This window comes from Treponema pallidum subsp. pallidum str. Nichols (assembly GCF_000410535.2).
In the GTDB taxonomy this organism is placed as follows: domain Bacteria; phylum Spirochaetota; class Spirochaetia; order Treponematales; family Treponemataceae; genus Treponema; species Treponema pallidum.
The window spans coordinates 570,857-801,542 of sequence record NC_021490.2 but is presented as its reverse complement, the minus strand read 5'-3'; the positions used below and the strand labels follow the sequence as shown (position 1 = coordinate 801,542).

198 protein-coding genes and 15 tRNA genes (2 of these 213 cut by a window edge) are annotated in these 230,686 nt (G+C 53.1%); 131 read left to right on the top strand and 82 right to left on the bottom strand.

Features of this window, described 5'->3' with window-relative positions:
- Positions 1-75 carry the 3' end of an NADPH-dependent glutamate synthase gene (gltA, locus tag TPANIC_RS03645; RefSeq protein ID WP_010882180.1) on the top strand. The gene continues 1,482 nt to the left of window position 1, outside the view, so 75 of the gene's 1,557 nt are visible here — the last part of the coding sequence; its start codon lies beyond the left edge, outside the window; it ends in the stop codon at positions 73-75.
- A gap of 81 nt (positions 76-156) precedes the next feature.
- Positions 157-858, top strand: coding sequence for a purine-nucleoside phosphorylase (gene deoD / locus TPANIC_RS03640; protein WP_010882179.1), 702 nt, complete (start codon positions 157-159; stop codon positions 856-858).
- A 32-nt stretch (positions 859-890) separates the two neighbouring features.
- Here deoD and TPANIC_RS03635 read toward each other — a convergent pair whose 3' ends face one another.
- Complete coding sequence (locus TPANIC_RS03635) at positions 891-1,550, bottom strand: TP0733 family outer membrane beta-barrel protein (RefSeq protein WP_010882178.1); 660 nt, start codon at positions 1,548-1,550, stop codon at positions 891-893.
- A gap of 95 nt (positions 1,551-1,645) precedes the next feature.
- Here TPANIC_RS03635 and TPANIC_RS03630 point away from each other — a divergent pair, with 95 nt between their 5' ends.
- Positions 1,646-2,593, top strand: coding sequence for a bifunctional 5,10-methylenetetrahydrofolate dehydrogenase/5,10-methenyltetrahydrofolate cyclohydrolase (locus tag TPANIC_RS03630; RefSeq protein WP_010882177.1), 948 nt, complete (start codon positions 1,646-1,648; stop codon positions 2,591-2,593).
- A gap of 1 nt (position 2,594) precedes the next feature.
- Here the strand turns inward: TPANIC_RS03630 and TPANIC_RS03625 are convergent, their stop codons facing one another.
- Positions 2,595-3,215 (bottom strand): NUDIX hydrolase, encoded by a 621-nt coding sequence (locus TPANIC_RS03625; RefSeq protein ID WP_014342553.1) that lies wholly within the window; start codon positions 3,213-3,215, stop codon positions 2,595-2,597.
- Between the two features lie 73 nt (positions 3,216-3,288).
- Positions 3,289-4,140 carry a CDP-alcohol phosphatidyltransferase family protein gene (locus TPANIC_RS03620; protein WP_235214021.1) on the bottom strand — a complete coding sequence of 284 codons (852 nt, stop codon included), beginning with the start codon at positions 4,138-4,140 and terminating at the stop codon, positions 3,289-3,291.
- Positions 4,141-4,354: 214 nt separating this feature from the next.
- Between TPANIC_RS03620 and TPANIC_RS03615 the strand changes: the two genes are divergently transcribed.
- The 17 genes from TPANIC_RS03615 (at position 4,355) to TPANIC_RS03535 (ending at position 20,664) form a co-directional block, all read left to right on the top strand.
- Complete coding sequence (locus tag TPANIC_RS03615) at positions 4,355-5,998, top strand: flagellar hook-length control protein FliK (RefSeq protein WP_010882174.1); 1,644 nt, start codon at positions 4,355-4,357, stop codon at positions 5,996-5,998.
- A 75-nt stretch (positions 5,999-6,073) separates the two neighbouring features.
- Positions 6,074-6,535 (top strand): flagellar hook assembly protein FlgD, encoded by a 462-nt coding sequence (flgD, locus tag TPANIC_RS03610; RefSeq protein ID WP_010882173.1) that lies wholly within the window; start codon positions 6,074-6,076, stop codon positions 6,533-6,535.
- Positions 6,536-6,605: 70 nt separating this feature from the next.
- Complete coding sequence (gene flgE, locus TPANIC_RS03605; RefSeq protein ID WP_010882172.1) at positions 6,606-7,997, top strand: flagellar hook protein FlgE; 1,392 nt, start codon at positions 6,606-6,608, stop codon at positions 7,995-7,997.
- Between the two features lie 57 nt (positions 7,998-8,054).
- Positions 8,055-8,252, top strand: a complete 198-nt coding sequence (locus TPANIC_RS03600) for a flagellar FlbD family protein (RefSeq protein ID WP_010882171.1) — start codon at positions 8,055-8,057, stop codon at positions 8,250-8,252.
- 15 nt (positions 8,253-8,267) lie between these two features.
- On the top strand, positions 8,268-9,047 hold the full coding sequence (locus tag TPANIC_RS03595; protein ID WP_010882170.1) for a motility protein A: 780 nt from the start codon (positions 8,268-8,270) through the stop codon (positions 9,045-9,047).
- Positions 9,048-9,052: 5 nt separating this feature from the next.
- On the top strand, positions 9,053-9,769 hold the full coding sequence (motB, locus tag TPANIC_RS03590) for a flagellar motor protein MotB (RefSeq protein ID WP_010882169.1): 717 nt from the start codon (positions 9,053-9,055) through the stop codon (positions 9,767-9,769).
- Between the two features lie 109 nt (positions 9,770-9,878).
- Complete coding sequence (fliL, locus tag TPANIC_RS03585) at positions 9,879-10,427, top strand: flagellar basal body-associated protein FliL (protein WP_010882167.1); 549 nt, start codon at positions 9,879-9,881, stop codon at positions 10,425-10,427.
- 21 nt (positions 10,428-10,448) lie between these two features.
- Positions 10,449-11,483 (top strand): flagellar motor switch protein FliM, encoded by a 1,035-nt coding sequence (fliM, locus tag TPANIC_RS03580; protein WP_010882166.1) that lies wholly within the window; start codon positions 10,449-10,451, stop codon positions 11,481-11,483.
- Complete coding sequence (fliN, locus tag TPANIC_RS03575) at positions 11,476-12,522, top strand: flagellar motor switch protein FliN (protein ID WP_010882165.1); 1,047 nt, start codon at positions 11,476-11,478, stop codon at positions 12,520-12,522. The genes fliM and fliN overlap by 8 nt, the downstream gene beginning before the upstream one ends.
- A 46-nt stretch (positions 12,523-12,568) precedes the next feature.
- A complete protein-coding gene (locus TPANIC_RS03570; RefSeq protein WP_014505585.1) occupies positions 12,569-13,246 on the top strand; it encodes a FliO/MopB family protein in 678 nt (225 codons plus the stop codon).
- Positions 13,243-14,058 carry a flagellar type III secretion system pore protein FliP gene (fliP, locus tag TPANIC_RS03565; RefSeq protein WP_010882163.1) on the top strand — a complete coding sequence of 272 codons (816 nt, stop codon included), beginning with the start codon at positions 13,243-13,245 and terminating at the stop codon, positions 14,056-14,058. The genes TPANIC_RS03570 and fliP overlap by 4 nt, the downstream gene beginning before the upstream one ends.
- A gap of 18 nt (positions 14,059-14,076) precedes the next feature.
- The gene (gene fliQ / locus TPANIC_RS03560; protein ID WP_010882162.1) at positions 14,077-14,361 is read left to right on the top strand and encodes a flagellar biosynthesis protein FliQ; all 285 of its coding nucleotides are present in this window, start codon (positions 14,077-14,079) and stop codon (positions 14,359-14,361) included.
- A gap of 12 nt (positions 14,362-14,373) precedes the next feature.
- Entirely contained in the window at positions 14,374-15,171 is a 798-nt protein-coding gene (fliR, locus tag TPANIC_RS03555) for a flagellar biosynthetic protein FliR (RefSeq protein ID WP_010882161.1), read from the top strand.
- Positions 15,168-16,298: a flagellar biosynthesis protein FlhB gene (gene flhB / locus TPANIC_RS03550; RefSeq protein ID WP_010882160.1), complete on the top strand. Its 1,131-nt coding sequence runs from the start codon at positions 15,168-15,170 to the stop codon at positions 16,296-16,298. Before fliR ends, flhB begins: the two co-directional genes overlap by 4 nt.
- A gap of 8 nt (positions 16,299-16,306) precedes the next feature.
- Complete coding sequence (flhA, locus tag TPANIC_RS03545) at positions 16,307-18,430, top strand: flagellar biosynthesis protein FlhA (RefSeq protein ID WP_010882159.1); 2,124 nt, start codon at positions 16,307-16,309, stop codon at positions 18,428-18,430.
- A 34-nt stretch (positions 18,431-18,464) separates the two neighbouring features.
- Positions 18,465-19,778: a flagellar biosynthesis protein FlhF gene (gene flhF / locus TPANIC_RS03540; RefSeq protein WP_010882158.1), complete on the top strand. Its 1,314-nt coding sequence runs from the start codon at positions 18,465-18,467 to the stop codon at positions 19,776-19,778.
- A complete protein-coding gene (locus tag TPANIC_RS03535; RefSeq protein ID WP_010882157.1) occupies positions 19,750-20,664 on the top strand; it encodes a MinD/ParA family protein in 915 nt (304 codons plus the stop codon). Before flhF ends, TPANIC_RS03535 begins: the two co-directional genes overlap by 29 nt.
- A gap of 14 nt (positions 20,665-20,678) precedes the next feature.
- Here TPANIC_RS03535 and TPANIC_RS03530 read toward each other — a convergent pair whose 3' ends face one another.
- Genes TPANIC_RS03530 through TPANIC_RS03515 form a run of 4 tightly spaced genes read right to left on the bottom strand, consistent with a single transcriptional unit; the run spans position 20,679 to position 24,626 of the window.
- Positions 20,679-21,251 (bottom strand): hypothetical protein, encoded by a 573-nt coding sequence (locus TPANIC_RS03530; protein WP_010882156.1) that lies wholly within the window; start codon positions 21,249-21,251, stop codon positions 20,679-20,681.
- Between the two features lie 36 nt (positions 21,252-21,287).
- Positions 21,288-23,258, bottom strand: coding sequence for a FapA family protein (locus TPANIC_RS03525; protein ID WP_010882155.1), 1,971 nt, complete (start codon positions 23,256-23,258; stop codon positions 21,288-21,290).
- Between the two features lie 8 nt (positions 23,259-23,266).
- Entirely contained in the window at positions 23,267-24,055 is a 789-nt protein-coding gene (whiG, locus tag TPANIC_RS03520) for an RNA polymerase sigma factor WhiG (protein WP_014342819.1), read from the bottom strand.
- A gap of 55 nt (positions 24,056-24,110) precedes the next feature.
- Entirely contained in the window at positions 24,111-24,626 is a 516-nt protein-coding gene (locus tag TPANIC_RS03515; protein WP_010882153.1) for a hypothetical protein, read from the bottom strand.
- A 65-nt stretch (positions 24,627-24,691) separates the two neighbouring features.
- Between TPANIC_RS03515 and TPANIC_RS03510 the strand changes: the two genes are divergently transcribed.
- The 5 genes from TPANIC_RS03510 to TPANIC_RS03490 all read left to right on the top strand — a co-directional run bounded on the left by TPANIC_RS03510 (position 24,692) and on the right by TPANIC_RS03490 (position 32,605).
- The gene (locus TPANIC_RS03510; RefSeq protein ID WP_010882152.1) at positions 24,692-25,171 is read left to right on the top strand and encodes a hypothetical protein; all 480 of its coding nucleotides are present in this window, start codon (positions 24,692-24,694) and stop codon (positions 25,169-25,171) included.
- Positions 25,172-25,232: 61 nt separating this feature from the next.
- A complete protein-coding gene (locus TPANIC_RS03505; protein ID WP_010882151.1) occupies positions 25,233-26,159 on the top strand; it encodes a LysM peptidoglycan-binding domain-containing M23 family metallopeptidase in 927 nt (308 codons plus the stop codon).
- 296 nt (positions 26,160-26,455) lie between these two features.
- On the top strand, positions 26,456-29,110 hold the full coding sequence (locus TPANIC_RS03500; RefSeq protein WP_010882150.1) for a penicillin-binding protein 1A: 2,655 nt from the start codon (positions 26,456-26,458) through the stop codon (positions 29,108-29,110).
- 142 nt (positions 29,111-29,252) lie between these two features.
- On the top strand, positions 29,253-31,373 hold the full coding sequence (recJ, locus tag TPANIC_RS03495; RefSeq protein WP_010882149.1) for a single-stranded-DNA-specific exonuclease RecJ: 2,121 nt from the start codon (positions 29,253-29,255) through the stop codon (positions 31,371-31,373).
- A complete protein-coding gene (locus TPANIC_RS03490; protein WP_014342546.1) occupies positions 31,373-32,605 on the top strand; it encodes a M23 family metallopeptidase in 1,233 nt (410 codons plus the stop codon). The genes recJ and TPANIC_RS03490 overlap by 1 nt, the downstream gene beginning before the upstream one ends.
- 16 nt (positions 32,606-32,621) lie before the next feature.
- On the opposite strand, the gene TPANIC_RS03485 is transcribed toward TPANIC_RS03490, so the two are convergent.
- Positions 32,622-32,695 (bottom strand) — tRNA-Pro (locus TPANIC_RS03485).
- A gap of 79 nt (positions 32,696-32,774) precedes the next feature.
- On the opposite strand from TPANIC_RS03485, the gene TPANIC_RS03480 reads away from it, so the two are divergent.
- The 5 genes from TPANIC_RS03480 to TPANIC_RS03460 all read left to right on the top strand — a co-directional run bounded on the left by TPANIC_RS03480 (position 32,775) and on the right by TPANIC_RS03460 (position 35,703).
- On the top strand, positions 32,775-32,978 hold the full coding sequence (locus TPANIC_RS03480; RefSeq protein ID WP_010882146.1) for a DNA-directed RNA polymerase subunit omega: 204 nt from the start codon (positions 32,775-32,777) through the stop codon (positions 32,976-32,978).
- A gap of 137 nt (positions 32,979-33,115) precedes the next feature.
- A complete protein-coding gene (locus TPANIC_RS03475) occupies positions 33,116-33,508 on the top strand; it encodes a hypothetical protein (protein WP_010882145.1) in 393 nt (130 codons plus the stop codon).
- Positions 33,509-33,620: 112 nt separating this feature from the next.
- Entirely contained in the window at positions 33,621-34,166 is a 546-nt protein-coding gene (locus tag TPANIC_RS03470) for a DUF2715 domain-containing protein (RefSeq protein WP_010882143.1), read from the top strand.
- A gap of 3 nt (positions 34,167-34,169) precedes the next feature.
- Entirely contained in the window at positions 34,170-34,805 is a 636-nt protein-coding gene (locus TPANIC_RS03465; RefSeq protein WP_014505579.1) for a DUF2715 domain-containing protein, read from the top strand.
- A 61-nt stretch (positions 34,806-34,866) separates the two neighbouring features.
- Complete coding sequence (locus TPANIC_RS03460; protein ID WP_010882141.1) at positions 34,867-35,703, top strand: cysteine hydrolase family protein; 837 nt, start codon at positions 34,867-34,869, stop codon at positions 35,701-35,703.
- Here TPANIC_RS03460 and TPANIC_RS03455 read toward each other — a convergent pair.
- Positions 35,691-37,484: an ATP-grasp domain-containing protein gene (locus tag TPANIC_RS03455; protein WP_010882140.1), complete on the bottom strand. Its 1,794-nt coding sequence runs from the start codon at positions 37,482-37,484 to the stop codon at positions 35,691-35,693. The genes TPANIC_RS03460 and TPANIC_RS03455 overlap by 13 nt on opposite strands.
- Positions 37,485-37,571: 87 nt before the next feature.
- Entirely contained in the window at positions 37,572-38,249 is a 678-nt protein-coding gene (locus tag TPANIC_RS03450) for a 5-formyltetrahydrofolate cyclo-ligase (RefSeq protein WP_010882139.1), read from the bottom strand.
- A 159-nt stretch (positions 38,250-38,408) separates the two neighbouring features.
- On the opposite strand from TPANIC_RS03450, the gene TPANIC_RS03445 reads away from it, so the two are divergent.
- From TPANIC_RS03445 to recG, 8 genes are all read left to right on the top strand, one after another.
- Complete coding sequence (locus TPANIC_RS03445; protein WP_010882138.1) at positions 38,409-39,731, top strand: hypothetical protein; 1,323 nt, start codon at positions 38,409-38,411, stop codon at positions 39,729-39,731.
- Between the two features lie 118 nt (positions 39,732-39,849).
- Positions 39,850-39,923: transfer RNA gene (locus tag TPANIC_RS03440), tRNA-Ile, on the top strand.
- A gap of 68 nt (positions 39,924-39,991) precedes the next feature.
- Positions 39,992-41,215, top strand: a complete 1,224-nt coding sequence (gene recA / locus TPANIC_RS03435) for a recombinase RecA (protein ID WP_014342817.1) — start codon at positions 39,992-39,994, stop codon at positions 41,213-41,215.
- Between the two features lie 27 nt (positions 41,216-41,242).
- Positions 41,243-42,001: a segregation and condensation protein A gene (locus TPANIC_RS03430; RefSeq protein ID WP_010882136.1), complete on the top strand. Its 759-nt coding sequence runs from the start codon at positions 41,243-41,245 to the stop codon at positions 41,999-42,001.
- Positions 42,002-42,023: 22 nt separating this feature from the next.
- The gene (locus TPANIC_RS03425; protein WP_237249910.1) at positions 42,024-42,575 is read left to right on the top strand and encodes a hypothetical protein; all 552 of its coding nucleotides are present in this window, start codon (positions 42,024-42,026) and stop codon (positions 42,573-42,575) included.
- Between the two features lie 35 nt (positions 42,576-42,610).
- The gene (der, locus tag TPANIC_RS03420) at positions 42,611-43,993 is read left to right on the top strand and encodes a ribosome biogenesis GTPase Der (protein WP_010882134.1); all 1,383 of its coding nucleotides are present in this window, start codon (positions 42,611-42,613) and stop codon (positions 43,991-43,993) included.
- On the top strand, positions 43,994-45,007 hold the full coding sequence (locus TPANIC_RS03415) for a S66 family peptidase (protein ID WP_010882133.1): 1,014 nt from the start codon (positions 43,994-43,996) through the stop codon (positions 45,005-45,007).
- Positions 45,008-45,062: 55 nt separating this feature from the next.
- A complete protein-coding gene (gene recG, locus TPANIC_RS03410) occupies positions 45,063-47,123 on the top strand; it encodes an ATP-dependent DNA helicase RecG (RefSeq protein ID WP_010882132.1) in 2,061 nt (686 codons plus the stop codon).
- A gap of 127 nt (positions 47,124-47,250) precedes the next feature.
- Here recG and TPANIC_RS03405 read toward each other — a convergent pair whose 3' ends face one another.
- The 4 genes from TPANIC_RS03405 to TPANIC_RS03390 form a co-directional block, all read right to left on the bottom strand.
- Positions 47,251-48,846, bottom strand: coding sequence for a galactoside ABC transporter permease (locus TPANIC_RS03405; protein WP_010882131.1), 1,596 nt, complete (start codon positions 48,844-48,846; stop codon positions 47,251-47,253).
- A 14-nt stretch (positions 48,847-48,860) separates the two neighbouring features.
- The gene (locus TPANIC_RS03400) at positions 48,861-50,351 is read right to left on the bottom strand and encodes a sugar ABC transporter ATP-binding protein (RefSeq protein WP_010882130.1); all 1,491 of its coding nucleotides are present in this window, start codon (positions 50,349-50,351) and stop codon (positions 48,861-48,863) included.
- 119 nt (positions 50,352-50,470) lie between these two features.
- Positions 50,471-51,682: a substrate-binding domain-containing protein gene (locus TPANIC_RS03395; RefSeq protein WP_010882129.1), complete on the bottom strand. Its 1,212-nt coding sequence runs from the start codon at positions 51,680-51,682 to the stop codon at positions 50,471-50,473.
- Between the two features lie 292 nt (positions 51,683-51,974).
- Complete coding sequence (locus tag TPANIC_RS03390; protein ID WP_010882128.1) at positions 51,975-53,069, bottom strand: polyprenyl synthetase family protein; 1,095 nt, start codon at positions 53,067-53,069, stop codon at positions 51,975-51,977.
- A gap of 92 nt (positions 53,070-53,161) precedes the next feature.
- Here TPANIC_RS03390 and TPANIC_RS03385 point away from each other — a divergent pair, with 92 nt between their 5' ends.
- From TPANIC_RS03385 to tsaD, 3 genes are read left to right on the top strand one after another with little or no spacing between them, the layout of a single operon-like run.
- Complete coding sequence (locus TPANIC_RS03385) at positions 53,162-53,764, top strand: SAM-dependent methyltransferase (protein WP_010882127.1); 603 nt, start codon at positions 53,162-53,164, stop codon at positions 53,762-53,764.
- A 28-nt stretch (positions 53,765-53,792) separates the two neighbouring features.
- Positions 53,793-54,926, top strand: coding sequence for an alanine racemase (alr, locus tag TPANIC_RS03380; RefSeq protein ID WP_012460586.1), 1,134 nt, complete (start codon positions 53,793-53,795; stop codon positions 54,924-54,926).
- A 50-nt stretch (positions 54,927-54,976) separates the two neighbouring features.
- Complete coding sequence (gene tsaD / locus TPANIC_RS03375; protein ID WP_010882125.1) at positions 54,977-56,035, top strand: tRNA (adenosine(37)-N6)-threonylcarbamoyltransferase complex transferase subunit TsaD; 1,059 nt, start codon at positions 54,977-54,979, stop codon at positions 56,033-56,035.
- A gap of 40 nt (positions 56,036-56,075) precedes the next feature.
- On the opposite strand, the gene TPANIC_RS03370 is transcribed toward tsaD, so the two are convergent.
- The 3 genes from TPANIC_RS03370 to TPANIC_RS03360 form a co-directional block, all read right to left on the bottom strand.
- Complete coding sequence (locus TPANIC_RS03370) at positions 56,076-56,393, bottom strand: hypothetical protein (RefSeq protein ID WP_010882124.1); 318 nt, start codon at positions 56,391-56,393, stop codon at positions 56,076-56,078.
- On the bottom strand, positions 56,390-57,313 hold the full coding sequence (locus TPANIC_RS03365; RefSeq protein WP_010882123.1) for a hypothetical protein: 924 nt from the start codon (positions 57,311-57,313) through the stop codon (positions 56,390-56,392). Before TPANIC_RS03365 ends, TPANIC_RS03370 begins: the two co-directional genes overlap by 4 nt.
- 92 nt (positions 57,314-57,405) lie before the next feature.
- Positions 57,406-57,477, bottom strand: a tRNA-Val gene (locus tag TPANIC_RS03360).
- Between the two features lie 89 nt (positions 57,478-57,566).
- Between TPANIC_RS03360 and TPANIC_RS03355 the strand changes: the two genes are divergently transcribed.
- Both TPANIC_RS03355 and TPANIC_RS03350 read left to right on the top strand, forming a co-directional pair.
- Positions 57,567-58,175, top strand: coding sequence for a hypothetical protein (locus TPANIC_RS03355; protein ID WP_010882122.1), 609 nt, complete (start codon positions 57,567-57,569; stop codon positions 58,173-58,175).
- A gap of 21 nt (positions 58,176-58,196) precedes the next feature.
- Complete coding sequence (locus TPANIC_RS03350) at positions 58,197-58,475, top strand: hypothetical protein (protein WP_010882121.1); 279 nt, start codon at positions 58,197-58,199, stop codon at positions 58,473-58,475.
- 11 nt (positions 58,476-58,486) lie between these two features.
- Here the strand turns inward: TPANIC_RS03350 and TPANIC_RS03345 are convergent, their stop codons facing one another.
- Together TPANIC_RS03345 and TPANIC_RS03340 are read right to left on the bottom strand one after the other, a co-directional pair.
- Positions 58,487-59,485, bottom strand: coding sequence for a TraB/GumN family protein (locus TPANIC_RS03345; protein WP_010882120.1), 999 nt, complete (start codon positions 59,483-59,485; stop codon positions 58,487-58,489).
- A 5-nt stretch (positions 59,486-59,490) separates the two neighbouring features.
- Positions 59,491-60,099, bottom strand: a complete 609-nt coding sequence (locus TPANIC_RS03340) for a Smr/MutS family protein (RefSeq protein WP_010882119.1) — start codon at positions 60,097-60,099, stop codon at positions 59,491-59,493.
- A 177-nt stretch (positions 60,100-60,276) separates the two neighbouring features.
- On the opposite strand from TPANIC_RS03340, the gene gltX reads away from it, so the two are divergent.
- From gltX to TPANIC_RS05335, 4 genes are all read left to right on the top strand, one after another.
- On the top strand, positions 60,277-61,890 hold the full coding sequence (gene gltX, locus TPANIC_RS03335; RefSeq protein WP_010882118.1) for a glutamate--tRNA ligase: 1,614 nt from the start codon (positions 60,277-60,279) through the stop codon (positions 61,888-61,890).
- 134 nt (positions 61,891-62,024) lie between these two features.
- Positions 62,025-63,413: a glycine--tRNA ligase gene (locus tag TPANIC_RS03330; protein WP_010882117.1), complete on the top strand. Its 1,389-nt coding sequence runs from the start codon at positions 62,025-62,027 to the stop codon at positions 63,411-63,413.
- 63 nt (positions 63,414-63,476) lie between these two features.
- Positions 63,477-64,478 (top strand): CDP-alcohol phosphatidyltransferase family protein, encoded by a 1,002-nt coding sequence (locus tag TPANIC_RS03325; RefSeq protein WP_014342533.1) that lies wholly within the window; start codon positions 63,477-63,479, stop codon positions 64,476-64,478.
- A gap of 1 nt (position 64,479) precedes the next feature.
- Positions 64,480-65,670, top strand: coding sequence for a D-alanine--D-alanine ligase family protein (locus tag TPANIC_RS05335; protein WP_010882115.1), 1,191 nt, complete (start codon positions 64,480-64,482; stop codon positions 65,668-65,670).
- Here TPANIC_RS05335 and TPANIC_RS03320 read toward each other — a convergent pair.
- A tRNA-Arg gene (locus TPANIC_RS03320) sits at positions 65,632-65,705 on the bottom strand. The genes TPANIC_RS05335 and TPANIC_RS03320 overlap by 39 nt on opposite strands.
- A gap of 118 nt (positions 65,706-65,823) precedes the next feature.
- Between TPANIC_RS03320 and dnaE the strand changes: the two genes are divergently transcribed.
- Positions 65,824-69,336: a DNA polymerase III subunit alpha gene (dnaE, locus tag TPANIC_RS03315; RefSeq protein ID WP_010882114.1), complete on the top strand. Its 3,513-nt coding sequence runs from the start codon at positions 65,824-65,826 to the stop codon at positions 69,334-69,336.
- Positions 69,333-69,941, top strand: coding sequence for a YggT family protein (locus TPANIC_RS03310; RefSeq protein ID WP_010882113.1), 609 nt, complete (start codon positions 69,333-69,335; stop codon positions 69,939-69,941). The genes dnaE and TPANIC_RS03310 overlap by 4 nt, the downstream gene beginning before the upstream one ends.
- Before the next feature lie 86 nt (positions 69,942-70,027).
- Here TPANIC_RS03310 and TPANIC_RS03305 read toward each other — a convergent pair.
- Positions 70,028-70,100, bottom strand: a tRNA-Pro gene (locus TPANIC_RS03305).
- An 83-nt stretch (positions 70,101-70,183) separates the two neighbouring features.
- Between TPANIC_RS03305 and TPANIC_RS03300 the strand changes: the two genes are divergently transcribed.
- The 3 genes from TPANIC_RS03300 to TPANIC_RS03290 are packed head-to-tail and all read left to right on the top strand — an operon-like array spanning position 70,184 to position 72,928.
- On the top strand, positions 70,184-71,839 hold the full coding sequence (locus TPANIC_RS03300) for a nucleoside kinase (protein WP_014342816.1): 1,656 nt from the start codon (positions 70,184-70,186) through the stop codon (positions 71,837-71,839).
- A 43-nt stretch (positions 71,840-71,882) separates the two neighbouring features.
- Positions 71,883-72,176: a hypothetical protein gene (locus TPANIC_RS03295; RefSeq protein WP_010882111.1), complete on the top strand. Its 294-nt coding sequence runs from the start codon at positions 71,883-71,885 to the stop codon at positions 72,174-72,176.
- On the top strand, positions 72,173-72,928 hold the full coding sequence (locus TPANIC_RS03290) for a DUF8091 domain-containing protein (protein WP_010882110.1): 756 nt from the start codon (positions 72,173-72,175) through the stop codon (positions 72,926-72,928). Before TPANIC_RS03295 ends, TPANIC_RS03290 begins: the two co-directional genes overlap by 4 nt.
- A 17-nt stretch (positions 72,929-72,945) precedes the next feature.
- Here TPANIC_RS03290 and TPANIC_RS03285 read toward each other — a convergent pair whose 3' ends face one another.
- Both TPANIC_RS03285 and TPANIC_RS03280 read right to left on the bottom strand, forming a co-directional pair.
- Complete coding sequence (locus TPANIC_RS03285; protein ID WP_010882109.1) at positions 72,946-73,671, bottom strand: flagellar filament outer layer protein FlaA; 726 nt, start codon at positions 73,669-73,671, stop codon at positions 72,946-72,948.
- Positions 73,668-74,396, bottom strand: coding sequence for a flagellar filament outer layer protein FlaA (locus TPANIC_RS03280; protein WP_014342815.1), 729 nt, complete (start codon positions 74,394-74,396; stop codon positions 73,668-73,670). The genes TPANIC_RS03285 and TPANIC_RS03280 overlap by 4 nt, the downstream gene beginning before the upstream one ends.
- Positions 74,397-74,662: 266 nt before the next feature.
- Between TPANIC_RS03280 and TPANIC_RS03275 the strand changes: the two genes are divergently transcribed.
- The 6 genes from TPANIC_RS03275 to csrA all read left to right on the top strand — a co-directional run bounded on the left by TPANIC_RS03275 (position 74,663) and on the right by csrA (position 80,249).
- The gene (locus TPANIC_RS03275) at positions 74,663-75,661 is read left to right on the top strand and encodes a class II fructose-bisphosphate aldolase (RefSeq protein ID WP_010882107.1); all 999 of its coding nucleotides are present in this window, start codon (positions 74,663-74,665) and stop codon (positions 75,659-75,661) included.
- 122 nt (positions 75,662-75,783) lie between these two features.
- Complete coding sequence (locus TPANIC_RS03270; RefSeq protein ID WP_010882106.1) at positions 75,784-76,296, top strand: hypothetical protein; 513 nt, start codon at positions 75,784-75,786, stop codon at positions 76,294-76,296.
- Between the two features lie 105 nt (positions 76,297-76,401).
- Positions 76,402-78,279, top strand: a complete 1,878-nt coding sequence (gene flgK / locus TPANIC_RS03265) for a flagellar hook-associated protein FlgK (protein ID WP_010882105.1) — start codon at positions 76,402-76,404, stop codon at positions 78,277-78,279.
- A gap of 33 nt (positions 78,280-78,312) precedes the next feature.
- Entirely contained in the window at positions 78,313-79,563 is a 1,251-nt protein-coding gene (locus tag TPANIC_RS03260; protein WP_010882104.1) for a flagellar hook-associated protein 3, read from the top strand.
- Between the two features lie 18 nt (positions 79,564-79,581).
- Positions 79,582-80,034, top strand: a complete 453-nt coding sequence (locus TPANIC_RS03255) for a flagellar assembly protein FliW (protein WP_010882103.1) — start codon at positions 79,582-79,584, stop codon at positions 80,032-80,034.
- Positions 80,028-80,249, top strand: a complete 222-nt coding sequence (gene csrA, locus TPANIC_RS03250) for a carbon storage regulator CsrA (protein ID WP_010882102.1) — start codon at positions 80,028-80,030, stop codon at positions 80,247-80,249. Before TPANIC_RS03255 ends, csrA begins: the two co-directional genes overlap by 7 nt.
- Positions 80,250-80,303: 54 nt before the next feature.
- Here csrA and TPANIC_RS03245 read toward each other — a convergent pair whose 3' ends face one another.
- From TPANIC_RS03245 to TPANIC_RS03230, 4 genes are read right to left on the bottom strand one after another with little or no spacing between them, the layout of a single operon-like run.
- Positions 80,304-81,350, bottom strand: a complete 1,047-nt coding sequence (locus tag TPANIC_RS03245) for an extracellular solute-binding protein (protein ID WP_010882100.1) — start codon at positions 81,348-81,350, stop codon at positions 80,304-80,306.
- A 35-nt stretch (positions 81,351-81,385) separates the two neighbouring features.
- Positions 81,386-82,204 (bottom strand): ABC transporter permease, encoded by an 819-nt coding sequence (locus TPANIC_RS03240; protein WP_010882099.1) that lies wholly within the window; start codon positions 82,202-82,204, stop codon positions 81,386-81,388.
- Positions 82,197-83,096 (bottom strand): ABC transporter permease, encoded by a 900-nt coding sequence (locus tag TPANIC_RS03235; protein WP_010882098.1) that lies wholly within the window; start codon positions 83,094-83,096, stop codon positions 82,197-82,199. The genes TPANIC_RS03240 and TPANIC_RS03235 overlap by 8 nt, the downstream gene beginning before the upstream one ends.
- Positions 83,093-84,232, bottom strand: a complete 1,140-nt coding sequence (locus tag TPANIC_RS03230; RefSeq protein ID WP_010882097.1) for an ABC transporter ATP-binding protein — start codon at positions 84,230-84,232, stop codon at positions 83,093-83,095. Before TPANIC_RS03230 ends, TPANIC_RS03235 begins: the two co-directional genes overlap by 4 nt.
- Before the next feature lie 21 nt (positions 84,233-84,253).
- On the opposite strand from TPANIC_RS03230, the gene TPANIC_RS03225 reads away from it, so the two are divergent.
- The 7 genes from TPANIC_RS03225 (at position 84,254) to lysS (ending at position 94,503) form a co-directional block, all read left to right on the top strand.
- Positions 84,254-86,821, top strand: coding sequence for an HD family phosphohydrolase (locus TPANIC_RS03225; protein ID WP_014342523.1), 2,568 nt, complete (start codon positions 84,254-84,256; stop codon positions 86,819-86,821).
- Positions 86,822-86,826: 5 nt separating this feature from the next.
- The gene (gene ybeY, locus TPANIC_RS03220; RefSeq protein ID WP_010882095.1) at positions 86,827-87,309 is read left to right on the top strand and encodes an rRNA maturation RNase YbeY; all 483 of its coding nucleotides are present in this window, start codon (positions 86,827-86,829) and stop codon (positions 87,307-87,309) included.
- On the top strand, positions 87,297-88,094 hold the full coding sequence (locus tag TPANIC_RS03215; RefSeq protein ID WP_010882094.1) for a hemolysin family protein: 798 nt from the start codon (positions 87,297-87,299) through the stop codon (positions 88,092-88,094). The genes ybeY and TPANIC_RS03215 overlap by 13 nt, the downstream gene beginning before the upstream one ends.
- Entirely contained in the window at positions 88,039-90,087 is a 2,049-nt protein-coding gene (locus TPANIC_RS03210) for a tetratricopeptide repeat protein (RefSeq protein WP_010882093.1), read from the top strand. The genes TPANIC_RS03215 and TPANIC_RS03210 overlap by 56 nt, the downstream gene beginning before the upstream one ends.
- Before the next feature lie 49 nt (positions 90,088-90,136).
- The gene (gene serS / locus TPANIC_RS03205) at positions 90,137-91,417 is read left to right on the top strand and encodes a serine--tRNA ligase (protein ID WP_010882092.1); all 1,281 of its coding nucleotides are present in this window, start codon (positions 90,137-90,139) and stop codon (positions 91,415-91,417) included.
- Positions 91,383-92,651 (top strand): LIC_12708 family protein, encoded by a 1,269-nt coding sequence (locus TPANIC_RS03200; RefSeq protein ID WP_235214012.1) that lies wholly within the window; start codon positions 91,383-91,385, stop codon positions 92,649-92,651. Before serS ends, TPANIC_RS03200 begins: the two co-directional genes overlap by 35 nt.
- A 265-nt stretch (positions 92,652-92,916) precedes the next feature.
- Positions 92,917-94,503 (top strand): lysine--tRNA ligase, encoded by a 1,587-nt coding sequence (gene lysS, locus TPANIC_RS03195; protein ID WP_010882089.1) that lies wholly within the window; start codon positions 92,917-92,919, stop codon positions 94,501-94,503.
- Here the strand turns inward: lysS and TPANIC_RS03190 are convergent.
- Together TPANIC_RS03190 and TPANIC_RS03185 are read right to left on the bottom strand one after the other, a co-directional pair.
- Positions 94,500-95,147: an exonuclease domain-containing protein gene (locus tag TPANIC_RS03190; RefSeq protein WP_010882088.1), complete on the bottom strand. Its 648-nt coding sequence runs from the start codon at positions 95,145-95,147 to the stop codon at positions 94,500-94,502. The genes lysS and TPANIC_RS03190 overlap by 4 nt on opposite strands.
- Positions 95,144-96,904, bottom strand: a complete 1,761-nt coding sequence (locus tag TPANIC_RS03185; RefSeq protein WP_010882087.1) for a phospho-sugar mutase — start codon at positions 96,902-96,904, stop codon at positions 95,144-95,146. Before TPANIC_RS03185 ends, TPANIC_RS03190 begins: the two co-directional genes overlap by 4 nt.
- A gap of 140 nt (positions 96,905-97,044) precedes the next feature.
- Between TPANIC_RS03185 and hisS the strand changes: the two genes are divergently transcribed.
- Entirely contained in the window at positions 97,045-98,373 is a 1,329-nt protein-coding gene (gene hisS / locus TPANIC_RS03180) for a histidine--tRNA ligase (RefSeq protein WP_010882086.1), read from the top strand.
- Positions 98,374-98,390: 17 nt separating this feature from the next.
- Here hisS and TPANIC_RS03175 read toward each other — a convergent pair whose 3' ends face one another.
- From TPANIC_RS03175 to TPANIC_RS03165, 3 genes are all read right to left on the bottom strand, one after another.
- Entirely contained in the window at positions 98,391-100,235 is a 1,845-nt protein-coding gene (locus TPANIC_RS03175; RefSeq protein WP_010882085.1) for a methyl-accepting chemotaxis protein, read from the bottom strand.
- A gap of 23 nt (positions 100,236-100,258) precedes the next feature.
- Positions 100,259-102,193 carry a methyl-accepting chemotaxis protein gene (locus TPANIC_RS03170; RefSeq protein ID WP_014342814.1) on the bottom strand — a complete coding sequence of 645 codons (1,935 nt, stop codon included), beginning with the start codon at positions 102,191-102,193 and terminating at the stop codon, positions 100,259-100,261.
- A tRNA-Phe gene (locus TPANIC_RS03165) sits at positions 102,194-102,266 on the bottom strand.
- Positions 102,267-102,402: 136 nt separating this feature from the next.
- Here TPANIC_RS03165 and TPANIC_RS03160 point away from each other — a divergent pair.
- The 5 genes from TPANIC_RS03160 to recO all read left to right on the top strand — a co-directional run bounded on the left by TPANIC_RS03160 (position 102,403) and on the right by recO (position 105,059).
- Positions 102,403-102,474, top strand: a tRNA-His gene (locus tag TPANIC_RS03160).
- A gap of 14 nt (positions 102,475-102,488) precedes the next feature.
- Positions 102,489-102,562 (top strand) — tRNA-Arg (locus TPANIC_RS03155).
- A gap of 80 nt (positions 102,563-102,642) precedes the next feature.
- Positions 102,643-103,077, top strand: coding sequence for a hypothetical protein (locus TPANIC_RS03150; protein WP_010882083.1), 435 nt, complete (start codon positions 102,643-102,645; stop codon positions 103,075-103,077).
- A 223-nt stretch (positions 103,078-103,300) separates the two neighbouring features.
- Positions 103,301-104,251, top strand: a complete 951-nt coding sequence (gene miaA, locus TPANIC_RS03145; protein ID WP_010882082.1) for a tRNA (adenosine(37)-N6)-dimethylallyltransferase MiaA — start codon at positions 103,301-103,303, stop codon at positions 104,249-104,251.
- A 37-nt stretch (positions 104,252-104,288) separates the two neighbouring features.
- On the top strand, positions 104,289-105,059 hold the full coding sequence (gene recO, locus TPANIC_RS03140) for a DNA repair protein RecO (protein ID WP_010882081.1): 771 nt from the start codon (positions 104,289-104,291) through the stop codon (positions 105,057-105,059).
- Between the two features lie 34 nt (positions 105,060-105,093).
- On the opposite strand, the gene ligA is transcribed toward recO, so the two are convergent.
- The 12 genes from ligA to TPANIC_RS03080 form a co-directional block, all read right to left on the bottom strand.
- Positions 105,094-107,565, bottom strand: coding sequence for an NAD-dependent DNA ligase LigA (ligA, locus tag TPANIC_RS03135; protein ID WP_010882080.1), 2,472 nt, complete (start codon positions 107,563-107,565; stop codon positions 105,094-105,096).
- Between the two features lie 118 nt (positions 107,566-107,683).
- Positions 107,684-108,559, bottom strand: a complete 876-nt coding sequence (locus TPANIC_RS03130) for a bifunctional methionine sulfoxide reductase B/A protein (protein ID WP_014342813.1) — start codon at positions 108,557-108,559, stop codon at positions 107,684-107,686.
- Positions 108,560-108,699: 140 nt separating this feature from the next.
- Complete coding sequence (trpS, locus tag TPANIC_RS03125) at positions 108,700-109,713, bottom strand: tryptophan--tRNA ligase (protein WP_010882078.1); 1,014 nt, start codon at positions 109,711-109,713, stop codon at positions 108,700-108,702.
- Positions 109,714-109,817: 104 nt separating this feature from the next.
- Positions 109,818-111,029: a protein-glutamate methylesterase/protein-glutamine glutaminase gene (locus tag TPANIC_RS03120; protein ID WP_010882077.1), complete on the bottom strand. Its 1,212-nt coding sequence runs from the start codon at positions 111,027-111,029 to the stop codon at positions 109,818-109,820.
- A 46-nt stretch (positions 111,030-111,075) separates the two neighbouring features.
- A complete protein-coding gene (locus TPANIC_RS03115; protein ID WP_010882076.1) occupies positions 111,076-111,987 on the bottom strand; it encodes a CheR family methyltransferase in 912 nt (303 codons plus the stop codon).
- A 169-nt stretch (positions 111,988-112,156) separates the two neighbouring features.
- Positions 112,157-112,981: a hypothetical protein gene (locus TPANIC_RS03110; protein WP_010882075.1), complete on the bottom strand. Its 825-nt coding sequence runs from the start codon at positions 112,979-112,981 to the stop codon at positions 112,157-112,159.
- Positions 112,982-113,151: 170 nt separating this feature from the next.
- The gene (gene pncB / locus TPANIC_RS03105) at positions 113,152-114,633 is read right to left on the bottom strand and encodes a nicotinate phosphoribosyltransferase (RefSeq protein WP_010882074.1); all 1,482 of its coding nucleotides are present in this window, start codon (positions 114,631-114,633) and stop codon (positions 113,152-113,154) included.
- A complete protein-coding gene (gene sbcC, locus TPANIC_RS03100; RefSeq protein ID WP_010882073.1) occupies positions 114,630-117,773 on the bottom strand; it encodes an exonuclease subunit SbcC in 3,144 nt (1,047 codons plus the stop codon). Before sbcC ends, pncB begins: the two co-directional genes overlap by 4 nt.
- Complete coding sequence (locus TPANIC_RS03095; protein WP_010882072.1) at positions 117,770-118,945, bottom strand: exonuclease SbcCD subunit D; 1,176 nt, start codon at positions 118,943-118,945, stop codon at positions 117,770-117,772. The genes sbcC and TPANIC_RS03095 overlap by 4 nt, the downstream gene beginning before the upstream one ends.
- Entirely contained in the window at positions 118,942-119,694 is a 753-nt protein-coding gene (locus TPANIC_RS03090; protein ID WP_010882071.1) for a hypothetical protein, read from the bottom strand. The genes TPANIC_RS03095 and TPANIC_RS03090 overlap by 4 nt, the downstream gene beginning before the upstream one ends.
- The gene (locus tag TPANIC_RS03085) at positions 119,694-121,124 is read right to left on the bottom strand and encodes an OmpA family protein (RefSeq protein WP_010882070.1); all 1,431 of its coding nucleotides are present in this window, start codon (positions 121,122-121,124) and stop codon (positions 119,694-119,696) included. Before TPANIC_RS03085 ends, TPANIC_RS03090 begins: the two co-directional genes overlap by 1 nt.
- Before the next feature lie 3 nt (positions 121,125-121,127).
- On the bottom strand, positions 121,128-122,498 hold the full coding sequence (locus TPANIC_RS03080; RefSeq protein WP_235214010.1) for a LysM peptidoglycan-binding domain-containing protein: 1,371 nt from the start codon (positions 122,496-122,498) through the stop codon (positions 121,128-121,130).
- 385 nt (positions 122,499-122,883) lie between these two features.
- On the opposite strand from TPANIC_RS03080, the gene TPANIC_RS03075 reads away from it, so the two are divergent.
- The 6 genes from TPANIC_RS03075 to TPANIC_RS03050 all read left to right on the top strand — a co-directional run bounded on the left by TPANIC_RS03075 (position 122,884) and on the right by TPANIC_RS03050 (position 130,484).
- Positions 122,884-124,665, top strand: a complete 1,782-nt coding sequence (locus tag TPANIC_RS03075) for a tetratricopeptide repeat protein (RefSeq protein ID WP_010882068.1) — start codon at positions 122,884-122,886, stop codon at positions 124,663-124,665.
- Between the two features lie 58 nt (positions 124,666-124,723).
- A complete protein-coding gene (locus TPANIC_RS03070; protein ID WP_010882067.1) occupies positions 124,724-127,000 on the top strand; it encodes a major outer sheath N-terminal domain-containing protein in 2,277 nt (758 codons plus the stop codon).
- Positions 127,001-127,057: 57 nt separating this feature from the next.
- Positions 127,058-128,887: a major outer sheath N-terminal domain-containing protein gene (locus TPANIC_RS03065; RefSeq protein ID WP_014342810.1), complete on the top strand. Its 1,830-nt coding sequence runs from the start codon at positions 127,058-127,060 to the stop codon at positions 128,885-128,887.
- A gap of 98 nt (positions 128,888-128,985) precedes the next feature.
- A complete protein-coding gene (locus tag TPANIC_RS03060; protein ID WP_310794688.1) occupies positions 128,986-129,696 on the top strand; it encodes a DUF2715 domain-containing protein in 711 nt (236 codons plus the stop codon).
- Between the two features lie 55 nt (positions 129,697-129,751).
- The gene (locus TPANIC_RS03055) at positions 129,752-130,141 is read left to right on the top strand and encodes a DUF2715 domain-containing protein (protein WP_014342809.1); all 390 of its coding nucleotides are present in this window, start codon (positions 129,752-129,754) and stop codon (positions 130,139-130,141) included.
- A 40-nt stretch (positions 130,142-130,181) separates the two neighbouring features.
- Positions 130,182-130,484 carry a DUF2715 domain-containing protein gene (locus TPANIC_RS03050; RefSeq protein ID WP_353739586.1) on the top strand — a complete coding sequence of 101 codons (303 nt, stop codon included), beginning with the start codon at positions 130,182-130,184 and terminating at the stop codon, positions 130,482-130,484.
- Between the two features lie 26 nt (positions 130,485-130,510).
- Here the strand turns inward: TPANIC_RS03050 and rpiA are convergent, their stop codons facing one another.
- The 8 genes from rpiA to asnS form a co-directional block, all read right to left on the bottom strand.
- Positions 130,511-131,275: a ribose-5-phosphate isomerase RpiA gene (gene rpiA / locus TPANIC_RS03045; RefSeq protein ID WP_010882062.1), complete on the bottom strand. Its 765-nt coding sequence runs from the start codon at positions 131,273-131,275 to the stop codon at positions 130,511-130,513.
- Positions 131,276-131,295: 20 nt separating this feature from the next.
- Entirely contained in the window at positions 131,296-131,739 is a 444-nt protein-coding gene (gene sufU / locus TPANIC_RS03040) for a Fe-S cluster assembly sulfur transfer protein SufU (protein WP_010882061.1), read from the bottom strand.
- Between the two features lie 50 nt (positions 131,740-131,789).
- Complete coding sequence (locus TPANIC_RS03035) at positions 131,790-133,004, bottom strand: cysteine desulfurase (RefSeq protein WP_010882060.1); 1,215 nt, start codon at positions 133,002-133,004, stop codon at positions 131,790-131,792.
- Positions 133,001-134,149 carry a Fe-S cluster assembly protein SufD gene (gene sufD, locus TPANIC_RS03030; protein ID WP_010882059.1) on the bottom strand — a complete coding sequence of 383 codons (1,149 nt, stop codon included), beginning with the start codon at positions 134,147-134,149 and terminating at the stop codon, positions 133,001-133,003. Before sufD ends, TPANIC_RS03035 begins: the two co-directional genes overlap by 4 nt.
- A 26-nt stretch (positions 134,150-134,175) precedes the next feature.
- Complete coding sequence (gene sufB, locus TPANIC_RS03025; RefSeq protein WP_010882058.1) at positions 134,176-135,615, bottom strand: Fe-S cluster assembly protein SufB; 1,440 nt, start codon at positions 135,613-135,615, stop codon at positions 134,176-134,178.
- An 80-nt stretch (positions 135,616-135,695) separates the two neighbouring features.
- A complete protein-coding gene (gene sufC / locus TPANIC_RS03020; RefSeq protein ID WP_010882057.1) occupies positions 135,696-136,475 on the bottom strand; it encodes a Fe-S cluster assembly ATPase SufC in 780 nt (259 codons plus the stop codon).
- A gap of 141 nt (positions 136,476-136,616) precedes the next feature.
- The gene (locus tag TPANIC_RS03015) at positions 136,617-138,698 is read right to left on the bottom strand and encodes a major outer sheath N-terminal domain-containing protein (protein ID WP_010882056.1); all 2,082 of its coding nucleotides are present in this window, start codon (positions 138,696-138,698) and stop codon (positions 136,617-136,619) included.
- Between the two features lie 9 nt (positions 138,699-138,707).
- On the bottom strand, positions 138,708-140,279 hold the full coding sequence (gene asnS / locus TPANIC_RS03010) for an asparagine--tRNA ligase (RefSeq protein WP_010882055.1): 1,572 nt from the start codon (positions 140,277-140,279) through the stop codon (positions 138,708-138,710).
- A gap of 317 nt (positions 140,280-140,596) precedes the next feature.
- Here asnS and TPANIC_RS03000 point away from each other — a divergent pair, with 317 nt between their 5' ends.
- Entirely contained in the window at positions 140,597-141,487 is an 891-nt protein-coding gene (locus TPANIC_RS03000; RefSeq protein WP_010882054.1) for a HEAT repeat domain-containing protein, read from the top strand.
- Positions 141,488-141,581: 94 nt separating this feature from the next.
- On the opposite strand, the gene TPANIC_RS02995 is transcribed toward TPANIC_RS03000, so the two are convergent.
- Positions 141,582-141,655 (bottom strand) — tRNA-Arg (locus TPANIC_RS02995).
- 197 nt (positions 141,656-141,852) lie between these two features.
- Here TPANIC_RS02995 and rpsB point away from each other — a divergent pair.
- The 12 genes from rpsB (at position 141,853) to TPANIC_RS02935 (ending at position 153,704) form a co-directional block, all read left to right on the top strand.
- The gene (rpsB, locus tag TPANIC_RS02990) at positions 141,853-142,728 is read left to right on the top strand and encodes a 30S ribosomal protein S2 (protein WP_010882052.1); all 876 of its coding nucleotides are present in this window, start codon (positions 141,853-141,855) and stop codon (positions 142,726-142,728) included.
- 90 nt (positions 142,729-142,818) lie between these two features.
- Entirely contained in the window at positions 142,819-143,691 is an 873-nt protein-coding gene (gene tsf / locus TPANIC_RS02985) for a translation elongation factor Ts (RefSeq protein WP_010882051.1), read from the top strand.
- 103 nt (positions 143,692-143,794) lie between these two features.
- Positions 143,795-144,346, top strand: a complete 552-nt coding sequence (gene frr / locus TPANIC_RS02980; protein WP_010882050.1) for a ribosome recycling factor — start codon at positions 143,795-143,797, stop codon at positions 144,344-144,346.
- Between the two features lie 5 nt (positions 144,347-144,351).
- Positions 144,352-145,038, top strand: a complete 687-nt coding sequence (locus TPANIC_RS02975; protein ID WP_010882049.1) for a di-trans,poly-cis-decaprenylcistransferase — start codon at positions 144,352-144,354, stop codon at positions 145,036-145,038.
- A complete protein-coding gene (locus TPANIC_RS02970) occupies positions 145,035-145,898 on the top strand; it encodes a phosphatidate cytidylyltransferase (RefSeq protein WP_010882048.1) in 864 nt (287 codons plus the stop codon). The genes TPANIC_RS02975 and TPANIC_RS02970 overlap by 4 nt, the downstream gene beginning before the upstream one ends.
- Positions 145,895-147,025 (top strand): 1-deoxy-D-xylulose-5-phosphate reductoisomerase, encoded by a 1,131-nt coding sequence (dxr, locus tag TPANIC_RS02965; RefSeq protein WP_013945233.1) that lies wholly within the window; start codon positions 145,895-145,897, stop codon positions 147,023-147,025. The genes TPANIC_RS02970 and dxr overlap by 4 nt, the downstream gene beginning before the upstream one ends.
- The gene (gene rseP / locus TPANIC_RS02960) at positions 147,022-148,374 is read left to right on the top strand and encodes an RIP metalloprotease RseP (protein WP_010882046.1); all 1,353 of its coding nucleotides are present in this window, start codon (positions 147,022-147,024) and stop codon (positions 148,372-148,374) included. Before dxr ends, rseP begins: the two co-directional genes overlap by 4 nt.
- Before the next feature lie 6 nt (positions 148,375-148,380).
- Positions 148,381-149,037, top strand: coding sequence for a CpXC domain-containing protein (locus tag TPANIC_RS02955; protein ID WP_010882045.1), 657 nt, complete (start codon positions 148,381-148,383; stop codon positions 149,035-149,037).
- A 37-nt stretch (positions 149,038-149,074) separates the two neighbouring features.
- Positions 149,075-151,138, top strand: a complete 2,064-nt coding sequence (locus TPANIC_RS02950; protein ID WP_016484223.1) for a hypothetical protein — start codon at positions 149,075-149,077, stop codon at positions 151,136-151,138.
- Between the two features lie 107 nt (positions 151,139-151,245).
- Positions 151,246-152,358 (top strand): polynucleotide adenylyltransferase PcnB, encoded by a 1,113-nt coding sequence (gene pcnB, locus TPANIC_RS02945; RefSeq protein WP_010882042.1) that lies wholly within the window; start codon positions 151,246-151,248, stop codon positions 152,356-152,358.
- Between the two features lie 23 nt (positions 152,359-152,381).
- Positions 152,382-153,017 carry an adenylate kinase family protein gene (locus TPANIC_RS02940; RefSeq protein ID WP_010882041.1) on the top strand — a complete coding sequence of 212 codons (636 nt, stop codon included), beginning with the start codon at positions 152,382-152,384 and terminating at the stop codon, positions 153,015-153,017.
- A 27-nt stretch (positions 153,018-153,044) separates the two neighbouring features.
- On the top strand, positions 153,045-153,704 hold the full coding sequence (locus tag TPANIC_RS02935; protein WP_014342808.1) for a DUF2147 domain-containing protein: 660 nt from the start codon (positions 153,045-153,047) through the stop codon (positions 153,702-153,704).
- A gap of 34 nt (positions 153,705-153,738) precedes the next feature.
- Here the strand turns inward: TPANIC_RS02935 and TPANIC_RS02930 are convergent, their stop codons facing one another.
- Positions 153,739-155,772, bottom strand: coding sequence for a hypothetical protein (locus TPANIC_RS02930; protein ID WP_010882039.1), 2,034 nt, complete (start codon positions 155,770-155,772; stop codon positions 153,739-153,741).
- On the bottom strand, positions 155,709-157,211 hold the full coding sequence (locus TPANIC_RS02925; RefSeq protein ID WP_010882038.1) for a M15 family metallopeptidase: 1,503 nt from the start codon (positions 157,209-157,211) through the stop codon (positions 155,709-155,711). The genes TPANIC_RS02930 and TPANIC_RS02925 overlap by 64 nt, the downstream gene beginning before the upstream one ends.
- A 159-nt stretch (positions 157,212-157,370) precedes the next feature.
- Between TPANIC_RS02925 and TPANIC_RS02920 the strand changes: the two genes are divergently transcribed.
- The 3 genes from TPANIC_RS02920 (at position 157,371) to TPANIC_RS02910 (ending at position 157,712) form a co-directional block, all read left to right on the top strand.
- Positions 157,371-157,443 (top strand) — tRNA-Met (locus TPANIC_RS02920).
- A gap of 69 nt (positions 157,444-157,512) precedes the next feature.
- Positions 157,513-157,586: transfer RNA gene (locus TPANIC_RS02915), tRNA-Asp, on the top strand.
- A 51-nt stretch (positions 157,587-157,637) separates the two neighbouring features.
- Positions 157,638-157,712 (top strand) — tRNA-Pro (locus tag TPANIC_RS02910).
- A 10-nt stretch (positions 157,713-157,722) separates the two neighbouring features.
- Here the strand turns inward: TPANIC_RS02910 and TPANIC_RS02905 are convergent.
- Positions 157,723-157,795, bottom strand: a tRNA-Arg gene (locus TPANIC_RS02905).
- Positions 157,796-157,943: 148 nt separating this feature from the next.
- Here TPANIC_RS02905 and hprK point away from each other — a divergent pair.
- From hprK to holA, 3 genes are all read left to right on the top strand, one after another.
- Positions 157,944-158,933 carry an HPr(Ser) kinase/phosphatase gene (gene hprK / locus TPANIC_RS02900; RefSeq protein ID WP_013945224.1) on the top strand — a complete coding sequence of 330 codons (990 nt, stop codon included), beginning with the start codon at positions 157,944-157,946 and terminating at the stop codon, positions 158,931-158,933.
- Positions 158,934-158,977: 44 nt separating this feature from the next.
- Positions 158,978-159,244 carry an HPr family phosphocarrier protein gene (locus tag TPANIC_RS02895; RefSeq protein ID WP_010882035.1) on the top strand — a complete coding sequence of 89 codons (267 nt, stop codon included), beginning with the start codon at positions 158,978-158,980 and terminating at the stop codon, positions 159,242-159,244.
- A gap of 87 nt (positions 159,245-159,331) precedes the next feature.
- A complete protein-coding gene (holA, locus tag TPANIC_RS02890; RefSeq protein ID WP_014342499.1) occupies positions 159,332-160,354 on the top strand; it encodes a DNA polymerase III subunit delta in 1,023 nt (340 codons plus the stop codon).
- Here the strand turns inward: holA and leuS are convergent.
- The 11 genes from leuS to TPANIC_RS02835 form a co-directional block, all read right to left on the bottom strand.
- The gene (leuS, locus tag TPANIC_RS02885; protein ID WP_010882032.1) at positions 160,334-162,970 is read right to left on the bottom strand and encodes a leucine--tRNA ligase; all 2,637 of its coding nucleotides are present in this window, start codon (positions 162,968-162,970) and stop codon (positions 160,334-160,336) included. The genes holA and leuS overlap by 21 nt on opposite strands.
- Before the next feature lie 88 nt (positions 162,971-163,058).
- Complete coding sequence (locus TPANIC_RS02880) at positions 163,059-164,702, bottom strand: peptide ABC transporter substrate-binding protein (protein ID WP_010882031.1); 1,644 nt, start codon at positions 164,700-164,702, stop codon at positions 163,059-163,061.
- Positions 164,695-166,104 carry a hypothetical protein gene (locus TPANIC_RS02875; protein ID WP_010882030.1) on the bottom strand — a complete coding sequence of 470 codons (1,410 nt, stop codon included), beginning with the start codon at positions 166,102-166,104 and terminating at the stop codon, positions 164,695-164,697. Before TPANIC_RS02875 ends, TPANIC_RS02880 begins: the two co-directional genes overlap by 8 nt.
- A 95-nt stretch (positions 166,105-166,199) precedes the next feature.
- Positions 166,200-167,687, bottom strand: a complete 1,488-nt coding sequence (locus TPANIC_RS02870) for an ABC transporter permease (RefSeq protein ID WP_010882028.1) — start codon at positions 167,685-167,687, stop codon at positions 166,200-166,202.
- On the bottom strand, positions 167,684-168,364 hold the full coding sequence (locus tag TPANIC_RS02865) for an ABC transporter ATP-binding protein (protein ID WP_010882027.1): 681 nt from the start codon (positions 168,362-168,364) through the stop codon (positions 167,684-167,686). The genes TPANIC_RS02870 and TPANIC_RS02865 overlap by 4 nt, the downstream gene beginning before the upstream one ends.
- Positions 168,357-169,646 (bottom strand): ABC transporter permease, encoded by a 1,290-nt coding sequence (locus TPANIC_RS02860; protein ID WP_010882026.1) that lies wholly within the window; start codon positions 169,644-169,646, stop codon positions 168,357-168,359. Before TPANIC_RS02860 ends, TPANIC_RS02865 begins: the two co-directional genes overlap by 8 nt.
- On the bottom strand, positions 169,639-170,415 hold the full coding sequence (locus tag TPANIC_RS02855; RefSeq protein ID WP_010882025.1) for a hypothetical protein: 777 nt from the start codon (positions 170,413-170,415) through the stop codon (positions 169,639-169,641). The genes TPANIC_RS02860 and TPANIC_RS02855 overlap by 8 nt, the downstream gene beginning before the upstream one ends.
- Positions 170,412-171,293: a signal recognition particle-docking protein FtsY gene (ftsY, locus tag TPANIC_RS02850; protein WP_014505541.1), complete on the bottom strand. Its 882-nt coding sequence runs from the start codon at positions 171,291-171,293 to the stop codon at positions 170,412-170,414. The genes TPANIC_RS02855 and ftsY overlap by 4 nt, the downstream gene beginning before the upstream one ends.
- 12 nt (positions 171,294-171,305) lie before the next feature.
- Positions 171,306-173,150 carry a hypothetical protein gene (locus TPANIC_RS02845; RefSeq protein WP_010882023.1) on the bottom strand — a complete coding sequence of 615 codons (1,845 nt, stop codon included), beginning with the start codon at positions 173,148-173,150 and terminating at the stop codon, positions 171,306-171,308.
- Positions 173,042-174,164 (bottom strand): peptide chain release factor 2 gene (gene prfB, locus TPANIC_RS02840; protein WP_099156385.1). Its coding sequence is split into 2 segments (ribosomal slippage): positions 173,042-174,091 and positions 174,093-174,164, totalling 1,122 coding nucleotides; the frame shifts between segments, so codons are not numbered across the junction. The genes TPANIC_RS02845 and prfB overlap by 109 nt, the downstream gene beginning before the upstream one ends.
- Before the next feature lie 47 nt (positions 174,165-174,211).
- Positions 174,212-176,269: a phosphoenolpyruvate--protein phosphotransferase gene (locus tag TPANIC_RS02835; protein ID WP_014342807.1), complete on the bottom strand. Its 2,058-nt coding sequence runs from the start codon at positions 176,267-176,269 to the stop codon at positions 174,212-174,214.
- A gap of 111 nt (positions 176,270-176,380) precedes the next feature.
- On the opposite strand from TPANIC_RS02835, the gene TPANIC_RS02830 reads away from it, so the two are divergent.
- From TPANIC_RS02830 to TPANIC_RS05320, 9 genes are all read left to right on the top strand, one after another.
- On the top strand, positions 176,381-177,685 hold the full coding sequence (locus tag TPANIC_RS02830; RefSeq protein ID WP_010882021.1) for a penicillin-binding Tp47 domain A-containing protein: 1,305 nt from the start codon (positions 176,381-176,383) through the stop codon (positions 177,683-177,685).
- A 109-nt stretch (positions 177,686-177,794) separates the two neighbouring features.
- On the top strand, positions 177,795-178,877 hold the full coding sequence (locus TPANIC_RS02825; RefSeq protein WP_010882019.1) for an FMN-binding protein: 1,083 nt from the start codon (positions 177,795-177,797) through the stop codon (positions 178,875-178,877).
- Positions 178,878-178,894: 17 nt separating this feature from the next.
- Positions 178,895-179,560, top strand: coding sequence for a LemA family protein (locus TPANIC_RS02820; RefSeq protein ID WP_010882018.1), 666 nt, complete (start codon positions 178,895-178,897; stop codon positions 179,558-179,560).
- A 38-nt stretch (positions 179,561-179,598) separates the two neighbouring features.
- Positions 179,599-180,432, top strand: a complete 834-nt coding sequence (locus tag TPANIC_RS02815; protein ID WP_235214007.1) for a TPM domain-containing protein — start codon at positions 179,599-179,601, stop codon at positions 180,430-180,432.
- A gap of 24 nt (positions 180,433-180,456) precedes the next feature.
- Positions 180,457-182,781, top strand: coding sequence for an aminopeptidase P family protein (locus tag TPANIC_RS02810; protein ID WP_010882016.1), 2,325 nt, complete (start codon positions 180,457-180,459; stop codon positions 182,779-182,781).
- 121 nt (positions 182,782-182,902) lie between these two features.
- Positions 182,903-183,535 (top strand): bifunctional 4-hydroxy-2-oxoglutarate aldolase/2-dehydro-3-deoxy-phosphogluconate aldolase, encoded by a 633-nt coding sequence (locus tag TPANIC_RS02805; RefSeq protein WP_010882015.1) that lies wholly within the window; start codon positions 182,903-182,905, stop codon positions 183,533-183,535.
- A 99-nt stretch (positions 183,536-183,634) separates the two neighbouring features.
- The gene (locus tag TPANIC_RS02800; RefSeq protein ID WP_013945205.1) at positions 183,635-184,234 is read left to right on the top strand and encodes a periplasmic-type flagellar collar protein FlbB; all 600 of its coding nucleotides are present in this window, start codon (positions 183,635-183,637) and stop codon (positions 184,232-184,234) included.
- A 31-nt stretch (positions 184,235-184,265) separates the two neighbouring features.
- Positions 184,266-185,753 carry an MBOAT family O-acyltransferase gene (locus tag TPANIC_RS02795; RefSeq protein WP_010882013.1) on the top strand — a complete coding sequence of 496 codons (1,488 nt, stop codon included), beginning with the start codon at positions 184,266-184,268 and terminating at the stop codon, positions 185,751-185,753.
- A 13-nt stretch (positions 185,754-185,766) separates the two neighbouring features.
- Entirely contained in the window at positions 185,767-186,984 is a 1,218-nt protein-coding gene (locus TPANIC_RS05320; RefSeq protein ID WP_014342806.1) for a DUF459 domain-containing protein, read from the top strand.
- Here the strand turns inward: TPANIC_RS05320 and TPANIC_RS05430 are convergent.
- From TPANIC_RS05430 to TPANIC_RS02770, 3 genes are read right to left on the bottom strand one after another with little or no spacing between them, the layout of a single operon-like run.
- Positions 186,866-188,902: a hypothetical protein gene (locus TPANIC_RS05430; RefSeq protein ID WP_010882011.1), complete on the bottom strand. Its 2,037-nt coding sequence runs from the start codon at positions 188,900-188,902 to the stop codon at positions 186,866-186,868. The two genes, TPANIC_RS05320 and TPANIC_RS05430, sit on opposite strands and share 119 nt — an antisense overlap.
- Positions 188,899-189,312, bottom strand: a complete 414-nt coding sequence (locus tag TPANIC_RS02775) for a J domain-containing protein (RefSeq protein ID WP_010882010.1) — start codon at positions 189,310-189,312, stop codon at positions 188,899-188,901. Before TPANIC_RS02775 ends, TPANIC_RS05430 begins: the two co-directional genes overlap by 4 nt.
- On the bottom strand, positions 189,303-190,439 hold the full coding sequence (locus TPANIC_RS02770) for an N-acetylneuraminate synthase family protein (protein ID WP_010882009.1): 1,137 nt from the start codon (positions 190,437-190,439) through the stop codon (positions 189,303-189,305). Before TPANIC_RS02770 ends, TPANIC_RS02775 begins: the two co-directional genes overlap by 10 nt.
- A 161-nt stretch (positions 190,440-190,600) precedes the next feature.
- On the opposite strand from TPANIC_RS02770, the gene TPANIC_RS02765 reads away from it, so the two are divergent.
- Together TPANIC_RS02765 and tkt are read left to right on the top strand one after the other, a co-directional pair.
- Positions 190,601-191,461, top strand: coding sequence for a TPM domain-containing protein (locus TPANIC_RS02765; protein WP_235214003.1), 861 nt, complete (start codon positions 190,601-190,603; stop codon positions 191,459-191,461).
- A 110-nt stretch (positions 191,462-191,571) separates the two neighbouring features.
- A complete protein-coding gene (tkt, locus tag TPANIC_RS02760; protein ID WP_014342805.1) occupies positions 191,572-193,557 on the top strand; it encodes a transketolase in 1,986 nt (661 codons plus the stop codon).
- Between the two features lie 52 nt (positions 193,558-193,609).
- Here tkt and thiI read toward each other — a convergent pair whose 3' ends face one another.
- The 3 genes from thiI to TPANIC_RS02745 form a co-directional block, all read right to left on the bottom strand.
- Positions 193,610-194,815: a tRNA uracil 4-sulfurtransferase ThiI gene (gene thiI, locus TPANIC_RS02755; RefSeq protein ID WP_010882006.1), complete on the bottom strand. Its 1,206-nt coding sequence runs from the start codon at positions 194,813-194,815 to the stop codon at positions 193,610-193,612.
- Positions 194,816-194,876: 61 nt separating this feature from the next.
- Positions 194,877-195,785, bottom strand: coding sequence for a nickel/cobalt transporter (locus tag TPANIC_RS02750; RefSeq protein WP_010882005.1), 909 nt, complete (start codon positions 195,783-195,785; stop codon positions 194,877-194,879).
- 29 nt (positions 195,786-195,814) lie between these two features.
- On the bottom strand, positions 195,815-196,528 hold the full coding sequence (locus tag TPANIC_RS02745) for a DUF1007 family protein (RefSeq protein ID WP_010882004.1): 714 nt from the start codon (positions 196,526-196,528) through the stop codon (positions 195,815-195,817).
- A 104-nt stretch (positions 196,529-196,632) separates the two neighbouring features.
- Between TPANIC_RS02745 and asnA the strand changes: the two genes are divergently transcribed.
- Complete coding sequence (gene asnA, locus TPANIC_RS02740; RefSeq protein WP_010882003.1) at positions 196,633-197,625, top strand: aspartate--ammonia ligase; 993 nt, start codon at positions 196,633-196,635, stop codon at positions 197,623-197,625.
- A gap of 222 nt (positions 197,626-197,847) precedes the next feature.
- Entirely contained in the window at positions 197,848-199,029 is a 1,182-nt protein-coding gene (locus TPANIC_RS02735; RefSeq protein ID WP_014342482.1) for a dicarboxylate/amino acid:cation symporter, read from the top strand.
- Between the two features lie 73 nt (positions 199,030-199,102).
- On the opposite strand, the gene TPANIC_RS02730 is transcribed toward TPANIC_RS02735, so the two are convergent.
- A complete protein-coding gene (locus tag TPANIC_RS02730; protein ID WP_010882001.1) occupies positions 199,103-199,771 on the bottom strand; it encodes an HAD family hydrolase in 669 nt (222 codons plus the stop codon).
- A 34-nt stretch (positions 199,772-199,805) separates the two neighbouring features.
- On the bottom strand, positions 199,806-201,017 hold the full coding sequence (locus TPANIC_RS02725; protein WP_010882000.1) for an AI-2E family transporter: 1,212 nt from the start codon (positions 201,015-201,017) through the stop codon (positions 199,806-199,808).
- 96 nt (positions 201,018-201,113) lie between these two features.
- On the opposite strand from TPANIC_RS02725, the gene TPANIC_RS02720 reads away from it, so the two are divergent.
- From TPANIC_RS02720 to mnmE, 4 genes are all read left to right on the top strand, one after another.
- Positions 201,114-201,185 (top strand) — tRNA-Cys (locus tag TPANIC_RS02720).
- 75 nt (positions 201,186-201,260) lie between these two features.
- Complete coding sequence (locus tag TPANIC_RS02715; protein WP_010881999.1) at positions 201,261-201,794, top strand: hypothetical protein; 534 nt, start codon at positions 201,261-201,263, stop codon at positions 201,792-201,794.
- Between the two features lie 12 nt (positions 201,795-201,806).
- A complete protein-coding gene (locus TPANIC_RS02710; RefSeq protein WP_010881998.1) occupies positions 201,807-202,895 on the top strand; it encodes a phosphatase PAP2 family protein in 1,089 nt (362 codons plus the stop codon).
- Positions 202,896-202,898: 3 nt separating this feature from the next.
- Positions 202,899-204,386, top strand: coding sequence for a tRNA uridine-5-carboxymethylaminomethyl(34) synthesis GTPase MnmE (gene mnmE / locus TPANIC_RS02705; RefSeq protein ID WP_010881997.1), 1,488 nt, complete (start codon positions 202,899-202,901; stop codon positions 204,384-204,386).
- A gap of 40 nt (positions 204,387-204,426) precedes the next feature.
- Here mnmE and TPANIC_RS02700 read toward each other — a convergent pair whose 3' ends face one another.
- Together TPANIC_RS02700 and TPANIC_RS02695 are read right to left on the bottom strand one after the other, a co-directional pair.
- The gene (locus tag TPANIC_RS02700) at positions 204,427-206,871 is read right to left on the bottom strand and encodes an ATP-dependent Clp protease ATP-binding subunit (protein WP_010881996.1); all 2,445 of its coding nucleotides are present in this window, start codon (positions 206,869-206,871) and stop codon (positions 204,427-204,429) included.
- Between the two features lie 97 nt (positions 206,872-206,968).
- Complete coding sequence (locus tag TPANIC_RS02695; protein WP_010881995.1) at positions 206,969-208,273, bottom strand: UPF0164 family protein; 1,305 nt, start codon at positions 208,271-208,273, stop codon at positions 206,969-206,971.
- Between the two features lie 143 nt (positions 208,274-208,416).
- On the opposite strand from TPANIC_RS02695, the gene ispH reads away from it, so the two are divergent.
- The 6 genes from ispH to TPANIC_RS02660 all read left to right on the top strand — a co-directional run bounded on the left by ispH (position 208,417) and on the right by TPANIC_RS02660 (position 216,807).
- Positions 208,417-209,547, top strand: coding sequence for a 4-hydroxy-3-methylbut-2-enyl diphosphate reductase (ispH, locus tag TPANIC_RS02685; RefSeq protein ID WP_010881994.1), 1,131 nt, complete (start codon positions 208,417-208,419; stop codon positions 209,545-209,547).
- Positions 209,544-211,259, top strand: coding sequence for a S1C family serine protease (locus TPANIC_RS02680; protein ID WP_014342474.1), 1,716 nt, complete (start codon positions 209,544-209,546; stop codon positions 211,257-211,259). The genes ispH and TPANIC_RS02680 overlap by 4 nt, the downstream gene beginning before the upstream one ends.
- Before the next feature lie 84 nt (positions 211,260-211,343).
- Positions 211,344-212,408 (top strand): galactose ABC transporter substrate-binding protein, encoded by a 1,065-nt coding sequence (locus tag TPANIC_RS02675; protein ID WP_010881992.1) that lies wholly within the window; start codon positions 211,344-211,346, stop codon positions 212,406-212,408.
- A gap of 24 nt (positions 212,409-212,432) precedes the next feature.
- Positions 212,433-214,301 carry an endonuclease/exonuclease/phosphatase family protein gene (locus TPANIC_RS02670; protein WP_010881991.1) on the top strand — a complete coding sequence of 623 codons (1,869 nt, stop codon included), beginning with the start codon at positions 212,433-212,435 and terminating at the stop codon, positions 214,299-214,301.
- Between the two features lie 41 nt (positions 214,302-214,342).
- Positions 214,343-215,026 (top strand): Holliday junction branch migration protein RuvA, encoded by a 684-nt coding sequence (gene ruvA / locus TPANIC_RS02665; protein ID WP_010881990.1) that lies wholly within the window; start codon positions 214,343-214,345, stop codon positions 215,024-215,026.
- Between the two features lie 59 nt (positions 215,027-215,085).
- Positions 215,086-216,807, top strand: coding sequence for a diphosphate--fructose-6-phosphate 1-phosphotransferase (locus TPANIC_RS02660; protein ID WP_010881989.1), 1,722 nt, complete (start codon positions 215,086-215,088; stop codon positions 216,805-216,807).
- On the opposite strand, the gene era is transcribed toward TPANIC_RS02660, so the two are convergent.
- From era to TPANIC_RS05310, 4 genes are all read right to left on the bottom strand, one after another.
- A complete protein-coding gene (era, locus tag TPANIC_RS02655) occupies positions 216,804-217,763 on the bottom strand; it encodes a GTPase Era (RefSeq protein ID WP_010881988.1) in 960 nt (319 codons plus the stop codon). The two genes, TPANIC_RS02660 and era, sit on opposite strands and share 4 nt — an antisense overlap.
- A 129-nt stretch (positions 217,764-217,892) precedes the next feature.
- Positions 217,893-218,258 (bottom strand): anti-sigma factor antagonist, encoded by a 366-nt coding sequence (locus tag TPANIC_RS02650; protein WP_013945178.1) that lies wholly within the window; start codon positions 218,256-218,258, stop codon positions 217,893-217,895.
- A 192-nt stretch (positions 218,259-218,450) separates the two neighbouring features.
- Positions 218,451-218,523, bottom strand: a tRNA-Asn gene (locus TPANIC_RS02645).
- Between the two features lie 21 nt (positions 218,524-218,544).
- Entirely contained in the window at positions 218,545-218,766 is a 222-nt protein-coding gene (locus tag TPANIC_RS05310) for a hypothetical protein (RefSeq protein WP_010881986.1), read from the bottom strand.
- Between TPANIC_RS05310 and TPANIC_RS02640 the strand changes: the two genes are divergently transcribed.
- From TPANIC_RS02640 to TPANIC_RS02585, 12 genes are all read left to right on the top strand, one after another.
- Entirely contained in the window at positions 218,738-219,997 is a 1,260-nt protein-coding gene (locus TPANIC_RS02640) for a phosphoglycerate kinase (protein WP_010881985.1), read from the top strand. The two genes, TPANIC_RS05310 and TPANIC_RS02640, sit on opposite strands and share 29 nt — an antisense overlap.
- A 150-nt stretch (positions 219,998-220,147) precedes the next feature.
- Positions 220,148-220,897 (top strand): triose-phosphate isomerase, encoded by a 750-nt coding sequence (gene tpiA, locus TPANIC_RS02635; protein WP_010881984.1) that lies wholly within the window; start codon positions 220,148-220,150, stop codon positions 220,895-220,897.
- Positions 220,898-221,046: 149 nt separating this feature from the next.
- A complete protein-coding gene (gene secG / locus TPANIC_RS02630; RefSeq protein ID WP_014342465.1) occupies positions 221,047-221,463 on the top strand; it encodes a preprotein translocase subunit SecG in 417 nt (138 codons plus the stop codon).
- Between the two features lie 128 nt (positions 221,464-221,591).
- Entirely contained in the window at positions 221,592-221,804 is a 213-nt protein-coding gene (locus tag TPANIC_RS02625; protein ID WP_010881982.1) for a hypothetical protein, read from the top strand.
- Positions 221,805-221,807: 3 nt separating this feature from the next.
- A complete protein-coding gene (locus TPANIC_RS02620; RefSeq protein WP_010881981.1) occupies positions 221,808-222,833 on the top strand; it encodes a V0D/AC39 family V-type ATPase subunit in 1,026 nt (341 codons plus the stop codon).
- Positions 222,826-224,511 (top strand): V-type ATPase 116kDa subunit family protein, encoded by a 1,686-nt coding sequence (locus TPANIC_RS02615; RefSeq protein WP_014342463.1) that lies wholly within the window; start codon positions 222,826-222,828, stop codon positions 224,509-224,511. Before TPANIC_RS02620 ends, TPANIC_RS02615 begins: the two co-directional genes overlap by 8 nt.
- Position 224,512: 1 nt before the next feature.
- Positions 224,513-224,809, top strand: a complete 297-nt coding sequence (locus TPANIC_RS02610; RefSeq protein ID WP_013945170.1) for an ATP synthase subunit C — start codon at positions 224,513-224,515, stop codon at positions 224,807-224,809.
- A gap of 22 nt (positions 224,810-224,831) precedes the next feature.
- Positions 224,832-225,149 (top strand): V-type ATP synthase subunit F, encoded by a 318-nt coding sequence (locus TPANIC_RS02605; protein WP_014342462.1) that lies wholly within the window; start codon positions 224,832-224,834, stop codon positions 225,147-225,149.
- Between the two features lie 5 nt (positions 225,150-225,154).
- Entirely contained in the window at positions 225,155-225,781 is a 627-nt protein-coding gene (locus TPANIC_RS02600; RefSeq protein ID WP_010881978.1) for an ATPase, read from the top strand.
- On the top strand, positions 225,778-227,595 hold the full coding sequence (locus tag TPANIC_RS02595; RefSeq protein WP_010881977.1) for a V-type ATP synthase subunit A: 1,818 nt from the start codon (positions 225,778-225,780) through the stop codon (positions 227,593-227,595). Before TPANIC_RS02600 ends, TPANIC_RS02595 begins: the two co-directional genes overlap by 4 nt.
- Entirely contained in the window at positions 227,592-229,034 is a 1,443-nt protein-coding gene (locus TPANIC_RS02590) for a V-type ATP synthase subunit B (protein ID WP_010881976.1), read from the top strand. The genes TPANIC_RS02595 and TPANIC_RS02590 overlap by 4 nt, the downstream gene beginning before the upstream one ends.
- Before the next feature lie 94 nt (positions 229,035-229,128).
- Positions 229,129-229,758 (top strand): V-type ATP synthase subunit D, encoded by a 630-nt coding sequence (locus TPANIC_RS02585; protein ID WP_010881975.1) that lies wholly within the window; start codon positions 229,129-229,131, stop codon positions 229,756-229,758.
- 47 nt (positions 229,759-229,805) lie between these two features.
- On the opposite strand, the gene TPANIC_RS02580 is transcribed toward TPANIC_RS02585, so the two are convergent.
- Positions 229,806-230,686, bottom strand: partial view of a helicase-related protein gene (locus TPANIC_RS02580; protein ID WP_010881974.1) — the final stretch only. The gene runs 1,126 nt beyond the window's last position; the window shows 881 of its 2,007 coding nt (coding positions 1,127-2,007); its start codon lies beyond the right edge, outside the window; it ends in the stop codon at positions 229,806-229,808.

The window sequence follows — 230,686 nt, the reverse complement described above, 5'->3', positions numbered from 1 at the left end:
ACGGTTATTCGTGCGATGGGGCAGGGGCGGCGTGCAGCGGCGTCTATAAACGCGTACCTTGCGCAAAAAGCGTAACGGGTGCTGCATGCGCTGAGCGTACACGCGCGAGGTTACCGAAACGTGTGGGTCTAGGCCCCACGAAGGGAGGGAGTGACGATGAGTATTCACCTTGGAGCAAAGGGAGAGGATATTGCGCCGCGCGTGCTGTTGCCCGGTGACCCGCTGCGTGCGCGTTTTGTGGCGGAGCGTTTTTTTCACAATGCGTATTGCTACAATGAGGTGCGTGGCATGCTCGGGTTTACGGGAACCTACAAGGGGGTGCGCGTGTCGGTGCAGGGGACAGGTATGGGGCTGCCGTCGCACTCAATTTACGTAACGGAGCTGTTTCAAGATTATGGGGTGCAAAAGGCAATCCGCGTGGGGACTGCCGGTGGATTGCAGGAGGAAGTGGCGCTCAAATCGGTGGTGTGTGCGCTGGGTGCGGCAACGGATTCTGCAATAAACGCGCGCAGGTTTAGCGGCATGCACTTTGCGCCCACGGCAAGCTGGTCGCTCCTGCGCACGGCAGTGTCGGTTGCTGATGAAATGGGCACGGGGGTGCAGGTGGGGAATGTAATTTCCTCTGACGTCTTTTACGATGAATCAGGAAGCTGGCGCCTGTGGGCCCGGTATGGGGTGTTAGCGGTGGAAATGGAAACGGCGGAGCTGTACACGCTTGCTGCAAAGTTCAGACGCGAGGCGCTGAGCATTCTGACTATCTCTGACCACCTGGTAACCGGCGCGGTAACTAGCGCGCAGGAGCGGGAGCGCTCCTTTACCCAAATGATAGAAATTGCGCTTGAAGCCATTATCCAGTAGGGACGCGCGCGCCACCTGCCCCGGCGGCGGGGCTAAAAGTGATAGCGCACCCCAAAGTCAATGGTGGCAAGGCCCACGGCTCTGCACTTGTCGGGGGAGCTTGCAATGTCCCCAAGCTGCGTGTAGGCAACAATGCCGCCGATGGACCAGTCCGGGGTGTACTGGTAGTAGAGCCCCGCGCTGGCTTCCGCAATAAGCCCCGGCGCCTTCTTGCTGAGATAGGACTGAATGTTGAGCCCAACGCCCAGGGAGAGCGGTATGCGCCAGCGCCCTACGGCAAACGTGTACGTGGGGTTTACCGTGATGGGAACAGAAAAGTAATAGTTTGACCCGGTCGTGCGGTAACACTCAAAGGAAACTTGCCCGCCGAGGGAAAAGTTTTTGGTAAAAAAATACTCGTACCCGAGGTGAAACCCCCCGCCCCCGAGCAGTTTGCCGTTGCCGTTACCGTTGGTGCCGGAACTCGAAGAGCCGTTGGTTCCATTTCCCCCTGCTATGTACAACTGGCAGCCTGCAACAATGCCAATTTTGAGCAGCTGATCCCCGGGGCGAATGGGCTCGTACGCCACCACCACCTGCGGAGACTGGGAGGGGGGTACCTCTCGCACGCCCTCGGAGCTGTAGGCAGGCAGCAGGGGAGAGAGCGCACACAGCGCACCAACGCACTGCCACGCGCGGAACGTTCTGCTCATACGACGCCGAGCATACGGTGTTTCTTGGGCTTCCGTCTAGTGTCCGTGCGTGTTCGGTCTTTGCGCTGTTGCGTGCGCGTGTCTATACTGGGCGCGTGGACGCACGCCTCATCGATGGAAAACAAGCCGCACACGAGTGTACGGCGCGTCTTGCAACGCGTGTGCAGGCGCTGCGTGCGGCGGTAGGCACGGCGCCCTTTCTTGCCGCAGTGCTGGTGGGGGATGACCCGGCTTCTTGTACCTACGTTGCAGCAAAGCAGCGTGCCCTGGCTCGCGCCCACCTGCGGGGGGAAACGCACCGGCTGCCTGCTCATGCCTCTCACGCACAGGTGTTAGAACTTATTGCTCGTCTCAATGAGGACGCGCGGGTGCACGGCATTTTGATCCAATTGCCGTTACCTGCGCATCTTGACGCAGCGAGGGTGTGCCGCGCAGTGGCGCCAGAAAAAGATGTCGACGGCTTTCATCCGCTTAACTGTGGTGCGCTCTTCCTTGCGCAGCCTGGGTTTGTTCCCTGCACCCCTGCGGGGATTGTGCACTTGCTCCGGCGTGCGCAGGTGCCGCTTGCGGGGGCACGCGTGGTAATTGTCGGCCGTTCTGCCATCGTTGGCCGTCCGCTTGCAGTGCTCCTTGCCTCTCCCGGCTGTGATGCAACCGTGACGCTCTGTCACAGTCACACGCGCGGTTTGGCGGATATCTGTGTGCAGGCAGATATCCTCGTTGCAGCACTGGGAAAGGCGCGCTTCATTGGCGCGCCGTTTGTGCGCACCGGCGCCGTGGTTATCGATGTGGGTATTCATCACGTGCCAGATGCAACTGCACCGCGCGGGAGAAGACTGTGTGGTGATGTGGATTTTGACGCAGTGGCGCACAAGGTGCAGGCGATCACGCCTGTTCCGGGGGGAGTAGGACCGATGACTATCGCGATGCTGCTGCACAACACGCTCTGCGCTGCAGAGTATGCAGCCGGGATGATACCCCCCTTTAGAGCGGCGCTCTATGCCGACCTAGATGGACGCGCTGCAGGCGACGTACCGCACTGAGTTACAGGGAGGAAAGCGGATGCGCCCGCAAAAAAAGAAAGAGGGCTGCGCCCATGAGCGCGTGGTCAAAGGGTGCGCGGCCCATGCGTTCGTACACGTCGTGCACGGGGAGCACGCACCGCTCTAAAAACTCGTCGGTATCCAACTGCGGTTCACGTACCTCAGGCGTACACTCGGCGCTGAAGATGTGCACGCGGTTCTCCAACACGGCGGGATTCGGGTGTATGGTGCCAAGGTGTGCAAGAGAGGAAGCGCGTCTGCCTGTTTCTTCAAACAGCTCCCTGCGCGCTGCAGCCTCAGGGTGCTCCCCTGCGTCGATAACCCCGCCGGGAAATTCAGTACACACCGTCTGTGAACCGCAGCGCCACTGGCGCACCATAACGAAGAAGCGTTGTGCGCGTTCCATCACGTGCGGCACGACGATTACCCACTCAGGTGCAGTGAGCGTTACAAAGCGACGTACCGTTTTGCGCGGTGAAACGCTTTCGAGTTCTTGCACGTGAAAAACGCGCAGGCGGCACGCCTCGTGCCGTTTCCGTACCTCCCATGCAAGATGGGCGTCCTGTTTTTTTTCCTCCTTTGCGCGATGCGCAGGCTGGACAGTTTCTCTTCCTTCATCCATGGGCGTGCACTCCTTTTGCCCCGGTTGGTACAGGTTTTGTGTGTTGCAAGGCACGGCGCAAGTATCGTCTCTCCTACGGGGAGCGTCCTGGGCGATGCTGAACGCCAAGATACAGTTTTTCCACTATCCCGGTGAAAATGACGAATCCTGCAAGGATTTCTGCCCCGGTAAAAAAGCGCGCGCCGCTGTTTGATCGCGCAAGGTTCGGCAGCAGGAGACGGGCAAGTTCGAGCGTGTACAGGAGCATAGTCACGGCCACCGTCGCTTTGCCCCCCGCGGTGGAACCGGTCATCGGGTGGCCAAAAAGCGCGTACACACAGGCAATAACCGTTTGTAACGAAAGCCGGGTGATGATAAGCACAAAGAACCACAGGGGCACCACACCGCTTTGGTAGTAAAGCGCTGAGATGAGCCCGATAAGCGCGTAGTCGCTTGCTGCGTCGAGCGTTTCTCCCACGCGGGACGTTTCTCGTCTTGCGCGGGCAATTTTGCCATCGATAAAATCGGTGAGGAACAAAACGCTCAGTCCTGCAACGAGGAAGTAAGAAAGCCCCGCCAGTGCGTGGAATTTAAGCAGAAAGCCAACGATAGGAATAGCACTGGCACGGATAAGCGTGATGTGCGTTGCAGTGTTCAGCGTTTTCAGCGCGGTGCGGTTCTCCTTACAGTCAGAAGATGCGGCGGCACAAATAGGCGCTGTCTGTTCAGGCAGCGGTTTAAACGGCACGGTGGTATCTGCAGGTTCTCTGCTATACGCGACAAGAAAAAAGAAGAGCAGACAGTGCCAGAGTACAATGACCGTTAAAAAGCTGAGCGTGGAGCTGGGGGGCACCTGGGTACGCCCGTGCGCGAGGGACAGCGCCAGCACGAGCGCACTGTGAAAAAGCGTATAGGAGCAGAGAATGCCAGCTGTTTCCTTTTCCATAGACGGAGGGGAAAAGTATCCGAGAATCCATCTTTTGTCAGGGGAAACGGGGAAATACTGAACGGGAAAGAAGCGGCGTGCTGGAGCCTTTGGGAGGGTGCTGAATTTCTCGTGCGCTTTGTATTGAAAAGATGCGTCCGAACCGGACTGGCAGGTCTTTTTTCTAAGACGTGCTGCGCAGTGCGCCGAGAATGGCAGGGAGTGGGGGGAGTGCATGGAACTGAGAGGACTGCTGGCACGGGCCATTGGTATCGGTGTGGCGGAGTCTGCGCCTGCTGCGCAGGAGACTATTTCAGTCGGTACGTCGTGTGCGGCAGCACCGTGTTCTTTTGCTCAGTCGTTGCATGACCACATGCGTGGCGCTGCGCCACAGAGAGTCTCTCTTTCCCCTGCGTCGGCTGCAGTGCACGAAAGGGTGCGCGAGGAAGCTGATGAGCAGCAAACCGGTTCGGGTACCCAACAGGACGTTTTCACAGAAGAGTCTCTTTCGGATGTATTTCTCGTGGCGTACGAGACTGGTTTGCGTGCTGCGCAGGAGGCGGCGTCAGGAGTGCGGCCCTTTGATTACGTGCGCGCGGCGCAGGAAGCTTCGGGTGGTGCGTCGTGGCCGTCCGCGCCGGAGTTTCTTGTAGTAGAGCGGCAGGCAACTTCCGTAACGCCGCGGTCTGTTGTGCCAGAGCAGCCCTCATCCGGGGAACGGGGGCGTGCGGCGCGTCCTGCAGGACTGTCTCGCGCGTACGCGCAGCGTGTGCCGGAGACTGCACCGCACGTGCAGGACCTGTGTGGGCAGGAGTCTGGGGAGCATCTGCGGGAAAGCGCTGGTGCGCGGGGGTTGCGCGGAGGGTCTCTTCCTTCTGGCGCTGCCCCTGCCCTGCTGCGTGAGCAGGGGAGCGAAGCCACGTACGCGGCATCGTCGGAGTCTGAAGTCTTTGACGTTATTTTCGATGCAGAGGTGCGGCAGCGGTTGGTGGCGGCTGCTATCCGTGGTGAGCCTGTTTTGCAGTCTGGGGGAGCAGGCAGCTCCTTTGGAGGAAAGGCAGGTGCGTCTCACGCCTCTGCTGCTGCAGGGGTGAGCGCCGGTGCGGCGTTCCAGGGGGCGACTGCGTACGGGCAGATTCGGCATGGGGATTCTCCTCAGGAGTTGGGATCTTTTTCGGACGCGCGCTTTACTGTGCTGGACGCGCGTAGGCATTCGCGCGGTGCAGGGTCGGGTGTGTCTTCGCACGCGGGCGCCGTACTTCCTGCGGCGCAGGCGCAGCTGTCGGCTGCGGACGTGGATGCGGGGGCGGAAGAGCACGGTACGGAGTCGCTGCGTGAGGGGGAGCGTGCAGGCGTGGAGCGTGCGTTTGAAGGAGTTGCGCACGCGCGTGAGGAGACAGCGCAGTCGCAGGGGATCCGAGGATTTGCTACCACTCAGGCGGCTCTTTCGGCGCACATTCGTGCGCATAGTGCAGAGCTTGCGCAATCTGGACGGGTTGTGCTGCGCGATCACGGACGCGGATACATCGACATTGCGCTGAAGCCAGAGCACCTTGGTGCGGTGAGCATACGTCTTGCCCTGTCGGAGAATAAGCGGGTGGTGGGTACTATTCACGTTGCTTCTCAGGAGGCGTTTGAAGCTTTTCAGGAAAATCTGGGGGATTTGGCGCGTGCATTCGAGGCAAATGGTTTTGACGCTGCGCAGTTTGATGTGCAGTGGTTTGGCGCTGGTGCGCACGCAGAGGACGGGCATTTGGCATCGCAGACGGCAGCCTACGCTGCTGCACAGCGTCTTGGGGGAGCGGGCGTTGAGCCTGTTGTGCAAGAAGTCCATTGGCATGCGCAGGGAGCTGCGCTCACGATTGACGTGTTTGCCTAAATAGGCGCGCCGGTTTTGCCTACCCTGTAGGGGGGTCAGCGTACACAACCGGTGAAAAAAGAGGAGGGCCGGGGCATGGTACAGAACACTAATATGCGGTTTGAAATGACCGCCGCTGAGCGTACGCGTTTAGAAATGGATGTGCGCGTTATAAACAAGCAGCTTGAGGCAGGCGCGCGCAGTGCGAAGCGGGAGTTAGGAAAGGACGATTTTTTGCATCTCCTTATTGCGCAGCTTACCCATCAGGATCCTACTGCGCCTATGCAGGACACGCAGTTTATTGCGCAAATGGCGCAATTTTCCTCGCTCGAGCAGATGGCCAACATGAGTGCGCAGGTAGAGAAGCTCGGAACGCTGTTTGGCAATACTGAAGCGCTGCAGGCGGTGGGAAAAATGGTTGAAGTCACTGAGGCGGATAACACTGTTCGTGGGCTTATCAGTGCAGTCACCCGTGCTGACAAGCCCCAGGTGCGGGTGGGGTCGCACTGGTACGAATGGGAGCACGTCAAGGTGATTGCAGATCCGAGTGCGTCGTAGCAGTTGTATGGTTTGTGAACAGAGAAAGAGAGATTAGGAAAATGAGTCACATGAGGAGGACACAGAGCATATGATGCGGTCACTTTTTTCAGGTGTGTCTGGTATGCAGAATCATCAAACGCGCATGGATGTCATTGGGAACAACGTCGCGAACGTTAACACTACCGGTTTTAAGCGTGGGCGTGTTAATTTTCAAGATCTTATTTCTCAGCAACTGAGTGCGGCTGCGCGTCCGAATGAAGAAGTTGGAGGAGTGAATCCCAAGGAAGTGGGATTGGGCGTGCTGATTGCAAGCATCGATACTGTTCACACGCAAGGTGCACTGCAAACGACGGGTATCAATACGGATGTGTCTATTCAGGGGAGTGGTTTTTTTGTGCTGAAAAGTGGGGAAAAGACGTTTTTCACCCGCGCAGGTGCCTTTGGGGTTGATAATGCGGGCACTCTCGTGAACCCTGCGAATGGTATGCGCGTTCAAGGTTGGATGGCGCAGGACGTGGCGGGGGAGCGTTTAATTAATTCCTCTGCACAGACGCAGGATCTCGTTATCCCCATTGGGCAAAAGATAGATGCGCAGCAGACCAGCACTGTTCACTATGCCTGTAATTTAGACAAGCGTCTGCCTGAGCTTGCTGCAGATGCGAACGAAGCGGACGTGCGTAAGTCCACGTGGACAACTGACTTTCAAGTGTATGATAGCTTCGGGCAGCAGCATACGTTGCAGATTAACTTTTCGCGTGTGCCGGGGACGAACAATCAGTGGCAGGCCACTGTCGCAGTGGATCCGGGGACAGAGGTAGATACGCAAACGCGTGTAGGGGTGGGGACATCTGACGGTGCGGCAAACACCTTTATTGTAAATTTTGATAATTTTGGACACCTCGCTTCAGTGACTGACACTGCAGGGAACGTGACCGGTCCTACCGGACAGGTGCTCCTTGAAGCGTCGTACGATGTTGTCGGTGCGAATCCGGACGATGCAGGGCAGGTTACGCGCCACGCTTTCACGCTCAACTTGGGTGAAATTGGCACCGCGCGCAATACGATTACGCAGTTTGCTGAACGCAGTACTACCAAAGCCTACCGGCAGGACGGTTACGCGATGGGATATTTGGAAAATTTTAAAATAGATCAAAGCGGTGTCATCACTGGTGTGTATTCAAATGGGGTGAGCCAAGACATTGGCCAGCTCGCACTTGCAGGATTTGCAAATCAAGGTGGTCTTGAGAAGGCAGGAGAGAACACCTACGTACAATCGAACAACTCAGGGATAGCGAACATTAGCACGTCGGGGGTGATGGGGAAGGGAAAGTTGATTGCAGGGACACTTGAGATGAGCAACGTAGATTTAACCGATCAATTTACGGATATGATCATTACCCAAAAAGGGTTTCAGGCGGGCGCAAAGACGATTCAGACATCAGACACCATGTTGGATACGGTGTTGAGTTTGAAGCGCTGATGTGTCGACTGTGTGAAAATGTATCTTAAGCGGCAGGTGGCGTGATGGGGATGAGGGATGATTAAAGTGACGCGACTGAATGGAAATGAAAATTGGGTAAATCCCCACCACATTGAAACGATGCGTTGTACACCTGATGTAACGCTTCAAATGCTGTCGGGTAAGTGCTATGTGGTGAGGGAAAGTGTGCAAGAAGTTATCGATAAAATTGTCTCCTATCGGCGCAGCATCGGCTGCCTCAACGACGAGACCTAAGACACGGGGGAAGCGATGGACATCGCATCGTTTATCGGGCTTTTCGGCGGTTTTGCCATCATTATCTTTGGTGCGGTGCTCGGTGGTTCTGCGAGGGGGCTCTTTCACGTACCGTCATTGTTGATCACCGTGGGGGGCTCGTACTTAACGCTTTTTCTCACCTATCCGCTTTCGTATGCCGTGGGTGTTTTTCGGGTAATTGCGCGCGTTTTTCATGCGGCGGATTTTCACGAACGGGAGATTGTCCAGCGGCTCTACGCGCTTGCTGAGAAAAGTCGGCGCACCGGTTTACTTGCGCTCGAAGAAGAAATTCAGGACTTTGACGATGACTTCGTGCGCACTGGTTTGCGGAACGTGGTAGACGGTGTGGACGGAGATGCGATCAAGGCACTGATGGAAAGCGAGTTGACGCACATGGAGGATCGGCACAATACGTGGATTTCCCTTTTGAACTCCTGGGCTGCGCTCGCGCCCGGATATGGTATGCTGGGCACCGTTATGGGGCTTATCGGTATGCTTGCAACGCTTGAAGACAAGTCCTCGCTGGGATCTAACATGGCAACTGCGCTTATCACTACTTTCTATGGTTCGCTGGTGCAAAATTGGTTCATTACTCCTGTCGCTACTAAGTTGCAGTATCAGCACGATTTGGAGGTAAAGTCCAAGGAAATGGTAATAGAAGGGGTGCTTTCTATCCAGGCAGGGGATCATCCACGTGTTCTTGCGCAGCGATTGCTGACGTACTTGAGTCCAAAGATGCGCAAGGAACTGGAAATGGAACTGATTAAGGATTAATGCTCATGGCAAGGAAGAGGCGTGCTCCGCGCGGGGCGGCACAAGGGTGGCTAACGACATACTCAGATATGGTCACGCTTATGCTCTGTTTTTTTGTCATGCTGTTTAATCCAACTGAAGTTGATATCACGGTGTTGCAGAGTATTGCTGCATCGATTGTAGGTGATCCTACCGGTGGAGGGGTTTCTGCCTCCTCAGGGAGGCTCGCTGACTTGGGAAACACCGTTAACACGCTGCCTTCACTGGAAAAGGGACAGAAGCTGGCGACTGCGCTGAAGAAGGCGGTTTCGCTTTTCGCTCCTGAGATTAAAAGCAATAAGATTGCGGTGACCAGTGATGAGCGCGGTTTAGTTATTTCGCTCACTTCGGATTCGTTTTTTTATCCGGGGTCTTCCGATCTGAATGTGGAGGAATCTCGGGAGGCGTTGTTGCGTGTTGCGCAGTTTTTGTCTGATCATGCGCTCGCCGGTCGACGGTTTCGCATTGAGGGACACACCGACTCAGTTGAGGTGCCCGAAGATGGGAGTACAGACAATTGGGAACTTTCTACCCGTCGGGCGGTGCGCGTGTTGCATTATCTTACTGATTTTGGTGCACAGGAAAATCGCTTTTCCCTTGCAGGGTACGCAGACACACGCGCAAAATTTTCAAACGAAAGCCCTGAAGGGAGGGCGTACAACCGGCGGGTTGATATTGTCATCCTGGACGAGGGTCACTTTTGATGGTACACTTCCGCTTCCCCTTTCCCGGAGGTGAGTTTCCGGTATCTGCACAGCCTGAGTTTGAGCTGGTGGCGCGTCTGCACGCCGCTGTAGTACGTGAGGAGGATGTATGGCAGAAAAGGACTCCATAGGAGATATCGCTGATGATTTTGAGGAACAGCTTGTCGCTCCTGCTGCGGACAGGGTGGGCTTTCTGCCAGGATTGCTCAGATGGGTTGCCATTGCAGTAGGGGCGGTCATCTTCATTGTGACGGTGGTGACAGCCACCGCGCTGGTGCTCGCAAAGCAGGGGAGTAGCCACACGGCGTATCCGGTTTCACAGGAGTTTCGGGAGTCTCGCGAGCTTTTGCAATACTACGAGTCAGTGGGCCTTATCCGTACCAATACTGCAGATGCGCTACCGGGGACGGTTGTAGTGAGCGTTGCGTTGGGGTATCCGCTCAATGATAAAACGGCACAGCAGGAATTGAGCGCGCGTTTGGTGGAGTTAAAGGATTTTTTGCGCTCGTACTTTCAGAGAAAAACACTCTCTGAGTTGCGTCCTGAGCATGAACAAAAGGTGAAGATTGAAATTCGTAATGAGATTAACGACAATGTACTTTCTCGGTCAAAAGTCAAGGACATTCGTTTCACGCAGTTTGACGTACTTAAGCCCTAACGGAAAGATCACGGGGATGCTATGACAGAGGTATTATCGCAGGACGAAATAGATCAGCTGCTAACGGCTATCAGTTCTGGGGATGCAAGTATTGAAGATGCGCGCCCTATCAGCGACACCCGTAAGATTACGCTCTATGATTTTAGGCGCCCAGATAAGTTTTCAAAGGAGCAGATGCGTACACTGTCGTTGATGCATGAGACTTTTGCGCGGTTGACTACTACCTCGCTGTCGGCGCAGCTGCGCAGTATGGTGCACGTGCACGTTGCGTCGGTAGATCAGCTCACGTACGAGGAGTTTATCCGTTCTATTCCCACGCCTTCTACGCTTGCGGTGATCACTATGGATCCGCTCAAAGGGAACGCAGTGCTTGAGGTGGATCCCTCCATTACTTTTTCTATCATTGACCGCCTCTTTGGAGGAACAGGACAGGCAGCCAAGGTGCAGCGGGATTTGACTGATATTGAAAATTCAGTAATGGAAGGGGTCATCGTCCGTATTCTGGCGAATGTGCGTGAATCCTGGACGCAGGTTATCGATCTGCGTCCGCGCCTGGGTCAAATTGAAACGAACCCGCAATTCGCGCAGATCGTCCCTCCCTCAGAGATGGTGGTGTTGGTGACGCTCGAGACAAAGGTAGGTGAGGAAGAGGGGATGATGAACTTTTGCATTCCGTACATCACCATAGAACCTATCATTTCTAAGTTGTCGAGTCAGTTTTGGTTTTCTTCGGTGCGCAGGAGTTCTACCACGCAGTACATGGGGGTTCTGCGCGACAAGCTATCCACGGTGGATATGGATGTGGTGGCAGAAGTTGGGTCGCTCCGCCTTTCAGTGCGCGATATCCTTGGGCTCCGGGTGGGGGATATCATCCGGTTGCACGACACCCATGTGGGCGATCCTTTTGTGCTCAGTATTGGGAACCGCAAGAAGTTTTTGTGTCAGCCTGGGGTGGTGGGAAAAAAGATTGCCGCGCAGATTTTGGAACGAATAGAAAGTACCTCCCAAGAGGATTTTGAGGAATTATCCGCGGACGAGGAGGAATTGTATGAGTGACGGCTCTATTTCTCAGGCTGAAATCGATGCCCTGCTTTCAGGTGTTGAGATGGGAGCCGGCGACTCCCCCGCTGCGGGCGCGTCTTTCTCCGGTGGGGGGCTCTCCAGCGCACAAAGCGAGTTGTTGCAGTCTTTCTGTCAGGCGAATGTGGGTTCCTTTTGCCCGAGCTTGGAGTCTTTGACCGGTAAGACTGTTTCTATTTCCCCGCCGCGTGTGGAAATTTCCTCTAAGGAAGAGTTTTCCCGCGTCATTCCGGACATGTTAGTGGCAACTGTCATCGATTTTGAAGGAGAGTTTGCAGGGGACCATTTGTTCCTCATGGCTCCTGAGTTTGCGCAGAAACTCGTCAATTTGGTCAGTCATGAGGACAACGATCAAATTGATGATATGGGACTTTCGGTTGTTAGTGAAACGATCACCCAATATGTCAGCGCACAGCTTTCTACGCTTGAGGCGCGGAACGTACAGAATGTAAGTGTGGCTCCTGCAGAGTCGGTGCAGGTGCCTAAGGCGATGGTTCGCTTTCCCCCGCAGCGTCTGTGCGTTTTTACCTATACGGTGGAGCTAGATGGCACTTCGTATACGCTGTGGGAGTTGGTGTCTGAGCAGCTGATGGTTCGAATTATCGAGAGGATGGGGGGGGCAATGCAGCGCCCGCAGGCGCAGGTGGGCAATTCTCAAATGGGGGGCGTGAACATGCAGATGGGGATAGGCGCCGCGAGTCCGAGTGTGCAGTCAGTCCAGTTTCATCCGCTGCAGAATGCAGCAGGTGGCGCAGAACAGGGAAATATCGGGCTTATCATGGACGTGTTCATGGAAGTTACCGTTGAGCTCGGGCGTACACGCATGATGATTAAAGATATCCTGGGTATGGGGGAAGGCCACATTATCGAGTTGGATAAGCTTGCCGGTGAACCTGTTGATATTTTGGTCAATCACAAGTTGATCGCAAAAGGAGAGGTGGTGGTTATTGATGAAAACTTTGGGGTGCGTGTTACGGAAATTCTCTCGCCGGGAGAACGTATTGCGGACGTTTAATTGCTCCCTTCGGATCGTACCGCGGTGCGCGACGCTGTTCCTTTCGGTGCATGTTTTTTTGCATGTGTCCTTTGAGCTCTGGGCACAGCAGCAGGGGGTAGATGTTTCTGCCGTTTCAGAAGCGGTGTCAGCGACTTCTGCACAGAAGGAGCAGCCGGCGCCTGAGTCCGCGCGTGACACGAGGGAGGACGCGTTCCCGCTCACCCCTGCTGAACAGGCGTTCCGTTTCGACGCTGCCCCGGTTGCGCGTGACCCGTCCCCTTCGGTGTTTTCTCTTCTGTTGCGTTTTAGTCTCGTGCTCTGCGTGGTGTGTGCGGCTGTATACGGGTTTCTGCGTCTTATCAGACGCAGTGCGTTTCTTTCTAGCGCGCACGATCCATTTTTGAAGCGGCTTGCCTGTTTGCCCATTGCGCCAGGGCGCGCAGTGTACGTGGTAGGACTTGCAGAGCGCGCCTTTGTATTGGCAGCGTCTGATACGTGCATTTCACTCATTGCAGAGGTCAAGGACAAAGAGCTCATCGATACCATGAACATCGTCGCTGATGAGCAGGGCACTGACGCCCGTGCGGATTTTTCTCAGATGCTCGCGCGCCTCTTGCCCGCGCGCGTTACCGGTAAGGGGAAGCCGTTAGTTGAGGCAGATTTTCTTGCAGATACGAGAAAGAAGTTGCGTCGCATCCCTCGTAATGATTCTGAAGAATCTGCTGCACAGGATGCTTTGTGATCCGTGCTCGTGCGTGCGTACGCCGCGCGCTCTTTTTCGTGTCATTGTTTTTCTTCCCGCTTTTTGCACAGGATGCGCGCGGAGGTGTCGAGCGCGGCGTTACTGGTATCAATGCTGAGCGGCCGGCTTCACGCATTCCTTTCATCAATTTTGATATCCGGGAGCCCCAGACCAATCGGGAAGTGGCTTTTTCTGTGCAACTTCTCCTGTTGCTCACGCTCATTTCCCTTGCGCCGAGTATCTTGCTTTTGATGACTGCCTTTCTGCGCTTGTCTATCGTCCTTGATTTTATCAAACGTGCATTGTCGCTGCAGCAAGTGCCGCCCACACAGGTTTTACACGGCATAGCATTGTTTCTCGCCCTGTTTATCATGTGGCCGGTCTTTACTGAGATTTATGCCAAATCGTTTAAACCTCTTACCGATGGCCAGGTAGATATCCAGACTGCATATACGGAGGCAGAAAGACCGCTGCGTGTCTTCATGTATCGTCAGATGGCGCATGACCCGTCTTCTGTGCGTCTTTGTATGTCCATGGCAAAGCTGCCTAAGCCAGATACACTTGCGGACGTGCCCACGTATGTCCTTATCCCTGCTTTTATCCTGCATGAGCTGACCGTAGCCTTTCAGATTGGTATCTTCCTGTACTTACCTTTCATAATTGTTGATATGGTTGTAGCGAGTATTTTGATGTCTATGGGTATGATTATGCTGCCGCCGGTTCAGATTTCATTGCCGTTTAAATTGGTTTTGTTCGTGCTGGTGGACGGTTGGAATCTGCTGATAGATAGGCTTTTTCATTCGTTTTTATAACATACAGGACGGGAGTGTGTGATGACGCAAGGTGCGGTATTAGGCTTGATACGAGAGGGTGTTTTTCAGGTGGTGTTACTTGTCGCGCCTGTTCTGTGCACAGCGCTTGTCGTTGGCTTAATAGTGGCTATCTTTCAGGCAGTGACGTCTATTCAGGAACAAACACTTACCTTTGTTCCTAAGATGTTGACCATATTGGGAATGATTGCCCTCCTCGGTGGGTGGATGCTGACAATGCTGCAGAATTATACCGTAAGGCTGTTTGACATTATCCCTCAGTTAGTGAGGAGTGGACCTGTCTAGTGGATATGTGCGATGGAACGGTCCTTTGATGCACTCTTTTCTCAGGCTTCTCTTTTTTTTCTTGCGGCGGTCCGCGTGTTTGCGCTTATGTTTACGGTACCTCTCTTGTCGGTGCGCTCGGTTTCTCGGGTAGTGAGGGTGGCACTCGCAGGCCTGATTGCATTCCTCGTATTACCGCTTGCGTACCCTGCACCCATGCAGGTTCGTGAGTTTAGTGCGTACTATGTGCTTTTGTTGCTCGGAGAAGGTTTGCTGGGGATTTTAACAGGTTTTTTTATTAGCGTAATTTTTACGACTTTTAGTGCGGCAGGACAGTTTTTTTCGTATCAGATGGGTTTTGGAACATCTGAGATGTACGATACCTTTGCACAAATAGAAAATCCTTTGATGGGACAGTTTTTGAACTTTGTGGCGATGCTTGTTTTTTTGCAAATAAAAGGATTTCAAATCCTGTTTTTAGGAGGCGTGCTGCGGAGCTTTCAGGCTGTTAATTGCTTTGTTTTTCTGCGGAAACAGGAAGCGCTCCTGCTGTTTTTTACCAAAGCGTTGAGTGCTCTTTTTTTACACGCGATGACTATCGCACTGCCTATCATGGGAGCATTGCTGTTAATCCACGTTTCAATGGGTTTATTAACAAAAGCGGCCCCACAAATGAATCTACTCTCTGAAGGGCTTCCGCTTACAATCGTAGTTACGTTTGTTTTACTGAGCGTAATTCTTCCTTACATGATAAACCTGTTTGTTTCTATACTGTTTGGCGGTTTTGAAATGTTTGAGCAGCTCTTGGTAAAGCTTGGAAAAGCCCTATGATAGAACAAGAAGGAACATTTCCGCTTCCTCTTTTTATTATTGATTTGCAGTGGTTTGCCGCTGAGGATGAAGGGAGGTCAGAGGATCCTACCGAAACAAAACTCCGTAAAGCACGAGAAGAAGGACGTGTTCCGAAAAGCCAGGATCTAAATGGAGCGTTTGTGATGCTCTTCACATCAACTTCCTTGTTCTTGCTTGCACCATTTATATTGAGAGAGTGCATCGGTGTACTCAGGTTTTTCTTTACGCGTGCTACTACCGCGTCCATCCAGAATACTGGATGGTTTTTTGTATTTGTGCGGTATTTTATGAAACTTGCACTTCCGATATCCTTTGTTGCGCTGGTCTCTGGCGTTGCGGCAAACATTGTACAAAACAAGACCGTTTTATTTTCGGTAAAGTCGATTCGACCGCAGTTTAAGAAAATATCTCCAGATGTAATTCGTTTTTTCAAACGCTCATTTTTTTCAACAGAAGGGCTTTTCAATTTACTTAAATCTCTCATAAAGATTACAGCGATATTTTTTGTATCGTATTTTACTATACGTAATGATCTTTTTATGTTTGTTTCTTTATTGGGTGTGAGTCTTACCCAGAGTATTTTCTACATTACATCCCTTGCGGGTAAAGTTCTCCTCGAAGTAAGTTTGCTGTTAGTGGTGTTCTCGCTTCCCGATTATTTCTTCCAAAGAAGGCAATTCATCGATTCGTTAAAAATGTCTCGGCAGGAAGTGAAAGAGGAGTTAAAAGAGCAGGAAGGGGACCCGCTCGTGAGAAGTTATGTTAGAAAGCAGATGCAATCTCTTGTTAGAGAGTCTGCTCGGAATACCACTGACGCTGATGTTGTGATCACTAATCCGACTCATTTTGCAGTTGCGGTGCAATATGAGCCTGCATACATGACTGCGCCGACTGTGGTTGCGAAAGGATCTGATGGGACTGCATACCGAATCAAACGGTTGGCAAAAGAGGCAGGTATCTTGATAGAAGAAAACAAACCGCTTGCACGTGCGTTGTACACGCAGGTTGCTATCGGGAGAGAAGTTCCCTACGAATATTTTAATGCTTTAGTGCTGATTTTTACCAAGCTGGATAAATTTAAAACACATGCACAGCGTAAGAGGTAACCCATACTATGGCGCACGGTAAGAGTGCCTTTTTCACTACTGACGCTTTTGTTGCGATTTCAGTGTTGGTGGTTGTCTTTTCTATTGTTGTTCCTCTGCCCACGCAAATTCTCGATGCGTTGATGGCCTTTAATCTTATCTTTAACCTTTTGATATTACTTATGGTGTTATTTGTTGAAAAACCAACAGATTTTTCTGTATTTCCCTCGCTCTTGTTGACCTCAACCGTTTTTGGACTTGGACTGAACGTGTCTTCCACCCGGTTGATTTTAACGTTAGGAGATCGGTTTAGCGGGTATATGATCCGTGCGTTTAGTTCTTTTGTGGTGGGAGGATCCGGGACGCAAGGTCTAGTAATTGGTTTTACGGTATTCATCATTTTAATTGCAGTGCAAGCTTTTGTTATTACTAAGGGTGCGACGCGTATTGCAGAAGTTGCTGCGCGTTTTACCTTAGACTTCAATGCAACCAAAAGCATGTCTATTGATGCTGAATATAATGCAGGTGTTATCACCGAAGAAGAAGCGCGAGAGCGTAAGAGGCAAATTCAGCGTGAAGCAGATTTTTTTGGAGCAATGGATGGAGCGAGTAAGTTCGTATCGGGCAATGTCAAAATTGGTATTTTTATTACCATTGTAAATGTGATTGCAGGCCTGATAGTGGGTGTCATATTTCGTAGGGAGGGTTTTCAGGCAGCATTGCAGACCTATACAAATTTAACGATAGGAGATGGGTTGCTTGCACAGCTTCCTTCTTTGTTGTTGTCTGTTGCAACAGGTTTTATTGTCACTCGATCAAGCGATCAAGGGTCATTTGGTCAAAACGTACAGGAACAATTTTCAAAAAGTGCACTTGTTTATTTTATTGGCTCAGGTGCATTGATCGTTATGGCGGTATTGCCGGGTTTTCCCCACAGTATTTTATTTTTTATGGCCGTGTGTTTTGCCTTTGTGGGACTGCAGCTAAGGAAAAGGGAACGGGTACACGTTCAAGAACATGAGATGCAAAAAAGTTCAGATAAAAAGGGTATGCAACAGACTCAAGATAGTACTTCTGAAATGGGTCCTATTGTGCCGCTTGATCCACTTTCGCTAGAACTTGGGTATGGATTAATTCCTCTTGTTGATAAAGAAAAGGGTGCAGAGCTCCTAAGTAGAATTACAGTTATTAGAAAAGATGCCGCGTTGGATCTCGGATTGGTTGCTCCTAAAATTCGAATTATTGACAATATGCGTTTAGATCCGAGCAGTTATTGTTTCAAAATCCAAGGATTAGAAGTTGCGCGGGGAAAGCTGCGCTTGGGATGGTTTCTCGCCATAAAGTCTGGTCAAGTTACAGAGGAGGTTCCAGGGGAGCGAACAATTGATCCTACATTTGGACTCCCTGCTGTGTGGATTTCTGAAGAAAATCGCGATCGTGCTGAGCGTGTCGGTTACACTGTAGTTGCTCCATCTGCAATCATCGCCACGCACCTGACTCAGGTAATCCGTACCAATGCAGCGGATATTTTAGGTCGGCAAAACGTGCAAATGATCATCGATGCACTACGCAAGGAATACCCGGCGGTGGTAGATGATGTAACGCAAAAGTGTCCACTCGGAAAGATCCAAAAGGTGTTACAAGGGTTGTTACGTGAACAAGTGTCTATTAGAAATACAGTTGCGATATTTGAGACACTTGCAGATTTTGCTTCTACGAGCGACACTGTGCCCGTTCCTATTCTTATTGAAAAAGTTCGTCAGCGATTGGGAAGGCAGATTTGTCTGCAATATGCAGATGAACAGAACGTTCTCCATGTTATGAGATTGGACTCCTCGTTGGAAACGTTCCTTTCAGAAAAGATAGCGTTAACCGTGGATTCGTTATCAATATTGACGCTCTCTCTCGATGAACAAAGACAAGTTCTGCAAGCGGTCCGCACCGTTTTTGTTCCCACACGACAGGAGGGGTATATTCCCGTGTTGCTAACGACGGATACGATTCGTAGCGCAATGTGGAATTTGTTTTTTTCAGATCGTATTGAAATCGCAGTTATGTCCTATAAAGAAGTTTCTACCGATATGCGTATTGAAACAGTGGGAGTAGTAAGGATAGAAGAGAGTGATGTGGATGCTTTTGTGAGAAAGCAGTAGTCTTCGGGCACAAGATGGGTGGAGGGTTTGATAGGTGGAGTTATTAGTAGAAGTTGCCCCAACGAAGGAAAAAGCGATAGAGAAAATTCGGAAAAAGTATGGAGATCGAGTTAATATCCTGCGCACGCAGAGGAATAATAGGAGTTTCTTTTTTGGTCTCATAGAACGAGTCTCGGTAGAGATTTTTTTTTCTGTCAATAGTGGATCGCAATCATCAGTACACGAGATACCCTCAGTGCAATCGCGTACGCGTGTGTCCGCTGCTCGGGTAGAGGATACTGAAGCAGAAAAAATAAAGATACTTGAATCTGCGCAGCGTATTAATGCGAAGATAGCACAGCAGGTAGAGCCCTTAATTTCAGCGGCAAAAGAGAAGAAAACTGAAAAAGTGCCAACTTCCCCTGAAGCGGTGCATGCGCTCACTCAAACGCTAGAGGGTATGATCCAGAAGATCACGAATAGTGCGCCGGTGGTGATAGCACAGGAGTTGCAGTCGATTCAAAGAATCGAACTTCTTTTAGAGGAAAATGATTTTAGTTTTTCATTTATAAGAAAAAGTATTGCTCGTCTAAAGGACGAACTCAGTTATCATGATTTAGAGTCTTTCGAAAAAGTTGAATCAACAGTCCTGCGATGGATTATAGAATCAGTCCACATTCAAGTTCCCCCTATTTGTACCGGAACAAGAAACATTGTATTAGTAGGACCGACTGGTGTGGGAAAAACCACTACCCTCGCAAAGCTTGCCGCGTTCTATTTTGTTACAGAACCGAAGCGAACTGGTATTCAGCCACGAGTAAAAATCATTACAACGGACAATTTTCGTATTGGTGCAGCGTTTCAAATGGAACGTTATTGCGAGCTTATGGGACTCGATCTGTGTGTAGTGCAAGCACCGGTTGAGTTTTTGACGTACATGACACTGTATCAGCAGGAGACCGATGTGGTCTTTGTGGACACGGAAGGGAGGAGTCCGGTTGATGGACAGAATATAGAGCGGATGGTGGAATACTTTCGTGCGGTAAAAAATTTTGAACTGGAAGTGTACCTTACCATTGACGCTGGATCGAAGGCGAACGACTTGCGCGAGGTGTTTAAGCAATATGCGCTTTTTGAGTATCGTGCGCTGATAGTAACCAAACTTGATGAAACAACAAGTATTGGAAACCTCATTAGTGCGTTGAGTGAGGCAAGGACTCCTATCACCTATATTACGACAGGACAAACGGTTCCAAGCAATTTAGAAAAGGCGTCAGTAAATTTACTACTTTCTAAATTAAAAGGTTTTAAACTTCTTGCTGAGGAGATGGGCAACGACTATGGTGATTACGGTAGCAAAGAGAGATAAGCGCATAGCAGACCAGGCAGAAGAGCTGAGGGATTTGATGCAGGAAAAAAATGCGCGGGAGCGTGTTGAACGTCATCAGCATAGAACGCGTGTTGTCGTGGTAACCAGTGGAAAAGGCGGGGTGGGAAAGACGAATATTGCAACGAATATGGCAATTGCTTACGGGTACATGGGGAAAAAGGTGGTACTCATAGATGCAGATCTTGGACTTGCAAATGTGAACGTGATAATGAACGTTGTTCCCCAGTATAATTTGTACCATGTGATCAAAAAGCAGAAGAAAATGTCTGATATCATCATCGATACTAATTTTGGTATCAAGCTCATCGCTGGTGCATCAGGGTTTTCCAAGATTGCAAATTTAAACGAAGAAGAGCGTGCAGCTTTTATCCAAGAGTTATATTCTTTATCGGAGACGGATATCATTATTATCGATACAAGCGCTGGTGTTTCGAAGAATGTCGTAAGCTTTGTTGCATCTGCCGATGATGTCATTGTTGTGACCACTGCCGAACCTACGGCAATCACCGATGCGTATGGAATGATAAAGATCATTGCAACTGAGGTTGATAATCGGGATATGAACTTGAAGATGATAGTAAATAGAGTGAATTCTGCCGCAGAAGGAAGAAGGATCTCTGAACGCATGATACAAATTGCAGCTCAGTTTTTAAATCTGAAGTTAGATTATCTGGGCTTCATTTATGACGACACCTCGGTAGGTGCGAGCGTTCTCAGACAGGTCCCTTTTTTAATCCACGAGCCTCGGGGGAAGGCCTCCGTGTGCTTGCGCCATATCGTGGCAAAGCTGGAAAAAACAGAGATCGCCGAGACAGGCGGGCTTTCAGGTTTTATTCGCAGGATATTTGGAAGGGAATGGGAATAAGGCTCCCCCTTTCCCTACCGACTAAGATTGATGAGAAGTTGGACCTCCCCCAGTGGCTTGCCGGTCTTTTCCGCAATGAACTCAGGGGCAAGTCCCTTCTCAGATAGGGCGATGATGGCGTCTTTAAGCAAAGGGGACTCAGCTCTCAGCCCGTTGTCCCGAATGATTTTCTCGTTATAAACCTCAATGGTGCCACGCTTGGTAGGGGTGGGTTTCGCTGCACTCGATCCTGCGCGTGAAGGAGCGCTCCGGTGCTCAGGTCGCGCGCAAACCTCCTCCCGAGTCTCCTGCCCCGCACCCGATGCCCTGAACAGGGTGCGAGCCGTGTGCTCCTTAAGTATTTCCTCGTTAAGAAGAGTGAGTTTTCTGTCGATCGTGCGGACGACCTGGTTACACTCTCCTATCTTCTTCTCGAGCATTTGCACGGCAATGTCCGCTTCATACCGTATATCTCGAATCATCTTTATCACTTCCTGTTGCATCGTTTTCGCATAGGCGTCAGGAGAAAAACTCGTACGCACCTTCACGTAGAAGTACACAAGCAGAGCAACGGCCACGAAAGAGAACGTAATCGACATCACCAGCATAGCGTATTCCTCATTTTCGCTGCGTATAAGGAAAACTTAGTACGCATAACCTGAAGGGGCTCTTTTATAATCTTCATCCTGTTCGCCCGTGTATTGGCCATAGCGAATGAGGCCATTGCGTAAATAAAAACTTATGGCCGTGCTGTCCGCGCGCACCTCTTCGCTCACGTCTCGAATGGTGACTTTTACACCAGAATACACCTGTCCTGAGGCAGAGATTTTCCCCTCGATTGGAGAAGCATCCAAGGATGCCTGAATCTCTTCGAGCTCCGCGCGCGACTGCTGCACTAGCTGCTCGAGTGAGATCTTTTCCTCATGCAGACTAGTCTCAAGCGCCTCCTTATCTGGGGGAAGTTCCTTACGCGCTCTCTTTAAATTCTCGAGGGATTGGAGGTTCAAAGACAGATCGGAGAGTTTTCGTTCATGTGCGTGCAACTCTTCCTGCAACATGCTGAGGCGACGTACACGGTGCGGATCAAAGCCGACGCTGATTTGCGTGTCGTTGCCGCCTGATTGGCTGCCTAGGTTGCGCGCGTAGACAGCCTCTGCCGCTGCAACGTTACTTCCGATGATGTCGGCACGCCGCCCACGACAAATGATTTTCCGGTTAGCAATGACGTGCGAGTTCATAATTCCGTCAGAAACAATGACAAGATCTCCTGCTTCAACTGAGGCGCAATTCTGGATGAATTTAGCCCACAGAGATTTGCCTGCACGAACGCATCCTTCCTCCTTTCCCACAATACCTTGTCCGACTAGAATGTCCCCTTCTGCATCAAGCAAGGCCTTTCCCACCGTTCCGCGCACTTCGATGTTGCCTGAGGCCTTAATCTCGTAGTTATCCTCAACGTTTCCGTGTACCAACACGGTACCAAGGAACATAATGTTCCCTGTTTTTACAGAGACGTTTCCTTCTACCACATAGATGGGTTCTACGTTGATGCCCCTTCGGGAAAGCAGGGCTTGTCCGTCAGTTTCTGCAATGACCGTAAGGCCGTCACGCGCAAGCGCTGTGTTTCTTCCCAGAGGAATGGACACATCCTTTCCCGACTGTGCCGGAAGATACGTGCCCGTGACGGTTTTGCCAGGAGTACCCCGCTGTGCAGGCAGCTTCTGCGCAAGCGGCTGTCCTTTGACCACGTTATGAATGAGGTTTAACTCCTTAAAGTTAATCTTCCCCGTCTTGAGCTCTTGCAAGTGCACACGGGTGCGGTCAGTTTCGAAGTGATAAGAAATCCTCGCATTTTCACCGTCCTTTGGAGGGGTGCCCCGTGCAACGAGGTAGGGTTCATGGTAAACCGGACAGTCTTGGAACGAATTGACGCGTTCCATGTCGATGCCGTACACAACCCGATTGGAGCGCAAGAAAGACAAGATGGTGTCCGCGCATATGTCAGCGCCGTTCCGTCCAGGGGGGGTGGCAGTTACAAAGGCCTTCATGTCGTTTTCTCGGATCTCCACAGAAAGCATTGCATCATGTGCAGGGATACGTTCGAATGAAGAAACGTGCACGTAGCTGTTCGTAGCGTTTTTTATCAGCACCTTGAGAGTGTCAGCGGGAGGCAGGGCAAGGCCGCGCGCGCGGAACTTTTCCTGGACGCTGGCGAGTGAAACCTTGCGCCCTTTACCGAGGGGAGCGGTGATTTTTAAAAAAACGCCCTCTTTTTTGCAAAGTACAAAGGCTGCGCCGTCGTGTCCGGTGTTGGGGGAAGAAGACACGTCCCGGTGTGAATCGTGCGGTGCAGACACGTTCCCGGCAGCGAACTCCAGTGAAGAGCTCTCGTAGGCGCGGATTTTCCACTTTTTTTGGCGGAAGGAAAAGAAACTGCCAGCGCCTCTTTCGAGCACCTCGTATTCAACGCGGTATTTCGGTATTCCTAATTGAACAGCAGCAGCCTCAAGTGCCTTATCAAGTGTTTTTGCGCACGCACTGACGCAGACACGCTTAGAATCCTCCTCGTAGCGTTTCTGCATATCGCGGCGAATTTGATCAAAGCGAGTATTCATAGGGAGTATTACCGGATACCCTTTTTGATGTTGGTGAGCTTTGCCTTTAACTTTAAATTCGCGCTGGTGTGGATCTGAGAGATACGCGACTCGGTCACTTTGAGCACCTTGCCAATCTCCTTTAAGGTCATTTCTTCGTAGTAGTATAGTATGAGCACCTGCTGCTCGCGTTGAGAAAGTTCCCTAATTGCCTCTGCGATGATACGCTTGATTTCCTCGCGTTCGACAATGACGTCGGGATTGAGAGAAGCGGGCGCTTCGATGCTGTCTCCCACAGAGACGTGGTCTCGCTCATCTCCACCAAACTTCGAATCGGCAAGGGAAATCACGCTCGTGCCGGACACCTTCAAGAGGAGCTGGTGGTACTCTTCAAGCTCAATATTCAGCGCGCACGCGATCTCAGTATCTGTGGCAGCACGCCCAAGGCGTGCCTCTAGATCTGCAATCGCTTCTTCTATCTGGCGTGTTTGCTGACGCACCGACCGGGGAACCCAGTCGATGGAGCGCAGTTCATCAAAGATAGCACCGCGGATGCGCGTAACCGCGTACGTATTAAATCGAATGTTTTTTTCTGGGTCATATTTATCGATAGCGTCAAAAAGACCAAAGATACCGTAGCTTACGAGGTCATCGAACTCAACGTTCCCCGGTTTCCCAACGGCAATTTTGCTTGCAACGTATTTGACCAGAGGAGCGTACTGCACAACAAAGTACTCGCGTATTTTCGCGCTACGCGTCCTCCGATACTCGAGCCAAAGCTCCTCTTCCGACTGCTGTTCGAAGGCTGTGTTCCCCATTCCCGTGCCCTCTACTGTTATAGCTGATTTCAGAATGAAAATACAAGCCGGCTCGCTAGGTGTCTTGGGAGAGCACGGTTCGGATGGCGCGTGCCATGCGTTTAGTCTCGGGTAGGTCAGTGAGAACGTCACCGACGAGATCAGAGGTCTTGTCCTCGAAGGAAGGAGTAGACGGGGAGAAAGAGTACCCCAGCTCGCCGAGCTCTCCTGTAGGGATGAGCGAGTCAAAGCTGTCATCAGTTTCCTGTACGACATCGCCACCCGGCGACGCAAACGAAGGCTCGACCACGTCATCTAGCGTCAGATCCACATGAGGGATGGGCATCTTCCCATCTTCTTGAACAAGGAGGTCGGGAACCACATATGCAAGAAGGGCCCGCAGCGCGTACGCGGTAACTCCTGCGCCTAAAGCAAGGACAGTCGCACGGGCGACCGACACATACACGCGCGCGTTGCGCGCTACCGCCGCTGTTGCAATGGATAAAAAGAACGCAGCGCCAGCTGCAATCGCAGGTACCTTCAAGGAGGCACCAACTGCAGCACAGGAAAAACGCCGCTCCTGCACGTCCACGGAGCTAGTCTGCAGCTGGTTTTTTGTTTCGTCAAGGACCTGTTTCCAAGCGTGTAGTGTGAGCTATGCGCGGCACACCCGCATACCACGCGGTGAGTGGTGTGCCGTGCAGCGCTTGCACGTGTACACAGGTGGCAGTACAATTGGCCCTCTCTTGGAGGGGGAGTATGGGTCGTTTGAAGCGGTGTGAGGTTCGTCGCCGCCCGTGCGCGCTTTGGGCGATCGTACGCGTCGCGCGCATTGGAGCACTCGCTGCGATGCTTGCTGTACTTTCGTTTGCGCTCGGCTGCGCGCTCGTCTACCCTCTCTGGGCGTTGGCGGTGCATCGTCCGCGTGTTTTCTCGGTGTTGAGCGGTTTGCTCTATGGCGGCGGTGCGGTCCTGTGGGGACTGAGACGCGTGTGCAACGCTCTTTCTTATGCACGGGTGCGACGTGCAGGGCGTAGGGCCGCCGCGCAGGAGCCATGCGTTTTAGTGCAAGCAGGGGAAGTCGGTGCTATGGGGCTCTCTTCCTCCGCGGAAGTTCGCCCCGCGCAGGAGTGCTAAGCGGCTGCGTGTGATGCGTCTGTGCCCATTTTCTCCGTTCTCCTTTCTCCTGCGCGTGCGGATGGTGCGCGCAGCGGTGTGCTCCTGCCTATGTGTGTGTGTGGCACATCCTGCGGTGTGCGGTCCCTATCCGTTGATAGCGCAGCTGCAAGGGCAGGATGCGCTCTTTCGTCAGTATAGCGATGACGTGCGCGCTGCGCGCGTGGCATTGGCGCAAGGCAAGCGGGGAAACGATTTACCCTTGCGTTTTTATGCATATCGCGTAAAAAAGGCAGACACCATCATCCGTATCGCCGCGCGCTGCGGTATTCCCTATGACGCGGTGGCTAGTTTGAACCGTATTGAGACGCTGCATACCCCCCTTGAGGGGCGTACGTTGCTTTTGCCAACCGTTCCGGGACTGTACGTTTCTGCGGATCCGCACCTTCCCTTGGAGCGGCTCATTTACGCACTGATAAAAAAGGGTCAAGGGCCGTCTTTTTTTCTTTCCCTTCCGGGGACTGCGCAGACAACGCATACGCGAGAAAAGCGGGAGGTAGTGTGCGCGCCTCAGGCCTTGTTTGACGGAACGGTGCGTGCCTTCTTTCTTAAGCCGTTTTATCGTTTTCCGTTGGCATCCGGAAGACTCACCTCAGGGTTTGGCGCACGCAAAAGCCCGTTCACCGGGCGGCTGAGTTATCATCCAGGTATAGATCTTGCCGCTCCCATGGGCGCGCTGGTGTATGCGTGTGCGAGCGGACAGGTGGCGACGATTGCGTACAATCGTCTGTATGGCAAGTACGTGATTTTGCAGCACACAGACGGAAGGCACAGCTTATACGGACATTTGAGTGCAGTGCGCGTCCGTGTACAGCAAAAACTGAGTGTGGGAGCGGTGATCGGCAATGTGGGATCGACAGGCGCATCGACCGGGCCACACTTGCATTTTGAGGTACGGGAAGCGGGGGTACCCCAAAATCCTGAGCGATTCATGGAAAAGTTCCGCTGATACGTGACGGTCGGGGCGCCGACAGGTGAGGTGTCGACGCGCTCCTCCTCTCTGTGGCACTACCGTTGGGCGTGGGGTTCGCACCAGGCTCAAGGTTTTGCAGGTAGAACCGATACTGGGGGCGCCGGCTGCGTGGTTCCCCTCCCACCTATCGCGCGGTCGGTACGTAGTGGGGCCGGTTTGAGAAAGCCGGCCTTTTTGTGTGTCTGCCTGAGTGCATCGTGCGGTGTGCGCCGTTGACGGTCTTCTGCCTCTTGCCTTGAAGTTTTCGCCTTTTTGTGTTCCGCTCTTGGCCCATGCGTCGCGTTTGTTACCTGTATCTGGTGTTGCTGTGCGGTCTGTTGGTGGGGGGAGCTGCGCTCTTTGGGTTCTTGCTTGCCTCCATTGAAAACATTAAGCAGAGCGAACGGTTCACCCGCTTTAATCCGGCGCTTCCCACCAGAATCCTGGACATTCGGGGTGATTTGATCACTGAGTTTTCCTCAGACGAAAAGCGCGAAATCGTTTCCTTTGCTGACTTGTCTTCACACCTTGTGCACGCTCTACTCACCCGCGAAGACCGCTCCTTCTATACCCACCACGGCTACAGCATCAAGGCTATTTTCCGTGCCCTTGTCGGCACCCTCACCGGTCGCGCCTTAGGGGGCGGGAGTACGCTGACCCAGCAGATAGCAGGTCTTCTCTATTCAGACCGCAGCGACCGCAGTCTCAGGCGTAAGATCAAAGAGTTGTGGTGGGCACTCCATATGGAGCGGCGTTATTCCAAGAACGAAATTATGGAGTTGTATTTGAACCGCGTCTACTTCGGTGGCGGCACCTACGGCGTAGGAGCGGCTGCCCGCTTCTACTTTGGCCATTCGGTACGTCAGATGAGCGCAGCAGAGGCGGCGCTCTTGGTTATTTTGCTTTCTAACCCGGCACACTACAATCCCTTTGAATATCCTAACCGCGCTCAAGACCGTCAGCGTTACGTACTCCATGAAATGACGCGCCTTGGCTATCTCAGTGAACAAGAACGGGATGAGTCCTACGAGCACTACTGGGCGCATTTCGATTACACTCGCACCACAAGTTCTGCGTTCTATGCCCGTGCGGATAAGGCGCGTTGGTTTTCCGAGTATGTGCGGAGGCAGCTGGACCGCATGATGTACGGCACGATGAATTTGTACCAGGACGGGTATACCGTGCATACCACGTGCGATTTGCGTCATCAGTTGGTTGCAGAGCAGCAAGTTGAGCAAACGCTGGAGCAGGCCAATGCACACGTGCAAAAATCTTCTCTCACACACGTTGCGCGCAGAGAACTGTACAGCAATATCAGCGAGCTATTGGGGTTGGTGTTCAACGTTCCGCAGTTGCACGTCGGTGACCGGCGCATGAAGGCAAAAAGCGGCGCGTATTACCGCAGTACGCTCAGTCCCCTGGTGAATGTTATGGCGCTGATGTTCGGCCTCGACAATCTTAAAACGTTGTCTGACAAAGGCGCCTCTCTGGTGCGCGACGAAATTGCACGTAAGCGGGTGGAAGGTGCGCTCATCGCGCTTGAGAACGATACCGGATACATTACAGCTCTCGTAGGGGGCAGCAGATTCGGTGCTTCTAACCAAGTGATTCGTGCAACGCAAGGATTGTTGCAGCCAGGCAGTGTATTTAAGCCTCTGGTGTATTCTGCGGCGTTGGATAGCAAAAAGCTCACGATGGCAACGCAGTTGCACGATGCACCGCAGGTGTTCAGCCGCAATGGTGTTTCGTATATTCCCAACAACTATGGGGGAAAATGGCAGGGGGTAGTGCTTGCATGGAAGGCGCTTGCGCAGTCGCTCAATATTCCTGCTATTCGTGTACTGGATATGGTCGGTTTCGACGCGGTAATCCAGCGTGCGGCGACGCTCCTGCATATAACCGATCGGCAGGAGATTGAGCGCACCTTCCCACGCGTCTATCCGCTTGCGTTGGGCGTAGTTGCCCTCCGGCCGATTCAGCTTGCGCGTGCATTTGCAGCGTTTGGAAATGGGGGCAAAGCGGTAGAACCGATTGCAGTGCGTTCAGTGGAGGATCGTTTAGGGCGGGTGATTTTGGATCCAGAACGGGAAGTGCGGGCCCGCCTGCGCGCGCAGGGTGCGGCAACGCAACTGATCTCTGCGGAGAACGCGGCGCTCATGACGAATATGCTAGAGAAAACGGTAACGATGGGGACGTTGGCGGTGGCCTCTGAGCGGGGGCGCGCATTTACATACCAAGACCCTGCAACGGGGCGATCGTTTGTTATGCCGGTTGCGGGGAAGACGGGGACTACGCAAAACTGGTCTGATGCGTGGGCGGTTGGATACTCTCCTTATTACACTGCAGTGTTGTGGTTTGGCTTTGACAAAGGAGACCGATCGCTCGGATTGCATAGCACGGGCGCGACGCTTGCAGGTCCTCCGTGGGCGCGTTTTATGCGGGCTATTCATCAGGATAAGCCGCACCGGGCATTTGTTCGTCCTGAAACAGGGTTGATGTACCAGGCGGTGTGTGCAAAATCAGGATTGCTGCCTACCCCGTACTGTGGGGATGAGCTTGTTTCTCTGTCATTTTTGCCTGGCACGGTGCCTGAGCGCTTTTGTTCGTACCATGAAAGTGGGAAGATGCTTGAGGAACTGGCTAAAGAACGGTTGAAGGAAAGTGGATACAGCACTGGGTTCTGGCCGGCAGTGAGCGAAGAAGGGCTGCATATAGACCCGCGCGTCTTTGAAGATCCGCCACTGGGTTCACCGGGCGTGCAGGGGGAGGTGCTTGTCCCGAGCAATCCTTTTGCGCCGGTGCATCCGCAGGAAGCGCCGCTTTTTGATGCGCCGCATGTGCCTGTGCCGTCTGCATCCGACCCGTCGCGTGACGCTCCAGAGGAGGAGTCAGAAGACGTGCAGGACGATCCTGCTCGTGGTGTGCAGAGTCTGGATACCGGTCCGTAAGAAAGATTGGGCAGTCTCTTTAGAGGAAGATGGCTTCGCCGACGGAAAGCGTCGCGGCACGCGGGGCGCGTGTGTGGTGCGTGTGGCCGTTCTGGCGGGTCCTCTTGCGTCGGGTGGTACTCTCTCGGAGGAAGGGCTACGCATGAAACGGTGGCGTGCAAAGGCACTTGACGAAGGGCGTGTCCGCGAGCTTACCGCGCGGTATAGCTGCTCGGCGCTTGAGGCGGCCATCCTTGTGCGTCGCAAGGTAGTGGATGCTGACGCACTCCTTTTTCATTTTGAGCGTGATCTACGCTATCTGCCAGGACCGTTCCGTTTCCATGCGATGAGCGCTGCAGTTGACCGTTTGCGTCTTGCGCATGAGCGGAAAGAAAAGGTGCTCATCTTTGGTGATCGTGATGCAGACGGTATTAGCGCCACCACCCTTCTTTTTGAGGCTCTCTGTGCATTTGGCTTGACGGTGTGCTGGCGCGTGCCGGTTGCCGATGAGCCCTATGGGCTCTCGTGCAATGCAGTAGATGAGCATGCGGCCGCAGGGGGTACTCTCATTGTGACCGTTGACTGCGGTATTTCTAATCGCGCAGAAATTGCGTATGCGCGTCACAGAGGTATTGACGTACTGGTTATTGATCACCATGCGGCCCCTGAGACACTCCCTGATGCAATTATCATTAATGCAAAAGTGCCAGGTGCAGGGTATCCGCACGAGTTTCTCTCAGGCTGTGCAACTGCGTGGAAGGTGGTAACGGCGCTCCGTTTCAGTACCAGCGGCTGGTATCAGCGGCCTGTGGTGCTTCTACACGTTCGTCCGGTGACTGGGGCGTATACGATTGAGGCTGTAAAAATGTGTAATATGGAGGTGGTGGACCGTCTTTCGGAAACGGTGGTCCCACGTATGCTCCTGCCATCTCATACGCGTCTTGGTGCCTTCCTGGAGGGTCAGGAAGTTTTCGTATGGGATGAGCAGGTGGTGCGCACGCAGTTGGCCAAAGTGTTTGGTGGAGAGTTTCCCTGGCGTTTTACCGATGTGCGGCCGCGTATGGCCGCGTTTTTTCCCCAATGTGAACGCGCAAGCCTTTTAAGGATGAAGGACTTTTCTCGCATTGGGCGTGCGCGCTCAAAACCGATGGAGGAAATCGAAAGCTTTATCAATCTTTTTATAACTTTTGTGCAGAAAGATACCCAGCTCTACCGGGGCGCGGCGGATGAATTGCAGCTTGTGGCAATTTCTACGCTTTCTGATCTTATGGTGTTGGCGGGGGAGAACCGTATTATGGTCCGCTACGGTCTGCAGGCGATGAATGAGGCGCCACGTGTGGGTTTGCGTGAGTTGTTTGCGATACAGCGTCTCATGGGGAAGAAGTTAGGAACCGTAGAGGTAGGGTGGAGTATTGTGCCGCTTATCAATGCAACGGGGCGGTTAGGGTGTCCGCACCGTGCAGTGGAACTGTTTTTAATGCGCGAAGCTTCGCAGCGCGCGCTGCAGGCACGAAAAATGGTGCAATTGAACGAACAGCGAAAAAAGTTAGGAAGGAGTGCTCGTGCACTTGTTGAGCCTCTTGCGCGTGCAAGTCTTGAGACGTACAGCAACCGCCTGGCAGTGGTTTGTAGCGATAAGATTCATCGGGGCGTTACGGGGATTCTTGCAAACTGTTTGAGCGAGGCGCTGCGCGTGCCTTGTGTGATCATTTGTATAATGGCAGACGGGCACGCGGTAGGATCGTTGCGTTCGGCGCGGGGATATCACCTATTTTCGCTCTTAGATCCCCTTGCAGACTTGTTCTCTGACTATGGGGGGCATGCATTTGCGGCGGGTTTTTCAATTCCCTCTGAGCGAATTCCCCAGCTATTGCACCGTATGGAACTGTATGCGGCAACCATTGAGTTTGCTGATGAAAGCGCGCAAGAGTGTGGAGAATTTGATGCAGAACTGGATGCTACGCAGATGACGCGGGGGCTTTTGACCCTTGTCGATCGCTTTGAGCCGTACGGAGAAGGCAATCCCCCGTTGTGCTTTTTGGCGAAGAGATTGAAAATTTTTTCTGCATCGCTTTTTGGGCGTACAGAACGTGTGCACGTAAAATTGACCTTGGATGCACAGGTGCATAAATGGCCCGCAATTTACTGGGGAGCAGGGGAAAAGTTGGCACAGGAGTTTGCAGTGGGGGATGTAGTTGACGCGGTTTTTCAAGTGACGCGTAACACGTTTCAGGGAACGTGCACACCGCAGCTGGTCATTCAAGATTTGTGGAGGAGTGAGTGATGGGTGCAGAGAGAGTAGGACGCGCACCGGGGGTGAACGCTAAAAGGGCAGTGCAGACGCAGGGCGTGCAGTCACCGTCGGTGAAAAGAAGTGTTCGTTGGGTGCGTGGTCTGTGCGAAGTACTCTTGTTCTCTGGTGTCTTTGTCAGCGCGGTGTCCTTCCTGCTTCATTCGGCTGCGGTGCCGCCGCCGGAGCGTCAGGTGGTTCCTGCACATTTCGAGCGTATCGCTATGCAGTTCCCGCGTCAGGTATCCCAAGGTGCGTGTGCGATGGCCACTTTTTCTTTAGTGGCATTGCAAGAAAAGGACAAGGCGCATACTGAGGTACATCTGGTGCTGCGTACCCCTGCGGGTAAAGAAGCAAAGACGGTGCGCGCTTTTGCGCTTCCCCCAAAGGGTATTGCTCAGTTAGGGACGGACGCGGCAACCGCTGGCGTCTCGCGTGCAGGTTCTCAGGATGTGACGCACGTTGCCTTGCTGGGGATATCGATTTTCTGGGAACCGGGGGATTGGATGCTTGAAGCGCAGGTGCGTGTGCCGGGAGGGAAGCCATATGTGCGGCGTGCGCCGCTGCGCATTGAGAAAAAGGAATTTCCCCGTGAGGAATTACGCTTAGATCGCAAGAATACCGCCATTGCGCAGGACAAGAGTGAGCGCAAAAAGGTGCAGCGTGAGCGCCTGAAGGCGCTCTGGACCGTGACCTCCCCTCAGACTCGGGCCTTTTTAGGGCCGTTTCGACAACCGGTGGAATCTCGACGGTGTACGTCGGTGTTTGGGCAGGCGCGCGTCTTTGTGTACACCGACGGGACGCGCTCTGCGCAGTACCACTGGGGGAAGGACTTTGGAGTTCCGGTGGGAACGGCGGTGTATGCAGCAGGTACAGGGAGGGTGGTACTCGCAGAGCAACGGACAACCACGGGTTGGAGCGTGGTACTGGAGCACGCCCCGGGGCTGTACACAGCGTACTACCATCTGAACGAGCTGCTGGTGAAAAAAGATACGTACGTGTCAACGGGCACGCTCATTGCACGCAGCGGAACCACCGGGTTCTCCACCGGGCCTCACGTACACTGGGAAGCACGGATAAATAGCACGCCGATAGACCCTGAGTGCCTACTAGCCCCGCCATTCCTTACACACCTGCCTAAGAACGCACTACGGAAGCTACAACCTACAGGCGAGACGCAGCCGGGCACGCCGCTTCCCAAAGACACAAACGGCCTACCGGGGTGAGCTGGCCAGCTGTTCCTCGGGCAACCCGGACTCGAACCGGGGACCCCAAGTCCCCCAGACTTGTACGCTAACCTACTGCGCCATTGCCCGCGGTGCGCATTCTACACAGGGGGGATCGTGTACGTCAAGCAGTGCTTGTTGCGCGGCGCGATAGGTGTTACGATGACCCATGATTTTCCCAATGCAGCAGTTGATTGAGTTTCAGGGCAATATTTATGAGATTACGTGTGCAGCAACGCGTCGAGCTTTTCAACTCGCAGCGGTTTGCGACCCTGTTTTGGATGAACTTGGGGGAAAGGTGGTGTCCGCTGCAGCGCAGCAGGTGTTTTCAGGAACGGTGGACTACCGGATAGAGCCGCAGGAGTTAGGGTAGCGCGGTTTGGACATTAACAGTCCGCTCCTGCGGGGGCAGATTAGGAGTTTGTTTTCTAGAAGTTGTTTTTCAATAAAGGGCCGGTTCTAAGTCACGCTCTCCCTTCTGCCGATAGAGGGGGCGGAGGTGGGGATGCTATGGTGATGGCCGCGGCGCCTTTACAGAATTTGTGTTACGACGGACTTTTACAGGTAACCTCAGGGGGCAATATCTCGCTCCCTGTACCCTCGAATCAGGTGATATACGCTCATTTCGAACATGTTGATGCGACTCCTGCGGAGCAGGGGCAGGCAGGGGTGTCGGTGTCTGAGCTGCAGATTTTGGACGCGTTGGTCGAGCGGCTGATAGTGCAGCGTCGGGTAGCGGCAGAAGCGGCAGACATGGCGGTGCAGAAGCGGCAGGAGACACTGCTCCGCGCCGCAGAGCTTTTTTCTCAGAAGCAAGTGGACGAGACCAAACGGCGGGGAGAGTCTCTTCCTTACACCTCAGTAGAAGTACAGGGGCCTGAGCTTTTTGACTTGCGCGCGTAGGGCACGTGCAGGCAGAAGTACTTGACTTTTTTGAGGATAGGGGGGAGACCCCGCCTGGCCGGAGTTCTGAGGCTGGGTATGGACTCTTTTGGAGAGTGGGGGTTGTGTGGGTATGAGAAGATTGCTGGCATGTTCGGCGGGGGTGCTGTGTTTTTCCCAGCTTGGCGCGCTTGAGTTGTTTCTTTCTCCTAAGATTGGGATCACGAGTGTGTATCAGTTTGGGAGTAACGGTGGTTCGGACGGTACGTCGTCGGGTAAGGGTGTGTCTTTTGATAGACTGATTGGAAGGGTTGACCTGGGGCTAATTTTGGTGAACGGCCTAACGATTTCAGCTTCGGCGGAAAGTTCGTTGACCAATGTCTTTGTGCGTGCACAGGCGTTAATTGGCTACGCGGTGCGTGTGGGAGGGCTGCGGGCCATCGTTTCCAGTGGGGTGAATATCTGCGGTGATTCGTGTGCGACATCTGAGGGGAAATCGTCTGCGTGGTATAGCAAGCTGCTGTACAGCGTACCGTTGAACTTAGAGGTGCAGTACTATCTCACTTCCTTTGCCGGAGTTGCGGTTGCTGCGAGCACGGCCGTTGGTGTTCGTGACTTTAATTTCAAGGAGTTTACCTTGCCGCTCTCGCTCACGATAGGGCCGACGTTCCGAGTGTAGTGTATGAGTGGTTGGTGTGAGGGTGAGGTGATGTGCCGCTTGCGCCGTTCGGTGGCGGGGGGGGGTGCGCTCTTTTTGGCGGTGTTGTGGGGTCTTTGCACTGACGCGAACGCCGCGCAGGTTTTTGTTTCTCCCCGAGTTGGACAGGTGGGAGTCTTTGTGTGGGGAAAGGGCGCGAACGGTGAGGGCGGAACGCAAGGTACGAAACGCACCGATATACTGGCCTTCACCCCCACGCTGGGGCTTTCGGTGGGGGTTTCTGCGGAGAACGGGTTTACTTTCGTCACGCAGCTAGATGCGGGGCTTTCTACGCTCCTGTTCCGCGCGCAGTTCCTATTGGGGTGGGTACTCCGTATGGGAGAGCGGGCGTTCTTTCTGCCTTCTACGGGTGTGGATATCATGTCTACCAAGGACAAAATAGTCGGTGTTCCTGTGAACCTTGACTTTCATTTCTTTTTTACGGGGGTTGTGGGACTGTCTGTCGGTGTGGCAAGCGGTGTGGGTATCCCGATTACTGCGAACCTCGAGCAGTGTAAGAACGGCGCAGGCTCCACTGATTTGAAATGGGAACAGTTTTTGCAAAAGTATTGTTTGGAGTGTCCGCTGACGGTGCAGATAGGGCCTGTGTTCCGGGTCTAGCTTGTGCTGCTGGGGTGGGGTATGCGCGCACGCGCGTGCGCGTTCCTGCGCGCGCTTCCCTATGAGCAGAGCCTTTTTTTTGGTTGATTTTCAAAATGATTTTTGCGATCCACGCGGTGCGTTGTTCGTTCCCGGCGCGGATCAGGACTGTGTGCGCGTTGCTGAGTTCTTGCGCGTGCACGCTGCGCATGTGGATGCATTGTACGTAAGTTGCGATCGGCACCCGCGGATGCACGTTGCGCACCCCTGTTTTTGGCGCTCCCTGACAGGAGATGCTCTCGGTCCTTTTGATACAGTTTCGTTCGAACGTTTGCGTTCTGGGGCGTGTGTGCCTGTGCGTGTCGGCTATGTACAGACCGTAGCGGGGTACTTGGCATTCCGTGCATATACCGGAAAGGGGCCTCTATACCTTTGGCCCGAGCATTGTGTGCGTGGCAGTTGGGGACAGGCGGTGCACCCGCTTATCGTGGAGGCGGTGCGCTTTTGGCAACGCGCGCATCGTACAAGACATCCTCAGTTTTTCTTTAAAGGAGAAAACCCCTGTGTGGAACAATTTAGTGTGCTGTCCTCGGAGTATCCAGCGTCTCAAGGGACTGCGGATTCTCTTTTTGTTAAGCGCTGCCAAATGCTCCGCGCACATGAGCGTATTTTCGTAGCAGGTGAAGCACTCTCGCATTGTGTTGTGTGTACGCTGCAGGATATGCAGCGCGCAGGGGTCCTCTCACGCGTGAGTTTGTTGAAGGACGGTAGTAGCGTGGTGCCTGGTTTTGAGCAAAAAACGGCCGCGTCCGTGCAGACTCTCTGTGCACAGGGACTGACGTGGCTGCGTATGACTGAGGCCGCAGAGCTTTTGCGCACGCGTTTTATTTTTTCTGGCACTGAACATCAGGACAGTTGAAAGGAGTCAAACGCGTATAGTAATCCTTGAATGCCACCGCGAATAAGTGCGCGCCATAACTCTGCGAGGTTTTGGGAACGCGCAAAGCACAGCGCAGGTTCGAGCGCAGGCTCTACCTTAAGTGCAAGGGTACACAGCGCATGGATGCTGCGACCCTGCACGTCTCGTGCGTCAGCGCGCACCAGTGGCTCGGGGATAAGGAAGAGTCCTGTGCGCACGAGCGGTGCACAGGCAACCTCAGAGGTAAAGAAGCGTCCTGAGGCATCGCAGACGATGTCCGGTATACTCTCTTGCCCAAAGGGGTGTGATGCAGACGCTGCGTACTCAGAATCAGCGTCCTGGAGCGCTGGGCTGGCCGCTGATTCTGCGCTGCGTTTTCTTGCTAGAAAGGCGTCTGTTGCAGGGTGTGCAGGAACAAGGCGGAGTACAATGCAGCGACACGCGGTTTCTGCTGCGGCGATAGCCTGTGCACGGGTGGGGGCCTGACTCAGCACGTTGCCACATTTTTCCACATTATTACGAGGAAAGCGCACCGCGGCTCCTTCCTGCATACGTACGAACACGTTTTTGACGTAGGCGATCTGTTGAGCGTCTGCAAGGCCCCAGATTCGGTGTATTACCCCAGGAATGGAAATCCACGCGCGTTCTGCGCTGGCGTATGGGCTTTTTTCTGGAAGAGGAGACAGAGTGGTGAGCTGTGTGCGCAGCACGGTGAGCGCAGTAGGAGGGGGGGCGACAGACGCGGTGGCAGCCGAGGCGGCAGCTGAAGGACCGTGAAGCGCCACGTGCAATGCAGCGCGTGTGACGTCGAAACCCAGAGCGTACGGCACCGTCCAGCCAGACATGAAGCCCCCTGAAAGGCGTGCGGCAATTTCTCCCAATACTGCTTCGGGTGTGTACGGGGCAGAAGGGTTGGGTGTGGCGGCAGTGGATGGAGTTTTCGTCGGGGAGGGGGTACTCAGGAAGAGATCTCCTTTCACGGCGCCATGGGTGAGCCCGAGTGCCCGCACACCGTTGTGGAAGGTGTCGATGAGCGCTTGTGCGTCTTGTGTACAGAGCGCTGCCGGGAGCGTGTGTCCCATTTCTACGAATGAGGGAGGAAAGCAGATGTGGCGATCGGCAAGTGCGGTGACGTACAACGTCCCGTCGAATATGAGCCCTTCCAGGGAAAACTCTCTTCCGACAATAAATTCCTCGATAATCACCCGGCCGCTGCGAGAGAACTGGCGCGCCACGGCGCAGGCATTTATGAGGGTATCCTTGCATTGCGCGAGCGTGCAGCCGCGGGCTCCCATGTTGTCTGTCGGTTTTACGACGAGAGGAAACGAGAGTCCAGCGCTATGCAGGTGGGAACACAGTCGGGCATGCCCAGGCGGTGTGTCCCAGGCGAACGAGTCAGGCTCAAGGAACGTGAAGCGGGGGCAGCGCAGTCGGGCGCGTGTGAAGCAGGCACGCATGCGCGTTTTATCCGTAGCGTTTTTGGTTGCCTCCAATCGGTGGCCGGGGAGTGCACAGGCCTCGGCGACGGCAGCGACGGAAACGGAAAAGTCTGTTGCCGCGGTGAACACAGCATCCAAGCCGCGGCGCGCGCGAATTGCGCGCGCGTGAGCGACGAGCGCGGCGCTATCGGCCAAATCGATTGGGGTAAACTCGTCTGCAAGTGCCGCGCACGGTGCATGCGGATTCCCATCTACCGCGCACACCCACAGCCCAAGCTCCCGTGCTGCGCGAAGTGCAGGGGCTTGCATGGTTCCTGCACCCAGTATGAGAATGGTTTTCACGTGTTTTCATCCTCCTTTCTGGGAAGATAGCACGGCGCTGTCCTCTTGGTGCATGCACGTGTGTGATTAGAATGGAGGAATAAGGCACTATAAAGAGAACGGTGGCGCTGGTGCACGCGCCGTGGCACAGGAAATGAGACGAGTTTCGGTGAGCACCGCGTGTACGGATTGGTCGTGTGCTTCTTGAGGAATGACAGCCATGATTTGGCAATCAAAGCAGAGGCCGAGCGTGTAGTAGCTCCCTGCTGGTATGGTAGCGGCGATCCGGGCGAGGAAGCGATCGTAGTGTCCTCCGCCGCGGCCGAGGCGTGCGCCATTTGTGCTGAATGCCAGTGCGGGAACTACGATCAAAAGCGGTAGGGCAAGTGTTCTTTGTGCAGGAGTATTGGGCGAAGGGTGCGGGGGGTAGAGGCGTGGACTGTGTGCATCGGGTTCTCTAATTCCCCTGGTCCTAGGGCACAAGGTGGTGAAGCAGGAAACAGAGGGGCGGGTAGTGCACGCGTACGTGACTGCGTGAAAGTGCAAGTCGTTTCCCGATACGCGAGGAAGAGCTACGTGCTTTCCTGCGTTTTCTGCAGTGTATGCAAGGGCGTAGGGGTCTATTTCTAGGGGCAGGGGCGCATAGAAGAACACAGTGCGTGCACGCTGGTACGCTGTCTGTGCAGTGAAAAGGGAGTGTGCTGGATAGGCAGGAGCGGTAGGGGAGGCGCGGAAGGCGCGCAGCCGTGCGGAAGCGATGCGACGGGCATTTTGCTTTGCGTTCATGTATGGGTGGTGTCGGCGTCGTCCTGCACGTCCCTAACGAAAAGAAGACGTGATGTGTCTTTGGTGGATATCGTAGGGTGGCTGTAACGAAGGGCCCGTGACGGTACTTTAGCACGCGGCTGTGGTGTGCGCTGCAGAATAAAGAGGTGTAGATTATACATGGACCGTTTTTTTTGTACGGTGTGGGTGTGGAGTGTGCTTTTTGGCGCCTGTACGTCACAGACACGCTCAAGTTTTTCCCTGAATGCGGATGGCCTGAATTCTTCGGGTGTGGCCCATGCTTCTGAGCATGTTTCTCATGCTGCGGCAATGGGGAATGAGGCGGGCGCGGCAGATGCGAGTGTGTCTGAATCCCCGGCGTCTTTTTCTCCTGGGCGGGGGTCTGCGTGGGTGCAGGGTACTGTTGGACATATCCCTGCCGAGCACCACGCGGCATTGCAGGCGTTTTTTGACACAGAAGAGGGTATGCGCATCACGGATGCGCTCTGTACGGGGGACACATACGCTGCTTTCAATGAGCTTGAAGCGTTATATGACCCTTCTTCTGAGACTGACACGGCGCGTAGCCGTGCGCTGCACGCGTATGTCCGTGCGCTGCTGCAAGGTATACGCCTTGCTCCGCGCGTTGCACCGCCGACCCATGTAGGGGTTAGTGCCACGTTGCAGTATCGCGACAGCGTGTGGCCACTACAGCGTGGGCGTTTTACGCTATGCTACCAAATTGGTCCTGAACATGGCGATGTGATGCAGGTGACGCTGTGCGCAGATACGCAGGGAGTGCTCTTTTTCCCCTTTCCGTCAGCGGCGCTTTCGCAGGAGGTGACGCTTTCGTTTGACACTGCCGCTTTGGTACATGCTCCTTCCCTTTGTGCACAGGATTCTGCGTTGCAGGAACGACCCTCATCTCCCGAACCTGTCGTGTCTACCATACCGTCCCCCGAGGGGGAAGAAAACAGCGCAGCGGGGGAGCCTGCGCTTGCTAATTTGGTGTGTCGCGTTGCGGCGCCTTCGTCTGATCCAAAACAGCATCCCGTGCGCAGGCAGGTATCTACAACGATATGTATTCTAGATTATGGGAAGACAGGACGGCCGCTGACGCACGAGAATCTGACGGCCACCCGTTTGCTCGGGGGGCTTTTGAAGCGTCGGTTTGTGAACATCGGGCTTGATAGTTTGTACGGGGTAGGTAAGGTGCCGGACCACGCGGTAATCGCGCGCGCGCGTAAAAAGTTTGGGGGGAATGTCCGTAGACTTGTGTTTGGCTTGACTCAGGTAAGGCGTCTTGAACGCGACTCTGATGCACGCTGGAAGTGTGTGCTGTTCGCGCAGCTGCATGTGTGGGATTTCCCAAAGGGAGCGTATACGCATCACTTTACTGCACAGTGCACGGAGACCGGGGATACTGAATCTCAAAGTTATGTTCGTGCGCGTACGCGCATGGGCGAGACGGTGCTTTCGGACGTGCTCCAGTGCTTCCTGTAATTGTGTTTATTTCGTAGATCGGGGTATGGGGATAGGATGAGAGGGTGTTCCCCGGGGTTTGTACAGCGTTTTGAAGAATTGACGCGTGTGTTGTTTCGTGCTACAAGTCCCGCCGGAAGGGCCTATAGCTCAGTTGGTTAGAGCAGCGGACTCATAATCCGCGGGTCGCCGGTTCAAGTCCAGCTGGGCCCATACTATTTGTGTGCAGGTGGTAGCGCGTCTCTTGCGCCTTGCGCGGGGTTTTTCATGGGAGGCTTGTGGTGTCAAAAGCCCTTAAAGGGGATGTTCCCGTTAGTTCTTCTTTTGAAGAAAAGATGAAGGCGTTGGAGGCGGCGCGCCTCCAGATCGAAAAGCAGTTTGGCCAAGGTTCCCTCATGAAGTTAGGGAAGGATGACGCAGTCCAAGGTGTTGAAGTTATTCCCACGGGAAATATTTTGCTTGACGAGGCATTAGGTATCGGCGGTTATCCGCGCGGTAGGATTATTGAAATATTTGGTCCTGAGTCGTCTGGCAAAACAACCCTTGCGCTGCACGCGGTTGCAGAAGCGCAAAAGCGTGGAGGTATCGCAGCCTTTATCGATGCTGAGCACGCGCTTGACCCACAGTATGCGAAGGATCTTGGCGTGTCCGTCGGTGATCTGTGGATATCGCAGCCAGATACAGGGGAGCAAGCGTTAGAGATTGCCGAAAGTCTTGTGCGTTCAGGTGCGGTGGATATTATCGTGGTGGATTCTGTTGCCGCGCTCACGCCTCAGGCAGAAATACAGGGGGATATGGGGGATGCCCACGTAGGTCTGATCGCGCGTCTTATGAGTCAGGCGTTGCGTAAGCTTACTTCTATCATCAATAAGTCGAAGTGTACGCTCATTTTTATTAATCAGCTCCGCATGAAAATAGGGATTATGTTTGGGAATCCTGAGACTACTACCGGCGGCATTGCACTTAAGTTTTATTCCTCCGTGAGGATAGAGGTTAGGAAGGTGGAAACGCTTTCAAGAGGTGATGAGGAAGCGTGGGGCAATAAGGTAAGGATCCGGATAGTAAAGAATAAGATGGCACCCCCCTTCCGCAAGGTAGAAACGGAGATTCTCTTTGGGAAGGGTTTTTCTGCCTTTTCGTGTTTGCTGGATGCAGCGGTTAAGCAGGAAATTATCGAAAAAAAAGGGGCGTGGTACGCGTACCGAGAAGAAAAGATCGGACAGGGGCGTGACAATGCCGTGGGCTTTCTGCAGCAGAATATGGACATCACCTTGGAGATCGAACGGGCAGTGCGTACGAAGCTTTTTCCTAAGCAGGCGTTTATATCCAGCTTTCAGGAACATCGTCCTGCTCTCTCTCTTGAGGCGTCTCCGGAGGAGTCGGACGCAAAAACGTTGCGGCGTTCTGCAAGCAGGGGTGCGGGCGCGTCGAGTAGTCGGGTGCAGGAGGGATCTGCAGCGAATGACCATTTTCAGGACGAATCGACCACGGCGAAACTCCTTTAGTCAGTGGCCGCCAGCGCGTGGAAATAGATGTGGATGGATGAGTCTCCCGTCCCTGTGCAAGAGTTTAAACTTTCTCAGTTTGAGGGTCCTTTGGACCTCCTGCTGTTTCTCATCAAAAAGAACGAGCTGAGCATTTACGATATTCCTATTTGCGAAATTACTGCTCAGTATCTGCAGTACGTGGATCAAACCGTCTCGCCCGATCTCCGTGGTCTGACGGAGTTTTACGCAATGGCTGCGGTTCTTCTGTACATTAAAAGCTGCATGCTCCTCCCAATGGAACTAGATCTAGATGGTGAGGATATCGAGGATCCTCGGCAGTCGCTGGTGGAGCACCTTATCGAATATCAAAAATACAAGCAACTTTGCAAGCTGATGGAGCTGTATGAGTGTGAAGACATGTGGTGCGTTGAGCGAAAAAAGACGCAGCATCTGTTTTTGTCTCCAGCAGAAGTGCCTCTCCTACACGGTGACGTTCGTGATTTGCTGATGCTCTTTATTCGGTTAGTGAGAAAGACGCCTCAGTGGATTATGGATTTGTACGAAGAAGTTTCGGTAAATGAGAAGCTGACATTGCTTTCGGAATTGCTTGGGGTTCGGGGGCGGTGTGTATTTACTGAGCTTATTAAGCAGCCGTCTCGTGCAGATGTTGTGTGTGCCTTTGTCGCAATTTTAGAGGCGGCAAAAACGCATCTTGTGCATATTTCACAGCCTGAATTTTTTGGCCCGATTACTCTATATGCGCGGGAGGTTTCTCCCAAGGTTCAGGACGTATGTCATGCGTAATGTGTTCGTAGGGGCGCTGTGCATGTGCGGCATGTCTTTTGTCTTTTCCGATTCCGTGCGGAGTGCCGCCGCCGCGTATTTCTCGCATTTCTCGTGGGTTATGCCCGAGAGAGTAGTACAGGAACATATATCGTGGCGTTATAAGGCTCTCAAGCAGGATCATATGGAAGTAGACTGTGATGTCTATGCTTACCGTGGAGGGCGGGTGTTTCCCCGTGTGTCCGGTATGGGGGTTATCGATCATACAAACATCCCACATGCTCTGCGTATTTTTTGTGAAAAGATGACTGATTCTTTTATGAAAAAAAAAATAGATCCACACCTGTGCCAGAGAGAGAGAAAGTTTTTACCCCATTACTTTTCATTTCGAATGGGTAAGCTGCCGCGTATTTGCGCAGTTGTGTTTGCTCAACCGAATGTTATGCAGGGTAACTTTCTTACCGTTCATTTTAAATTAAATGTAGAAAACGAGGATTCTCGTATCATAGAAGTCACGGTGGCGAAAGAGCAGGAGAATTGGAAACTATTCCAATTTTTATTTAAAGAGGATCGCGCGCATCTTGCTGTCTTGTAAGTGATGTCTGAGTCTGTAAAGGAGATGGCCGGAGGATGAAAGGTCAAGATGTCATCCTGTGCGACGGGGGACGTCATTTTTCATATAAGGTACTTCCTCGTGTGGTCATTGTGGGAAGACCGAATGTAGGTAAGTCGACATTATTCAACCGCCTGCTCGGTAGACGGCGCTCTATCACCAGCAATACGTCAGGGGTTACAAGAGATTCGATTGAAGAAACCGTGATTCTGCGAGGGTTTCCTCTTAGACTTGTTGACACGAGCGGTTTTACCGTTTTTTCTGAAAAAAAGGCATCGAGACAACATATCGATACTCTCGTGTTAGAACAAACGTATAAATCAATACAGTGTGCGGACAAAATCCTTCTTGTGCTTGATGGAACGTGTGAAAGTGCAGAAGACGAGGAGGTTATCCAGTATCTGAGGCCCTACTGGGGCAAACTCATCGCTGCGGTTAATAAGACGGAGGGAGGAGAGGAGGTGCATTATAATTATGCACGGTACGGTTTTTCTACCCTTATCTGTGTCAGCGCCGAGCACGGTAGGAACATAGACGCGTTGGAAAGGGCGATTATCCAAAATCTGTTTTCTGTCGATGAGCGCCGGGAACTGCCGAAAGATGATGTTGTTCGTCTTGCAATAGTGGGTAAGCCGAACACAGGAAAATCCACTTTGATGAATTATCTCATGCGCCGTACCGTTTCTCTGGTGTGTGATAGAGCAGGTACTACCAGAGACGTGGTAACCGGTCATGTTGAGTTCAAACAGTACAAATTCATTATCGCAGATACGGCGGGTATCAGAAAAAGACAGAAGGTATATGAGAGTATAGAGTACTACTCGGTAATACGAGCAATTAGCATCCTGAATGCCGTTGACATTGTATTGTACATCGTCGATGCCCGAGATGGATTTTCTGAACAAGACAAGAAGATTGTTTCGCAAATCTCAAAGAGAAATTTAGGTGTGATCTTCCTTTTGAACAAGTGGGATTTGTTGGAAGGAAGTACCTCTCTAATAGCTAAGAAAAAGCGTGATGTACGGACTGCTTTTGGGAAAATGAATTTTGTTCCCGTGGTACCTGTATCAGCTAAAACGGGGCACGGTATTTCTGATGCATTACATTGTGTATGTAAGATCTTTGCACAACTAAATACAAAAGTGGAGACTTCCGCTCTCAATACTGCATTGAAAGATTGGGTAACGTCGTATCCTCCTCCAAGAAAGTATGGACACGTTTCGTTAAAGTACCTGGTGCAGGTATCGGTTAGACCTATTGAATTTTTGCTTTTTGCAAATAGGCCAGATCGTATACCGGAAAACTACGTTCGATTTTTACAGAATCGTATTCGTGAAGACCTAGGATTAGACTCTATCCCTGTGAAGCTAACCATACGGAAAAACTGTCGGAAGCGATAGATGCAAGATGAAGGAGTGGATATGAAAAAACTTCTTTTACGTTCTTCTGATGAAGTTCGAGTAATCGCGCCCTCGTGCTCAATGCGTAAGATTGATTCATCGGTAATTGAGCGTGCACAGGAGCGCTTTCGATGTTTGGGTCTCAATGTTGCTTTTGGAGATCACGTGTACGACGAGGATTTTTTAGGTTCTGCATCTGTTGATAAAAGAGTTGCGGATCTCCATGCTGCCTTTGCAGATAAAAAAGTAAAGTTAATTCTCACTGCAATTGGAGGATTTAATTCTAATCAACTATTGCAGCACATAGACTATGCTCTTTTGAAAAAGAATCCTAAGTTGTTGTGTGGTTTTTCTGATGTCACTGCGCTATTAAATGCAATTCATGCGAAGACAGGAATGCCAGTTTTTTATGGTCCACATTTTTCGACATTCGGTATGGAAAAAGGTATTGAGTTTACTATTGAATGCTTTAAGAACACTTTTTTTTATGGTCGGTGCGATATCTTAGCATCCGAAACATGGAGTGATGATATGTGGTTTAAGGATCAGGAACATCGCCAGTTTATTACTAATCCTGGGTATGAAATTATCCATAGAGGAGATATGGTCGGGATGGGGGTCGGAGGAAATATTAGTACATTTAATCTTTTAGCAGGTACGGAATATGAACCGTCTCTGAAAAAGAGTATTTTGTTTATAGAGGATACGTCTCGTATGTCAATTACAGATTTTGATCGCCACTTAGAAGCACTTACACAACGGGATGATTTTTGTACGGTGCGTGGCATTCTCATTGGCAGATTTCAAAAGGATTCAGGTATTGATATGGACATGTTGCGAAAAATCATTTCGAGAAAAAAGGCTCTTGATGCTATTCCTCTATTTGCAAATGTAGATTTCGGGCATACGACCCCCCATTGCATATTACCTATTGGGGGAATGATTCGAGTTAATGTTGATAGAAAATGTATTACTGTTCAGTTGCATTCCTCAGTTGAGCAACTCCCAGAGTAATTTCGGTGAATGATGTTCTTGCGTTACCATTACGTATGCTCGCACACTGCCTGAAATGCTCATTGGAGAAATAAAAGAGCCAGTTTCTGTACTGAAGGGAACAGGGAAAGTTGTTCTTGCGCAGTTGGAAAGGCTAAACATTAGCACTATTGGAGATATCCTTTCGTACTGGCCTCGTTTGTGGGAAGATAGAACGCAAGAACAGATGTTTTCCCAATGGACGCTGGCGCATAGATTGCAAGTACGAGTTAGTGTCACTGCACATTGCTGGTTTGGATTTGGCAAGAGCAAGACTCTCAAGCTTGTGGTACAGGATGGCCAAGGATGCGTCGCTGAATTGTTATGTTTTCGCCGTAATTTTTTGCATTTTATGTTTCCTGTTGGAAGTGAAGCAGTCGTGTATGGAAGTTTTTATGAAAAGGATGGGTTGCTGGAAAGTAGTTCATTTGATATCGAAAAAATCGATTGTATTGAAAAAAAGATTTTGCCTGTCTATCCCTTAACCAAAGGGTTAAAACAAATGAAATTAAGAATGCTCATTTGTGCAGCAATGGATCAATGGATTGGCACGGTTGATTCTGAATTGCCCAAACCTATTCTTGAGAAATATCATCTACTCACAAAACGAGACGTATTGCTTAGTATGCATACCCCAAGAACGCTGGATGATGTTGCGAAGGGAAAACATTCTTTGATATTTGAAGAATTTTTTTCTCTTCAAATGACTATCGGTATGCGCTCTTTACAGAAGCGGGGGAGATTGCCTCTTACACAGGGAGAATCTGATCAGCAGTCGGCTATTCCGTCAGTTGTTTCTGAATTATCTTTGTTACAGAAGAAACTTCACCGGTGTTTGCCATTTGAGTTGACAGTGGATCAGAAAAGAGTAATTACAGAAATTACGCAGGATCTTGAAAGAGAAGAACCGATGGCACGGCTAATTCAGGGAGACGTTGGATCAGGAAAAACGTTAGTGGCGTTTTTTTCTTGTTTAAAAATTATTGAACAAGGTGGACAGGTCGCACTGCTTGCTCCAACTGAATTACTTGCACGCCAGCATGCTGACACTGCAGCTCGATTACTTGCTCCTATTGGGATTCGACTTGCATTCCTGACAGGTAATGTGAAAAGTGAAGGAAGGGCGTACTTGCTCGAAGCTCTTGTTGCAGGAGAAATCAATTTAGTTGTAGGAACACATGCGCTGTTTTCAAAGAGCGTAAGATACCATGATCTGAGGTTGGTTATCATTGACGAACAGCATCGTTTTGGAGTGTTACAGCGTTCGGCCTTGATTCAGAAAGGAAGGGAAGGGAACCCTCAGGGAAAGACTCCACACATTATTATGATGAGCGCAACTCCAATTCCACGTACGCTTGCACTTTCTGTATTTGGTGATTTAGATATTTCAATAATTAAATCTATGCCTGGTGGAAGAAAACCAGTGATTACGTATATTGCAAGAAAGACGAAAGCAGAAAAGGTGTATGAGTTTGTGGGAAATGAAATAGAAAAAGGTAGGCAGGCATATTTTATTTATCCACGTATTCATGACATAGGATTAACCGATTTAAAATCGGTGCAATGTATGTATATGTATCTAAAAAATTATTTTGCACGATATGCTGTTGCGATGATTCACTCAAAAATGACTGAGGAAGAGCAGCAGCGTATCATGAAGTATTTCAGCGAAGGTACCGTCCATATCTTGGTTGCTACAAGCGTTGTTGAAGTGGGAGTGGATGTACCAAATGCGAATTGTATCGTTATAGAGCACGCGGAGCGTTTTGGCCTCTCTGCACTACATCAACTGCGTGGTCGGGTTGGTCGGGGTGATGTGCAGTCGTATTGTTTCTTAATGCATGGGGACGAAATGACTGAGTGTGCGAAACGCAGGCTGAAAATTATGGGAAGTACTGCGGATGGATTTGTTATCGCCGAAGAGGATCTGAAGTTACGAGGACCAGGGGATGTGGGAGATACCAAGAACTTTGAGCAATCTGGGTACAGTGGATTTCGGGTTGCGGATCCAGTAAGAGATTACCCTATCCTCCAAGTTGCGCGCGAAGCGGCGTTCGAACTACTGAGAAAAGAAAAGGGCTCATCTGAAGCACGGTAGAGCTCGGACAGCGGAGGCCTTCTTGTCAGCCCACACCCTGAGTTAGCCAAAGAGGGAACAATGGCCCAGAAAGGCGCCCGGCTTATTCGTATTGTGAACGTTGACGTCCCGCCCAGCGGGGCAAGAACTAGCGGCGTTTCAGATACTTCACACTGTCGAGTGCAACTGCAGCGATGATGATCAAACCCTTGAACACGAACTGAAGATTTGTATCGATGCCTAAAAAAGTCAGACAATAGGTAAGACCGGTGAAAATGATTACGCCTACCACGGCACCCTCGAGTTTTCCGATTCCCCCGTTGAAGGAGATACCCCCTACCACACAGGAGGCAATTGCGTCGAGCTCATAACCCTGACCAGTGCCCGCACTTGCATTTGCCTTGAACGTCTCAAAAAACGCGCCAAAGCCATAAAACACAGCTGCCATTGCAAAAACGCTCATAGTCACCCCGAAAACACTGATGCCGCTAACATTCGCTGCCTCAGCATTCCCTCCAACGGCGTACATATTTTTTCCTAGAATCGTCTTGTTCCAAATGAACCACGCGATGGCCACCGCAATGGTGGCAGGAATTATCAGCTTTGGGAAGGTCACGAGTGTGCCCTGCATGGTGCCTAGAATCCACCGCCCACCGAATAGGTCTTTGATGTATGGGTCAATAGAGCCAACTGGCGTACCACTTGTCCCAAAAAACAAAACCCCGTAGATGATAAGCTGCGTTGCAAGAGTTGAAATGAAAGGGTGTATTTTGAGGCGAGCAGAAAAGAATCCTGCAAATAGGCTGAACGAAACGCAAAGTGCGACAGAAACTGCAAGTGACATGACTACACGGACAGCCATGGGGACAGGGGTAAAATCCCACGGCCCCAGTCCAAAAAATGTAACGATATTCTGTCCCGGATGAAGAATAATACCCGTGACTACAGACCCCATTGCCACCATACGCCCAATGCTGAGGTCAGTTCCTGCCAGCAGGATAATACCTGCTACTCCCACCGCATAGAACATGCGCACTGAAGACTGCTCCAGTATGGTGAGAATGTTGGGAATGGTAAGAAGATTGCCATTACCAGAGAAAGGTGCAACTACGATGCACGCAATAAAGAATACCGCAATAGCAATGTACAAACCATTTGCGAGGAAGAACTGGGTTGCGTCAAAATTGAACGAATATTCTCTAAGAGCACGCACCACGCGCTCGATAAACGTCATTTTCCCGTTCCGCAGCGCAGCGCTCTTTTCGACCAAGGAACGGTAGGCGTGGTGTCGCGCCTCCTTGCATTGCCGGAGCTGAGCCAGACAGTGCTCTCTTTGGTCAGATGAGGCAGAGGTGTGCTGCACCGTCGCAACTTGCTTTAGCAAGAGCCGCTGTTCGCGCATCGCGTCGCGCACAGAGCAGTCAAAGTCTCGAAAGAGCCCCCTTACACGCGCGACAGCCTTCCTAACCAACTGCGTTTCCTCAGTTTTGCACTGTCGTGCAACGGCCTGCGCTTCGGAAATCTTGAGCCTGTGCGCCGCAACCTGCACCCTTTTCTCCGGCATGCCCAAGACCTGATCCTGCCGTATGCGCGCAAGCTCCCCGCGGAGCAAGGCAACCCTATGGGAACCGCGCTCTCGTAACTGCTCGAGCCTTTGGGCGTACGCGGTGAGCTGACCGTCCTGATCTAAAATCTCATTGAACGCTTGAGTTGGCACCGCCACACACTGTGTACGATCGCGCATGTATCTGCTCCTCCCTACAGGTATCGCGCAGAAAGTCTGAGCAAGGCTTCCTGATCGGTACTCTTTGTATCCACAATCCCAGCCAATCGATAATTGGACATGACTGCGATCCTGTTGGTGATTCCAAGAATTTCAGGCATTTCACTAGAAACCACAATGATTGTCTTTCCCTCACGCGCCATACGAATGATGAGCTGATAAATTTCATATTTCGCACCCACGTCGATCCCCCTGGTCGGCTCATCAAGCAAGAGGACGTCGGGATCGCGTTCGAGCCACTTTCCAATAATGACTTTCTGCTGATTACCCCCGCTGAGCGCACTGATAAGCTCGCTTGGAGAAACGCACTTCACGCGCATGGCCTTTATTTCCCGCTCCGCTGCCTCCTGCAGCTTTTTCTTTGAGAGTAGACCGTAACGCTTATACGCAGGGAGATTTGCAATCGTGGTGTTATACTCTATGCTCCCCTTTGCGAACATTCCGTTGAGCTTACGTTCCTCGGGCACAAAGGCGAAATTGAGTTTCATTGCGTCCCTGCTGCTCTTCAAGCGAATTTTTTTTCCTGCTAAAGAGATCTCACCGTCTGCGATGGTACGCAGGCCGAAAATCGCTTCAAGCAGTTCACTCCTCCCCGCACCGACCAGCCCGTACAAGCCAAAAATCTCGCCCCTTTTCACAGAAAGGGAAATATCCCGCAGCTGCGGAGCATACCTTGTAGAAAGACCTCGTATTTCAAGATAATCGTCACCGACGGTATTGTCAGCGTCGGGAAAGCGCTTGTCCAAAGTGCGCCCGACCATAGCGGTGATGAGGTCGCTCATTTCCACTTCCCCTATGGATTGTGAGAGCGTGAGGACACCATCCCGCAGCACAATCACCTCGCTGCAGATCTGAAAGATCTCATCCATTTTGTGGGAGATATAGATGAATGCCACTCCTTTTTTGCTCAGGTCTCGTATAATGGCAAAGAGCCTGACAATCTCCCTCTCCGTGAGAGAGGAAGTAGGCTCGTCGAGGACTATAATCTTCGCGTTATAGGACATCGCCTTGGCAATCTCTACCATCTGCCGCTGAGAGACAGACATGCTGCGCATGACGGCCCGCGGGTTTACGTCCATTTTCAAGGAAGCGAACAGAGTGAGGGAGTCGTCGAACATGCGTTTCTCGTCAACTATCCCGAAACGGGCAGGGTACCTGCCGAGAAACAAATTGTCCATGACAGTGCGATCAAGGCATTGATTGAGCTCCTGATGGACCATGGCGACACCGTTTTCTAGCGCTTCTTTGGGAGACTGAAAGTCCACCGGGCTTCCATCCACGAGAATCTGACCAGTGTCCTTAGCGTACATTCCAAAGAGGCACTTCATAAGCGTGGATTTTCCCGCACCATTTTCTCCCATAAGCCCCACCACGGCACCCTTTCCCATACGGAAGTTCACCCCGTTGAGAACCCTGTTCCTCGCAAAAGACTTAGAAAGATCCCTTATGGTGAGTACATCGCACATCGCAACTATCACTCCTCTCGCGCGCGAAAGCGGTGCGAGGTCGGTAGACCCTACCTATTCAACGAACAGGACGTGCACCAGGAACAGCAGCTACCCAACGCACGTCCAAACCCGGCTGCTCAGTATTTGAGCTTGTCTGTATAGTCAGCGCCCGAGTTCGTTTTTACCATGTTTACCGCGAACGCGTCGAACATGTCGAGATTAGTGAACTTATCAAGGCAACTTAGCTCGTTTTGGCCATCGCCCTGCACGACAGTGAGATCGACATTCAGGAGCGGAGCGTAATGCTTCAGTGCGGGAAGATAGGCAGAAGCAAGGAAATCATTGCTCGCGTTGTGGACAGTGAGCAGCACCTTTTTCGTCGGCGCACTTACCTGTCGCACCCCTGCATCCCGTGCTCCCCTGGTGTACTCTTTCCAGTTTGCGCTCGTGACCTCCGAGTTATCGGCCATAATCGCTTTAACATCTTCCCAGTACTGCACGGGCGCGCTTATCTTGTTGCCATGGGCGTCAGGTCTTGAAATACCGTTGGCGACCACATCTTCCCCGCTGGAGCCATCGAGCAAATTCCTGATAATCTGCAACACTGCAACAGCCTGCGCGTCGACGTTCTGAGAGACAGTCCCCGTGAGCTCACCCTTACCAACCGACTCGACCGCGTCCGCATTTGCGTCGTATCCGAAAATAGGCAGCCCCCGCGGATAATTGGACGCCTGCAGACAGCCCATTGCCATCCCGTCGTTGTTTGAGATGACCAGGTCTATCTTATCCGCGAACTTTGCCACCCAGCTTCCCATTGACTCGGTTGCAGAATTCGTATTCCAAGTGGAACCGTCAGTTCCCGTCATCGCCTTTCCCTCGAGCTCCACCACCTTGTAGGATTTCCCTCCTACCACTGCCTGGCCTTCTTTCGCCTGTCCCGGATCCGAGGAGCCGGTCCACGTGCCCAACGCGCGGCGAATACCCTCGGTGCGGACTTTCGAATCATTGTGCCCGACGTCACCGATGCAAAGCACATAACCGATGATGCCGTCACCGTTGCGGTCAACCGAGGACTCAGAAGAGGCGAGGAAGTCTAGAATCATCTTTCCCTGTATAGAACCACCAAACTTAGCGTCAAAACCCACGTAATAGGTTTTGTCGTTCCAGTTCATGGCAGCCATGTCAACCTTCCCCGTGAGGGGATCAGAGGGCTGTCGGTTAAAAAACACTAGGGGCTTGTCACGGTTGAGCGTGACATCCGTCTTGGATGAACAGCCTACCACAAGCACCGCAGCGCCCACGAACAAGGCGAGCCGTCTGCTGCACGCCGTGCAAGAATTCTCCTTCATAAGCGCTAAACCTCCTTAGAACGCTCAATGCACGAAATAACGCGCGACAAGTACAGCGCGCTGCACCCACACGCGACCAACCCACTTTAGCCCGCGCGAAACTTTTGACGCCGTCGCACGAAACAGCGTGCCCCATTGTAACTAATGGCAAGATTTCTGTCAAACTTCTTTGCGCGTGTCGCGTCTTTCTCAAGTCTTCTTCCGGGCGACTTGTCGTGCCGTGCCTCCAGTCCGTTTCTGTCGCACGGGGTCACCTTTTGTGATCACCTTCAGTACATGCGACGCGGTAAAGTTAGTGCGCGTGCAGGTGCGCGCGTACCCCATACTGCACTGCAGTACACCACAGCTGGCATGCAGGATTGCAAGGAAAATGTGCGTGCACCCGTGTGAGTGTGCGCTCTATCATGCGCAGGCCGTACGCGCGCGCGTGAGTAAGTGCCTCTGAAGAATACAGTATCCGTTGTGCCTGTTTGACTGCAGGAGAGTGCAGTCCTTCTGCGCGTGCGGCAGCAAAAAGACGTGCAAATGTAGGTGCGTCTTGAGGATGCGTGTGCACGTGAAGGATAACAGGAAAGCTCTTCTTTCCTTCGACGATGTCATCAGCGTGCGCTTTGCCTGAAACACCTCCGTCAATGCCTTGTACATCATCGAGAATCTGAAATCCTATCCCAATAGGCATGACTTGCGCTCCAAAGGAGCGCGCCTCACGCGCAGAATAACCTGCACACAAAAACCCCAATTCGCCTGATAGAGCGATGAGTGCGCCAGTTTTCAGTGCAACCATACGCAGATACTGCGCACGCGAGGGAATAAGTTCTGGGCTGCGATGCCATGCAATATCAAGCGCCTGACCCATATGAAGAGCACGCGTTGCACTTATCGTGGCAGAAAAAAGAGCCGCCTTAAGGGCAGGTTCTATGCTGAGCGTGTCAATGAGTGCGTGTGCATGAAAATACAACCAGCTTGCTGCATTAAGAACGCAGTCAGTACCGTAGCGCAGATACGCACATGGCTTACCACGCCGCGTAGACGAATGGTCCTCAATATCATCGTGCAAAAGGCTGGCTGTGTGAATGAGCTCTACTACCGCGCTCAGTGTGTACCATTCGCGTTCGGAAATTTTCTTCCTCTTGTGTCCTTGGAGTTTCCGATGCGTGCACTGCACACACGCGTGTGCAAGTTCTGCAGAAAGTATCAGTAACAACGGTCTCCAGCGCTTTCCGCCGCAGCTGACACACGCGTTGCACACGGTGCGCAGGACGCGCGTATCTTCGGACGCAAGGACACGGAGCCGCGTTCCCATCCACGAGCGCGTAGGTTGCGCAGGAAGTGCATCGGCGAGTGCTCGTTCAATATTTCTGAGTCGTTGAGCAAGTGCACGTTTCATAGTACCGTTATACGGCGTGTTTGCCTTTTGTGCGAGCACGATGTGTGGGAGCTGTCAGTGTAACACATAGCATGGGGGGCGTGTAGGAAGGTGTGAACGTCTATAAACGTGCTGATTTTTGGGCAAAAAAGGCAGCCGCCGCGGGGTACCGCGCGCGTTCGGTGTATAAATTAGCGGCGCTTGATAAAAAATACTCCCTCCTGTCGCGCGCCTCGCGGGTGCTCGATTTGGGCGCCGCGCCAGGAAGCTGGACCCAGTACGTGCTGGGCACCGCTGCTGCGTGCACCGCCGTGTGTGCGGTGGATGTGCAGCCGATTGCGTCGGACATTCAGGACGCGCGTTTGCAACGAGTGCAGGGGGATTTGTGCGCAGCAGATACACGTGCGCGTGTTGCGTGCAACGCTCCTTTCGATCTTATTCTTTCTGATGCCGCACCTCGTACGACCGGAAACCGCACAGTAGATACGAGCGCTTCTGCGTGTCTTGCAGCAGGGGTGTGTGCGTACGTCAACTTCTTGTCCTCTGATGGAGGATTGGTGTTCAAGGTGTTCCAAGGGTCAGAGCACCTTGCTATCCTTACACACCTGCGTGCGCATTTCGGTGCGGTGTGTAGTTTTAAACCGCCTGCTTCTCGTCCCCGTAGTTGTGAGTTATATGTGGTGGCGCGTTTCTTTCGCGGTACGTGCGGCAAGTAATGGGTAAGAATAGGGAGCGTAGGCGCCTGTGGCATGCAATCAGGCATTGATCCATTTAGCAAACTTGCGTCATAACCTCGGTGAAATTATGAGCCGTACACGCGCGCGTGTGTGTCTACCTGTTAAGGCGGACGCGTATGGACACGGTGCGTGTGACGTCGCACAGGCGGCGCTTTCGTGCGGGGTGCACTCGTTCGCCGTTGCATGTGTGCAAGAAGCGTCGCAACTGCGTGCGGCAGGTGTTCGCGCGCCGATTTTGTGTTTAAGTACTCCAACTGCTGAAGAGATTTCTAGTCTTATTGAGCATCGTGTGCACACCGTGATTTCTGAGCGCGCGCATATTGCCCTTATCGCACGCGCGCTCCGTCAGTCTGCTGATACGGGTGCCACGTGTGGGGTACACGTAAAGATTGATACCGGAATGGGGAGAATCGGCTGTGCGCCGGATGAGGCCTGTGCGCTCGTGCAGATGGTGTGCGCAACACCGGGTCTCCATCTTGAGGGGGTATGTACGCATTTTTCTGTCGCGGATTCTGTGCGTGCTGAGGACCTGCAGTACACTGAGATGCAACGTGCACATTTTATGCATTGCGTACAGTACATACGGAAAAGTGGCATATCGATTCCATTGGTGCATGCGGCAAACTCTGCAGCGCTGTTGTGCCATCCGCGGGCACACTTCGACATGGTGCGTCCGGGATTGTTGGCATACGGCTATGCCCCTGAGTCTGTGCATCCTGCTGTGCGCAGTGTGTTCCTTCCCGTCATGGAGCTTGTTACCCAAGTCCGTGCAATCAAAAAAATACCTGCAGGCGCGTACGTTTCTTACCAGCGCTTGTGGCGTGCGCATACAGAAACACATGTAGGTATTCTGCCTATCGGATATGCAGACGGAGTTATGCGCGCGCTGTCGCCGGGTTTGCAGGTGTGCATTGGGGGGAAGTGGTATCCGGTGGTGGGGGCAATTTGCATGGACCAGTGTGTAGTGGACCTAGGTACCCCGCTGCGTGTGACAGTTGGAGATAGGGTGACACTTTTCGGTCCTCAGGACGCAGGTGGCCCAGGACAGGGGGCAGATGTGCTCGCCTCGCATGCAGGCACCATTCCCTATGAGCTTTTGTGCGCGATTGGTAAGCGTGTCGAACGGGTGTACATCCGGTGAATATGTTTTTGCAACGTTTATAAAAAGAGACAAAGGGAGGAAGGCGCGCAGTGAATGTCCTCGGAATTGAGACCTCTTGTGATGAGACTGCAGTTGCAATTGTAAAAGATGGCACGCACGTGTGCAGCAATGTTGTGGCTACGCAAATTCCTTTTCATGCGCCGTATCGTGGCATTGTCCCAGAACTTGCAAGTCGCAAGCACATTGAGTGGATTTTGCCAACGGTGAAAGAGGCGCTTGCACGCGCTCAGCTGACGCTTGCTGATATCGATGGCATCGCCGTAACACATGCACCTGGGCTGACCGGATCTCTCCTGGTAGGCCTGACGTTTGCGAAAACACTCGCATGGTCAATGCACCTTCCTTTCATTGCGGTTAATCACCTTCATGCACACTTTTGTGCCGCGCACGTGGAGCACGATCTGGCATATCCCTACGTGGGCTTGCTGGCGTCTGGAGGACATGCGCTCGTATGTGTTGTGCACGATTTTGATCAGGTAGAAGCGCTTGGCGCAACGATCGACGACGCTCCCGGGGAAGCCTTTGATAAGGTTGCAGCCTTTTATGGCTTTGGATATCCGGGAGGCAAGGTAATTGAAACGTTAGCAGAACAGGGTGACGCGCGTGCCGCGCGTTTTCCGCTTCCTCATTTTCACGGAAAAGGGCATCGGTATGATGTATCATATTCAGGATTGAAGACAGCAGTTATTCATCAGCTCGATCACTTTTGGAACAAGGAATACGAGCGCACTGCGCAGAACATTGCTGCGGCGTTTCAAGCGTGTGCAATCAACATCTTGCTCCGTCCGCTTGCGCGCGCATTACAGGATACAGGGCTGCCAACGGCAGTAGTGTGCGGAGGTGTTGCAGCAAACAGTTTGCTCAGAAAATCTGTAGCGGACTGGAAGCATGCGCGGTGTGTGTTCCCTTCGCGTGAGTACTGTACAGACAACGCGGTGATGGTTGCTGCGCTCGGGTACCGCTATTTGATCCGTGGTGATAGGAGTTTCTATGGGGTAACAGAGCGTTCGCGCATTGCGCACTTCAGTAAGCGCGGGGGAGATCGTCTCGCTGCACAGAGAAGCGCTGCTTCTCAGCCTCTTTTTTGAGCATGTGCGGCTCAGTCCTTGCTAGGCAGTGTCCCGTTACCTAGATGCTGTGCCGTTTGATGGTAAAAATGAGCGACGCGATGAAGCACGCCAATGGCAGCAGTTCCAACGTGAAGCCCACTAGTGACACGCCTGGTACAGGCGTGTACCGCGTGATAGAAAAGCCTGCCGCACGCAGAAATGCAAACAGTTGTGCAAGGTACATACACAGTACGCCCGCGATAAAGCACACCGTCTCCTGGGTACGGGTCTTTGTCCACGCGACAATGGCGAGGAACACAGCAACCGCCGTTACCGCTAGGCGTAACATCAGCAAAATAGTCTGTGCTCGAGAGAGCAGAGAGAGAAATTCATTCATTCGTGGTGTTCCTTTTCCTGTTCTTGAAGAAAAAAAGTGCATAGCTGGGTATAGTGCTCGAGCGTAGGGAGTACTGAGGGTTCAGTGTACAGGGGGGAGAGCAGGATATGCGCGTCAAGCGCACGTGCGAACAATGCCTCATACCGTTCTTCAGAAACAGTGGGAAAAAGATAAGGCCCTTCCGTGCGCCACCATGTACTCATAAGCGTTATAAGCTGTGCGCGGTCGCGCTCTTGCCGCGCGCATTTTTGTGCGCGGCGCACGCGGTTCAGACCTCTGCGCCGTTTTTTCGTGTGTGGCAGCGCAGGGACCGCGTCTTCCTGCGTGGTGTGTGAGGAGTCTAACAGAGCGTGAGGCATGGCGCGTGCGGGCTGAGAAAGGGAACCCACGCGCGCTAAGTCCCAAAAGGCACGAGCAATCGCCTGCGCAATCGGAGCAAAGAGCACGTCCCCCGCAGGGGCGCGCGCGGCACAGTGGGCACGGAGCGCAACAAACGGTGCAGGAGAAGGAAACGGCGGCACAACCAAAAAGACATCGGTTTGCGGGACGCACGGTGCGCAGGGGCGCCACACTGGCACCTCGCAGGGTGCGGCGCCGCAAGCAAGGTTGAGAAAACGCGCACACACTTCCTGCGCGCGTTCGGCATGTGCGTAGTAGCGCACCTCGTGCGCAGGAAAACACGTGCGTAGTGCCTGCTGCAGCTGCGCAGAAGCACAGGTGGGTAGGGGACCCCACAGCCCGCGGCTAAGATAACGCTTAAAGTCCAGGCGCGCGCGGCTGGCGTTCCGTCCAAGAATAGAAGCGCCGCCGTCAAGGAATAAATCCGTGATGCGAACCCCACGCTCAGTGTATAGGTAAAAGCCGCGCGCACGCCGCACGCGTCCAAACCTGCGAATAATCTCCGCCTGATAAGCTTCCATGCTGTTCTCTTAGGGGAACACTCCCCCGCTGTGCACCCTGCGCATACCCCGCCCTGCGGGCAACGCCTCGTCAAACCTTTCTATCCCCGAAATGGACGATACCGGACTTGAACCGATGACTTCTACCGTGTGAAGGTAACACTCTACCACTGAGTTAATCGTCCTGCGCGCAGCATAACAGCGAGGGTGTTTTTGTGCAATTGCTTATCTCACTCTGCACTGTTGTCGTAGGATCCTGTAAGAAGCGTGCTCGATGCAGTATAGTGGCCCTATGCAAGAAGAGGTTAGTGAGCGTACCTGTCTGGTGAGTGATCCGTCTTTGTCCTCTGTCGCTGGTGCAGGAAGCGGGGTGGTGCAGGCGTACGTCGCGCGGCAGCTTGCGCGCCAGGTGCACGCCTGCGTTGACTGTGGGATGCGTGGGATACGCCGGGCGGTACGCAGGTTTGCCGCTGATGTTATTGCGCGCGAAGCTCCTGAGCTTACTGCCGCCAAACGAGAGGCGCTGTTGGATGCGTGGGTTCCCTCGCCTTCCTCTGAGCACGTCGCTGTGGGTTCTCAGCCTGCGCAAGCGTGTGGTGGCGCGCCCCTTCCTGCAGACGTGCAGTACAGCATGGTACTTCACTTTGTGTGGTACGGTCTTGGTGTGCTTTCTGAACAGGAGAGGGTGCAGCTTGAACAGGCGGTGCCTCATTGGCCCCAGGTGTATTGGAGTTGCTTTTCACCACAGCTTAAGCGTCTGATTAAGGCTTGTTTGACCGGGCTGTTAGATGTGGAAGCGTTCTGTGCTGCAGTGAGAACGCTGCTGGGGATAGCGGGCATGGACACTGCGGCGGACGCGTCGATTCACCCTCACGAAAAGTAGAGGCACGAAGGGGAGGTCGAGATGAGGTGTTCGCACAATTGGGACGACCCACCGCCGCTTTTTGGCGCGGTGTCTTACGGGATGCAGGAAGGGGCCGGGAGGGGTGTGCGGCGAGAGGCTCGCGACACTCCCTGCAGAGGGACTGCAGAGGGACTGGCCACTTCACAGCCTGAAGATGGAGAAACGCGCGCTGCGCTGCAGCGGATTGATCACTTGGACACGCAGCTCCTGCAGCTGGAGCGGGACCTTGCCCATTACCTAGAGATGGCCGAATTGCCTGATCCCTTCTCAGAAAACTAACGCCCCACCTCCTACTGGAGGAGGCGTCTCTTTCTCATGATATCAAAGACGCTCTCTGGACCGCAAAAGTGCCCGGCGCTCGCAAACACAAACGTTATGCCGTGCTGTAAACTCAGCCGGTAGAATTCCTCTGCCCACGCAGCGCGCCGCGATGCAGCAATCTCTGCCACGTACCGGCGGTGGAGTCCACCTGCAGCGTCCTTCGTTACCAGTGCGTCCAGTTCCGTGCTTACTCTTCCCAAAGCGGTTTTGTCGTTCGAGAGGTAACTGCGCACGAGGGCACCGAGCCTGCCCTTAAAGTCCGCGGGACTTTTCCCGAGAGCGATCAGTGCACGAAGCAGCGTTATCTGCTCCTCACGATTGCCAAAGGAAAGCATGTTCAGGTGTTTTTGGATGCTGTCTAGTCCAAGAATTTTGCGGTTCCCCGCGCGCTGGTACAGGAACGCTTCGATGTTCTTCCCGGAGTCCAGCTTTGTATGCGCGATGAGTGCCTGGTAGAGTGCTACGCGCATGACCCACGGTTCAAATCTTGAAAGCGTGTGCATGTCATCTCCCAGGGTGCTCCGGAGCATTTCTAACTCCTCCCGAGAAAGGGAAGAGAGCGTTGGAGCAGCGTTTTCCTGCTCAAGCATCCCGTGAAGCATACGCCTCTGGAGAACGCTGGCAAAATTTTTAATGTCCTCTGAACCGAGCTCAGCGTAGAGACGACTTGCAGAGTCAAATACATCAAGGATTTTGTCCTGAAAGTGCAGCAGCTTTTCGCTGCCAACCGAAATAGTGCCCAAAATATATACAGACCCTTGAGGACCACGTATTTCCCAGAACATACGTTCCTTGTGGGAGATAAGCGACGGCAAGGCACCGCGAGAAAGGCTCGTGCAGCACGAAAGGAAAGGGAGAATAAGGAGCACACACAAGAACACGATCGCACAGCGTGTGGCACACAGGGAGCAGCGCTTCAAAACGGTCCTCCTGAGCAGTGGAAATACAGGACGCCCGGTGGTATTCATCGGGCCTAATGCAGAGGAACGCTCCTTTTCAGAAGGACCCACGTGGTGCCCTTACCCCCGCGCCGTTCTGCAGGGTGAAAGAGTTCACCCGCGTGAGGATGGGCCTGCACGTAGCGCTTGACCGAGGGAGCAAGGACACTCCCACCCTTGGAATGGTGGCCCTTTCCGTGGACGATTTCAACCTTCTGGAGGAGCCGCTCACGCGCCTGCGCAAAAAACGAATCAAGTGCACTGCGCGCCTCACTGCACGTCATGCCATGGAGGTCTAAACGCGCCTCAGGGACTGCGGTGCGCAGCTTCCTCCTTCCCCGTCGGGAATGGATGGAGAAGGTACGCCTCTGCCGCGCATACTCCGCACAAGCGCCTGCAGCGTCCTTGTCGAAAAGTCCGTAGCGCGCAAGCGCCACTTCCATCAGGGAAACACGCGGCGCAGCGGCAGCCTGCGAGGACGGAAGCGCGCCACGGCGCCGTGCGCGCACAGTCGCACTTCGCACGGCCGCCCTTCGGGCTCCTTCCCACGTACGCAACGTCCGGGCAAACGCGCTCTGCGCCCTCAGAGCCTCCTCAAGAGGCAGAATATCCTTACGTCTTTTCCCCGCCATGAGCGGGCGCATTCTTTCATAAAAAACCTGTCTGTGCAATCAACCGCGTGAAGCGGCATCCTGCGTGGTAGGAAGGGGAAGACAGGGAGGCGGTCACGGTGCATGAGGAGTGTAATTTTCAGGGCCTCACAGGGATGCTTGCGCCCCGGAGGGGGATGTGCGATAATCGGCCCCCGGGGAGGGCGAGCGGTGGAGGTGAGAGTTCGGTACGCACCGTCTCCGACGGGGCTCCAGCACATCGGGGGTATTAGAACTGCTCTCTTCAACTTCTTGTTCGCGCGAGCGCATGCAGGCGTATTTGTCCTCCGTGTCGAGGATACTGACCGCAGTCGCTGCACTGCAGCGTTTGAGCAGAACCTTTACGATACGCTCCGTTGGCTTGGGGTCTCCTGGGATGAGGGGGGAGGGTGCCCAGAAACAGCGGTGAAGCAGGGCGCGCGGGGGGATGGCCGCTCTGTTGCTCACGCTGGTGGGGCCTATGGCCCTTACACGCAGTCTGCACGGACAGATCTCTACCGCGCGCAGGTGGCGCGGCTCGTTGAGACAGGGCAGGCGTATTATTGTTTTTGCGATGCGTCGCGGCTCGAGCGCGTTCGTAAGATCCGTACGCTCAACAGGATGCCCCCCGGTTATGACCGGCATTGCCGCGAGCTCCTGCCTGAAGAAGTTCGGGAATGTCTCGCATCCGGGGTTCCACATGTGATCCGCTTTAAGGTCCCCTTGGAAGGGAGTACTCATTTCCGCGATGCGCTGCTCGGTGATATCGAGTGGCAAAATGAGGAGATCAATCCAGACCCGATTTTACTGAAAAGCGACGGGTTCCCCACTTACCATTTGGCTAATGTGGTAGATGACCATGCTATGCGTATTACGCATGTTTTGCGCGCTCAGGAGTGGGTTCCCTCCACCCCGTTACACCTTCTGTTGTACCGTGCTTTTGGCTGGCAGCCCCCGCTCTTCTGTCATCTTCCGATGGTTATGGGGGCAGATGGGCACAAGTTGTCAAAGCGGCATGGAGCTACTAGCTGTGATGAGTTCCGCAACGCGGGGTATTTGCCTGAAGCGTTGCTCAACTATGTTGCAATGCTCGGTTGCTCGTACGGAGAAGGTCAGGATCTGTTCACGCGAGAGCAGCTGTGTGCGCACTTTTCTCTGTCGCGTTTAAATAAGTCACCGGCTGTTTTTGACTATAAAAAGCTTGCGTGGTTTAACGGTCAATATATCCGTGCAAAAAGTGACGAGCAGCTGTGTGCGCTCGTGTGGCCTTTCATTGCAAACGCCGGTGTGTGTGGCCACATTCCGGCAGATGTGGAAGCAGGAGCTGTGCGCACACGACGTTTTGCAGACGAGGCGCCGTGTGCGCCTACAGAAGCGCAGCGTTCCATGCTCATGCGAGTTATCCCGCTGATTAAGGAGCGGTTGCGGTTTCTAACCGATGCGCCGGAGTTGGTGCGTTGTTTTTTTCAAGAACCGTCTCTCCCTGAACAAGGGGTGTTTGTGCCGAAGCGCTTGGATGTTGCGCAGGTGCGCGCGGTACTGGTGCGCGCCAGGGGCCTGGTGCACGAAATAGTGAGTGCCAGTGAACCGGATGTTGAGGTGCTCTTGCGTGCTGAGGCAGAAAAGTTTGGAATAAAACTTGGTGATTTTCTCATGCCCATTCGCGTTGCGCTCACCGGTGCTACCGTGAGTGCCCCTCTGGTAGGAACTATCCGCATCCTGGGGGCGTCACGATCCTGTGCGCGTATTGAACACGTCATTCGTGAACGCTTTTCGGATGACAGTCAAGGAGTGGGAGGAGGCTGATATTCTCAGTTAACGCGGGCTATAGGGAAAAGAGGTATGCAGGGGATGTGTTCAAAGGCGGGCGCGATCTCTGTGAGGTCGCCGCGGGTGCTGACAGTATGCTAGACAGGGGGGAAGGTGAGCGGCGCGTCACCATGGAGAAGATTGTCGGTCTCTGCAAACGGCGTGGCTTTGTGTTTCCATCTTCAGAAATTTATGGTGGCCAAGGAGGTGTTTGGGACTACGGCCCTATGGGCATTGCGCTAAAAAACAATATTGCCCATGCCTGGTGGCAAGATATGACACGCCTACATGATCATATCGTCGGGCTGGATGCAGCAATCTTGATGCATCCAAACGTATGGCGGACGTCTGGCCACGTCGATCACTTCAGTGATCCTTTGGTTGATTGCACGGTGTGTAAAAGTCGCTTTCGCGCGGATCAGGTTGCCGTGCCGTCTGCCGGGGGACCCTGTCCTCAGTGTGGTGGGGCCCTCACGGGCGTGCGTAATTTTAACCTCATGTTCAGTACCCACATGGGTCCTACGGATGAGCGTGCCAGTTTGCTCTACCTGCGTCCTGAAACTGCGCAGGGGATTTATGTAAATTATAAAAACGTCCTGCAAACTACACGCCTGAAGGTGCCTTTTGGTATTGCCCAGATCGGTAAGGCGTTTCGCAATGAGATTGTCACAAAAAACTTTATTTTCCGTACGTGTGAATTTGAACAAATGGAAATGCAGTTTTTTGTGCGCCCCGCAGAGGATACTCACTGGTTTGAGTACTGGTGTGCACAGCGCTGGGCTTTTTACCAAAAGTACGGGGTGCGTATGAACCACATGCGTTGGCGTACCCATGCTGCACATGAGTTGGCTCATTATGCACGGGCTGCCTGTGACATTGAGTATGCATTCCCTATGGGCTTTAGGGAATTAGAAGGGGTGCATAACCGTGGTGACTTTGACCTGACGCGCCACGCGCAGCACTCGGGTAAAGACTTGTGCTATGTGGATCCTGATCCAAACCTGGATGCGGCAGCGCGTCGGTATGTGCCTTGTGTCGTTGAAACGTCTGCAGGATTGACGCGCTGCGTACTCATGTTTCTGTGCGATGCATACACAGAAGAATATGTGCAGGCGCCGAATGTCGCGTTTTCGGAAACGACACAGACAGCTGATCAAGAAGGTGCTGCACGTACGGGCGAGATGCGAATAGTGCTGAGGTTGCACCCTGCGCTTTCTCCCACCACTGTTGCTTTTTTGCCTTTGGTAAAAAAAGACGGATTGGTTGACCTTGCGCGTGCGGTGCGCGACGAGCTGCGTGAGGATTTTGCCTGTGATTTTGATGCAGCTGGCGCGATTGGAAAGCGCTACCGCCGTCAAGACGAGGTGGGTACTCCCTTTTGTGTCACAGTTGATTATCAGTCAAAGGAAGATGATACGGTTACGGTACGTCTGCGCGACAGCATGGCACAGCGCCGGGTCTCTCGTGCCTTTCTTGCAGAGTTTTTGCGCACAGAGATAAAACACTACCGGCGTCCCTAGGTTGTTGTCCGCTCTCTGCGCGCGGGGAAAATGTCACATATTACATCGCGAAGGAGCTCTCGTATGAAAGCGTATTCTTATGCAGTAGAGGATCGCTCGCTTCTCACTCCTTTTCTGTATCGCTTCTGTGTAGATCCGCTGTTACGCGTGGTGCCGTATCGAGTTCCGGCGAATCTCATTACGCTGTGCGCAAACGCCTGTATGCTGCTTGCATTTACCCATGCGTACTGCGGCTCGGTGGGGGGTACCTACGCGTATTGGTTTCTAGTTCCTGTGCTGTGTATTGTGTACCTGGTCGGAGATTGTCTTGATGGGCGCCAAGCTCGGAGAACGGGAACTGGTAGCCCCTTGGGAGAATATTTTGACCATTGTTTGGACACCTCTGTTGTAGGACTGCTGGCAGGAATTTTCGTGCTCGCGTTTCGTATACGCGAGCCATTTCTTTTGACGTGTATCTTTTTTGTTCCCGCGTTTGTGCAGATTTCAACCCTGTGGGAAAAGCTGCACCGCGGGGTGATGGTGTTTGCGCGCATTGGGTCAAACGAGATGGTAGTGCTGACCACACTCGGCGCATACGCTGGGTCGTTCGAAACACTGCGTGCGCTGTTCCTCACGCCGTTGTTTTTTTCCTGTACTCCTGCACAGGTATGTGTATCAGTGCTCTCAACGGGAGTGTGTATTTTTTCGTGTGCGGTGTTTTGGCGTATGCGAGTGTTTTCATGCGCACTTTTTTTGCATTTATCCCTTTTCTTCTTTCTCTGTGTATTTTCAAGTACGTATTTCCCCACGCAGATTGGATATATAACGGCACTGTGCACGTTATATCACATGCGATATGCAGAGCGCCTTCTGCGCGTCATTGTACAGGGGGAGGGAACTGCCCGTGTTGAGGTGTTGGTGCCACTTTTGTGCGGTGTGTTGTTTCTTTTTCCTCAGACAAGCTTTTGGGTGCAGCGGGCGCAGTGTAGTATTTTGGCACTTGAGGTGGGGGTGCACTTTGTACGATTTGTGTATGCTCATCGCTGTTATTGGCATTGGCTGAATCCTCTTCCAACACAGGAGTAGCGTGGTGCATGTGACGCTTTTGTACGGAGGCCGTTCTGCAGAGCACGATGTTTCTGTACGTTCTGCACGTTTTGTGGCGCGCACGTTGTGCTTACAACACACCGTAATGCTCATCGGTATTACCCGTCGTGGCGTGTGGTATGCGCAGCCTGCGTGTGCATTAGAGCAGTTGTGTACCGGCACTGTCGCGCTCAGTATTCAGGAAGATGAAAAGAGGCGCGTGTGTCTTGTCCCGGGAGGTGGTACTGCAGGCGCTTTTGTCATAGCGGGGATGCCGTGTGTCACGGATGTGGTATTCCCCGTATTGCATGGCAGTTATGGGGAAGATGGTACGGTGCAGGGTTTGCTTGAGATGCTGCAGGTGCCGTACGTGGGGTGTGGAGTGTGTGCAAGTGCTCTTGCGATGGATAAGGTAAAGGCAAAGATGCTATGGCAGGCGGCGGGACTTCCCGTTTTACCGTTTGTCTTTTTCCGTAAAGATGCATGGCGTATGCATATGCAAGAATTTGTTGCGCAGCTTGAAACACGCCTTGGCTATCCTCTTTTTGTAAAGCCAGCTCAAGCAGGCAGTTCCGTAGGAGCCAGTGCAGTGCAGACGCGTGCACCGCTTATCCCTGCGATTGAAGCGGCTTTTCAGTGGGATGAAGTGGTGTTGGTGGAGCGATATGTGCGCGCGCGAGAAATTGAATGTGCGCTCAGTGGGAACGGACCCTATACTGTACATGGGGCAGGAGAGGTGATTGCGCAGGGAGCCTTTTATGACTACGAGGAAAAATATGCTGATGCAAGTGTCGCGCGTGTACTCGTTACGGCTCCTCTTGAGACTGCCCAGTACGAACAGATTACCACACTTGCCCTGCGCGCATACGAAGCATTAGGACTCACGGGTCTGGCGCGGGTTGATTTTTTTCTGTTAGAAACGGGAGAAGTATATGTGAACGAAGTAAACACGATGCCGGGTTTTACGTCGATATCACTCTTTCCCCAAATATGTCAGGCTGCAGGTGTTGCACCGCAGGACTTAATGGCACAACTCCTTTCTTGCGCACGAGAGCGCTTTGCAGCGCGCGCCGCACTGAGCACCGACTTGCACGCCCACGTGTGTGCGCCCTCGGTGACTGCTGCACATGACCCCGATGCGCAAGGGGACGACTGGGACCAGAGGGACTCGAACCCCCTCCCTACTGCTTAGAAGGCAGTCGCTCTATCCGGGTGAGCTATGATCCCGTGGTACGCTGCGAGCAAAAACCCTGCAAGGGTGGATAAAAATATATAACGTGTCAACAATCCTAGAATGCTGTGCTGTAGCTCCGACTGCTTATCGGGTGCACCGTTTTTTGTTATAATGGCGCGCATGTCTTTTGTTCATTTGCATGTTCACTCAAATTATTCACTGTTGGATGGAGCTTCTTCATTGCAGCGGCTAGTGCGTACTGCAAAGTCGCTGGGACAAGAAGCGCTTGCGCTTACCGACCATGGGAATATGTTTGGTGCGTTGCATTTTCAAAAAGTTTGTTCTGCTGAGGGTATCAAAGCGATTATCGGATGTGAGCTCTACGTGGCACCCGAAAGTCGCTTTGATCGCAGTGAGCATACTATCGGTCGCAGATACTATCACCTCATCGTGCTTGCTAAGAATGAGACGGGATATCGAAATCTAATGGTTCTATCCTCCAAAGCCTATATCGAGGGTATGTACTACAAACCACGTGTGGATGACGAGCTTCTGGCCCAGCATGCAGAAGGGCTCATTTGTCTTTCTTCTTGTCTTGCCGGACAGCTTCCTTATCTGTTATTGCAGGGCAGAAAAAGGGAGGCAGAAGAACACGCGCGCAAATACCGAGCGCTCTTCGGTGTAGATAATTACTTTATTGAGGTGCAAGATCATGGACTTGATGAAGAGAAGAAAGTAGCACCGCTTTTGATTGAGCTTGCATGTAGGCTCGGCATTCCGTTGGTGGTTACAAACGACGTGCATTATGCGGAGCAGGAAGACTCTGTTGCACAAGACATTCTGCTGTGCATTGGAACGAAGAAGAATCGCTCCGATCCCAATCGGCTTAAATTTAAAACAGACGAGTTCTATTTAAAGTCTTCTGAAAAAATGGCTCAGCTGTTTCCCCACTATCCTGAAATGGTGCTGAATACGGTGCGCATTGCACAGAGATGTAATGTGCGGATTCCTCAGCCTGGCCCGCTGCTTCCGCTCTACCAGATTCCTCATGAGTTTTCCAGCAAGGAACACTATATTCGCCATCTGGTCCATCGAGGTTTGTATGATCGCTATGCAGTAGTGAGCGAAGAAATTAAGGCGCGTGCTGATTATGAACTAGATGTTATCGTGAGGATGGATTTTGTTGGCTACTTTTTGATCGTGTGGGATTTTATTACGTGGGCAAAGGAGCATGATATTCCTGTTGGTCCGGGGCGGGGGTCTGGAGCAAGTTCTATTGTTGCATATGCGTTAAAAATTACCGACATCGATCCCCTTAGATATAAGTTGCTTTTTGAAAGATTTATGAATCCTGAGCGTATTTCTATGCCCGATTTTGACATCGACTTTTGTTTTGAGCGCAGACAAGAAGTGATTGAGTATGTGCGTGCGAGATATGGAAATGACAATGTTGGGCAAATTATTACGTTCGGAACACTTAAGCCAAAGGCGGCGATTCGTGATGTAGGGCGCGTGTTGGATATTCCGCTTTCGGAAGTTTTGATGATTACAAAACTGATGCCTGATGATCCAAAACTGACTTTTAAAAAAGCGTATGAATCTGAACAATTAGCGCAAATGAAGCAGGAGCCGCGCTATGCTGAATTGTTTCAAATAGCAGAAAAGCTTGAAGACACCAATCGAAACACTAGTTTGCATGCAGCAGGTATCGTTATTGGTAAAACGGCGCTCACTGATTATGTACCGCTCTACAAGGATTCTAAGACGGGAAAAATTAGTACCCAGTTTGGTATGGATTTAATTGAAGACTGTGGATTAGTGAAGATGGACTTTCTTGGGCTAAAAACACTTACGCTCATCCAACGGACGCAGAATCTCGTACGACGTAAAGGGGGTAAGTACACAACGTTTTCGATATCGGATATCAGTGATCAGGATCCTACGACTTTTTCTATGTTGGCGGAAGGAAAATCTGCTGCAGTGTTTCAGTTTGAAAGTCGCGGTATGCAAGGCATCCTCAAGCGTGCAAAGCCCAGTAAGATGGAGGATCTAATAGCGTTGAATGCATTGTACCGACCTGGGCCGATGGCATTCATTGATCAATATATTGAATCGAAACGTGATCCTGGGAAAATAAAATACCCTGATCCGTGTTTGGAAGACATCCTTTCAGAAACATATGGGGTAATAGTATACCAAGAGCAGGTTATGCAGGTGGCACAGCGCATTGCAGGTTTCTCGCTGGGAGAAGCAGATATTCTGCGCCGTGCGATGGGAAAGAAAAAGCTTGCAGTGATGCAGGAAAAGAAAAAGGAGTTTGCTGAGCGTGCAGAGAAACAGGGTTTTGATAAAAAGCATGCTGAGAATATTTTTGAAATTCTTATTCCTTTTGCAGGGTATGGGTTTAATAAAAGTCACGCCACTGCATATTCAGTGGTTGCCTATCAAACTGCATTTCTAAAAGCAAATTTTCCCGCCGAGTTTATGGCTGCGAACCTTTCAAACGAAATTAATTCTGCAGAAAAATTACCACTCTACATGGCTGAAGCAGAAAAGATGGGTCTGTCCATTCAGAAACCGGATGTCAATGCTTCTGAACCTTATTTTAGTGTTTGTGAAGGGTGCATTGTGTATGGGTTGTTGGGTATTAAAGGTTTGGGTGAGCAGGTTGCGTTTGACGTTTTTGATGAGCGTATTCGCAACGGTCCTTACACCTCCTTTGTAGAGGTGCTGGATCGAGTTCCTGCAACCTCGTTAAATAAAAAAAATGCCGAAATAATGATTAAGGCTGGATGTTTTGACCGGTTCGGGGTAACTCGCGCAAGTCTTACAGCGCACCTCGACGATGCAATGAAATATGTTGCGCGAAAAAAGGCGGTTACAAGTTCTAGACAAGCAAGCCTTTTTGACGAAACGGATTTAGGAGAATGTTCTGAATACACCTTTCCGGTTATGGAAGAATGGTCCCAGAGGGAGAGACTCCGTATAGAGAAGGAACTGATGGGGTATTATATTTCTGGTCATCCTCTTGATGAATATCGAAGTGTGATAGGAGAAAAGGCGACATTGGATTTAGGACATATTGAAAATGCTCGTTCTGAAAATAAATACCTGATTGTGGGAGTGCTGAATGCTATTCACCCGTATACAACTAAGTCAGGAAAGAATATGGCTTTTGGCTCTTTTGAGGATCTCCATGGCTCTGTAGACATAGTTGTGTTTCCTGTGCTGTGGGAGGAGCATCGCGCGCAGTTCTTGCCAGAAACTATTATGGGGTTGGTGGGAACTGTAGACTTTTCTAAAGAAACCCCGGCGTTCTTGGTAGATTCTGTCATTGACTTGGAACAATTACGGTTTGCTCAGGTTAAAACTATTCTGGCTGGATCGGAGCATAGGCGTGTATCGTCAGGAGAGAAAACTCCACTGCAGAAACGTGGCGTTTCGCAGGAAGTGCACATCGAGGTGAGTTCTCACGTTCGTGCGCATGCACAGTTTAAATCGTTGTATGAGATTTTGAGTGCACATACAGGAGGCTCGGGTGAAGTGTTTCTTCACATGCATGTGGATGACCGTACGTACGTGGTGTACGTTCCTTCGTGTAAGGTATCTGCCACTGAGGTATTTGCGCAGCAATTAAAAGGTAATGAGAGTTTTGTCCAAATTCTAAAGGAGTGCGTGCAATGAGTTCTGTTCTATCTACACTCTCGGCATTATTGTCAGTGTATGCGCTCCTGTGTACGGCACGCGTATTTCTCTCGTGGGTGCCCCATCTTTCACATTCACCCCTGGGGGAATTCTTATCTGCGATATGTGAGCCGTACCTGTCCTGGTTTAGGAGATTTTCGTTTATGCGTGTTGGTACGGTGGACTTTTCTCCCATGATTGCGATTGGGGTGCTCACCATACTCTCAAACACTGTCGGAACTATTTTCCTTGTCGGTTCGGTTTCTGTGTTAAAGTTACTGCTGCAAATGCTGATGCTGTTGCTGTTGCTGTGGTCGTTGTGCAAGTTTGTGTTGGAGTTTTTATTGATTCTTTTTGCTGTTCGATTTGTTTCCGATCGTATGAATGTAAATGTTCATACGTTATTTTTTGTGATGATGGATAGGATATTAAATCCGGTACGTGTTGCGTTGACCGCTCCGTTTAAGTTCCTTGATTTGAGTTACCGTGCGTCCTTGCTCTTGTGTGTTCTTGTGATATTGTGCGCGCGGGTTCTTGGAGGTTTTTTTGTGAATGTAGTGGTGCGGTACTTTTTGACTGGAACACTGCACGTGGCAGTGATGTAATCCGTCGCTTTGAGACAAAGGACTGATATCCCTATTCACTGTAGGCAGTGTTATTCGTCGAAATATGTATTGCCTGAAGAAATTATTCGGGACGGAGGGATTTGAACCCTCGATCTTCCGGTCCCAAACCGGGTGCCCTAGCCCCTAGGCCACGTCCCGTACGCTTGACACTGTGTGTTAAGAATGGATAGGCTGTCAACGGTTACCTGCGAAAAAGTCTCGATTCTTGTGTGGGAGATTGGATGGGCACGTTTGTGGTGTCACTGCCTGGTGGGCGCCGAGAAAAGTTTTCCGAGTGCGTTCCAGCGCGCGTCCTCTTTGAGCGATTTTTTGGCACAGAATCGTCTGTGTATGGTTTGATGTGTAACGGTACACCGGTACTGCCATGCCAGGTGATAGGCGCCGACGCGGTAGTTGAGCCGGTTCGTGAGGATACGGTGTTAGGGGCCGCTCTGTACCGTAGGACTGCGCGTTTGCTGTTTGCCACAGCGTTTCACTCGGTGTATCCGCATGTGCGATTGTTTGCAGGGTATCGAGTGCAGGGGGGATATTGCTACCGTACCGAGGGTGCGTGCGCAGATGACCTGGATGTTTCGTTGGTAGTGCGTAGGATGAAGGCGCTTGTGGCGCAGGATGCGCCCATTCACATGCAGTATATGACGCGTCGGGAAGCCTTGAATCTGTTTACGCAGTGGAATTTTCCATATTCACATCATTATATTCTGGGTTCGTACCGGACTGTGTTTTTAACGCAGGTACTGGACGGTTTTTCTGCGTTGTTTTTTCAGCCGCTCATGGCTTCTGTAGGGAGGCTCACCGTCTTTGAGGTGCGGATGTGTGCTGAGGGTTGTCTGTTGCGTTTCCCTGAAGGTGGACAACGCCACATCATTTCTCAGCACAACGCGTCGCCACAGTTTGTGGTAATGTATCGGAGGCATCGGCAGCAAGAAGAACAGACAAAAATATGCTCAGTAGGACAGTTGAATGCGTGCATTCAGTCTGGTGATGTTGCAACTTGTGTTGACATGGCTGAGGCGGCGCACAATCGGCAGATTGAGTGTTGTGCCACAGAAATTGCACGAAGGGACAGCGTGCGCGTGGTGTCGATAGCAGGACCGTCAGGTTCTGGAAAGACAACGATTGCAAAAAAACTTTCAGTGCAGCTGCAAGTACTTGGTTACGATCCGCATGTGATTAGTCTTGATGATTACTATGTGGGGATTGAGCGCACGCCGTGTGACGCGGAAGGTAATCCTGATTTTGAGTGCGTCGAAGCCTTAGATCTTCCCCTGATTAATAAGTTGTTTTTGGATCTCTTGCAGGGGAAGCGTGTTGCACTTCCTTCGTATAATTTTAAAACAGGGAAACGAGAGTACCGGGGGCGGGAAGTACAGTTTGGTGAGCGTTCGCTGCTTATTATTGAGGGCATACATGGCTTGAACGATCGGCTCATCTCGTTGATGAACCGGCGAGTTGTATTTCGGTTGTACGTCTCTGTGTTCATGCATTTGTGCTTGGATGAACAGCACAGGGTTTCGGCGTCTGATGGAAGGTTGTTGCGGAGGGTTGTGCGCGACGCGCAGTTTCGCGGTATTTCTGTCGAAAAAACACTTGAAATGTGGCAACGGGTGCGTGCAGGTGAAGAGCGCTATATTTTCCCTTTTCAGCACCGTGCAGACATGATGTTTAACAGTGCATTGGTTTATGAGTTTGCAGTGTTAAAGCGCCGTGCACAGGAAGTTTTAAGCACGGTTTCTTCTGCTTGTACCACGTATAGGGAAGTCCGCAATTTGCGTGCCTTGTTGGAGCAGTTTTGTTCGTTGTCTGATGTGCATGTTCCGGGTCAGTCGATATTAAGAGAATTTATTGGGCAAAGCGATTTTTGCTATTGTCTGTAGCGAGTGCTTTTATAATGCAGGGTATGGCGACACAAAGTGACGCGTGCAGAAGGGAAGTGGTGCTTCGAGTGTTATGACGCTGTATGAATATTATTTGATATTTCCTGATGGAGAATGTCGGGAGATATCAGGACCTCCCTGTGAGAGGAGTCTTCTTGACATGAATGGACATCCGTTGAGAGTTCCCCTGTCTTCGAATAGAGTGATCGCGTACCGCGTCGCGGGAAAGCGCACTGTTGCAGGTGGTCGGGGGGTAGTCGGCATATGGTACACGCTCGAGCAGCTTGACGCACTCGAGCTGCTCGAGTACGTCTCGGGGCCTCTTGGCCAGCGATGACGATTAACACGTGTCGGGAAACGGGGCTCCATAGAGCGCTGAAGGACTACTTTAGTCCTCGTGGTTCTCGGCAGGAAGTAGAGCTTCGCGGGTCGATCTGCGATGTCGTCCATCCGGACGGGACGATTGTCGAAGTTCAAACGTCGGGGCTAGGACGCCTGGAGGCAAAGCTGAAGAAGCTCCTCCCTTACCACCAGGTGATGGTGGTGTATCCGGTCTCCAGACGTCTGTATATTAGAATGCTGAACGAGGATGGCAGCGAGCGGCATTACCGCAAGAGCCCCAAGGAGGGTTCGTTCTTCCAAATATACCGGGAGATCGGCAGACTGCACGACCTGCTCGACCACGAGCACCTTTCTCTCCATATCGTGTACATACACAGCGAGGTCATCAAGGTCGACGACCGGAAGGGGAGAAGTAGGTACAAGAAGCCGCGCATAGTCGACAGAAAACTCCTCGAAGTGCAGAGCTCAGAAGAATTCCGCAACAAGGGGTCCCTCGCGCAACCTCTCCTGTCAAAGCTACCTGAAATCTTCTGCTGCGATGACCTGGCGCAAACGGGCACAGGCGTGCACTGCCGCTACGCCCTGCGGTTTCTGAGGAGGAACGGGATGGCCACCCCGCACTCGAAGCGCGGCAGGACAAAACTCTACCGGAAGGAACCGCCGGGGGACAATCGATCACCTCCTCCCTGGCAAGAGCCACATGGGGAAGGCTTAGCAGAAAAGCTAAGCCCGGGCCCGGCCAGGTAGACGCACTCGCTCATCCTTTACCAGGCATCAGACATGTCATCAGGCTCGCGCGATTCCACGTCGTAAAGGTCAGTGACCACCCTCAGGTCATCGAAATACACGTAATAATTGCCATACGCCTCGAGAGGATCGCAGTCTACGCGGAAGCCTACGATATTCAGCCCAGACTGGTTAGGGAAACGGCGGCTCTTCTGTACGATACCCGTCTTCCCATCAACATGCTGAGGGGGGATTGCGACACTCATGAGCTTCCAGCCGGAAAAATCGAGCTGTCCCATGTGCAACTCAAAGCGCTGTCCCCAGAAATCCTCCAGCAAGAGACTGAGCGAGTGCGGGTATCCGCGCCCAGCCACCCACACGCTCACTGTCTTTGCGACACCCTCAACGGGCAACGGCTTAACGGAAGAAACCTCAAAACTGTTGTACCCTCGCCGGTAAAACGAAACCTTCGCGCCAAACACCTTAGAGTCGGGAATCTTCATATCCCCTTCCTCGGGGATAGGGCGCTTTCTGGCAGGTCCACCCTCAAACAGGCGCCCCTTTATAGTCCCTTCGTCAGAAGACATGGAGACAACCCAGGTCCCTTCATTCTCAAACTTATCTACGGACACTTCCTTGAGGCGTTGCGCAGCAGCATACATCCCTATGCGAGATGGATCGGCAACATCCCTGCTCCCAGCCGCCTCCTGCGCATGGGCAGAAAAAACCAACACCCCTACACTCACCACCGCTATCTTCTTCATTTGCCGCTCTCTCCTTCCTCCTTGAACTGAGCATTTCTCAACTCGTGTCCATCGTAAAAGTCGATATGCATGTTAGCAAGCGCCTTGAACTGGTCAAAGAACACGTAGAAATCATCCACCCGCTCTGATGGGCTAGTACGGATCCTGAAACCGACAAAACTCAGGTGTTGCGCGCTCCCCAAATAGCGCGACGTCTGTGGGATGTGTGTGGGAACCGAAACACTAAGGTTCTTCCACCCTTGGAAGTCGAGGTTGCCTATTAGGAGGGTGTGGACTCGTCCCGTGCAGTCCCTAACCAAAGCCTCGAGCGAGTACTGATAACCTGCACCCCACACCCACACGTCGAACCCACTGACCACCCCACGCAGGGGGATCTCGTAATCGCTACCACCCTTAGTCGGAATTAGGTCCAGCCAGTTATTCCCCTGTCGATTGAACTTGCACTCTACTCCGATGAACCGGGCTTCCTTGTCCTTCCCTTGCCACGAGCCCGCCATGCGCACCGCCTGTGGCATGCCCTCGAAATACTTGAGGATAGGGAAGCCCTTTGTGATGAACTTGCTCCCCGCAGCACGCCAGGCGAGACCCTGATCCTCGGAGGCACCGTCAAAGTCATCTATGAAGTATGCCTGGTAATTGACCTTCGACCTTTGCGCCGCAAGGGGGGACACCAAAAACGCGCACGTCAGCGCAAAGCCCGCCACCATAAAACAGCCCTGTTTCATTCGCAAACTCCTTTTCACCACCCCTAACGCCTCGCAGGCGCCAGCTCGCCGCATTCTAGCGCATGGAGAAATAGCTTGTCAAACCTCCCGCGTGGTACCTGTCCAAATCGTCTTGCTGCCGTTCCAACGCCTGCGTGTGGACTCAAGCCTTCGCGCTTCGGTTGACTAGAGCGTCCCGATCGCCCTACCATGCCCCTCTTGCCGAGGGTGGCACGCTTCTCTATTTCGTGACTCTTCTCGAAGCAATCCTAACAAAGGGGGTTCTCATGACTAGTTACAAGGCACTCGGTTTGGTGAATACCAAGGACCTGTTCGCAAAGGCAGTAAAGGGCGGATACGCGATCCCTGCGTATAATTTTAACAACCTGGAACAGCTCCAGGCAATCATACAGGCGTGTGTTGAAACGCGTTCTCCCGTCATTCTGCAGGTTTCTTCCGGTGCGCGCAAGTACGCAAATGCGACGCTCCTGCGCAATATGGCACGCGGCGCAGTTGAGTATGCCCATGAGCTCGGCGTTGATATTCCCATTGTTTTGCATCTGGACCATGGTGACAGCCTAGAGCTGTGCATTGACTGCATAGAGAGTGGCTTTTCGTCTGTGATGATTGACGGTTCGGCGTTGCCGTACGACGAGAATGTAGCGCTAAGCAGGAAGGTGTGCGAGTATGCCCATGCGCGTGCGGACTATGTCACCGTGGAAGGGGAGCTTGGGGTACTCGCTGGTGTGGAAGACGATGTAGTGGCAGAGAAGAGCCACTACACTATGCCTGACGAAGTTGAGGACTTTGTGAAAAAAACGGGGGTGGATTCCCTTGCCATCTCCATCGGAACAAGTCACGGGAGAGCAAAGTTTACGCCAGAGCAGTGTACGCGCAATGCTGATGGAGTGTTGATCCCCCCTCCGCTACGTTTTGACATCCTCGCAGAGATAGAAAAGCGTATTCCTGGCTTTCCCATCGTGCTGCACGGTGCTTCGTCTGTGCCCGTTGAGTACGTACGGGAGGTTGAAAGGTACGGTGGAAATCTGCCGGATTCTGTGGGTATTCCAGAAGAGCAGTTGCGGAAAGCTGCCAAAAGCGCGGTGTGCAAGGTGAACATTGACTCGGACGGTCGCCTCGCTATGACTGCAGCTATACGCAGGGTGCTGACCACCAAGGTAGATGAGTTTGATCCGAGAAAGTATTTGGGTCCTGCGCGCGATGAGCTTAAGAAGTTGTACATGCACAAAAACAAGGAAGTGCTCGGAAGCGCCGGCCGCGCATAGAGCCAGCAGGTGCGAGCCGTCCAGTAGCCTGCGGAGCTGCAGACCACTGGACGGTTTTTTATTTCACTAAAAAGTAAAGCGCTCGGGAAAGGTGCCGAGACTCCTGGCTAGAGGAGTGGGCGATGGACCGAGAGCGGGCTTTGCACCGGGCAGGGCAGGTGGAGGCAATTCTTGTTGCGCAGATTGAGCTTGTTGGCCAGGTGATACAGGTCCAGCGTAGTGTGTACGAGTCGCTGCGCACACGTGCGTGGGAGCATGTAGAATCCTTTGTCAGCCGTGCACAGGCGCTGAGTCGTGAGTTCTTGCATCTCGATAAACGGTGTTTCTTACTTCTCCAAGAGGTTCGGCCGTACGGTGACGCGCCGGTTGACTTTGATTCCTTCTTTGCCTATTTGAGGCGCGCGGATGTCAATGTGCACGATGCGGTCGTCGCTCTCTATAGGACGCTGCGTAGCAAAGTTGCCTCTTCAAAAAATGAGCACGATGCAATCCAACACTATCTGACTCACGCGCGTGGTCTGGCACACGCGCTTGTCAGCGCCCTTACGTGTGAACAGCAGGGCAGCTCCTATACGAAGGACGGATGTCCAGTCCGTTGTGCGCCTGGAAGTCTTGTCTTTGATCGTGTGCTGTAGGGTGCGGTACCTCGGGGGAGGAGCAGAGCGCGAGTATCCACAGGGCGAGAGGGAGGTTCCTGATGGGGCTGCTGCGCGTACCCTCCATTCTTATAGGGAGAACACATGTCGACATTTGCATCTATAGAACTTGGAAAGCGTGCTCTTTACGCGCATAAGCAATCTGTACAGACTGCAGGACACAACGTGTCGAATTCTTCCACGCCGGGGTATAGCCGCCAGCGAGTAAACCTCGATTCGTTCGAGCCGCTGTACCGTCCTGATCTTTCTCGCGCTCAGCTGCCTGGTCAGATAGGACAAGGGGTCACCATCGGTTCTATCGCGCGTTTGCGTGACCAGCTCCTCGATAGTCGCATTGTGTCTCAGACAGACGAACAGGGGTATTGGAGCACGCGTGATGCGTATGTGCGTCTTTTAGAGCAGGTGTATAATGAGCCGGAGGATATTGCAGTTCGTACCAGGCTGGACCAGTTTTGGGATGGCTGGCAGGAACTGTCTGTGTATCCTGAAGCCCGTGCAGCGCGTCAGGTTGTGCTCACGCGTGCACAGACGCTAACGGATGCCATTCATCATCAGTATAGAGGTCTTGTCGGTATTCGCGATATGCTCAACGCGGATATTGAGGCAACGGTTGAGCAGGTGAATGATCTCCTTGCCAAAATTGCTCAATTAAATGAACAGATTGTGAAGTCAAAAGCGATGGGTGATAATCCTAATGATCTTTTAGATCGACGTGATACGTTGGTGGAAAGTCTCGCGCACCGCATTGAGGTCAGGGTGGACGTGCGTGATGAGGATGAGTCCTACGTTATTCACAGTGCGGGATTAGAAGTTGTGCAGGGGAAGAGTTATAAGACACTTGGGCTTGTCAGTGGAACAACGCCTGAAGGATATGTGTCCGTGGTGTGGAAGGACTCAGGGGATCGTGCGCACTTTTCTGGGGGTAAGCTTGCAGCGTTGATAGAACTGCGTGACACAGACGTGCGCGATGAGCTGCGCAAGCTCGATACTATGGCTATGAACTTTGTAGATCTGGTAAATAACGTACACCGTAACGCAATGGGGCTGAATGGAAAGACAGGACTCGATTTTTTTAAGGAACAGTACTTTATCAACAATGTTGACGGGAATTTTGATCGGGATGGGGATGGGCAGTACGATTCTTCGTACATATTTCGAATCAGCGGTGCACACGCGCTCGATGCCCGTGAACAGGTGGGGTTGACGGGGGTGATCACTTTGTCTGCCGCAGACGGTACAGTCGAGGTGCCGTACGCCGCCACCGACATGGTGGCAGATGTGGTGGCGCGTATCAATCAGGCGAATGCGGAAGTGACCGCCTACTTGGATCAGAATCATAAATTGGTATTAAAGGCGACTACCGCGCATAACTCTGATAATCCTGATTTTGTCATTAGACATGTGGAGGATTCTGGGCGTTTCCTTGCAGGTTACGCAGGATTGCTTGCAGCAAGCGGGGCAGAGGGTGCCTTTGATTGGCAGAGAGCGGACGCGATTGCAGCGTTAGATCAGGCAGGAGCGCAACATGCGGTTTCTCCTATCGCTCATCCTGCAGGGTGGATGGAACTTAATCCGGCTGTGCTGTCTGATGTGTATAGTGTGGCTGCAGGATATCCGAGTGCGGAGGGACTCCCTCATGCGGGGGATAACCGGGCGGCGCTTGCAATCGCATCGTTGAGAAATAGCCCGGTTATGATTGGCAATCGACACACGTTTGACGAGTTTTTTGCAGAAGTGACAACAGCAATCGGTCTTAAGGGAGAACAGGCGGAGCGTTCGATGCAAATGCACGCTGCAATTCTCAAGGAGCTCACAGATATGCGTGATGCGACGTCGGGAGTGAATATTGATGAAGAGTTGGCGGACATTATTAAGTTTCAGCACGGCTATAATGCGTCTGCGCGTTTTATTGCGGCGGTGAATGAAATGCTCGACACCGTCATCAATCGTATGGGTGTTTAATTTTCAGATAGTGCACGGTATGAGGAAGGGAGGATGGGCGTGAAGCGTATCAGCTCACACATGCAGGGCACAGACAGTGCCTTTTTCTTAAGGGAGCAGGAAAGTAGACTACGGAAGGTAAACAATCAGCTTGCAACGCAGCGTAGGATCCAGCAGCTTCGCGATGATCCGCTCGCTGCAGGTCATTCTGTGAGGTACAAGTCGTCCCTGGCGCGTTTAGATCGCTTTGAGAGAAACACGAAAACTTTACGTGACCAGTATCAAATCGCCGAGGGGTTTATGACTTCTGCGCTGAACGTAGTACAGCGTCTTCGGGAAATGGCTGTCGCAGGAGCGAACGGAACCTATACTCCTGACGATTTAAAAAAAATGGCGAGTGAAGCAGATGAGCTTTTACAGGAGCTGGTGCACAATGCAAATGCAGTGAGCGCAGATGGGGTGCGGGTATTTAGCGGTACCAAAGTTTTCACAGAGCCCTTTGAAACGGTCATGGGGAATGTTGAGGGATTAGGGTCTGAAGTGATCACTCAGGTACGCTATCACGGTTCTTTAGATCCTAAGAACGTGGAAATTGACGAGCACAGCTATGTGGGTACCCACCAAGCGGGCAGTCGCGTGTTCTGGGCAGAGCGGCAAATTCTTCTCTCCTCGGTTGACGCGCGCGCCTACGTCCTGCAGCAGGATGCGCGTGTTACGGTCGACGGGGTCAGCATCCCCTTGGTCGCAGGGGATAACGTGTACGCTATTATTTCTAAAATTAATGATTCAGGCGCGGCAGTCCGTGCGTACCTTGACCCGGTTACCAACGGTTTGAATATGGAGACATCTGACGCCAGGCAGTTGTGGTTGCAAGATGAGGACGAGGCAAACGTGTTTGCCTCGTTGGGTTTGATTACCGAAGGGCAGCGTCCGCCGTACAATGTGTCAGCAGGTGCACGGGTTTCAGGCGGGTCCATTTTTGACATGGCCATTGCGGTGCGCAATGCCCTGCTTGCAGGTGATCAAGAGTCGCTCGGGGGTAAGATTTTAGGAAGTGCAGATGGTGCAGTTGACAACCTTTCACTGCGTCTTGCCGAGACAGGAGCGCGGTACGCACGTGCACAGGCAACACTTGCACGTTTTAATAGCCACATTCCGAATGTGGTTGCAGCGGAGTCTCGTGAGTCTGATATTGATTTGACGCAGGCGATTACGGATTTGAAAATGTTTGAGTATACGCACCAAGCAACGCTGAGTACGGTGGGCTCTTTGTATAAGCACACGCTCTTGGATTATTTGCGGTAGGGGAAGGAGCCGCACGCTATGGAGATTCAGACGAAGACGCTCGGTACACAAACGGTTGAGGCACACCAGATTATTACGTTGGAGCGTGGTCTCTATGGTTTTGAGAAATATCATCGCTTTGCGTTATTTGATGCAGTGCAGGTTCCGTTTATTCATATGCAGTCCTTAGACGATCCGGCGTTGTCCTTCATTGCTATTGATCCGTTTTTGTTTCGTCCGGACTACGAATTGGACATTGACGATGTATTGTTGCAGCCGCTCGATATTTCTTCTCCTACCGACGTCTTGGTGTTCGCGTTGGTGACCATTCCTCCCGATGGATCTGCGGTGACTGCAAATTTGCAAGGTCCCTTGATTGTGAACAAGAAAAACCGCAAGGCGATGCAAGTGGCGATGGGTGGCGATCGGTGGAGAACGAAGCACGATATCGTCGCCGAAATGGCAGAAAGAAGGGCGCAGGAACAATGTTGATCCTTTCGCGCAAGACAAATCAGAAAATCTTTATTGGGGACTCGATTGAACTGACTATTATTGAGATTCGCGGCGATCAGGTAAAAGTCGGTGTGGAAGCGCCGCGTTCGGTGAAAATATTCCGACAAGAGGTATACGAAGAGATCCAGAGAGAGAACCGCGCTGCGTCCGACTCCCCCTGGTCTCCTAACTCATTGCCTCAGTTGCCTGTGTAGTTGCAGAGGATACCCATCCCTCGGGGTGGGAGTGTTTTGCGCGGATGACTGAGTTCACCTAAATCGCACCGCGTTCCAGTGCGCATTGTAGTGTTCGATTGCTGCCCCCACATCTGTTTTTAGCGTTCCTCGCTCGAGGTCATGCTCGCTGTAGTATGGAGTCTTCTTCTGATATGCTGCCGCTTCCCGGTGGATAGTTGAAGGGAATCCAAAGGTGTCCAAAAACTCCGCGTAGTGTGCAGGCTCTAGGAAGAAGTTGATAAACGCATGGGCAAGGTCGCGATTGCGTGCCCCCTTGGGAATGCAAAAGCTGTCTACGTACACTGGGCTGGCGACATCTTGTGGTATAAAGAAGTCTATATGTTCGTGCATTGCCTCAGGAGTCTCTGCAAAGAAGGCCTCTGCAAAGCCATGAGCTACAACAAAGTCTCCCGATGCAAATGACTTTGCGTATCCGTCCGAATCAAACTTTACCAAGTTTGGTTTCCAGTGGTCGGTGACAAGTATTGCTGCCTGCGCAAGCTCTTGTTCGTTTTTTGTGTTTACGTTGTAGCCAAGTGAAGCAAGTGCAGCACCCATTACTTCGCGCATATCGTCCATCATGCTCATACGATACGCCAGGTCTTTGCGTGAGAAGATAGACCACGTGCGCGCGTATGACGGAACTGCTTTTTTGTTTACCGCAATGCCTGCCGCTCCAAGATAATACGGCACCGAATATTCCATTTTTGGATCGTAGGCTATGCGAGCACGGACACTCTCTTTGATAAACTGTACGTTGGGAATCTTGGATAGGTCAATTTTTTCCAACAGATGCTTGCGTTTCATGATGCTGACAAAGTCACCCGAAGGGACCACTAAATCATAACCACTTGCACCAATGCTCAGTTTTGCAAACATATCTTCATTTGAAGCGTAATCATCATAGACTACCTGCACGTTATACTGTTGTTCAAACTTTTTAATGAGGGACGTCGGGGTGTAGTACGTCCAGTTATACAGGTACAGGACATCCTGTCGTGTCTGCAGGCATGATCCCATCCAGAGGGAGAGAAAAAGGAGAGAAAGAATGCGCGAACTGCTCACACAAAAACGTTTCATGCTTTGCTCCTTACGAGATTGTTTGCAGAAAGTAGTTACTTAGAATGGACTATTGTTTTTAAAGAATTGCGCAGGAGGTAGGCGACCCCTACAATCCCTGCCATCATGATCAGGGAAAGGGCATTGATGATAGGAGAGACCCCATAGCGGATCATTGAAAACACATACAGGGGGAGTGTGGTGGAGCCCGGTCCTGCAACGAAAAAGGTGATGACAAAATCTTCCAGAGAAAGGGTTACTGAAAGTAAAAAGCCAGACAGTATGCCTGGCATGATGGCAGGGATCACGATTTTTCCTAGCGCTTGCCACTCGTTTGCACCTAAGTCTTGCGCCGCCTCTATGAGAGAGAGGTCAAAGGTGTCGATGCGAGTAAGGATGAGCAGGAGCACGAAGGGCAGACAAAAGGTGATATGAGCGGTGATGATGCTTGCGCGCCCCAGCGGCAGGCGTACTAGGGAGAAAAAAACGAGCATTGCCATACCTGTGATAACCTCAGGGAGCAGCATGGGCAGAAGGCTCATTACCTGCGCATATAGCCGGCCTGAGAAACGATACCAACGAATTGCGATGGCAGCGGCAGTCCCCACAATTGTTGCTACAAGTGCAGAAACAGATGCTATAAGCACGCTATTAAGAAAGGAAGACCACAGTTTTTCTGAATAAAAGAATAGCTCTGTGTACCAGCGCAGCGAGAAACCGGTCCAGATAAGGGATTTATCCTTGTTGAAGGAAAAAAGCGCAATAACTGCAAGCGGCAGAAATAGGAACGAGACAACTGCCGCCAGCAGCACAGCAGAGAAGGAACACCGTAGGGGAGTGCGTGCGCGCGTGTGGATCAGACGGCAATTAGGCATATGAGCGGCGTCCTCCGCAAGGGGGAGGTGTTGTATTGCAGGCACCGCTTTCTGCAAGTATCCAGAGTACTCCTACCCCCCCTGCGAGGGTAACGAGCATCGCGAAGGCCGAAGCGAGTGGCCAATTTCCCACGATACGTACCTGGTCCACAATTGCGTTTCCGATAAGGTAGGAATCCTTTCCTCCCACCAGGAGGGGGACGGTGTAGGAACCGAAGACAGGAATGAAGGTAAAGAACACGGCGGTGGCAATGCCGGTTTTGATGTTGGGAAGCAACACGCGGATAATGGCACCCGTGGGGGTAGAGCCTAGATCGCATGCAGATTCAAGGAGGGAGAAATCGAAGCGATCGATAGCGGCGAAAATAGGAAAGATAGCGTAGGGCAGGAACATATAGGTGAGCACCACAATGACTGCCCCGTTATGGTACAGGAGCGGAAGACTTCGAGTAATAAAACCAAGCGACTTGAGTGCTTCGTTCAAAAACCCCTGGTTCCCCAGGATAGTGATCCAGGCGTTTATCCTGATGAGAGAATTGGTCCAAAAGGGGACGATAATTAGGAACAGGAAGAACGTTTGCCTCCGGCTGCGAGAGAGCGCGTAGCCTGCAGGAAGTGCCAGGAGCACGCACAAACAGGTGACGCCTGTACTGATAAGCAGGGTGCGAGCCAGCAGTGCGCCATAGCCGGAGGTAAGGACTTGCGCATACGCCCGGATGGAAAACTTCCACACAACGCCTCCGTACAGGCCCTTTTGCAAAAAGCTGTACACAGCGACCACCGTAAGGGGGCACAGAAAGAAGACTGTAAGCCACGCAGACAAGGGGAGCGTGCACCAAAAACCTAAACTGCCTACGGTACGGCGTCGCGCCACGCGCAGCCGGCTGCTCACGACTCGATGTCCTCAACCACGTAGCCGTCGTGTGCAGACCAGGACACGTAAACAGTGTCCTTCCACGCAATCTCAGGGCCAGTGTCGAGATACTTCTGGTGTTGCTGAAACACTTGGATAATAGCGCCACTTTCTAACTGGACGAAAAACTTAGATTGGAACCCTGCATATACAGGCTCCTCTACAAAACCGCGAAAAACATTGAGCGGCGCACTGGTGGTACCCGGCTCTTCAAGGGAAATGTGGATCTTCTCTGGGCGAACGGTGAAACACACCCGCCTGCCAGGATCGATAGGGTTATCGGCGGTTACGGTGAGCGTACGGTCAAGTTCCGGAACCTGGAGACTGAGCATAAACTCTTCGTTTTCAATGGCGGTGCAGGAGACGACAGTTGACAGGAAGCTATTAGTTTCCCCAATAAACTTAGCGACAAAGTCAGTCGCAGGTTGCTCATAAATCTCGTAGGGAGTACCGATCTGCAGGATCTTTCCTTTGTTCATGACGGCGATGCGGTCGGAGACGGACAGAGCCTCGCTCTGGTCATGGGTGATAAAAACGAAGGTAATGCCCGTCTGATCGTGGAGTGTATCGAGCTCTATGAGCAAATTGGAGCGAAGTTTTGCATCCAGGGCAGAAAGCGGCTCGTCAAGCAGGAGCACCCCTGGCTCGCACACGAGTGCACGGGCAATGGCGACGCGCTGTTGTTGGCCACCTGACAGCTGATGGGGTTTCTTGTGCAGGTGCTCGTCCAGCTGTACCAGGTGAAGGTACTCGTGCACGCGCTCGCGGATGAGGTTCTTTGAGAGGCGTTTGAGCCTGAGGGGGAAGGCGATGTTCTCGTACACGGAAAGGTGAGGAAAGAGGGCATACGACTGGAAAACGGTGTTAGACCTCCGCTTATTTGCACCAACACCGAGCACACTCACGTGGTCGAAGGTCAAGTCTCCTGAGTCCGGCTGTTCAAACCCTGCAATGATACGCAAAAGCGTGGTCTTTCCGCAGCCTGAAGGACCGAGGATGGAGAAAAACTCTCCCTGCCGAATGTGAACGGTGGCACGGTCAACGGCGAGGCAGTGACCGTATGCTTTTGAGACCTGGTCGATGGTGACGGCGCATCCTTTCACGGTCTGTCGCACTCCTTCTCATTGCGGAGGCCGATGGTGCGGTATTTGGGTATGTTCTGTCAAGGCTCGCGGTTGGGGTACGCAAGGCGTCCGTGTGTCCTTGCTGGACAGATTACCGCTGGCGTGTTACGCTCGCTGGCGCGAGAAGTGCGCATGAGGAAGAAAGGACCACCCCGTCTTACGCAGTTGTGGCATACGCTGTGTCACGTACTTCGCCGCCGGCGTGCGCGCGCGCTCAATCTGGCGCTCTCCTTCGTTGTCCTCAGCATTGCCACGGCGGTGAGCATCAGCGAACAGCACGACCCTGCAAGACTGAACCTTGCTGACTTTGCGGTAGGGCGTGTAGCTGAGCGGAACGTTGTCTCTCCTGTCTTTCTTTCCCTTACTGATGAGCTGGCTACCCAGCGGCAGTATGCTCGCAGGAAGAAGGAAATTCCTGCTGTTTTTGAGCGTCGGCTCGATCTGGAACAGGCTGAAGTACGCGCATACCAGGCGTTTTGTCATGCGTTGCAGAAAGCGCGCGTTGGTATGGCTCTGGATACCTCGTCGGACGGAGGCGGAGGAGCAGCGGACTACGAGGAGGAGCGGTCACTCCACGCTGCGCACGATCGGGCGTCTGCACACGTGCACCTGCTGCAGCAGAAATTTGTTCACTTTTCGCGCCAGACGCTGCGATCCTTGCTTCAGCTTGACGATGACACGTTTGAGTCCCTCCTGCGTGTGGGAACTCAAGTGCTCGCGCGTATCTTCGCGCAAGGTGTGGTGCAGCTGTCCGACCATGCGCTTAAGGATTTTAACCCCCACACAATTACTATCAGTGAGGAACGTCCCTTCCACGCCCCGTCGGATATGTCGGCCCCCGTGGCGTCGCAAGCCTCAGCAGGAGATCTCCCTTCTGCGTCTGTACCCCTGTCACCCGATGCGAGTGCGGATGAGGCGGAAAATGCCGCAGGGGATGTCTTTTCGAGGACTCAGGCAATTGAAACGCTCATCAGATCCGATCAACTCGCCGCGCGCGTCCATGCGCTGGCTTCCGATTTCGGTCTTACGTCGCAGGCGGCGCTCCTCTTTTCATCCCTCGGACCCTTTCTGCGTCCAAATATTGTCTTTGACCCTATTCAAAGTGAACGACATGTCCGCAACGCATTGGCGCGGTTACGACCGGTCACCCTCAGTATTCATCCAAACGAAATTATAGTCCGTCGCGGCTTTATCGTATCCGCCACTGACTACGCAAGATTGCAGGCACTTGCACACTCTAAACTGTCTGTCGATCGCTCCCTGCTCGTAAGCAGTCTCCTGTTACTGGCCTTTTTGTATCTGCTTGCCTTCTTTTTGTTCAGTAAACGGATGGCCCATCCTCCTCTTAAACTGCGTGTAGAGTTACTCATTCTCTATACCAGCGTTGCCGGATACCTGTGCACACTTTTTCTTTCAAAGATAGCTGCGCTCCCTGCACCGCTTGATAGCATTCCTTTTCAGCCAACTGCGTTGTGTATCATGCTCGTTACCGCGCTCGTTTCCCATCGTAGTGCCGTCACTAGTTCCTTTCTCATTGCGTTCGCAGTGCTCATCGCTTCACAGTTCCATACTGAGCCTACGCTTTTTGCGCTCCTCTCTGGGGTGTCGGCGTCTGCTTGTATGCGTGTTATGAGCTCTCGGCTCGACATTGTTAAAAGTTCCTGTGTCCTTGCCGTTGCTCAGCCTTTCCTTGCTGCTACGCTCATGTTTGCGTTTCCGCATGCGTACACTGACGCAATATTCCTCCTTACAGGCGTGGCGATCAGTGGCTTTCTCAACGGCATTTTGGTGTTAGGCCTTCTGCCCATCCTTGAAGCGCTCACCAATGCTCCTACCGTGTTCCGGCTTATGGAGCTTTCGGACCTCAACGTTCCTATCATGAAAAAAATGCTGCTTACAGTTTCAGGTACGTACAATCACACCATGATGGTTGCCACTCTTGCAGAAAATGCGTGTCGTAGCATTGGGGCTCATTCGCTCCTTGCGCGAGTTGGCGCGTATTATCATGACATTGGAAAAATGGAAAACGGTGAGTACTTTGTAGAAAACCAAACGGGCGATAGCAAACACTTAGATTTAAATCCACGGCTTTCTGCAACGGTAATTCGGAGTCATGTAAAGCTGGGGGTAGAAAAGGCACATCAACTCCGCTTACCTCAGGAGGTTATCGATATAATTGCAGAGCATCACGGTAATAGTCTTATTACATACTTTTACGAGAAGGCGCGGGAACTCGATCCGAATGTTGATCGGGAAGATTTTACCTATCCGGGGGTTCCTCCTCGCACAAAGGAGTCTGCGGTGGTGATGCTTGCTGATGTGGTTGAAGCGTCATGTAGGACATTGAATAAACCGACGATCCCCCGCCTAGGGAAATTTATCGATAAGGTTGTGCAACAGAAGATAGAAACACATCAGCTTGACAATTCTGATTTAACGTTTCGGGATGTGCAGGTCGTCAAGGAGTGTTTTGTGAGAATACTGGCAGGATACTACCATTCCCGCATAGAGTATCCTCACCAAAGAGATTCTGATCAGCAGCAGCTCGTGTCCGTAGCCCAAGGATCGTATAAGGAGTAATCTTTATGTCCGAGGTGAATAAAGTTTCTGTTTCCTGCGAAGGCTTTTGTCCGCCTCCTTGGATTGGTCAAGTTGCGCCGTTTGTGTGTGCGGTGCTCGATTCCCAGGCTATTTCCCACTGGGATCTTTCCATTGTCTGCTGCACTGATGCGTTTATTCGCCGGCTAAATTACGATTACCGTGGTATTGATTCTCCCACTGACGTGCTGTCTTTTGAGAACGATGGTGAGTATTGCGATGACGCAGGGACGCGTTTTTTTCTTGCTGGTGATATTATCATCAGTCTTGAAAGTGTGCGTGAAAACAGTGAACGTTTTCACGTTGCCGCGCACGAGGAATTTAAACGGGTGCTCATCCACGGCATTTTGCATCTGAGCGGTATGGATCACCAGGACAATTCTCCCGGTCAAGAGATGTTGCGTTTGCAGGAGCGCATACTGGCGCAGCACTGTCGGGTGCTATCATCGGGTATACCATGGGAGTCATAGACTGGTTGAGGCGCAGGCACGCTGTTACCCATATTTTTCAGCAACCGCTGAATGAAGAAAAGCAGGATATGATCCGCGGTATAGTGGATCTTTCTGACACTTCGGTGCGCGAGGTGATGATACCGCGTATTGACGTGGATTTTCTTGAGCTTTCTATGAGCGGTGAAACACTCGTTGAAAAGGTAACCGAGAGTGGACACTCACGCTTTCCTGTCTACGAACAAACTATTGATAATGTGGTGGGTGTGCTGTACGTCAAAGATTTAATAAAGCTGTTTGGAAGGCCACAGGAGGTGCGGTTAGAAAGACTGCTGCGTAAGCCCTTCTTTGTCCCCGAGTCCAAACGAATTGACAGTCTTCTGCGAGAGTTTAAGCGCAGGCACGTGCACATTGCGATCGCGGTGGACGAGTACGGCGGCGTTTCGGGTATTGCGTGCATGGAAGACATTATTGAAGAGATTGTTGGGGATATCCAGGATGAGTTTGACCACGAGCGGGAGGATATCGAACCGCTCGGACAGGGCGTGTGGTTGTGCGATGCGCGTGTGGATTTGGAAGATTTGTCTGAGTGTTTGCATACTGTTTTTCCTTCTCAAGAGTTTGGAACGTTAGGTGGATTTGTATTTAATCTTTTTGGAAAAATTCCCGTAAAGTACGAGAAGGTTTCGTGGGGTGCCTTCGATTTTATTATCCAAGACATGGAAGCACATAAGATAAATACTATAAAGATTGTATCTGTCCTGCGGGGTGATTCCGAGCCTGCATGTGTATCTGAGCGGCCATAGAGGAAAGGGAAAAAGCATGAAAGGCCTGCTGTGCGTGTATTACGGTGCGCTTTGCAGCATAGTGTTTGCTCAGACGGGCGTGCAGCTTTACGAAGCAGGAAGAAAGGCCCATGTGCAGGAGGATTGGCATGCTGCTATCGAATTCTACCAAGAAGCATTAAAAAAAAATGCTTCTTACAACCTTGCATATCGTGGTCTTGCCGAGTGTTTCTACGCACTTGGTGAATATGATCAGGCGTTGCACCATGTGCGCAAAGCGCAAAAACTCATGGCGCAGGATCTTTCCCTTGAAAAGCTGTGCGCGTTCAGTTTAGTTGGTCAAGGTGAGTTGGATCAGGCGCGTAGTCTTTTTGAGGAAATTCTTGCGCGCTATCCGAATGACGTAGATGCTCGCTTTGGTTTGGCAGAGATTGAGGTGTCAAAGGGACGGCTGAGCTCTGCGCGTCTGTTATACCAAGCAGCGCTGGAGCGTCAGGCAGAGAATCGCAAGGCGTTGTTGTCGCTTGCGCTTATCTCGTACGAGGCTGGTCATTATCCGCGTGCGCTCACGTACGTTGAACGTGCGTTGCAATATCACGGTGATAATGCACAGGTGCATTTTTTTGCCGCGTATCTTGCAACGCTTCGGGCACACTATGAAGATGCAGAGCGTTATTTGGAGCGGGCGCTCCACATTAAGTCGGCTTATCCACGTGCCCGTGCGCTTCTTTCAGCAGTTTTATATGCGCGCGGCGCGTATGAGCGCGCGGTGGCTCAGTGTGATCAACGCATAAGGGCGGATCGAACGCAAGTGGATGCCTGGTATGTAAAGACACTGTCCCTTCTGAAGTTGGGTAAACATACTGAGGCGCTTGCAACTGCAAAAGTTGGGTTGACAGTAGATCCACGTGACGATCTAATGCGCATCTTGCTAGAAGAGATCGCGATTGTTCACCTTGAATACGAAGATGAGTATCGCATGCAACTTGCGCGTTTTCACACGCAAAAGGCAGACGGTTTCGCGCGTCGGAATATGAGTCGGCAGGCTCTGGATGAGTATCGGCGCGCACTAAAGGTGTACCCGTACGACGGTGCTGCTCGTGAAGCTTACGCACGTTTGCTCCTGCGTTTTGGATATCCTGAGCGCTCCCTTGAGCAATTAAAGTTTTTACAGTCTATTGGAAAGAGCAGTGCACGCATCAATGATGCAGTAGAGGCATACGAGAAGACGCATGCACGTTCAATTAAAAATAGGTGGCGTGTTGATGCCTTGTATCTGGATAAGGCGCATCTTTCAATATCTCTTTTTTACCATCCTGATCCTGCGAATGCATTGCATCCTGAGGCTGAGCGTTTCTTTCTGACGCAGGTGCAAGATTCGTTTGCCTATAACCGCAGGTTAAAAGTAACTGGGTACAGCGCGCGTTCTCACTCGTATAGAGAAGCTTTTCGCACGGCGCGTGAGGCTGGTGATGATTATTTTGCTCTCATCACAATGCAGGAGCACGGTCAGGATTTACGCGTGCGTTTGGAATTGTATGTTGCATCGACGGGATCTCGGGCACACACCTTTGATGCGTATCGCTCGGGAAATGATCGGTATCAGAGTGTGTTGCGTAGGATCATGCAGATGCTCAACGATCGTTTGCCAATTATGGGTACTGTCGTGCGCCGTCACCAGTCGGAGGCGGTGATTGATCTTGGAACACAAGATGCAGAGTTACAAGGTAAGTCTCTCGAAGTGGTAAAAAGACGCGCAGTTTCAGTGCTGAAAGAAGGTGTTGGGCTTGCATATCGACGTGAGGACGTGTTGGGGCATTTTACCGTGACAAAGGTTTCAGAGGATATGAGTGAAGGCGTGCTCAGGCGCGTAGGATACTACGATCACATCAGCGTGGGAGATGCGGTAATATGTGAACCGCGCCTTCCGGACAGCTCGGCTACCACGTCTGACACATTCGTACACGATGGGGCGATGGGTATGTTGTTAGCGCTTCTGCGCAGCATTCGATGAGAGTGTCGTTTTTCTTGTACATTCAGAATAAGTAAGGGGAGAAAGGCGCGTGCTTGATTATCGGTTTATTAGAGAGAACGTGGATGCAGTAAAAGAAAATGTGAAGGTCAGGAACGTGCATGCAGATGTGGACGCGATTGTGCACTTATATGATCAGCGCGTAAAGCTTTTAGCAGAGTTGCAAGAATTACAACGTGCGCGTAATGAGAACGCACAGACGATGAAAAGCTCTTTGGATGCGCTTGCGCGTTCGGCGTGTGTTGAAACGGGCAGAGCACTAAAAGATCGCATTGCTCACAGCGAGCGTCTATTGGTACAGATTTCCGATCAGCTTTTGTCTGCAACGCAAGCGTTGCCAAACATGACGCATATGTGCACTCCCCATGGTCGATCAGACAGTGATAATCTCGAAATCAAGCGCTGTGGGGTGCCTCCATGCTTTAGTTTTTCGCCACGTGATCACGTGGAATTAGCGCGCTTGCTGGATATAGTTGATTTTGAAGCGGGGAAAAAGGTCTCGGGGATAAAGTTTTATTATCTGAAGCGTGAAGGGGTGCTGCTTGAACAGGCATTGATTATGTTTGGTTTGCAGTTTTTACAAGAGCGCGGTTTTGTGCCATTTCTCACTCCTGACATTGCTCGTGAGGGTATGGTGTGTGGTTTGGGTTTTAATCCGCGGGGGAGTGGATCGAATATCTATCGTATTGAGGGAGAACACCGCTGTTTAGTAGCAACTGCAGAAATTACGCTGGGGGCATACCATGCAGGCGAGGTTCTTGAAGAGCGGAGTTTACCGCGTTTATACGCAGGGCTCTCGCATTGTTTTCGTAAAGAGGCTGGTGCTGCAGGCCAGTTTTCTCGCGGTCTTTATCGCGTGCACCAATTTACCAAACTTGAAATGTTTGCGTACTGTACACCGAGTGATTCTGAGTGCCTGCACGAACGCCTGCGGTCGCTTGAGGAAGAGATTTTTACTGCATTGGAAATTCCTTTTCGTGTGGTGGAAGTGTGTGCGGGAGATTTGGGTGCGCCTGCGTATCGCAAGTGGGATTTGGAGGCGTGGATGCCTGGACGCCAGGGTGGTTCGTGGGGAGAGGTGACTTCTGCGTCGAATTGCACAGACTATCAGGCGCGGCGCTTAAATGTCCGCTATAAGGATGCAGAAGGGAAGAAGCATTATGTACACATGTTGAATGGGACGGCGCTTGCAATTTCTCGCGTGTTAATTGCGCTGCTAGAAAATGGGCAGGATGCGGAAGGTCGCGTGCGCATTCCGCAAGCTTTGGTGCCGTTTTGTGGTTTTGAGTATCTCTATCCTCGTGTCCTGTAGCGTTGTGACGCGTCACCCGTTGCGGTTGGGATTTTTTACTTTTTTCTTGCTGGGTAGTTTTCTCGTGTTGGTGTCTTCCTGCACACGGTGGATGGGGCGTGAATTGCATGGGCAACGTCTGTTCGCCCTAACGTACGGGGATGCTGAAAATCAACTGCATTTCCCCGACGCGGGGTATGCGCAATCGCAGTCTAATATACAGCTGTGTATGAAAGACGGTATTTTCTACGTGGCACATGCTGCAACTGGCAAGGTCATGCGAATGACTTCGTTTGGGGATGTGCTTGCAGTTATTTTTAATCCCGAGAAAAACGCAATGACTCCTCAGTTCTCTGAAGGGTTGCAATCGGCAGCAATTACTACGCGTCGTGCCGTGCCCTATCCGCTGCATGCGCCAACGTTTCTTGCCGTAGATTCGCAGAATACACTGTACGTAGTAGATGCCGTGTTACCAGAACACGTGCAGCATGATCCGGAAGAAAACCTTGCGCTGGTGAATACCATATTGCTGTTCGATGAGGAAGGACGTTTCATGCATGCTATTGGACAGCAGGGGATAGGGGGCACACCCTTTCCTGCTATTGAAGGTGTGTATGTAAATAGTGCAGATGAGCTCGTGGTGGTGTGTAGGAGTGTGGATGCAATGAGAGTGTATTGGTTCAATGCACAACGAGTACCCATACACCAACGTGCGTTGCCGTTTTCTCCGCTTCCGACGTCATTTGCTGCGCAAGAGAAAGGGTATGCATTCGTAGAGCGGGTACTGCCTGATGTGAGTGAACGGAGGCTGATTGCAAAGGTAGATTACTATACCGCAGTGCATGATCCAGCTACGGGAGCAAATAGTAGTGTTCGCTATGCGAAAAGCAGTGTGTATTTTATCTCTCTTGAAACGGGGGTGTACGAGTGGAAAGTGGATCTTCCCGCGCACGAGGTGTCTGGTACAGAAAACCAAGAAAGGGGACCTTATAAAAAAGCTTTTTCATTGCTCGGGGTGAGTGCGCAGCAAGGTATTTTGTGTGTGAGTCCGGACCGCTTCGGATATGCCGCGCTATTGTTAGACTTGCGTTCATTCACGATACGTCAAAGGAGCATACATATGCGCAGTGATACGTTGGTGTACAATGTGTTTCATTTTTCTCCCACAGGGATTCTTTCTTCAGTGCTGGCGACGGACACAGAGGCGGTCGTTATGTGGTGGCGGTTCGACCGGATACTGAGCCGCATCAAGTGATACGGCATGAATAGGAATCTGAGAAGGAGATGCACCCTCTAGCAATAGGTTTCATGCTGTGCGCGCGGTATTGACACGCACGCAGTTCTTATTTTCCCTGTATCGCGGGAGTGACCATACGGTCTGCCAGGCAGATGCGAGCACTCACCGTATGGCTGTTGTGTGTATTCGGCACTGCCACCTATGTGGAAGTGTAGGATGTGCGCGTGGGAAGTGCGTACTGGCTTGGCTTTAAAAATATTTTGCGTACCTGTAAGGAAGGATCATGAGTATCTGTGAAAAGTCACTTCATTGGGCTGACAAGGTTGCGCACAAGATTATCAAGGAACGTGCTGACTGTGATCAATACACCTGTGCATCGGGGATTACCCCCTCAGGAACGGTACATATTGGTAATTTCAGAGAGATTATTTCCGTTGACCTTGTAGTGCGGGCCCTGCGTGACCAGGGGAAATCAGTGCGCTTTGTACATTCGTGGGACGATTATGACGTTTTTCGTAGGATTCCCGACAATGTACCTGCTCAAGATGAATTGAAGCAGTATATTCGCATGCCTATCACTTCAGTTCCTGATCCCTTTCAGCAGGAAGATAGCTACGCGCGGCACCATGAGCGGGAAATTGAATCGGCGCTCCCGGAGGTAGGTATTTATCCTGAATACGTTTATCAGTCAAAGCAATACCAGGCGGGGGTATACGCACAGGAAATAAAGATTGCGCTCGACAATCGGCACCGTATTCAAGCGATTTTAAACGAATATCGAGATGAGCAGCATAAAATCAGTGGAACGTATTGGCCCGTATCGGTGTTTTGTACAGCGTGCCATAAAGACTGCACCACGGTTGATGCGTGGGATAGCCACTGGTGTCTTCAGTATCATTGCGAGTGTGGGCATGGGGAGCAGGTGGATTTACGCCAGACGTCTGCGGTAAAACTTAGCTGGCGCGTTGATTGGGCTATGCGGTGGAGTAAGGAGCATGTGGTATTTGAGCCTGCAGGGAAGGATCATCATTCTCAGGGAGGTTCTTTTGACACTGCGCGTTTAATTTCTGATCACATTTATCACTGGCCTGCGCCTGTTTCTTTTCGTTATGATTTTATTGGATTAAAAGGTTTGCCTGGGAAGATGTCTTCGTCCGCGGGAAAAGTGGTTGGGCTGCGTGATGTGCTTGAAGTATATCAGCCTGAAGTATTGCGATACCTTTTTGTTTCCACACGTCCAAATACCGAGTTTTCCATTAGTTTTGATCTTGATGTTCTTAAGATATACGAGGATTACGATAAAAGTGAGCGTGTTGCGTGGGGAATACATGCGGCAAAAAGCGAACACGAATTTATGCGGCATAAAAGGATCTACGAATTGTCACAAGTGCGTGGTATGCCGCCGTGCATTTCGTACCAGGTACCATTCCGGCATGTATGCAATATATTGCAAATTAATTCGGGAGATATTTCTGCAGTGCTCGCGTTTTTCTCTGATATACACAAAGATCAGATAGAGCGCTTTGTGCGCCGTTGCCAATGTGCGTGGAACTGGATCCGGGACGCTGGTGCACCCGATGACTTTAAATTTACCCTGAAAGAAGATGGTGTGCGCGTGCCGCTCTCTGCAGAGATAACTGAAGCACTGAGACTCATTCGTGATACGCTTGTGCCACGCACTGACGTACTCAGCGAAAAGGAACTTTCTGCTGAGTTGTATGCGGTTGCCAGACAGATACCTGTTGGCTCGAAGGAACTGTTCACTGCACTATACCAGGTACTGATCGGAAAGAATCAGGGGCCACGGCTTGCGGGTTTCATGAAAGTCATCGGTACACAGCGTTTGCACCGCATGCTTAGCGTATACTAAAACAGCTCCTGGGAACAGTCAGTGCTCGATGCCTGTATCTCCTGTATTAATTTTTTTATGGTGGGGCTTTGTGCATGATTTACACAGTGTCCGTTTTGTTTGGCGTGGTGTGCGATCATAGTTGTAAAAAGCTCCATGCATACTCGAGCGTCATCCTCTGCTCTGTGTGCTGCGTGTACCGTAAGTCCAAACTGAAGTGCAAGATTCTGCAGACGGTACTGATGGCGTCCTAACCCGGGGAACACCGCTTGGGCCATCGCGTACGTATCAACTACTTTGTGAGACAGGGGTTGCTTTTTGCACAGGCTGAGTTCTGCATTGAGAAACTCGACATCGAAGTTTGCGTTATGTGCGACGAGTACTGTCCCTTTGATGAATCGAGAAAAGTCTGAAACTATCTCACAAAAGCGCGGCTTATTGACGAGCATATCGTCGGTAATATGGTTGATTTTGCTCACGTCAGGGGGTATAGCCCGATCAGGGAAGATGAGCGTGCTAAAGCGCGCAATAATACCCTTTCGATCAAACGTTACTGCACCAATTTCTATAATGCGATCTTCTTCTGCTTTTAAACCAGTTGTTTCGGTGTCGAAGGCGGTGAATGCAACGTGTTCATGCACCGCAAAAACCCAATCATATATCATTGCAGATATGTACCCATCTCTTGTTCAACTGCGGTGATAAACATGTTGCCCGCCTGTTCTGCTTCTTCTATCGAGGTACTGACGGTCAGAGGGTGGATGATATAACACTTTATTTTTTGTTCTGTTCCACTCGGTCGTATACTTACAATACTGCCATCCTGTACAAAATACTGCAGCACGTTACTCTGAGGAAAAGAAAGGGCAGATGTCTGCGCAGGATTTTCTGGACTAAACTCAACACCAAGATATATATCCCTCACCTTCATTACCCGCTTGCGCGCAATTTGGGTTAGCGGCTGTCTCCTGAGCGTATTCATTATTGCATTCATGGTGCTTACACCCGCGACGCCCGCATAGGTTTTGTTCAGCGTCTTTTCACAAAACAGGCCATGCGTCCTGAATAACTGGTGAAGGCGATCGATCAGGCTCATTCCGCGCAACTTCCAGTACACACCCATTTCTGCACAGAGCGCTGCGGCGTTGATACCGTCTTTGTCTCTCACCTGAATACCAAAATTGTGTCCGTAACTTTCTTCAAATCCATATACGTAGGAGTACGCTCCTGACTGTGAAATCTTTTCTGCAGTACCACATATCCATTTGAATCCGGTAAGGCACTCTACACACGTTGCGCCATATGTGCGTGCTATACGGTCGCTAAGTGGGGACGTAACAACGGAGCGTACAATTGCAGGACGCGCGGGCATATTGTTTTGTTCCTGCAGGGTTAGCAGAATGTAGTCAGTGAAGAGCGCTCCCATTTGATTGCCCGTGAGCAACTGCAACACACCGCGGGTGTTTCTTACTGCACATGCAAAGCGGTCTGCGTCAGGATCAGTCGCCATAAGAACCTCAGCATGTACGCGATCAGCATATGCACACGCATGCACCAACGCGGCCGGATCTTCTGGATTAGGAGACGACACCGTAGGGAAGTTCCCATCTGGCAACCGTTGCTCAGGCACGGTCATAATGGAGAACCCCATATCCCCCAGTATGCGCTCGACGTGGAGTGCACCCGTTCCGTGTAATGGGGTGTATGCAATACGCATCGACTGGACGGTCTCTTTCGTAAGACCGGGGCGAAAAAGCTTTTCCTTTATAGAGGTGCAGTACGGTTCATCAATTTCTGCATCAATGATCGTGGGTGCACTGCGTTTGACAGGTACCTTTTCCTCAAGGTTCACGACACTCGTGATAGCGTTCATTTCTTCGGTGATATTTTTTTCGTGAGGATGCGCTATCTGTGCCCCGTCGTTCCAGTACACTTTGTATCCGTTATACTGCGGTGGGTTGTGCGATGCGGTGACCACGATGCCCACGTCACAGGTAAGATACTGTACTGCGTAGGAAAGTTCTGGAGTCGGGCGTGGATCCGAAAAGAGGTAGGCGGTAATGTCATGTGCAAGAAACACGTGCGCAGCAGTGTGTGCGAACAGACGAGAATGTACACGCGAGTCGTAGGCTATAACGGCACGGAGCGCGCCGCGCGCTGCCTTTTCAGGAAAAGTTTTTAGTAAATAGAGCGCAATCGCGTGCGTGATCTTTTTGATCATGAAGGGGTTCATTCTGTTTGTTCCTCCGCCGACAACACCCCGCAGCCCGGCGGTGCCAAACGAAAGAGTTTGCAAAAAGCGCTCTTCGAGCTCTGCTATATTATTCTGTGCAACAAGATCCCGTACCTGCTGTGCAAAGAAAGGATCTGTTTCTTCTTCAAGATAAAGACGAGCACGTTCGAACAATTGACTGGAGTGCATGAGCGCTTCCTCACCTTTAAAAGTACTGGACTATTTACGGCACCACAGGATAGAGGGGCATTGTAATGGGAAGGTGCTGCTCTGTGCAATGCTCACAAAAAGTGCATGTCTTGAAAAAGTGTACCAGAGCCACTACACTGGTGCGCGTGGGTTCTGCTGTTTCTCCGAAAGTTTTAAAAGGCTTTCGCGATCTTTTACCGGATGAAGAGATTGAGCGTGCATTGCTCGTAGAAAAACTGACGGTGGCTTTAAGACAAATGGGTTTTGTACCTATCGATACCCCCGCGTTGGAGTACACCGAGGTTTTGCTGCGCAAAAGTGAGGGTGACACAGAGAAGCAGATGTTTCGCTTTGTTGATAAGGGTGGAAGAGATGTGGCCCTCCGCTTTGATCTTACGGTGCCGCTTGCGCGGTTCGTTGCAACGCACTATGCGCGTTTGTATTTTCCTTTTAAGCGCTATCATTTTGCAAAAGTGTGGAGGGGCGAGAAGCCTCAGATGGGTCGTTATAGAGAATTCACGCAGTGTGATTTTGATATCGTCGGTTCGGATTCGGTGTGTGCTGACTTTGAAATTCTAAAGTCGATACGGCACATGTTGTATATGGCTGGTGCAGAACACATACGTATTCACGTTGCGCATCGTGGCCTGTTTGATCGTTTTTTGCGTGCTCTTTCTTTGTCTGACCAGGCTGAGCATATCCTGCGGATAATTGACAAACGTGCAAAGATGGCGCCGCATGTGTTGACAGCTCAACTTGAGTCGCTTTGCGATCCAGTTCGTGTGCAAAAGATTATGACGTATGTAAGTGCGGGGGAGGTGGACGGTGTTGCGCCGTCGTTTGAACATACATTGTCTGCCATTGAGACATTGACAGGGGGTGTCTCGGAAGAGAGTACACGGCTTAGAAAAATATATGAGCTACTCTGTGCAGTGAACATTCAGTCCTCTTATGTGTTCGATCCATCTATCACGCGTGGTTTTGATTACTACACCGGTATGGTGTGTGAAACGTTTTTAACACAGTTGCCTCATATCGGTTCGGTGTGCTCAGGTGGGCGCTATGACCATCTGACGGCTTTGTACATGAAGGATGCAGTGAGTGGGGTGGGTGCATCCATTGGGTTGGATCGCTTGTATGCAGCGTTTCAGCAGTTGGGAATGTCCCGAGAGCACGTTTGTTTTGTGCAGGCGCTTATCTTCTGTCAGGATAGTGCGCTCATGGATGTGTACCAAAAGCTGTGTTCATACTTTGCAGTGCAGGTGGCGACGGAAGTCTTCCCTGATCCGCGGAAGTTGAGCCAACAGTACGCCTTTGCAGAGAAGAAGGGGATTAGGTGGGGGATCTTTGTTGAACAGCGCAACGCCGTGGTGGAGGACTGCCTGCTCGTACTGCGCGACCTTTCTACGCGAAAGGACACACGCCTACCTGCGCACGAAGTGCGCAGACGCATGGCAGCTGAAGGGTAACAGGCGCCCCCGCGACTCTAGAGTCGCATGTTACTCAATTCAGTGACTAGGTCCGTTATGGAATCCTTGTTCTTCTGTCCGATTTCAGTGATTGAGGAAGCATACTTTTTAACCTGTTCTGAGTTTTTGTGCATGGACGACACGCTGCTGTCGATTTCAGACGTGATGCGCGAAAGGGCTAGCATCGCCTCCTCTACGTGCTTGCTGTTGTCCAAGATGGCGCCCGAATTTTCCTGCAACGTGCGCGTGATCTCGGTGATGTGCTGTATAGCGTGCAACACGTGCACACTGTCTTTCGTCTGTTCTACCATCGACTGGCTGATCACTTCTTCTTGGGCCTTTATGTCTGTGGTGATAGAGAAAATCAGCGCAAACTGAGCCTGAACTGCAAGCGCGCTCTCAGAAACCTTTTCAATTTCCGTTTTTACGTCCCGCAGCACTGCGGAGATATGCTTTCCCTGTTTCGAAGCGTCCTCTGCGAGCCTACGTATCTCACTCGCCACTACTTCAAAACCCTGACCTGACTCTTTACAGTACGTTGCTTCGATTGAAGCGTTCATTGCAAGCAAGTTAGTTTGACTTGCGATGTGCTGAATTACCGCACCGGCTTCAGCCAACGCTTCTGAAGCGTGAAGCACTTCTCTTCCCACATCTGCAGACTGAATAGTTGCGTCCTGCGCTAATTTTGCCTCAAGCAGCAGGGTTTCAATGACATTACTATTGTCCGAAAGTACCTGAGTAACTGACTCGATGTTTCTCACCATCTGCTCTACGGAGGAGGCGGCATCTGTTACCGTATCTACCTGCTCGCCGATGTGACCGTTAAACCGATCGATGTTTCCGACAATGTGCTGCACGTGCTTTTGTGTTTCAAAAATGGTACGGGATTGGTGTTTAATTTTGTCTTCTGCCTTGTGTGCTTGGGAAATGATCTCGTTGATAGCGGCGCAGGAAGTGCGCGCATTTCTGACAAAACTATTCGCGATTTTCCGAGCGCGTGCCATCTTTCCACGGGATGCAATGAGAAAGAAACGCGTGCTCTTGTGCATCTTGTTCAAACTTTGGGTGAGGAACCCAAACTCATTTCTACGCACAACGCGCATACTCGCTGCGGACGCATCTCCGCTCAACCTGTTTTGGATAAAGGTGAGGATGCCTTGGTTTGCTAAATCGAGGTGTCGGCCAATCCTGATCATGACGATTACGCTGAGTACGCAGATTAAAGACGCGCACGGGAGGTTATGGGTTATAACCACATGTGCGAGCTCCTGCTCACCGTGCAGAGGGAGTAGGAGCGATGAAAAGCCCACGCAGAACATACTAAACAAACCTGAAACGAGCACGACGGATATTTCTCTTGAGAGGGAGTAGTACCCGAGGCGTGTCTCGCGCAGGGGGATAAAGTGGGCCCACTCCTGCAGTGTGTAAAAGAAAGGATGGTGAAAGAAGGGAATGAGGCAGAGCGCTGCGCCCACGCTGCTGAGGTAGTAGGACAGCAAGAGCACATGGCTTGAGGAAAAACCGACTTCTAGGGCAGCACACACCGGATACACCACCGCAGCTACTGCAGGAGGCAGGGGAGAAATCCACGTGTACCGCAGAAACGCAGCCTCTGCAGCTGCGCTATCGTTTTGATGTTTCTTAACGGACATGAGGAGAACGTAGTAGAGCGTCAGCGAAGCACCCAGCATGAGCGCCAGCGCACAGAAGAAGGAGACGCTGGTGAGCAGAGCGGAGAGCATACTCCCGTCTATGACGCCTGCGATATAGGCTACGAGAGAAGTCGCCGGCACCCACGCAACGCTCATCACGACGGCGCGCCGCAGCACGGCGAAGTCGGAGACCGCATGTTCAGTGTTCATAGGTTACTCCATGGAAAGGTGGACTACAGGCGCAGCTGGGTGAGCTGGTTCGTAAGCATGTCCATTGCATTCTTATTCTCTGAAGCGATAATCTTGACGGAGGTGACCGCATCCAAGATACGAGACGTGCTGGCGGCCATGTCGTGCATAGCCACGGTGATACCGCCTGTGTTGTGTGCAAGTTCGTTCATATCCTTGAGGACCAGCTCTCCATCCTTGAGCATGAGCGAGATACCGCCGCGGATACGTCTGCGGTTGCCTGTAATAGCCTCCATGGACCGCCTGATGTACTCACCCCCTGAAGACTGCTCCTCCATGGCATGCATGACGGTAGATTCCCGCTGTTTAACTTCTTCTGCAAGGACAAAGAGATTGGAAAACTGCTTGCTCAGGCTCTCCGCCTGCTGCGCGATATGCTCTATCTTTTCAGTGAGTTGTACGAGGACTGAAGAAATGATCTTTCCCTGTTCGTTTGATTCCTCTGCTAATTTCCTAATTTCGTCGGCGACAACTGCAAACCCGCGTCCGTCCTGACCCGCGTGAGCAGCCTCTATCGCGGCATTCATAGCAAGCAACGTAGTCTGACTTGCGATCTTCCGTATTACCAAGCTGGCCTGTAAGAGTGCCTTGGAAGACTTGGAAATATTCTGGGTAAGCTCCAGCGATCGGTTGGTGAGGTTCCCTGCGCGGTTTGTCTCCTCTCGCAACCGTCCGACACGCGCGTCGTTGCTTTCGATAATCTTTTCGATAGAATGGATTTTCTCTACCATTTGCTCGACAAGGGTGATGGACCGGGTGACAGTTTCCGACTCTGCCTCGACGCTTGCATTCAGACGCCCGACTCCCTCAACCATAGTCCCCACTATTTCTTTAGAGGAGCTGATGGTGGCAGTCTGCGCCGTCACATTTTCGTTGACGTGATCAATCTCCTCTTTGGTGGTGCGAGCTGCCTCCTCGAGGTGAGCGATATCCGTCTCTGCAGTGTGTGCAATTGCGCTTGAACTCTGTGTCAGCTGCAAGAAGCGGGAGAAAAACGCGCGATCTTTGTCGCGCAGGGAGCTCAGTGACCTCGCCAAAAGACCGATCGAGGTGCGGGTTTCTCTAGGTACGTCCGCACAGGTGTAGTCGCCAGTTCCGATGCACTCGGCGAGCACGCGCAAACGGGTGATTTCTCGCGAAGTAAGGTACGCGCACAGGAGAAACTCCATGCAGCTTACGGCGCTGGCACAGAGTCCAAACGTACCCGCCATGGTGAGCAGTTCTGCCGGAGTAATGTTCTGGCTATCTGTGCGTACAAGGAGTGGTGCAGAGACGAGGAGTAACGTGGCAACGAACAGCGCAATCGCTATGGTAAGAAGCATGCGGGTCCAGTTTGCGCGCACAGAACTTTCGCGCAAAGGCAGGAAGGCAGCCCACCGCTCAAGCGGACGCGTAAGGAGGAAATGCAGCGCAGGAGCAAACAGCAGACAGCCACCGGCAGAAAGCATAACATACACTGCCATCTGTGGACCTGTCTCAAACGGGGAACGCGCGAGGATAGAGACGAACGGGACGAAGCAGCTGAGGAGAACCGACGCACGGAGCGCCGTCCTCCCATAGCTGTTGACGCGCTTGCTGAAGCGCGCCTCATCTTCTCCACGAATAAAAGCGGCGCACAGCGCGCGATAATGGAGAAGCGGAAAGAGGCACAAGAGGTACAGCACGCTAGCGGGAGAAAGGAGGAGTTCAACGAACTGGCCATCGCCGAAGAAACCCGCCGCAGAAGCGGAGAGAAACAAGAGTGGCACCCAGCAACAGGAGAGCACGAGCTCGCGTAGCAATACACTGATCGGAGGAGTACTATAAGTACCGGCGTACATGGTTGCCCCCTCAGGCATAAGTTCACACGAGCGCGCACGGTAGCATCGGAGAGAGGGTCTGTCAAGCGCGCACAGGCCCTCGCCCGAGGGCGGCAGCATTGCCGTCGGACAGAATCGAACTGTCGACACAAGGATTTTCAGTCCTTTGCTCTACCGACTGAGCTACAACGGCGCACACCGCGCGCAGCCTGTCATACAGAAAAAAAAAGGTCAAGTTCCTCACGATGCTCGAGGAAAAGCAGCACAGGAGAAGGAGAATGCAGGTCTTGACAGGTGCGCATACTTTGCACTAGGCTCCCGCCGGAGCGGTGGGTGTAGTTCAGTGGTAGAGCGCCAGATTGTGGATCTGGTTGTCGTGGGTTCGAATCCCATCACTCACCCTGTGCGTGCGCAGGCGCTCGTAGCTCAGGTGGATAGAGCAACAGACTTCGAATCTGTAGGTCGCACGTTCAAGTCGTGTCGGGCGCACTTGTGGTGTCGCTTTCCTCGTATAAATGGTTCTGTTCTCGTCTTTCCTTTAACACGCTGAGGACGTGGGGGTGCTTTGAGTGGGTACGTTGAGGCGTTTTCCTGCGTCTGTTCTCCAGATAGCGCTCGCGCTCTTCTTGCTTGCAAGTGGTGCACGAGACCTCGTGCATGTTGATGCGGGTGTGTTCAACGCGGCGGTGTATTTCCTCGGCGGATTGTTTCGCGGTCATGTGGCAATCGGTGTGTTAACGCTCGCCGTGTCGCTGTGTTGTCTGACGGCGGGTTTCTTTTTGCTCGTCGATTTTCTGCGCCCAGAACTTTCCTGCGTTTCTGCGGTTTTAGCGCTGTTCGTTGTGCTGTGGGCTCTGAATATGGTTCTGGTGGATGTGGTGGGTGCGTTCGGCCGCGGCAAGGTATTGCAGAATGTGTCCTCGGCGCTTGAGCATTTGCATCATACTGCTGTCGATCTCCTTGTGCTTGGAGCGCTCATCTTTGTGAGGCAGCACACGCGTTAGGCGTTTACACAGCCGAGGATGACACACGCCGCGTCTTTTTGCTTCTTCTTGTGTGCTCTTTAAGGAGGGGTCAGGCGGTGTCTCGTGCCCCGCGTGTGTTTTTTAAGCAAGAAAAAGGAGTGGGGTGAATGGCTGTGGCGGGTTCCTTTGAGCGGAGTAGATTGCCGTTACGAGCACCATGAACGCGCCGTCGGAGTGGCGAAGACAAGACTGCCCGGTCCCAATGCGGTTGGAAACGCAGGCACTTGTACCGTACCCTGTTCGCTTTGACCGCAGCCACCATGATGCGCTGGTGGTCCTGGGCGCTACCGCAACAGGTAAGACAGCGTTAGCAGTTGCGCTTGCCCAAAAATATCAGGGGGAAATTATTTCCGCCGATTCGCGGCAGGTGTACCGTGGTCTGGATGTGGGAACGGGAAAGGACTTAGCTCTGTACGGGTCGGTCCCCTATCACCTGATAGACGTGTGTGATCCGTATGAGGAATACAATGTTTTCCGTTTCCAACAGGCAGTATATGGCATAGTGCCGAGTATACTCCGGGCGCACAAGGTGCCAATTATTGTCGGTGGTACGGGTTTGTATCTTGATGCAGTGCTGCGTCAGTACGCGTTGGTACCTGTTGAAAGAAATCAGGCGCTGCGCGCATCGCTCCGCGGAGCTTCTCTGTCGCATATGCGCGCGGTGTACTTTTCGTTAAAAGACTCCCATGCTGTTCACAACAAGACAGATTTAGAAGATCCTGCGCGTTTGATGCGCGCTATTGAGATTGCTGTATTCCATGCAACGCACCCTGAGCTGCTCCAGCAGGCACGGGAAACGCGCCCGATGATGCGCGCGAAAGTGTATGGCATACAGTATCCACGCTCTATGTTGCGTGCTCGGATTCGAGCACGCCTCGAGCAGAGAATACGTGGGGGACTGATAGAGGAAGTGGCAGCGCTCCACAAAGGCGGGGTTTCCTGGCAGCGTCTGGAATACTTTGGGTTGGAATATCGCTTCACTGCGCAGTATCTACAAGGGATCATTGCTACCCGTGATGAATATGTCGACCTACTTTTTAGAGCTATTAGCAGATTTGCAAAACGCCAGGAGACGTGGTTCCGACGTATGCAAAGACTCGGGGTAAAAATTCACTGGCTCGTGCATACGGAAAACGGTTTTGTTCTCCGGTGAAAAAACGATGATCGCTCATCGCACCGCTCCATAGGGTATGTGTGTGGCGAGTCGCTCGTGGTACGCACAGGCGTTAGTTCTTTCTCTTTCAGCATTTGGAGAAGGGCACAAAAGCGTAACGCTTTTTGTTCGCCTGCAGGATGAAGCGTTTATTTTACGTGCCGCGCTTTTTGGAGGTGCCCAAAGCAAACTGCGTGGATTGGTTATTCCCTATACGACAGGTCGGGTATGGGTATATTCGAATCCGCGTACGAGTATGCACAAAATTGTTGACTTCTCAGTTACACACTCTCGTGTGGCCCTCCGTGACAGTATCGTAAGAGTGTGGTGCGCTGCGATTTGCGTAGACATTATAGAGGCGAGCAAAGGGACCATCAGCTGGACGCTGGTGACTGCATTTTTGGATGGAATCAGTCTCTCTTCGGACGGGGCATGTAAACACGCGCTTTTACGCTTTTTGTGGCGAGTGCTTATAGGAGAAGGCGTTGCACCAAATATCACATCGTGTAGCCGGTGTGCTACGCAGTACGCCGTGTCCGTAAGTGGTGTGTCGCGCGTGGCGTATCTTACGCAGGGTGAGTCTTTTGTGTGTGCTGCGTGTGCTGCTCCTGCAGAACACCGGTTTGAGCTAAACGCGGAGGCGTGGCACTTTCTCAACACGGTCAAAGAATGCACTCCAAGGCACGCGCGCGCGTTGGTGTTGTCCCAAGAGAGCTACTGTGAACTTAAGCAGCTGCTATTTTGCCTGATCACGAAAATGAGCGGTAAAAAGTTAAAAACACTCGAACATGCGCACGCAGTGCTATGAGACTGTCCGAAACATACCGCAGGGTGCAGTCCAGTTAGGTCCCCGGGGTGCACAGAGCGAGAAAGACGTGCTCACTGATAATACGCACGCCACACCGAACAGCGTTCTGGCATTTGCGTGACTGCCCATGTGGATCGTTTGACACCAGATACGTCAGCTGTGTACTGACAGCCGTTTTCACTGTTCCGCCTAGGCGTTGTACGAGCGCGATTGCCTGGGCGCGTGTCATACCGTCGAGATCGCCAGAGAAGCAGAAGCTCATGCCGTGCAATGGCGCGTGCACGTGTGCATCCGTATGCAAAGGCGATTGGGCAGTGGCAATAAGCTTGTGGAGCGTCTCTTCCGAAATAATTTGGATTCCCAACGCGCATGCGGTGCGATAACGTGTCGACTGACTGTAAAACACCAGATAGTCAAGCTGGGCTGTTACGGACGATGCGACATCCCCTCCTAACGCGCGCACTTTTTCTTGAGCATGTTTGTGATTCATACTGCGCGACGCACCTGAGAAATAAAAACTCTTTCCTTGCAAGGGGTGTACGGTTTCCCCCGTATGGGTACAGGATGCGGAAGCTTGATCTAGAAGCCTGCAAAACTCGTCTTCCGAAATAATTTCTAGCGCTACCCCCTGTTCTTTTTTTAGTTTTTGCGCGGTGCGATAGGGCTGTGATAGGCTTTCGAATATTAGGTACGAAAGGTCTCGAGTAACTGACGTTCTCACAACGCCTCCGAGCGCGCGTATACGGTGTATAGTCGCGCGATCTCCATTTCTGAGGGAGCCTGAGAAGCAAAAGCTTTTTCCCCGGAGTGGCGACTCTGCCTGCTGCTTGGCAAGAATGCGCACGAAGCCTCTATCAAGCAGTTCACACATATCATCCTTAACCCGTGCAATACCGGTTACCACGCTTTTTGCAAGTTCTGTTCCAAACTGATAGATGGACTCGAGTGTCTCCGTTGTTGCGTGGAGCACTTTTTCAAGTGTGTCAAAACCGGCACAGATAAGTTTTTCTCCCATGGTTTCTCCGATCCCCTCGATGCCAAACCCGGCAATAAACGTTTGCAACGCTATTTCTTTTTTGTGGTGTATAGCTTCGAGTATTTTTTTTGCAGTTGCATTGCCGACGTGCTCAATCTCAATGAGATCCTCGCAGGTGAGCGTGTAGAGGTCCGGGATGCGGCGTACCTTTTTTTCTTCAAAAAGACGCTGAATGAGTTCGGTCCCCACATGCTTGATCTCCAAACACTCAATCCACCGTGTAATGCGGTGATGCGAGAGCAGGGGGCAGTTTACATTAGGACAAAAAAGCCTGCTCCCACTGTTTTCCAGCACTGTGTTGCAACTGGTACACTGTGTCGGTATGTGGATTTCCTGCGCATGTGCTGGGGTTGAAACGAGTGCTTCAATTTTTGGGATAATCTCCCCCCGTTTGGAAATTAAAACGTGGCTGCCAATTTTGAGACACAGCTTTGTGAGCATATTCGGGTTACATAAATTTGCGCGCTTGACCGTAGTTCCTGCAAGGCGCACTGGATCGGTAATACCAATGGGCGTGTACGTCACTCCTGATGTTTGCCATTGAACGTCACGCAAGGTGGTTATCGCCTCCTGTGTACTGAACTTAAAGGCTATCTGCTTTTTAGGTCTGGGAAGTTGTGCGTCCTGGAAGTCAAGATCGGTACTCTTTACTACCAGGCCATCGATGCTGTAAGGCAACAGCTCGCGCGTGCGCATAATCTCAGATCGGAGTGCAACAACTTCCTGTGCGTTAGCGCAGCGATGCGAATGTACCGTCACGAAACCTTGGCGCGCGAGCCAGGCAAGCTTTTCTGTTTCATCAGCAAAGGGGAGGGAGCCGGTGAACGGTTTACCGGGGGTGCCGGGTACTGCGTCGTAACAAACAATATGGAGGTGGGTGCGGCCGCGGCCGTCCTTTCGCTTTAGGATGCCGTTTACGGTGTTGCGGCAATTTGCGTGAGTAGGATAGTGGGAACGATGTATATCCTTGTGCATAATGACTTCGCCACGAACACCCCCCGTGAAGGGGAGATTGCCGCAAGGTCCCCACTCTGCAGTGAGGGTCGGCACAAAGCCACGCATGCCGCGTACGTTAGCAGTGACGTCGTCTCCGACAATGCCGTTACCACGGGTGAGCGCACAGCAAAAATGACCGCGCTCGTATTGCAACTCTAAGCTAACGCCATCGAGTTTGTGTTGGACGAGAAATGCCTGCAATGCATTTTTTTTTGCCCATGCGCTGAAGGACTCCTCGTCTGCAGCTTTGTGTTGACTACCCATAGGAACAATGTGGCGCTTTTTCACTGCGTCACGTTGACTGTCAGAACCGATTGCTTTAAGCAGCGGATTTCCAGGATCAAGCCTTGCAAGTTCTTCCCAAAGCGCGTCAAAGGCGTCATCTGAAATATCAGACTCCGCGTTGTAGTAGCGGTCTTGATGGTGAAGAATGAGCTTTTCAAGTTCTTGAACACGTCTCTGCGCAGTACTCATAGCACAAGGCCGCAATGTGTAGCGTCCGGGGCGCACCTCCCACGCGTGCAACGCTCCTTCGTCTTGTCGGAAGATGCCAAAACGGCGGCGCAGTCCCCTGGGGGCGTGAGTGCAGCGGTCACTCTAATGGCTCTGACGCCAGGTGGAGCGACACGTGGCAGTAACCACCAGGATTCTTGGTCAAATAGTCTTGGTGATATTCTTCTGCAGGGTAGAAGTCACGCGCCTCTTCCAAAGTGGTAACCAAAGGACGGGTGAACTTTCCCGCGCCTGCATAGCGACCCATGAGCGTCTCCGCTTGCTGCTTCTGCGTACCACTGAGGTAGAAAATTGCAGAACGGTATTGCGTGCCAACGTCTCCTCCCTGTTTGTTAAGACTAGTTGGGTCATGCATGCGGAAAAAGTGCTTGAGCAGATCCTCATAGGAAATAACCTGGGGATCAAAGAGGATCTCTACCGCTTCTGCGTGTCCGGTAGTACCGGTGCAGACGTTTCGATAGGTAGGACTTTTGGTGGTACCGCCCGTGTACCCGACTCGAACGCGCAACACTCCCTTGACGCGCCGAAAGTAGGCTTCCGTACTCCAGAAGCAGCCTGCGGCGAAAAGAGCAGTCCCCTCTTCCCGAGCAACAAAGCGCAACGCTGCAGAATTGATGCAGTAACGGAGCCCCCCGCGTTCGGGCGGACCGTCTTTGAATACGTGCCCGAGATGAGAATTAGCGTTCCGACTCCGCACCTCAGTACGGAGCATGTTGTGCGTTCGATCCTCCTTTTCAATCACCGCGCGCGCGTCTGCAGGTGCAGAAAAGCTAGGCCAGCCACAGCCTGAGTCGAATTTATCTTCGGAGAGGAAGAGGAGTTCTCCTGAAACAACATCAAGATAGAAACCGGGTTGGTAAGAGTTCCAGAACTCATTCTTAAAGGGAGTCTCAGTGGCAGACTGCTGGGTAACACGGTACTGAATATCACTCAGGTGCTGAAGGTTTGCAAGCATGGGGCCATTCTAGGCGATGAGAGCCAGACCTGCAAGGGCACCTCCTCGGCGGCAGGACTCGGCGCACTGGTAAGAGGGAAACCGGCGGAAGCGTGATTGCGTTGCAGGCAGCCGTGTTGATGCGCGGCTACAAGCGTTCCCTACGGCAGATGAACGAGAGGACGTGCAGAAAGACCCATCGCCTCTTTTACTCTCTGCATGGTTTTGCGTGCTTCAGCACGCATGCGCGCGCAGCCTTCCTCTAATACGCGTGCAAGGTACGCAGGCTGCTGTTCTAACTGTGCACGGCGTGCGCGGATGGGTTCTAAAAACGTATTCAAGGCGCGCGCAAGAGCGTCTTTCACTTCTGTGTCTCCCACGCGCCCAGCGCGATACCGCTCTTTAAAATGTGCAACCTCGTCCGTGTTTGGGTTGAACGCATCGTGGTACGCAAACACCGGATTCCCTTCCACGCGTCCTGGTATATCTGCCCGGGTGCGCGCAGGATCTGTGTACATCGCACGGACCTTGCGCCGCACCGTCTCTTCATCGTCCGAGAGAAAAATCGCGTTCCCCAAACTTTTAGACATTTTCGCTTGTCCGTCAGTTCCCACGAGAGTGGCGCAGTCACTGAGGAGTGCACGCGGCAATGGAAAGACCTCCCCATAGAGGCGATTGAAACGCTTTGCAACTTCGCGCGTCAGTTCTACGTGACTTTCATTATCTTTACCTACCGGCACAAGATGCGCCCGCGCCAGCAGAATGTCCGCCGCTTGAAGTACGGGATATCCCAAAAGACCAAAGGGAAGTTCAGAAAGGTTTGCCGCTTGAGCCATCTCCTTTAAGGAAGGGATGCGCTGCAAACGCGGCACCGTTACCAGATTCGCAAAAATGAACGCCAGCTCTGTAACTTCTGGCACCGCCGATTGCAGATAAATGACCGCACGCTGCGCGTCGATGCCACAAGCTAGGTAGTCCAGCACGAGCTCACGAACGAGAGCAGGCAGCTCGGCAAGCTGTGCACGCCCATGGCGTGTAGTGAGCGTGTGCAGATCCGCGATGATGAAGAAACACTCGTGCTCAGACTGTATGCGCAGACGCGTCCCGAGCGAGCCTGCATAGTGACCGAGGTGGAGACGCCCCGTGGGCCGGTCTCCGGTAAGGACGCGCAGCATGGGGAGACTGTAAATCAAGGTCCGTCCAGTATTCAAGAGTGCAGGCGCAGGAACACGTGCGCCGACCGCGCAGCCCTCCTCTATATCACGGGTGCGTGTCCGTCTCAGGAAGAGGCAAACACCTTGCCGTAGCGATTTATTGTCGCTGCCATATCATCAAGACTCACCTGTTCGCCAACTGCTCCAAGTTCGCAGGCTACACGCGGCATTCCATATACAATGCACGAATCTGCGTCCTGCGCAATTGTACGCGAGCCTTCTGTGTATAAACGCGCAAGCTGCGCGGCACCGTCCCTTCCCATTCCTGTCATTAAAATTCCCAATGCGCGGTTTTCAAAATGGCGAGCTACTGACTCAAATAACACATCAACGCTGGGTCGGTGACCGTTTTCCGGTTCATCCGAGTTGATGTGCGCAACAGTTGCCAGGGAGCGCCGCTCTACCGTCAGATGGCGATCCCCGGGGGCAATCAAAACACGCCCACGCCGCACCAAGTCTCCTTCTTGCGCTTCTTTTACTTCCAGCGCACATACCTGGTTAAGACTGTACGCAAATTCACGCGTGAAACCTGCAGGCATGTGCTGCACTACTACCACCGGCTGCGGCAAATCTGCATCGAGCTGTGCAAAGATATGACGCAGCGCGCTAGGTCCTCCCGTTGATACGCCGATTGCAATGATCTGCAGTGCCCCACTTTCACGCAGTGGCACGATGCGCGTTTGGCGCGCTCCCTCTGTGGGGGTGATTGTGTAGGATGCACGGTCACGCGCGGGCGCACGTGCACATACAGACGGCAGAGAGGCTCGCTCTTGGGTATCTAAACAATTCAAGTCCTCCTCGCCGGCAGGTCTCTCAACAGGTGTGTCCATGGCAAGACAGCGGCGCGTGCGGCGCAGCAACTTGTAGCGTCTCCCATACGCGGTAACGTAATCGACAATCTTGCGCGAAACCGTGCGCAAATGCGCAGACTCAGATCCAAAAGGCTTGGTGACAAAGTCACTTGCCCCCAGCTCCAAACATTGCATCGTGACCCGTGCACCTTCTTTTGCAATGCTAGAGAGAATGATTACTGGAATATCAATGCGTAGACGTTTCCGCTGTTCAAGAAACTGAAGCCCGTTCATGTGCGGCATTTCCAGGTCGAGCAAGATGACATCTGGCTGTACACGCTCTAGCATGTCAAGCGCAAAGCGCCCATTCATGGCCTTGCCCGCTATGCTAAGACCCGGCGCTCCTTCAATGACTTTTCCAATAACCTTTCTCATGAGCGCAGAATCGTCCACGATTAAAACAGCAATATCATTAGTATTTTTCATACGGTAGTCTGTGGCCCCCTGCCTGTATACGCTCTGGTGTGCAGCCTTACCGCGCGTGGCATTCATGCGCTGACCCTTCATCGTTTTTCTGGCACAGGCAGCCCCACGGGGTTTTTAGAAAAGAAAACTTTGTATTCATCCCAAAGAGAGACTCAGAGTGCCCAATGAAAAGAAAAGAGTGAGCAGACATCGCATCCCAAAATCGCTCAATAACCGCCTTTTGGGCTGTTTCATCAAAATAAATAAGTACGTTTCTGCAGAACAGCACGTCGACGTTTCGATGCATGGAACGGTGTTTTAAGTTATGATAATCGAAGCGAACCATTTTCCTAATATCGGCGTTAATTTGATATCCTTCCTGTGTTTCGCGAAAATATGCACGGAGGTATTCGTCCGGTACTCCAGAGACGCGTGCGCGCGGGTAGTAGCCCTGGCGTGCAACGAGAAGCGATTTGAGTGAGAGATCCGACGCGATCACCTGGCATGAGAACGCAGCGGGCGCATACCGTTTCAGCAGCATTGCAATAGTGTACGGCTCTTCCCCGGTGGAGCACCCTGCGCTCCAAACGGTTATGGAATGCTCACCTACGCTGCGCTTGGCTTTTACCAATTCTGGAATGACATAGTGCGAGAAGGAGTCAAAATGGGCTTTGTTACGGAAAAAACGCGTTAGATTTGTGGTTACCGAATCGAGAAGTGCAGAAAGCTCTGCGCTACTTGCAAGGACCTGCTGGTAGTATGCGCACGCAGAAGGGAGGGCAAGTTCGCGCAGGCGCGATCTAATTCTACTTTCCAGTACCGAGCGATTAAGTGCAGAAAAGGTGATGCCGCTGTGCTCGTAAATAAGAGTTTTAAACGCGGCAAATTCCGCATCGCTGAGTGTGCTCATCGGTCTTACCCCCTTGCCGAGTGTCAGGTAGCTGCGTGTTATATCGCTTTTTTCGGTCGCAGCCGTCATCCTGCACACGGGGTAATTGCTACCGGGTGTACAACGACAGTGAGAACCGACACTGTGTCTTACGGAAGCGTGCCTGGCACCTCGCGCGCCGACACGGTCTGCTCCCTTGAAGGTGCACGCGCCGCACGGTGTGTCAGGAGCGTGACGCTTGCAGAGATCATGCGCCGTCTCACATGGCACGGTACGGTGAGTGACCCGGGCCTGTCTGTGAGGCTACCTGCTCCCAATCACCTTGCTGAGGCTCATACACCAAAAAATCTTGTGGCCGCTGTGCGTGCTGTTCGAGCGCCCAGGGATAGAGCACCACCTTTCCTTCAGAATCAACAAACCCAATGGGGTCAAACTGGTAAAACTTCGCCTTAGGATAACGAGCGCGCACATGGCTGTGCATTTCAAGGGGAATCCATGCGCGCGGGATGCACGTCCCCCACACCATTTCCACCTGGGAGGGAAGCGCATACGCCCATATGAGGCGGGTGCTCACGTCCAGTGCAAACAAGCACAGCGAAACGGAGGTAATCGGCGTTCGCCCTTCGAGACAGTAAAAGTGAAAGCGCTTCAACAGTGGTTCGTAGTAGCGCTCATGAGCGTGAGCATCGAGCGGATGGACAGCACGGTGCACCACGTATCGTGCGTGCTCAATGGTATTGAGTTGTCCCCAAAAAACAGTTTCATGCTCGTTCCCGAAAACAAAAACATCCGGTTTGACGCGCGGCAGGGCGCGCGTGACACGGCGTGGGACACCCGGTGTGCTTTTGTTTTTTGCAGGGAGCCGGGAGGACGCAGACGGAGCCTCGCTCCACACTCCTTCTTCAAACCAGTACGACGGCACGTTACGCGCACTGATAGACATTCTTAGCACGCGCGCTGCAAAATCAGTTCCCTCAAGAAGAAAGTGTGCGGGAGCCTCTTGCAGCGTCTGCGCACACACCGATGTGCCCACCACGCACCAAAGCCCGCGCAAAAAACCGGCCATTGTCATGCCTAGATCCACCGCTCCTCGTTCTGACCTCCTGCGTGTACAAGACCACAAACGAGGAGCGCCGCTGCCACTCTAGAAGGGAGCGGGTACTTCTGTCAAGCCATTGCTCTTTTTTCTCACTCTCCTTTGCGCGCCTGCACCGTGCTGCTGTGGAGCGCGCAAAATAACCAGCATCTGTTGACTTAGCGGCGGAGCGCTGTGATGAGCGTGTTCTTTAACTGCGCAAGTCGCTCCGTGAGCGAAACCTTATAAACGTGTGGATTTAACAGTCGCACATAGCTTTTATCCAATCGTTGCAGTTGTGCGCGCATCCGTGCATGGATTTCTTGTACTGATTCGCCGGCACGTAACCGATTGCCCGCCTGCATGACCGTGCGCAAAAGCGGTTCCACCTGGTGCGCTGCGAACGTGAATGATTGAAGATTATAAAAAGGATGTATGTATCGCTGTGCCACCTGCGGCTCTATCACCTCATCTGCAAGTCCTATAACATCCGCCTTGTATTGCCCCGCTGCATCATACAGACGCCATACCTGCTTTATTCCAGGTGTGGTAGTCTTTGCCGGGTTATCCGAGACTTTCATGACTGGCAGCCAGTGTGCATCGTCCCAGTGGGGGAGGCGTTGGGATGCTGCATGCCCGTGTTGAGTGTGCGCCGGCTGTGTCGTAGCGCGTGCACTCATCTTGTACACTCCGGTAAAGGCAGAGTCTGCTCCTCCGGTTACCAGGTGTGTGCCTACACCCCAAGCATCGATGGGAGCACCGCTTAAAACTAAAGATTCGATGATCGTCTCATCCAGCTCATTTGAAACTGCAATGCGTGCTTCGGGCAATCCCGCTGCGTCTAGTGCTGCACGCACCTGCACGCTAAGATACTGCATGTCTCCTGAGTCCAGGCGTACCCCAAAAGATTTTCCTGCCGCCTTCAAACGTGTGCCTATTGCAATTGCATTCTGTATCCCTGATTCCAGGGTATGGTACGTATCGATGAGGAATACGGACGCGCTTCCATAGAGTGCAGCATAGCGTTCGAAGGCCTCTTCTTCACTGTCAAAAGACATCACCCACGCGTGCGCCATAGTTCCCATTGGCCGAATACCGTAGAGCTTTGCAGCAAGTGTATTGCTTGTCCCTGTTGCGCCACCTATTGCAGCAGCGCGTGTGGCGCTCAACGCGCCGTCATAGCCCTGTGCTCTTCTGAGGCCAAACTCCATAAGAACACCTTCACCTGACGCGCGCCACATCCGTGCAGTCTTTGTTGCGATGAGGCTTTGGAAATTAATGGTGTTGAGTATCAATCCTTCAAGCAGAAGTGCTTCAACCAAGCGCGCGTGCACGCGGATGATCGGTTCGTGAGGAAATATTACTGAACCTTCTTCTAGCGCGTGTATATCTCCTGAAAAGCGGAAGGAAGCAAGGTAAGACAAAAAGTCATCATGAAATAAGTGCAAGGTGCGCAAATAATCGATATCTTCTCCACTGAAGCGGAACTGCTCTATTGCCGTCAGGAGCGGATCGAGTCCTGCAAAAATGGAGTACCCTCCCGCGAAGGGGTGTTTACGAAAGAATACTTCAAACACCGCACACTCGTGCGGCTTGTGAAAAAAGTATCCCTGCGCCATAGTCAATTCGTAAAAATCAAGAAAGAGCGCGCTCGTTTTCATTCTGCATCCCCCTGCATTACGTGTGATCCTGCGTTTGTTTTTTTTATCAGAATTTTGTGAGGGATGCGCGTGCGCAATTCATGAACATGAGAAATGATGCCTATCATGCGACTTCCCTCTCTGATTTCATCTAAGATGCCAATTGCCTTATCTAAACTTGCCTCATCCAAACTTCCAAATCCTTCATCTATGAACAGCGAGTCAAGCACAATACCTCCCGATCGGGTTTGGATAGAATCTGCAAGACCAAGTGCAAGACTGATAGAGGCCATAAAGGTTTCGCCTCCTGAAAGTGTTGCCGAAGGGCGCACGCTCCCAGTGTACGCATCTGCAACGAGCAGCGCAAGTCCTTGATATCCTCGTGCATTGACGTGCGAGTCAGCTACCCTCAGATGGTAACGTCCTTCACTCATTTTTTGCAAACGTATGTTTGCGTAGGCAGTAATTTCGTGCAGAAAAGAAATGAGTGCCCATGCGTCAAATTGTATTTTTTTTTGGTTTATCCCATTCAGTTCATCTGAAAGAGTTATAAGCTTTGCGCTTTCTTGCGTCTTTTGTGCAAGCTGTTTTGAACACTCTTCGTATTTAAGATACTGATGTGTGAGTGTGTGTAGCGTGGCAGACAGTATTTCAATACGAGAGAGAAAGTTTTCCTCATCTTTTACCAACGTATGACATTGCGCATTCAGTTCATCAAGATCGGATGGAATTTCTGTTCCTATTTCTGCCTCGAGTGTTTTCAGTAGATGGGTGTCAGCCGCACGCAATTCATTGAAAAATTGAATTTCTGCTGCAGCATGAGAAAGTTCAGCATCAGTCATAAGAGCGGCGGTTACTTCTTCGTTGTTATTGAAATGCGCTTCTGTTCGTGCGCAACACACGGTACGTGCAAGGTGCATGTATTCTTTTTGAACATGGTTCAGTGCATCTTCTCGCGCTGCAATGTCGGCGCCAAGCGCACTAGAAGCGTTTTCTATCTCATTGAACTCTCGGTCGTATTCTTCAATATGGGTGTGCAATTCTCGCATAAGGGTTTGACAGTGTGCGAGCATCTCTTTCCAATAGGCGACACTCTCCTTCTCATGCTGCATCTTTTGCGGAGCAAGTAGGTTCGATGCAAGCAATTCCTTGGGTAAACGTATGGACAGTGCGTGAATGCGTACGCGCTGCTGTGTAAGCGTTTCTTGCAATGCGTGGAGTGCTGTTTCTTTTTTTGCGAGCTCTTGTGAGCATTGCTGCAGGTGTGCGCGTACATCCTGTAAATCCTGCTCAGGCTGTTTTTTTCTCAGTAAAGCGTGTTGCGCGCATGCGAGCATATCTTTTGCACGAGATAATTTTTCCGTGAGATCCAAAACACGTACGGTAATTTTTTGCACGTTTGGAATATCGCAGGATGATCGCGTATCACACGATGTAAGAATGGAAAATGAATGCTGTATTTCCTGCATTTGTGCACTGTAGGATGCACGTCGCTCACGCTCAGAGGTGAGGATGTGGTACACATCTTTCTCGCTGGTTTCCAGCTGCGCGTATGTTTGTTCTATGCGTTGCATGCGCCGGGTTAACGGTTCAAGATTATCTATGTCTTGACGTGCGGGATTCGGATGAATGCAAGAGCCGCAGACAGGACACGGTTCTTGATGCTCTAAGAGACGCGCGAGTACTACCGCGTGTGTCCGGGTTTCTTGGAGATGAATTTGTTCTTTTGTCTGAAGGAGCTGCTCACGTGCCCGTGTGCTATACGCGCTTTTTTGTGCGTGTATTTTCTCAAGTTTTTCACATTGTGCAGTGCATGTTGCGTGAGCCGCACAGAGCTCGGCATATCGCTGAGACAATTCTTGTGTCTTCTTTGCATGCGCGAGTTGAATTTGTAAATCATTAAAGGCAGATGTACGAGTATCGATAGTACCCGCTTCTCTTTGCAGTATATCCAGTTCTTTACACAACGATTGTTCTTGCTGGGTAAGTGTTGTTTTTTGTTGTGCAAGCGTGTGGATATGCTGCGTGAGTGTGTGCGCCTGACAAGATATGTCGCGTATCGACGTGGCAACGTCATGCGCGTCTTCAATGTGAATGCACGCACTATGAAGTGTTTGTAGTAGACGGCGTTGTTCTTCAATGGATGACTGCTGCGCGACATGCGCAGCTCGTTTCATGAGCAATTGTTCGCGTGAACGCATCTTTTCCTGTATTTCTGCATGAATGCGCTGTGCATCTTGTTCGCACTGGGTGACGTGTTTTATGTGCGCAGCAAGTGGTGCCGCTTTTCGCGCGCGATCAATACGCTTTTGAGTTTCCGCGTGGACTGGTTCTTGCGCGCGGTATGTTTCTATACGCGCACGCAGCTCTTTACAAAGTTGTTGTTTTTTTAGCTGTGCTTCGAGCGCTTCACGTTTTTGTGTATAGTACGCATGGGAGATGCGGGTTTGCTGCAGTGCGTCACGTGCGTGCTGTAACTCAGCTTCTAGCGTTTGTTTCCTTTCGTGGTATGTGTCGGGCATGCACTCCGCACATAGAGTTTCAAGTTGCGAACGCAGCGTTTCAAGCACTGCTTTGGCATGGAGCGATTTTTTTTTTGCTCGCTCCATAAGAGCAGTATATTGATCAACAGGAAATAGATTCATCAGCGTTTCTTTTTTTTCTTTTGAATTTGCTTTTAAAAATTGCGCACATTCTCCCTGTGGGAGCATAACCACGCGCTCAAATTCTTTGCTATTGAGTTTGAGAAGATCGTGAATAACACATTCAGTTTCACTTTTATGCGCACAAGCAATACGCTCCCATCCATGACCTTTTTTTTGCTCAAGATACAGCTGCTCGGGTTGCTCTGTTTTTCTGTGGGAAAGTGTGCAAGTCAGCGTCCGGTGTACCCGGTAGATTTTAGTGCCGAGTGAAAATTCCAGCGTAGCAAATGCAGCTTCTGATGGTGCGGCGTAATGACTGCGCAGACTGCGGATAACTTCTGCACGGGTTCCAAGGGGTTTCCCATACAGGGCATAGGCGATCGCATCGAATAGAGTGGTTTTTCCTGAACCTGTTTTCCCACACACTAGAAAAATAGGACCGAGCGCGGTGAAGTCAACTGTATGGGTGCCAACGAAAGGACCGATGTTGTGGAGCGTAAGACGCATCGGCTTCACGATGAGAATTCCTGTTGCATTTCGTCAAAAAGTTCCTGAAAGAGAGCGCCCTTTTCTCTGTCATCAGGAGTGGGGCTTACTTCGTGCATAAATACATCAAAGTGTGTGCGCAATGAGTGGTGTGTGCAGGGCGCTATCCCCTCGTTAGAGGAGTAGGGGGGGGGTATATCAAAGGCGAACGCATTTTCCTGCTTGATACTGAGCAATCCTGGATAGCGCGGCTTCAAAAGGCCAATAGGATTGTGCACGAGCGCCGGGTCGGTCAGGGTGATTTCTAAAAAATCACGTTGATAAAGGAGATAGCGATCACCGGTATATAGTGCGTGGAATGAGTCGCGTATGGTGCGAAGAGGGATAAGTGGCTCAAGTGGAAGGGGAGTCACATGGATGGGGAATCCCTTTGTGTTGCAGTGAATCTCTACAGAAAGCGCAACCTTTTGGGTATTTGCTTCGTCAAACGAATAGGGCAAAGGAGATCCGGAATAGTACATGCGTTCGGTGATTTTTTGACATTTGTGTAAATGACCAAGTGCAACATAGGTGAAAAAGTCAAACCAGTGTGGGTCAGCGTAAACGGCATTGCCAACAAACGGGCGTTCACTTTCGCAGCTAATACCTTTTTGGGTAAATAGGTGTGCGACAAGGATAGAAGGGGTGTCCAACGATACTGCACGCTGCAAGCGACGCGAGGCTTCTTGAAGGAGTTCGGATTGGGTGTGAATGAGACAAGTGGTGTTTTCCTCATCAAGATAGGAAAAGGCACCTGCGTGGAGAAAGGGAAGTAAAAATAACTGCACTGTTTCCCCCTCGTGACAGAGGAGATGGGGACGGGTGCTCTCTTCAGGATCCTGCGCAATGAATACTCCCTGCTGCTTAAGTAGCTCCTGGGCAAAGGAGAGACGTTGCGCAGAATCATGGTTGCCGGGGATGAGATATATCGGGAGCCGTGGCATGGACCGTTTGATATTTTGCAAAAAAGAACTAAAAAGACTGACACTCTCTGCAGAGGGTACACAGCGGTCATAGATGTCGCCTGCGATGATGAGCGCGGCGTAGTTGTCCTGCGCAAGGAGGGTGCACAGATCGCCGAGCATTTTTTTCTGTGACGCAAAAAGCGATACTTCATGGAGTGTTTTGCCTAGATGTAGGTCCGCTGTGTGCAGGATCTTCATGGGGTGGGTGCTTCTCCAGACGCTTTGGTTTTAGGCGCGTTTGCTTTGCGCATGGTGTGTTCTTCTTGGTCTGTCTTCTTTTTTGCGGTATCGCGCGCGTCCTGTTCGGGAGTTTCTTCTTGATGGAGAGCCTCAAGCATTTTTTGTGTGCGTTCTTGTAAGAGTTTTTGCCGTAGTTCCTGGCGTTGCTTGAGCTCTTCTTGGTAGTTCTTTTGATATTCTGTTGCTTTTGTATTCGCTGTCTCAAGATTCAAGTGCGGCTTTACCCGCGACAGATCAATGAGTGTGAGCTTGTAGTAGGCAGGAGGCAGGCGTGCGCTGCCTGCAGCCTCATATTTTTTGAGTATATACATGAGCCTATTGTAGGCATCTTGCCAGGATTTCTGTTTAACAAGGATGTGCGCAAGTTCAAACTCTGCACTAATGACCGCTGACTCATTGTTCGGGAAACGATCGAGAACCGTTTGGTAGTAAAAACGCGCCCACGTTATATTACCTGCGTCGTAGGATTCCTGTGCACGCAGCATGAGGTCAGCGGGGGTGAATTTTTCAGGTACATCTTCTTCCCGTGGTGTGCTTGCACAGGCGTACAGGAAAAACACGCCTAACAGTGCATACGCGCGTGGCTTTATCATAGTGCTCCTTCCTTTTAACTGCGCCTGACTGCAGAAAGCCATCGGTACGTCATCGCAGGTTCTCTTTACTTGGGAGAAATAGCCGGCACGGAGAATGCTCCGTGGTACGTGCACTAATCGCGCAAGATGGTGATCTCCACTCGACGATTTTTGGCTTTGTTCGCGTGCGTATCGCTTGGCGCGATAGGCTTTGTCGCACCGTGTCCTGCCGTAGTAATCCGCGTCATCTCAATGCCACGTCTGGACAGTTCCTGCGCCATGCGCTGCGCACGTGCTACAGAAAGCGCCGCTTCCTCCTGAGGGCGGTGTAAATCTGCGGTGTGGCCTTCAATTAAAAACCTTGTGTACGGCCCCATCTTTTTCAGTGCGGTTGCTATCACGTCTACCCGATCTTTTTCTGAGGCGAGAATCTCTGGGGAGTTTGCCACAAAACGCACGTCGTACACGGTGATCTTGAGGGTATTGATGCCAGAGCGAACACCGACACCGGGGGACCGCTCGTCGGTTAGGAAGCGTTTTACGTCGTGGTATGCAAAGTAAAAGTGCTCGTCTACAAGCGGATACGGCACGTGCACACGCAGCGCTGCTTCGTCGCACAGGATAATCACGTTGCCTTCTGCAAGCAAACGCAAGTTCTCAGGGCGCGCCAAGATCTGGGCTGCATCCTTTGATGCAATGATAGGATCCGTGCGCTGCTGGCCAAACACTCCGCGCGCAATGATTTTTAAGGGCGTGGTACCTATCCTGTCTCGGTACATTTTCTCGTCCCAAACCGAGCCGTACCGCACCACACCCCATGCCTTGGCACGGTCAGGGTGAACCATATTCTTTTCGTAGATTAAATCCATGTCCGTGCTCCAAATCTTGGGGAACAAACATGCGCTCAGCGGCTCTGACACGTATTCGCCGTGCACAGGAAGAGAACCGCGCGCATCTATGAGGATACCGGTGTAAGGGCGGCTCACGGCAGACGTGGGGGGGATAGCAGGCACATACGCAGTTTCGTGCGTGACAAAAAGGCGCGCCAACGCTGTAAGTGGCGTCTGGTGCGATAGCTGTAGACTACGCACTGAAGGAGAAAGGGTAGTCACGGCGTGGTGCCCCGCGTCAACCAATGCGGTAATATCTGCCAGCCGAATTTTTTCATGTGCAAGGCAGTCCCCTACGCGGTTTTGCGAATCGACGAGTACTGACAGATATACATCTTTCAGTTGTGCAGGCGCTTTATAACGCAAGAACTGAGAAGCTGCTGTCCGATCAGCAGGCAGGCGCATACGTGCACGTGCAAGATCTAGCGTAAGCTGTGCGTTAATGGTACCGTTTTTCCAATCCTGCACCGCATCGGTGTGTACGGCATCCTGGGTCTGCGCACCAGACGGCGCGTGAGAAAACAGAACAAAAAGGAGGAGGAGAATGAAACGCCTCGCACTGCTGCGTACCACATGGGGCGCACTTGCGTGCGTCCACACCAGGGAGAGAGCGCCGAACGGAAAACGGCACTGATTTGAAAAAGAGGCAGCACGCGTCAGGCAGGACACTCCCATACCCTACCGTCTCGGCGTTTTGAGAATCATTCCCAAGGAGAGCGTGGCGTCTACTGCTAGATTGTTTTCCTCTGCCAGGTTTTCTACTGAAACGCCGTAGCGCTTTGCTAAGGACCAGAGGGTATCCCCCTGCTGCACTACATGCTTGCCGACAAAGGGTGCTGCAGGGGTTGCCCGCGCCGCTGTGCTTTCCGGCGGTGGTGGCACGCTCGGGGGTGCCGGCGCGTCTGCTCCCGCGCGCGTGTCCGCGCCCCCGGGCGTCGGCGGCGTCATTGAGGACGAGGGAAGTGCGGACACTTCCGGCACTGCATGCTCTTTCTGATCCATTACTCCAGGTGCACGCGTGCCTGCCCCCCGCAGGGGCGCGCGCCGGGTCTGCCCAGTCCGGATGGTGGGAATGATGAGCTTTTGTCCAATCTTCAGGTGAGTGGCGCTGTGTGCGCGGTTATGGGCTTTTAGCGTATCGACGCCCAACCCATAGCGGCGGGCGAGTGCGTAAAGCGTGTCTCCTGAACGGATGGTGTGCAGGGTGTGATGGACGAGCACGGCGCCTGGGCGGTTGAGTACTGCCTGGACCGCCTGCGCATGTGTGCTTGGCACCCGGAGGGTGTACGCTGCATTCGGGGGAGTAATTGAATAGCGGAGTGCAGGGTTGAGCGTGTGCAACAATTGCGCATCCATCCCTGCTGCCTGTGCCAAGAGGTTTAAGTCTACCGCGCGCGAAACGGTAACCGTGGTGGTCTCCTCGGGGGTGTGTGCCGCTCCCCAGGCGATGCCGTGCTCGTGGCTCCGGCTGAGTACTTCTGCAACCGCAAGGAACTTTGGGACATAGCGGACTGTCTCGTCGCGCAGAAAGCCGCGCTCACTCAGATGCCAAAAATCGGCGGTTCCTGCCTGGGCAATGGCTCGCTTGATCGCGCCAAGACCGCAGTTGTACGCAGCGAGGGCCAAGGGCCAGTCACGCAGCTGCGTGTAATTCCACTGCAGTTTTTTGACTGCGGCGACGGAAGCCTTCCAGGGGTCACGCCGTTCGTCTACCCAGTCACTCACGCGCATGGCAGATCCTGCGATGCTATTGCGCATGAACTGCCAAATGCCGACTGCGCCGGATTTGGAGACAGCCCGTTCGAGAAAGCCCGATTCGACAACGGGGAGAAAGAGCAGCTCGACAGGAAGGTGAGCGTCGCGCAGCAGTTTTTCGATAAAGGGGCGGTAGGGCGCGCTCCGCTGCATAACGACAGAGAGGTATTCCCGGTAACGCGCGCTCCGGTACTGTTCTTTGAAGGACTGCATCGGCGGGTACAGGGGGTGCACGAGCGGACCGAGCACGAGCGCGCGCTGAATGAGGGTGTCAGGTACCGACTGAGCGCGCAACGCGTGGTGCGCTGCGTACGCCCCCCAAAGCGGAGGGCAGGCTGCCGCACCACAGAGAAACAGAAGGAAGGACAACCGGCGCGCCCGCGCACAGGGACCAGCAGGGAAACAACGAAGGAGAAACAGGAAGAGTGAACACGCACGGGCGGTAATGATTTCTCGCAAAAAAACCGTTAACCTCCTGTACGCTCTCTTCGCCCTCGGTGGCAGCCAGCCTAGCATGTCTTGCGTGGGGAGCACAAGGGATGCGCCGTGCGCGTTGAACACCGCGTAAAGGGAAAAGAAGCGGCGGTGCGCCGGGTATGCGTACGTTGTCGGTACGGTCACAACAGGCGTTTTGTGTAAATGGCACGACTGCCATGCAGGGAGGTAAAAACGGGTTTCTATGGGGGCGCTTACTAAAAGCATTGACCGCGCCATCGGGGTGAGTGTCGGTTTTGTGCTGATACCCGTTTTTCTCTGTTGTCGCAGTTCTTCGAAGGTGGTGCCGACGCGCGCAGGTACCGATCCGGTTTCTTCCGCATCCCAGGCGCCGGAGGTGGCGGCGCATCCTGTGCGTGGCACTGCGCTTGACGTACCGGACCGACGCGCAATTCGCACAAAGCTGATGGATCCAAAGATACTCTTCTTGATTGAAACTGCTTCTCCTGCCTCATTGCGCGAGGCAGCTGCGTGCATACAGCGCGATCCGGCCGGATTGACACCGCACAATCGGCTGTACCTCCGCGTGTGTGCTGCGCTTATGCAACTTGTATATCCGCAGGAAGCTGTTTCTTGGCATGTGCCGCTGTACAACACCGCGCATCCGTACCTGACTGCGCTCGATGACGTGGAAAAAGGTACGTATCCGCTCATTCCTGGAGAACCGGATTTTTTTTCGGATATCATTCCCCCGCTGACTCTGTTGAAAAAACGCCTTCCTGATGAGGTACACGCAGATTGCCGAGAACGCCTGACGCGCGCACGCACGCAGGCGCCGCACTCTCTCCTTCCGTTCCTGCTCTTTGGGTATTTGCACGAGCAGCACGGAGAGCTCTCTGAAGCGGAGTCAGCGTACCGCAGCGCATGGGAAAAAGACGCATCCTGCTATCCTGCAGGCATCTGCTATGCGCGCATGCTGGTACAGCGCGGTGAGACTGCCCTGGCACTGCCCATTGCGCGCCTATTGCTTCACCGTTTCCCGAAAGACCGAGCAGTGCAGCTTTTGCAGGCGCAAATTCACAGCGCGCGTCAAGAATGGAGCGCCGCGCAACCGTACGTTGCAGCGCTGTTGCGTCAACAGCCTGAGGACAATGCGGCGCTTTTGCTACACATTCGTATCTTGGTGGCTCAGCGGGAGTATCAGAAGGCTCACGCGTCCCTTGACTCTTTTGCAGAGCGTGACAGTTCGGATAAAACGTACTTGCTCTTGCGTGCGCAGGTGGCAAAGGAATGGAGCAAAAATGACGCGTCTGCGCACGACTTTTTGCAGCAGGCATATCGCTTGTATCCGCGTGATGTGCAGGTGCTCCTTGCGTGTGCGCAGCACTGCTTTGAGACCGGTCACTCGCTTGCACAAAAAAACATGCGAAGCTTTATCGCGCTGGTGCTCCGCGCCGATGCGCATAACGCTCAAGCGCTCCGTTTATTGACGCAGTATGAACTGGCGCAGGGTAACTGGGAACAGGCAGTGTCGCGCGCGGAGCGTTTGAATACCGCATATCCGAGTGAGGCTCATCAAGAATTACTTATTCGCGCGTACAGTGGTTCAGGTCGTGCGCAGGAGGCGATTTCTCTTGCGCGGCGTTTATATCATTCGGCACAGCCTCCGTCTGAGACGGTCATCGTCTTGTACTTAGATACGTTGTATGAGGCGCGTCATTACCGGGAGATCCGTGCGGTGATTGCAGCTCGGAGTGCGTCCGCGCGTGGTACGCTGCGGTCGATATTTTCGTACTATGAAGCGTTGTTGTCAGTGCACGAGGAGGAGCGATTAAGTTTATTGCGTGCAAGTTTGCTTTCAGATCCGCGCAATGGACGCACTCTTTTTGCGTTATATGAATGGTACCGAAAGAAAAAGGATTTCCGCAAAGCGCAGTACTATTTGCATCAGGTGATTGCACTGGATCCGAACAATGCGCAGCACCGTGCGCTGTCTAAGCAGCTGGATACCTTGATTGGGCAGTAGTGTTAGAAAAGAAGGGTGAGGGGGCTACTAGACAGGGCCGGGGGGGGGGTGAGGTAGCATGGGGTGCATGCGGTGGGGGAGTGTGCTGTGTGTGGTGGTGGGGGTAGGAGCGAGCGGGGGAGTGCTCGGACAGGAGTTTTCCCCGAAGCTAACTGGCTCTGCCACACTTGAGTGGGGCATCAGCTATGGCAAGGGGGTAGGCAGTCATGGCCAGGCCCCTGGTGCAGTTATGGGCACCGGTCCCTACAATCTGAAGCACGGGTTTCGTACTACCAACACGGTGGGAGTATCCTTTCCCCTGGTTATGCGCACCACCCACACGCGCCGTGGGCAGCACCCGGCACTGTATGCGGAGCTGAAGGTGGCGGACCTGCAGGCGGACCTGAGTCAGGGGAAGGCAGGTTTTGCCGTTAAGCGCAAGGGGAAGGTAGAGGCGACACTACACTGTTATGGGGCCTACCTGACGATTGGGAAGAACCCCACGTTTCTGACGAACTTTGCCCGGCTGTGGAAGCCGTGGGTGACAGCGCAGTACCAGGAGGATGCGGTACAGTATGCGCCGGGGTTTGGGGGTTTAGGCGGCAAGGTTGGGTATCGGGCACAGGACATTGGGGGCAGTGGGGTCAGCCTTGATGTGGGGTTTCTCTCCTTTGCCTCTAACGGTGCCTGGGATAGTACTGACCCCACGCACAGTAAGTATGGCTTTGGGGCAGACTTGAAGCTAATGTATGCGCGTGCAGGACACCCTCTGTGCACGGTAGAGCTTGCCAGCAATGTTACGCTAGAAGACGGATACCTCATCGGTGCACAGAAGGACGCAAACAATCAGAACAAGGATAAACTGCTGTGGAATGTAGGGGGCCGACTCACCCTCGAACCAGGCGCCGGCTTCCGCTTCTCCTTCGCCCTCGACGCCGGTAACCAACACCAGAGTGCACAGGACTTTCAAAATCGCACACAGAGGGCGCAGAGTGAACTCACCGCCCTCTCAAATAACCTCTTCCAGGGAGAAAGTCAAAAACAGGAAGCCTGGGTAACCCAGGTAGTGCAACAGGCGACGCAGACAGTAACGGCTGGAGTTCGAAGCGCGCTGGAATCTCGGGGGACTACGTACATAAACGCGCTAGAGGCAGTTCAGCCTAATCCTGCTAAACCTACCGGTAAGGTTGTGCAAAATCTTCACACCCCGCAGGGAAGTCCGCCGAACCTGCCGCCGCTTCCTGCACTTCCTGCATTTTCCCTGATGGGGCAGGTTTTGCTGCAGTACGATGCGGAGCAGGTGGTGAAGGGGTTTGAGCAGGTACAGACGCAAATCGTCACTGAAATTAATCAGAAAGTGCAAGCGGCTGTGGCAAAAAATAATGCAAACATGCAAGCGGTCGGGGGTAGTCTAGGCGATACTGCGAGAATGGTAGGCGAAGCGCTCATTAAGCAGCAACTATCACGTAAGCAGAACAGCATTCTGACCATGGTGAGCGTGCAAGATGAGGTGAAACAGGATCTGGCAGATTTAGTGCCGATGATGCGAACGGAAATAACGGCGTTTTTCGCGAGTGTCCAGCAACACATAACCGAAGAAGTGAAGAAGAAGACGGATGCGTTGAATGCGGGGCAGCAGATACGTCAGGCTATACAGAACCTGCGTGCGTCTGCATGGCGTGCCTTTCTAATGGGAGTCAGCGCCGTGTGTCTGTATCTTGACACCTACAATGTCGCCTTCGATGCGCTGTTTACGGCGCAGTGGAAGTGGCTGTCTTCTGGCATATACTTTGCCACAGCACCGGCAAACGTTTTTGGCACCAGGGTGTTAGATAACACCATCGCAAGCTGTGGCGACTTTGCCGGATTCCTTAAGCTCGAAACTAAGAGCGGTGACCCCTACACCCACCTGCTCACCGGCCTGGACGCCGGCGTTGAAACACGCGTGTACATCCCCCTCACCCATGACCTGTACAAAAATAATAACGGGAACCCTCTCCCTTCCGGCGGTTCCTCAGGGCACATTGGCCTGCCGGTGGTGGGGAAGGCGTGGTGTAGCTATCGCATCCCGGTGCAGGATTACGGCTGGGTGAAGCCAAGCGTTACGGTCCATGCCTCTACCAACCGTGCACACCTGAATGCCCCTGCTGCAGGTGGAGCAGTAGGAGCTACCTATCTAACCAAGGAGTACTGTGCACAGCTGCGTGCTGGTATTTCAGCCAGTCTCATAGAGAAGACGGTATTCTCCCTTGATTGGGAACAGGGTATGCTCTCTGATGTCCCGTACCTGCTGGTGTCCGAGTGCCTCACCCAGGGAATCGGCCGCATCGTGTGCGGCGTCACCCTCTCCTGGTAGTCACACGCGGCTAGACGGGTGGGGGGGGTGAGGTAGAAGTGAGAGGAGGGGGAGTGAGTGGGCAGGCAGGTGATGCAAGCGGGGGTACTTGCGGGCATGGTATGTGCTGCTTCTGGTTATGCAGGCGTACTCACTCCGCAGGTCAGTGGCACAGCCCAGCTCCAGTGGGGCATTGCGTTCCAGAAGAATCCACGCACTGGCCCGGGCAAGCACACCCATGGGTTTCGCACTACCAATAGTCTGACTATTTCCCTGCCGTTGGTGTCAAAGCACACCCACACCCGCCGAGGGGAGGCACGCTCAGGGGTGTGGGCACAGCTGCAGCTGAAGGACCTGGCAGTAGAGCTTGCGTCTTCTAAAAGCTCAACGGCCCTGTCCTTTACCAAACCTACCGCTTCCTTCCAGGCAACCCTGCACTGTTATGGGGCCTACCTGACAGTGGGTACCAGTCCTTCCTGTGTGGTTAACTTTGCCCAGCTGTGGAAACCCTTTGTCACCCGTGCCTATTCAGAAAAGGACACTCGCTATGCCCCTGGTTTCTCCGGCTCCGGGGCAAAACTCGGCTACCAGGCCCACAATGTGGGAAACAGCGGAGTAGATGTGGACATCGGTTTCCTCTCCTTCCTTTCCAATGGTGCCTGGGATAGTACTGACACCACGCACAGCAAGTATGGCTTCGGGGCCGATGCAACGCTTTCCTATGGCGTCGACCGTCAGCGGCTGCTTACGTTGGAGCTGGCAGGGAATGCCACACTGGAGCAGCACTACCGTAAGGGTACCGAAGACTCCACGAACGAAAACAAAACAGCACTCCTGTGGGGAGTAGGAGGCCGACTCACCCTCGAACCAGGCGCCGGCTTCCGCTTCTCCTTCGCCCTCGACGCCGGTAACCAACACCAGGACCCTGCCGATGCAGGTAATCGCCTTCTGGCAACGGGGAGCTCACGGGAGAAGTTTGACAGCGCGTTCGATGCCCTCAGGGTGGAGCAATACCGTGTAAAGGATAAGTATCTTGAATTTTTGCTGGGACAGATGGCGGAGTCCTCGATTCTCGAGCGGGTGGGGCTTGCCCTCACGCTGCAGGACGGTACGCTCGTCTCTACGCTGACGAAGGTTGCCACTGATAGTGGAGATCGGTTTATCCAAATGGCGTTGGTAAAACTCTTGCCCCAGAGGGCGCAGGCGGAGCAGAGACTACAGGAGATTGTGGCGCCGAGTCAGTCGGACATCGTGCTTATCATGCTGCTAACCTGGCTTGAGCGTGCACGGCTGGACCGGTTCAATGCTGATGCGCTGCTTACGGCGCAGTGGACCTATGTGTCGGCTGGACTGTATGGGGCGACGGCGGGTACCAATGTATTTGGTAAGCGCGTGCTGCCTGCGCTGCGGTCCTGGCATTTTGATTTTGCCGGATTCCTCAAACTCGAAACCAAAAGCGGTGACCCCTACACCCACCTGCTCACCGGCCTGAACGCCGGCGTCGAAGCACGCGTGTACATCCCCCTCACCTACATCCGTTACAGAAATAACGGAGGGTACGAACTGAATGGAGCTGTGCCCCCTGGGACTATCAATATGCCAATTTTGGGGAAGGCGTGGTGCAGCTATCGCATCCCCCTCGGTTCCCACGCCTGGCTTACACCGCATACATCCGTGCTCGGCACAACCAATCGCTTTAACGTTATTAACCCCGCGTACACCCTGTTGAATGAACGAGCGCTCCAGTACCAGGTGGGACTGACGTTCAGTCCCTTCGAGAAGGTGGAGCTCAGCGCCCAGTGGGAACAGGGGGTGCTTGCTGACGCTCCTTACATGGGTATTGCCGAGAGTATGTGGTCTGAGCGTTACTTTGGCACGTTTATCTGTGGGGTGAAGGTGGTTTGGTGAGGGGTTGTCGTGTGGGCCAGAGAACGGGTACGGTGGGGGTGCGCGTTTTCCCCGTGGGGCTGTGCGCGCTCAGTTTACAGGCGAGGGATTGCAGGGGTATGTGCGGGAAGCGTCTGGGTAAAGTGATGGTGCTCGGGTGTATGTTGCCGGGTGTGGCGGCGCGTGTTTCTCTCTCCCCCAAGCTCGGGGTGTACGGGGACGCACGCGGCGGTTCTGACCTGTGGGGCATCTGCATACAAGCTCCCACAATGCCAGATACAGAGAACCAGGCGCCTCCGCGCTATGCGCCGGAGACACCGTTGGTGGGGCTGGACGTGGCGTTCCGTGCGGAAAATGGCTTCCTGCTCCAACTGACGGTGGACGCGGCACTCACGCGTTTAATGTTCTGCGGCCGGTGTTTGGCCGGTTATTCGTTCAGACCGGGGGAAGGTAGTACGCATCTGTCGGTAGCGGCGGGTTTTGAGTGCACCGCGCTCATCTACGATAGCCAGCACTTTCTTTCGGTTCTTGGGCAGGGCTTACTGCAGCCGAGCAGCTCGTCTTATTCAGCCGGTAACTGGCACCGCCCACGTTCATTGCTTGGCGTGCTAACGTGCACTGCCAAGGAGGTAGGCGCCATACACGAAGAGTCGCGTATTAAAGGGGTCTGTCAGAACTATGCGGTGCCGGTGCAGCTGGGGGTGCAGCACTACTTTGGCGCGCATTGGGGGATAGACGCGACGGCTACCGTTTCGTTTGGCATTGACACCAAGCTGGCTAAGTTCCGCATCCCGTATACGTTGCGCGTTGGCCCGGTCTTCCGCACCTAGGGGAGGCGCCGGGAGGAACGGGTCCTGTCGAAGAATTGCGGGGAGGAGTGAAGGTATGTGGAGAAAATGTCTGGGTAAAGTGGTGCTACTCGGGTGTGCGTTGCCGTGCGTGGCCGCGCGTATTTCTGTCTCTCCCAAGCTGGGGGCGTATGGGGACGCACGTGGCGGTCCTGACCTGTGGGGCTTGTGTATTAAGGCGACCGATGCAGAGGAGGTAAGTGGGGATCCCGATGACACGGAGATGGAGTATTTACCTCCCCGTTATGCGCCGGAGACGCCGCTGGTGGGACTCGATGTGGCGTTCCGTGCGGAGAATGGTTTTCTGCTCCAGCTGACGGTGGACGCGGCGCTCACCCGCCTGATGTTCCGTGGTCAGTGTTTGGCCGGTTATTCGTTCAGGCCGGGGGGGGGTAAATACGTATCTGTCGGTAGCGGCGGGTTTTGAGTGCACTGCGCTCATCTACGACAGCTACCATTACATCACCATCCAGGCCCCCAATGAGGGTTCGGTGTGTTCGTTCGAACATGGAGGGTGGTACGTTCCAAAGACAGTGCTGAGCCTGCTGAGGCGCCGGAAGTGTCAGGATGCTAGGGCTGAGTCTGAGGAATTGGGCATCACGGGGATTTGCCAGAACTACGCGGTGCCGGTGCAGCTGGGGGTGCAGCACTACTTTGGCGCGCATTGGGGGATAGATGCGACGGCTACCGTTTCGTTTGGCGTTGACACCAAGCTGGCTAAGTTCCGCATCCCGTATACGTTGCGCGTTGGCCCGGTCTTCCGCACCTGAGCGGGTGCGCGCTCAGCGTGCCCCGTTTAGAAGGAGGCCGAGCGCTCCTCTACCGAACCGTCTGCGTGCGCAACAAAGACGCGTACGGTTCGCTCGGTGAACAAGCCATTTTCAATGACCCCCGGCAGTGCATTGAGCGCGCGTTCCATGTCTTGCGGGGTGCGCGTCGGGAGCGATTGCCACCGCGCGTCTAAAATAAAATTTCCGTGGTCAGTCACTACCGGTCCTTTTTTTCTTACCGCTTCGCGTATGTGCACGGACAACCCCCAATCCTGAAGCGTGCGCATCACGCTCATGCGGGCCTCAGGCACCACTTCGATAGGGAGCGCTGCGCGCGTACCTAAGGTTTCTACCACCTTTGTTTCGTCTACGATGATAACAAAGTGCGCGCTGTTGTATGCAGCGATCTTTTCTTGCAAAAGCGCAGCTCCACCGCCTTTGATGACAAAATTTTGGGTGTCAATTTCATCCGCGCCGTCGATAGTCACATCCAGTTTGCCCCCAATCCGTTTTGAACTGAGAGAAAAAAGGGGGATGTTGTACCGCTCACATATGAGCGCTGTTTGAAAACTAGTGGGCACTGCCGCTATGTCAGAGAGAGTGCCGCGTGCAAGGTGATCTGCGATGCGTTTTACCGCAGGCATTGCCGTAGAGCCCGTCCCAAGGCCAATACTCATGTGCGCGTGCAGCACCCCCTCTTGAACGAGGGTGTCCACGCTGCGCTGGGCAACCAGCAATTTCTGCGCGGTAACGTCTAATGGGGTGTTCGTCGTCGTGTTCCTCTCGTGCATAGCTTTTTCCACAAGTGCACTCACGCGTCTGTATCCTTTTTGTGGTGCAAAAGAATATCTGCATTGTGCCAGCTGAGGGTTGCGCACTTAATGCGCGCAGGCATGGATGCAAAACAGGCGAGGATGCACGCGTCCTGTAGGTGTGCCCGCTCCTGGTCTGTGAGGCACTGCTGTGCCATCATGTGAAAGAACAGCGCAACCGTTTTTTGCGCCTGCGCCACTGACGCACCCTTGATCAGTTCGATGAGTATATTTGTAGAAGCGGTGGACACCGCACAACCGGTACCTAAAAAGGCTACATCAGCGATGCGATCACCTTCTCTCTTTATCAAGAGCGTGAGGTCATCGCCACAACTGGGATTATGACCCCGCTCGATGCCTACCGGCCCTTCTAACACCCTGCGGTGTTCCTGCTTGCGTGCGTACTCGAGCAGCACCTGTCGGTATATCGCTTCTGCGTTCATAGGGAGATCTCCTTAGAGAAAGGCAGCGAATGCCAGGAAGGCGCACTGGCCTAGCTGCATTGAAAAATCCTGCCCACGGCGTGCAACGCACGCGTCAGCGCCTCTACATCCTCCATGGTATTGTATATGCAGAAACTTGCACGGCAACAGGACTGAATGCTCAAGTGCGTCATGAAAGGCTTACTACAGTGATCGCCGCTGCGAACCATCACGCCTTCTTCGCCCAAGATATGCGCAGTATCGTGCGAGTGCACGTTCTTCACGTTGAATGCAATGATGCCTAGGCGCTCGCGTGCGCGCGCATGGTACGTTTCAAGGAAGGGAAGCTCCTCCAGCCGCGCAAGGAGTGCAGCATCCAGCGCATGTACGGACGCGCGGACTGCGCTGCTCTCTAGGGACTCGCAATACTCAATCGCTGCACACAGTGACACGACAGCTGCAGTATTCGCGCTACCTCCCTCGTACTTATGCGGCGCACCCTTAAAGACACTTTCCTGTTCAGTCACAAAATCCACCATGCCTCCCCCATACAAAAAAGGAGGCATGGATTCCAGGAGCGTGTGCGGTGCGCACAATACGCCGACGCCAAAAAGAGAGAACATCTTATGGCCGGAGAAAACAAAGAAGTCGCAGCCTAAATCTGCAACATTTGGCACGCCGTGCACCATAGCCTGTGCTCCGTCAATGACCACCACTGCACCGACTTGGTGTGCAAGTGCGGTCAATTCCTGTGCAGGATTTACCGCGCCGGTGGCATTGACAACGGCAGAGAAGGACACAATCTTAGTGCACGCTCGTATCTTTTTCTGCGCTTCTTGTATATCCAAATTTCCTTCGGCGTCTGGATACAGCCACTGTATCGTTGCACCTGTGCAGCGGCACACGTGCTGCCACGGTACGATATTTGCGTGATGATTGGAGATAGCAAGAACGATCTCGTCTCCTGCGCGCAGGCGTGGCAGCGCGTAACAGTGAGCGATGATGTTGAGCGATTCGGTGCAACTCTTTGTAAAAACGATATCGTGCGTTGGCGCTGCGTTGATAAACTGCGCTGTTTTCTTCCGGGTGTTTTCTATAAGGAGCGCTGATTCAACTGCAAGTTCATGGGAGCCTCTGCCTGCGTTCCCATTCAGATGGGTGTGGTAGTGCATAACGCGCTCTAGCACCGGCGCAGGGCGTTGGGTTGTGGCCGCGCTGTCTAGGTAGTGGACGCGGGGACTGCGCAACAGCAGGGGAAAGTCTGCTTTATAATTGGGGCCGCTCATGCCTTGCGCTTCCTATGTGCGCGATCGAGGCTCTCGTCAAAATTACGTACGAGTGTCTCGCGGATGTGAGCGTCATCGATGAGGGCGAATACGGGTTTAAACGCAGCTTCTATGATGAGGCGCTTGGCACCGTACTCATCAAGACCGCGCGACATAAGGTAGTAGAGCACATCGCTGCCGATAGTTTCAAAACTGGCTGCGTGTTCCCCGACAACGTCGTCTTCGTCACAAAAGATAGTGGGGATGCTAACCCCCACGGCAGTTCTGTCAAGCAAAATGGTACGGTCTGAGAACCGTGCTACAGAATGGCTACACCCGCGGTGCAAAAAAATATTTCCACGGAACGTTTTGCGTGCACCGTCTTTTACCACCCCACAGGCGCAGATGTGCGCGTGTGAATTTTTTCCTTCCACGATGAGGTTATGTTCAAGATCCATACGCCGCGCTTTATCAATGAAATACAGTGGGTGAATTTCCACACGTGCCCACTCGTCCCGAAGGAAGGCGGAGTTGGAAACACCTGAGATCTGTGCACCTATTTGTACGTCGTAGCAGCGCACCTGCGCGCTTTCCTGTGCGTGTAGGTGTACCGTTTCAAAGTTCACAGCCGTAGGGTGCGTGTTCTGTACTTTGATTAACTCTACCGATGCGCCACGCCCCACCTGCACGCTTACCAAACCATTCCTGAACGGAGCACGCTCAAGCGCTTGCGGACCGACGAGTGCGGGAGCATCCTGTGGGGTATACCCCTGCGCGTCCACACAGACGAGGACTTTTACGCGCGCCCCTTCCTGTATATCAAGAAAGGTCTGATCGTATAGCACGCGGTTATGCGTGTCCATGGTAAAACGGATGAGTACATGCACCGTCTCAGATGTGCGCGGCACACTCAGATACACCCCTGCATTTCGTTTTTCCTTTACTTCTTGTACATACGCTTCCCCCAGACCGCAGTGGCGCTGACGATCGCGTGTGCGAAAGTCAAACGCGCGCGCCGCCCTTTCTGGCTCGGTGCAAAGAAAATGCTCTATGGATGATGAGCGCACAAGCGCTGAGCTAGAAGTAACCTGTGTTCTGGAAAAAGGCTGAGAAGCAACGTCCTGCGCGTGATACCCGAGCCGTTTAAAAAATTCCCTTTTTTTCATACTGCTGTGCGCCCTCAGGAAGGGAGTTAGCCGATCGCTCCCTCAAGTTCAATGGAAATAAGGTTATTCAGTTCAACGGCGTACTCAAGAGGCAATTCCTTTGAGACGGGTTCTACGAACCCTCTGACGATAAGAGAGATGGCAGTCTGCTCATCAAGCCCGCGCTGCATGAGATAAAAAACGACGCGGTCACTGATTCTGCCGATTTTTGCCTCATGTCCGATATCAACGTTATCCGTACGTACATCAATGATGGGGATGGTATCCGTATGCGACTGGTTATCGAGCATGAGGGACTCGCACTCAGCGACCGCTTTTGCCCCGTCAGCCTTTGGACCGATGGAAAGCAACCCGCGGTAGTTTGCCGTTCCGCCATTCTTTGATATGGATCGAGCATGTACCTCCGATACCGTGTTCCTGCCCAGGTGCACTGTTTTTGTTCCAGTATCGAGGTACTGTCCTGCAGAAGCAAAAGTGATGCCGGTGAACTCGCTGCGCGAGCGATCTCCTCTGAGGATACTCATCGGATATAACATCGTGACGCGGGAACCAAAGGAGCCTGAGATCCACTCGATGACGCCGTCTTCGTCCACAATGGCGCGCTTGGTATTGAGGTTGTACAGGTTTCGTGACCAGTTTTCTATGGTGGAATAGCGTAGGCGCGCGTTCTTTTTTACGTACAGCTCCACGGCGCCTGCGTGCAACGCATTTTTGTAGTACTTCGGCGCGCTACACCCTTCGATGAAGTGGAGGGATGCGCCTTCATCCACAATGATGAGCGTGTGCTCAAATTGCCCGGATTGATTTGCATTCAAGCGGAAGTAGGACTGCAGGGGTAAGTCCACCTGCACCCCTTTGGGCACATACACGAACGACCCGCCTGACCACACCGCTCCGTGCAGTGCAGCAAACTTGTGCTCGTTCGGTTTAATCAGATGCATAAAGTGCGCGCGGACAATGTCTTCGTGCTTGTGCACGGCAGACTCCATGTCGAGGTACACCACTCCCTGTTGTTCTAAGTCTGCCCGGAGGTTGTGGTACACCACCTCTGAGTCGTACTGCGCTCCTACTCCTGCAAGGGATCTTCGCTCCGCCTCAGGAATACCGAGGCGATCAAAAGTCTTCTTTATCTCCTCTGGGACGTCATCCCAACTTTCTGCGATTGGCTTAAAATCGGAGACAATGTAGTGGACAATCTCTTGGATATCAAGGTCAGAGATATCCGCGCCCCACTCTGGCATGGGTCGCTTCATAAAATAGCGCAAGGATCTGAGACGCAAGTCGAGCATCCACTGTGGCTCCCGCTTGCGACGCGAAATTTTCTCTACAACCTGAGCGTTCAAACCCTTACCGGTTGAGTAGGTGTAGGTAACGGCGTCTTTTACATCGTAAATACCTCGCTTGATGTCCGATACGTACGTTCGCCTGCGCGGCTGTAAAAGCTGTCTCTGTTGCTGTGTATTCATACGCGCTTCCTCTAAGCGGTGGATATGCGGTCTGCTGGCGTGGGGGCAGCGCGCCTCCACAAAAGGATAACTTACTTTTTCTATTCCGGAGAAACGGGCGTGCCTCCTTGTTCGCCTGCACGGGGCGTGGCAAAGTCAGCGTAACCGTGTTCAACCACGTAGTGCACCAAACTCACGTCACCGGTCTTCACGATGGTACCGTCGACGAGGATGTGCACCACGTCAGGCTTAATGTACTCGAGAACTTCTCGGTGATGGGTGATGATCAGGAATCCCATATCGGGCGTACGGATATCGTCAATGCCCTCGAAGACAATGCGCGTAGCGTCAACATCAAGTCCTGAATCCGTCTCGTCAAGTATGGCCAGTTTGGGCTCAAGAACAGCGAGCTGAAGTATTTCGTTCTTTTTTTTCTCTCCCCCAGAGAATCCTACATTCAGGCCGCGCGAGGCGTACGCCTCACTGATGCGCAAGCGAGCAAGCTTCGCACGCAACTGCGTGTGAAAGTCGAGCACGGAAACTTTAGTACCAAGAACCGCCTCTTTTGCCGCGCGGAGAAACTCCTCGACCGAAAGACCGGGGACTTCCTCAGGAGTTTGGAACGAGAGAAAAATACCCCGCCGAGCGCGCTCGTACACAGGCACGTCGTTGATACACTGCCCTTGAAAATAAATTTCCCCACGTTCGATAGTGCAGTGGGGATTTCCCACGATGGTGCCTGCAAGAGTGGACTTGCCTGCACCGTTCGGTCCCATGACGGCGTGCACCTCGCCGGTATTCAGGGTTAGGTTGAGACTTTTGAGGATGGGCCTATCCGCAATGGACATACACAGGTCGCGGATATCGAGGAGTGTGGGCATGAGCGGCTCCTGCAAGGAGTAAACTGAGCAGGAGTATACGTACATTCGAATGTATGTTGCAAGGGAAAGAGACCACGCATCCTGCACAGGAAACACATACAGGTTTAATACCGTGCGCAGTGTATGTCCTACCTTGGCGTTCTACCAGTTAATAGTCATTCCGCACACGAAGGTGCCAAAATACCTACGGGAAGTAACGGTTTCCGTAATAACCATGTAGGGCGTTGGTTCCAACTGTCCCTGCTCCCACTGTGCGTGAAGCGTCACTTTTTCAATGGGAGAGAGCGTCAGGCCCACCTGGTACTGCACGCAACGCTCATGAACTAGATTTTCTGTCTTAAGATTATAGTTGAAGCGATTCGTGGTGCCGTATACGGCAAGCGAAGGTTTAAGCCATGCAGTTTCGCCAAGCGGAATAAGGTAGCGCGCCCACACCTTCCCCATAACGGGCAAGTTGATATGGGTGTCAGGGAGTTTCCACACACCCATTGGAGAGACGTAGTATCCTTTTCCATTGTCTATGTACAGGCCGTGGGTAAGCGGGATATAGCACCGCACGTCCATCCCTGCTTCCAGTCCGTCTATAAGGTGTGTATACGCGTCTCCCGCTTTGGTTTCTACCCGCAGAAAGCCGCCGCCGTCCGTGTGTGTGCTCCCATACGTAGGAAAGACCATGGCCCCAAACACGCTTGCAGGAGCAGTGGCCACGTACACGCCGCAGGCAAACCAGCGCCATTGCAGAGTCAGGAGTGCATCGAGCGCGTAGGTGTCCAGCGCTTGTTGCCAGAGCACTGTCAACAGCGCTGCAAGCAAGGGGTTTGAACTAACTGTCGGGTTCGTCTGTTCTGCTTGTACGATTTTGGTTGCAATATCCCGCACAGAGGATCCGTTAGCGGACATTCCGTTCTTGACACTATCGAGCTTCTGCGCGTACTCAGGCAGCTGCAACACGCGCTGTGCAATGGCATACGCCACCGGCCCTCCGGGGGTGACCTTGGTTTTTTCCATATCGATAAGGATCGGGGCAAGATAGTCGAGCGTTTTCCGACCTGCATAATGGTTACCCATGTCCAGAGCCAACACCACCTTGAAGTCCGAAAGAGGAGTGAGCGTTATGCGCGCGCCTGCATTCCACAGGACGTCATTCTGCCTATAGTGCCTTTTCTGTTTATGGCTGACCCTTTTATAGCCTTTTCCCAGTGTCGCGCTGGCTGCCACTTCTGCCCGTACTAACTCGCGTTTCCACGGCGCATAGCTGAGCGTCGCGTCTGCCCCGAAACCATACTTGCTATGCAGAGCCTCTTCCGCCGCACCTCCAGGGGGAGCAGGAGCAGGGGCAGGCGCGTCCCAGGAACCATTTGAGGCAAAGGAAAGAAAGCAAATATCCAAGCTCACTCCACTTGAGCCTACGTTCTGTGCACGGTAGCCGAGCCTGCCGCCGATGCCATCGAACCCTGGCGCAAACCGCACCTCCTCTTCCTTGTAGAGGTCTGCAAGAAAAGGTTTCCACAGTTGGGCAAAATTGGCGCGAAAGAGGGGAGCGGTGCCGATCGTCATATACGCACCAAAGCAGTGTAGCGTCGCTTCAATAGCGGTTTCTTCTGTGACTAGGGTAAAAGGCTCACCAGGCTTTTTGGTCTGAAAATTTACCTCCAAATCCTTGATAGAAATTTCAGTCCACAAGCCACCGTCAGATAATGTACCTGCGCGCCTTATGCGGTCACTTTTTAAAAACAACGGAACAGTTACACACAAGTGTGTGGTACTGCGGAACCCGTGCGTTATCTGACGAATGCGCGCTTTTTCCTTCTCACTCTCTTCTACTTCCTGTCCCTGCGCTCCATTTCCCTGTATCTGTACGTTCACCACATCTCTGTCGTCGCCATCTCCATTCTCGCGGGGCGGCACGGGAGGCGGCGGACCTACTGCGGGGTCGTAGGGGAGCGTGATACCCCACTGCAACCGGGCAAAGCCTGAAATCCGCGGCGTACTTGCTAAGGTGTGCAGTCTGGTTTCTGCACACAGTCCTGCTGCGGACGACATAAAGAGGAGCGCCCACGTGCCAACTGACCTGACACGCCTCCCTGCTGAGTGTCCAGGGGGATCATGGCAGGAGGAGCGCACAGCCGCCGACGGAGACAGCAGCGTGCGTCGCCGCCGGATTTTGCTTTGAGAGTACAACACCCTGCAGGCATAAAGACAGGGACAGCGTACTCCTTTCATGGCTCCATCCTAAAAGTCCGCAGTGCGCGGCGTACGAGGAAACGGAATAACATCCCGAATATTCCCAAGCCCGGTGACGTACTGCAGCAAGCGCTCGAAGCCGAGTCCAAAACCTGCATGGGGCGCGGTACCAAAGCGACGGAGATCGGTGTACCAGCGATAGTCGTGAGGGTCAAAACCGCTGGCACGGATGCGAGCACAGAGTACTTCAAACTGTTCCTCGCGCTCCGAGCCTCCCATAATCTCCCCTAATCCCGGAACTAGCAGGTCCATGGAACGCACCGTTGTGCCGTCGGCATTGAGCTTCATGTAGAAGGCCTTGATTTCCTTTGGGTAGTCATAGACAATCACCGGGCCGTGGAACACCTCTTCTGTTAAAAAACACTCGTGCTCGCTTTGTAAATCGCATCCCCAGCGTACGGGGAACTCAAAGGAGCGCCCACTGTTCTCCAGTAGTTTAATTGCCTCTGTGTATGTCAGGCGCGTGGCAGGCGCGCGGGCGACGTCTTCGAGCATGCGCGTCAGCTGCCCTGGCGTCCGCACTGGCGGTGTGCGCGCTGTGCTGCGCGCGGCAAGGGGTGTGTCGCCCCGCGCGCTTCGCGCATGCTGCGCTGCGCGCTCGTCAAGGAAGGCTATATCCTGCGCGCAGTCCTTGAGTGCTGCGCGTAGCAGGTACGCCAAAAACTCCTCTGCCACGTCCATGCAGTCAGTGATGCGTGCAAAGGCGATTTCCGGCTCCACCATCCAGAACTCAGAAAGATGGCGGCTAGTATTTGAGTTCTCTGCGCGAAAAGTAGGGCCGAAGGTGTAGATGCGCGTGAGGGCAAGCGCATATGCTTCCCCCTGCAGTTGGCCCGAAACGGTTAGGCGCGCTGCCTTACCAAAAAAGTCGTCCGCGTACGTGAGTGCGTAGGGGTTGCCTGCCGCGCCCGCTGCGTGTGCTTCGCGCGCAATACGCACGGGATCAAAAGTAGTGACGCGAAAGAGCTCGCCTGCACCCTCGCAGTCCGAAGCGGTAATGATCGGTGTGTGCACGTACTGAAAGTGTCGCTCGGAGAAAAAGCGGTGGACAGCGCCTGCAAGTGCACTGCGCACCCGTGCACACGCGGCAAAGGTACTAGTGCGCGCGCGCAGATGGGCGTGCGCACGCAAAAACTCAAAACTATGCGATTTCTTCTGCAAAGGATAGGTTTCAGCAGGCGCCTCGCCAAGAACAGTCAGGTTGCAAGCGCGCAACTCAAGCGCTTGCCCGGCGCCTGGGGAGGGGACGAGTGCACCCTCGGCGCGAATGCAGGCGCCGGTAGTAACGCGTTTGAGCGTTTGAGCGAGCGTTTCCCCCTGGAGGACAGCGTCGCGGACATTAGGGATTTGCTCAGCTTGCGCCCCAGAGGAAAGGGAGGCGGAACACTCGGGCAGGGGAACGGTAACCTGAAGGGTATCAGGGCAAGAACCGTCGCTCAGACTGATAAAGACAGCGCGTTTTGTCTCCCGTTTGGAGCGCACCCAACCGTGAACGCATTCGTGCTGGCCTGAGGGGGGATGAGTCAGAATCTCCTTGAGCAAAGGGTGCATAGCACGCACTCTAACGCTTTTACCCTCTTTGTGGAAGGGCGTGGACCGGCAAGCAGCTGTGACGCCACGGCGCACGCCCTGCGCGGCATCTGCATGGAACGCCGCGCAGGACTGGGGAGAGCGAACCGTGCGAAAAAGCGTCGTTTCATTTCCAGGGAACTTACTCTCTAGATGAGGAGCGGCCGAGGCGCGGTCTTCTGTGACCGGGACCACGCCGTACGACATAGAAAACCAGATGCAAGTAGAGTATCAGAAACACTCCCGCAGAAAGGACGCGCGGGTGAACGATTACCGCGCCTATAAGACTCCACAGGTGCACCCTTTCCATGGCGGATCCCTCGGCATGTGTGTTTCGTTCCTTAAGGATACCTGGGCACAAACCCTTGACGTGGTGCGCAAAATGCTCGACCATGTGCCCGCGCGTGCCGTGCGGCAGTGTCTCGGTCCCGTGTGCATTTTGTACCATAAGTTTCAGGAGGAAATGTCCTATGCAGCAGCGCTTCTTCTTACTCGGTGTCTGCGCTTTTGCTTTTGGCGTCCCGGTTTTTCCCCAGCAGGGCACAGATCCAAGTGTGGGTGCTCAGGCCAGTGCGGGCGACGGAGGCATGATGACCGTCGAGCAAGCCTATCTGAACTCTGCAGAGGGTGTGGTGATCAAAGAGATGGTTGAGAGCAGGGGGCATGATTCAAAGGTGCTCGCGCTCCAGTATATCCAGGAGGCACTTGAAGGCGGACGTGGTTCTGATGACCTCCAGGAGGCGCTAAGTCGGTTGGCCACTGCTGGATTGTTCCGCGTGATCCGTGAGCAAGGGCGTGTGATTAATGATTTCCCCGACATCCGCCTGCGTGCTTGCGAGCTACTCGCCCGGTTGCCTTCGGCTCGTACCAAGGACGCTCTCATCCAAGTCATGTGTGCTGACCGTGAGCCTTCGGTGGTGAGGGCGGCGGTTAAGTCGTTAGGAGAGGTGGGTATCAACGAGCAGGACGAGACAACCGCCACTATTGGCTGGATTAGTCGGAAGTTTTCCGCTATTAACCCGACAGGTTCTCTCGCGCTTGAGATTTTGAACACGTACGAGCGCCTTGCTCCCACGGTGCGCGATAGGCGCGCCGTGGTGGAGTCGATCATGGATATCGCTGCCGACGGGCGCTACGCAGCTGCAGTGCGCGCTCGCGCGCTCGAAGTGGTGAAGGGAGTCGTTTCTGGCGGCAAGTGACCTGCTGAAGGAGAGCGGGCGGACGGCCCCTGAGTTGCCAGCTTGACTGGAAGGAGCGTAGGGCGCGGGGCGCCCGTTTACGTGGGTAAGAGGATGGAAGATGCGGGATTTGAACCCACCGCCTTTGGCTCCGGAGGCCAACGCTCTATCCGAATGAGCTAATCTTCCCTGCTCTGTAACCTGCTGCGGGCCTGGGAAGGTCCACAGAAGAGGCGGGCAACCGTATTCCATACGTCTGATTTTAGTCAAGGTGACCGTGTGTGAGGGGACGCGTTTTTCTGTCCTCTCGAGAATATCCCCGGCGCGTGTGCGTGTGGTGAAAGAGAGAAGGATGAGAGCCTCGGCGCTCTCTGTGGAGGAATGGTATGGCAGTGGTGACTATCAAAAATCTGCTTGAATCTGGGGTTCATTTTGGCCATCAGGTCAGGCGGTGGGATCCGCGGATGAAAAAGTATATTTTCGCGGAGCGTAACGGCATTCACATCATTGATCTGCAAAAGACGATTACGGCCATCCGCGAGGCGTACGACATGGTGCGCAGGACTGTTTCCTCAGGCAAGTCCGTTTTGTTTGTGGGCACAAAGAAGCAGTCGCAGCAAACCATTGCCAAGGAAGCGCAGCGCTGTGGGATGTTTTATGTGACTAACCGTTGGCTCGGCGGCATGCTCACTAACTTTTCCACCATAAGGAAGAGTCTTTCGCGTCTCAAGAAGATAGAACGCATGGAGATAGACGGTACGTTCGAGCATCTCTCTAAGAAGGAGGTGGCGTCTTTACGCAAGGAGCACGCGAAGCTAGAAAAGAATTTGGGCGGCATAAAGGAAATGAAGGAGCTGCCGGGTGTAGTGTTTATCATTGATACGCGTAAGGAGACTATCGCTATCCGTGAGGCGAGGCGAGTTGGTATCCCGATTGTTGCGGTGGTGGACACCAACTGTAATCCTGAAGGTATCGATTACCCAATCCCCGGGAATGACGATGCGATCCGTGCCATTTCCCTTTTTACCCAACTCATTGCCAATGCGGTTATGGAAGCGGGTAACGAGCATGGTTTGAAAATCATTGAGAACTTGCAGGATGAGGAGAGTGGCGATGAGCTTGACGAGTCCGTTTCCTTGCACGAGGAAGGGCGCGAAATTACTGACTATGAAAATTATACTCCTCCTGAGGAGCGTGAGTATTCTGTGAACGATGAAGGCGATGTGTTTGATGAGGATGAGTCGCTCTACGAGGGGCGTTAGGTGTGCCCTCCGCGGTCTCTTTTGGGATGTGTGTCTGGGTAGGCATGTTTGCATCGAAGTCTGATCGGAAAATGCTGTCAGGAGGGGTACATGGAGATTGCTGCTCGCGACGTTAAGTCTTTGCGTGATAAAACCGGGGCCGGGATGATGGAGTGTAAGCGTGCGCTCCAGGAGTGTGCAGGGGACGCTCTGTGTGCAGAAAAGTATCTTAAGGAGAGGGGGCTTGCTGCCATCGAAAACAGGCGTGGGCGTGCCACTGCTGAGGGAGTCATCGTTATTAAAGCACGGCATGCAGAGGGCGCGGCCTGTGGGGCGAGCGCTGTAGCAATGGTTGAGCTTGTTTGCGAAACAGATTTTGTGGCAAAGAACGCAGAGTTCATCGCCCTTGCTGAGCGTATAGCTCAGGCGGTGCTCGAGCACGCGTACACTGAGGTAAACCAGGTGCTGCGCGATATGGTGGTGGACCTCGCAACGCGCGTACGGGAAAATATGAGCTTGACGCGCCTTGCGCTCTTACGTGCCGGCAGTGCCGGTGCAGGTCAGTACCTTTCTCACTACGTGCACCCTGATAAAAAAACAGGGGTAGTGCTCTCCTTTTCCTCCGATGCGCCGGATGTGTTCCTGCGATCCGATGTGCGGGCCTTCGCGTATGACTGCTGTTTGCACGCGGCGGCATATACCCCTCGCTACGTGCGCGCAGAGGACGTGCCTGCTGAGTATGTGCGGGAGCAGCGTGAGGTGTTCCAAGCGCATGTTGCGTCTCTCCAGAAGCCTGCGCATGTCAAGGAAAGTATCGTGCAGGGTAAACTAGAGAAGCATTTGGCTGAGATCTGTTTTCTGAAGCAGCCCTTTGTTAAGGACGACAAGCTTTCTGTTGAAAAAAAGATGGCAGAAGTGGGTGCCCGCGCAGGGGGTGCGCTTCGGTTTACTCAGGCACTGATATACCAGCTAGGGGTACAGTGAGTGGGAAGCACGGATAGATCCTGCCACCCTGCAGGATGGGGAGCAAGCAGGCGTGGGGGAGCTCGTGCTTCTCTCTTGCCGCACTGTGTTGTGAGGGGAAAAGATGGGTATCGCTGAGTGCTATGAGCAGAAGATGAAGAAGTCCCTCTCAGCGCTGCAGGAGGGTTTTAACACGCTGCGTACTGAACGTGCGACTGCACATTTGCTTGATCAGATTACTGTCGACTACTATCAGCAACCAACCGCGCTTAGTCAGGTGGCTACCGTTTCGGTACCCGAGGCGCGTTTGATCATTATCCAGCCTTGGGATAAAACGCTCCTTGCGGATATCGAGCGTGCAATTTTAAAGTCAAAATTGTCGCTCAATCCCTCCAACGACGGCAAGGTTATTCGTCTAGTGATTCCTCCACTTACCCAGGAGCGAAGGAAGGAGCTTGTCAGGCAGGCGCGCGCGTTAGCCGAGCAGGCGCGCGTTGCTATTCGCAATATTCGCCGTGAGGGAATCGAGGAAGCAAAGCGCGGGCATAAGGAGGGACTGCTAAGCGAGGATGCACTGAAAGCAGCAGAAGAGGCCTTCCAAAAAGCGACTGACGCTTCTGTCGCAGACGTTGCACGGTACTTGGCCGAGAAGGAAAAGGATATCCTGGAAGGTTGAGTGCCGTGCAGCACGTGGCCATCATCATGGATGGAAACGGGAGATGGGCGGAAAGGAGAGGGTTGCGGCGCAGTGCAGGGCACCGGCGGGGGCTGCAGACAGCGCGAGAGATTGTCGCGGCGCTGTGCGCGATTCGGGTGCCTTTTGTTACTCTGTATGTGTTTTCTACTGAAAACTGGAAGCGCTCTGCGCATGAAGTGCATTTCTTGATGAATTTAATCAGGTGGTATTTGAAAAAGGAGATGTCATTCTATGTGGAGCATGCCATTCGCGTAGTGCACCTGGGTTGTGCGCAGACACTTCCGCCTGATGTGCGCAGCCAGATAGAGTATGTTGTGGAACGCACTCGGTCTCATCGGGGAACTACTGTTGCGCTTGCTATAAATTATGGGGGAAAAGATGAAATTTTACGTGCGGTAAAAAAGGTTTTGTGCAGCACTTCGTGCCCGGATGGTGAGCTTCTCACCGAAGAAGCTTTCGGCGCGTGCCTTGATGCGCCGCAGTTGCCGAGTGTCGACTTTCTCATCAGAACAGGGGGTCAGCAACGCATGAGTAATTTTTTGCTTTGGCAAAGCGCGTACGCGGAGTTCTATTTTACCGATATCCTGTGGCCTGACTTTCGGGTAGAAGACATGCTGCGCGCCCTGGATGAGTATCGCCTGCGCACGCGTACCTTTGGGGGTTTGGAATGAGCGCGGAAATAAAGAGGCTGTTAATCTTTTTTTTCGGCGTTCCAACTATTCTTATGTTGGTATATGCGGCACCGCATGCACACTTCCTAGCGTTCCATTTGGTTATCTTCGGATCAGTTATGGGTGCGGTATGGGAAATGCATGCGATGGTGTCGCGCAGGATGTGCACGTACCCACTGGTTTTGTTGATCCCTTTCAGTCTTGTGCTTCCGCTTTTAGGATATGCAGCGCTGTGGCAGCCTGCACGGGGCGCTGAATCTGTCCTTTTTATTGGAGCACTGGGCACGCTGCTCATGAGTGTTTTTTTCACCGAATTGGTGTATTCGTTTTCTGCTTCTTTTGAAAACGCCCTTGAGCGTATGGCCTCGGCACTGTTGCTTGTTTTGTATCCAGGTATCTTTAGCCTTTTTTTTTCGCTCATTACGCGGTGGCGTCATGCAGAGATCGCATTGGTAATTTTTTTTCTCATGGTTTTTACGTGCGACTCTTGTGCATGGTTCTGTGGGACGCTCTGGGGAGTCAACAACAGAGGGATAATTCCTGCAAGTCCTAAAAAGAGTATTGCAGGTTTTATTGGAGGTTTTGCCGGTTCGGTAGGTGCAGGGTGTTTTGGCTCACTTGTATTTGGTTCGCGTGTGACGCTCTCTTTGGGGATGCTCATGGGTGTTGGAGCCTTGGTAGGACTGACTGCCATTGTAGGCGATCTAGTCGAGTCGGTGATGAAACGTTCGGCTCAGGTAAAGGATTCAGGATTTTTTACCCCCGGGCGGGGCGGAATTATGGATAACCTGGATTCGCTTGCGCCGTCACTGGGGACTTTTTACATTGCATGTGAGTGTTTTGGGATCGCTGCAGTATGAGTGTGCGACGTGTGGTAGTGCTGGGCATTACTGGTTCTATTGGAGCTGCAGCACTCAAACTTCTGCGTCGGTTTCCCGATCGGTTCTTGCTGGTGGGCGCTTCAGGTCACCGGCAGACCGAGTACGCGCGGGCGTTGGCGCGCGAGTTCTCTTTATCAGATATCACTATGACTGGCTCATGTTCTGAGCAAGAAGGTCGCGCACGCATAAAGCGTCTGCTTTCTTCCTGTGAAGCAGAGGTGGTGGTAAACGGTATTGCCGGCGCTGCTGGTCTTTTTGCCTCTCTTGAGGTGCTCAAGACGCGTTGTACGCTCGCGTTAGCAAATAAAGAAAGTGTGGTACTTGCAGCTTCTCTTTTGCATGCTGCGGCACGCGAAAGTGGGGCAACAATCGTTCCTGTAGATTCAGAGCATGCTGCTATTTTTCAACTTATTGCAGCGCACGGCGCGCATGCGGTGGCGCAGGTAGTGCTCACTGCGTCAGGTGGTCCATTTAGAACCTTTTCAAAGGAGTGCTTAGCGCATGTCACGGTGGAAGATGCGCTTCAACATCCGACGTGGCGTATGGGGAAGAAGATTTCTGTTGATTCTGCAACACTTGCAAATAAGGCACTGGAAGTTATAGAAGCAGTGCAGTTTTTTCGTATACCGGTGGATCGGGTCACGGTGGTGGTGCACCCTCAGAGCATAGTGCATGCGCTGGTGCAATGTCATTCGGGAGAAACGTATGCGCAGCTTTCTGTCCCTGATATGGCGTCGCCGTTACTGTATGCGTTGCTGTACCCTGATGCGCCTCCTGCGTATCAAACTCCGCTTGATTTTACATCGGGACTGTCTTTGCATTTTGAACCTCCGAGGGTAGATGACTTTCCGCTGTTGCGTATGGGTTTTGATGTTGCACGGGCGCAGCGTGCGTATCCTATTGCCTTTAATGCAGCAAATGAGGAGGCGGTGCGTGCGTTCTTGCAAAGAAACATTGGGTTTTTAGATATCGCACACGTGACTGCACAGGCGTTGCAAGAAGATTGGCGCGCAATTCCCCAAACGTTTGAAGAAGTTATGGCGTGCGATACGCGTGCGCGGATGTGTGCGCGGACGTGCATTGCACAGAGGTGGAGAGAGAGGTGATTAAGATAATTATTGGCGTTGTGGTGCTTGGTATTGTGGTGTTGTTTCATGAACTGGGGCATTTTGTCGCCGCGCTTTGGTGTCGAGTGGAGGTGCTCAGTTTTTCTGTCGGTATGGGGCCGGTCCTGTTTCGAAAGAAATTTGGAAAAACGGAATATCGCCTTTCGATGCTTCCTCTTGGGGGGTATTGCGGTATGAAGGGAGAGCAAGCGTTTCAAACGGCGCTTGATCAAAAACTTTCCCGTATTCCCGTTGAGCCCGGTTCACTGTATGCAGTAGGACCGCTCAAACGCATGGGTATTGCCTTTGCAGGACCGCTGGCGAATGTGCTTATGGCGGTAATGGTATTGGCATTGGTTAGTGCGCTTGGCTCGCGTGTACACACATTTGGAAACCGTATTTCACCGGTGTATGTATACGATAGTTCTGATAACTCGCCTGCACGCCGCGTGGGACTTCAGGACGGGGATACAATCCTGCGCATTGGTGACCAGCCGATACGCTATTTCAGTGATATTCAAAAAATTGTATCACAGCATGCGCAGCGTGCATTGCCATTTGTGATCGAACGGAGGGGGCAGCTTATGCACGTGACCATTACGCCTGATAGAGATGCGCATACTGGCATGGGGAGGGTTGGTATTTACCATTACGTACCGCTAGTTGTTGCGGCGGTTGATGCACACGGTGCTGCATCGCGGGCAGGTCTTGAACCTGAAGATAAAATTCTTGCAGTAGCAGGACGCCGTGTGCAACACGCAGTACAGCTCCTTGCGCTGCTCAAGGAATTTCGAAAAAAGTCAGTCGTATTGACTGTGCTGCGTTCAGGGAAGAGGCGATATCATACCATTGCGTTAGTGCGCACAGAAAACGGGGCAATAGATGTTGGTATCGAATGGAAAGCTCACACCGTGGTTATACCGGGAACTTCTTTTTTTGCAAGTGTCCGTGCGGGCATTGCAGAAACGTTGCGTATGTGTGTATTGACGGTGAAGGGTATTGGTATGCTCTTTCGGGGCCTGCAATTTCAGCAGGCTATCTCAGGCCCATTAAGGATTACGCATGTGATAGGAGATGTGGCCCAGCATGGTTTTCAGGAGAGTTTTTTAACGGGACTGTCACAATTATGCGAGTTTGTGGCACTCGTGTGCGTCTCTCTCTTTATTATGAATCTACTCCCCATTCCGATCCTGGACGGCGGTTTGATTTTATTCGCATGTGTTGAATTGTTTATGCAAAGAAGCATACACCCGCGTGTGTTGTACTATCTGCAGTTTGTAGGTTTTGCGTTTGTTGCATTGATATTTTTATGTGCGTTTTGGAACGACGTGAATTTTTTGTTTCACTAGGAGTGAGTGATGCAGTTACGGTGTGCGTGTGAGCGGGTGTTCGATATTGAACATGAGACGGTAATTTCGCTTGATGAGCACCCGGAATTTGTTGCGCGTATACAGCAGGGGGATTTTTTAAGTTACCAGTGTCCGGCATGTGGTGCGCGTATTCGTGCCGAAATAAAAACAGAATTTGTGTGGCATGCGAAGAATGTGCATTTGCTTTTGGTTCCTGAGCGAGAGCGTTTGCGGTGTTTGGCTTTTTGTGCCGGTATGCATATGAGCGACGGAGATAGTGCTGACTTTTGTGAACCCTTTGTCTTACGGGAGCACCAGACACCCGTGATTGGCTACGCAGAACTTGCTGATCGTGTTGCAATACTAGCATGGGATTTGAACCCTGAAATTGTTGAAGCAGTAAAGTTTTTTGTGTTGGAAGGGGCACCGCATCTAGGAGACAAGAGAGTTTCGTGTTTTTTTGAACGTTGTGTCGGGGACACCGGATCGCGCGTGATGGAGTTGCACGTGTACGGTATCAGAGAACAACAAACGGCAATTATGCCGGTTCCCATGAATGTGTATGAACGCGTTGAGCGAGAGCGAGGTAAACAAGCGGAGTTGTTTGAGGCGCTGTATGTTGGGGCGTATCTTTCATACAAGAATGTTTTTACTGACGCGTAGCGCCCGCACAGCGAGCAGCATCTGGTGTGCGTGGTGTATGGGGTGTTGTACGCTTGGGCTTTTTGCAGACAGTGTAGAGAAGCGCGCAGCGAAGGATGTGTTTACTGAACCGGCGCGCTTTTATCCCTCACAAAAATCAACGCTTGAATCTGCCCGGTCTGATACATCTGAATCTGAGAATGCATCTTCTTCCGTTCCTTCCCACAGTCAGCAGGAGTTGGCGCCAGACTCTGCCGCGCCTGCGCGTAACTCTGTGTTGTCCCCTGCTCCTCCTGAAAGGAGAGAGAAGCAGGGGACTGCGGTGCATGGGGCGGAAGTGACGCGGGCGGGAGCTGTCAGCCCGCGTTTTGTAGGGGGGCTGACAAAAATACTGGCCGCCTCTGACCATACATTCTTCGCTGCAGGAAATGATGGGTTTCTCACCCAGTACACGTATCCGGATTATAAACCGGATACGTGGCAGATCACCCCTGTTTCTATCAAACACTGTGCAGTGCATCCGGACCGCGCGCGTATTGCCGTATATGAAACAGATGGACGCAATTACCACCGAGTCAGTGTGTGGAATTGGCGCACGAAAGAAATACTTTTTGCAAAGCGTTTTACCGCATCGGTTGTGTCACTCTCGTGGATTGTGCAGGGAAGTTTTTTGAGTGTGGGAACAGCATCGCGCGAAGGTGTGACGGTGTTAGATGGGAGTGGAAATACAGTTTCTCTATTTTCGGAAGAGCCTGGGGTGGTGTTGTTGACTGCGAGTGGACCGCGCCTTGTGCTCAGTTATGCAGAATCTGGACGCCTCACGTACGTAGATTACAGCAAAAAGACAACCGTCAAACGTCTTCTTACCGAAAAGAATCTCCTGTCTCCCATGTTAATACATAACGGTGCACATCTTGTCGGTTATAGAGACCAACGTGTGTATGTCATCCAGTCTTCAAGTGGCGCGGTGCTCACCGAGTACCCTGCACGGAGTGCATGTTTTGCGCATACATTCAGCGATAGTCTTCCTGTGTGGATAGAGCCTGCTGAGTTGAAGTATCACTGGCGTATACGGAAAGCTGCGCAGCGTTCTGCTGATTTTATGCTTCCTGACAATGCTCGCATAACAAGTGCGTGCTCGGTTCGCACGCGGGTCATCGTAGGAACCGATCGCGGGATCCTCTATGAATTGCAGCAGGGAGATGACAGGCGCGTAACTATCCGCGCACTCAATGGCGAGCGTCAGATATACGCAAGCGATGTACATGGTGCAGATGAGGGCGCGTATTTTTTAGCAGACGGATCCCTATATCACAGCATGGCGTCCGGGGGACCGTATCGTGTTTTGGTGCGCGGAGTAAAAGGAACTCGGTTTCTGCCTTATCGTGATGGTTTTATTGTGTGGTCTGCAGGGAAAGAAACAGAGTTTCTTCATTGTGCGCAAAAGACGAGTCAACACAGGATGATATATCGCGCGCGTTCCACGGTAAGCGGCGTGTCGGTGTATGGGCGTATGTTGGTGATTACTGAACCTTTCTCTGGAGTATCGGTGGTGGATATTGAGCGGGGGATACGAGTTTTTTTTCACAAAGCGATTGGTATGCAGGATTCGCTATTGATTACTGATGACGTAATTGTAGCCACTCAAAGCGGTTTGCAGCCACTTGTCCTGCTGCATATGCGTACGGGGGAGACATATACGCATGCGGTGGGAGGCGATTTTGCCTTTGGCGTCCGCGCGCATGATACACAGCATGTATATTTTTTTTCGTTGGATACGAATGCGGGCACGACTGATTTGATCCATCTTCGTCTGCAACTGCAGCAACCCACAGAAAGTGTTGTGCGACGCATCCTCTCTTATAAGGATGAGGATATAGATGCGCATATGGTGATGCGGCGTTCACTGTTGGTAACTAATTTAGGAAAAGGGGCGCTTGTCGGACATCGCGTGCAACAGTCGCAGGTGTATCGTATGTCCCGTGCGTATGCGTTACCAAAAGTTGCTGCAATCACGTCGAACGGAGTTGTCAGCGTGAATTACGATGGTTCAGTTTCGTGGTATGAAGGCGACGGTGCGACATTGAAAGCAACCGAATTTATCCGGACCGAAGATTTTTGAACGGGTACACAAGGTGCGGTGTATTTTGTAATTCGGCACGGTGGTATGAATGCTTCCTAGTTGGTCTTGACAGGGAGCTCCTTCTCGGGGGAGGATGGGCGGGGTAGATGTTGGTTCGCTACAGTTACGATGCAAAGGGAAGGCGGTTGGGGCGTGCGCTGGTGTACACTGAGTCGGAGCACGGTATACCTCGGCAGAGCGTTGACGCTGGGGCGATAAGGGTTGTAGAAGCGCTGGTGGGTGCGGGGTATGAAACCTATATCGTCGGTGGGGCGGTAAGGGACCTGGTTGCGGGAAGGACACCAAAAGATTTTGACATTGTTACAGGCGCAGTTCCCTCTAGGATTCGTAGGTTGTTCAGGAACTCGCGCATTATCGGCAGGCGCTTCCGCATTGTTCATGTGTCGTGTGGCTCGCAGCTGTACGAGGTTTCCACCTTTCGCTCTCGTGTGGGGGAAGGTTCGGTGTGTGTTCCTGGCACGTTGGAGGAAGATGCATGGCGGAGGGACTTTAGTGTCAATGCCTTGTACTATGATCCTCTGAGAAATGTGGTGATCGATTGTGTCGGTGGAATGGTTGATCTGAAGAGGCGTCGCGTGCGGCCGCTCATACCTCTGCGGTCCATCTTTGTAGAGGACCCAGTGCGCATGCTCCGGGCATTGAAGTGCTCGGTGATGTGCGAGTCTTCCATCCCTTTTTCTGTCCGCCGCAGTATTCGCCGCAGTGTTTCCCTTCTTGGGGGGTGCTCTCCCTCCCGGTTGACCGACGAATTTGTAAAAATCCTCTTTTCCGGTCGGAGCGCCGCGCTTGTGCGCGCCCTATGTGGGTACCAGCTCCTTCTGTACTTGCAGCCGTCTGTGCACTACTTTATGCGGGATGTGCCGTGCTTTGAGAGCGCTTTTTTTGCAAGCTTGAGGGTGCTAGATCAGGCTTTTGTGTCTGGGAGGGTGAAGCGTGTGGGGCAAGCGCTTACGTACGTGCTGCGCGATTTTGTCGGCCTGGTGTTTGGTCATGCAGACGCACCGGATGAGGTGTACATAAGGGTGTATCGAGCATGTCGCAGTTTTGTGTTGCCAATGAATCCTCCCCGTGTAGAATTGGAGTACGCGGTGCGCTCTTGTTTGGGCGGTCGGGGTTTCGCGGCGCGCGCGGCGTGTACGCCTTCGGGTCGGTTGTGTGCGCGAGAGAACGGGGTGAGGTGTGTTTTTTCTTCCCCGTAGGAAGATAAGGTGGAGTTTGTTTCATGAGGTTTGTTTTTCTTGGTCCTCCTGGTGCCGGTAAGGGTACGCTTGCAGGTGAAATTTCTGGGCGTTGTGGCGTTGTGCACATCTCCACAGGGGGTATTCTTCGGGCAGCAATTCAGAAACAGACGGCATTAGGTAAAAAAGTTCAAAAAGTAGTTGAAGTGGGCGGCTTGGTAGATGACCAGACCGTTACGGAGCTAGTGCGGGAGCGTGTCAGTCACGAAGATGTGGTTAGCGGTTTTATTCTAGATGGGTTTCCTCGCACTGTCACGCAGGCTAGGTGCTTAGAGGACATTGTGCCGATAGACTACGCGGTGAGTATTGTAGTACCGGACGATGTCCTTGTTGCGCGTCTTACTGGCCGCAGGGTGTGTTCGGCCTGTGGGAGCAGTTATCATGTGCTCTTTGCGCAGCCTAAGAGAGAGGGTGTGTGCGATCGGTGTAGAGGAGTACTGGTCGTGCGGGAGGATGACAAGATGTCGGCAATTCTTCAGAGGCTTACCGCCTATCGAGCGCAGGCGGAGCCCATTGTCCACTTTTACAGTGAGCGGGGGAAATTAGTTTCTCTTAATGGTGCTCCGCCGATATCGGATGTAGTGTTGGAGTTTCAAGAGCGTTTTGCACAATCACGGTGAGCTCGATGTATGTGGGGGGTGCGTCGTATGGTACCTGCTTTTTTGCAGGTCGTATTTCCCCTTGTTGGTTGTGCGCATTATATTTTGTGGGGGCGGGCTATGAGAAAGGTTATCGTATATGGTGTCGTACTGTGTCTGTGTGTGCCGTGTTTCACAGCAAGCTCGGACAAGGCAGCGCAGGTGCCGTCTGTGCAGAAGGAAATGGCCGATCCGGTGGAAGGTATCTGGAAGAGCGTTGATGACAATACAGGGAAACCCACTGGGGTGTGGCGGTTGTATGTTCAGGATGGTAAGCTCTTTGGCAAGATCCTCGTGTGCATGGGGAGGGCTCCGAATGCGGCGGTGGTTTCGTGTACAAGAACGTATCCTGATTTCTCCAAGAAGGGAAACGTCGCCAATATGCCCTTGGTTGGTACGCCCTTCATCTATAACCTCGAGCGTACTTCTCCAGGCTCCTGGGGTGGTGGATACGTAATAGATCCTGCAAGCGGTAAGTACTATTACTGCAAAATTAATTTCATCCCTGCGGATGGGAGGAGCTACAAGGTTGATACGCTGCAGATGCGCGGGGAAATCAGCTGGGGGATTGGCAGAAGCCAGTACTGGCTCAGGTCTTCCCAGACGGAAGTCGATGAGCTCATAAAAACCAACGTGGTGGCGCACACGTTCGTGCCTGCTTCCGAGTAAGAGGACCGGCTCCACCGGCGGAAAGATATGTTCTTCAGTACAGTACGGAATCCACCAGGGCCTTGAAATCGCGGTTGAGGTGGTTTCCTTCCTCCTTACTCACCCGAATGGTGAAAAGACCGTCCTCGGTGCTGACGATGCTTTCCATAGGGCTGAGAGAGGGGCCGTCTTCTCCCGTGACTACTTCTAGGCAGTCGTGGACAGCGTGGCTCTCATAAAAACAGCAGGGACGATAGTCGAAGACGCCTTCGATATATTCGAGGACTGCTGAGTCCCGCACGACGTCGCCGGGCTCTGCGTTGCGGCCCAGGAGTTCTGCGAGTGTCGCCGGCACGTACTCGCTGTGCGTTGAAAGCTGGGGTGTTTTCGAGAGGAGCGCGTCTCCCGCAGCCGCGTACTCGCGTGTGCTTTCTTCAGCAGTCCCCTCGATACTCTCGACTTCCTCCAAGGGGTCCAGGTCCTCTTCCGGACTGGAATCGGAAGGCAAAGAGGCTGCCTCGTCAGGGAGTTCCTCTAGCACCTCGTCGAGCTCTTCATCGGCTGTGTCCGCACGCATCGCCACAGGTAGCACAGCCTCCCCACTTGCAAGGCTCTGCGCGAGCACTTCCCTGACAAGCTGTTCGATTTGCGCGCGGTTCATAGCACGCGCACCACCGTAACCATGCTCCAAGGTGGAGAAGACGTCATCCCAACCCTTACTGAGGAGCGCATCGAGCTCGCGTCCCCGCCTTATACGGAGACGCCTGGGAAGAGACTTCTTCATTTCTGCATCTGTTTCCCGCCTGCGGTGTTCAAGTCGGGTTCGCACCTCCTCCCACTCGAGTGATTCCTTCTGTTCGAGACAACTGTGTAGGAGCTGCGCGTGGAAGTGTATCAGCCTGTCCCTCAGTTTTGTGAGGGGGTCCTGGCGAAGGCTGAGCAACTGGAATACGAGCAAAAAAGTAGTCACAACAGCAACCATAGCGACAAGGCCCTTCGTCAGAGGGGTAAAGCCAAACAGCAAGACGGGCACTGCCTGTGCAATGACAAAGGCGCCTGATGCATTACTGAGCAGTGCCCAGTCTTCGTGCTGCTCACTCCTGACTGTCTGTACCCTGAACTGCTTGCGCTTCCACTCTGCGAGCACAGAGGGTTTGAGGGAACGTACCCCCTCATGGGGGATACCAATAACGATGCCACCGAAGGTGTAGTCATCAGCGGAAAGCGGAACAATGCTGTCTGTGATCTTCAGTTTGTTTTCCGCAATAAGGTGGGTGCCCAAGGCACGCAAGGACAAGTAGAAAAGAATGCGTCCACGATATTCCCCGTAGTTCCCCAGGGAGGGGAAAGAGTACAGCAGCGCATCATGGTACTCGTCGATAATAACCTTCGGTTCAGGGGAATGCTCCCCTAGAAACTGAAGAGGGACGTCGTGCTCCTCAGCGTTGTACTTTCTGTAGGTTACAGAACCACTGTCAGCAAGGAGAACGTCGGACTCAAAGGTGGAAAAATGGATATTTGGTTTCTGCGCCTCAACAATACGCACCCCTTTGAGACCAGCGACAGAAGACAAGAGCGCACTGGCCTCCCGGGCACGTTGTGTAATGTCTTCAGCCTTTTGCGCAGGATCGAAACTACTTCTGACTGCATCAAGCGCACAGAACTGAGAAAACAGGGGTCGATATCGACTGTGCCAAGCCTCACTTGCCTTACTGACCTCACGCAAGTTGGTAGAGAGCGCACTGAGAACAGTCGGTTGGTAAAAGTGTCTTTCAAACTCGGCAAAAGAAGCGCGTGGTGCGCAGAAAAACACCCCCACCATAAGGACGAGCGTCGCGAATAGACTGAGAATAACCTTAACGCCTGTGTTCACCGGTCGCGCCTCGCGTATACGTGGGGTAAGAACATGCAGCCCTGCGCCCCTTCTCGGCAAAAGAAGCGCATTCCTTGAGCACATGGTGCCATGACTTTTCATAAGTGTACCCTGTGGTGTGTGAGTAGGGGAAGAGAGGGGGAAGAAGCGCCCTATGGCAACAGGATGTGCGTACGTGCAAGATCCACGCATGAAGAAAGTGCGTGCGTCATGCATTGTTCCTTAGACGAGGGTGTGCACACGGAGCGTCGTGCCGCTTCTTGCCGTACGGAAAAAAGCGCAATCCACAGCGCATCGCTTCGTTCTTTACTTTGCCAAGACAGGGCGTGTGGATACTGCAGTGCGATTGCCTGAGCATGACGGCACGATACCGTGTACACATCTGCGCTTCTGCGAGACGCGCGTGTCTGAGCATGCTTTTTTGAAAGCAAACGAGAATTGTTCCGTATTTTCGCATTTGTGTAATTTTTCTTCAGTTGTGCGGTCATGCGTAATAGGGCTGTATCTATGCTGTTGTGAATGCTTTCAGGAGGTGCATACACGTGCAGCCGACGCATAGGAGAAAACCGCGCTACCAGCGTGCGTGCACGAACGAGTTCTTTAACACTTGCGTGCGTTGCACGAACGCAGGATTCTGCATAGGTAATGTGCTCCTTCTCATCTGTGCCGAATACTTCTTTGGGAGAAAAGTATTGCGCAGGAAAATCATCTGCATGCACCACTATATTTTGTTCTTGAAAGTCATAGCGGTTCCCCTCGGCAAGGATTTTACGTACAGCGAGTAATTCCGGCCGGTATTCGAAGTGCATAGTGTCCCACAGCATCCAGTGTCCGCCCCAGATAAACCCTTCGCTTTCGAAAAGACTGATGATTTCTGCAGGTGGAGCCCAGCGCTTTTTTATGGGGATGTGCATCCAATCTTCGTTATGCGCAGCTTCCCAATTCCAGTACATGGTGTGGCGTTGCCAATTCTTGGGCATAAGATCCAACGCGATCCCCCAGCTGTGGTTACTCTTTTGTCTAGAATCAGAAATCTCACGCCAGTTAAAGCCGTCGACGCGTAAAAGATCCTCGATAAACTTTTGTACGTGAGCATGCGTCTTCGCGGCAGTGAGGATTTTTTCCTGTACTGCGTTTAAGCGTGTGATGAGTGCTTTGTGTACGTATACGGGCTTTCCTAAGAACGTATAGTCGCGCGCGAGACGAGCGTTGATTTCCGAACGTGTGGCAGGACCGTAGAGCCACGTGAAAAAAGCGTCGTGATAGGGTTTTGTAGCGCTGCGTTTAATTGCAAGCGTCTTAGGCCTAAGCGCGTGTATTTCTTCTGGAAAAAGGTGCGCGGGGTCTAGGACTTCTCGCGCGTAGACATAATCGATGATGGGGCGCCAGTCGTGGGCTTGATCACGGTGTTCTCGAGGTAAAAGACGCCCCTCTGCCCAGTAGAGGGTGCGCCCGTCTGAACGGATGAGCCAGTCCTGTTCCCGCGGGTCATAGGCAATGACCGCGTTGAGATGAGGATATGCGTCCTGGATGGCGCGCAGAGCAAGGGGCGCGTTGTTAAGGTCGTAGAACGTGCGGTCACGGTTTCCGAAGTGCGCGGCGCAGGGGAGCGTACGCAGAAGAAGCGCGAGTGCCACTGTGCGACGAAAGACCACGCCCGGTGTCTCGGCGCATTATACGCGCGGCTAAAGAAATCATAGGCAGCAATTTTATTGTTTCTTGCGTCAAGCACGGGGAGGCAGGGGGAAGGCAGGACTTGTCAGAGTGTAAAAAAAAGGGATAGGATGGCGGTGGTGTGCGGTCGGGGGTTTTTTGGCGGCATAGCTCAGTTGGTAGAGCACGCGGCTCATATCCGCGCTGTCATAGGTTCAATCCCTATTGCCGCTATTTCCTTGGGTGATCTATCATCGCCGCTTGATAACTTTGTGCGGGTGATGTAGGATGCGCGCAAGTTCTGGGGGCGTAGCGAAGTTGGTTATCGCGCCAGCCTGTCACGCCGGAGATCGCGGGTTCGAGCCCCGTCGCTCCCGTCTGCGCACTGTGCGGTGCGCGTCCCTTTCTGTGTGGTTTCTTTGCGTGCACGGGTGGTAGCGCAGTGGTAGCGCGCTCGGTTCGGGACTGAGAGGTCGGGGGTTCAAATCCCCCTCGCCCGACCATCGCCGTTCCTGATCCATGGACGACTTGAACGTCCGACCTGCCGCTTAGGAGGCGGCCGCTCTCTCCGCTGAGCTAATGGATCGTGTGCCCCACACCCGGGCGCCGTCAGCAGACACCAGTTGTATGTAAAAGTCAAGAGTTCCTGTACGGACTTGTGGCTCTCTTGAAGAGAGGCTCTCACTGCGGTGGGCTCGTTTACGGGTCCTGGCTTTTGTGCTACAGTAGCGGCCGTGGGTGCTCCTCTTTTTACCGTTCTCGATGTGCTCAAGCTCGATCTGAAAGAGCGCGATTCGCTTGATCTGCGTTGTATCGCAGGTCACCATGGACTGGCAAATCCCATCACTATCTCGGATCTGAACCGACCAGGTCTTGTCCTGTCAGGCTTTTTTGACTTGTTCGCCTACCGGCGGATCCAGCTTTTTGGCCGCGGAGAACATGCGTATCTGCTCGCCCTTTTAGAGCAGGGACGATACGGTGCTATCGAAAAGATGTTCACCTTTGACTTGCCTTGTTGTATCTTTTCCCATGGAATTACCCCGCCGGAGAAGTTTTTGCATCTTGCTGAGCCTTCTTCTTGCCCTATCTTGGTCACTCGTCTTACGTCGAGCGAGCTTTCTTTACGTCTCATGCGTGTTCTCTCCAATATCTTCGCACCGACGATAGCGCTTCATGGAGTATTGGTGGAGGTGTATGGCGTCGGGATTCTTATTTCAGGAGATTCAGGAGTAGGAAAAAGTGAGACTGCTCTGGAGTTAATTGAGCGCGGTCATCGACTTGTTGCAGATGACTTAGTAGAAATTTCTTGCGTCAATGGAAATAGCCTCATTGGGCGGGGGGTGCACAAAAGTATCGGTCACCATATGGAAATTCGCGGTTTAGGAATCATCAATATTACACAGCTGTACGGGGTCGGTTCTATCAGGGAGCGGAAAGAAATACAAATGGTGGTTCAACTTGAAGAGTGGAATTCTTCAAAGGCCTATGATCGTCTCGGTACGCAGGAGCTGAACACTACTATTTTGGACGTCAGTGTTCCCCTTATAGAAATACCGGTAAGGCCCGGAAGGAACATCCCCATCATCCTGGAGACAGCTGCTATGAACGAGCGTTTAAAGCGTATGGGCTATTTTTCTGCAAAGGAATTCAATCAGAGCGTACTCAAATTGATGGAGCAGAATGCAGCACATGCACCGTATTATCGGCCAGATGATACGTACTAGGGGGCTAAAAAACGTGCGGTGTATGGCGGTGGAAGGAAAGCATAATGGTCGTAAAAACGGTGCGCGTGCTTAATCGTGCGGGCGTACATGCGCGTCCTGCGGCGCTTATTGTGCAAGCGGCAAGTCGCTTTGATTCGAAGATAATGCTTGTGCGGGATACGATCAGAGTGAATGCAAAGTCTATTATGGGTGTTATGGCTATGGCTGCAGGGTGTGGAAGTGAGCTCGAGTTGGTTGTAGAAGGTCCAGACGAAGTTGCTGCATTGTCCGCCATTGAGCGGCTATTTCAGAATAAATTCGAGGAAGAGTAAATACGCTCTTACGTGTTAGAACGCCTGTGTTTGTGCTCTTTGCGTGATAGGGGTACTGTACACTGAGATAGGGAAGGGGCAGAAGGGATGTCCGTCTGGCTTTTTACCGGACCTGAAATAGGGGAGCGAGATAGTGCAGTTCAGGAGGTGTGCGCGCGTGCACAAGCGCAAGGGACGGTGGACGTACATCGGCTCTATGCACACGAAACGCCTGTGGCAGATCTTGTAGATCTCCTGAGAACTCGTGCGCTGTTTGCAGATGCAGTCTGCGTGGTACTGTACAACGCAGAGGTTATTAAGAAGTGTGACGAAGTGCACGTGCTTACAGAATGGATAAAGGATGGCGGCTCGCGCGCTGACGTGTTTTTGGTACTGATTTCCGATAGTGTCAGTATACATAAGCGTATAGAACAGAATATTTCTCCCGTGCATAAGCGTGTTTTTTGGGAGTTGTTTGAAAATAAAAAACACGCGTGGGTGCAGCGATTTTTTTTTCAGCATGAAATGCGCATTGAACAGGAGGCTATCGAATCTCTTCTTGAGTTGGTGGAGAACAACACTCGTGCGCTCAAAACTGTTTGTACGCAGCTTTCTCTTTTTTTTGAAAAAGGACGCCGCATCACTGCGCACGACATTAGTTCGTTGCTGGTGCACACAAAAGAAGAGACATCGTTTACCTTATTCGATGCGCTGTCCAAACGAGATCTTGAGCATTCACTTATGATTCTCAACACGCTGCTTTGTTCGAAAGACGTTGCCCCTGTACAAATCCTTGCAGGACTCGCTTACGCGTTCCGTCGCCTTGCGCATTGGCACCATATACCGGAGGACAAAACGCACCCTGCAACGCTAAAGCGCTATGGGTTCACTTCTCGGCGTATGATTGCGCAATACCAGCGCGCTGCGTCTCTTTGGACCCTGAGCGATACGCATGCTATTTTGGATAGATTGTTCCAGACAGACGCAATGATCCGCTCAGGTGGGACGCCTCTCCAAGGGCCGCTGATGCAGCTGTGCCTTTACGCGATTGTAGTGCACGCGGGTAGGGCACCACACAGGTACTGCACAACGCTGCAGGAGCAGTGCGGACTACAGAACGAAATTTACTAATTTATTGGGAACTATCACTACGCGCTTTGGCTGCTGCGTACCAAGAAACTTACGCGCACCGGCGGTTTCCCGCGCCTTTTGCTCGAGTTCCTCATTTGGAGCGTTCGGCGCTACGGAGAAGGTGTCGCGCACTTTACCGTTCACCTGCACCACTACGGAGCACACATGCGGCGCCACACGCGCAGGGTCCACCTGTGGCCAAGGCTCATATGCGATAGTGTGCGTGTGCCCACACATTTCCCAGAGTTCTTCTGCCAAATGTGGTGCATAGGGAGAGAGGATTTTTACAAACATCTCCCACATTTTAGAGGGAAGAGGCATCCTCCGCGCCACCCGCGTAGCCTCATTTACAAATATCATCATCTGACTGATTGCCGTGTTAAAACTAAGCGCCGACGTATCGTCGGTCACTTTTTGAATAGTCCGGTGTAACAGCGTTTCGAGGGCGTACATGCTGCAAGACTTTTTCTGTGCGTGCAGGTCACCTGGCGGCTCTGCACGAGAGTCTTGTGGAATACCGTTTGCGGCCGCCACGCGCCCCGCAAGTACCCAAATTTTTTCTAAAAACCGAAAAACCCCCACTAACCCCTGCGTATTCCACGGTTTGGAAGCCTCAAGAGGTCCCATGAACATCTCGTATACCCGGCACGCGTCAGCACCGTACGCTGCAATCATGTCATCAGGATTGACGACATTCTTTAACGCTTTTGACATTTTTGCCACAACGCACTCGAGTTTTTCCCCCGTACGAGCATGCACGTAGGTACCTTGAGCATTAGTGTGCACCTCGTCGTGAGGTACAAGCGCGCCATTTTTCCTGCGATATGCATACGACGTAATCATGCCTTGGTTCACCAACCGCGCAAAGGGCTCTTTCGTGCTTACAAGACCTAAGTCGTACAATACCTTGTGCCAAAAGCGTGCATACAGTAAATGCAGTACGGCGTGCTCTGCACCACCTACATATAACGCCACTGGCGCCCAGTAACGCTCCTTCTCGGGTGCACAAAAGGCAGTCTTATTGCGGGGGTCCATATAACGGAGGTAATACCAGCAGGATCCTGCCCACTGGGGCATTGTGTTTGTTTCTCGCACTGCGTCAGATGCACACTGCGGACAGGGAACGCGCAGCCACGTGCGCGCTCGTGCAAGGGGGCCCTGCCCATCTTCCGTGGGAGTGAAATCGGCGGTTTCGGGTAACAAAAGCGGCAGCGCACTCTCAGGGAGAGGTACAACACCGCAGGAAGGACAGTGCACAAGAGGGATGGGTTCTCCCCAATAGCGCTGACGGCTGAACACCCAGTCGCGTAGGCGATAGGTGACGCGCCGTGCACCTGCGCCACGCATTTCAAGATGGGCAACAATACGTTCTCGCGCGTCGGCACTAGCAAGACCATTGAAAGCTCCAGAGTTGACGACAAAACCCTCGTCTGAGACGCATCTTTGGAGTACCGCGCCTTGAGGGGAGTTGCTATTAGGAACTGTTGCAGTGTAGTCTGCAGACACCACGGTTAACTTGGGTAAGCCAAACCGAGTGGCAAAATCCCAGTCGCGCTGATCATGTGCAGGAACTGCCATCACTGCCCCCGTGCCGTAGGAAACGAGCACATAATCACCTACCCACACCGGTATGCGCATATCATTGATTGGATTGCGCACGTACGCGCCGGTGAAAACACCGGTCTTTTCCTTCGCTAAATCAGTGCGTTCGAGATCGTTCTTTTTTGCTGCACGTTGCACGTACGCCTGTACCGCTGCGCGTTGTGCGTGTGTAGTGAGCGCCGTTACCGCTTCATGCTCGGGAGCAAGTACCAGGTACGTTACTCCAAAAAGCGTGTCCGCACGCGTGGTGTACACGCGAATTGTCTGTGGTAGCTTATCGTGCACTGAACACGCAGGCGCATCTACGGGAAAGTCAATTTCCGCGCCGCAGCTTTTTCCAATCCAATTACGCTGCATTTGTTTAACTGACTCAGGCCAGTCAAGTTCATCTAAATCTGAAAGGAGACGCTCGGCATACGCTGTAATACGCACCATCCACTGGCGGACACCACGCCGCGTCACCTCAGCACCACAGCGCTCGCAGCACGCGTCTCTTACTTCTTCGTTTGCAAGGCCTGTTTTGCAGCTGGGACACCAATTGATGGGCGCGGTTGCTTCATAGGCTAATCCTTTTTCATAAAGTTTGAGGAACAGCCACTGAGTCCAGCGATAGTATTCTGGATCTGCGGTAGATATTTCACGTTCCCAATCGTAGGAAAAACCAAACGACTGGATCTGTCTGCGAAAGGTGTCGCAGTTGGCGGAGGTGGAGACGCGCGGATGAGTACCAGTTTTGAGTGCAAAGTTTTCTGCCGGAAGTCCGAAGGCATCAAAACCCATAGGGTGGAGCACGTTGTAACCACCCATGCGCAAGTAGCGGCAGTAAATATCAGTTGCAGTGTAGCCTTCTGGATGTCCGACGTGAAGTCCCTGCGCTGAAGGATAGGGAAACATGTCCAACACGTACGCACGCCGCTCAGGAGGGAAGCGCTCATCCTCGGACACACAAAAGACGCGCTTGTCGCGCCAATAGGCCTGCCATTTTTTCTCTAGAGCGCGAAACGGATACCCCATAATCCCCTCTGTGTATGCAGAGGGCATTGTACACGCCGGTACATCTACGTTGCAAGGTACACCTGGGTGTGCACGGGTTGCAGCCCCTCTATGAGTCTAGGTTGACCTTTATTTCTTCTTGTAACGAGATAAACTTAAATGGATGCACATCGAGCACATTTGCATACCAGCCGCGCACCGTGCGCCGCTGTACCGCGTGCAGTGCATGCAAACGCGAAAGCGGAAGCACAACTGCTTCCTGTAAGAGGATACGTTCTGCCTGCGCAAGAAGTTCCCAACGACGAAGCACGTGCGGTTCTGCTCCTGCGCGTGTCAGCAGTGCCTCAAATTCCTCATGGGTCCATCCGGTTGAGTGTGTCTTTGATCCCTTTCTAAACAGCTCCAGAAACGCCATCGGATCTGCAAAGTCCGCAACCCAAGACACGATTCTCACGTGGTATTTTTCATCCTGCACATATTCCCGGTACGTTTCAGGCCGCACTGCCCAGATTTCCACTGCAAGTGCGAGGGCTGTCCAGGCCTTCTGAAGTTCAAGTGCGAGTGCCCGGCACGCCTCGGTGTCGGAAACGAGAATTTTAAGAGGAGTACGGGCTGTCTTCCCACCTATCTTCGCTTCTGCTAAAAGCGCGCGTGCGCGCGCAGGATTGTATTCATGTACTACAGGCGGTACCGGGTAGCCGGTAAACGGAGTTACGAGCGTTCGTGCGGGAAATAAATAGCGCGCGGTAAGCTCCTCCACCGGAGTAGCTAAAAGCAGTGCCTTGCGCAGCGTGGCGTTGCACGTCGGCTCATGTGCCGTTTTAAAACACAGATACTCTGTTGCCAGAAGCGGTACGATCTGAAGTGTAGCTGCATCCTGCAAAGAACTGTGCTCCAGCGCTCCACTAATCCAATGGATGCTCCCATCGTTAAACCCCGCATCGCGCGCTGCAGGGTCTTGTGCAATGAGCGCCACGATGGCGTGGAGGGCAAGCGCGTCCCTGTCCCAGTAGCGGGTGTTAACACGCAACACCACGCGATCTGCTTGCATTTGTTGTAATTCAAAAGGACCGCTTGCGATAGGATGGAACGGCTTGTGTGCTGAGGCGCTTGCCGTACGCGCGTGCAGCGTGCCGACGCTTGCCAGTTGGGTGGGGTGGACTGCGGCAAATGCGTGGTGACAGAGCATCTGAATGAAGTGTCCTGCTGGGTACGCGAGCTTGACCACGAGTGTCTTTTTGTCTGACCCCTCTACGAGAATCCCAACCGTGTGAGAGTCAGCCGTAGTGCCGCTGCGGTACGCACGTGCCCCCTCAACTGCATCCAAAAAAGACGCATACGGCACATTCCATTCAGGATTTAACAAATTGAGCCAGGATTGCTGGAACGTCTCTGCAGTGATAGGGTCGCCGTTTTGAAAGAAAATCTGATCTCGTAAATAGAACGTCCACGTCAACCCATCGGTGCTTACCGACCAGTGTTGTGCGAGCGCCGGGATTGGGTGGAGATCGTACGGATCATAGGTGACAAGTCCCTCATATAGGGCTGTGAGCAGCTGTGCTTCGTCCACGCGCGATGCCACGTGCGGGTGTAGCACAGGCCTATACGGAGAAAAGGACACCACAAACTCTTTTCTTTCAGATCGAGGGAGCGGCGCGTGAGTCTTTTTTTTTTCGGAAGGAAAGAGAGGTAGGAGAAGAAGGGTACCTACTACCGTGAGAATGCCGCGGCGCGAGAGCCGCATTCTACGCACGGGCTACCCCTAAACGCTTCATATGTTTTTGCTCCTCTAGTTGCGAGGCATATTCTGCGCGGCACTTATTTGCCTTGGTTACAGAAGTGGTGATAGTTGTAACTTCAATCTTGACCCCTTTAATTTTCGCGCGCACATCAGACCTCACTGTCTTGTAGTACTCATCAAGACCTGCAAGCTGTTTAACCAGCGTATGCGCCTCTGCTACGTGTTTAAAAAGGAGCTCGAAGAGCTGCTCGTCCTTGAGCGCCATTAACTTTTCATGAATCGGAGTGTCTGGAGACACAAAACCCCGATACAGTTTGACACACCGGGCCAGCTCTTTTTGAAAGAGCTCAACGTTTACGCATTCCTTTTTCTGTATCTGTGTTGCCGGGTCGACGACGACAATTTCAACGTCCTTTGAACGCGTCTGAATGTTGAAAGCTTTGAGAAAGGCTAACACTACCTTTGAAAAGAAGGCCGCCTCAGACTGAGTCACGAGCTCCTCATTGAAGCGAATCTTTTCCAGAGCAGTATGAAAGTGGCTAGAAGTAGCTCCAAGCGATCTGAAACCAGAAAGTAGTACGGCGTGTGGATTGCGCATAGCACCGCGGCATCTTTTGGGTGCAGAAGATTCTTCAAACTCGCGGAGGATTGCAGCCCGCAGCTTTTCTGCGTTGGCAGAGAAGTCTTCTCTCAAAACCACGGTTGCCAACTCGCTGTAGAACGGATGGCCTTTTGCATTTTCTGAAAAGTTCTTTTTCATCGCGTCAAGCGCAACCTCTGGGTTGTTGACGTCCACCGTTGTCTCGTCCAAGCCATCCAGAGCATGCTGGCGAATAAGCAATTTGTAGCGCTCGCGATGAAACACCGAAAGGGACTTAAGTGCTGTGCTGATTACCTCATGGGCTTTTACTAGGTACTGCAACGAATCCCTCACCAGTCCTATCGAAATAGGATCAGCAGCGCCATAGAAAGATTGCACTATGTCAAATAGCCCACGTGTGTTCGCGTCTTTGGTGGTAGCAGTAAAATCTTTCCACATGAACGTACCGTTGAGCGCAACGAGCTTTGCAATACGTTTCGGGATTAGAAACTCCGAATCGAACCGGTAGTAGTTGTCCAAAAAACCGAGCATAGTCTGATAGTGCGAAAGGCGAGAACCAATGACCATCGGCTTCTCATTTTCCCCGTAGGGGGAAGTTTCTGGCAACTCAATCTCAGTCATCTTGCTGTCGTACTTGTACGCGTCATCGTGCAAGAAACCTTTTTGCAGCAAATTACTGCGAATTGCCTTTACCGCTGTGACCTGGACACGGTACTGCTCCAGCGCCTTTGGTAGGATGTCCCGATCGAGCTGCACCTTGCGCCGCGTAAGTGCTTCGGCAAGCCGATCCATATAGTTCTTGCGTTCTTCCATAGCCCCTACCGCACCGGCCGAGTGCTCTTCTAAAAGATGGTACCCATCCGTCTGCGAGCCGGATGTAAGAAATCAAAAAAACTGGGGGCATCCTATCACACCTTGCGCATGAGGTCAAGGGGACGCACGCGGCCCGCACGGAGCGCAGGAATGATGCATACCGCCAACGATAGGCATAGCGTGCCTCCTGCAACGCCACAGAGCGCGTGCACCGACAACACGATGGGAATGCGTTCCAGGTAGTGAGCAGGATCTAACAGATGAATGGGTGTCACCGGCACGTGCGCACTCGTGCGCAAAAAGAGTTGCCCTATGGCGTGTATCGCTGTGCGCCAGCTATTTAGCATCTGTTCTGCGAAAAGAAACATTTCGTTTACGTGAATCGCGCACCACATACCAAGCGGCAAACCAATAAGCAAACCGTACAACGCCGTGAGCAACCCTGCACTCAAAAAGATCAAAGCAATAACATGGGGAGGAGCGCCCATCGCTTTTAACATCGCAATTTCTTTACGCCGTTCTGTCATTAGCACCACCAGTACCGAAGAGATGTGCACTGACGCTACTAGCACTATCAAATACATAATGAATAACAATAACTTTCGTGATGTTCGGAAAGAATGAAATTGCGATCGATTCATGTCTTGCCACGTGTACGCACTAAAATGGCTCGGTAATTGTTCGTGTACTTGCTCAATAAAACGAGTCATCGCCTTAGCGTCAAACGCGTCGGCAGTTTTTACCACAAAAGAAAGTAGCGCAGATGCGGGGGAGAGAATTTTCATTCCCAGCGTGAGGGGGATAAATACCCACAACGCATCAAGCTCCTGATATCCGCAAGAAACAATACCTCCTACCACCGCGCGCACCATTTTGGGGACCGCACGACCTGTCCCTCCTTGCACGAGGGTGAGTATCTGGCACGTGTCCCCACAGCGCACCCCAATGCGCTCAGCGATGCGTTTTCCCAATATTAACGTGTGTACTCCCTGCGGCCTATCTACCAGTTCAAGTGAACCTTCGACGGTTAAAAATGGACGAAGTCCACGCTCACTAGAAAAAAAATCAGGGGGAACTGCGCGGATATTCCCCCCTGCACGCCCTGTTTTTCCGATTACAATACCATCTCCCTGAAGGTGCATCCATCGTGAGTGACAGTATGGGCCAAAGTCCTGCGCCATAAATGCATTAAATATGCGCTGCGCGTCTTCATATCGTTGCGTTGCCGTTTCATTGGGAGCAAGCGGCAGTATATCGATAAACTGGAGGTGACCCGATCCGAGTTCAATCATCCGTGTGGTGATCCCTTCAATCATTCCATCAGACACCACAAGGACAACAATGAGTGGGATGATGCTAATCCCGATGCCGAGCGCGGCACAGAAAAAACTTTTGCGCAAAAAGGAACGTCGTTTTCCTGCTACCGGAGTACCTGATAGAAAAGGTACTGGCGTAGGCAGTACGTGGTGCGCATCACCGTGTAGAGATGGGGTGTGCCCATATCCTGCGCACACTCCTGCGCAACGTAATGCACACATGAAAATAACTCGAATCAGATTCACCGCGGCGCACCTTTGTTTCATATGCGTATCAAACTTCCCTGCTGTAGCTGGTAACGGTAGTCGGTCATCGATGCAATACGTGGGTCGTGCGTTACAATGAGTAACGTCTTTTGATATTCCTCTGTCAGAGAGAACAGCAGATCCTGCACTATCAAAGCGTTCTTGGGATCCAAATTGCCAGTCGGTTCGTCCGCAAGAATTAGGGTGGGATCATTGATCAGTGCACGCGCAACTGCTGTCCGCTGTCTTTCTCCTCCTGACATTTGTGCAGGAAAATGATGGGCGCGCTGCACTACGCGTACTTTTTCTAGCAATTCGTATGCGCGTGCACGCACCTCACGGTAACTTTTTCCTGCGATAAGTCCAGGCAACATGACATTTTCAAGCGCAGTAAAATCCCTCAGTAGATGATGAAATTGAAAAACTAATCCTAAAAACTGTCTGCGGTATTCTGTCAGTGCGTGCTCATGCAAAGTGAGTACGTCGCATGAAAGCACTCTGACGATCCCCGAATCAGCGTGTTCCATTCCTCCAATAATATTCAGTAAGGTACTTTTACCGCAGCCGGATTCTCCGGTGATTGCAACCTTCACTGCACGCGGCACGCTAAATGATACGTCAGACAAAATCTGTATACGTTCTGTTGCGCAGCAGAAGCTTTTACTTACTTGTTCGACAGAAAGAATTGGGTCATTCATCGCGTAGCACCTCAGCCGGCTTGAGCAGGAGTATTTTACGCGTGGCAAGGTACGTTGCAACAGACGCAGAACCTGTGCCAAACAGAAATACAAACAGTACCTCCTGAAAGAAAATCTGCACGGGAATACGCTCCACGTTGTAAAAATATTGCGTACCAAACACACTGAAAGAAGGGGTTTTCGTTCCCGAGAAGAGGGAGAACAGGAAAAACGCAGAATTTACAGCAGTCTCAATGCACGCAATTATTTCGTTAACGTGGATAGTAATGAGCAATCCCAGGAGTACCCCCAAGAGAGAGCCCAAAAAGCCAATCATAATGCCATTGCCGATGAACAGAATCTGCACGTGACTGACAGGGGCGCCAAGTGAAACGAGCATAGCAATTTCTTCCTTTCGAGTGCGAATAGAGCGGCGCATGCTGTGATAAATGTTTACGGTTACCACCATAAAAATCAAAATGACAAGAAGTATCATGACGTTCTTCTCTATGCGGAGCGCACTAAAAAAAGCACGGTTGTACTCCCGCCAGGATTCTGCCTTGAGATCAGGAATGTGTTGTGCAAGAAAGAAAAGGTAGCGATCGTCTCGCTCATGGTTATTTAGTTTGACTGCCGCGGTAATATCAGGCGTCGTACCAAATAAAGTGGTGCCCATGTCCAGAGGAATGTACGCAAACGTGGAATCTACTTCGTGGTATCCCGATTTGAAAATGCCCGTTACCGTAAGTTTATTCCAGCCTGGCATTATCTTTTGTGTATCACTTCCTGACAGGGCAAGCGTGTCAACCTGATCTCCGGTACGTACCGAAAGGTGGCGCGCCAGTTCATATCCGAGCACAATGGAGTGCTTTTTACTCAAATTAAAACTTCCGGATGTTATCGGGAGTGCACGCGCCAGCAACCTATCCCGATGGAAGATATCTGCAGGAACTGCACGCACAAGCGCACCGTGTTGCCGATAATAGTTGCCTTGCAATAAGGCATGCGCTTCTATAAATGGATAAAAGGATTGATAGCCGCCTAACGTCTCTGCACGTTTTACTGCGTCAACACTGCCATATACACGAACGTGTGCAGAACTCACCTGTAAAATGGTGCCAATAAAACCCTGCTGGAAGCCGTTCATAACCGAAAGGATGACAATTAAGGTAAGTGCCCCAAAGGCAATGCCTAATATAAAAAAAAGACTGGTAATCGCGTTCGCACTCCGCGCGCGCACTGAATTTAATCTGCGCACCATAAAACACATCCACCGCAGCGTTTGCACGTGGGTGTTACTCATCGTGTACTTCCTTTGTAGAGTAAATTTCCTTCCCACGCTCAAATACCTGCACGTCCTGCGCACCTTCCTTTTGGTGAATTATTGCCTGTAATACGCCGTTGCGATAACGTTTTTCTAACACGTCTACCTTTCCACGATATTCATACGTAATGCGTTCATTCCCTCGAGCAGTTGTTTCTTCCTTTTCACATATACGCGCGTGCGCGTCATACCGATAGGTGCGTGCGTATACCAGTACCCCGCGCGTGTGCATTTCGTACGCGACGATCTTTCCGGAAAAATTATAGCGCGCGCGGATACGTGTGTGTGGTGTGGTAATTATTTTTTCACAGGGAAACAGCCGGTCCCCGACATAGTGCCAGTGAACGGTATGCAGTAGCTGTGCCCCTTCGTACAGAACTGCAGAGGATGGACGCTGACGCGAGTCAAACGTTTCGTGATACCAGCGATTGGCGGACGCGTGGGCACGTCCTGCCTCTTCCATGTGTACAAAATCGGCGTGTGATGAGGAATCTGCACCGCCTGTGCTGACGTGCGCTCTTTCGAACGCGTGTTCCAGTTCCTTCTCAAACGGATCTGCTTCATTGGGTGCTTCCTCAGGGGAGGTCACTGCGTAGCTGGAGGAATCAAGCGGAGTGTCTGTTTTTTGCGCCTGTGTCTGTTCTGCAAAGGTCCACGCGGCAGGAACAGCACTGTGCGCGCACACGGCCGCACACAGGTGCACTGCAATCCCGCTGCTGTACATCCAGCCATACCGGGGTCGAATCATCGTTCTCCGTGCAGGAACGAGGAAACAAACTCGCGCGCGTTCGCTTCAACCAAGTCTGTATAGCGCTCCCCCCACCCTAAAAAGGCTAATGGAATACCTAACTCTTGCATGATGGAAAAAACTGCTCCCCCTCGTGCGCGTGTGTCGCATTTTGCAAGGAGCAGTGCATCCACGCCAATAGCTTCGTGAAACGTTTGCGCTTGACGAAATGCATTTTGACCGGTGGTGGCATCTAATACCAATATCTTGCGGTATGCATCTGCGCTCACCTTTGTCTGCGCAATACGGTCGATCTTTTGCAGCTCCGCTATGAGGTGCGTCTTATTGTGCAGTCGCCCTGCGGTGTCAACGAGTAAAAGACCGCGCTTTTGCGCGCGCAAGGCTTCTCCTGCGTCAAATACCACTGCAGCAGGATCTTTTCCCCCCGGGTGCGCAATGACGCGCACGCCTAGCTGTGCACCGTGGTGTGCGAGTTGTTCTGCCGCTGCTGCGCGGAACGTATCTGCGGCGGCAAACAGTATCGGATGCACCTTCTGGGTCTGATAGTACGCTGCAAGCTTTGCAGCAGAAGTGGTCTTCCCGCTCCCGTTAACCCCAAGTAGGAGATACAGTGAGCACTGGTTCGGATTTGGTGCAAGATGGGTAACGCGTACGCACGATTCCATAATTTCCGCAAAGAGCGTGCGCAGTGCGTCTTCCGTATGTACAGAACGTGTGCGCGCGGCGTTTCGAAGCTGTGTGCAAAAGCTCTCTGCCGTCGAAAGACTCAGGTCGCCTTCGATGAGCAGCTCTTCAAGCGCGCTAAAAAACGTTTCGTCCAGAGGCGCCTGTCCACCGAGCAGGCGTCGTATTTTCTGTGCTAGGTTTCCTAAACCCACCTTCACGCTCCTTTAGGAATCTTCTTCCTGATCTTCTTCTGCCTCGTCGCGGTGCGTTAATGTTTGTATGTCTTTGTCCGCGCGGGGACGTACTGCCTGTGGCGCGTTGTGCATCACCGCGTTCAAATAGCGCGCAGCGTGCACGATGAAATTAATGCTCAGGATAACCGCCACTCCTACTGCTACCCCCGTGCCGATGAGCAGGTGCTGGCTTTTACGTTCTAATGCGCCCGTGCCGGCCGGTGCAGGAGGGGGAGGAGGTTGCGCGCTTGCAGCTTTTGCGCGTTCTAGCGCCTGATGCGTGTCTGCAAGCGTGGAGCCGAGAATGAGCGCGATGGGAACGGCAATGCAGAGGGCTCCAAAAGACCAGTATGCTACGTCCCTTTTGTACGCAAGATCCTGTGTTGCGTTTGGGTTAGGCGCAGGCAACACGAGCGTGCTCGGCTGAGAGTTAGGAAATGTGCCGCGTTCAATGAAGGCAAACGAACGCGCGCCTGCCGGTCCGACGGTGAAAATTTCGCGCAAGTCAGTAACCACGGTGCTGAAGGGAGTGACTCCCACTGAGCGTGCGCCAGAAAAGATAGGTGCTGCGCTGTTGTCAGTAAGCTGCACGCGCACACGATGTTGTGGACGGGCAACTAAACGCACCCGTAGTGAAAAGGCAGGTCGGTTTTCAATGTATATTTCCTTTGTGGCAGAAAAGTATCCTGCAGCAGACACGTCCACCACGTAGCGGCCCGGGTATGAGATAAGAGGTTTGGAAAGGTCTTCTACCGGCACGCCCTGAAACGAAAGACGTGCATGCGGAGGATGTACGTCAAACACAATGCGCACCGGTTGTGCGTTTTCAATGGCACTGCGCAATTGTGCAGACAGCGTGTGCATAAGACGCGGCAGTTCTCGGTAGGGACCTGCGAGCGTGAATTCCCGCGTGGGTTCTGCTTCTAGCCCTGTAGAAAGATAGAGAGATATGCGCACGTAACCGGCGACGTCTACGAGTTTTCCCGTAACCAGTGCAGAAAGTTTTTTTTGCCGTAAATGGGTGGCAAGGTGAAAGCGCTCAGGCAGTGCATGCGGTTCGTTTTGCGCACCTAAGACGAGCACCTCTGCCTGGAGCCAGGGACGGAAAAACCGCGCGCGTGCGGTGCGCACTTCCACACGGGCACGCTCGATTTCTTGCTCCTTCTCTTTGATTTGCTTTTCAAATGCTGCCGTACGCAGACGGCGCGCGTGATCGCTGACAGGGTGCAAGGAAACAAAATCACGCGCGCGCTGTAAATGTGCACGTTCTTTGAGCCGGGCGTGGTAGGCTTCTTCGTGGGGCAAGGCGGCGCGCTCGCGCTGTTCAGCTTCAGAAAGAAAATGACGGAGGGGTAATTTTTTTAGTTCAATAAAGAGTAGCTCCCGCGCAGGACGCACGTAGCGCTGAAAAATCTTTGGAATACCGTGAAAGGTAAAGTCTGCAACGGCAAGGCGCCACTTTTCCTTGGGGATTACGTGATCGGGGCGCGGGCGGGGACGGGCGGGGGCAGGAGGCGTAGACAGCAGCTGCGCAGCAGTCGTACGGGCGGTTGCGAAAAGAGGGTGTGTCGGCGCTGCAGGTGATGCTAGAAAGGAAGAGGCAGGAGGGTGACGCTGACGCGCGGACAGGAAAGAGTCAAAGGACGGCGCCGGTGCCGTTGCACTAAACGCGACCGCGATTTGGGGAAAGAAAAGCAGTGCTGCAAATGATTGCGCGTAACTCCCGTTCACTGTGGTTCTACACACTGGGTACTGGTACACAGAAACTCCAAGTAGGAACGGATGAACGGTTCTAACGCTCCGTCCATGACTGCGTGAATATTCCCCGTTTCGCACTTGCTGCGGTGATCTTTAACCATGGTGTAGGGATGAAAGACGTACGAGCGAATCTGATTTCCCCACGAAATATCCTTCTTTTCAGAAGCAAACCGTTGATGTTCCTGCTGTTTTTTTTGCCGTTCATAGGCGTACAGGCGGGCGCGTAACAAGCTCAGCGCCGTTGCACGGTTGCTGATTTGGCTGCGCTCGTTCTGGCAGGTGACTACTATCCCTGTAGGCAGATGCGTGATGCGCACGGCAGAGTCCGTTTTATTGACATGTTGACCGCCTGCTCCCCCTGAGCGGTAGGTATCTACCCGCATGTCTTCGCTCCGTATGTGCACCTCAACGTGATCGTCTAATACGGGGAAGACGTAGGTGGAGGTAAAAGAGGTATGTCTGCGCGCGGCAGAGTCAAACGGACTGATGCGCACGAGCCGGTGTACCCCCGTTTCTCCCTTGAGAAAACCAAAGGCGTGTGACCCGCAAATTTTTAACGTCACCGATTTTACTCCCCCTTCTGACTCAAGTAAGTCAACTATGTGTACGCAAAAGCTGCGCCGCTCTGCCCAGCGCGTGTACATGCGCATGAGCATCTGTGCCCAGTCGCAGGCCTCCACTCCTCCTGCGCCGGAGTGGATGGTAACAAACGCGTCGAGGCGGTCTACCTCTTCGTGCAGGAGACGGGTAAGCGATGCCTCTTCGAAACGAGCAGAAATGTCTGAAAAAAGGGAGGAAAGTTCTGGCTCCAGCGATGCGTCTTGCGCCTCGCGGGCAAGCTCGTACAACGCGCGCAGATCTGCGCTCTCACGGCGCAGCGCACGCCACGGCTCAAGCGTTGCGCGTAGCGTTTTCAGTTCCGCTAACAGCGCTTCGGCACGCGCGCGTTCGCTCCAAAAGTCAGGCGCTGCTGCAGCAGCCTCAAGCGTTGCTATGCGCGCCTCGTATGCGGCAACGTCAAAGACTCCCCCATACTTCCTGCACGCGCGCCTCGAGGGCGGTGATTTGTGGACCAAATTCTTCGATTTCCATTGCCTTTTCCTTTCTGTGTATGGAGAAAACGCCTGAGGCCTCCTCCGCTATGGGGATCGAGGGGGTGAGGGTTCTTCCTCGTCTTTCTCAAGCGTAATACCTGCGGTGCGCAGATGTTCTTCGATGAGTGTGCGGACTGACTGCGCATCTGAAAGCTGCACGGCTGCACGTGCACAGTGCTCTGCATCAGAGACTGAAATGCGTGATAAGAACGTGTGCAGCGTCTCGATGCGTGAAGAAGGCACACTCAACGCTCGCAGGCCGAGCCCCGCCAGAAGAAAGAGCGCAGTTTCATCTTCAGCCATGGCGCCGCACATGACCACGCGTCCGATTCCCTGTTCTCCAAAAGAAATACCGGGACGTTGCCGCAGATGTCTGTGCGCATGTATTACGTGCTGGATAAGACGGAGGAGTGCCGGGTGGAAGTAATCGGCATAGCTGCTGACCTGTTCGTTTTCTCGATCGGCGGCGAACACGTACTGGGTTAAGTCGTTCGTCCCTATGGAAAAAAAATCCACGTGGGGAGCGAAGTCTGCTGCCATCAGTGCCGAAGCGGGCGTTTCGATCATAATGCCGAGTGCTACCCGATCGGGTGTACTCACGTGCGCGCGGGCACACTCGTCGGCTACCTCAGAGATGAGGTCGGCGACGGCGTGAATTTCTTCCACCCGTGAAACCATGGGGATGAGAATGCGCAGCGTCCCTTCTGCACATGTTGCGCACGCTCCGGCGCGGAGCATTGCACGAAGCTGCACTTTCAGGAGCTCAGGATGTGCGAGGCAGTAGCGGATGCCTCGTAACCCTAAAAGAGGATTGCGCTCCGAAGCGGTGTGTGCACACGGTTCAGCAGCGTCCGAGAGTGCGCACATTCGCGCAGGGTCTGGCACCAGTTTGTCTGCACCAAGGTCAAACGTTCGAAGCACGACGGGGAGTCCTCTCATTGCCTGCAGCGCGCGCGTGTAGGCAGAGCACTGCGTCTCTTCATCTGGGAAGCGGTCGGATCCGAATAGCAAGAACTCCGAACGGAACAGTCCGATGCCTGCTGCTCCGAGCGCAGCAGCTGCACACGCTTCCTGGGGCATAACGATATTTGCCCCGACTTCAAAACGGATACCGTCACTTGAGTAAGTGCGCAGCGGTGCGTTTAGCACACAGGCGGCCGGGGGACTCTGTTCAGCTGTACTGGTGTGTTTGACGGTGAGGAAAGGGTGAGGCATGCGCGTGCGCAGCGCGCGCACGTCGGGATTTACGGTGAGGGTTCCTAGAGCGTCAGTTTTTCCCCCACTGCTTTCAGCATCGAGGAGTGCGCGCAGCGCCTCATCGGTGGCACGAGCAGTTTGCCGCACACGGAGCACGTACTGTGCAACGTCTTTACATCCCTGTGCACTGACGAGCAGGGGAAGACTCCACGCGCGCGCCATGATGGCGACATGGCTTGTTACGCTGCCACCTTCGGTTACCAAACCAGCGATATTTGCCTCGTGCAGGCGCAGTGCGTGCGCAGGTTGTACGTGAGCGGCAACCACGATGGATCCTGGGGGAACGGCGCTAAAGTCAGGCTCCCAGGGGGAGTGTGGGGTGCTATTTCCAATCCCTTGTGTTGGCAAAGAGCTTCCTGCGGTGGGTGTGGTGTCATGCGCAAGTGCGTCGAAGACACCGCTAAACGCGTCTCGGATATCGGCTGCCCGGGCACGCAGGTACTCGTCTGAGGTAGCAGAGAGGGCATCTGTCACGTGGGTAATTGCCTTGCGCAAAGCAGTTTCTGCATCGCAGGAACAAGAGCGCAGCGTTTCCTCTACGGTAGCTATGAAGGCCGCGTCGGCCAGCATTTCTGCTTGGCCACTGAGCACGGCATACTCGGGTGCAGGCTCGTCTCCGGATGCTTTTGCGCGCACTGAATCGAGCAGGTTCTGCAGCGAGGCGCGCGCATATGAAAGTGCGTTGCGCAAGCGGGCAATTTCCTGCGATGGGGGGCGCAGGCGGGATCCGCCAGGGCGGGAGCGGGTAGGTAGCAGGGTATCGAAGCAAAAGACTGGACCGATGGCGCATCCTGCTGAGGCAATAATGCCGGTGATAGGGGGAATGGTGCGCATGGCTCTGAGCATAGCGGATCCTCCCAAAAAGAGGAAGGACGCGCCTGTGTGTGCTCTGCATAAGACGTTGACAATCCCTGTGGGGCGTGCCTATACTCAGGCCCTCTATACGGAGGTGTAATCGTGAAAGTGAAATACGCACTACTTTCTGCCGGAGCGCTGCAGTTGTTGGTTGTAGGCTGTGGCTCGTCTCATCATGAGACGCACTATGGCTATGCGACGCTAAGCTATGCGGACTACTGGGCCGGGGAGTTGGGGCAGAGTAGGGACGTGCTTTTGGCGGGTAATGCCGAGGCGGACCGCGCGGGGGATCTCGACGCAGGCATGTTCGATGCAGTTTCTCGCGCAACCCACGGGCATGGCGCGTTCCGTCAGCAATTTCAGTACGCGGTTGAGGTATTGGGCGAAAAGGTTCTCTCGAAGCAGGAGACCGAAGACAGCAGGGGAAGAAAAAAGTGGGAGTACGAGACTGACCCAAGCGTTACTAAGATGGTGCGTGCCTCTGCGTCATTTCAGGATTTGGGAGAGGACGGGGAGATTAAGTTTGAAGCAGTCGAGGGTGCAGTAGCGTTGGCGGATCGCGCGAGTTCCTTCATGGTTGACAGCGAGGAATACAAGATTACGAACGTAAAGGTTCACGGTATGAAGTTTGTCCCAGTTGCGGTTCCTCATGAATTAAAAGGGATTGCAAAGGAGAAGTTTCACTTCGTGGAAGACTCCCGCGTTACGGAGAATACCAACGGCCTTAAGACAATGCTCACTGAGGATAGTTTTTCTGCACGTAAGGTAAGCAGCATGGAGAGCCCGCACGACCTTGTGGTAGACACGGTGGGTACCGGTTACCACAGCCGTTTTGGTTCGGACGCAGAGGCTTCTGTGATGCTGAAAAGGGCTGATGGCTCTGAGCTGTCGCACCGTGAGTTCATCGACTATGTGATGAACTTCAACACGGTCCGCTACGACTACTACGGTGATGACGCGAGCTACACCAATCTGATGGCGAGTTATGGCACCAAGCACTCTGCTGACTCCTGGTGGAAGACAGGAAGAGTGCCCCGCATTTCGTGTGGTATCAACTATGGGTTCGATCGGTTTAAAGGTTCAGGGCCGGGATACTACAGGCTGACTTTGATTGCGAACGGGTATAGGGACGTAGTTGCTGATGTGCGCTTCCTTCCCAAGTACGAGGGGAACATCGATATTGGGTTGAAGGGGAAGGTGCTGACCATAGGGGGCGCGGACGCGGAGACTCTGATGGATGCTGCAGTTGACGTGTTTGCCGATGGACAGCCTAAGCTTGTCAGCGATCAAGCGGTGAGCTTGGGGCAGAATGTCCTCTCTGCGGATTTCACTCCCGGCACTGAGTACACGGTTGAGGTTAGGTTCAAGGAATTCGGTTCTGTGCGTGCGAAGGTAGTGGCCCAGTAGAAGAGGGGTGTCCTATCCCGTGTGTCTTAAGCGTGTTTGGCTTTTGAAGCGTGGACACGCTTTGTTTCTGTTCCGTCTGTAAATATCTTGTAAGCTACGAGGAGCGAGAATGTCTGCATTGTTTTCCTTGGTTGCGGTGTACGTGCTTGTGTGCGCGCTGCACAAACAGATTAAAAAGTACGCGTCTGTCTGCTACCTCGGCAGTGCGTGTGTCAGTGTTGCGGTTGTCTGTGTCGTGTGGAGCGGCGCAACCAAGGGGAATTTTGGCGTGCGTGTGCTTCTGCATCCGCTGACGAGTGCGAGTTTTTCCACCGCGATCTTTACATTTGTGATGTGCGCGAGTGTGCTGAAGAACGGTTTGCTCAAGCAGCGTGTCATGGGGTTGCGTGCGGAACTGGCCATCACCGCGGCGATTCTCACTCTCGGGCATAACATCGCGCATGGAAGGGACTACCTGGTGCGTCTGTGCGGGAGTACCGGGGATTTGTCTACAGGGTTTCTTGTCGCGGGTGCTGTCAGCATGGTCCTCGTTCTTTTGATGAGCATTTTGGCGGTAACGTCTTTCAAGGTAGTGCGCAGGCGCATGGGCGCAAAGACATGGAAGCGTGTGCAACGCCTTGCATATCTCTTTTACGGGCTTACGTATGTGCACCTTTCCTTTATCCTCCTACCGACCGCTTTGAGGGGGTATATCCCGAGTGTCGTCTCCTACGTGTTGTATACCGTCATTTTTGCCACGTACGCGTTGCTGCGTGTCCGCAAGGCGTTGGGAAAGCGGAAGGGTGCTTGCGCGTTGTGCTCCGCGGCGGTTGCTGTGTCCTTCGTTGCGTTCGTCTTGGGCGCGTCTCACATGGTCAGGCACACGAGGCGTGCGCACACGGAGAGGACTACGCGTGCAAAGGCGCGGAAGTGTTCTCCTGCAGAGATGAAGGACGGCGTCTATGAGGCTAGCGCGCAGGGTCACAACGGAAAGCTAAGTTTGAGGGTGACAATCTCGCAGGGTAGGATTGAAGCTGTCACCGTCGTGGGGCACAGCGACGATGATCCTTATGCCTCCTGGGCGGTAGAGGGTGTCTCGGCGGCAATTGTAGGGGCTCAGTCTACCGATGTCGATGTGGTGAGTGAGGCAACTTCCACTAGCGAGGCAATAATTCGGGCCGTGGAGAAAATTCTCCAGCAACCGCAACCGTAGATCTAAGAAGAGCGGCGGTGGGATGTGCTTGTTTGTCTTCGTTTTGCTGGGCGCGTGCGGGGGTCGGTGTGTCTGTGAGTAAAGGTTTAAGGGGTACGCTCATTGGTGTGGGCGTCTCATTGGCTTTCCTGTTGGTGGTATATCGCCTCTTCGCGGGGAGCTATAACCGTATGATCTCGCTTGATGAGGCTGTCAAAAGTGCCTGGAGTCAGGTAGAGGCGGTCCTGCAGAGGCGCTTAGATCTGATCCCCAACTTGGTCTCGACGGTCAAGGGTTATGCAGAACATGAGTCGGATACGCTGAAGCGTGTTGCGGAAGCGCGTTCGCGTGCCGGTGGCGTTATGCAGGTGGGTGAAAGCGCACTCTCTGATCCGGAAAAGTTTGCTCGGTTTCAGCGTGTCCAAGCAGAAATAGGCGGTGCACTCGGGCGTTTGTTGCTTGTCAGCGAGCAGTATCCTGCCTTGCGCGCAAACGAGAGTTTTCTTGCGTTGCAAAGTCAGCTTGAAGGAACTGAAAATCGTATCTCTGTGGAGCGGACGCGCTACAATCGCGCCGTCCAGGAATACAACGCCTATATCCGTTCTTTCCCACGCAGTGCGGTGGCGCGTTGGGGTAATTTCAGCTCCCGCCCGTACTTTACGGCACATGAGGGGGCTGTTGCTGCGCCTCGCGTTCGGTTTTGAGTGTGTGCGTTGCCGCGCCAAGAGCGGTGTGGTTTTCTTTGCGTAGGATCGGTGATCTTCTCTCATGGCTCGTGGGGAGTAAGGGGGTTCGTGGGTCTTTTTGTGCCGATCCTGTCCCTCGTGTGGATGGCGCGCACGGTGGCGATGACCCGAGGCGGGAGGAGGACGCGTCGGGCGCTTTTCATATTCCCCGTTTTGCTGCTCGGTTAGGACTGGACTCTGCAGGACTGCTGCGTATCCAACGTACGGTGGCTCGTGTCGAAGGACACACTGACGGAGAGGTGGCGCTCGCTCTTATCAAGGAAAGTGATTCGTACTCGGTCTATGAGCTGTTTTTCGCACTCGTACTTGCTGGCGCCTGTTTTTGCGTTCAGCTGAGCATGGTGTCGGTGCTTGAACAAGCGTTTGCGCGTTTCTTTTGGGCGCCGCCATCGTGGTATATGCCGGCGTTTATGGTAGCGTCGAGTGTGGCAGCGTGTGTACTTTTTTTCTTTATCGCAAACATTCCGTGGGTGGATCGCGCGCTGGTACCGGGACCTCTCAAGCAGCAAAAGAGCTATGCGCGCGCGGTGCGCCACTTTGTGGAAAGTGGTGTGTGCAATACGCGCAATCGCACGGGGATTCTCATCTTTATTTCTGTGTTGGAGCGGCGTGTGCTGGTGCTCGCAGACGTGGGGGTGAGCGCGTACGTGCCTGCCCGTGAATGGACTGAACTGTGTCAAATAATTACTGCGGGGTTGCGCTCGCGTCGTGCAGCGGACGCCTTATGTGAGGCACTTACCCGTGTGGAACAGGTGCTCGCTACGCGGATGCCACCTCAGAAAAAAAGTTCCAACGAGTTACCGGATGGGTTAGTGATTTTGAGTCACTAGAATTGAATCGGTGTTCTGCGTAGTGTGATTCCACTAGGTAAGCGGCATGGGCATTCTGCTGTGGCCGTGTGTTCGCGGGGTGTTTCTGTGTTCAGAGGAGAGAAGGCGATGGATGGGGTGCGGGGGCGCCTGAGTGCCCTGCGTTCGCTGATGCGTGCGCAAGGGGTAGATATTTGTTATATCTCCGGTGAGAACGCGCATGGGCAGATAGATGGTGCGCGTGAATATTTTTCTGGATTTACAGGCTCTGCAGGAATAGTGGTGGTGACCGCACAACGTGCGTTTTTGTGGACAGATGGACGGTATTTTATCCAGGCTGAGCGTGAGCTGTCGGCATGTGAAGTGTGCCTTTTTCGTACAGGGCAGGCGGGCGTACCTCGGGTAACTGAGCTTTTGCGTACAGAACTCCGTGCTTTTTCATCCGGGCCTGGGCACGGAGGGGGAACGCTCGCAGTGGATGGCCGTACGATTTCTGCGGCTGTATGGGAGCAGTTTCAGCAGGAGCTTGTGGATGTATCGCTTCGCCTAGACTTTGATGGGGCGCTCCTGCTACCGCAGGAGCATCGCGTTTCCGTAGTTCCTTCCCCTGCGTTTTTGTTGGATGAGCGCTACACGGGGTTGAGTGCGGCGCAAAAGCTCACCCAACTGCGCGCAGCGCTCAGTGCACGCAGCTGTGATGCAACGGTGTTGTCCACATTGGATGATGTGTGCTGGCTCACCAATGTGCGCGCACACGATGTGCCGTGTACACCGCTGTTGGTGGCATACATGGTCGTCACGCACACCCGTGCCTTTCTTTATGTGGATATGCGCAAAATTTCTTCTGCATTGCATCAAGCTTTGTATGCGCAGGGCGTTGAGTGTATGCCGTACGATACTTTTTTTGATCAGGTGTGTGCGCGCTGTGCGGATCAGGAACCGACGGTACATGCTGTGGGGAAAGGAAGAGCAGGAGTGCAGGAAGTGGCAGGCAGAACGCCAGTGGTGTTGTTGGACTTTGAGCGTTCGTGTGCTGCACTGGTGGATCTCTTTCGTGCATCGCCGCAGGTGTGTAGACCGCAGGTGGAACGATCCGCTCCTTCCGGTTCGTTATCTTCTGTGCTGGGCATAGAAGAGGATGGTACTGAGACCAGCAGAGGTGGGAAAAGTGCATGTGCGTTGCAGTCTGCACGCGACGCTCTGGCAGCAGGGAAAGAAAAGGAGAACAAAGAGGAGCGGGGACAGACCATGTGCTTCTCCGTTTGTCGTGGACTTTTGCCAACTGTAGCGCTCAAAGCATTAAAGAACGACACCGAGCGAGCCAATGTGCACCAGGCAATGATACAGGATGGGATTGCGCTGGTAAAAACGCTGCAGTGGGTGTACCAGCAGCTTGACGTGGGTGCAGACGTTGATGAATGCGCTGTAGCGGAGTTTGTACGTGCTGCCCGGGCGGTGTCTCCGTCTTTCATTGAAGAAAGCTTTCACACCATTGCAGGATACGGGGCGAACGCAGCAATGGTGCATTACCGCCCCGTGCGTTTTTCAGCTTTACACCCTGCTGCGGGTCAAACGGCAGCACTGCTTCGCGCGCGTGGTTTTTTATTATTGGATTCTGGCGCGCATTATCGTGAGGGTACCACCGATGTGACGCGCACGCTGGCTCTCGGTCCTTTGACAGATGTGCAGCGTGCAGACTACACGCTGGTATTGCAGGCGCACAGTGCGCTTGCGCGTGCGCGCTTTCCTGCAGGGACCAGTGGGGCGGTGCTCGACGGAATTGCCCGGGCTCCGCTGTGGGCACAGGGACGAGACTACCCACATGGGACGGGGCATGGGGTGGGTTTTTGTCTTTCAGTGCATGAGGGTCCCTATAGTATTTCTCCGAGTGCTCCCGGGAGAGGAGGAACTGCACGAGGCATTGGGGCAGAGCACACGGGAGATCCTCCCTTTTTTTCTGAGGAGGCGGCGTGGCAGCTGCGCCCGGGTATGCTCCTTTCCAATGAGCCTGGGGTGTATGTGGCTGGCTCTCATGGCGTGCGCATAGAAAATCTTATGTGGGTGGTACAGGCGCATGAGTCTGACGCGCAGTGTGTGTGGAAGGAAGGAGGGGAGGGAAAGGAGGAGAACGCGGCGGCGCGTGAGTGTACGGGTGCAGATAGGATGCAACCGTCACGATGCCGAAGTTTCTATGGATTTCAAACTGCAACGCTGTGTCCAATTGACACGCGGCCGCTCGTGCGAGAACGATTGCACGATGAAGATATTGCGTGGCTGAATGCCTATCACCTACGGGTGTATGTAACGCTCGCGCCGTTTTTAGATGCGCGTACGCGCGCCTTTTTGCGCACGTGCTGTCGTGCGCTATAGCGTTTTCCTGTTGATTGGTGTTATACGCAGATCTTGATTTTTGATCATAAAGGACATTAGCTTAGGCGGGTGCACTGCATGTGGTGTCTGAAAAGATGTCCGCGGGCAAGAGGAGGGAATTGTGATTACGATTTTCGAAGCGCTTGAGCGTGTGCGCGTCATTCCGGTGGTGACGCTTGAGCGCGTGGAAGACGCAGTGCCGCTTGCACGCGCCTTGATAACAGGTGGTATCAGGTGTATGGAAGTAACATTTCGAACGTTGGTTGCTGCGGAGGCGATTGCGGCAATCCGTCAGGAATGTGCTGATGTGTTACTTGGTGCAGGAACCGTACTGACGGTAGAGCAGGCGCAGCAGGCGCAGGCAGCAGGTGCGCAGTTTGTGGTCAGTCCCGGTTTTAATCCGCGGGTTGTTGCGCACTGTTTGGGGCATGGCGTTCCGATCATACCGGGGATAGCATCTGCAACAGAAATTGAGCGTGCGCTTGAGTTTGGTATTTCGGTAGTAAAGTTTTTCCCCGCTGAGCTTTTGGGAGGTACGGCAATGATGAGTGCGCTCGCACGTCCCTACACGGCGGTGCGTTTTGTGCCTACGGGGGGAATTCATCTTAATAATCTTGCTGAGTATGTGGCGCATCCTCGGGTGCTCGCCTGTGGGGGCAGTTGGATGGTACCGGCGCAGTCAATAGCGGCAGGAGATTTCTCGCAGGTTACTGCACTTTCTCAGCAGACGTTACAGATTGTCGGGGTAATGTAGGGGGTGGTGGCTCAAACGTTGTCTTTCTCAGAGAGGGCACGTATACTGCCGGCGGCACTCAGGTGCGGGAGGTAACTGGTGCGCAGAAACTCGAGGACGATGGCAAAGATAGTGGCGCTGCTTGCGCTTATTCTTTTGCTCATATTGGCAGGTTTTATTTGGTTTGATTATTTAGGAGTCCTCGATGCAAAGCGGGCGATTTCTCCGTTGTACCGTCTTTTTGGACGTTCGGTGCCGGAGGGAGTTGTGTCGACTGCTGATCCGGATTTGGATGCGGATCGTTATGCCAAGCGTCTTGAGGCGCTCGGGGAGCGTGCAGAGGAATTAGATAAAAAGGACGCTGAGCTACAGGAAAAGGAAAAGGATCACGAAAGGGTTTCTCAGGAGTTGGATGAGCGTCTGCGCGCGCTTGAGGATAAGGAGAAATCCTACAACTTGCTTGTTGCGGAGACAAACGAGCGTCGCGGGAATGTGCGTAAGATTGCAGAATACGTCAGTGGTATGCCTCCGGAGAGTGCGGTAAAGATTCTGCTGAAAACTGATGATCAAGATGTGATTGAAGTGTTTCGTATGGTGGATGCGGCCGCTCGGCAAAGGGGTGTTAACTCTCTTGTGCCGTATTGGCTTTCTCTTATGCCTCCTGACAGGGCAGCTGAGATTCAGCGGAAGATGGCAAATAAACCTGCTGACTTTCCCTAGGCGGTTTATACCAACTTGATAAAGTGCTCTTATGTTTTTTTCTCTCCTTTCGCCGGCTGCTTTTCTGTTTATTTTTTTTATCCTGTATTGGTACGTTTTCCGCACCGCGACGCAGCGGGTCGTTGTGCTGCTTGTAGCAAACTTTCTTGCTATTGCAGCTTTTGATATTCGCTTCTGCATTCCGTATCTCGTTTTAAGTGCGTTAGCCTACAGCTGTGGGTTGCTCATACTCATGCAGAAAAGTTTCTTATGGAGAAAAGTCCTGCTCATTGCGGGTACCTTGTTGCAGATACTTTTCTTTTGTCTTTTTAAACATTTCTCTGATATGCTCTCGCTCGTGCGTGCATTTGCTCCTGCATATTTTGCGCAGCACACATGGCACCAACATGTAAAAGACTGGAATATATGGCACCCAGTGGGTATTTCGTACTGTACATTCAAATGTATGAGCTATGTGTTTGACGTGTATCTGTGCAAGATACGCAGAAGAGAGCCGTTTGCACGTGTGCTTTTGTATGTGTCTTTTTTTCCTCAAATGATTTCAGGACCTATTGCAAACGCATCGCATTTTTTTACACGTCTGCCGCACAATTTGCGCGCTGGTGAAAGCCCCTTAGATCGTCCTATCCACTTTGATCGTGCGGTGGTATTACTGTACACGGGGTTGGTCAAGAAAGTTATTTTTGCAGATTTTCTTTCTATACTTGTGACTGATAAAATTTTTACGCTTCCTTCCGCATACAGTAGCACCGAGTTGCTCTTTGGCCTCATCAGTTACAGTGCGGTTTTATACTGCGATTTTTCTGGGTACAGTGACCTGGCAATTGCAGTTGGGTTGCTTTTTGGGTTTGAAACACCGGCGAACTTCAAACGCCCTTACATATCTCAGTCAGTTACTGAATTTTGGAGACGCTGGCATATTTCCTTTTCTCAATGGTTGAAAGAGTATTTGTATTTCTCACTTGGGGGTTCACGTTTTGGGATCAAAAGAACGGTGTGTGCACTTTTTTTTACCATGCTGATCGCAGGTCTCTGGCATGGCGTACGCTTGACGTTTCTGTTGTGGGGTATGGCGCAGGGTGTGGCTTTGGTAATTGAGCGGGTGTATAGGGAAAAAAGACGGGTGAACGGTGCGAATGCCTTTGGATCAAGTAGTGTGATGGGAAGATGGAAAGCGCGTGCTATGCGGTGTATACGCGTCAGTGCATTGTTTCTTTTTGTCAGTGTTGGATGGCTTATTTTTCGCGCACCGTCTTTTGCAGAAGTGTGGCGGTACGTTACCTTGCTGTTCCGAGGAAGTTGGCATGGGCCATTCCAAGTTATCACGCCATTTACCGCGTTGCTCGCGCTGTGTGCACTGTGTGTACAACTCCCTTCAGATCGTACGCGTGCGCGCGCGTTTGCTTGCTACTGCGCAGTGCCCTTACCCGTAAAGGCTTTGTGTGCGGCGTTCTTTTTCTTTGTACTGTCGGTTATGACTCCATCAGGTATTGCGCCCTTTATTTATTATAGTTTTTAGCGAAGGGGCTATGATGACAACAGTGCGTGTTATATTGCAAAGGTGTGCACGGGGAATATGTAGTAATAAGGGTCGGTACAGTGCGAATCAGGTACTGCTTTTTTGCATACTTACGCTGAGCCTGTGGACGCCATTTCTCGGTCCGGCGTTGCGCCATCCTGCCGTGTACATACGGCACAAGAGCGTGAAAAACATCTACCTTGCATTCGTAGATCCGCTCATGCACACTGCAGAACAGTGGGGAATAGATACGGTATTTCCTCTTTTGCGCGAGAGTTTTTTGCATGCGACAGGTTTGATACAGCATCCGGAGTGGGAAGATACGTTTTATCACTGCGAGCAACGCTCTTATGAGCCAGCTGCTGCCCTGGCGGAGTCTGTGCCTTCTCCTGTCTTACAGGAGGCCGTGGCCGTTTCCCCTCCGGGGGTGGCGGTTAACGATTCTGTTGCGGAAAGAAAAACAACTGCTCCCGCACGTGTCTTTTCGCGTACAGCGCTTCGTATTTTGATGTGTGGAGATTCCCAAATGCGTTACCTTACCGGCGGTGCGTTGCAGGTGCTAGGGACGTCTTCGCACGTGCAGATTCAAGAAGTGACGGTTAGTTCTTCTGGTTTTGTGCGGACCGATTATTACCACTGGCCACGAAAATTTCTCGCGCTCCTGGATACGCACACCCAACAAGAACCATATGCAGCGGTAATTATGGCATTTGGTATGAATGACTATCAAAATTTTTATGATGCGGATGGCTCTTTGTGTGTGACGAAAACTGCACGCTGGGAACGCGCGTATGAGCAAAAAATGCGCGCCTGTTTGAATATTATTCTGCACACAGTACCGAAGGTGTATCTGTTGGGTATGCCAGAGACACGTAACAAACAGTTGAATGAGAAGCTTGTGTACATCGAGCACGTACAAAAGAAAGTAGTGGCGCAATACGATCCGCAGCGGGTGCGCTATTACTCCCTCAAACCAATTGTACCCGGTGTACACGGAACATATGCAAGCGCGATAAGGGACACGCACGGCCGTTGGGTACACGTGATGCACAAAGACGGCATCCACTACACCATAGAGGGTGGTGCGTACGTTATGGAAACTCTCTTACCCCTTATTCTTGCAGATTTGGAACGGTCTCGTCACGGATACATGCGTTCTTCTCTGGGGTCGCATGAACTCCCTGCGACGAAGGGGATGGAAAGAGCACGTCACGCGTCAACTCGAACATAGGGATAAACCGCACCGTTGTATCCTGCATGACAGGGGGTGCGTCCTGCAGGGGGTTATCGTACGTCCACACCGTTGCCTGCACTTGCATAGTGCTGTTTTGGTCACCTGAGAATGTTACCGTAAAGGGGAGTGGTGGGCGCGCCTGCGATATGAACCGTACCACAGATCCCTGCTCCAAACGCGTAAAAGGCCTATCTGCTTCGTACGCAGCAGTTCCGTGTGGAGAGGTGATGCGCAGTTCGATTGCCTGCGCGCGCAACTGAGAGCGCACCTCCAGGACGTTGATGCGTCCGCCAAAGTAACTGCGAGAGTCCATGGAGATCTGGAGGTGATCCTGTGCCTTTTGTATTTCCGCCGTGGACAGCCGCGCGTGTGTGCGTGCACGTATATGCCGAGGAATGGGCAGTGGAGAGTGAAGCGAAAGGGTGAGCCCCCTCTCACTAATGCGATAGCATGCGGTAATTTCCTGTGGGATACGCGTGCTTGACAGTGAAACGCTCCAGAGCACACCGTTGATAACGAGCACAGTCAGTAATGCACCAGAAAGCAGAAGGTTTCTCCTACGTATGAAGGGGATGCGAGGGTGGGATTTTTCCCGTTCAAAAAAGAGAGTGAGCATAAAAAGCATAAACGGAACACAACCGAGTGCAAAAAATACGTTGCTTTGGTGGAAGGATAACGGCGCGGTAACCGCACTGTTCTTTAAGTATGCGTAAAGGAAGGGAGCGAAGAGAAGAAACATCATTGCAAGCATTATCCGTCGTGTAGTCTTTCTCTGTGCGCTAAAGAAGACAAGCGAGAGCGCATACTCTAGAGCGAAGACTGCTGAGAGTGAAAAATCGATAACAGAAAAAAGGACCGCGTACAACAGACAGAGTGTGCTTGCAAGATATCCTCCGATAAATCCGTTGTGCAACATGGAATCTCTGATTGTCTTGCTGTTTGCCATGCACACGCACGAGAGTGCAATTGCGATGCTGTGCTTTACTATGAGTGCAAGAAGCGGTAATGCACCTGTTGATGTGTGCGTGCCAAAGCGGATAAGAAAAAAAAGAGCGGTAAGTTGTGTTGCAACGAACACGCTACACACGCTCAGTACCCCTAAGATAGCAGGGAGCCACCACATGGCTAAAATAGTGTTCCAGTAATGCCTTTTGCGCGAGTCAGAAAGAAAACTAAAAATAGCCAAAGAGAGCAAAAGAGTGATGACAGCGCCTAAGATAAGAATCACGAAAAATTGCTCTCGAATGAGGTAGAGCGTGCCGCCGTACGAAACACTCACGTAATGCGTGTCCCATTCTTCTGAGTACACCTGGGTAAGGAGTGCCGGGAGCGTGTGCAGTGCACCTGGAGGGTACAACGAATTTTCCATCCTTACCGCAGGAATATGCTCCTTGATGTAGAGTGCATGGCGTGGGTCCTCGTGCAACCATCCAAGCCGGTGCAATATGGCGTCAAAGTCCCGATAACGGATGGGGACGTGGTGTGATGTTAGGTGTTGGTATACTGCTTGAAGAAGCCAGGGTGGGCACACTGTACGGTGTGCCCCCGTGTGCAAGCGCGGTGGTCCTGTAGTTTCGTCGAGTATCAGGACTATTGGCGCCTTATAGGAGGAGATGAGCGAGATGAGTTTTTTAGTTCCTGTAAGCCGATCGACGGGCACAAAATCAGGAACGGGAGGATGGTCGTGTGCAGTTATTGCCACGAGTACCGACACGTCTGGGGTCTGGTGCTCAAAGTCCTGCACCAGCAAGCGGAGCTGCTGTACCGCACGCGTCTCGCGTTCTTGCGCTTCACGCGATGCAGTGAAGACGACGAGCACATCCGTTCTTGGTCCAAAGAAGTGAAGCTCGTTTTCCTGTGCGTGTACAAAAATACCACAGAGCACGAAAAGCAGCGCGCGGCACACCCGAGTCATGACTTGTTATCGGTAGGGAGTGCGCCGGTTTCGAACCATGTCTCTATGCGCTTGTAGGAGCTATTAATCCTGCGCACTATATCGGCTGCCTGTTCGGACGTGTGCGTACACGTGAAGACGTCAGGATGGTATTTTTTCAGCAGTCGTTTCCACGACTGCTTGCAGTAGGAGAGGGGGAGCCCTGCAGGTACTGAAAGGACTGCAAAATCCTCAACGAGTTCAGGAGGAACAGGGACGCGCACTGGTCCTGGGGGAGGGTTCTTTTTTGGCGGCGGTCGGCGCTCCATGCGTCCTGCACAGGTGCGGTACTTGCCGCCGCGGTTGTCCCATTGATCGAAGGGGTCTTCGTCGGAGTTGAGCCGGTCGCGTAGGATAGCACCGATTCGCTCGTAAAAGCTGGTCATAGACATGTTCCTTTTTGAATAATGTCGCCGAAGCGTGCGCCTTCTCCTGCGTGTACGGAGCGTTGGAGTACTGCCCCCACAAACAGGTTGGCGTGTTCGGGAGCTTCCCCGGCAGAAAGATTTGCCTCGCTGCGCACTATTACCAGGTTCTCTTTTTGGAGCACAGTCCCACGGGGGTATGCGTGGAGATAGTGAAGAGAGCGGTTAGATTTCTGGTAGTGAGCGCGTTCTGAGGGAGCAAGCACCTTCTCTCCTGAACCGATGACGGCGCGAACAACGTGCGGGGCATACCCACGCTCGTGTAGAAAGGAGATAATCTGTGAGGGAGAACGGCGAGCGCATGAGTTGAGCGCCGCTGTCATGGTGCGAAAGTCGGCAGGATCTAATGCAATGGAGTCATCGAGTCCTGCATCTGTTCGCGAGAGGCAAATGTGTTTTTCGACGATGCAGGCGCCGTGTGCACGGGCAAGGAGCGGGACAAGGAGCGGGTCTACGCTGTGGTCGCTGACGCCGACGTTGATATTGAAGATGGTAGCAAGCGCAGGCAGCAGCGCAAGGTTGTACTCTGTCTCTGGAGCAGGGTATGCGGTGATGCAGTGCAGTAAGGCGTGGGAGCTGCCCTGCTTGGTATACTGGCGGCATTGGGCAAGGGCCCCTTCGATTTCCTTCAGGAGGCAGACTCCACTTGAAAGTATAAGTGGAAGTTCTGCAGCAGCGAGTGTGGAGATAAGGGTGGGGTAGTTGAGCTCTGGGGAAGCTACCTTGAGGAAGTCTGGTTTCAAGGCGAGCGCCTCTGTTGCAGAGCGCGGGCCAAAGGGGCTGATGCCGACTAGCATACCCCTGCTTCGTGCGTGGTTAAAGCACTGCGCATAAAAGGAAAGTGGAACTTCTAACTCCTCAAAGCGCTGGTAGAGGGAAACTGCTCCGCTGGGAAGACGGACAGCCCCCGTCAGCGGGTGCAGTATTTCGTGCGCGTAGATGAGCTGGAATTTGACCGCAGCTGCTGCTGCGTCTGCAGCTGCGTCTATGAGCGCCCGCGCGCGGTCAAACGAGCCCGCGTGTGCGGAGCCGATTTCAGCGATGGTGAGTATATCCGCGTCTGGGCGAAAACAACGTCCCCCGCACGTGAACATGGGGCATTGTACGCCAAACGCGTGATTGGTGTATAGCTTTCCTGATCGGTAGGCAATCCTTGCCGTGGTTTGTATGGGTAAGAGGCAGGTGCTAAGATAGTGTGCGCTTGTCAGACATCTATTTTTGCAGTACCGTCGTGTCGGCCCTGCGGGTGCCGAGGATGAACGGCATGTTGCGCACGAGCGTGTTGGTATGTATTGGGTGTCTCTCTGCTGCAATCCCTGCGCGCTTAGGTGCCCGTGCGGTGCCGCCTCTCTCTAGTGCGGTGGTAGATGAGGCGGCACTCCTTTCTGTGCAGGAGGCGCGTGGTATTCGCGCCCTTCTAGAGGGGCTTGCGCGCCCTTCTGGAGATGGCTCTTCCAGATCGCATCCTTCTCCTGCGCCTGAAGCTCATGCGCGTACGCTCCATGACGGTACGCCGTTGCAGATAGCGGTTTTGATTGTTGATTCGCTCCAGGGGGATAGTCTTGAGGATTTTTCATTGCGTGTGGCTCAGGAGTGGGGTATCGGCAGTCGTGCGCAGGATACAGGAATTGTGTTAGTGATTGCGCGCGCGGAGCGTAAAGCACGCATCGAAGTAGGATACGGTCTTGAAGACCGCGTCACCGACGTGCATGCACATCAGCTTATCCGTGGGACGCTCGCGCCGTGTTTTCAAGCTGGCGCCTATGCACAGGGTGTGTACGAAACGGTGTTGCGTTTGGCTACCCTGGTGCGGGGTCAACACGAGGTACAGCAGTTCATGCAGCCGCGCTCTGTGCAACCTGCGGTACCGCGCCGGGGTCCAGTGAGAAATAGTGCCGGGAGCGTGTTTTTCTTCCTGCTGCTTTTTTACTGTCTGGGGGGCCGGCTTTTGCCAGGGGGAGTGTTGTGGCCATTGCTGTTCTTCGGCACTCGGCGGCGTTATGACCCGTTCGGGTCAGGGTTTAGCGGCGCATTCGGGGAGTGGGCAGGGGATGGAGGAGGGTTTTCTGGCGGTGGTGGTCGCTTCGGTGGAGGCGGGGCCTCTGGTTCTTGGTAGCTGCTCCTAGCACAGCACGGTTTCTTTTTCTGTACGGGCAGTCTCTCTTGGAAGAGGTGTATCTATAGTGTGCTCGGTGACGCACGGGAAAAGCATAAGGAGTGAGAACAATGACTGAAGAAGCTATGCGCGCGATGGCACTTTCCATCCGCAGTTTGACGATAGACGCCATCGAACGGGCGAATTCTGGTCACCCTGGTTTGCCGCTGGGCGCAGCAGAGCTTGCTGCCTGTTTATATGGGACGATCTTAAAGCATAATCCGGCGAATCCTAGCTGGTTTAATCGGGATCGTTTCGTCCTGTCTGCAGGACACGGGTCTATGCTCTTGTATGCTGCGCTCCACCTTTCTGGGTACGACGTTTCGCTTGAGGATATTAAGAACTTTAGGCAGGTAGGCTCCCGGTGTCCTGGCCATCCTGAATACGGTTGTACCCCCGGTGTGGAAGCAACAACCGGTCCATTGGGTCAGGGTATCTCTATGGCGGTGGGTTTTGCGCTTGCAGAGGCAATGCTTGCGGCACGTTTTAATACTGATGAGCATGCCGTTGTAGATCACCACACCTATGCGCTTGTGGGGGAAGGCTGCCTTATGGAGGGCGTTGCCTCAGAGGCTTCTAGCTTTGCCGGCACTATGCGTCTGGGCAAGCTCATCGTTTTTTATGATGAGAACCACATCAGCATAGACGGATCTACCGATCTGACCTTTAGCGAGGATGTGGCTAAGCGCTACGAAGCGTATGGCTGGCAGGTGCTGCGCGGTTCTATGTATTCGTATACGGATATTATGGATCTCACTGCGTGTGCAAAGCGTGACGATCGGCCTTCTCTCATTATCCTGCGTTCGATTATTGGAAAGGGTGCGCCTACCGTTGAAGGGAGCGCGCGTGCCCACGGCGCCCCGCTTGGGGAAGCGGGGGTGAGAGAGGCAAAAAAGGCATTGGGACTTGATCCTGCGTGCTCTTTTTTTGTAGCGCCTGAGCTTACCGCTGTTCTCCAGAAACGAAAGTGTGAATGTGCGCATGTCGAGGACTCGTGGAATGAGCTCTTTGAAGCATGGAGCACGCAGTATCCTGAAAAACGTGCTGACTGGGACGCTGCTTTTGTTCCCGGAGGGGTAAGTACTTCGCAGCTAGCTCGTGTTGTCTGTCCCCATTTTGAGAAGGGTTCGTCACTTGCTACTCGGACTGCTTCTGGAAAGGTGCTCGACGCGCTCTGCTCTGTGCTACCGAATCTGGTAGGTGGCTCTGCAGATTTACGCGGGCCGAATGCGGTAGCGGTCTCTTCGTTAAGACCATTTTCTGCAGAGCATCGTGCAGGCGGCTACTGTTATTTTGGTGTGCGCGAGTTTGCCATGGCAGCCATTGTGAACGGAATGCAGTTGCACGGCGGTTTGCGTGCGTTTGGCGCTACGTTTATGGTTTTTTCAGACTACTTTCGCCCTGCGCTCCGTCTTGCGGCGCTCATGCGCATCCCTTCTGTTTTCGTTTTAACACATGACTCTATTTTTGTAGGAGAAGATGGGCCGACGCACCAACCGGTGGAGACGCTCGCTGCGCTGCGTGCGATTCCCAACGTGCTTGTTCTGCGCCCTGCTGACGCAGAAGAAACGTTTGAAGCTTGGAAAATAGCGTTGCTGCACCGCAGTGGTCCTGTGTGTATCGTTTTGAGTCGGCAGAACGTGCCGGTTTTTGAGAAAAGTGACAGTTCGTGGCGCTCTACGGTGGAGGAGTCGGGGGCCTATGTAGTGCGCGAAGGGGGTGCTACGCCTGAGCTGACTGTCTTGGCAAGTGGCTCTGAGGTGGATTTGGCGTTGCGTGCCGCGCAGCTGAGTAAAAGACGTGTGCGTGTGGTGTCTGTACTGTGCAAGGAGCGTTTTGAGGCAGCAGGGGACGAGGTGCAGCGGCGCATACAGGGAGGAGCACGCGTTGTAGTGGCTGAGGCAGGGGTGTATCAAGGCTGGGGAGCGTGGGCAAAGCGGGAAAAATGCCTTGTGCTCGACCGTTTCGGAGAGTCAGGCCCTGGTACGCAGGTGGCACAGGCGCTGGAATTTACCGCCGAAGCGCTGGTGGAAATAATCCTTGATTGGTTAGCATAAACGCGTCAGTAAAGAAGGGGCGGACGGTGCTGCCGCGTAAGATAAGCGGTACTCATTCGCCTGACTCCTGTACCCCATAGTTTCCGTATATGCGCGTGCGTTTGCGCGTCCGGAACGCGTCTTCTAACAGTGGACCGAGCATCAGAGATTGGTATTGTTTTTGCATTTCTTCTACCTCTGGGCGAAGCACTGGGTGTTTTGGTGCGAAGAGTGTGCAGCAGTCCTCGTACGGACGGATAGAAATGGCGTACGTACCGATTTCTGTGGCGGTGCGGATAATATCTTCTTTATCTGCACCAATGAGCGGGCGGAATATCGGCAGATGCGTGCACGCGCTGGTCACCGTTAGGTTCTCAAGCGTCTGACTTGCTACCTGTGCAAGGCTTTCTCCAGTGATAAGGCAACGTGCGCGCTGTTCCCGCGCTACGTGCTCTGCAATGCGCATCATGCACATACGAAGCAACAGTGTGAGGGAAGGGGCAGGGGCGTGTGTTTGGAGCTGTTTTTGAATGTCTGTCAACGATACGACTGTCAGCGTGGTACTAAGTCCATAGCGCGCCAATACCTTTGCCAGGTCTTCAACCTTTTTCTGTGCTTCAGGAGGGGTGTAGGGATAAGAGTGGAAATACAGACAGTCAATGTGCATGCCACGAGAAAGCATTCGGTACCCGGCTACCGGGGAGTCAATGCCGCCGGATAACAGGAGTAGCCCGCGTCCTGAGACGCCACAGGGTAAACCACGCAGGCCGCGACGTCGGGCACCATACAGAAAGGCTTCGCGCTCGCGCACTTCTATGAAAATGACCACGTCAGGATGATGGAGATCCACGGACAAAGCGCCTGATTGGTGGATAACCGCGCCGACTTCCCGTGCAATCTCACTCGAGGTACGGCAGAAGCGTTTGTCCGCGCGCCGCGCCTCTATTCTGAATGTTCGCTTTCCTTCGCGCGCAGCGAGCGTCGCCTCAGCATGTGCACACCGTGTGATCGCTTCCATAGTTTTGGGGCACGCCGTAGCAGCAGCCCAACCGGTAATTCCCAGCAGGTACGAGAGGGCTTGCTCAGCGGTGGTCTGTGCTTCAAAGGAGGCCGGGACTGACAGATACAGCCTGCCTGCGCGGACAGTAACGTGAGGGTTTATGCTTCGTAGCATGAGCGTGAGGTTGCGCTCAAGCTGCACTTCAAACTGTCTACGGTTCCCCTTCTTTAAGCTGAGCTCACCGACGTGTGCAAGATACTGCGTACTTCCGTTCACCACGTGTTAGGTATATGGTTTTATCCAGGCAGTGTCACCTAGATAGCGGAGGTACATTCTCCTTTCAACCGAGTGAAGCTACGAGCGCTGAAGTACAGACGATGAGCATAATTCCGTATGAGGTAATGCTCACGACAGAGAGCACCGCTTGTGCATGACGAGTGTTCTTCTGCATGCGATAAAAAATACCTGCCCGGCTCGCCCAGGCCAAATAACCGACAGCCATCAGGGGGAGTGCTAACCCCGCTGAAATACTGAGCACCGCTGCGACGCCAAGTCCAACTGCATCTAAGCTGAGCACCAGAATCATCACAAACAACGCAGCAGGGCAAATAAATAAACCGCTCAAGAGCATAGTACCCCACTGCATGTGGGCGACTGTTCCTGTCCGCATACACACGGCAGTGTGCGCGCTGCAACCGCAGGAGAAATAGCGCCCGCCCGAAGGGAAAAGGTGCATCAGCTCATGCACGAGAGAGAAAAGCGCTAAGAAGGTGAGCAATCCGTAGGAACCCACCTCCATGTACCACATTGTGCGTGCACTGTGTGCACCGATTGCGCCGGAAACACCTCTAAATGCAGAAAGCAAGAGCAGGGAAGCTGCGCCATGCAACGCCGCAAGTAACGCTGCAGTGAGCGCAGGTTCCCACACAGGTGCGTTCCTCCCCAGGTAGAAAGAAAAAAGCGCTGCCTTTCTGTGTCCTGGTCCTAAGGCGTGCAGAACGCCATACGCAAAGGAGAGCATTACAGTAATCCACCACGCGCGTGTTGAATGGGTTTTGCTCCACTGTACTATGGCGGCACCGAGGCGTTGATGGACGAGCGCGTATCTGCGCAGCAAAAGCTCCGGGGTGCGCTGCCTCCGCGGGCGCGCGGGAGCGCCGCCAAAAAAAGGATTAGCAAGGACGCCTGTGGCGCACGCGGCAAGCGCGCACAGGATACACGCGCGAACGCGCACCCCTACTTTCTTCATACGCTCTCAACTCCCCTTGGAAAAGGACCTTAGGGGGCAGTGTAGCGCAGGAGAATCTCTTTTGGGTAGTAGGTATGCAGACCGGGACGCCAGTGTTCGTATTGGGGAGTGCTTTCTATGCTATCGAAGGGGTCGTAGTACACAGGAGCGGTTCGGTTTTCAACAATTTCGTAGGAAGGCTGCACGCGCGCCTTATCGCACACAAAGCGTACGGTGTCGTGTTCTGCATAACGAAAGTCGCAGAAAAATGAGTGGTCATAGAGTGCAAGATACAGTGTTCGCCGGGTTCCTGGGGGTGCGGACTTAGCGTGCTGGTAGCTAGAAAGGTCAATGGAGAAGTGATAAGACAGCGTACCGTCTTTCTGACTGACCGAGAAATGCTGCACTGACTGGGGACTTGTACGTGCTGCTTGAGAGCGAGCACGTCGCGCATGCGACTCCCCGGAACGGATGAAGGTAAAGAAAGAATAGTGTTTGGTATGGATGAAGGCATTTTCAAACACCTGCTGTGTTTCTTTTTTGTCAAACAGCCCGTCTTTATTGGTATCGTATCCGCTAATGATATCGGCGCTGAAAAACGGATCAAACTCCCAGGTAATATGCGCGCGTTGAAGCACCCCCTTCTGCCACTGAAAGGTTACTTTCGTGCGGATAAAAACGTGCGGATGCGCCCACAGCGCTCCGGTTCCCCCCGCACAGATGATAAGCAGGGTCCGCACCGCGCGCCACATTCGTTTTTTCACACCACCTCCCTGCTGTCAGATTACTTGAGTATTGCACTACACCGCCACCCTATTAAATAATGCGTGCACAGTTTACTCAACAAGGTAAAAGGTTGGCGTTAACTATGGAAAAATCATTTATTTTGCAACAGCAGGGGATCAGCTTTGCCAAGCACACATTTACCCAAAAGCTGATGGAGCACCTGGGACTCATAGAAGTTCAGGGACCTCTTCTGAGCCAGGTGGGTGACGGGATCCAAGATGGTCTTTCAGGTCGGGAGAAGGCGGTTTCCGTCTCCGTGAAGCAGATCCCGGGTACTGCCTTTGAGGTTGTGCACTCGTTAGCAAAGTGGAAGCGCCACACGCTTGCCCGCTACGGCTTTCAGGATAATGAGGGTTTGTTTGTACACATGATCGCGCTCCGCCCGGATGAAGATTTCTTGGATCAGGTGCGCTCTGTGTGTGTGGATCAGTGGGATTGGGAGAAGGTAGTACCGGTAGGGTCGAGAAATCTTGCGTATCTGAAGGACACGGTGCGTAAGGTCTACGGTGCTCTTCGGGAGTCGGAGGTGTTGGTAAGTGAGAGGTTCGGCCTACGGGCGTTTTTGCCTGCGGATATTGTATTTGTACAGAGCGAGGAGCTGGTGCGGCGTTATCCGCATTTAGACAGCAAGGGGCGTGAGGATGCTATTTGCAAAGAGCATGGTGCGGTGTTCCTGATTGGGATCGGTGGTGTGCTTTCTGACGGCAAGCCGCACGATGTGCGCGCTCCAGATTACGATGACTGGACGACGCCTTCCGAAGGGGAATACAAGGGCCTGAACGGCGATATTTTGGTGTGGAATCCAGTGTTGGGGCGTGCGTTTGAAGTGTCTTCGATGGGGATACGGGTGGACGAGGGTGCGCTTCGCACGCAGCTGGCTCTTACTGGCGATGAGGATAGTCTGGCATGCAGCTGGCACCAGGATCTGATCAATGGTCGTCTTCCTCAATCCATCGGAGGTGGTATCGGTCAATCCCGTTTGGCGATGCTACTCCTACAAAGGAAGCATATTGGTGAAGTTCAGGCCAGTGTATGGCCGCGGTCGGTGAGGGAGGAGTTCGAGAACATTCTTTGAGTGAACCGTAGTGGGAGTAAGCTGGGTTGTTGCATAGGGGTGCGCTCCGCCCCGGCATGCAACCCGTCGGTGCGTCTTTCCTGCATAGTTCTTGGGAGGTGCGGGTTCGATCTGTTTTGCCTCGCCTTCGAGGTTGGTTCTATGACATAAAAAGACCGCTGACCTGTTATCAGAGGATAGTCTTTTTGGTATACTGCCGGCGCGTGTGCGGAGGAGGACGCTATGGCCGGGAGTGCGGGGTTTTGGCTGCTCGCAAAGCTCAGTGGGGGGATGGTCTGTGGCGTTGCGCTCGGGCTGTGCGTTAATGAGTCGGTCATGGCCATTATCCACACGGGGAAAACGCTTATCGGCGGGGTTGTTTTTTTTGTTATTCCCCTAGTTATTTTTGGTTTTATTGCCCCTACTGTCCTGAGTCTGAAAGCGAGTGCCGGTAGGATGCTAGGCTCGTTTCTGGTACTTTCCTATCTCTCTTCGGTGGGTGCCTCCCTTTTTGCCACCGCGATGGGGCGTGTTGTTATCCCGTATCTTCGGATCCCGCGCACGGTGGAGGGTTTGCGTACAATCCCTAAGGTTATCTTTACCCTTGAGATTCCGTCTCTTATGCCCGTGGTCACTGCACTTGCTTTTGCTCTCTTGGTGGGGCTGTCTGCCCTCTGGGTAAAAGCACGTGCGGTGGAGCAGGTGCTGTATGAATTTCGTCGCATGATGGGTGAAGCTATTAGCCGAGTGTTGGTGCCGCTGCTTCCCTTTTTTGTGGCGGCTACCTTCGCAGAACTTGCGTACAGCGGGAGTTTAACTCGTCAGCTGCCGCTTTTTGCCAAAGTGGTAGCGGTCGTCATTGTGGGTCATCTCCTGTGGCTGTGCGTGTTGTACCTGGTGGGGTGGATACTGTCACGCAAAAATCCGTTCGAGGTACTTCGTCATTATGGAGCGGCGTATGCGACTGCGCTGGGCACGATGTCGAGTGCAGCAACACTGCCGGTTTCGTTACAATGTGCGCACAAGTCACGGGCACTGCCTGCAGAAATTGTGGATTTTGCGATCCCGCTGGGTGCAACCACACATCTGTGCGGGTCTGTTCTGACGGAGACCTTTTTTTGTCTAACGATAGCGCAGATGTTGTACGGGTCCATGCCCTCTCTTGCAGATATGGTGCTGTTCTCCTGTTTGTTCGGCATTTTTGCCGTAGGTGCGCCGGGGGTTCCAGGGGGTACGGTGCTTGCGTCGCTCGGGCTGGTGCTTGATGTGTTGCACTTTGATACCACAGGAACCGGTTTGCTCATTGCGATATTTGCTTTGCAAGACAGTTTTGGGACTGCGTGTAACATCACTGGGGATGGCGCCCTGGCACTGATGCTGCGTGGACTTCGCTATACCCCTGCGGGCGAACTGCGTTGGGCGTGAAGAGAAGTAGCGGCTCGTGCCCTGCAGGGATCCGGGAGCGTCGTGCGCTCCGTCTGAGTTTGTACCCGCGAGTCTAGAAAGAAAGGTGCTGGAGTAACTCGGCGGGCGTCCTGATAAGCACGTGGGCTTGCGCCTGGGATAGCTCCGTCTCGTCTCGAAAGCCCCAGAGCACTCCCACGCTGCGCACTTGCGCTGCGGACGCGGTGCGTATATCCACGGCGGTGTCTCCGACGAAAAGCGCCTCCGCCGTCTCCACGTTTAGGGTACGCAGGATCTCAAAAAGCCCAGCAGGATCTGGTTTTACGGGTACGCCTTCGCGTTGGCCAAGCACCACTGAGAAAACATTGTCCCCAAAAAAAGCAGACGCTACCTTCTGCGCGATAGAATGTGGCTTGTTGGAGAGAATGGCGAGTTCTATGCGGCGTCGTTTCAACTCCACAAGCATCTCAGGAACCCCCGGATATACAGTACAGCGTTGGAGAAAGTCTGCCTCATACGCGAGGCAGTAGCGCTGTAAAAATTCATCCTCAGAAATAGTCTGAGCTGCAGCGCCGTAATGAGCAAGCACGCGCTGAATCAGTGCGCGCGAACCATCTCCTAAAAACAGCGCAAACTTTTCAGAGGGAATTGGGGGTAAATGGTAATGGGCAGCCTGCATATTGACGAAGTAGGCAATGGTCCCCAGCGTATTCGTTAGCGTTCCATCAAGATCGAATATACACGCGCGCGTCATGGGCCGCATGGTAATAAAAAGGGCGCCGAGCAGCAAGATATCCCTATTTTTTTCCTTGTCTGTGTATCGACTGCGCGTGCACACCTGCAGCAGGGGGGTCGTGGAAAATAGACGTGTAGTGAGACTCCCCGTCGTGCGTCAAGTCGATAACCGTGAACAGCAGGATAACCAAAATAGGACCGAGCACCATACCGTTAAAGCCGAACGTCTGCACCCCACCGAGCATAGAGAAAAAAATAAGCAATGGATGGATGCGCATTTTATTTTGCAGCAACAACGGGCGCAAGAAACTGTCGATGATAGTGATTGAACTTCCAGCGACAAACAAGAAAAGGGTGCCGCGCATCCACCCGCTCGTAAATCCAATGCTAATTCCCACTGGGAGCCACACGCAGGCGCAGCCGACCAGTGGTAAGAATGAGGCGAAGAAGGTGAGCATTGCTAAAGCCATCGGTCCTTCCACGCGGAAGATTCCGTAGAACACAAATGCAACGCAGGTCTGATAAAAAGCAATGGAGAATAGACCTTTGAACAAATGACGCGTTGCCTCTTTGCATTTTTCTAACAACTGTGCGCTTGCGCGCTTCCTCAAGGGTAGTGCAGCGATGAGCAGACAGGACAAATGTTCCCCATCGAGAAAGAAAAAGTATAGGGTAAAACTAAAGAACAACGTGGAAAGGGCTGCGCGAGCGATGTTTTTGACAAAAATTTGTGTATACACAAACACCGATTCTACATGCTTGCCGAAGAACCGTAGCAGATGCTCCTCCACATTGAGGGTAGAGATATCAACCGTTCCTCGGGAAAGTTTAAAAATAAGCGCGGTAAAGCTCCGTTGCTTTGCACCTTCAAATAGATCGTATTCCCTGAAGAAGAGCGAAAGTTTGTCAAACAAGAGCTTTCCCTGTCCAAACAAACTAATTGCAATGAAAAAAAATACAGTGGTCACCAGAAGGGTAATCACAAGTGAAAATACCGCTGCGAGCATCTTTTTTTGAAAGCGCGTCGCTCGGGTAATCGCCGCGGTACATCCATCCTCTCCATTCATGTGAGAAACGAGATGTCGAGTACGCGTAAAAGCATGCATATCTATTCTTGCACACAGTGCGCGATAACACGGTGAAAGCAGGATAGCAAGGATGCTCGACCAGAGAAGCACCGTTAGGTAGGGTACGAACAGCATGCACACGAGTACAAACATGAGCGCGAGGAGCACGAAGAGCGAGATAGTTTGTGCGGGTGACTGTTTTTCCATGGTAATCCCCTTTGCGCAAGGTCACAGCGTGCCTGGAGTATCGGTTGGTTTACCCTTGAACGATTGCGTCTTTTTTTGTTAGCCTGAGGGGTCCTCGGCGCCGTGCCCAAGTGGTAAGGGAGAGGTCTGCAAAACCTTTATGCATCAGTTCGATTCTGATCGGCGCCTTCGTTCGGCCTGCGCGTGTCTTGGCGGGTGCTTCTCTCTTTTCCCAGTTTTGTATTGTCACGGAGTTTGCGTTACATGCAGTCCTTGGAGCCGTTGATCACTAAGCAACTGAGACCTGCGCCCGTTGGGGTTCCTGAGGGAACCCCGCAGCAGGTTCTGTACGTGCTAACGTGGTCGGCACTCACCCAGGTGGACAAGTATCGCATTTCTACTGCGGTACCTGCAGTGTCAGGTGTGTACGAGTTGTACTACATGGATGAAGCGCGCGCGCTTAATCTCCTGACTGCGGCGCACGCGTGGTATGGGGGATTGCGGGGAAATGTACGCGCAGCAGTTGACCCGCATGAGACAGCAGATCCAGCGCGCAGAGCGCTGCTTACCGATGCAACGCTCTACTACCGTTACTCGGTTTCGCATTCGCGCGACGATATGTGCGATCTTGTGTGGTTTTTGCACACGCAGTATTTTCCTGGCAGCGTACGTGTGCAGCATTCAGGGCGCTACAGCGCCATTTTTGTGCAGGAGCGCGCTCCGGATAGAGTTTATTGGCTTGAGGATCTGCCGCACAGGACGGAGCGCGGATCGATGCAGACGCGCGTGTCAAAGTGAGGATAGGACACCATGGAAGAATTTATATTCTGGAACTTGTCCGTCATACACGCGGTGCAGCAGGCTGCGCACCCTGTGATAACACACGCGGTTGTTCTTTTTACCTTCTTTGGAGGGAAGGGTATCGCCCTGTGTTCGCTCTGGGTGCTGTGGTGCGTAGAGTACCGAAAGGGTTTAGCCATTGCCTACGCATTGGCATGTAGCGAGGGGCTCAATTACGCCCTGAAGGGGCTGTTGCGTGTCCCGCGGCCCTTTGTGCGTGACCCGTCGGTGAAACTTGTGTTCCACGATGGTTTTTCTACACCCTCCGGGCATGCACAGGCGAGTGCTTTGTTTGTGTTGCTCGCGCGTAGCTATCCGTCTGCGAAGACTCCTGTTCCCTGCTTTTGTGCGCCAGGTTGTGGAACCGATAGGCAGGTAGGGGATCGGGAGAACCCGTCGTCTTATGGACAGGAGCGTACCCCGCTGGCGCGCACTGCATGGACGGGCGTGGCGGGCGTGCTATTTGTAGGAGTCATTGGGCTTTCTCGTGTGTATTTGGGCGTGCACTATCCTATTGATGTGCTTCTTGGTTGGTTAAACGCAGTACTTTTTGGCGCGCTGATTCTCGGTATGCGGCGCGCGCTCAGGCGTGGGGTTGTGTTCTTTACGCGCATACAGGAGGTCTCAGGACGCAGTTTTGCGGGGTTGCGCTTTTCTGCCGTGGTGTGCATAGCACTCTTGCTAGCTGTCGGTGGGGCGGATGTGTCGATGTGTGGTGCATTCTGCGGGTTAGGAGCAGGGCACCTCTTTATCTTTGATCGTTGGGTTACGCGCAGGGCACCTGCAGGCGGCGTGGGGTTTCATGCTGCTGGGGGGTCTTTCACCCAGAAGGTGGTGCGCTTTTGCGTAGGGTGTGTGTTCTGTAGTGTGGTGTCTTCTGCGCTTCATGCACTGTTCTCGGGTGCGCCCGCTGAGTATGCACGCCTGTTGCGTTTTGTGCGTTATGGTATAGGAGCTTCCCTGAGTACGGGAGTGGTGCCGCTGCTTTTTCTCCGTGTGGGACTTGCAGGCGGCTTGCCTTTTCACGCACCTGCGCCCACGGCCGTGAGGGAACGGTAGCTGATGCGCGCACATGAGTATGCGCTCGACGATGACATCGTCGCCATTGCCACGGCGCTCAGTCCTGCCGCGTTAGGTATTGTCCGCACGAGTGGGAGCAGCTCCATTGAGCGTGTTGCGTCCTTTTTTTCTCGTGCGCAGGCTCTGACGCGCGCACGTGCGCATACGTTTCTCCACGGATGGATTTTGGACGGAAAGACACGGGTGGATGAGGTAGTACTGCTGGTGTACCGCGCACCGCACAGTTTTACGGGAGAACATGCGGTAGAAATTATTTGTCATGGGGGCGTGCGTACCGTACAGGCTGTGTATCGGCTCTGTCTTGCGCAGGGGTTCCGTGCCGCCCAGCGAGGTGAATTTAGTTTTCGTTCATTCTTTCATGGTAAAAGGGATTTGACGCGTATTGAGGCGATTCAGTCACTAGTTGATGCACGCACGTGTGCGGCGCAGCAGCAAGCGGTGTTGCACCTTTCAGGTGCGCTGCAGCAGGAGATAGCAGCGCTTACCCGTGCGTTACTCGCGTTTTCAGCCACGCTTCAGGGGGAAATTGAGTATCCGGAAGATGAAGAAACGCGTGTGCACGATATCGATATGCGTGAACTTGAACCGTTGGTAGAACGTCTGCGCAGGCTCCGTGCCTGCTGGCAGGAGCGTGCGCTGCAGCGAACGGGAGTGCGCATCGTGCTCGGCGGTTGTCCAAATGCGGGTAAATCATCTCTTTTCAACGCTCTTTTAGGACAGGATCGTGCCATCGTTTCGTCCGTTCCGGGTACAACGCGCGATTGGCTTGAAGCAGACCTTGATCTATCGGGCATTCCAGTGCGTCTGTGTGATACGGCAGGCTTACGAGTAACTGACAATCCTATTGAGGCACAGGGAGTGGTACGCAGCGAGCAACTCTTGCAGGGAGCAGATTGCGTTTTTTACATTATTAATGGACGTGCAGGTGTGCAGGCTGCAGATTGCGCTTTTCTTTCGGACTGTGCAGTACCCTTGGTAGTGGTAGTTACCCACAACGATTTGATGTCTATGTCTGAGCGCATACAGGTGTGTCAGGCAGTGCAGCCGTTTATATCGGCACCGGTGTTGTCGTGTGCGCGCAGTCAGGACGCGCGCGGGGCGGGGGAGCAGTGTTTAGCAGGGGGAAAGAACGGGGAGGTGAGGGATCGTGCGCCGCGCGCATTCGTGTGTGTAAGCGCAAAGACTCACGCGGGGTTGGACGCGCTCCGTGCACAGACACTCCACCTGCTGCACGGCGGTCAGGTGCCGTACGAGGAGCTTTCTCTTGGCTCAGAACGCCAGTACGTATTGGTAGACGCCGCAGTGCAGGCGTTGGAGCATGCACAGGAGGCGTATGCACGTGGGTTCGGGTTGGATGCAGTGGTGCACGATCTGGAAGAGGCGCTCTATCATTGTGGGGCGCTTACTGGAGAAGTGCACAGCGAAGATATCCTAGATGCGCTGTTTGAGAAGCTCTGTGTGGGAAAGTGACCTGCAGGTACGGGAGATACGGGCGCGTGTGACTGATTAGTTATATTTCTTGGGGATGCAGCGTCAGGTAACTTTTTTCGGTAGAAAGGTGGAGGCGCGCGCCGTCTGAGTCTATGTGCACGCACGATCCTGCGCGCAACGTTCCGTGAATCATGCGCAGCGCAAGCTCATTTTCAATTTCTTGCTGCAATACGCGGCGCAGGGGGCGTGCGCCCAAGAATGGGTCAAAGCCGTGTTCAAGACAGTAGGCCTTTGCAGCCGCGCTGTAGCGCAGCACAATATCTTTACCGCGTAGGCGTTCTGCGAGCTTCTTCAGTTCGCATTCTAAAATTTCCTGCAGGGTCTCTCGCTCAAGCGGAGCAAACACTACGCACTCGTCAACGCGATTGAGAAACTCCGGAGAGAAGATGCGTTTTATTTCCCGGAGGGCCTGTACGCGCAGCTGACGGTACTCGATGTTTCGCGCGCGTGCGGTTTGAAAGCCAGGAACGTTTTCCCCCAGGCCGCGTGTGCCTGCATTGCTGGTCATGATGATGATAGTGTTGCGGAAGTTCACCGTGTGCCCCAGGTTGTCTTGCAGCTCTCCTTCTTCTAACACCTGGAGGAGAACATTGAAGACATCTGGATGCGCCTTTTCAATTTCATCCAGAAGGATGACAGAAAAAGGGCGGTGCCGTACGCGCTCGGTAAGTAGACCGCCATTTTCAAATCCCACGTATCCAGGCGGTGCTCCCATGAGGCGTGAGGTGTTGTAGCGTTCCATGTAGTCGCTCATGTCAATGCGGATGAGCGCGTCTGCTGAACCGAAAAGAAATTCCGCGAGTGTCTTTGCCAAGAGCGTTTTGCCTACACCGGTCGGTCCAAGAAACAGGAAGGAGCCAATGGGGCGCGTGTCTGAAGAGATGCCGACACGCGCGCGTACGATAGCGCGCGCGAGCGTTGCAATGGCCTCGCGCTGCCCACGCACGGTGGCACAAAGATCCCGTTCGATATTGGTAAAGCGGCACAGCTCATCCCCTTCGAGCGAATGTACCGGGATATCGGTCATGAGAGAGACAGCCTGTGCAACATCTTCTGCAAAGATAGACAGCGCTTCGCGCGCGCTCCACTCTACCTTCAGCGCGTGGAGCCGTCTGCGCAGCTGCACCACATCGGTGTGTAAGGAACGCGCGCGCGCCCAATCTTCAAGCGCAATGGCGCGCTCAGTCTCTGTGGTAAGATTAGCAACTTTTATGGAAAAGGAACGCAATACCTGCGTATCCGCGCGCTGTTGTACCCGTTTCATGGCTCCTACTTCATCCATAAGATCAATTGCCTTATCTGGAAAGAACCGCTCAGGGATGTAGCGCCGTGAAAGCTCAACAATTTTTTCAAGCGCATCGCTTTGGTATATCACCTGGTGATGTCGTTCGTAGTGTGATTTTATTTTGCGTAAAATAGTGCAGGTTTCTTCAAAGCTCGGTTCACGCACGAGCACCGATCGGAATCGGCGGGTGAGAGCTGCGTCTTTTTCAAAGTAACGGCGATACTCTGCCAGGGTTGTTGCCCCAATGCACTGGATTTGTCCGCGTGCAAGGGCCGGCTTGAGCATGTTGGCGGCGTCCAAAGACCCCTGCGTGCCTCCTGCTCCGATGAGTGTGTGCAGCTCATCGATGAAAAGGATGACTTTTTCAGTTTCTTCCACCTCCTTAATAATGCGTTTGAGCCGCTCCTCAAACTGGCCGCGGTACTTTGTTCCTGCTATGACGGCGGCAAGGTCTAGGGAAACGACGCGGGTGTGCAGCAGGATGTGCGGGACCTCCTCCCGAACGATGGCGTACGCGAGCCCCTCAACGATGGAAGTTTTCCCGACACCTGGCTCTCCGATGAGCACCGGGTTATTTTTTCCTCTCCGGCACAGGATTTGAATGACGCGGGTAATTTCTTTGTTTCGTCCGATGACCGGATTGAGGGCGCCGGCGCGCGCGCGTTCGGTAAGGTCGGTGCCGTATTCGTCAAGGACACTTGCAACTTTCCGCTCGAGCCGGGTGCGGGTGGTATCAGAATGAGGTGAGGATATAATGCTCGCGTTTCGCAGGTCATCGAGCGAGAGTCCTTCTCGGATGAGGCTTTGGAAGAGAGGATTTTGCTCCTCTCGGGCAAAGGCGATAACGAGGTGTTCGGTACCGATGTAAGCGCACCGCAGGGAGCGTGCTTCCATTGCTGCGATGTCGAGCAAGTGTTTGACGCGTCCTGAGACGGGCAGGTCCTGGGGACTGGCGACGTCTCCCTCATTGGTAAGGACGTGTTGCTCGAGGATGAGGCGGACGGTAGCGACATCTTCAATGAGTTTTTCGATGAGCTTGTAGCCGCGGCCTACTTTGTGCTGAATGAGGGCGAGCAGAATGTGCTCTGGCTGAAGGAGCGAGGCGCGAGCCTCACGCGCAACGGTCTGACCGAGCTCGAGCAGTACCTTACGGGCATTTGCGGATAGGTCCTGTAACACGGGGCCCTCCCTGCGGCGGTGGCGGGGAGTGTAGCGCATGTGTGCGGGGAACGTAAAGAGCGCGGCGTGGAGCAAAGCAGGGGTGCGCCACGGCAGGCTAGTTGAGAATATCAAAGAGAGAAAGTTTTTCGTGTAGTTTTAAAAAGCGTCGTGCGCGCTCGATGCCTTCAGCAGCCGGTTCAAAGCCCGGATCCTGGCGCAGCGTCAGCTGCCACGCAGTAATTGCTTCTTGGTAGCGCCGCTGGTCATAAAAGCGCAGCCCCACTAGATAGGACTCTTTGACCAAGAGGGCCTGATCCGCCTGGGTGCCGCCGTTGGGTATGAGCCACTTCAGCCCTACTGACACGTGGTGTGGGTGGGCGGCTTGGAAAATCTGGTCGTACCGGTACCCCATGTCGAGGTGGAAGGAGCCAATGCGGATTTCTGCGCCGCCTGAGAGGGCGTAGGCCCCTCCTTCACACGCAGCAGAGGCGAGGAGGGTAACGTGTTGGGTACAAAAAAACATGAACCCAACACTGCACACCGGCGACTCCCTTTTGGTGAGGGTTTGCTGCAGCCCGAGACTGAACAAAAACGCATACACCGGCCGGTAGGCAAAGCCGACGGCAATGGCCGGATTGAGGTGTTCGACTTGGCAACTGTTTGTTTTTACCGAGATCCCGGCATTTTTGAGCACCAACCCCACGTGCATGTTCGGCTCATTTGAGCCAAAGTTCTTTGCCACAGAAAAGGCAGCGCGCAGGCCCAAGTCACCCGCGACGGTCACGTGGCTGTCAGTTTTACCCTTGCGGAATCCCATCTTGAAATTGCAGCCAAAGCTTACGCCCTTAAAGCGATACTGGCCACAGAAGGTGTGAGACGCATTGGCTATTGCCACGAAGCCTTTTCCCTGTTTGCCCTGGTGTCCGCCGTTCTTATTGCCACCACTGTTGCCCCCGAAGAAGGACTTGAGATCTGACTCAGAAGAGAAGGCGCGCACGGAGGCGCCGTAGCCGGTGTTCTGCGTACGTCGCGCAAACGAAACCGTTTCGGTGTGTGAGTCATGGATCTGCGAGTGGTGGAACAGAGCAACTTCCCCGCGGCTGAGCCCGGCGCTGCCGGCAGGGTTAGCTTCAAAGAAGCTGGCGTCATCTGCCAGCGCTGTAAAGCTCACCCCGAGGTATTCGTAGCGACCGCCAGATGGAATGAGGAACTGGAGAAACTGTTCCTTGCCGGGGTGCTTGCCATCACTGCCGGAACCACTGGACCCTGCGGCTGTGGCCACTGCCGCCTGCATACCACGTCCGCTCGCCAGGACCGGTAAGAGCGCAAAGGCAAGAAACGCAGCGCCGACCTGAGGCTCCCATCTCGGCCTCCTGCGCACCGAACACGATATCATAGGGACCGCGCCATTCTGACGCATTCGCGCAGGAAAAGCAACGTGTCTTTTTCAAAATAAATAAAAGAAGAAGAACTCACCACCACGCCGCGCCCTTGCATGACCTGGGTGCCTTTGGTACACTCGGCGCGCCAGTTTTCTTCCGGTTTAGTGCCCCAGTGAGTGATATGAGAAAGGTCAATTGCATTAAGGTTATCACGCGCGCCCACACCCTCGGCTATTGCGGCGGGGTGCGTATGGCGGTGCGCATGGCAGAACACGCCCGCGCCCACCACCGCGGGAGCGTCTACACGCTCGGTCCGCTCGTCCACAATCCCGTGACGCTCGCCCGTTTGCGCGCGCGTGGCATTGAGTGTCTGGATCCTGCTCATCTATCTTTTGCGCTGCACGCTCCTGCGGCACCGGGCGCAGCGCCGCATGCAGTGGAAGAAAAGACGGCGCGTACCGTGGTGATTAGAGCGCATGGCGTGGCACCTGAGGTGTATGAGGCCCTCGAGCGTTCCGGAGCGCAGGTGGTGGACGCCACCTGCCCGCGAGTTAAGGAAAGTCAGCGGCGTGCTCAGGGTTTTGCCGCGCAGGGACTGCACGTTATTCTCGCCGGGGACCGCAATCATGGGGAAATCGTTGGCATCGAGGGGTATGTGCGCGCGGGAGCTGCGCAGGCGTGCAGCCACTTGCCAGGCGGCGCACCAGACGGCATGCTGCCACAGGTGCAGTGCTTTGTGGTGCAAAACGCGCGTGAGGCTGCCGCGTTGCCGTGTTTAGCGCGTGCAGCGCTCCTTGCCCAAACTACCATTACACAGGGTGAATACGACGCGATCGCCGCTGCGGCGCGTACCCGTGTGCGGGAATTGACGGTAGCGCGTACTATCTGCGCGGCAACTGCGCGCAGACAGGCGGCGCTGCGTGCTCTTGCGCCCACGGTGGAAGCGCTCCTGGTGATCGGCGGCGCACACTCGGCAAATACCCAGCGTCTACTCCACACCGCGCGCGAAACGTCGCTACCTACGTGGCTGGTAGAGCGTGTAGAAGATATTCCCCCCGATATCTATGCCTTCAGTGCGGTGGGCATCAGTGCAGGGGCTTCCACCCCAGACTGTGTTATCGCTGCTGTGGAGCAGGCGCTGCGCACGGGCGGCGCGCCTGTCGCTTCTCGGGTGTCTTCCTCTGCTCTGCCCAAGGTGAGTACCTGCAGGGCTGTTTGTGCGGCGGCTACTTCTTCCGTCGGTTCAGCGGGTGCATCCGGCGCGGTGTCGCCCGGTGCTGTCCGACCTTTTGCTGTAGGCTCCGTGCGGTGAAAACCGCTTCCCTTTGTCTGCGAAGTGCATGGCTGAACGTTGCGCTCGGCGGGGTGCTGGGTGTCCTTTCCGGTTGTCGTGTCTTCGACGAAAGGGCGGATGTGCGCGTCGACCGTACGGGAAAAGAATACCTCGATGCACAGGTTGCGTGTGCAAAAGAGGAGCTGCGCGCGCGTCCTCTGCGGGCGCTTATGTGTGCAATTGCGCTCAAAAGAAATGCCCCAGCACATCAGAAGGTGGCTCAGCTGTATGCCCAGGCGCTTGCGCGCGTCAAAGAGGCGTTTCGCTATTCAGTGGAGAAACAGAAGTGGTCGGAGGCACTTGTGTTTTTTCGTTCCCTCTCGGCACTTCGCATTCCGCTGAAGGACTGGACGGAGCGATCGCTGCATCGTGCGCAAATTGAACAGTGGAAAAAGGAGGGTGCGCACGTATTGGTTGCGGCGCAAGAGAAGCGCGCCGGAACTTCTGCTGCGCGGAGTCCGGCAGCCATGATAAAGGGGACGGTCACCATTTTGGTAGATCGAGGAATTCGCGTAGAGCACGGACGCGGGTTTGCAGATCGAGTTATCGGGTCAGGTTTTTTCATCGACAAGAGGGGCTATATCGTCACTAACTACCACGTTATCAGAAGCGAGGTAGATCCTGCGTACGAAGGGTATTCGCGTGCGTACATCAAGCTCCCCTCAGACAACACCGTGAAAGTTCCGGTGCGCGTTGTCGGGTGGGATGCGCTTGCAGATCTTGCATTGCTAAAAACAGAAATTACTCCTGAGGTGGTGTTTGGCTTAGGTTCCTCAAAGAATTTGGACGTGGGGAGTAAAATCTACGCGATAGGATCGCCTGCTGGGCTTGAACGAACGCTTACTTCTGGCATCGTGTCTGCGAAAAAGCGCAAACTGCTTTCAGTCGGTGGGGGAGTGCTGCAGATAGACGCATCCATTAATCGAGGGAACTCAGGCGGTCCAGTTATCGACGAGGAAGGGTGCGTTCAGGCAGTAGCGTTTGCAGGTGTGGAGCAGCATGCAGGGCTTAATTTTGCCATTCCTGTAGAATTGCTCAAGCAGGTGCTGCCAAGCTTGTACCGCGGGGGATTGGTGACGCATCCGTGGCTTGGTGCGTTTGGTGAAACACACCGTGTGTGGAAAAATGCTGGCGTCGGCGGTGTGCTTTCTTCGTACGTTATTCCTGGCAGTCCTCTCTCGTACGCAGGAATACCAGAAGGGGCAATTATTACCACGGTCAATGATGCATCCGTTTCTTGTGTAGCTGACTTACAGGCAGAGTTGGAAAAATACGTGCCCGAAACTATCGTCCGTCTTGCAGGGTACCGACTGCGGGACAAGAGCAAACTGCATGATCTGGCCGCCTATGAGCAGGATGAATGGTACTGCCAGTTAGGAGTACGGCCGGAACATCCTGCCCGGATCCTGTATAAGTACGACTTATCGTACCGGGCCTTCTTGCCCCTTTTTGGGATGCGCTTGGCGCGCACCGGCACGCGCAACACCTACCGTGTGGAGTCACTGGTTCCTGGCAATTTTGCAGATGAGCATGGCTTTAGCACGTACGACGTAATAGAAATCCAAAACATATACATGATTGAGGCAAGTGAGGCGATTGTCGCAGACGTGTACGCTAAACGGCGCAAGGCCGGGTACATAGACACGTTCATGCGATTGGTGGCAGCACTGGATAATCCATCCTTTTTCTAATTTCTATATTCCTCGCGCGGGTATCAGGGTGTGAGGGGAAAGAAGTGTCAAATCAGAATGCGCTGGTGAACATGAGGAGGAAATATGAAAGGTACAGGGATGTGTGTAGCGCTCCTTTTGTGTGCACTTGGTGCGGGCGCGTGCAAGCGCAGCGAAAAGCCGACTATCGGAGTAGTCGTGTATCAGTATGACAACACGCTCGTGGCGCGCTTGCGTCACATACTCTCTACGGTTGGCAAAAAACATGCTCGAATCCTCATCGTGGATAGTCAGGCATCGCAGAGTATTCAGAACAAGCACATCGATCAATTTATTGCGCGCGGCGTGCACGGTCTTGCGGTAAATCTTGTAGACCATCGTGCTGCGCGCACGGTTATTGAAAAGGCACAGCAGGCGCGCATTCCGCTAGTATTCTTCAATCGTATGCCTGACCTTTCTGATTTGAACCGGTATGCACGCGCCTATTACGTAGGCGTCAAGGACGACGAGCTTGGTTTGCTGCAAAGCAGACTGGTTGCGCAATATCTGGAACGTACACCAAGTGCAGATAAGAACGCCGACGGTATTATCCAATGCGTAGTGCTCAAAGGGGATCCTGATCATAAAAGCGGTGCTCGCTGTGCGCGGTATGTGTGTCAGGCGCTGAGAGAAATCGGATTAAAGGGCGAGATAATCGGGGAGGCTTTTGCGCTTGACAGTCGGGTGAAAGGACAGGCTGCGATGCACACGCTTATTCACACACACGGAGATCGCATTGAGGCAGTATTTGCGAATAACGATGACGCAGCGCTCGGCGCCATTGAAGCGTTGCAGAGTGCAGGTTTTTTTAAAGAAAATAAGCGTGTGCCGGTTGTGGGTATCGATGCTACTGCGTCTGCTTTGAAAGCTATTGAAGAGGATCTGATGCTCGGCACCGTCCTTAACGATGTCTCCAGTCAGGGGAAGGCTATTTTAAATCTTTTGTTTGCACTTATGGGTGATTCTGTCCCATCGATCCCCGCTGAAGACAGCACTGCGTTTACGCACGCAGGAAACGGAGTGGCAGGACGCGCGGCAGTATTCGGTACGGCAGAAAAGCAGTGTGTGTGGATCCCCTATAAAGTTGTCACCAAAGAAAACTACCGTACTGTGCAAAATTACCTGCGCTGATACACTGCGCGTGAGGAGTGTCCTATGAGCAGTAAAGTAGCGGGAGCGTGCGTGGGGGTCATCTTTTGGATAGTGGGAACAGGATCACGGTGCAGTGCGGCGTCTGTTCCCCACTCAATCGGTGCGATCCAAGGGGAAGGACACCGTTCTGCCTATGAGGGTAAACACGTGCGTGATGTGCGTGGCGTGGTAACTGCTATTGCGCGTTCGGGTAAACGACCTATTGGTTTTTATTTTCAAGATCCGCATGGGGATGGCAATCCTAAAACGTCTGACGGCATTTTTGTGTATTGTGGTAAGGCTTTCCCTGATAGTTTGCGCGTGGGTGACTACGTGGCGGTGCTCGGTACTGTCAGCGAGTATATCTCAAAAGGCAATGCTCGGGATCTGAGCGTCACCCAGCTTGTTATCAAGCGCGCGCAGGATGTGCGAGTGCTAGCACATGGCAGGGAATTGCCTGAACCGGTGTTGATTTCGTATGCGCGGGTGTCTCAGCCGGTGTTTGTCAGCAACCTTGCAGACCTCGCACCGGATGCAGAGACTATTGATTTTTATGAAAGTGTGGAAGGGATGCGGGTTCAGATGGTGAATCCCACCGTTCCTGCTGTTGCGTATCGCTCTACGTATTACCTCCTACCGGGGGATACCCCTTCTACACGTTTGAATATGCACGGAGGATACGTGTATGAGCAAACCCATATACGTCCTGTCCTTGCCTTTTGTCCCCGGCGTATGTTTGACAGCCTTCCTGAAGTATTCAAAAGCGCCCCTCCTCTGCCTGGTGATTCCTTTGAAGGGACGGTGGTGGGGATCATGGGGTATTCGTCTTCTAGTTACCAATTAGAACTTGCTGAGCCGCTTCCCCCTTTGAGACGCTCAGGTTTTAGTCCTGAAGTTTCGACCATACAGTTCAACGCACGATTTTTGAATATAGCGAGTTATAATGTGGAGAATTTTTCTGCAGGGAATAAAGCAGACTCAGCGCGTGCGCGCGTCTTTGCGAAGCACTTTGTGAATGATCTTAAGGCGCCGGACGTTATTTGTCTTGTTGAGATACAGGATGACGATGGCGCAAAAAAACATCATCACTGTACGAGCGCACAGCACACGTTGGATTTACTGGTACGTGCAATGGCAGAGTTCAGCGCCGTTCGGTATAAAGCGGTGAATATCGATCCGCAGGATAATGCTCCTGCGGGCGTGCAATCGTTGGATGCCGATGGCGGACAACCGGGAGGAAATATTCGCTGTTGTTATTTGTACCGTACCGATCGTGTGCAGCTGGTGCAGGACCAGACAGGAAGTGCAGGAACATTTCATTCGGTTGCCCAAATGGTGCGCGGGGGAAGACAGATGGTAAAAAATCCTGCGCGCATCGGAGTAGGGCAAGAAAGTTTTCAAAACACACGTAAATCTTTGGTGGCACATTTTCAGTTTGTATCAGGGGTGAATAAGGGGAAAGATTTTGTTGTGGTAACGAATCACTTTTCTTCAAAGCGAGGGGATGACCCCGTTTGGGGTAGCACGCAACCTGCACAGGAACACTCCAAACGCAAGCGTATACAGCAGGCGGCGCAGGTTGCCGCTTTTGTTGCTGCACTACGTCGCGAGCGTGCAGATCTTCCGGTGGTGGTGGCGGGAGATTTCAATGATTTTTGGTTTTCTGATGTTATTCAAAAATTCACCGCAGTGGGGATGCACAGTGCGTTGGATCTCTTGCCGGAGACGGAGCGATATACCTATGTGTACCGCGGTTACTCGCAAACACTGGATAATATCCTGTCTGTAGGAGCGCGCACGGAGACTGCTGATATACTGCATATCAACGCAGAGCAGCCTGCTCGGGAACGCGTTTCTGATCACGATCCGGTCTTTGTGCAATTGTCATGGTAGCGTAGTGTTCGCTTCAGTGCGCCACACATAAAGAGGAGATAATGTTCGAAAGCATCAGCGGTATCTTGACGCTCCATGAGCGCGAGCGCCTCTGTGTTGAGGTGCATGGTATTGAATGGGAAATTGCAGTGTCCGCATACAGTAGTGCTGCGTTCGGTGAGGTTGGATCACACGTTAAGGTCTTTACCTGGTTGTATCACCGTGAAGATGCGCTTCGCCTCTTTGGTTTTTCGAATGTACAAGAGCGCACGCTCTTTCTCAGTCTTACAAAGGTAGAAGGTATTGGTCCAAAGCAGGCGCTCAAAGTTCTTTCGAGTATTAGCAGTCAGGCTTTGTGTGCAGCGCTTGATACAGGAGATTTATGTGCACTCCAGCGCATACCAGGCATTGGAAAAAAGACTGCACAGCGCATGCTCTTAGCGCTGAAAGGTACGCTCGCGCTAACCGACGCGGCCTCTTGTGCCCAGAGTCAGACAGATGATCGTGCTGCACATCCGAGCAATCTTGGGTGTGCTCCCCATGCGAGGGAAATTGAGGATCTGGTAACTGCTCTTGTACAGATGGGATACGACAGGAAAATGGCGGCGGAGGTGATCGCACAGGAGAGCGCTGCGTTGTGCAGTGTGGGGCGTTCACTGTATGAAGAAGAAGCGACGGTTCTTAAACGTGCTATTCTTGCGTTGAGTATTGCGCATCCACACGCGGTCGCGCCTGCTGCAGAGTGAGTTGTGGGGGTGCGGCGGTGCGGTCGTGCTATTTTTCGTATATGAAGGAGTAATCATCGATGAGTATTTCTCTCTTGCAACAGGAACGGCATCGCTACCTGCCAAAGGTCCCCGATCTTCTTCGGGGGGACTTTCGGCGCGTTTGTGCGCGTCGCGGCTTATCCACCACTGCGGTGGCAGACTATGACGCGTTGCGCTCTCTTTTTGCGCGGACCTACGGTCAGCCGCTGGTGAACTTCGTTAATGCTAGTGAGAAAAACGAAGATTCCCCCATGGAGACTGCACCTGAGCCGCGAGGATTACGTGTTGCCATAGTACTCTCAGGGGGTCAGGCACCAGGTGGTCACAACGTTATAGCAGGGCTTTTCGACGGATTAAAACGATGGCACGCTGACTCTGTCCTTATCGGTTTTCTAGGCGGTCCTGCGGGCGTGCTTTCTGGCGATCATATCGAGATATGCGCAGACCGTGTAGATGCGTACCGCAACACAGGTGGCTTTGACCTCATTGGTTCAGGACGCACCAAAATCGAAAGTGAGTCCCAGTTTGCCGCCGCGGCGCAGACAGTCACGCGTATGGCGCTTGATGCACTCGTAGTTGTAGGAGGTGATGACTCCAACACGAACGCTGCCCTTTTGGCAGAACACTTCGTAAACAGTGGTATTTCTACCAAGGTTATCGGTGTTCCCAAAACTATTGACGGAGACTTGAAAAATGAGGCGATAGAAACCTCGTTTGGTTTTGACACTGCCACAAAAACATACAGTGAACTTATCGGGAACATTGCGCGCGATGCGTGCAGTGCCCGCAAGTACTGGCATTTTATTAAGCTCATGGGGCGTTCAGCCAGTCATATTGCGCTTGAGTGCGCGCTGAAAACACAGCCAAATGTCTGTCTCATTTCGGAAGAAGTAGCGGCGCAATCGTTAACGCTCGCACAGATCGTGCAGTCGTTGTGTGACACCATCGCCACGCGCGCACAACACGGTGAGCACTTTGGTATAGTGTTAGTTCCAGAAGGACTTATCGAATTTATACCTGAAATGAAGGCTCTAATTACGGAGCTCAACGAGGTGATGGCACGCCGCGCGCAGGAATTTGAGGCGCTGGACACTCCTGACGCGCAGCGCGTTTGGATAGAGCAGGCGTTGTCTGCTTCTGCTCGTGCGGTGTTTAACGCATTACCTGCTGAAATTTCCACACAGCTTTTGGCAGATCGGGATCCACATGGGAATGTGCAGGTGTCGCGCATTGACACAGAGCGTTTGCTCATTCTCCAGGTAACGGAGCGCTTAGCGCAGATGAAGCAGGAAGGTACGTACACCGGTGTTTTTTCCAGCATTGCTCATTTTTTTGGTTACGAAGGGCGATGCGCTTTTCCGTCCAACTTTGATGCAGATTATTGCTATACGCTCGGTTTGACCGCGTGTCTTCTGGCCGTGCACAGGTTTACAGGGTACGTAGCGTCGGTGCGTAACTTGACGTCTTCTGTAGCTGAGTGGGCAGTAGGTGGCGTGCCGCTTACTATGCTCATGAACATGGAGCGCCGACATGGAAGTCAAAAGCCGGTGATAAAAAAGGCGCTGGTTGACCTGGAGGGCATGCCGTTTCGGGTGTTCTCTCGTCGGCGTGCGAGTTGGGCCTTAAAAACAAGCTACGTGTATCCGGGGGCGGTACAGTATTATGGACCTCCGGCTGTGTGTGACGAACCTTCAGTAACTATACGCCTTGAGCGGCCCGCCCCTGCGGCGAATTCCTCATTTGGGCACCGGTCATCCTAGTACAGAAGGGAGCTGAGTGTGTGGTCGCGTTGTCTCCAGCTGCGGTCTACCTTCACTCGTATATCAAGGGAAATATGGTAGGGGAGGAGTGTGCGTAGCGCGCGGATGGCATCTAGCCGTATGGCGCGAATAACTGCACCTTTCTTCCCCACGAGCACTGCCTTTTGACTTTCCCGTTCTACTGCAAGAAACGCACGGCACCACAGTTCCCGCTTGCCGCGGCGCAGCTCCATGTCTTCCACTCCGGCGTATAGTGCGTGCGGCAGTTCGTCCCGGCAGCGTGCGATTGCCTGTTCTCGGATGAGCTCAGTGACGCGAAAGGCGATGGTCTGATCCGTATAGCAATCCTGAGGGTACAGAGGCGCCGCTTCTGGCAAGAGATCTCTCAGCGTGCGCATGAGGGCATCGAGCCCAACCTGGTGCAGGGCAGATATTGTAAATACCCGATCAGCAGGGAGGTGGGGGAGTGCGGCGTGTAGCGCTCGTCCCAGGCTGCCGGCCCGCAGCACGCTGCCTTGCCTGTGTAAAAAGGCATGCTCGTCGCACGAGGTCGAATTGTGAAGGACATCCACTTTATTGAAGGCAAGCAATACGCGCGTTTTTTGATACGGGGCAAGCAATGCACAGATGGCTGCTTCTTCTTCTCCAAATTGACGGGTAGCGTCTACTAGGTACAACAGCACATCAGCATCCTTTACATTACTGTGCACAAGGGACTGCAGGCGCAGATTAAATTTTCTGTCAGACCGGTGATACCCCGGGGTGTCCATAAAGACAATTTGGTCGGATTCTATATTTACGATGCCGCGCACCGTGTTACGGGTTGTCTGAGGTATAGGGGAAACTATGGACACCTTGTACCCGCACACGGCATTGAGAAAGGTTGACTTACCTGAGGAAGGTCTGCCGATAATGAGCGACACCCCACTTCTTGGGGAAGCGCCGTCCGTTACCATATGCACAGTGCTGAGTATAAAGGAAAGACGCTACCACTGCAGTCCGTGCAGCGGCACGCGGCAGCAAAAAGCTGTGGGATATCTAACCCTCCCGCGCGTGGGAGGGTTCAACCCATGACGAGGAAAAACCTACAGGGAGCCGGTCTGCGGCGGTGCAGAGGATCGGGCCCTTGCAAGAGCCTCGTCTACGCTTTCAGCGATGGGAAAATAATTCAGCAGCCGGGTGAGCTCAATCACTTTCTTTACAGAGCCGTGCACACCTGAGATAAAGAAGTGGATTTTTAACTTTTTCACTGTCGAACACAGATAGATGAGAACGCCAATCCCTGAGGAATCGATATACTCTACCGCCTCAAGGTCAATGACGATACAGCGCGGGCCCCTATCGAACAACTTCAGCACAAGGTCTTTAAGCTTGTAGGAATGATACAGATCCATGTCCCCACTGATGTCTACGACACATATTCCGCCACTCTGACGGACCTTCAACTCCATAGGCACCTACTCTCATGGGCACCAAGCCCCGCATTTTTCCGATAGAAACCAGGCGCACACAGACCCACGGGACGCTGCACGGCCCATTCTAAAAAAGCTGGAAGTACTGCTCACTGCCCCCAAGGGGCCACAACCCGTGAAAGACACACCACCTTCCATGAGAATTCTTAACTGAAAGAACCAAAAACATCACTCCCCCGCGCGGGCTCGAACCACGGACCCAATGGTTAACAGCCATTTGCTCTACCAACTGAGCTACAGGGGAATCAGCACCCGCCGGGGTATATCATTCCGCATAGAAAATGTCAACAATGACGAAGGGTCTGTGCCCCACCCCGTACGCGTGTAGGGCGCACAGGCAGGGGAGCAGTGATGTGAGGCGTCCGACCGATGCGGATATTGAATCTTTTTTTGAAATATAGTGAGAATCAGCCGCAACGTGTGGCGGATGGGGTAACCCCTGCGTCAAAAAGGAGGAGATGATGCTGAGAACTTGTAAAGATGTCACAATGCGAGGTGAGCGTGTTGTCGTGCGTGTTGATTTTAACGTACCGATGCGTGATGGTATGGTGCAAGACGACACGCGCGTCACTGCAGCAGTTCCTACTCTGCGGTACATCATCGAGCAGGGGCCGCGACACGTAGTGCTCATTAGCCATCTTGGAGACCCTACCCGTGATGCGGATAAAGCAGAGGGGAACGCTAAGAAAGATGGTTGTCCCTTTGACCGCCACGCATTCATTAACGGCAAACACCGGCTTAAGCCGGTTGCGGACTGCCTTGCAAAGAAGTTGGGGGTGCCGGTGCATTTTGCGCCTTCCTGCGTCGGGCAGCGTGAATTTATTGAAGGGCTGCCCGACGGTTCGGTAGTGCTTTTGGAGAATGTGCGCTTTCACCCCGAGGAAACATCTGGTGATGCGAAGGTGCAGGAGCAATTTGCGCGGGAGCTTGCCCAGTATGGGGACATTTTTGTTAATGATGCGTTCGGCACTGCGCACCGTGAACATGCATCTACGGTGGTACTCCCGAGACTTATGCGTCGCAGAGTGGCCGGTCTTTTGATAGAGCGGGAAGTGAGGTACCTGGAACCTATGGTATGCAACCCGAAGGTGCCAATGGTGGCGGTTGTCGGTGGTGCCAAGGTATCTTCTAAGATAGCAGTCTTGGAGAGTCTGCTTCGAACATCGACGGCGCTTATCATCGGGGGAGGGATGGCATACACCTTTTTGAAAGCGCAAGGTGTGGGTGTAGGTACCTCCCTAGTGGAGGATGACTTTATCGACACTGCACGTATGCTGTTGCAAAAGGCTCAAAGCGGTGGTGTGTCGGTGGTATTGCCGGTCGATCACGTATGTGCGTCCACGTTCTGTGCGGATGCGCAGCCGGTTGCGGTGGACGATGTGCATATTCCTATGCACTTGATGGGTATGGATGTTGGTCCGCGTACGCTTGAGCAGTATCGTGCGCATTTAAAGGGAGTGAGCTCCGTGTTGTGGAATGGTCCGGTAGGGGTTTTTGAGTTCGATGCCTTTGCACACGGTACACGGGTGCTTGCGCAGTTGATAGCAGAGGCGACGGATGCGGGTGCTACGTCGGTAGTTGGTGGAGGAGACTCTATTGCAGCAGTCAGCAAGTTTGGGCTTGCAAGTCGCATGAGCCATGTATCTACGGGGGGTGGCGCATCGCTGAAGCTCTTTGAGGGTAAAGTTTTACCGGGCATTTCGTGTCTTGAAACATAGGATATAGTGGTGCCGTGAGATTTTCCCTTGGGTTGGGGCGAGATCTCCTGGCGAGGGTATGTCTCTGCGGTGGCTCTATAGAACAGTTTCTCGTGGAGCTATCGGCGGGGTGTTTGTGGTGTGAACGAAAGGATGTGCTAAGGAGGGGATATGCGCGGCTATTTTATCGCGGGGAATTGGAAGATGCATAAAACGTGTGCGGAGGCGGTGGCGCTTGCGCAGGAACTCGTGCGGGAATTACGGGGTGGTCCGCACACATACATGATTGCGCCGAGTTTTACCGCTTTAGACGCGGTGGGGAAGGTGCTACGGGGAAGTAACGTACTTCTTGGCGCGCAGGACGTGAGTAGTGAAGAGTGGGGGGCGCATACTGGAGAGGTATCCGTCCTTCAACTCGAAGACCTGGGGGTACAGGTAGTCATCGTGGGGCATTCCGAACGGCGTCATGGGCGTGGGGAGAATGATAAGCTTATCAATCAAAAGGTCAGACGCGTGTTAGAAAGCGGTTTGCGCGTCATCTTATGCGTCGGCGAACGACTCCAAGAGTATGAAGCGGGGTGTACCAACGAGGTAGTGGGAACTCAAGTGCGCGCAGGGATGGCAGACGTGTGTGGGTCACTCATGCATAATGTAACTGTTGCGTATGAGCCTGTGTGGGCAATTGGTACGGGTAAGACTGCCACTCCGGCACAGGCGAATGCGGTTCATGCTCATATTCGGTCAGTAGTCCGCGAGATGTACGGCGCGGCTATCGCAGAGGCACTGTGTATTCAATACGGCGGATCCATGAAAGCGGAGAACGCGCGGGCACTGTTGGCTGAAGAGCACATTGACGGGGGACTCATTGGCGGTGCTTCGCTGGAGGCTGCGTCTTTTGTTCCTATCGCGCGCAGCGTGTAGAGAGTAGTAAAGGATTCTGGGTGGTGTGCGGTATTGCGTAAGCAGGTTTCTTTTTTTGTGCCGTTCACATGGTCGTTTTTCTGTTCTCGGGACAGGGAGTGAAAGGTTGAAGTCCTTGTTTTTGCGCACGCTTTGGTGTAGCATGAGGCATGGCTGTGCTGAGCGTTATGATACTCTCACTCCTGGTGGTGGTTTGCCTTCTGGTGGTCACGCTAGTGCTCTTGCAGACTGAAGAGGGAGATGGGCTTGGTGGCATGTTTTCGGGCGGTTCGCGTTCTGCCTTTGGTTCGCGCTCCGCTTCGGTCCTCACGAAGACTTCCTACGTTATGGTAGGGCTCTTTTTTGGTTTGACTTTCTTTCTCGCGTTGTTGAACCGGGCTCCGGACGACACGGGCTTGCAGAAAGCGGCGCAGCAGAAGCAAGCCGAGACGGCTGTGGAGTGGTGGAAGCACCCTCCGAAGGAAGGTGCTGGTGCTCCAACGTCTCCTGAGTCTACTGGTCCTGCCGCAGGGAATTCCTCGGGCTCTGGGGTAGCGGTTCCTCCGTCCCCTGAGGTACGGGAGTAGGTCGATGTGCTCGCTGAGTGTCGGCCGCGTGGGTTGGTAATATGGATAAAGGGGTGATGGTCCGCCTAGCGGAGGTGGAGGATGCGGCCGCTGTCCTCGTGGAGAAGGCGCAGGAGCAGGCGCAGCGGATGCGCGAATCTGCAGAGGCGGCAGGGGAGACCTTGGTGAAGGAAGCGGAGGGGAGCGTGGTTGAGGCGCAGGAGCAGGCGTGGCATGAGGCCTGTGCGCGGATAGACGCTCAGAGAAGGGAGGCGTGTGGACAGTTAGAACGCGAGCTTTCTGTGCTGGAGGAGGACGTGGAGCGCTTCGAAGCCTTCCTTGATGGTTTCTTTTTTGGGTAGTGTGTGGCTGTGGAGCGAGATGTCGCGGATGTGTTCGTCTATGCGAAACTATCCGGTTTGTGTGCTCGGCTTTGGGTTGGTGAGCGCCTGGGTACCCTGCAGGGTGTGGGGACGCTGTGTGATCTCTGGGTGCGCCTTTTTTCTGAGCCTGCCCCTAGGTCTGCTGGTGCACATCTGGTAGGTCTGATCCAGCGGCGGGTGGAGGCGTGTCTGCTGCGCGATTGTGTGCGTGCGGCATCGTGCTATCAGGAACCCCCTTCGCTTTTTTCCGCGCTGCTTGCTCGTTACGACTATCTCTACCTGAAGACGCTCTCTTCTTCTGAGAGTCAGGCGGGGTTTCGCGTCTGCCAACCGCCAGATTTGGGTCGTTTTTCCCTTTTTCGTTGGGAAAAGTGGCCGTGTATCGAGGCTGTCACTCGGGGGAGCCCAGTTTCCTGGTACAACCGCGTACCTCGGAGTGATGAGCGTGTCTTGTGGGATTTGCGCTTAGATCAAAGTTACTACCATGCGTTGTGGCAGACATTGTGTTCTATTCCCGAAGATGATCGCACTGCATGTTCCCGGTTAGTGCGTGAAGAAGTGGCGTTGTACGCTGTTGGGTGGGTACTTCGTCTGCGCATGTTCTATGGTGTACAGAAGAAAGACGCTCCTTCGGAGCTTTCTTCTAACGGTGCGATACGCAGGTGTCTGGGGACGTGGTGGAAATGCATCCTGTTTGCGTGGGATTGTTCTCTTACTGAGCGCGGGGCGTGGAGTGGATGGCGCTATGAGCGCTTCTTAAATAATCCTGTAGATGGGGTACAGTGGGAGCCGGATCTAGACGCGTTTGAACGTGCGGGCTCCCGTTTTCTGTATTGTCTTGCGCGCACGGTTTTTCATGCGCAGCTCTTTACTCCTGCGACGATCGTCGCATTTTTTATGATGAAGCGCTTTGAAGCGCGTGGCATCTGTGCGCTTGCAGAATGTATACATGCAGGGAGTGCGCGTACGCTGCCACGTGAGTTCTTGGGGGAAGCAGCTTATGTTTAGATCGCAGAGGATGAAGTTCCTCGAACTTGTAGTGCTTGAACGGGATGTGGACCGAGTACTGGAGTACCTGGGAAAGACGGCGCTTGTCCATTTGCGTCTTTCCGCCGCGGCGCGTGGCAGTTCTTCCCACTGTGCGCAGAGCAAAGAGTATGTCGGCCGTCTTGAAGAAGCGTGTAAGTACCTGGGTGTCTCTGGCGAGTGCGCGTTTTCTCCAGGGGATTCTTTGCCTACCGAAGAAGACTACACGTTGGCACAGCAGATACTTGCAGAAGTTGACGCTTTGCACGCACGCGAACGAGAGGGTGATGCTCCCTCAGTTCCCCGTGGGAAGAGTTCTGTAGCCCATGATTCTGCCAACGAAGAGCAGTTTCAGGGTGAGAAATGTGCGCTCGGCTCGATGCGAGGCCCGGCACTGTGTGCGCTGCTTAGGCGTTTTGCGCTGCAGGAACGTGTGCACCGCACGCGTGATGCGCTTGAGTCTACCCGGCATACCTATCGTATAGCTGGCTGGTTGCCAGCACATGAGGCGAAGGACCTCGTTGCAGGATTGGACAACGTGACCACAGGGAGGATGGCAGTCCGCCTGTTTGAACCACAGGAGCTGTCTTTTATCAGGGATGGCAGCGAGCATGTGCCGGTGTGTTACCAGCATGGCCGTTTTGTGCGTAGTTACGAGCGTATGGTGTCTAGTTATGGTTGTCCCCCCTACGGGCTCGTCGATCCGACTCCTTTCGTTGCTTTCTCCTATGCGCTGCTTTTTGGGATTATGTTTGGGGACCTCGGGCAGGGTCTCCTCTTTTTCGTACTTGGTTTGCTACTGCGGACGCGGCGTGTACGTGCGCTAAATAGATGGGCACACCTTGACTACGTGTTCTTGTCCGTAGGTTTCTCTAGCATGGTGATGGGTTTTCTGACGGGGGAGTTTTTCGCTCATGGTACGCTCCTCGCTCCGTTGATTCGCAGCGTTACTGCGCTATGTGGTGGAGTACCACGCGATCACATCTTGCACCTAATGCCTTCTCATGGCTCTCTGCACACGCTTATGGCCTTTTTCGGCTTCACGCTTTTTTTAGGATTTGTTATTAATTCGCTGGGCCTTATCATCAACATTGTCAATCAGGTGAGACTGCGCCATGCGCTTGCAGCAGTGTGTTCAAAAACGGGAGTGTGCGGACTCCTCTTTTTTTGGTACATGGTTGCCCTTGCAGTGCGCATACCACTTTTTGGAATTCCATTCGGGGTCTTTGATGCGGTTGCAATGGGCGTGCCTCTCGTGGGTATTTTTTGTCAAGAGTTTTTGGAGCGTGTGTGCAAGCGTGTGCGTCCGTGGTTTCCTGAAGGTGTTGGCATGTATCTAATGCACGGTGTTATCGAAATGGTCGATGTGGTGTCGGGATTTTTCTCCAACTCCATGAGTTTTTTGCGCGTGGGAGCCTTTGCCTTGTCCCATGCGGTACTAAGTTTTGTGGTGTTTACTATGACGCAATTCGTTGGTGGCTACGCTTCACTATGGGGCATACTCGTGTACGTGTTTGGGAATGGAGTCATTATCTTTCTAGAAGGGTTGATCGTTGCCATTCAAGCGGTTCGGCTGCAATACTACGAGTTTTTTTCAAAGTTTTTTACCAAAAGTGGGAGCGTCTTCGCACCGTTTAGGTTTGGATATCAGGAGGATTAGTATGGGTTGGAAAAGAGCATGGTTTACGGGTGTGTTTGCTGGCTTGTGCGTGCTTCTTAACGCGGAGAGTCAGCCGCCCTCTCATGTAGATGGCGGCTTAAAATACATTGCCGCAGGACTCGCGGTGGGGCTCGCTTGCGTTGGGGGAGGCCTTGCAGTAGGTAAAATCGGGGCTGCAGCGATGGGGGCAATGAGTGAGGATCCTGAAATTTCAGGAAAGGCACTTCCCTTTATCGGTCTTGCAGAAGGCATTTGTCTGTGGGGTTTTTTGGTCGCATTGCTTATCATCTTGCTTTGACGTGCGTCTGGGGTGTCATCAAGTGACGTATTGCATAATTGGAGAGCAAGAACTGGTGTTGGGTTTTTCCTTAGTAGGGGTGCACGGTTTCGTGGTACATTCTCCAGAGGAGGCGGCGCGCGCATTCTCCCAGGTCACGCGTCCCCCCTCTGGAGACCGTCCCGCGCAGGTCCTCATACTCACCCAGCGCGCTATGTCTTACCTGAGAGAGGAGGTGCGTGCGTGGCAGATGCAGGGGGAGTTACCCTTTGTCGTAGAAGTCCCCGCTTTGCACGAACAGGGGAACGTACGCACGTCCCTGCGTGAATCAATTCGACAGGTTATCGGGGCAAAGGTATAGACTACATGGAAGAGCTGCGTTCAACAGAGGTGTTAGAAAGAGATATATATGCGGAGGCAAGGAAACGTGCCGATCATATACTTTCCTGTGCGCGGGCTGACTGTGCGCAGTTGGAAGCGCACGCTTCTGCACGCGTCCAGGACATCACGCGCGCCGTTGAGCAACTCTTTGCCCAGCGTATCGCCGCGTATGAACGCAATGCCCAGGCGGTTATTCCGTTGGAGCGTATCAGGCAGACAATCCGTGCCGTTGACGCGCGCGTGCAGCGTGCACTGGCTAGTTATTTTGAAAAGATAGGGGAAGAGAAGCGGCTACGGGTCCTTGCTCGTCTACTCGAACGCTATGCACCGCTTATCGGCGAGCAAAAAATAACGGTACGTTTCTTCGGTTATTGCGAGTCGCGGGTGCGTGATCTTCTCAATCAGGCGCTTCCACGTGCTGTCCTGCGTTCTCTCACCCCCTTTGATAAGGCTGAGGCCTGGCGCGCACAGTGCAGTGATGGGTTGACTATTGAGACGGAGGACGGGACGCTCCAGTGTCGGAGTACAATCGAGGAGATCTGCGCGCAACTTTTGTCTGAAAAGAGACAGGAGTTGGCGTGTGCCCTGTGCGGTAATGGAGTGGTAGCGTGATCAAAGACGATGTGGTTACAGGCCGTGTAGTGAGGGTGTCTGGTCCCATTGTGTATGCCGAGGGCCTCTCTGCGTGCAGCGTATACGATGTTGTCGACGTAGGGGAAGCATCGCTCATCGGAGAAATTATCCGGTTGGATGAGAGCAAGGCGGTCGTGCAAGTATACGAGGATGACACAGGTATGCGAGTCGGGGAGAAGGTGACAAGCTTGCGTCGACCACTCTCAGTCCGCTTAGGGCCTGGATTAATCGGCACCATTTATGACGGTATTCAGCGCCCACTTGAGCGCCTCTTCCAAGAAGACGGCGCCTTCTTGCGTCCTGGTGCGCGTTCACAACCGCTTGATGGCTCCGTACGCTGGGATTTTCGTCCTCATTGTAACGAGCGCGGTGAGGCCCTGTGCGCGGGGATTCCGATTGCACCTGGGTCAGTGTTAGGGACCGTGCAGGAGACTCCTTCTGTTGTGCACACTATCATGGTTCCTCCTGACATCCGGGGGAGCGTGCTATCTTCGTTCAAGGGCGCAGGTGCTTACACAATAGATGAAGAAATTGGACGCACTGATCTTGGTGAGCCGCTTTTTCTATCCCAGTACTGGCCAGTGCGTCGTGCGCGTCCTTTCAGCAAAAAACTTGCAGTGTGTGAGCCACTAGTTACTGGACAGCGGGCGATTGATGTTTTCTTCCCCCTATCAAAGGGAGGAACGGCGGCTATTCCAGGGGGATTTGGAACTGGGAAGACAATGACGCAGCATGCCGTTGCCAAGTGGTGTGATGCAGATATTATCGTGTACATCGGCTGCGGAGAGCGGGGCAACGAGATGACAGACGTGCTCTCTGAATTTCCCAAACTCATCGATCCGCGCACAGGACGCTCTCTTATGGAGCGGACGATTTTGATCGCAAATACGTCCAATATGCCTGTGTCCGCACGCGAGGTGTCGCTGTATTCAGGGATTACCCTTGCGGAATACTACCGTGATATGGGTATGCATGTGGCCATCATGGCTGATTCTACCAGCCGCTGGGCGGAGGCGCTGCGTGAATTGTCTGGGCGCATGGAAGAAATGCCTGCGGAGGAGGGATTCCCTGCGTACCTTCCGACGCGTCTTGCAGAATTTTATGAGCGCGCAGGACGCGTGGAAACCTGTGTGGCGCGCGAGGGCTCTGTGAGCATCATTGGTGCTGTTTCTCCCCTGGGTGGAGATTTCTCTGAGCCGGTGACGCAGCACACAAAGCGCTTCATCCGTTGCTTTTGGGCCTTGGATCGTGAACTTGCACACGCGCGTCATTACCCTGCCATTGGGTGGATAGATTCATACTCTGAATATGCGCAGGAAGTAAGTGCATGGTGGAGTAAGTATGACCCGCGCGCAGGCGCGTTGCGCGCCGCAGCCTTGGATTTGCTGAGAAAGGAACAGCGGTTACAGCAAATTGTCAGGCTTGTCGGTCCTGATGCGCTGCCTGGAGAAGATCGTCTGGTGCTAATGGTGTGTGAAATGATCAAAGGTGGCTTTCTGCAGCAGAACGCTTTTGATCCGACGGATGTGTTCTCCTGTCCCGAAAAGCAGGTGCAGATCTTGCGTACCATAGTGGATTTTCACGAACGTGCCGTGGTGCTGCTGCGTGCAGGTATTTCGCTTTCTGCGCTGTCCCAGCTTTCGTGCCGGGAGCTCATCGTACGTATGAAAACTACGTACGGGAATGAGGATGTACACAAGATGCAGAAAGTGTACGACACGATGTGCACTGAGTTTGACCAACTGAGTGTGTGTGCTGCCGCGCGCACACAAGGGGGGGAGAAAGTCGAATGAAGGGAGTGTGGTATCGGGGTCTGTCCTCCATCGACGGTCCGATCGTGGTGGCAAAGCGCCGGGAAGGTGCATTCTATGGGGAGATTACGGCCATCCGTGATCGCTTCGGTGCTCTGCGTACCGGCAGGATAATTGATCTTTCTCAAGAGTGTTGTCTGATTCAGGTGTTTGGCTCCACGCTTGGGCTCAGCCTCGACGGTGCCTGCCTTGAGTTTTTGGACGTGCCGATGCAGCTGCGTGTCTGTGAGGGTTTGATGGGGCGGGTATTCGATGGATTAGGGAGACCAATCGATGGTTTCCCAGAGGTGCTCTCTTCTCAATTGCGTAATGTGAACGGCTATCCTATCAATCCGTACGCGCGCGTATATCCACGTGACTTCATTCAAACCGGTATTTCTGCTATCGATGGTATGAATACGCTCATTCGTGGGCAGAAACTGCCAATCTTCTCTGGGAACGGCCTTGCGCACAACCGTTTAGCAGCGCAGATTATCAGACAGGCAAAAATTCTTGGCACGGATGAGGCCTTTGTGATGGTATTCGCGGGTATGGGTATTAAGCACGATGTGGCCCGCTTTTTTGTTTCTTCTTTTGAAGAAACAGGGGTACTGTCAAAGGTGGTGATGTTCCTGTCGCTTGCAGATGCGCCATCTATCGAGCGTATTATCACACCACGCTGTGCATTAACCGCAGCTGAGTATCTCGCCTTTGAAAAGAACAAGCATGTATTAGTCATTTTTACAGACATGACAAACTACTGTGAGGCGCTGCGGGAAGTTTCCACCACACGAGGGGAGGTACCCGGGCGTAAGGGTTATCCGGGTTACCTGTATTCTGATTTGGCAGAACTGTACGAGCGCGCAGGCAGAGTGAAAGGATCCTCCGGTTCGGTGACGCAGATTCCGATCTTAACTATGCCGAACGACGATATTAGCCATCCGATCCCTGACCTGACCGGGTACATCACCGAAGGACAGATTGTGTTGCAACGCGACCTATCTCAGCGGGGCTTGTATCCGCCCATTGGGTGTCTACCCAGCCTATCTCGCTTAATGAAAGATGGTATCGGGGAGGGTATGACACGCGCAGATCACCATGCGGTTTCAAGTCAGCTATTTGCTTCATACGCAAGAGTACAAAGCGTACGGAGCCTTGCCTCGATTGTCGGAGAAGAGGAATTACCTGCACTCGATAAGTGTTATCTGCGCTTTGGTGACTTGTTTGAGCAGTACTTTCTCACGCAGGATGAGCATGAAGATCGGAGTATCAGTCAGACGCTCGATATCGGGTGGAGTTTGCTCTCACTTTTGCCGCGCACCGAGCTATATCGTATCGACCCAAAGCTTATCGATCAGTACCTGACCGCTTCGTGCAGCGCGGTGAGTGATCAGTTGCGAAAGGCGATAGAGGAGGCCCGCACCCCGGTTGCGGACGCGTAAAGACCATGTGTCCTATAAGGCTCTTGGAGAAGGGTGATTTCTTTGCGGCGCTCCCTTGCTGTGTGTCTTGGCCACGCAGGGAGAGGATACAGAGGTGAAAACACCTTTAGCTCCCACCAAGTCGAATTTGGCGTATGTAAGAGATCAGTTGGGTTTGGCTCGTGATGGTTATCGCTTGCTTGAGCAAAAACGAGAAATCCTCTTTATGGAGCTCACTTCTCTCTTGGAAGAGGTGCATCTTCTAGAGACTGAGCTTGATAAGCGTCGGAAGCAGGCGTATGCGTCGCTGTGGCAGCTGCTTCTTGCACAGGGCCGCGATGATATTGCTGCCTGTGCGCTCGTAACACCGGTGCCCTGCCGTGTGCAGCAGGAGGTGCTTTTAATTGCTGGATTGCGATTTCTCCGTCTGGATGCAGTGATGCAGCCACCGAAGCTGCAGTATGCTGCGCTCGGCTCCAGCGCGTGCATGGATAGAGCGCGGGAGGACTTCGGGTTACTGTTGCAAACACTCACGAGAATGGCATCCGTACAGACTATCGTATGGAGACTCGCGTCAGAAATGAGAAAAACACAGCGACGTGTGAATGCGCTGAGCAAGCAGATAATCCCACAGATGTGCGAGACGTGCATGTACATCGAAAGCGTGCTCGAGGAGCGCGATCGGGAAAGTACTTTTGTGCTCAAATCGCTAAAGGCGCGCAAGGATCCCACAACCACCCTTTAGCACTCATCCGGCTGTACGTCCTGCGCTGCTGTTGTTCCGGGCCGACGCTACCTCAGGGAGGCGCGTCCGACACGCACTCTTCTTTTCCGCGGCCCTTTGCGTAGGGTGCTCTTCTTCAGGAAAGCTGCGCGCGTGGGGGACGTGCCGTGCTTCTCAGCGCGGCCCCTACGTTCTAGCAAAGCGGGAGCAATGAGCTCAGCAATTTTTTTCGAAAGGGGAGAAACGGACATTGCATACATACGAGACGTGCGCACGATCTCCCCGGCTACAATAAACTTCGGCCGGTCTTTATACACACAGGACCCAGGATGAATGTGAATACACTCTGCAGTGAGCGAGCGATACGAATCGCGGTGTTCTTGCACGCACACGAACTGTATCATGCCCGTGCCCACGCAGATTAAGTATTCTTCCACGGTCCCGCCCGTTAGCAGAGGGAATCCCATGCCACTTACGATAAGCTCGAGCTGCTCCTTTATGTTAGAAATCTCAGCCATAATCCGCTCGTCCAAATAGAAATGTTGGCAAAAGGAATGTTTGTTATTTTCTTGCGCATACGCGCGGTAGATCCGCAAAAAAGACACGAAATCCCCCATGGGATCGGAGAACGTGCCGTGTGCCTTTTTTGTTTTTTCTTCCTGATCCTCTGAAAAGATTAGCGGGCTGCGAGCAGACAGAAACGCCGCAGCGATAAGTACATCGTCAATAGAATGGGGATAGCGCCGCAGCGCCTCTACAATCATCCGGGACTGCCGAGGACCGAGCGGAAACAGGCACATCATTTTTCCAATTTCACTCAGACTCCGGTCATCTTCTAACGCGCCGAGCAAGCGCAACGTGTCTTCTGCGCCGATAATACCATGGGTGCCAGGAGGAGAAATAAAATCAAAGTGTTCGAAATCGTGGATACCGAGTTCTGCCATGCGCA

Coding starts and splice junctions, on each gene's coding strand:
- frr (WP_010882050.1), top strand. CDS start 143,795: ATGGGTATCGCTGAGTGCTATGAGCAGAAGATGAAGAAGTCCCTCTCA.
- TPANIC_RS03390 (WP_010882128.1), bottom strand. CDS start 53,069: ATGAAACGTGCACTTGCTCAACGACTCAGAAATATTGAACGAGCACTC.
- motB (WP_010882169.1), top strand. CDS start 9,053: ATGGCAAGGAAGAGGCGTGCTCCGCGCGGGGCGGCACAAGGGTGGCTA.
- TPANIC_RS03475 (WP_010882145.1), top strand. CDS start 33,116: ATGGTGATGGCCGCGGCGCCTTTACAGAATTTGTGTTACGACGGACTT.
- TPANIC_RS02795 (WP_010882013.1), top strand. CDS start 184,266: ATGTTTTTTTCTCTCCTTTCGCCGGCTGCTTTTCTGTTTATTTTTTTT.
- TPANIC_RS02670 (WP_010881991.1), top strand. CDS start 212,433: ATGAGCAGTAAAGTAGCGGGAGCGTGCGTGGGGGTCATCTTTTGGATA.
- TPANIC_RS03355 (WP_010882122.1), top strand. CDS start 57,567: ATGCAGTATAGTGGCCCTATGCAAGAAGAGGTTAGTGAGCGTACCTGT.
- ispH (WP_010881994.1), top strand. CDS start 208,417: ATGAGAAAGGTCAATTGCATTAAGGTTATCACGCGCGCCCACACCCTC.
- TPANIC_RS02695 (WP_010881995.1), bottom strand. CDS start 208,273: ATGCGTCAGAATGGCGCGGTCCCTATGATATCGTGTTCGGTGCGCAGG.
- pcnB (WP_010882042.1), top strand. CDS start 151,246: ATGTTGGTTCGCTACAGTTACGATGCAAAGGGAAGGCGGTTGGGGCGT.
- TPANIC_RS03000 (WP_010882054.1), top strand. CDS start 140,597: ATGGCGGATCCCTCGGCATGTGTGTTTCGTTCCTTAAGGATACCTGGG.
- flhA (WP_010882159.1), top strand. CDS start 16,307: ATGGCGCACGGTAAGAGTGCCTTTTTCACTACTGACGCTTTTGTTGCG.
- TPANIC_RS02870 (WP_010882028.1), bottom strand. CDS start 167,687: ATGAAACAAAGGTGCGCCGCGGTGAATCTGATTCGAGTTATTTTCATG.
- TPANIC_RS03175 (WP_010882085.1), bottom strand. CDS start 100,235: ATGAACACTGAACATGCGGTCTCCGACTTCGCCGTGCTGCGGCGCGCC.
- secG (WP_014342465.1), top strand. CDS start 221,047: ATGGCTGTGCTGAGCGTTATGATACTCTCACTCCTGGTGGTGGTTTGC.
- TPANIC_RS03425 (WP_237249910.1), top strand. CDS start 42,024: ATGTGCGGCATGTCTTTTGTCTTTTCCGATTCCGTGCGGAGTGCCGCC.
- flgD (WP_010882173.1), top strand. CDS start 6,074: ATGGTACAGAACACTAATATGCGGTTTGAAATGACCGCCGCTGAGCGT.
- asnA (WP_010882003.1), top strand. CDS start 196,633: ATGGAAAAATCATTTATTTTGCAACAGCAGGGGATCAGCTTTGCCAAG.
- recO (WP_010882081.1), top strand. CDS start 104,289: ATGTGTGTGGCGAGTCGCTCGTGGTACGCACAGGCGTTAGTTCTTTCT.
- TPANIC_RS03310 (WP_010882113.1), top strand. CDS start 69,333: ATGAGTTCTGTTCTATCTACACTCTCGGCATTATTGTCAGTGTATGCG.
- TPANIC_RS03280 (WP_014342815.1), bottom strand. CDS start 74,396: ATGAAACAGGGCTGTTTTATGGTGGCGGGCTTTGCGCTGACGTGCGCG.
- TPANIC_RS03095 (WP_010882072.1), bottom strand. CDS start 118,945: ATGAAGATCCTGCACACAGCGGACCTACATCTAGGCAAAACACTCCAT.
- TPANIC_RS02940 (WP_010882041.1), top strand. CDS start 152,382: ATGAGGTTTGTTTTTCTTGGTCCTCCTGGTGCCGGTAAGGGTACGCTT.
- pncB (WP_010882074.1), bottom strand. CDS start 114,633: ATGAAAACGAGCGCGCTCTTTCTTGATTTTTACGAATTGACTATGGCG.
- csrA (WP_010882102.1), top strand. CDS start 80,028: ATGTTGATCCTTTCGCGCAAGACAAATCAGAAAATCTTTATTGGGGAC.
- TPANIC_RS03245 (WP_010882100.1), bottom strand. CDS start 81,350: ATGAAACGTTTTTGTGTGAGCAGTTCGCGCATTCTTTCTCTCCTTTTT.
- whiG (WP_014342819.1), bottom strand. CDS start 24,055: ATGGGGAACACAGCCTTCGAACAGCAGTCGGAAGAGGAGCTTTGGCTC.
- TPANIC_RS02835 (WP_014342807.1), bottom strand. CDS start 176,269: ATGCTCAGAGCCATGCGCACCATTCCCCCTATCACCGGCATTATTGCC.
- TPANIC_RS02930 (WP_010882039.1), bottom strand. CDS start 155,772: ATGCATGACGCACGCACTTTCTTCATGCGTGGATCTTGCACGTACGCA.
- TPANIC_RS03345 (WP_010882120.1), bottom strand. CDS start 59,485: ATGAATACCACCGGGCGTCCTGTATTTCCACTGCTCAGGAGGACCGTT.
- TPANIC_RS03500 (WP_010882150.1), top strand. CDS start 26,456: ATGCGTCGCGTTTGTTACCTGTATCTGGTGTTGCTGTGCGGTCTGTTG.
- era (WP_010881988.1), bottom strand. CDS start 217,763: ATGGTAACGGACGGCGCTTCCCCAAGAAGTGGGGTGTCGCTCATTATC.
- trpS (WP_010882078.1), bottom strand. CDS start 109,713: ATGCTGCGCGTCCTTACCGGAGACCGGCCCACGGGGCGTCTCCACCTC.
- TPANIC_RS02765 (WP_235214003.1), top strand. CDS start 190,601: ATGAACGGCATGTTGCGCACGAGCGTGTTGGTATGTATTGGGTGTCTC.
- TPANIC_RS02855 (WP_010882025.1), bottom strand. CDS start 170,415: ATGATTCGACCCCGGTATGGCTGGATGTACAGCAGCGGGATTGCAGTG.
- TPANIC_RS03530 (WP_010882156.1), bottom strand. CDS start 21,251: ATGCTGGTGATGTCGATTACGTTCTCTTTCGTGGCCGTTGCTCTGCTT.
- TPANIC_RS03260 (WP_010882104.1), top strand. CDS start 78,313: ATGGGCGTGAAGCGTATCAGCTCACACATGCAGGGCACAGACAGTGCC.
- TPANIC_RS03075 (WP_010882068.1), top strand. CDS start 122,884: ATGGGGGCGCTTACTAAAAGCATTGACCGCGCCATCGGGGTGAGTGTC.
- holA (WP_014342499.1), top strand. CDS start 159,332: ATGTCCGTCTGGCTTTTTACCGGACCTGAAATAGGGGAGCGAGATAGT.
- TPANIC_RS02735 (WP_014342482.1), top strand. CDS start 197,848: ATGGCCGGGAGTGCGGGGTTTTGGCTGCTCGCAAAGCTCAGTGGGGGG.
- TPANIC_RS03465 (WP_014505579.1), top strand. CDS start 34,170: ATGAGTGGTTGGTGTGAGGGTGAGGTGATGTGCCGCTTGCGCCGTTCG.
- tpiA (WP_010881984.1), top strand. CDS start 220,148: ATGCGCGGCTATTTTATCGCGGGGAATTGGAAGATGCATAAAACGTGT.
- TPANIC_RS02650 (WP_013945178.1), bottom strand. CDS start 218,258: ATGGAGTTGAAGGTCCGTCAGAGTGGCGGAATATGTGTCGTAGACATC.
- TPANIC_RS02730 (WP_010882001.1), bottom strand. CDS start 199,771: ATGCGGCCCATGACGCGCGCGTGTATATTCGATCTTGATGGAACGCTA.
- TPANIC_RS03170 (WP_014342814.1), bottom strand. CDS start 102,193: ATGCTGCCGCCCTCGGGCGAGGGCCTGTGCGCGCTTGACAGACCCTCT.
- sufC (WP_010882057.1), bottom strand. CDS start 136,475: ATGCCCACACTCCTCGATATCCGCGACCTGTGTATGTCCATTGCGGAT.
- TPANIC_RS03615 (WP_010882174.1), top strand. CDS start 4,355: ATGGAACTGAGAGGACTGCTGGCACGGGCCATTGGTATCGGTGTGGCG.
- TPANIC_RS03365 (WP_010882123.1), bottom strand. CDS start 57,313: ATGGAAGCTTATCAGGCGGAGATTATTCGCAGGTTTGGACGCGTGCGG.
- flgK (WP_010882105.1), top strand. CDS start 76,402: ATGTCGACATTTGCATCTATAGAACTTGGAAAGCGTGCTCTTTACGCG.
- recG (WP_010882132.1), top strand. CDS start 45,063: ATGCTCATTGGAGAAATAAAAGAGCCAGTTTCTGTACTGAAGGGAACA.
- fliR (WP_010882161.1), top strand. CDS start 14,374: ATGGAACGGTCCTTTGATGCACTCTTTTCTCAGGCTTCTCTTTTTTTT.
- rpiA (WP_010882062.1), bottom strand. CDS start 131,275: ATGCACGAGAGGAACACGACGACGAACACCCCATTAGACGTTACCGCG.
- miaA (WP_010882082.1), top strand. CDS start 103,301: ATGCGGTTGGAAACGCAGGCACTTGTACCGTACCCTGTTCGCTTTGAC.
- dnaE (WP_010882114.1), top strand. CDS start 65,824: ATGGCGCGCATGTCTTTTGTTCATTTGCATGTTCACTCAAATTATTCA.
- TPANIC_RS03325 (WP_014342533.1), top strand. CDS start 63,477: ATGAAAGCGTATTCTTATGCAGTAGAGGATCGCTCGCTTCTCACTCCT.
- TPANIC_RS02775 (WP_010882010.1), bottom strand. CDS start 189,312: ATGTCTATGACCAGCTTTTACGAGCGAATCGGTGCTATCCTACGCGAC.
- TPANIC_RS03270 (WP_010882106.1), top strand. CDS start 75,784: ATGGACCGAGAGCGGGCTTTGCACCGGGCAGGGCAGGTGGAGGCAATT.
- sufB (WP_010882058.1), bottom strand. CDS start 135,615: ATGAATACACAGCAACAGAGACAGCTTTTACAGCCGCGCAGGCGAACG.
- TPANIC_RS03120 (WP_010882077.1), bottom strand. CDS start 111,029: ATGAAAAATACTAATGATATTGCTGTTTTAATCGTGGACGATTCTGCG.
- ligA (WP_010882080.1), bottom strand. CDS start 107,565: ATGAGTACTGCGCAGAGACGTGTTCAAGAACTTGAAAAGCTCATTCTT.
- TPANIC_RS02950 (WP_016484223.1), top strand. CDS start 149,075: ATGGGGTGTTGTACGCTTGGGCTTTTTGCAGACAGTGTAGAGAAGCGC.
- TPANIC_RS02935 (WP_014342808.1), top strand. CDS start 153,045: ATGGTACCTGCTTTTTTGCAGGTCGTATTTCCCCTTGTTGGTTGTGCG.
- TPANIC_RS03275 (WP_010882107.1), top strand. CDS start 74,663: ATGACTAGTTACAAGGCACTCGGTTTGGTGAATACCAAGGACCTGTTC.
- TPANIC_RS03405 (WP_010882131.1), bottom strand. CDS start 48,846: ATGCGCGATCGTACACAGTGTGTGGCGGTGCCAACTCAAGCGTTCAAT.
- TPANIC_RS03015 (WP_010882056.1), bottom strand. CDS start 138,698: ATGAAAGGAGTACGCTGTCCCTGTCTTTATGCCTGCAGGGTGTTGTAC.
- lysS (WP_010882089.1), top strand. CDS start 92,917: ATGAGTATCTGTGAAAAGTCACTTCATTGGGCTGACAAGGTTGCGCAC.
- TPANIC_RS03350 (WP_010882121.1), top strand. CDS start 58,197: ATGAGGTGTTCGCACAATTGGGACGACCCACCGCCGCTTTTTGGCGCG.
- TPANIC_RS03600 (WP_010882171.1), top strand. CDS start 8,055: ATGATTAAAGTGACGCGACTGAATGGAAATGAAAATTGGGTAAATCCC.
- TPANIC_RS03450 (WP_010882139.1), bottom strand. CDS start 38,249: ATGAACGCAAAGCAAAATGCCCGTCGCATCGCTTCCGCACGGCTGCGC.
- TPANIC_RS03445 (WP_010882138.1), top strand. CDS start 38,409: ATGGACCGTTTTTTTTGTACGGTGTGGGTGTGGAGTGTGCTTTTTGGC.
- TPANIC_RS02750 (WP_010882005.1), bottom strand. CDS start 195,785: ATGAAGAAAGTAGGGGTGCGCGTTCGCGCGTGTATCCTGTGCGCGCTT.
- tkt (WP_014342805.1), top strand. CDS start 191,572: ATGACTGAAGAAGCTATGCGCGCGATGGCACTTTCCATCCGCAGTTTG.
- TPANIC_RS03480 (WP_010882146.1), top strand. CDS start 32,775: ATGATTTTCCCAATGCAGCAGTTGATTGAGTTTCAGGGCAATATTTAT.
- flhB (WP_010882160.1), top strand. CDS start 15,168: ATGATAGAACAAGAAGGAACATTTCCGCTTCCTCTTTTTATTATTGAT.
- tsf (WP_010882051.1), top strand. CDS start 142,819: ATGGAGATTGCTGCTCGCGACGTTAAGTCTTTGCGTGATAAAACCGGG.
- deoD (WP_010882179.1), top strand. CDS start 157: ATGAGTATTCACCTTGGAGCAAAGGGAGAGGATATTGCGCCGCGCGTG.
- TPANIC_RS03060 (WP_310794688.1), top strand. CDS start 128,986: ATGTGCGGGAAGCGTCTGGGTAAAGTGATGGTGCTCGGGTGTATGTTG.
- TPANIC_RS03035 (WP_010882060.1), bottom strand. CDS start 133,004: ATGAGCGGCCCCAATTATAAAGCAGACTTTCCCCTGCTGTTGCGCAGT.
- recJ (WP_010882149.1), top strand. CDS start 29,253: ATGAAACGGTGGCGTGCAAAGGCACTTGACGAAGGGCGTGTCCGCGAG.
- TPANIC_RS03470 (WP_010882143.1), top strand. CDS start 33,621: ATGAGAAGATTGCTGGCATGTTCGGCGGGGGTGCTGTGTTTTTCCCAG.
- TPANIC_RS02615 (WP_014342463.1), top strand. CDS start 222,826: ATGTTTAGATCGCAGAGGATGAAGTTCCTCGAACTTGTAGTGCTTGAA.
- TPANIC_RS03370 (WP_010882124.1), bottom strand. CDS start 56,393: ATGAATGAATTTCTCTCTCTGCTCTCTCGAGCACAGACTATTTTGCTG.
- TPANIC_RS05430 (WP_010882011.1), bottom strand. CDS start 188,902: ATGACTCGGGTGTGCCGCGCGCTGCTTTTCGTGCTCTGTGGTATTTTT.
- TPANIC_RS03505 (WP_010882151.1), top strand. CDS start 25,233: ATGGTGCGCGCAGCGGTGTGCTCCTGCCTATGTGTGTGTGTGGCACAT.
- TPANIC_RS03290 (WP_010882110.1), top strand. CDS start 72,173: ATGACGATTAACACGTGTCGGGAAACGGGGCTCCATAGAGCGCTGAAG.
- flgE (WP_010882172.1), top strand. CDS start 6,606: ATGATGCGGTCACTTTTTTCAGGTGTGTCTGGTATGCAGAATCATCAA.
- TPANIC_RS02825 (WP_010882019.1), top strand. CDS start 177,795: ATGTCTGCATTGTTTTCCTTGGTTGCGGTGTACGTGCTTGTGTGCGCG.
- TPANIC_RS03490 (WP_014342546.1), top strand. CDS start 31,373: ATGGGTGCAGAGAGAGTAGGACGCGCACCGGGGGTGAACGCTAAAAGG.
- TPANIC_RS02895 (WP_010882035.1), top strand. CDS start 158,978: ATGGTCGTAAAAACGGTGCGCGTGCTTAATCGTGCGGGCGTACATGCG.
- TPANIC_RS03510 (WP_010882152.1), top strand. CDS start 24,692: ATGCGCGGCACACCCGCATACCACGCGGTGAGTGGTGTGCCGTGCAGC.
- sufD (WP_010882059.1), bottom strand. CDS start 134,149: ATGAAAAAAAGGGAATTTTTTAAACGGCTCGGGTATCACGCGCAGGAC.
- fliM (WP_010882166.1), top strand. CDS start 10,449: ATGACAGAGGTATTATCGCAGGACGAAATAGATCAGCTGCTAACGGCT.
- TPANIC_RS02600 (WP_010881978.1), top strand. CDS start 225,155: ATGGAAGAGCTGCGTTCAACAGAGGTGTTAGAAAGAGATATATATGCG.
- TPANIC_RS02625 (WP_010881982.1), top strand. CDS start 221,592: ATGCGCGAATCTGCAGAGGCGGCAGGGGAGACCTTGGTGAAGGAAGCG.
- TPANIC_RS03635 (WP_010882178.1), bottom strand. CDS start 1,550: ATGAGCAGAACGTTCCGCGCGTGGCAGTGCGTTGGTGCGCTGTGTGCG.
- TPANIC_RS02610 (WP_013945170.1), top strand. CDS start 224,513: ATGGGTTGGAAAAGAGCATGGTTTACGGGTGTGTTTGCTGGCTTGTGC.
- dxr (WP_013945233.1), top strand. CDS start 145,895: ATGAGTGTGCGACGTGTGGTAGTGCTGGGCATTACTGGTTCTATTGGA.
- TPANIC_RS03625 (WP_014342553.1), bottom strand. CDS start 3,215: ATGGATGAAGGAAGAGAAACTGTCCAGCCTGCGCATCGCGCAAAGGAG.
- TPANIC_RS03460 (WP_010882141.1), top strand. CDS start 34,867: ATGAGCAGAGCCTTTTTTTTGGTTGATTTTCAAAATGATTTTTGCGAT.
- TPANIC_RS03285 (WP_010882109.1), bottom strand. CDS start 73,671: ATGAAGAAGATAGCGGTGGTGAGTGTAGGGGTGTTGGTTTTTTCTGCC.
- TPANIC_RS03190 (WP_010882088.1), bottom strand. CDS start 95,147: ATGATATATGATTGGGTTTTTGCGGTGCATGAACACGTTGCATTCACC.
- leuS (WP_010882032.1), bottom strand. CDS start 162,970: ATGGGGTATCCGTTTCGCGCTCTAGAGAAAAAATGGCAGGCCTATTGG.
- TPANIC_RS03255 (WP_010882103.1), top strand. CDS start 79,582: ATGGAGATTCAGACGAAGACGCTCGGTACACAAACGGTTGAGGCACAC.
- TPANIC_RS02865 (WP_010882027.1), bottom strand. CDS start 168,364: ATGAATGACCCAATTCTTTCTGTCGAACAAGTAAGTAAAAGCTTCTGC.
- ybeY (WP_010882095.1), top strand. CDS start 86,827: ATGTCCGAGGTGAATAAAGTTTCTGTTTCCTGCGAAGGCTTTTGTCCG.
- TPANIC_RS03185 (WP_010882087.1), bottom strand. CDS start 96,904: ATGCACTCCAGTCAATTGTTCGAACGTGCTCGTCTTTATCTTGAAGAA.
- TPANIC_RS02875 (WP_010882030.1), bottom strand. CDS start 166,104: ATGGAAGAACGCAAGAACTATATGGATCGGCTTGCCGAAGCACTTACG.
- TPANIC_RS02970 (WP_010882048.1), top strand. CDS start 145,035: ATGAGCGCGGAAATAAAGAGGCTGTTAATCTTTTTTTTCGGCGTTCCA.
- rpsB (WP_010882052.1), top strand. CDS start 141,853: ATGGCAGTGGTGACTATCAAAAATCTGCTTGAATCTGGGGTTCATTTT.
- TPANIC_RS03415 (WP_010882133.1), top strand. CDS start 43,994: ATGCAAGATGAAGGAGTGGATATGAAAAAACTTCTTTTACGTTCTTCT.
- der (WP_010882134.1), top strand. CDS start 42,611: ATGAAAGGTCAAGATGTCATCCTGTGCGACGGGGGACGTCATTTTTCA.
- TPANIC_RS02590 (WP_010881976.1), top strand. CDS start 227,592: ATGAAGGGAGTGTGGTATCGGGGTCTGTCCTCCATCGACGGTCCGATC.
- TPANIC_RS02640 (WP_010881985.1), top strand. CDS start 218,738: ATGATGCTGAGAACTTGTAAAGATGTCACAATGCGAGGTGAGCGTGTT.
- TPANIC_RS03535 (WP_010882157.1), top strand. CDS start 19,750: ATGGTGATTACGGTAGCAAAGAGAGATAAGCGCATAGCAGACCAGGCA.
- TPANIC_RS02770 (WP_010882009.1), bottom strand. CDS start 190,439: ATGTTCACGTGCGGGGGACGTTGTTTTCGCCCAGACGCGGATATACTC.
- TPANIC_RS02715 (WP_010881999.1), top strand. CDS start 201,261: ATGCAGTCCTTGGAGCCGTTGATCACTAAGCAACTGAGACCTGCGCCC.
- TPANIC_RS03240 (WP_010882099.1), bottom strand. CDS start 82,204: ATGCCTAATTGCCGTCTGATCCACACGCGCGCACGCACTCCCCTACGG.
- TPANIC_RS02710 (WP_010881998.1), top strand. CDS start 201,807: ATGGAAGAATTTATATTCTGGAACTTGTCCGTCATACACGCGGTGCAG.
- TPANIC_RS03620 (WP_235214021.1), bottom strand. CDS start 4,140: ATGGAAAAGGAAACAGCTGGCATTCTCTGCTCCTATACGCTTTTTCAC.
- TPANIC_RS02660 (WP_010881989.1), top strand. CDS start 215,086: ATGAGTATTTCTCTCTTGCAACAGGAACGGCATCGCTACCTGCCAAAG.
- mnmE (WP_010881997.1), top strand. CDS start 202,899: ATGCGCGCACATGAGTATGCGCTCGACGATGACATCGTCGCCATTGCC.
- TPANIC_RS03330 (WP_010882117.1), top strand. CDS start 62,025: ATGGAGAAGATTGTCGGTCTCTGCAAACGGCGTGGCTTTGTGTTTCCA.
- TPANIC_RS05320 (WP_014342806.1), top strand. CDS start 185,767: ATGACAACAGTGCGTGTTATATTGCAAAGGTGTGCACGGGGAATATGT.
- ruvA (WP_010881990.1), top strand. CDS start 214,343: ATGTTCGAAAGCATCAGCGGTATCTTGACGCTCCATGAGCGCGAGCGC.
- TPANIC_RS03430 (WP_010882136.1), top strand. CDS start 41,243: ATGTGGATGGATGAGTCTCCCGTCCCTGTGCAAGAGTTTAAACTTTCT.
- fliN (WP_010882165.1), top strand. CDS start 11,476: ATGAGTGACGGCTCTATTTCTCAGGCTGAAATCGATGCCCTGCTTTCA.
- TPANIC_RS03115 (WP_010882076.1), bottom strand. CDS start 111,987: ATGACGGCTGCGACCGAAAAAAGCGATATAACACGCAGCTACCTGACA.
- TPANIC_RS02725 (WP_010882000.1), bottom strand. CDS start 201,017: ATGGAAAAACAGTCACCCGCACAAACTATCTCGCTCTTCGTGCTCCTC.
- TPANIC_RS02675 (WP_010881992.1), top strand. CDS start 211,344: ATGAAAGGTACAGGGATGTGTGTAGCGCTCCTTTTGTGTGCACTTGGT.
- TPANIC_RS03070 (WP_010882067.1), top strand. CDS start 124,724: ATGGGGTGCATGCGGTGGGGGAGTGTGCTGTGTGTGGTGGTGGGGGTA.
- TPANIC_RS03395 (WP_010882129.1), bottom strand. CDS start 51,682: ATGAAGGAGAATTCTTGCACGGCGTGCAGCAGACGGCTCGCCTTGTTC.
- TPANIC_RS03085 (WP_010882070.1), bottom strand. CDS start 121,124: ATGGGAGTGTCCTGCCTGACGCGTGCTGCCTCTTTTTCAAATCAGTGC.
- TPANIC_RS03595 (WP_010882170.1), top strand. CDS start 8,268: ATGGACATCGCATCGTTTATCGGGCTTTTCGGCGGTTTTGCCATCATT.
- TPANIC_RS03400 (WP_010882130.1), bottom strand. CDS start 50,351: ATGTGCGATGTACTCACCATAAGGGATCTTTCTAAGTCTTTTGCGAGG.
- TPANIC_RS03340 (WP_010882119.1), bottom strand. CDS start 60,099: ATGCGCCCGCTCATGGCGGGGAAAAGACGTAAGGATATTCTGCCTCTT.
- TPANIC_RS03225 (WP_014342523.1), top strand. CDS start 84,254: ATGGTGCGGTATTTGGGTATGTTCTGTCAAGGCTCGCGGTTGGGGTAC.
- TPANIC_RS03130 (WP_014342813.1), bottom strand. CDS start 108,559: ATGCTTGCAAACCTTCAGCACCTGAGTGATATTCAGTACCGTGTTACC.
- fliL (WP_010882167.1), top strand. CDS start 9,879: ATGGCAGAAAAGGACTCCATAGGAGATATCGCTGATGATTTTGAGGAA.
- TPANIC_RS03055 (WP_014342809.1), top strand. CDS start 129,752: ATGTGGAGAAAATGTCTGGGTAAAGTGGTGCTACTCGGGTGTGCGTTG.
- TPANIC_RS02800 (WP_013945205.1), top strand. CDS start 183,635: ATGGCAAAGATAGTGGCGCTGCTTGCGCTTATTCTTTTGCTCATATTG.
- sufU (WP_010882061.1), bottom strand. CDS start 131,739: ATGAACGCAGAAGCGATATACCGACAGGTGCTGCTCGAGTACGCACGC.
- TPANIC_RS03300 (WP_014342816.1), top strand. CDS start 70,184: ATGGGCACGTTTGTGGTGTCACTGCCTGGTGGGCGCCGAGAAAAGTTT.
- TPANIC_RS03215 (WP_010882094.1), top strand. CDS start 87,297: ATGGGAGTCATAGACTGGTTGAGGCGCAGGCACGCTGTTACCCATATT.
- TPANIC_RS02860 (WP_010882026.1), bottom strand. CDS start 169,646: ATGAGTAACACCCACGTGCAAACGCTGCGGTGGATGTGTTTTATGGTG.
- TPANIC_RS03525 (WP_010882155.1), bottom strand. CDS start 23,258: ATGAATACTCGCTTTGATCAAATTCGCCGCGATATGCAGAAACGCTAC.